Origin of the sequence: Epilithonimonas mollis (genome assembly GCF_900142325.1) — a bacterium.
GTDB classification, from domain to species: domain Bacteria; phylum Bacteroidota; class Bacteroidia; order Flavobacteriales; family Weeksellaceae; genus Epilithonimonas; species Epilithonimonas mollis.
Genome location: NZ_FRAM01000001.1, coordinates 519,044 through 749,729, shown reverse-complemented (window position 1 = coordinate 749,729; position 230,686 = coordinate 519,044). Strand labels below are relative to the sequence as shown.

The 230,686-nt window shown below is 37.8% G+C and carries 220 protein-coding genes, 2 tRNA genes and 1 riboswitch (2 of these 223 cut by a window edge); of the genes, 102 read left to right on the top strand and 120 right to left on the bottom strand.

Features of this window, described 5'->3' with window-relative positions; genetic code table 11:
- A protein-coding gene (locus BUA97_RS03365; protein WP_072996436.1) for a T9SS type B sorting domain-containing protein crosses the window boundary here: on the bottom strand, positions 1-960 show its 5' end (the start). Its footprint begins 3,237 nt before the window's first position; only the first 960 of its 4,197 coding nucleotides appear in the window; the start codon lies at positions 958-960; the stop codon falls past the left edge of the window.
- Positions 961-1,339: 379 nt separating this feature from the next.
- Here BUA97_RS03365 and BUA97_RS03360 point away from each other — a divergent pair, with 379 nt between their 5' ends.
- Positions 1,340-1,729, top strand: a complete 390-nt coding sequence (locus BUA97_RS03360; protein ID WP_072996435.1) for an acyl-CoA thioesterase — start codon at positions 1,340-1,342, stop codon at positions 1,727-1,729.
- Here BUA97_RS03360 and BUA97_RS03355 read toward each other — a convergent pair.
- The 9 genes from BUA97_RS03355 to BUA97_RS03315 all read right to left on the bottom strand — a co-directional run bounded on the left by BUA97_RS03355 (position 1,726) and on the right by BUA97_RS03315 (position 11,060).
- Entirely contained in the window at positions 1,726-2,637 is a 912-nt protein-coding gene (locus BUA97_RS03355; RefSeq protein WP_072996434.1) for a hypothetical protein, read from the bottom strand. The genes BUA97_RS03360 and BUA97_RS03355 overlap by 4 nt on opposite strands.
- A gap of 87 nt (positions 2,638-2,724) precedes the next feature.
- Positions 2,725-3,264, bottom strand: coding sequence for a helix-turn-helix domain-containing protein (locus BUA97_RS03350; RefSeq protein ID WP_072996433.1), 540 nt, complete (start codon positions 3,262-3,264; stop codon positions 2,725-2,727).
- A 14-nt stretch (positions 3,265-3,278) separates the two neighbouring features.
- Positions 3,279-3,878 (bottom strand): hypothetical protein, encoded by a 600-nt coding sequence (locus tag BUA97_RS03345; protein WP_072996432.1) that lies wholly within the window; start codon positions 3,876-3,878, stop codon positions 3,279-3,281.
- A gap of 19 nt (positions 3,879-3,897) precedes the next feature.
- Positions 3,898-4,458: a helix-turn-helix domain-containing protein gene (locus BUA97_RS03340; protein ID WP_072996431.1), complete on the bottom strand. Its 561-nt coding sequence runs from the start codon at positions 4,456-4,458 to the stop codon at positions 3,898-3,900.
- A 30-nt stretch (positions 4,459-4,488) separates the two neighbouring features.
- Positions 4,489-6,444 (bottom strand): tetratricopeptide repeat-containing sensor histidine kinase, encoded by a 1,956-nt coding sequence (locus BUA97_RS03335; RefSeq protein WP_072996430.1) that lies wholly within the window; start codon positions 6,442-6,444, stop codon positions 4,489-4,491.
- Positions 6,445-6,523: 79 nt separating this feature from the next.
- Positions 6,524-7,174 carry a response regulator transcription factor gene (locus tag BUA97_RS03330; protein WP_072996429.1) on the bottom strand — a complete coding sequence of 217 codons (651 nt, stop codon included), beginning with the start codon at positions 7,172-7,174 and terminating at the stop codon, positions 6,524-6,526.
- A gap of 82 nt (positions 7,175-7,256) precedes the next feature.
- Positions 7,257-7,532, bottom strand: a complete 276-nt coding sequence (locus BUA97_RS03325) for a hypothetical protein (protein ID WP_072996428.1) — start codon at positions 7,530-7,532, stop codon at positions 7,257-7,259.
- Positions 7,533-7,596: 64 nt separating this feature from the next.
- The gene (locus BUA97_RS03320) at positions 7,597-9,462 is read right to left on the bottom strand and encodes an outer membrane protein assembly factor BamB family protein (protein WP_072996427.1); all 1,866 of its coding nucleotides are present in this window, start codon (positions 9,460-9,462) and stop codon (positions 7,597-7,599) included.
- A gap of 137 nt (positions 9,463-9,599) precedes the next feature.
- Positions 9,600-11,060 (bottom strand): right-handed parallel beta-helix repeat-containing protein, encoded by a 1,461-nt coding sequence (locus BUA97_RS03315; protein WP_072996426.1) that lies wholly within the window; start codon positions 11,058-11,060, stop codon positions 9,600-9,602.
- A 79-nt stretch (positions 11,061-11,139) separates the two neighbouring features.
- On the opposite strand from BUA97_RS03315, the gene BUA97_RS03310 reads away from it, so the two are divergent.
- Together BUA97_RS03310 and BUA97_RS03305 are read left to right on the top strand one after the other, a co-directional pair.
- The gene (locus BUA97_RS03310; RefSeq protein ID WP_072996425.1) at positions 11,140-12,000 is read left to right on the top strand and encodes an aldo/keto reductase; all 861 of its coding nucleotides are present in this window, start codon (positions 11,140-11,142) and stop codon (positions 11,998-12,000) included.
- A 166-nt stretch (positions 12,001-12,166) separates the two neighbouring features.
- Positions 12,167-12,499: an RNA recognition motif domain-containing protein gene (locus BUA97_RS03305; protein ID WP_072996424.1), complete on the top strand. Its 333-nt coding sequence runs from the start codon at positions 12,167-12,169 to the stop codon at positions 12,497-12,499.
- A 44-nt stretch (positions 12,500-12,543) separates the two neighbouring features.
- Here BUA97_RS03305 and BUA97_RS03300 read toward each other — a convergent pair whose 3' ends face one another.
- The 19 genes from BUA97_RS03300 to BUA97_RS03210 form a co-directional block, all read right to left on the bottom strand.
- Positions 12,544-13,023: a BlaI/MecI/CopY family transcriptional regulator gene (locus BUA97_RS03300; protein ID WP_072996423.1), complete on the bottom strand. Its 480-nt coding sequence runs from the start codon at positions 13,021-13,023 to the stop codon at positions 12,544-12,546.
- Between the two features lie 149 nt (positions 13,024-13,172).
- The gene (locus BUA97_RS03295; RefSeq protein WP_072996422.1) at positions 13,173-14,555 is read right to left on the bottom strand and encodes an NADH-quinone oxidoreductase subunit N; all 1,383 of its coding nucleotides are present in this window, start codon (positions 14,553-14,555) and stop codon (positions 13,173-13,175) included.
- 83 nt (positions 14,556-14,638) lie between these two features.
- On the bottom strand, positions 14,639-16,132 hold the full coding sequence (locus BUA97_RS03290; protein WP_072996421.1) for a complex I subunit 4 family protein: 1,494 nt from the start codon (positions 16,130-16,132) through the stop codon (positions 14,639-14,641).
- 3 nt (positions 16,133-16,135) lie between these two features.
- Positions 16,136-18,049, bottom strand: coding sequence for an NADH-quinone oxidoreductase subunit L (gene nuoL, locus BUA97_RS03285; protein ID WP_072996420.1), 1,914 nt, complete (start codon positions 18,047-18,049; stop codon positions 16,136-16,138).
- A 6-nt stretch (positions 18,050-18,055) separates the two neighbouring features.
- On the bottom strand, positions 18,056-18,376 hold the full coding sequence (nuoK, locus tag BUA97_RS03280) for an NADH-quinone oxidoreductase subunit NuoK (RefSeq protein WP_072996419.1): 321 nt from the start codon (positions 18,374-18,376) through the stop codon (positions 18,056-18,058).
- Between the two features lie 2 nt (positions 18,377-18,378).
- Positions 18,379-18,876: an NADH-quinone oxidoreductase subunit J family protein gene (locus BUA97_RS03275; protein ID WP_072996418.1), complete on the bottom strand. Its 498-nt coding sequence runs from the start codon at positions 18,874-18,876 to the stop codon at positions 18,379-18,381.
- Positions 18,876-19,430 carry a NuoI/complex I 23 kDa subunit family protein gene (locus BUA97_RS03270; RefSeq protein WP_072996417.1) on the bottom strand — a complete coding sequence of 185 codons (555 nt, stop codon included), beginning with the start codon at positions 19,428-19,430 and terminating at the stop codon, positions 18,876-18,878. Before BUA97_RS03270 ends, BUA97_RS03275 begins: the two co-directional genes overlap by 1 nt.
- Positions 19,431-19,505: 75 nt before the next feature.
- Positions 19,506-20,567, bottom strand: a complete 1,062-nt coding sequence (gene nuoH / locus BUA97_RS03265; RefSeq protein WP_072996416.1) for an NADH-quinone oxidoreductase subunit NuoH — start codon at positions 20,565-20,567, stop codon at positions 19,506-19,508.
- A gap of 35 nt (positions 20,568-20,602) precedes the next feature.
- Positions 20,603-21,631 (bottom strand): 2Fe-2S iron-sulfur cluster-binding protein, encoded by a 1,029-nt coding sequence (locus BUA97_RS03260; protein WP_072996415.1) that lies wholly within the window; start codon positions 21,629-21,631, stop codon positions 20,603-20,605.
- A 44-nt stretch (positions 21,632-21,675) separates the two neighbouring features.
- A complete protein-coding gene (locus tag BUA97_RS03255) occupies positions 21,676-22,344 on the bottom strand; it encodes a hypothetical protein (RefSeq protein WP_072996414.1) in 669 nt (222 codons plus the stop codon).
- A 35-nt stretch (positions 22,345-22,379) separates the two neighbouring features.
- Positions 22,380-23,225, bottom strand: a complete 846-nt coding sequence (locus BUA97_RS03250; RefSeq protein ID WP_072996413.1) for a hypothetical protein — start codon at positions 23,223-23,225, stop codon at positions 22,380-22,382.
- A 34-nt stretch (positions 23,226-23,259) separates the two neighbouring features.
- A complete protein-coding gene (gene nuoF, locus BUA97_RS03245) occupies positions 23,260-24,615 on the bottom strand; it encodes an NADH-quinone oxidoreductase subunit NuoF (protein WP_072996412.1) in 1,356 nt (451 codons plus the stop codon).
- An 11-nt stretch (positions 24,616-24,626) separates the two neighbouring features.
- Positions 24,627-25,136, bottom strand: a complete 510-nt coding sequence (locus BUA97_RS03240) for an NADH-quinone oxidoreductase subunit NuoE family protein (RefSeq protein ID WP_072996411.1) — start codon at positions 25,134-25,136, stop codon at positions 24,627-24,629.
- 124 nt (positions 25,137-25,260) lie between these two features.
- Entirely contained in the window at positions 25,261-26,484 is a 1,224-nt protein-coding gene (locus BUA97_RS03235) for an NADH-quinone oxidoreductase subunit D (protein ID WP_072996410.1), read from the bottom strand.
- A gap of 59 nt (positions 26,485-26,543) precedes the next feature.
- The gene (locus tag BUA97_RS03230) at positions 26,544-27,038 is read right to left on the bottom strand and encodes an NADH-quinone oxidoreductase subunit C (RefSeq protein WP_072996409.1); all 495 of its coding nucleotides are present in this window, start codon (positions 27,036-27,038) and stop codon (positions 26,544-26,546) included.
- A gap of 36 nt (positions 27,039-27,074) precedes the next feature.
- Positions 27,075-27,635, bottom strand: a complete 561-nt coding sequence (locus BUA97_RS03225) for an NADH-quinone oxidoreductase subunit B (protein WP_072996408.1) — start codon at positions 27,633-27,635, stop codon at positions 27,075-27,077.
- Positions 27,636-27,733: 98 nt separating this feature from the next.
- A complete protein-coding gene (locus BUA97_RS03220; RefSeq protein WP_072996407.1) occupies positions 27,734-28,105 on the bottom strand; it encodes an NADH-quinone oxidoreductase subunit A in 372 nt (123 codons plus the stop codon).
- Positions 28,106-28,224: 119 nt separating this feature from the next.
- Entirely contained in the window at positions 28,225-28,410 is a 186-nt protein-coding gene (locus BUA97_RS03215) for a hypothetical protein (protein ID WP_072996406.1), read from the bottom strand.
- 69 nt (positions 28,411-28,479) lie between these two features.
- Complete coding sequence (locus BUA97_RS03210; protein ID WP_072996405.1) at positions 28,480-29,610, bottom strand: GNAT family N-acetyltransferase; 1,131 nt, start codon at positions 29,608-29,610, stop codon at positions 28,480-28,482.
- Positions 29,611-29,707: 97 nt separating this feature from the next.
- Here BUA97_RS03210 and BUA97_RS03205 point away from each other — a divergent pair, with 97 nt between their 5' ends.
- Entirely contained in the window at positions 29,708-30,394 is a 687-nt protein-coding gene (locus BUA97_RS03205; protein WP_072996404.1) for a zinc metallopeptidase, read from the top strand.
- A 39-nt stretch (positions 30,395-30,433) separates the two neighbouring features.
- Here BUA97_RS03205 and BUA97_RS03200 read toward each other — a convergent pair whose 3' ends face one another.
- Positions 30,434-31,030, bottom strand: a complete 597-nt coding sequence (locus BUA97_RS03200; RefSeq protein ID WP_072996403.1) for an IMPACT family protein — start codon at positions 31,028-31,030, stop codon at positions 30,434-30,436.
- A gap of 197 nt (positions 31,031-31,227) precedes the next feature.
- Here BUA97_RS03200 and BUA97_RS03195 point away from each other — a divergent pair, with 197 nt between their 5' ends.
- Positions 31,228-32,307: a 3-oxoacyl-ACP synthase III family protein gene (locus tag BUA97_RS03195; protein ID WP_072996402.1), complete on the top strand. Its 1,080-nt coding sequence runs from the start codon at positions 31,228-31,230 to the stop codon at positions 32,305-32,307.
- Positions 32,308-32,402: 95 nt separating this feature from the next.
- Positions 32,403-33,608 (top strand): metallophosphoesterase, encoded by a 1,206-nt coding sequence (locus tag BUA97_RS03190; protein WP_072996401.1) that lies wholly within the window; start codon positions 32,403-32,405, stop codon positions 33,606-33,608.
- Positions 33,609-33,802: 194 nt separating this feature from the next.
- Here the strand turns inward: BUA97_RS03190 and BUA97_RS03185 are convergent, their stop codons facing one another.
- Together BUA97_RS03185 and BUA97_RS03180 are read right to left on the bottom strand one after the other, a co-directional pair.
- Positions 33,803-34,555, bottom strand: coding sequence for a polysaccharide deacetylase family protein (locus tag BUA97_RS03185; protein ID WP_072996400.1), 753 nt, complete (start codon positions 34,553-34,555; stop codon positions 33,803-33,805).
- Between the two features lie 86 nt (positions 34,556-34,641).
- Entirely contained in the window at positions 34,642-35,595 is a 954-nt protein-coding gene (locus BUA97_RS03180) for an NAD-dependent epimerase/dehydratase family protein (protein ID WP_072996399.1), read from the bottom strand.
- 95 nt (positions 35,596-35,690) lie between these two features.
- Here BUA97_RS03180 and BUA97_RS03175 point away from each other — a divergent pair, with 95 nt between their 5' ends.
- Complete coding sequence (locus tag BUA97_RS03175; RefSeq protein ID WP_072996398.1) at positions 35,691-36,521, top strand: sulfurtransferase; 831 nt, start codon at positions 35,691-35,693, stop codon at positions 36,519-36,521.
- Between the two features lie 866 nt (positions 36,522-37,387).
- Here BUA97_RS03175 and BUA97_RS03170 read toward each other — a convergent pair.
- Entirely contained in the window at positions 37,388-39,019 is a 1,632-nt protein-coding gene (locus BUA97_RS03170; protein ID WP_072996397.1) for a BspA family leucine-rich repeat surface protein, read from the bottom strand.
- 545 nt (positions 39,020-39,564) lie between these two features.
- On the opposite strand from BUA97_RS03170, the gene BUA97_RS03165 reads away from it, so the two are divergent.
- Complete coding sequence (locus BUA97_RS03165; RefSeq protein WP_072996396.1) at positions 39,565-40,770, top strand: helix-turn-helix domain-containing protein; 1,206 nt, start codon at positions 39,565-39,567, stop codon at positions 40,768-40,770.
- Positions 40,771-40,780: 10 nt separating this feature from the next.
- On the opposite strand, the gene BUA97_RS03160 is transcribed toward BUA97_RS03165, so the two are convergent.
- Positions 40,781-44,023, bottom strand: coding sequence for a hypothetical protein (locus BUA97_RS03160; RefSeq protein WP_394332921.1), 3,243 nt, complete (start codon positions 44,021-44,023; stop codon positions 40,781-40,783).
- A gap of 150 nt (positions 44,024-44,173) precedes the next feature.
- On the opposite strand from BUA97_RS03160, the gene BUA97_RS03155 reads away from it, so the two are divergent.
- From BUA97_RS03155 to BUA97_RS03145, 3 genes are all read left to right on the top strand, one after another.
- Positions 44,174-45,082, top strand: a complete 909-nt coding sequence (locus tag BUA97_RS03155; RefSeq protein WP_072996395.1) for a T9SS type A sorting domain-containing protein — start codon at positions 44,174-44,176, stop codon at positions 45,080-45,082.
- Between the two features lie 199 nt (positions 45,083-45,281).
- On the top strand, positions 45,282-46,037 hold the full coding sequence (locus BUA97_RS03150; protein WP_072996394.1) for a T9SS type A sorting domain-containing protein: 756 nt from the start codon (positions 45,282-45,284) through the stop codon (positions 46,035-46,037).
- Between the two features lie 345 nt (positions 46,038-46,382).
- Entirely contained in the window at positions 46,383-47,150 is a 768-nt protein-coding gene (locus BUA97_RS03145; RefSeq protein WP_072996393.1) for a T9SS type A sorting domain-containing protein, read from the top strand.
- Positions 47,151-47,228: 78 nt separating this feature from the next.
- Here the strand turns inward: BUA97_RS03145 and BUA97_RS17095 are convergent, their stop codons facing one another.
- Complete coding sequence (locus BUA97_RS17095; RefSeq protein WP_175546168.1) at positions 47,229-47,372, bottom strand: hypothetical protein; 144 nt, start codon at positions 47,370-47,372, stop codon at positions 47,229-47,231.
- A 240-nt stretch (positions 47,373-47,612) separates the two neighbouring features.
- On the opposite strand from BUA97_RS17095, the gene BUA97_RS03135 reads away from it, so the two are divergent.
- The 3 genes from BUA97_RS03135 to BUA97_RS03125 all read left to right on the top strand — a co-directional run bounded on the left by BUA97_RS03135 (position 47,613) and on the right by BUA97_RS03125 (position 50,953).
- Positions 47,613-48,302: a hypothetical protein gene (locus tag BUA97_RS03135; protein WP_072996391.1), complete on the top strand. Its 690-nt coding sequence runs from the start codon at positions 47,613-47,615 to the stop codon at positions 48,300-48,302.
- A 259-nt stretch (positions 48,303-48,561) separates the two neighbouring features.
- Positions 48,562-49,299: a hypothetical protein gene (locus BUA97_RS03130; protein ID WP_072996390.1), complete on the top strand. Its 738-nt coding sequence runs from the start codon at positions 48,562-48,564 to the stop codon at positions 49,297-49,299.
- A gap of 4 nt (positions 49,300-49,303) precedes the next feature.
- Positions 49,304-50,953, top strand: a complete 1,650-nt coding sequence (locus BUA97_RS03125; protein WP_072996389.1) for a T9SS type A sorting domain-containing protein — start codon at positions 49,304-49,306, stop codon at positions 50,951-50,953.
- A 39-nt stretch (positions 50,954-50,992) separates the two neighbouring features.
- Here the strand turns inward: BUA97_RS03125 and BUA97_RS03120 are convergent, their stop codons facing one another.
- Positions 50,993-53,809, bottom strand: a complete 2,817-nt coding sequence (locus BUA97_RS03120; protein ID WP_072996388.1) for a TonB-dependent receptor — start codon at positions 53,807-53,809, stop codon at positions 50,993-50,995.
- A 220-nt stretch (positions 53,810-54,029) separates the two neighbouring features.
- Here BUA97_RS03120 and BUA97_RS03115 point away from each other — a divergent pair, with 220 nt between their 5' ends.
- Positions 54,030-55,388 carry a hemolysin family protein gene (locus BUA97_RS03115; protein ID WP_072996387.1) on the top strand — a complete coding sequence of 453 codons (1,359 nt, stop codon included), beginning with the start codon at positions 54,030-54,032 and terminating at the stop codon, positions 55,386-55,388.
- Between the two features lies 1 nt (position 55,389).
- Complete coding sequence (locus tag BUA97_RS03110) at positions 55,390-55,692, top strand: ATP-dependent Clp protease adaptor ClpS (RefSeq protein ID WP_072997193.1); 303 nt, start codon at positions 55,390-55,392, stop codon at positions 55,690-55,692.
- Between the two features lie 29 nt (positions 55,693-55,721).
- On the opposite strand, the gene BUA97_RS03105 is transcribed toward BUA97_RS03110, so the two are convergent.
- Positions 55,722-57,005, bottom strand: coding sequence for a Y-family DNA polymerase (locus tag BUA97_RS03105; protein WP_072996386.1), 1,284 nt, complete (start codon positions 57,003-57,005; stop codon positions 55,722-55,724).
- 219 nt (positions 57,006-57,224) lie between these two features.
- Between BUA97_RS03105 and BUA97_RS03100 the strand changes: the two genes are divergently transcribed.
- Complete coding sequence (locus BUA97_RS03100; RefSeq protein ID WP_072996385.1) at positions 57,225-59,066, top strand: T9SS type A sorting domain-containing protein; 1,842 nt, start codon at positions 57,225-57,227, stop codon at positions 59,064-59,066.
- Positions 59,067-59,380: 314 nt separating this feature from the next.
- Here BUA97_RS03100 and BUA97_RS03095 read toward each other — a convergent pair whose 3' ends face one another.
- The 4 genes from BUA97_RS03095 to rpmI form a co-directional block, all read right to left on the bottom strand.
- Positions 59,381-61,615: a M20/M25/M40 family metallo-hydrolase gene (locus tag BUA97_RS03095; protein WP_072996384.1), complete on the bottom strand. Its 2,235-nt coding sequence runs from the start codon at positions 61,613-61,615 to the stop codon at positions 59,381-59,383.
- Positions 61,616-61,737: 122 nt separating this feature from the next.
- Complete coding sequence (locus BUA97_RS03090; protein ID WP_072996383.1) at positions 61,738-62,919, bottom strand: M28 family peptidase; 1,182 nt, start codon at positions 62,917-62,919, stop codon at positions 61,738-61,740.
- Between the two features lie 76 nt (positions 62,920-62,995).
- Positions 62,996-63,340: a 50S ribosomal protein L20 gene (gene rplT / locus BUA97_RS03085; protein ID WP_027384638.1), complete on the bottom strand. Its 345-nt coding sequence runs from the start codon at positions 63,338-63,340 to the stop codon at positions 62,996-62,998.
- Between the two features lie 113 nt (positions 63,341-63,453).
- Positions 63,454-63,651 (bottom strand): 50S ribosomal protein L35, encoded by a 198-nt coding sequence (gene rpmI, locus BUA97_RS03080; RefSeq protein WP_072996382.1) that lies wholly within the window; start codon positions 63,649-63,651, stop codon positions 63,454-63,456.
- Between the two features lie 409 nt (positions 63,652-64,060).
- Here rpmI and rpoB point away from each other — a divergent pair, with 409 nt between their 5' ends.
- The 3 genes from rpoB (at position 64,061) to BUA97_RS03065 (ending at position 72,669) form a co-directional block, all read left to right on the top strand.
- Complete coding sequence (rpoB, locus tag BUA97_RS03075; protein WP_072996381.1) at positions 64,061-67,888, top strand: DNA-directed RNA polymerase subunit beta; 3,828 nt, start codon at positions 64,061-64,063, stop codon at positions 67,886-67,888.
- 98 nt (positions 67,889-67,986) lie between these two features.
- Positions 67,987-72,252 (top strand): DNA-directed RNA polymerase subunit beta', encoded by a 4,266-nt coding sequence (gene rpoC, locus BUA97_RS03070; RefSeq protein ID WP_072996380.1) that lies wholly within the window; start codon positions 67,987-67,989, stop codon positions 72,250-72,252.
- A gap of 111 nt (positions 72,253-72,363) precedes the next feature.
- Complete coding sequence (locus tag BUA97_RS03065; RefSeq protein ID WP_072996379.1) at positions 72,364-72,669, top strand: DUF3467 domain-containing protein; 306 nt, start codon at positions 72,364-72,366, stop codon at positions 72,667-72,669.
- 342 nt (positions 72,670-73,011) lie between these two features.
- Here BUA97_RS03065 and BUA97_RS03060 read toward each other — a convergent pair whose 3' ends face one another.
- Positions 73,012-74,076 carry an NAD(P)-dependent alcohol dehydrogenase gene (locus BUA97_RS03060; protein ID WP_072996378.1) on the bottom strand — a complete coding sequence of 355 codons (1,065 nt, stop codon included), beginning with the start codon at positions 74,074-74,076 and terminating at the stop codon, positions 73,012-73,014.
- 35 nt (positions 74,077-74,111) lie between these two features.
- Between BUA97_RS03060 and BUA97_RS03055 the strand changes: the two genes are divergently transcribed.
- A complete protein-coding gene (locus tag BUA97_RS03055; RefSeq protein WP_072996377.1) occupies positions 74,112-74,543 on the top strand; it encodes a VanZ family protein in 432 nt (143 codons plus the stop codon).
- Here the strand turns inward: BUA97_RS03055 and BUA97_RS03050 are convergent.
- On the bottom strand, positions 74,530-76,200 hold the full coding sequence (locus BUA97_RS03050) for an OmpA family protein (RefSeq protein ID WP_072996376.1): 1,671 nt from the start codon (positions 76,198-76,200) through the stop codon (positions 74,530-74,532). The genes BUA97_RS03055 and BUA97_RS03050 overlap by 14 nt on opposite strands.
- Before the next feature lie 85 nt (positions 76,201-76,285).
- Positions 76,286-76,633 carry a T9SS type A sorting domain-containing protein gene (locus tag BUA97_RS03045; RefSeq protein ID WP_072996375.1) on the bottom strand — a complete coding sequence of 116 codons (348 nt, stop codon included), beginning with the start codon at positions 76,631-76,633 and terminating at the stop codon, positions 76,286-76,288.
- 109 nt (positions 76,634-76,742) lie between these two features.
- Between BUA97_RS03045 and hemB the strand changes: the two genes are divergently transcribed.
- The 5 genes from hemB (at position 76,743) to BUA97_RS03020 (ending at position 84,986) form a co-directional block, all read left to right on the top strand.
- Positions 76,743-77,735 (top strand): porphobilinogen synthase, encoded by a 993-nt coding sequence (gene hemB / locus BUA97_RS03040; protein WP_084081240.1) that lies wholly within the window; start codon positions 76,743-76,745, stop codon positions 77,733-77,735.
- A 222-nt stretch (positions 77,736-77,957) separates the two neighbouring features.
- The gene (locus tag BUA97_RS03035) at positions 77,958-78,554 is read left to right on the top strand and encodes a TetR/AcrR family transcriptional regulator (protein WP_072996373.1); all 597 of its coding nucleotides are present in this window, start codon (positions 77,958-77,960) and stop codon (positions 78,552-78,554) included.
- A gap of 261 nt (positions 78,555-78,815) precedes the next feature.
- Positions 78,816-79,976: an efflux RND transporter periplasmic adaptor subunit gene (locus BUA97_RS03030; RefSeq protein ID WP_072996372.1), complete on the top strand. Its 1,161-nt coding sequence runs from the start codon at positions 78,816-78,818 to the stop codon at positions 79,974-79,976.
- Positions 79,977-80,074: 98 nt separating this feature from the next.
- Positions 80,075-83,245, top strand: a complete 3,171-nt coding sequence (locus BUA97_RS03025; RefSeq protein ID WP_072996371.1) for an efflux RND transporter permease subunit — start codon at positions 80,075-80,077, stop codon at positions 83,243-83,245.
- 319 nt (positions 83,246-83,564) lie between these two features.
- Entirely contained in the window at positions 83,565-84,986 is a 1,422-nt protein-coding gene (locus tag BUA97_RS03020) for an efflux transporter outer membrane subunit (RefSeq protein WP_139258211.1), read from the top strand.
- Positions 84,987-85,046: 60 nt separating this feature from the next.
- Here BUA97_RS03020 and BUA97_RS03015 read toward each other — a convergent pair whose 3' ends face one another.
- Positions 85,047-85,928 carry a polyphosphate kinase 2 family protein gene (locus tag BUA97_RS03015; protein ID WP_072996370.1) on the bottom strand — a complete coding sequence of 294 codons (882 nt, stop codon included), beginning with the start codon at positions 85,926-85,928 and terminating at the stop codon, positions 85,047-85,049.
- 78 nt (positions 85,929-86,006) lie between these two features.
- Entirely contained in the window at positions 86,007-86,501 is a 495-nt protein-coding gene (locus tag BUA97_RS03010) for a DUF1573 domain-containing protein (RefSeq protein WP_072996369.1), read from the bottom strand.
- A gap of 117 nt (positions 86,502-86,618) precedes the next feature.
- Between BUA97_RS03010 and BUA97_RS03005 the strand changes: the two genes are divergently transcribed.
- From BUA97_RS03005 to BUA97_RS02945, 13 genes are all read left to right on the top strand, one after another.
- Complete coding sequence (locus tag BUA97_RS03005) at positions 86,619-89,237, top strand: valine--tRNA ligase (RefSeq protein WP_072996368.1); 2,619 nt, start codon at positions 86,619-86,621, stop codon at positions 89,235-89,237.
- Positions 89,238-89,269: 32 nt separating this feature from the next.
- Positions 89,270-89,689, top strand: a complete 420-nt coding sequence (locus BUA97_RS03000; RefSeq protein WP_072996367.1) for a GNAT family N-acetyltransferase — start codon at positions 89,270-89,272, stop codon at positions 89,687-89,689.
- A gap of 13 nt (positions 89,690-89,702) precedes the next feature.
- A complete protein-coding gene (locus BUA97_RS02995) occupies positions 89,703-90,347 on the top strand; it encodes a DUF4241 domain-containing protein (RefSeq protein ID WP_072997191.1) in 645 nt (214 codons plus the stop codon).
- Between the two features lie 74 nt (positions 90,348-90,421).
- Positions 90,422-91,312, top strand: a complete 891-nt coding sequence (locus BUA97_RS02990) for a ribokinase (RefSeq protein WP_072996366.1) — start codon at positions 90,422-90,424, stop codon at positions 91,310-91,312.
- Between the two features lie 79 nt (positions 91,313-91,391).
- Positions 91,392-92,255: an alpha/beta hydrolase family protein gene (locus tag BUA97_RS02985; RefSeq protein WP_072996365.1), complete on the top strand. Its 864-nt coding sequence runs from the start codon at positions 91,392-91,394 to the stop codon at positions 92,253-92,255.
- A gap of 73 nt (positions 92,256-92,328) precedes the next feature.
- On the top strand, positions 92,329-92,973 hold the full coding sequence (locus BUA97_RS02980; RefSeq protein WP_072997190.1) for an HD domain-containing protein: 645 nt from the start codon (positions 92,329-92,331) through the stop codon (positions 92,971-92,973).
- A 28-nt stretch (positions 92,974-93,001) separates the two neighbouring features.
- On the top strand, positions 93,002-93,589 hold the full coding sequence (locus BUA97_RS02975) for a hypothetical protein (RefSeq protein ID WP_175546167.1): 588 nt from the start codon (positions 93,002-93,004) through the stop codon (positions 93,587-93,589).
- 83 nt (positions 93,590-93,672) lie between these two features.
- Positions 93,673-94,482, top strand: coding sequence for a 3-deoxy-8-phosphooctulonate synthase (gene kdsA / locus BUA97_RS02970; RefSeq protein WP_072996364.1), 810 nt, complete (start codon positions 93,673-93,675; stop codon positions 94,480-94,482).
- 376 nt (positions 94,483-94,858) lie between these two features.
- Positions 94,859-97,075, top strand: a complete 2,217-nt coding sequence (locus BUA97_RS02965) for a TonB-dependent receptor plug domain-containing protein (RefSeq protein WP_072997188.1) — start codon at positions 94,859-94,861, stop codon at positions 97,073-97,075.
- Between the two features lie 2 nt (positions 97,076-97,077).
- A complete protein-coding gene (locus BUA97_RS02960) occupies positions 97,078-97,329 on the top strand; it encodes a hypothetical protein (RefSeq protein ID WP_072996363.1) in 252 nt (83 codons plus the stop codon).
- 90 nt (positions 97,330-97,419) lie between these two features.
- Positions 97,420-98,118 carry an SAM-dependent methyltransferase gene (locus BUA97_RS02955; RefSeq protein ID WP_072996362.1) on the top strand — a complete coding sequence of 233 codons (699 nt, stop codon included), beginning with the start codon at positions 97,420-97,422 and terminating at the stop codon, positions 98,116-98,118.
- Between the two features lie 72 nt (positions 98,119-98,190).
- Positions 98,191-99,333, top strand: a complete 1,143-nt coding sequence (locus BUA97_RS02950) for an AI-2E family transporter (protein WP_072996361.1) — start codon at positions 98,191-98,193, stop codon at positions 99,331-99,333.
- A gap of 165 nt (positions 99,334-99,498) precedes the next feature.
- Entirely contained in the window at positions 99,499-100,113 is a 615-nt protein-coding gene (locus BUA97_RS02945; RefSeq protein ID WP_072996360.1) for a DUF1684 domain-containing protein, read from the top strand.
- Positions 100,114-100,196: 83 nt separating this feature from the next.
- Here the strand turns inward: BUA97_RS02945 and BUA97_RS02940 are convergent, their stop codons facing one another.
- Positions 100,197-100,433 carry a YtxH domain-containing protein gene (locus BUA97_RS02940; RefSeq protein ID WP_072996359.1) on the bottom strand — a complete coding sequence of 79 codons (237 nt, stop codon included), beginning with the start codon at positions 100,431-100,433 and terminating at the stop codon, positions 100,197-100,199.
- A gap of 225 nt (positions 100,434-100,658) precedes the next feature.
- The gene (locus tag BUA97_RS02935) at positions 100,659-101,960 is read right to left on the bottom strand and encodes a glycosyltransferase family protein (RefSeq protein WP_072997187.1); all 1,302 of its coding nucleotides are present in this window, start codon (positions 101,958-101,960) and stop codon (positions 100,659-100,661) included.
- Between the two features lie 174 nt (positions 101,961-102,134).
- Between BUA97_RS02935 and BUA97_RS02930 the strand changes: the two genes are divergently transcribed.
- From BUA97_RS02930 to ggt, 3 genes are all read left to right on the top strand, one after another.
- Positions 102,135-102,650 carry a hypothetical protein gene (locus BUA97_RS02930; protein ID WP_072996358.1) on the top strand — a complete coding sequence of 172 codons (516 nt, stop codon included), beginning with the start codon at positions 102,135-102,137 and terminating at the stop codon, positions 102,648-102,650.
- Positions 102,651-102,795: 145 nt separating this feature from the next.
- Positions 102,796-103,362, top strand: a complete 567-nt coding sequence (locus BUA97_RS02925; RefSeq protein WP_072996357.1) for a pentapeptide repeat-containing protein — start codon at positions 102,796-102,798, stop codon at positions 103,360-103,362.
- Positions 103,363-103,437: 75 nt separating this feature from the next.
- On the top strand, positions 103,438-105,126 hold the full coding sequence (ggt, locus tag BUA97_RS02920; RefSeq protein ID WP_072996356.1) for a gamma-glutamyltransferase: 1,689 nt from the start codon (positions 103,438-103,440) through the stop codon (positions 105,124-105,126).
- 1,194 nt (positions 105,127-106,320) lie between these two features.
- On the opposite strand, the gene BUA97_RS02915 is transcribed toward ggt, so the two are convergent.
- From BUA97_RS02915 to BUA97_RS02865, 11 genes are all read right to left on the bottom strand, one after another.
- The gene (locus BUA97_RS02915) at positions 106,321-106,626 is read right to left on the bottom strand and encodes a hypothetical protein (RefSeq protein ID WP_139258209.1); all 306 of its coding nucleotides are present in this window, start codon (positions 106,624-106,626) and stop codon (positions 106,321-106,323) included.
- 149 nt (positions 106,627-106,775) lie between these two features.
- On the bottom strand, positions 106,776-108,347 hold the full coding sequence (gene rny, locus BUA97_RS02910) for a ribonuclease Y (RefSeq protein WP_072996354.1): 1,572 nt from the start codon (positions 108,345-108,347) through the stop codon (positions 106,776-106,778).
- Between the two features lie 309 nt (positions 108,348-108,656).
- Positions 108,657-108,944 carry a cell division protein ZapA gene (locus BUA97_RS02905; RefSeq protein WP_072996353.1) on the bottom strand — a complete coding sequence of 96 codons (288 nt, stop codon included), beginning with the start codon at positions 108,942-108,944 and terminating at the stop codon, positions 108,657-108,659.
- Between the two features lies 1 nt (position 108,945).
- Entirely contained in the window at positions 108,946-109,248 is a 303-nt protein-coding gene (locus BUA97_RS02900; protein ID WP_072996352.1) for a hypothetical protein, read from the bottom strand.
- A 201-nt stretch (positions 109,249-109,449) separates the two neighbouring features.
- A complete protein-coding gene (gene porT, locus BUA97_RS02895; RefSeq protein WP_072996351.1) occupies positions 109,450-110,256 on the bottom strand; it encodes a type IX secretion/gliding motility protein PorT/SprT in 807 nt (268 codons plus the stop codon).
- 1 nt (position 110,257) lies between these two features.
- A complete protein-coding gene (ubiE, locus tag BUA97_RS02890; RefSeq protein ID WP_072996350.1) occupies positions 110,258-110,983 on the bottom strand; it encodes a bifunctional demethylmenaquinone methyltransferase/2-methoxy-6-polyprenyl-1,4-benzoquinol methylase UbiE in 726 nt (241 codons plus the stop codon).
- 42 nt (positions 110,984-111,025) lie between these two features.
- Positions 111,026-111,598: a hypothetical protein gene (locus BUA97_RS02885; RefSeq protein WP_072996349.1), complete on the bottom strand. Its 573-nt coding sequence runs from the start codon at positions 111,596-111,598 to the stop codon at positions 111,026-111,028.
- A gap of 61 nt (positions 111,599-111,659) precedes the next feature.
- Positions 111,660-112,700, bottom strand: coding sequence for a bifunctional diaminohydroxyphosphoribosylaminopyrimidine deaminase/5-amino-6-(5-phosphoribosylamino)uracil reductase RibD (gene ribD, locus BUA97_RS02880; protein ID WP_072996348.1), 1,041 nt, complete (start codon positions 112,698-112,700; stop codon positions 111,660-111,662).
- 41 nt (positions 112,701-112,741) lie between these two features.
- Positions 112,742-113,398, bottom strand: a complete 657-nt coding sequence (locus tag BUA97_RS02875) for a hypothetical protein (RefSeq protein ID WP_139258207.1) — start codon at positions 113,396-113,398, stop codon at positions 112,742-112,744.
- Between the two features lie 88 nt (positions 113,399-113,486).
- On the bottom strand, positions 113,487-114,278 hold the full coding sequence (gene nadE, locus BUA97_RS02870) for an NAD(+) synthase (RefSeq protein ID WP_072996346.1): 792 nt from the start codon (positions 114,276-114,278) through the stop codon (positions 113,487-113,489).
- 5 nt (positions 114,279-114,283) lie between these two features.
- Positions 114,284-114,814: a GNAT family N-acetyltransferase gene (locus BUA97_RS02865; protein WP_072996345.1), complete on the bottom strand. Its 531-nt coding sequence runs from the start codon at positions 114,812-114,814 to the stop codon at positions 114,284-114,286.
- Positions 114,815-114,860: 46 nt separating this feature from the next.
- On the opposite strand from BUA97_RS02865, the gene gldB reads away from it, so the two are divergent.
- The 8 genes from gldB (at position 114,861) to pheA (ending at position 121,762) form a co-directional block, all read left to right on the top strand.
- Positions 114,861-115,844: a gliding motility lipoprotein GldB gene (gldB, locus tag BUA97_RS02860; protein ID WP_072996344.1), complete on the top strand. Its 984-nt coding sequence runs from the start codon at positions 114,861-114,863 to the stop codon at positions 115,842-115,844.
- Positions 115,845-115,978: 134 nt separating this feature from the next.
- Positions 115,979-116,305, top strand: coding sequence for a gliding motility protein GldC (gene gldC / locus BUA97_RS02855; RefSeq protein ID WP_072996343.1), 327 nt, complete (start codon positions 115,979-115,981; stop codon positions 116,303-116,305).
- Positions 116,306-116,387: 82 nt separating this feature from the next.
- Entirely contained in the window at positions 116,388-117,539 is a 1,152-nt protein-coding gene (locus BUA97_RS02850; protein WP_072996342.1) for a cystathionine gamma-synthase, read from the top strand.
- 84 nt (positions 117,540-117,623) lie between these two features.
- The gene (locus tag BUA97_RS02845) at positions 117,624-118,121 is read left to right on the top strand and encodes a GNAT family N-acetyltransferase (protein WP_072996341.1); all 498 of its coding nucleotides are present in this window, start codon (positions 117,624-117,626) and stop codon (positions 118,119-118,121) included.
- A 6-nt stretch (positions 118,122-118,127) separates the two neighbouring features.
- Positions 118,128-119,198: an endonuclease/exonuclease/phosphatase family protein gene (locus BUA97_RS02840; protein ID WP_072996340.1), complete on the top strand. Its 1,071-nt coding sequence runs from the start codon at positions 118,128-118,130 to the stop codon at positions 119,196-119,198.
- Between the two features lie 130 nt (positions 119,199-119,328).
- A complete protein-coding gene (locus tag BUA97_RS02835; RefSeq protein ID WP_072996339.1) occupies positions 119,329-119,772 on the top strand; it encodes a SusC/RagA family TonB-linked outer membrane protein in 444 nt (147 codons plus the stop codon).
- A gap of 145 nt (positions 119,773-119,917) precedes the next feature.
- Positions 119,918-120,709 (top strand): DUF2490 domain-containing protein, encoded by a 792-nt coding sequence (locus tag BUA97_RS02830; protein WP_072996338.1) that lies wholly within the window; start codon positions 119,918-119,920, stop codon positions 120,707-120,709.
- Between the two features lie 204 nt (positions 120,710-120,913).
- Positions 120,914-121,762 carry a prephenate dehydratase gene (pheA, locus tag BUA97_RS02825; RefSeq protein WP_072996337.1) on the top strand — a complete coding sequence of 283 codons (849 nt, stop codon included), beginning with the start codon at positions 120,914-120,916 and terminating at the stop codon, positions 121,760-121,762.
- Here the strand turns inward: pheA and BUA97_RS02820 are convergent.
- The 6 genes from BUA97_RS02820 to BUA97_RS02800 all read right to left on the bottom strand — a co-directional run bounded on the left by BUA97_RS02820 (position 121,759) and on the right by BUA97_RS02800 (position 124,997).
- A complete protein-coding gene (locus BUA97_RS02820; protein WP_072996336.1) occupies positions 121,759-122,058 on the bottom strand; it encodes a type II toxin-antitoxin system RelE/ParE family toxin in 300 nt (99 codons plus the stop codon). The two genes, pheA and BUA97_RS02820, sit on opposite strands and share 4 nt — an antisense overlap.
- Positions 122,051-122,299, bottom strand: a complete 249-nt coding sequence (locus tag BUA97_RS02815; protein WP_072996335.1) for a type II toxin-antitoxin system ParD family antitoxin — start codon at positions 122,297-122,299, stop codon at positions 122,051-122,053. The genes BUA97_RS02820 and BUA97_RS02815 overlap by 8 nt, the downstream gene beginning before the upstream one ends.
- Positions 122,300-122,349: 50 nt before the next feature.
- The gene (locus BUA97_RS17385) at positions 122,350-122,484 is read right to left on the bottom strand and encodes a hypothetical protein (RefSeq protein ID WP_262494332.1); all 135 of its coding nucleotides are present in this window, start codon (positions 122,482-122,484) and stop codon (positions 122,350-122,352) included.
- Positions 122,485-122,647: 163 nt separating this feature from the next.
- Positions 122,648-122,827, bottom strand: a complete 180-nt coding sequence (locus BUA97_RS17280) for a hypothetical protein (protein WP_245795793.1) — start codon at positions 122,825-122,827, stop codon at positions 122,648-122,650.
- 165 nt (positions 122,828-122,992) lie between these two features.
- Positions 122,993-123,544, bottom strand: coding sequence for a hypothetical protein (locus BUA97_RS02805; RefSeq protein WP_072996334.1), 552 nt, complete (start codon positions 123,542-123,544; stop codon positions 122,993-122,995).
- A gap of 70 nt (positions 123,545-123,614) precedes the next feature.
- Entirely contained in the window at positions 123,615-124,997 is a 1,383-nt protein-coding gene (locus BUA97_RS02800) for an APC family permease (RefSeq protein WP_072996333.1), read from the bottom strand.
- 84 nt (positions 124,998-125,081) lie between these two features.
- On the opposite strand from BUA97_RS02800, the gene BUA97_RS02795 reads away from it, so the two are divergent.
- The 7 genes from BUA97_RS02795 to BUA97_RS02765 all read left to right on the top strand — a co-directional run bounded on the left by BUA97_RS02795 (position 125,082) and on the right by BUA97_RS02765 (position 131,342).
- On the top strand, positions 125,082-126,155 hold the full coding sequence (locus tag BUA97_RS02795) for a glycosyltransferase family 2 protein (RefSeq protein ID WP_072996332.1): 1,074 nt from the start codon (positions 125,082-125,084) through the stop codon (positions 126,153-126,155).
- Between the two features lie 121 nt (positions 126,156-126,276).
- A complete protein-coding gene (locus BUA97_RS02790) occupies positions 126,277-126,756 on the top strand; it encodes a T9SS type A sorting domain-containing protein (RefSeq protein ID WP_072996331.1) in 480 nt (159 codons plus the stop codon).
- A gap of 20 nt (positions 126,757-126,776) precedes the next feature.
- Positions 126,777-128,078 (top strand): collagen-like domain-containing protein, encoded by a 1,302-nt coding sequence (locus BUA97_RS17425; RefSeq protein ID WP_072996330.1) that lies wholly within the window; start codon positions 126,777-126,779, stop codon positions 128,076-128,078.
- Between the two features lie 252 nt (positions 128,079-128,330).
- Positions 128,331-128,732 (top strand): LNS2 domain-containing protein, encoded by a 402-nt coding sequence (locus tag BUA97_RS02780; RefSeq protein ID WP_072996329.1) that lies wholly within the window; start codon positions 128,331-128,333, stop codon positions 128,730-128,732.
- A gap of 275 nt (positions 128,733-129,007) precedes the next feature.
- On the top strand, positions 129,008-129,964 hold the full coding sequence (locus BUA97_RS02775) for a D-2-hydroxyacid dehydrogenase (protein ID WP_175546166.1): 957 nt from the start codon (positions 129,008-129,010) through the stop codon (positions 129,962-129,964).
- Positions 129,965-130,191: 227 nt separating this feature from the next.
- Positions 130,192-131,208, top strand: a complete 1,017-nt coding sequence (locus tag BUA97_RS02770) for an asparaginase (RefSeq protein WP_072996327.1) — start codon at positions 130,192-130,194, stop codon at positions 131,206-131,208.
- 47 nt (positions 131,209-131,255) lie between these two features.
- Positions 131,256-131,342: transfer RNA gene (locus BUA97_RS02765), tRNA-Ser, on the top strand.
- Positions 131,343-131,405: 63 nt separating this feature from the next.
- On the opposite strand, the gene BUA97_RS02760 is transcribed toward BUA97_RS02765, so the two are convergent.
- Complete coding sequence (locus BUA97_RS02760) at positions 131,406-132,473, bottom strand: S41 family peptidase (RefSeq protein WP_084081238.1); 1,068 nt, start codon at positions 132,471-132,473, stop codon at positions 131,406-131,408.
- Positions 132,474-132,551: 78 nt separating this feature from the next.
- Positions 132,552-133,097 (bottom strand): hypothetical protein, encoded by a 546-nt coding sequence (locus BUA97_RS02755; RefSeq protein ID WP_072996325.1) that lies wholly within the window; start codon positions 133,095-133,097, stop codon positions 132,552-132,554.
- A 356-nt stretch (positions 133,098-133,453) separates the two neighbouring features.
- Between BUA97_RS02755 and BUA97_RS02750 the strand changes: the two genes are divergently transcribed.
- The 4 genes from BUA97_RS02750 (at position 133,454) to BUA97_RS02735 (ending at position 135,354) form a co-directional block, all read left to right on the top strand.
- Entirely contained in the window at positions 133,454-133,648 is a 195-nt protein-coding gene (locus tag BUA97_RS02750; RefSeq protein WP_139258205.1) for a hypothetical protein, read from the top strand.
- A 105-nt stretch (positions 133,649-133,753) separates the two neighbouring features.
- A complete protein-coding gene (locus BUA97_RS02745) occupies positions 133,754-134,350 on the top strand; it encodes a Crp/Fnr family transcriptional regulator (RefSeq protein WP_084081237.1) in 597 nt (198 codons plus the stop codon).
- A gap of 120 nt (positions 134,351-134,470) precedes the next feature.
- A complete protein-coding gene (locus BUA97_RS02740) occupies positions 134,471-134,770 on the top strand; it encodes a hypothetical protein (RefSeq protein WP_072996323.1) in 300 nt (99 codons plus the stop codon).
- Positions 134,771-134,847: 77 nt separating this feature from the next.
- Positions 134,848-135,354, top strand: coding sequence for a CinA family protein (locus BUA97_RS02735; RefSeq protein WP_072996322.1), 507 nt, complete (start codon positions 134,848-134,850; stop codon positions 135,352-135,354).
- A gap of 56 nt (positions 135,355-135,410) precedes the next feature.
- Here the strand turns inward: BUA97_RS02735 and BUA97_RS02730 are convergent, their stop codons facing one another.
- The 4 genes from BUA97_RS02730 to BUA97_RS02715 form a co-directional block, all read right to left on the bottom strand.
- Entirely contained in the window at positions 135,411-136,862 is a 1,452-nt protein-coding gene (locus BUA97_RS02730; RefSeq protein ID WP_072996321.1) for an LptF/LptG family permease, read from the bottom strand.
- Between the two features lie 219 nt (positions 136,863-137,081).
- On the bottom strand, positions 137,082-138,707 hold the full coding sequence (locus tag BUA97_RS02725; protein ID WP_072996320.1) for an NADP-dependent glyceraldehyde-3-phosphate dehydrogenase: 1,626 nt from the start codon (positions 138,705-138,707) through the stop codon (positions 137,082-137,084).
- A gap of 66 nt (positions 138,708-138,773) precedes the next feature.
- Entirely contained in the window at positions 138,774-139,160 is a 387-nt protein-coding gene (locus BUA97_RS02720) for a hypothetical protein (protein ID WP_139258203.1), read from the bottom strand.
- 15 nt (positions 139,161-139,175) lie between these two features.
- Positions 139,176-140,378: a Pycsar system effector family protein gene (locus tag BUA97_RS02715; protein WP_072996318.1), complete on the bottom strand. Its 1,203-nt coding sequence runs from the start codon at positions 140,376-140,378 to the stop codon at positions 139,176-139,178.
- A 184-nt stretch (positions 140,379-140,562) separates the two neighbouring features.
- On the opposite strand from BUA97_RS02715, the gene BUA97_RS02710 reads away from it, so the two are divergent.
- Positions 140,563-144,240 (top strand): metallophosphoesterase, encoded by a 3,678-nt coding sequence (locus BUA97_RS02710; protein ID WP_072996317.1) that lies wholly within the window; start codon positions 140,563-140,565, stop codon positions 144,238-144,240.
- Positions 144,241-144,250: 10 nt separating this feature from the next.
- Here BUA97_RS02710 and BUA97_RS02705 read toward each other — a convergent pair whose 3' ends face one another.
- Positions 144,251-144,685, bottom strand: a complete 435-nt coding sequence (locus BUA97_RS02705) for a type I restriction enzyme HsdR N-terminal domain-containing protein (protein WP_072996316.1) — start codon at positions 144,683-144,685, stop codon at positions 144,251-144,253.
- Positions 144,686-144,693: 8 nt separating this feature from the next.
- Here BUA97_RS02705 and holA point away from each other — a divergent pair, with 8 nt between their 5' ends.
- Together holA and trxB are read left to right on the top strand one after the other, a co-directional pair.
- A complete protein-coding gene (gene holA / locus BUA97_RS02700; protein WP_072996315.1) occupies positions 144,694-145,731 on the top strand; it encodes a DNA polymerase III subunit delta in 1,038 nt (345 codons plus the stop codon).
- Between the two features lie 241 nt (positions 145,732-145,972).
- A complete protein-coding gene (trxB, locus tag BUA97_RS02695; protein ID WP_072996314.1) occupies positions 145,973-146,941 on the top strand; it encodes a thioredoxin-disulfide reductase in 969 nt (322 codons plus the stop codon).
- A gap of 107 nt (positions 146,942-147,048) precedes the next feature.
- On the opposite strand, the gene BUA97_RS02690 is transcribed toward trxB, so the two are convergent.
- The 7 genes from BUA97_RS02690 to BUA97_RS02660 form a co-directional block, all read right to left on the bottom strand.
- Positions 147,049-147,897: a YoaK family protein gene (locus BUA97_RS02690; RefSeq protein WP_072996313.1), complete on the bottom strand. Its 849-nt coding sequence runs from the start codon at positions 147,895-147,897 to the stop codon at positions 147,049-147,051.
- A 41-nt stretch (positions 147,898-147,938) separates the two neighbouring features.
- Entirely contained in the window at positions 147,939-148,430 is a 492-nt protein-coding gene (locus BUA97_RS02685; protein WP_072996312.1) for a hypothetical protein, read from the bottom strand.
- A 207-nt stretch (positions 148,431-148,637) separates the two neighbouring features.
- Positions 148,638-150,029, bottom strand: coding sequence for a sensor histidine kinase (locus BUA97_RS02680; protein WP_072996311.1), 1,392 nt, complete (start codon positions 150,027-150,029; stop codon positions 148,638-148,640).
- A 2-nt stretch (positions 150,030-150,031) separates the two neighbouring features.
- Positions 150,032-150,733, bottom strand: a complete 702-nt coding sequence (locus tag BUA97_RS02675; RefSeq protein ID WP_072996310.1) for a response regulator transcription factor — start codon at positions 150,731-150,733, stop codon at positions 150,032-150,034.
- 152 nt (positions 150,734-150,885) lie between these two features.
- Positions 150,886-151,575, bottom strand: a complete 690-nt coding sequence (locus BUA97_RS02670) for a porin family protein (protein WP_072996309.1) — start codon at positions 151,573-151,575, stop codon at positions 150,886-150,888.
- 159 nt (positions 151,576-151,734) lie between these two features.
- A complete protein-coding gene (aroB, locus tag BUA97_RS02665; RefSeq protein ID WP_072997185.1) occupies positions 151,735-152,781 on the bottom strand; it encodes a 3-dehydroquinate synthase in 1,047 nt (348 codons plus the stop codon).
- A gap of 101 nt (positions 152,782-152,882) precedes the next feature.
- Positions 152,883-155,024, bottom strand: coding sequence for an endonuclease MutS2 (locus BUA97_RS02660; RefSeq protein ID WP_072996308.1), 2,142 nt, complete (start codon positions 155,022-155,024; stop codon positions 152,883-152,885).
- 223 nt (positions 155,025-155,247) lie between these two features.
- Between BUA97_RS02660 and BUA97_RS02655 the strand changes: the two genes are divergently transcribed.
- From BUA97_RS02655 to BUA97_RS02635, 5 genes are all read left to right on the top strand, one after another.
- Complete coding sequence (locus BUA97_RS02655; RefSeq protein WP_072996307.1) at positions 155,248-155,751, top strand: helix-turn-helix transcriptional regulator; 504 nt, start codon at positions 155,248-155,250, stop codon at positions 155,749-155,751.
- 404 nt (positions 155,752-156,155) lie between these two features.
- The gene (locus tag BUA97_RS16975; RefSeq protein WP_139258201.1) at positions 156,156-156,719 is read left to right on the top strand and encodes a helix-turn-helix transcriptional regulator; all 564 of its coding nucleotides are present in this window, start codon (positions 156,156-156,158) and stop codon (positions 156,717-156,719) included.
- Between the two features lie 16 nt (positions 156,720-156,735).
- Positions 156,736-158,205, top strand: a complete 1,470-nt coding sequence (locus BUA97_RS02645) for a hypothetical protein (protein WP_139258199.1) — start codon at positions 156,736-156,738, stop codon at positions 158,203-158,205.
- A gap of 134 nt (positions 158,206-158,339) precedes the next feature.
- On the top strand, positions 158,340-158,951 hold the full coding sequence (locus BUA97_RS02640; RefSeq protein ID WP_072996304.1) for a hypothetical protein: 612 nt from the start codon (positions 158,340-158,342) through the stop codon (positions 158,949-158,951).
- 214 nt (positions 158,952-159,165) lie between these two features.
- A complete protein-coding gene (locus BUA97_RS02635) occupies positions 159,166-161,151 on the top strand; it encodes a tail fiber domain-containing protein (RefSeq protein ID WP_072996303.1) in 1,986 nt (661 codons plus the stop codon).
- A 183-nt stretch (positions 161,152-161,334) separates the two neighbouring features.
- Here the strand turns inward: BUA97_RS02635 and BUA97_RS02630 are convergent, their stop codons facing one another.
- The 3 genes from BUA97_RS02630 to BUA97_RS02620 form a co-directional block, all read right to left on the bottom strand.
- On the bottom strand, positions 161,335-161,835 hold the full coding sequence (locus BUA97_RS02630; RefSeq protein WP_072996302.1) for a YceI family protein: 501 nt from the start codon (positions 161,833-161,835) through the stop codon (positions 161,335-161,337).
- 62 nt (positions 161,836-161,897) lie between these two features.
- Positions 161,898-163,211 (bottom strand): hypothetical protein, encoded by a 1,314-nt coding sequence (locus BUA97_RS02625; RefSeq protein ID WP_072996301.1) that lies wholly within the window; start codon positions 163,209-163,211, stop codon positions 161,898-161,900.
- A 27-nt stretch (positions 163,212-163,238) separates the two neighbouring features.
- The gene (locus BUA97_RS02620) at positions 163,239-163,775 is read right to left on the bottom strand and encodes a YceI family protein (protein ID WP_175546165.1); all 537 of its coding nucleotides are present in this window, start codon (positions 163,773-163,775) and stop codon (positions 163,239-163,241) included.
- 437 nt (positions 163,776-164,212) lie between these two features.
- Here BUA97_RS02620 and BUA97_RS02615 point away from each other — a divergent pair, with 437 nt between their 5' ends.
- Both BUA97_RS02615 and BUA97_RS02610 read left to right on the top strand, forming a co-directional pair.
- The gene (locus BUA97_RS02615) at positions 164,213-164,728 is read left to right on the top strand and encodes a Crp/Fnr family transcriptional regulator (RefSeq protein ID WP_072996299.1); all 516 of its coding nucleotides are present in this window, start codon (positions 164,213-164,215) and stop codon (positions 164,726-164,728) included.
- A 55-nt stretch (positions 164,729-164,783) separates the two neighbouring features.
- The gene (locus BUA97_RS02610) at positions 164,784-165,347 is read left to right on the top strand and encodes a DinB family protein (RefSeq protein ID WP_072996298.1); all 564 of its coding nucleotides are present in this window, start codon (positions 164,784-164,786) and stop codon (positions 165,345-165,347) included.
- On the opposite strand, the gene BUA97_RS02605 is transcribed toward BUA97_RS02610, so the two are convergent.
- Positions 165,328-166,917: a class I SAM-dependent methyltransferase gene (locus tag BUA97_RS02605; protein ID WP_072996297.1), complete on the bottom strand. Its 1,590-nt coding sequence runs from the start codon at positions 166,915-166,917 to the stop codon at positions 165,328-165,330. The genes BUA97_RS02610 and BUA97_RS02605 overlap by 20 nt on opposite strands.
- 139 nt (positions 166,918-167,056) lie before the next feature.
- Here BUA97_RS02605 and BUA97_RS02600 point away from each other — a divergent pair, with 139 nt between their 5' ends.
- The 6 genes from BUA97_RS02600 to BUA97_RS02575 all read left to right on the top strand — a co-directional run bounded on the left by BUA97_RS02600 (position 167,057) and on the right by BUA97_RS02575 (position 172,720).
- Positions 167,057-168,208, top strand: coding sequence for an ABC transporter ATP-binding protein (locus BUA97_RS02600; RefSeq protein ID WP_072996296.1), 1,152 nt, complete (start codon positions 167,057-167,059; stop codon positions 168,206-168,208).
- A gap of 13 nt (positions 168,209-168,221) precedes the next feature.
- Positions 168,222-170,126 carry a hypothetical protein gene (locus tag BUA97_RS02595; protein ID WP_072996295.1) on the top strand — a complete coding sequence of 635 codons (1,905 nt, stop codon included), beginning with the start codon at positions 168,222-168,224 and terminating at the stop codon, positions 170,124-170,126.
- Between the two features lie 92 nt (positions 170,127-170,218).
- Positions 170,219-171,262 (top strand): bifunctional transcriptional activator/DNA repair enzyme AdaA, encoded by a 1,044-nt coding sequence (locus tag BUA97_RS17420; protein ID WP_072996294.1) that lies wholly within the window; start codon positions 170,219-170,221, stop codon positions 171,260-171,262.
- 161 nt (positions 171,263-171,423) lie between these two features.
- Entirely contained in the window at positions 171,424-171,786 is a 363-nt protein-coding gene (locus BUA97_RS02585; protein ID WP_072996293.1) for a nuclear transport factor 2 family protein, read from the top strand.
- 56 nt (positions 171,787-171,842) lie between these two features.
- On the top strand, positions 171,843-172,367 hold the full coding sequence (locus BUA97_RS02580; protein WP_072996292.1) for a GNAT family N-acetyltransferase: 525 nt from the start codon (positions 171,843-171,845) through the stop codon (positions 172,365-172,367).
- A complete protein-coding gene (locus tag BUA97_RS02575; RefSeq protein WP_072996291.1) occupies positions 172,364-172,720 on the top strand; it encodes a cupin domain-containing protein in 357 nt (118 codons plus the stop codon). Before BUA97_RS02580 ends, BUA97_RS02575 begins: the two co-directional genes overlap by 4 nt.
- Before the next feature lie 10 nt (positions 172,721-172,730).
- On the opposite strand, the gene BUA97_RS17090 is transcribed toward BUA97_RS02575, so the two are convergent.
- The 4 genes from BUA97_RS17090 to BUA97_RS02560 all read right to left on the bottom strand — a co-directional run bounded on the left by BUA97_RS17090 (position 172,731) and on the right by BUA97_RS02560 (position 175,976).
- Positions 172,731-172,892 (bottom strand): HU family DNA-binding protein, encoded by a 162-nt coding sequence (locus tag BUA97_RS17090; protein WP_175546164.1) that lies wholly within the window; start codon positions 172,890-172,892, stop codon positions 172,731-172,733.
- Between the two features lie 31 nt (positions 172,893-172,923).
- Positions 172,924-173,307 (bottom strand): DUF3037 domain-containing protein, encoded by a 384-nt coding sequence (locus tag BUA97_RS02570; RefSeq protein ID WP_072996290.1) that lies wholly within the window; start codon positions 173,305-173,307, stop codon positions 172,924-172,926.
- Positions 173,285-174,073, bottom strand: a complete 789-nt coding sequence (locus tag BUA97_RS02565; RefSeq protein ID WP_072996289.1) for a HipA family kinase — start codon at positions 174,071-174,073, stop codon at positions 173,285-173,287. The genes BUA97_RS02570 and BUA97_RS02565 overlap by 23 nt, the downstream gene beginning before the upstream one ends.
- A 127-nt stretch (positions 174,074-174,200) precedes the next feature.
- Positions 174,201-175,976, bottom strand: a complete 1,776-nt coding sequence (locus tag BUA97_RS02560) for a T9SS type A sorting domain-containing protein (protein ID WP_072996288.1) — start codon at positions 175,974-175,976, stop codon at positions 174,201-174,203.
- A 217-nt stretch (positions 175,977-176,193) separates the two neighbouring features.
- Between BUA97_RS02560 and BUA97_RS02555 the strand changes: the two genes are divergently transcribed.
- From BUA97_RS02555 to BUA97_RS02540, 4 genes are all read left to right on the top strand, one after another.
- Entirely contained in the window at positions 176,194-177,129 is a 936-nt protein-coding gene (locus tag BUA97_RS02555) for an NAD(P)H-dependent flavin oxidoreductase (protein ID WP_072997184.1), read from the top strand.
- Positions 177,130-177,258: 129 nt separating this feature from the next.
- Entirely contained in the window at positions 177,259-177,687 is a 429-nt protein-coding gene (locus BUA97_RS02550; RefSeq protein ID WP_072996287.1) for a DUF4268 domain-containing protein, read from the top strand.
- Positions 177,688-177,705: 18 nt separating this feature from the next.
- On the top strand, positions 177,706-178,026 hold the full coding sequence (locus tag BUA97_RS02545) for an Imm32 family immunity protein (RefSeq protein ID WP_072996286.1): 321 nt from the start codon (positions 177,706-177,708) through the stop codon (positions 178,024-178,026).
- A 5-nt stretch (positions 178,027-178,031) separates the two neighbouring features.
- Complete coding sequence (locus tag BUA97_RS02540; RefSeq protein ID WP_072996285.1) at positions 178,032-178,268, top strand: hypothetical protein; 237 nt, start codon at positions 178,032-178,034, stop codon at positions 178,266-178,268.
- A gap of 21 nt (positions 178,269-178,289) precedes the next feature.
- Here BUA97_RS02540 and pnuC read toward each other — a convergent pair whose 3' ends face one another.
- The 5 genes from pnuC to BUA97_RS02515 form a co-directional block, all read right to left on the bottom strand.
- Positions 178,290-178,952, bottom strand: coding sequence for a nicotinamide riboside transporter PnuC (gene pnuC / locus BUA97_RS02535; RefSeq protein WP_072996284.1), 663 nt, complete (start codon positions 178,950-178,952; stop codon positions 178,290-178,292).
- A gap of 91 nt (positions 178,953-179,043) precedes the next feature.
- Positions 179,044-179,910, bottom strand: coding sequence for a T9SS type A sorting domain-containing protein (locus tag BUA97_RS02530; RefSeq protein WP_072996283.1), 867 nt, complete (start codon positions 179,908-179,910; stop codon positions 179,044-179,046).
- Between the two features lie 238 nt (positions 179,911-180,148).
- Entirely contained in the window at positions 180,149-180,838 is a 690-nt protein-coding gene (locus BUA97_RS02525; protein ID WP_072996282.1) for a LytR/AlgR family response regulator transcription factor, read from the bottom strand.
- 6 nt (positions 180,839-180,844) lie between these two features.
- Entirely contained in the window at positions 180,845-182,140 is a 1,296-nt protein-coding gene (locus BUA97_RS02520) for a sensor histidine kinase (RefSeq protein ID WP_139258197.1), read from the bottom strand.
- Positions 182,141-182,172: 32 nt separating this feature from the next.
- Positions 182,173-182,550: a hypothetical protein gene (locus BUA97_RS02515; protein ID WP_072996280.1), complete on the bottom strand. Its 378-nt coding sequence runs from the start codon at positions 182,548-182,550 to the stop codon at positions 182,173-182,175.
- A 238-nt stretch (positions 182,551-182,788) separates the two neighbouring features.
- Between BUA97_RS02515 and BUA97_RS02510 the strand changes: the two genes are divergently transcribed.
- The 3 genes from BUA97_RS02510 (at position 182,789) to BUA97_RS02500 (ending at position 186,375) form a co-directional block, all read left to right on the top strand.
- Positions 182,789-184,432, top strand: coding sequence for an APC family permease (locus tag BUA97_RS02510; protein ID WP_072996279.1), 1,644 nt, complete (start codon positions 182,789-182,791; stop codon positions 184,430-184,432).
- Positions 184,433-184,613: 181 nt separating this feature from the next.
- Positions 184,614-185,645 carry a WD40/YVTN/BNR-like repeat-containing protein gene (locus tag BUA97_RS02505; protein ID WP_072996278.1) on the top strand — a complete coding sequence of 344 codons (1,032 nt, stop codon included), beginning with the start codon at positions 184,614-184,616 and terminating at the stop codon, positions 185,643-185,645.
- A gap of 76 nt (positions 185,646-185,721) precedes the next feature.
- The gene (locus BUA97_RS02500) at positions 185,722-186,375 is read left to right on the top strand and encodes an HAD family hydrolase (RefSeq protein WP_072996277.1); all 654 of its coding nucleotides are present in this window, start codon (positions 185,722-185,724) and stop codon (positions 186,373-186,375) included.
- A gap of 14 nt (positions 186,376-186,389) precedes the next feature.
- Here the strand turns inward: BUA97_RS02500 and BUA97_RS02495 are convergent, their stop codons facing one another.
- Together BUA97_RS02495 and BUA97_RS02490 are read right to left on the bottom strand one after the other, a co-directional pair.
- A complete protein-coding gene (locus BUA97_RS02495; protein ID WP_072996276.1) occupies positions 186,390-187,475 on the bottom strand; it encodes an MBL fold metallo-hydrolase in 1,086 nt (361 codons plus the stop codon).
- A 2-nt stretch (positions 187,476-187,477) separates the two neighbouring features.
- On the bottom strand, positions 187,478-187,831 hold the full coding sequence (locus BUA97_RS02490; protein ID WP_072997183.1) for a DUF2116 family Zn-ribbon domain-containing protein: 354 nt from the start codon (positions 187,829-187,831) through the stop codon (positions 187,478-187,480).
- A 366-nt stretch (positions 187,832-188,197) separates the two neighbouring features.
- Here BUA97_RS02490 and BUA97_RS02485 point away from each other — a divergent pair, with 366 nt between their 5' ends.
- The 4 genes from BUA97_RS02485 to BUA97_RS02470 all read left to right on the top strand — a co-directional run bounded on the left by BUA97_RS02485 (position 188,198) and on the right by BUA97_RS02470 (position 192,734).
- The gene (locus tag BUA97_RS02485) at positions 188,198-188,530 is read left to right on the top strand and encodes a single-stranded DNA-binding protein (RefSeq protein ID WP_072996275.1); all 333 of its coding nucleotides are present in this window, start codon (positions 188,198-188,200) and stop codon (positions 188,528-188,530) included.
- A gap of 60 nt (positions 188,531-188,590) precedes the next feature.
- Complete coding sequence (locus tag BUA97_RS02480) at positions 188,591-189,031, top strand: HRDC domain-containing protein (protein ID WP_072996274.1); 441 nt, start codon at positions 188,591-188,593, stop codon at positions 189,029-189,031.
- A 68-nt stretch (positions 189,032-189,099) separates the two neighbouring features.
- A complete protein-coding gene (locus BUA97_RS02475) occupies positions 189,100-191,646 on the top strand; it encodes a phosphoenolpyruvate carboxylase (protein WP_072996273.1) in 2,547 nt (848 codons plus the stop codon).
- A 491-nt stretch (positions 191,647-192,137) separates the two neighbouring features.
- The gene (locus BUA97_RS02470; protein WP_072996272.1) at positions 192,138-192,734 is read left to right on the top strand and encodes a Crp/Fnr family transcriptional regulator; all 597 of its coding nucleotides are present in this window, start codon (positions 192,138-192,140) and stop codon (positions 192,732-192,734) included.
- Positions 192,735-192,738: 4 nt separating this feature from the next.
- On the opposite strand, the gene BUA97_RS02465 is transcribed toward BUA97_RS02470, so the two are convergent.
- A complete protein-coding gene (locus tag BUA97_RS02465; RefSeq protein ID WP_072996271.1) occupies positions 192,739-193,335 on the bottom strand; it encodes a Crp/Fnr family transcriptional regulator in 597 nt (198 codons plus the stop codon).
- Positions 193,336-193,659: 324 nt separating this feature from the next.
- On the opposite strand from BUA97_RS02465, the gene BUA97_RS02460 reads away from it, so the two are divergent.
- The 9 genes from BUA97_RS02460 (at position 193,660) to BUA97_RS02420 (ending at position 201,212) form a co-directional block, all read left to right on the top strand.
- Positions 193,660-194,244: an SDR family NAD(P)-dependent oxidoreductase gene (locus BUA97_RS02460; RefSeq protein ID WP_245795791.1), complete on the top strand. Its 585-nt coding sequence runs from the start codon at positions 193,660-193,662 to the stop codon at positions 194,242-194,244.
- A 6-nt stretch (positions 194,245-194,250) separates the two neighbouring features.
- Positions 194,251-195,012: an SDR family oxidoreductase gene (locus BUA97_RS02455; protein ID WP_072996270.1), complete on the top strand. Its 762-nt coding sequence runs from the start codon at positions 194,251-194,253 to the stop codon at positions 195,010-195,012.
- A gap of 17 nt (positions 195,013-195,029) precedes the next feature.
- The gene (locus tag BUA97_RS02450; RefSeq protein ID WP_072996269.1) at positions 195,030-196,502 is read left to right on the top strand and encodes an alpha-amylase; all 1,473 of its coding nucleotides are present in this window, start codon (positions 195,030-195,032) and stop codon (positions 196,500-196,502) included.
- An 18-nt stretch (positions 196,503-196,520) separates the two neighbouring features.
- Positions 196,521-198,038: an FAD-dependent oxidoreductase gene (locus BUA97_RS02445; RefSeq protein WP_072996268.1), complete on the top strand. Its 1,518-nt coding sequence runs from the start codon at positions 196,521-196,523 to the stop codon at positions 198,036-198,038.
- A 13-nt stretch (positions 198,039-198,051) separates the two neighbouring features.
- Positions 198,052-198,711 carry a DUF6766 family protein gene (locus BUA97_RS02440; protein WP_072996267.1) on the top strand — a complete coding sequence of 220 codons (660 nt, stop codon included), beginning with the start codon at positions 198,052-198,054 and terminating at the stop codon, positions 198,709-198,711.
- A 194-nt stretch (positions 198,712-198,905) separates the two neighbouring features.
- The gene (locus BUA97_RS02435) at positions 198,906-199,490 is read left to right on the top strand and encodes a YciE/YciF ferroxidase family protein (protein WP_072996266.1); all 585 of its coding nucleotides are present in this window, start codon (positions 198,906-198,908) and stop codon (positions 199,488-199,490) included.
- A gap of 43 nt (positions 199,491-199,533) precedes the next feature.
- Positions 199,534-199,929 (top strand): hypothetical protein, encoded by a 396-nt coding sequence (locus BUA97_RS02430; protein WP_072996265.1) that lies wholly within the window; start codon positions 199,534-199,536, stop codon positions 199,927-199,929.
- 112 nt (positions 199,930-200,041) lie between these two features.
- Entirely contained in the window at positions 200,042-200,653 is a 612-nt protein-coding gene (locus BUA97_RS02425) for a hypothetical protein (protein ID WP_139258195.1), read from the top strand.
- Between the two features lie 28 nt (positions 200,654-200,681).
- A complete protein-coding gene (locus BUA97_RS02420; protein ID WP_139258194.1) occupies positions 200,682-201,212 on the top strand; it encodes a hypothetical protein in 531 nt (176 codons plus the stop codon).
- A 74-nt stretch (positions 201,213-201,286) separates the two neighbouring features.
- Here the strand turns inward: BUA97_RS02420 and BUA97_RS02415 are convergent, their stop codons facing one another.
- From BUA97_RS02415 to BUA97_RS02395, 5 genes are all read right to left on the bottom strand, one after another.
- Positions 201,287-201,748, bottom strand: a complete 462-nt coding sequence (locus tag BUA97_RS02415; RefSeq protein ID WP_072996262.1) for a PA2169 family four-helix-bundle protein — start codon at positions 201,746-201,748, stop codon at positions 201,287-201,289.
- 110 nt (positions 201,749-201,858) lie between these two features.
- A complete protein-coding gene (locus BUA97_RS02410) occupies positions 201,859-202,665 on the bottom strand; it encodes a DUF4197 domain-containing protein (RefSeq protein ID WP_072996261.1) in 807 nt (268 codons plus the stop codon).
- A gap of 59 nt (positions 202,666-202,724) precedes the next feature.
- On the bottom strand, positions 202,725-204,242 hold the full coding sequence (locus tag BUA97_RS02405) for a carbon-nitrogen hydrolase family protein (protein WP_072996260.1): 1,518 nt from the start codon (positions 204,240-204,242) through the stop codon (positions 202,725-202,727).
- A gap of 164 nt (positions 204,243-204,406) precedes the next feature.
- Positions 204,407-205,102, bottom strand: a complete 696-nt coding sequence (locus tag BUA97_RS02400) for an SIR2 family NAD-dependent protein deacylase (protein ID WP_072996259.1) — start codon at positions 205,100-205,102, stop codon at positions 204,407-204,409.
- 328 nt (positions 205,103-205,430) lie between these two features.
- Complete coding sequence (locus BUA97_RS02395; protein ID WP_072996258.1) at positions 205,431-206,162, bottom strand: DUF72 domain-containing protein; 732 nt, start codon at positions 206,160-206,162, stop codon at positions 205,431-205,433.
- A 161-nt stretch (positions 206,163-206,323) separates the two neighbouring features.
- Positions 206,324-206,425: riboswitch (SAM riboswitch) on the top strand.
- 101 nt (positions 206,426-206,526) lie between these two features.
- On the opposite strand from BUA97_RS02395, the gene BUA97_RS02390 reads away from it, so the two are divergent.
- On the top strand, positions 206,527-209,325 hold the full coding sequence (locus BUA97_RS02390; RefSeq protein ID WP_072997182.1) for a TonB-dependent receptor plug domain-containing protein: 2,799 nt from the start codon (positions 206,527-206,529) through the stop codon (positions 209,323-209,325).
- Between the two features lie 214 nt (positions 209,326-209,539).
- Here BUA97_RS02390 and BUA97_RS02385 read toward each other — a convergent pair whose 3' ends face one another.
- The 5 genes from BUA97_RS02385 to cdd all read right to left on the bottom strand — a co-directional run bounded on the left by BUA97_RS02385 (position 209,540) and on the right by cdd (position 214,678).
- A complete protein-coding gene (locus BUA97_RS02385) occupies positions 209,540-212,068 on the bottom strand; it encodes a copper-transporting P-type ATPase (protein ID WP_072996257.1) in 2,529 nt (842 codons plus the stop codon).
- A gap of 68 nt (positions 212,069-212,136) precedes the next feature.
- A complete protein-coding gene (locus BUA97_RS02380; RefSeq protein WP_072996256.1) occupies positions 212,137-213,102 on the bottom strand; it encodes a ketopantoate reductase family protein in 966 nt (321 codons plus the stop codon).
- 108 nt (positions 213,103-213,210) lie between these two features.
- Positions 213,211-213,693: a hypothetical protein gene (locus BUA97_RS02375; protein WP_072996255.1), complete on the bottom strand. Its 483-nt coding sequence runs from the start codon at positions 213,691-213,693 to the stop codon at positions 213,211-213,213.
- Positions 213,694-213,787: 94 nt separating this feature from the next.
- Positions 213,788-214,084: a hypothetical protein gene (locus BUA97_RS02370; RefSeq protein ID WP_072996254.1), complete on the bottom strand. Its 297-nt coding sequence runs from the start codon at positions 214,082-214,084 to the stop codon at positions 213,788-213,790.
- A 114-nt stretch (positions 214,085-214,198) separates the two neighbouring features.
- Positions 214,199-214,678, bottom strand: a complete 480-nt coding sequence (gene cdd / locus BUA97_RS02365) for a cytidine deaminase (protein ID WP_072996253.1) — start codon at positions 214,676-214,678, stop codon at positions 214,199-214,201.
- A 72-nt stretch (positions 214,679-214,750) separates the two neighbouring features.
- On the opposite strand from cdd, the gene BUA97_RS02360 reads away from it, so the two are divergent.
- Positions 214,751-215,284, top strand: a complete 534-nt coding sequence (locus BUA97_RS02360) for a DUF922 domain-containing protein (protein ID WP_072996252.1) — start codon at positions 214,751-214,753, stop codon at positions 215,282-215,284.
- Here BUA97_RS02360 and arfB read toward each other — a convergent pair.
- Positions 215,274-215,666: an alternative ribosome rescue aminoacyl-tRNA hydrolase ArfB gene (gene arfB, locus BUA97_RS02355; RefSeq protein ID WP_072996251.1), complete on the bottom strand. Its 393-nt coding sequence runs from the start codon at positions 215,664-215,666 to the stop codon at positions 215,274-215,276. The genes BUA97_RS02360 and arfB overlap by 11 nt on opposite strands.
- A 4-nt stretch (positions 215,667-215,670) precedes the next feature.
- Positions 215,671-216,699, bottom strand: a complete 1,029-nt coding sequence (locus tag BUA97_RS02350; RefSeq protein ID WP_072996250.1) for an AMP-binding protein — start codon at positions 216,697-216,699, stop codon at positions 215,671-215,673.
- Between the two features lie 100 nt (positions 216,700-216,799).
- Between BUA97_RS02350 and BUA97_RS02345 the strand changes: the two genes are divergently transcribed.
- Positions 216,800-216,870, top strand: a tRNA-Gln gene (locus tag BUA97_RS02345).
- A gap of 76 nt (positions 216,871-216,946) precedes the next feature.
- Here BUA97_RS02345 and BUA97_RS02340 read toward each other — a convergent pair.
- The 10 genes from BUA97_RS02340 to BUA97_RS17085 form a co-directional block, all read right to left on the bottom strand.
- Complete coding sequence (locus tag BUA97_RS02340; protein WP_072996249.1) at positions 216,947-217,834, bottom strand: hypothetical protein; 888 nt, start codon at positions 217,832-217,834, stop codon at positions 216,947-216,949.
- Between the two features lie 12 nt (positions 217,835-217,846).
- Entirely contained in the window at positions 217,847-219,184 is a 1,338-nt protein-coding gene (locus BUA97_RS02335; RefSeq protein WP_072996248.1) for a coiled-coil domain-containing protein, read from the bottom strand.
- A gap of 3 nt (positions 219,185-219,187) precedes the next feature.
- Entirely contained in the window at positions 219,188-219,598 is a 411-nt protein-coding gene (locus BUA97_RS02330; protein WP_072996247.1) for a hypothetical protein, read from the bottom strand.
- Positions 219,591-220,034, bottom strand: coding sequence for a DUF6804 family protein (locus tag BUA97_RS02325; RefSeq protein ID WP_072996246.1), 444 nt, complete (start codon positions 220,032-220,034; stop codon positions 219,591-219,593). Before BUA97_RS02325 ends, BUA97_RS02330 begins: the two co-directional genes overlap by 8 nt.
- 2 nt (positions 220,035-220,036) lie before the next feature.
- Positions 220,037-220,315: a hypothetical protein gene (locus BUA97_RS02320; RefSeq protein WP_139258192.1), complete on the bottom strand. Its 279-nt coding sequence runs from the start codon at positions 220,313-220,315 to the stop codon at positions 220,037-220,039.
- Between the two features lie 5 nt (positions 220,316-220,320).
- Positions 220,321-221,391, bottom strand: coding sequence for a type I restriction endonuclease (locus tag BUA97_RS02315; protein ID WP_072996244.1), 1,071 nt, complete (start codon positions 221,389-221,391; stop codon positions 220,321-220,323).
- A gap of 6 nt (positions 221,392-221,397) precedes the next feature.
- Positions 221,398-221,730 (bottom strand): YegP family protein, encoded by a 333-nt coding sequence (locus BUA97_RS02310; protein WP_072996243.1) that lies wholly within the window; start codon positions 221,728-221,730, stop codon positions 221,398-221,400.
- Positions 221,731-221,858: 128 nt separating this feature from the next.
- Positions 221,859-222,524: a response regulator gene (locus tag BUA97_RS02305; protein WP_072996242.1), complete on the bottom strand. Its 666-nt coding sequence runs from the start codon at positions 222,522-222,524 to the stop codon at positions 221,859-221,861.
- Positions 222,525-222,536: 12 nt separating this feature from the next.
- Positions 222,537-224,210: a tetratricopeptide repeat-containing sensor histidine kinase gene (locus tag BUA97_RS02300; protein ID WP_084081235.1), complete on the bottom strand. Its 1,674-nt coding sequence runs from the start codon at positions 224,208-224,210 to the stop codon at positions 222,537-222,539.
- A 70-nt stretch (positions 224,211-224,280) separates the two neighbouring features.
- Positions 224,281-224,448, bottom strand: coding sequence for a hypothetical protein (locus BUA97_RS17085; RefSeq protein ID WP_175546163.1), 168 nt, complete (start codon positions 224,446-224,448; stop codon positions 224,281-224,283).
- A 370-nt stretch (positions 224,449-224,818) separates the two neighbouring features.
- Here BUA97_RS17085 and BUA97_RS02295 point away from each other — a divergent pair, with 370 nt between their 5' ends.
- Positions 224,819-225,676, top strand: a complete 858-nt coding sequence (locus BUA97_RS02295; RefSeq protein ID WP_072996241.1) for a hypothetical protein — start codon at positions 224,819-224,821, stop codon at positions 225,674-225,676.
- A gap of 159 nt (positions 225,677-225,835) precedes the next feature.
- On the top strand, positions 225,836-226,426 hold the full coding sequence (locus BUA97_RS02290) for a porin family protein (protein ID WP_072996240.1): 591 nt from the start codon (positions 225,836-225,838) through the stop codon (positions 226,424-226,426).
- Positions 226,427-226,480: 54 nt separating this feature from the next.
- Here BUA97_RS02290 and BUA97_RS02285 read toward each other — a convergent pair whose 3' ends face one another.
- From BUA97_RS02285 to BUA97_RS02275, 3 genes are all read right to left on the bottom strand, one after another.
- Positions 226,481-228,703 carry a zinc-dependent metalloprotease gene (locus tag BUA97_RS02285; protein ID WP_072996239.1) on the bottom strand — a complete coding sequence of 741 codons (2,223 nt, stop codon included), beginning with the start codon at positions 228,701-228,703 and terminating at the stop codon, positions 226,481-226,483.
- An 11-nt stretch (positions 228,704-228,714) separates the two neighbouring features.
- The gene (locus BUA97_RS02280) at positions 228,715-229,167 is read right to left on the bottom strand and encodes a hypothetical protein (RefSeq protein ID WP_139258190.1); all 453 of its coding nucleotides are present in this window, start codon (positions 229,165-229,167) and stop codon (positions 228,715-228,717) included.
- Positions 229,168-229,254: 87 nt separating this feature from the next.
- On the bottom strand, positions 229,255-230,686 hold the end of the coding sequence (locus tag BUA97_RS02275; protein ID WP_072997180.1) for an alpha-2-macroglobulin family protein. The gene runs 4,559 nt beyond the window's last position; only the last 1,432 of its 5,991 coding nucleotides appear in the window; its start codon lies beyond the right edge, outside the window; its stop codon occupies positions 229,255-229,257.

Sequence of the window (230,686 nt, the reverse complement as noted above, 5' to 3'; positions counted from 1 at the left end):
ATCAAAGGTGATGGTAAAATCATCCTTCAAGGTTATAAAGTCACTGCCACAAATGTTGAATTTTACATTCGCAGTATAGGTTTCATTCTGTGTTGGACAAACTGTGGCTTGGATTCCGGAACCTACATTCTGTCCGGAAGAGTCCGTCCAAGTTACTTCTGGAACAATCGCATTACCTTGTGGGGTAAATCTCCATGCTTCCTGATAAGCTTGCCAGAGACCTGTATTTCTGTTTGATGGAGAAACCCCGATGGTTCCGTCACCATTCATAACGCCAATCATTGCATTTTCAAATTTTCTTGTGGGACACGGCATATCTTTTTTCTCAACAAAAACATCAATAATATTAGTTGTTTCATGCAAAACGATCTGAGACGATGACCTGTCTGTACAACCGGTAACCCGACCGTTGTAGAAACTGATAACAAATCTTCTGTTGGGAGCTGTTCCAATGACCGAATAATAGATCTCAGACGAGTCTCCGGAAGAAAAAACGATATCATGATAAACCCCGAATATAGAATTTTTTGGAAGGTTTGGATTTGGATTGGTCCAATCGACATTTGGGTAGTTGATCTTCCCAAGCTGACTAAGATCAAAAGTTACCATACCATTGGACCCTACGATAATAGATTCGAATGGCTGATTAAAAAAACAAAACTTGAAAGGAAGGTCCAACTTGGTTGCAAAAAGATCATCATAATCTGCATTAAGGGCTGTTCCTTGATTTATAGGGACAGGTAGAGTGTAGTTTTCTTGAGTAACATCATATCCTGTTGTCGCCTTGATTTCAGGATATTTTACATTGAGTAATAAACAGCCATTGGAATCAAGATCATGAGTACAACTCACATGAAAGTTCTCATTGCCTGAAGTATCAGTTACTACAACCTGTAAAGATGTCTGAGAAAATATTGCAATACTGAATAACCCGAATAATATTGATAAAACATTTCTCATATAAACATATTTTAGTAAATGTCTTCATCGAAATGTGTTATTGTTAAGGAATAATCAAAAACAATACCTTGAAATAAAAATGTAAATTATTTTTTTTATTGTTCTTTGTAGAAATAATAAATGTTACTCTTTCTTCTTTAAAAATCAGTCTTATAAATCGTTTATAAAAATTTGCGATTCTCGAAATTAAAGTGATGCCATTAATCCTATTGACAAACACTTTGAGGAGTTATCTGAAAATTGTTTTTTTTGCTGGATTGCTGTTTCGAGGAAAGTATTATCAATATTAAGGATTATCTTTGCAGAACAAAAAAATGAATAAGTTATTCCAAATTTCGATTCATTTCAAATGTCTAATTTTTTAATCTCTCAAAAATAAATGAATTACGAGGATAAAATTAAAAGCTCCGAAACAAGAGTTTTTAAAGTTGTTTTTCCCAATACTACCAATCACCATAATACAATGTTCGGTGGCAAAGTGATGGAAATGATGGATGAAGTGGCGTTTATGACCGCGACTCGTTTTGCCAGAAAATCCTTTGTGACTGTAAGCTGTGACAGGATAGATTTCAAGAAACCAATTCCTGCAGATACTTTGGTGGAGCTCATTGGTCGAGTTAAATATGTAGGAAATACCAGCGTAAAGGTTAATATCGAGATCTTCATAGAAGAGATGTATGCCGATACACGAGAAAAGGCAGTTTCAGGCGATTTTACACTGGTTGCTATCGATGAAGACAAGAAGCCGCTGAAGATATTTAAGGATTAATCTATCCCAATTTTACCATCCGCACAATCGATGTACATACGGTAATTCATAAAGATTTTGTTACCCAGCATTCCTGTCATTCCGGAGAACTTCATCATTGAGAATTGGGCATTGGAGAAACCTTCCACATAGGTAATTTGTTTTACAGGGATCATTTTGTTTTTGAACCGGATATTCTCTTTACAACCGACTGTATAAGTCGTTAAAACATCATTCCACGATTGTGATTTTTCAATTTTTATTTTTGAATTTACGGATTTCAGGCTTTCCCATTCTTCTTTGTAGGTCAACAATTCGTACGCGCTGGTTCCGGAATCGTAGAGGAATTTCCGTTCTTCACCTTTCAGAAATCCGGGAATAACGATTCTCCTTTTTTTGAATTTGAAGTCAAAAAGTTGATTTTTAAAGCCATGTGGAATCTGGCTCAAATTAAAAACCACTTGATTGTTTTTAAAATTAATAACAGTTTTTCGGCCTTCCAGAATATCTGCGCCAAGTGTTCCAATGATTTTGATACTGTCTTTTACATCATTTTTCTCAGTTTTAAATATTTTAAATTGATTCGACGAAATTTGAGTTTTGCCAATCAGGAAAGACATTTTTGCACGTTCTTTATCAATTGTAATTTCCTTAATGCGTTTAATTTGATAGGAATAAAATAACGTGTAGGGCGAACCCGTGTCAAACTGCAAATAATAAGTCTGCGGATTTCCGGAAAAATGAATTGGCAGAAGCAAAACATTTTTTTCATTTCCCAGCCAAGTGACAGGAATGTCTCCGCTTTCATTTTTTACAGTTAAATAATTGTTTTCCGGTGTGAATTTTCGGTCGAAATAAATGTAACCACCAATCAATATCAAAACCAAAACAGTTACAAATCCTAATGCTAATTTCTTAAAAAGTTTCATTGTCCAATTTTCTGCAAGATTCGGTTTTAGAAACTGAATTTGGATAAAATAGGATATGACAATTTTACGTCAGTTTTATGACTTGGTTTATAAGAAGTTGTTTTTCAGTTTAATAGAAAGCGTATTGGTTTGGTTCAGGCTGATTCCATTCCTGATGACAATCCAAAGTTTGAGGATGATAAATACAATCAATGGGACTAAAAATAATGGAAATCGAACAGAAAACCAGTTCTGAATAAACGGACTGAGAATCAATGAAACCGAAATGGTAAACGCCAAAACAATCTGAACACAAACCACACTTTTCCCCAATTCCCGGTTCACAGAATCCTGAGTTTTATAAGTCAGAACCGCCGGAAAAATGATCCCGCCAAACGGAATAATCAATCCTGCCAAAGCTGATAGATTGATGAGTTTTGCTCTGTCGATTTGGATGATTTCTTTCTCTGAAAATAAATTGCCTGGTTCAGTTTCCAAAGCTTGTGCAACAGCTTTTAAAGTGAAACCTTTGAGACTTTGCCCTGATTCAATTCTCTGGATTGTGCGCAAAGACAATCCGGATTTCTCAGCCAATTCTGTCTGGGTGAGGTTTTTGGCTTCGCGAAGAAGTTTGAGTTTGGTTGGCATGGATAATATTGAAATCAATAGTATGATTTCCCTGACAATAATTCCAGAACATCTATGAATGTTTTCAGAACAGGTTTATTGATGAGTTTGTTAGTGCATTTATCATAATGATATTGAGGAGCATAGTAAGAATATAAACTTTGTTTATTGTTTTGAATAAAAGTCAATTTATAACCACTGGCATCATGAATTATACAGGGTGGCGGAATTGTATTTGGATCCTGAGAAGTTTTTATTTTGAAATCCTCTTGCTTAAATTTTAAAAGTTCATTGAGCTGATTTGAATTAATCAGTTTGGATATTCTTTGTTTTAGTTCATCTTCTACAGCAATCTTTTCTGTGGCTTTATCAGAAACTTTATCCTTCAAATATGACTTTGCTTTTTCTTGTCTGTAAGCTGTTATTTTTCCGTCATTCTTTATAAAATAATAAGTAAAAAAATCATAAGCAGACCAACCACCATTTATCTCATAAATAATGCAAATTTCATTTTTATTTAAAGTATCAGGCCAATTTTGATTTTTGCCGACAGGACTTGATAACTTTAAAATTGGAACTTGTGCAGAACTCAGCAAACCAAATATAAGAAATATTAATGCAAATGTTTTTTTCATTAGAATCAAATCAATTATATCAAACCTTATCCAGCGCAATCCTCTTTTTATCCTTAGAATTCAGAAACTGAGTAGGGGACGATCCTGTGATTTTCCTGAACTGACTGGAAAGATGCTGAACACTTTTGTAACCCAATTTCTGTGAAATCTCGGTCAGGTTAAATTCCTTATATAGTAATAGTTCTTTGACTTTTTCAATCTTCTGAAGAATGAAATATTGTTCTAAGGTTAGATTTTCATTCTGAGAAAAAAGCTTGGAAACAGAGCTGTAATCTTTGTGTAATTCAGAGCTCAGGAATTCGGACAGAATAAAATCTTCACCGAGATCTTCCTCAGAAATTTTCTGAATAAGCAGGGTTTTTATTTTTTCAATCTGCTTTTTGGATGCGTCTTCCAGGATCTCAAATCCTGCTGATTTCAGTCTGGAACCGAGTGCTTCCAGATTTGTTTTAGAAATATCGTCTCGGGTTTCCACCTCGCCTAATGCAACTTGTGTGGTCCCAATTTTCAATTCGTCAAATATAGCTTCCACTGCAGCAATGCAACGGTTACAGACCATATTTTTGACAGAAACTTTCATAGCTTCAAAAATAATGAAATTCTGACGATTCTAAGCCTTTGGAATCGTTAAAGTAATAGAAGTTCCTTTTCCGTTGGCAGACATGATGCTGATTTGTGATTTCAGTTCGGAAGCCCTTTTCTGCATATTCCTGATACCGTTCCCGAATTCTGTATTATCCATATCAAAACCTTTTCCGTCATCTTTTATCATGATTTCGATTTGATTATCTGCTTTTTTAGCATCGAGTAAAATGTTTTTTGCTCCCGAATATTTCATGGCATTATTCACGGCTTCCTGCGTTATTCTGTAGATGTTCATCCCGTCTACTGAGGAAAAATGAAGCTCGTCCAAAGCTGCATCTCTTTCAAAAATAATGTTGATATGTTCGTTCGACTTTTGGGCTTTTTCCACAAAGTTCAGAATCCTGTTTCTGATCTCATTAAAATCAATCTCAGAATGGTTCATCGCCCAGATCGTATCACGCAGTTCCGTAATCGTATCTTTTGTAAAACCCGAAATAGAGGCCAGTTTATGATTGATTTTCTCATCAGTAATGTTGAAAGCCTGTTTCAGCGTTTCTATGGATGAAATAATGAAAGTCAGCTGCGCACCGATGTTATCATGCAGGTCCCGGGAAATTGATAATCTCTGTTCCTGCAATTTGTTTTGGGTTTCAATTTTTGATATGGCTGTAGTGAGTTCGTATTCTTGTTTTTGTTGCTTGTTACGGAGTTTGAGAGTTCGATAAATTAAAATGGAAATAATGATTCCGGATGAAATAATGATAAGAGAAATAATCAGCAGAATATTTTTTCTTTTTGTTTTGATTTCTTCTTTGAGTAGATTGTTTTTTGCAACAGCCAGGTCTTTTTCTTTTTTTTCTGTTTGATATTTGATCTCCGTTTCTGCAATAACTTTGGTCTTTTCCAAATCAAAAATTGAATCTTTTACCAGGATTTGTTTTTTTAAATATTCAGTTGATAATTCGAATTTTTTTTCTGAGGCATAAAGTTCTGCCATAGAACCAAAAATATTTTTTTGGATGTCTTTTAAATCATTCTTTTCAGCGATTTGTAATGCTGTTTTGTAATATTTTTCTGCTTCTCTGTTTTGTTTATTCTCTTTGAGAAGATCTCCATAATTAAGATATGCAATAGCCAGAGCATTATAATCCCCTAATTGTTTCCTAAGGTTTATGGACTGGTTGTAATATTTTTTAGATTCAGTATGATTTTTCAGCTTGTAGTAAGAAAGAGCAATATTCAAGAGATTCGTGGATATTTCTCTTTTGTTATTAGAATCTGTATTTATTTTTAGAGCTTTTTTATATTGACTGAGAGCTTTTTCATTTTCACCCATATAATCATAGATAGCTCCAAGATTATTGATAGCTTGAATTATTGCTTCTTTATCTCCGGTTTTTTCTTCCTGAGCCAGTGATTTTTCAAAATATTCGGTTGATTTTTTTAGATTCTGCTGATAATAATAGATCACACCAATATTATTATAGCTTTGAGCAATTCCTTTATAATTTTGAAGCTTTTCTTCAGCTTCTAAACCTTTTATCATCAGTTCAAGAGCAGTATCATACTTCCCTTGTTTGATGTAGATCATACCAATGTTATTGTATATGGTTGCAAAACCTTTATTGCTATTGTTTTTTTTTGCAATTACTAAAGCTTGATCGTATGTTTTTAGTGCTTTTGAAAATTCAGACTTATTTTCATAATAATTTCCCAATGCATTTAAACTCATCATTTCGCCTTCTCGGTACTTTAATTTTCTTGAAAGAAGAATTCCCTTATTTGCATAGTAATTAACAGAATCAATATTTGTTTTTAAATAAAACTTACAGATTTTGTTATAAAGATTTGCTCTGGCTGTATCTTCTTTTGAAGTTTTTAATTCTGATAAGATTAATTTAATGGTTTCAGTCTTTTTTTGTGCAAAAGATTGTATGAAAAGTGATAATAAAATTGTTGTGAAAAATCGATTCAGTTTCATAACAAGAAAATCATAAAAAAATACATAAGTGTTTCCATGGTGAAAATATTATTGTTTTTGTTAAAAATAGTAAAAATAATTATATAATTCTATTGATTTTAGCCTTTTCAATCGCTTCCAGCTTATTATGAACCTGAAGCTTGGTATAAATATTTTCAATATGCTTTCTGATAGTGCTGGGCGAAAGGAAGAGGTTCAGTGCAATGATATTATAGTTCAGACCGCGGCTGAGCTGTTCCAAAACTTCTATTTCCCGGGTCGAAAGTCTGATCTCTTCCTCACATTTTTGATTTTCAAAAGCTTGCGGATTCCGCAGTAATTTCAAGGTTTTGAATGCAATAGAAGGGCTCATTGCAGCGCCTCCTTCGAGAACTTCTATAATCGACTTCTGTAATTTCTGAGGTGATATCTCCTTGAGCAGATAACCATCTGCTCCGGCTTTGATAGCATTGAAGATATTTTCATCATTGTCAAAAACAGTCAGGATCAGGATTTTGATCTGCGGATACCGGTTTTTAACAAATTCTGTTGCCTGGATTCCGTTCATCAAAGGCATTTCGATATCCATCAGAATCAGATCAACATTAGAATCCTTTTCCAGTTTCTGAATGAGGTCTTTACCGTTTTCTGCAAAAAACTTGATTTTGAATTCGTCATAAAACGACAGTTTTTCCTGAACAGCTTTTGCAAGGAAAAAATTATCTTCGGTTATGGCAATCTTTGTAATCATAAGTTAAAGTCTACAAAGATTATGGATAGGTCTCATTTTCATAGATTTAGTTTTTACTAAATTAATATTAATTTATTAATTATCAATCCTGTTTTATATTCCTGAAAACTTCCATCTGCAAGTCAAAAATTTCTTCGTTCAGCCGTTTTCTGGCATGAGTCATTGCATCTTCCAACTCTGAGTTAAGCGATAATTTCTCGAAAAAACTTTCTTTCTGTTCAGCCAATTTTGACAGATCTTTATAGAGTTCTGCAAGCTTTTTCTGATGCCGGCTCTTGATTAGCTTTATTTTTCTCAGTAAGAAAAGAATAATAATAACCAGTATGGTGATCAGGATTATGTTTAGGATATCAGTCATATTTTTTTGGATTGAAAAAAAGACCCCTCTTTTTATTGACGGATAATGAGGGGTCACAATAAACCTACTTCATTAGATTATACTTGTAGATTGTATTATTGTTAGCCTGGTAATATAAAGTCCCGGAAAACTCATCCACTTCGTAAGTAGGTTTTTTATCTTTCAGAAGGATCTCTTCTTCTTTTTCACCTGTATTTTTATTAACTTTTGCCAGGCCTGCACCGTCTTCAAGCCTGGTTAGGATAAACTGATAATTCTCCGTAGCGGAAGTCGCTTTAAAACGTTTTGCCATTTCTGCGAATGAGGCAGATGCAATTCCGGCAAAAGCATCTCCCATAGCCTTATATCTTTCTCCTTCCGCTGTATATTGCCCGATAGAATTTCGGTTCATTCCTGCCTGATATGATGCGCCTGCAGATACTGCTGTCGATGCAACAGCCAAAACACCATGAAGAATTAGTCCGGCTGTGCTTTTCCCGGGTGAGCGGAAATATTGCTGGTATTTTGTAGAACCGTCCGGTGCAAAGTGCATCAAATTCTGGGAAGAACCAATGAAGATACCGTTGTCTTTTGCTCTGATAGTGGTCGGTGCTTCTTTCTCATCAAATTTATAACTGGCGAATGAAGTGATATCGCCTGAGTTTTCATCAATGGATTTGATTTCTTCTCCTGTGCTTATCAGATAACGCTTGCCGGCTTTATCATAAGTGCTGCAAACGGCTTTTGCTTTTTTGTAATTGATGGCTTTTCCGTAGATAGATTCACCGGTTTTGAGATCGATGATATTGGCGTCTTCATCAGTGATGTAAAGCATTCCTTTTGGAACCAAAGCCATTGTGTGAATATTTTCTCCTGTTTTGAGAGGTTTTTTGAAAAGTGTCTGCCCATCAAAAGAAATTTTATTAATGCCACCTTCCTGGATTCCAAAAAGAATCCCGTCTTCCATTACATAAAAATGCTGAACATAACCTTTGGTCTTGGGTGCTTTTTCCCAAAGGTCTTCACCTGTGTCTGCACTCAGAAAAGCAATTCTGGATTCGGATGCGGCGGAAGCCAGTTTCATTAAGCCGGATTTTCCGCTGTTATCAACATTGCTGACGATAGCTAACCCATTAGGAAGAATTTGAAAATTAGAAATTTTTCCTTTTACGGAATGTGGTTCCTTCCACATTACCTGTCCTGTATCACTCAGTTTGAATATGTTACAGTTTCCGTTGGGCTTTTGTTCAATTGCATAGATTTGTTTTCCTGTTTTGTCAGCAGTCAGCCAGCTGATATCATCCACCTTGGCTTCCCAGAGTTTATTACCTGTGTCCAGATCCAGGCATATCGTTGCTTTGCTGGTCGGGATGAGAACTTTGTTCCCTGCAATCAAAGGTTTCCCGGTAACCGTTGTGATGCTCATAGAAACTTTTCCAGGATCCTGAAGGTTGAAGATTTTTTCTTCTTTTCCGGTGGCCAGATCATAGATCCCGACCGCCTGTGCAAATTTTTCTTTGGAAGTTCTCTGCCCTGCTACGATTAATTTGTTTTGAGGAAGCATCAGATTAAACTGATTGATCATCTTCCAGTTGTTTTCTTCTGTTGCAAATAATTTTTTTCCGGACACGATATCGATTACGCTTTTCTTTGAGCCAAAAATCCCGCCCTGAGCTATTATCACATAAGGCGAATCCGGAACAAACTCCACTTCTTCCTGCTTCACTTTTCCATAGTCCTGGAAATTGAAATGAAGCTGGTGGCTGTCCGGCTTGATCCCGGCAAAACCGTCGCCGTTTGCAACGAGAAGAACACCCGCATCTGTCAGTTTCATAAACTGGATGCTGCCATCCATCTTGAATTCTGCATCAGGAGCCTTTTGTCCGAACATACAAATGCTGCCTGCCAATAATGCATATGCAGCAATATTTTTAAAAATCTGAGTTTTCATAACACTTGAAGTTTTAGGTTTTATTGTTTTTCAAAATTCAAATAATAATGATCATCAGACAATAAGGCATTTGACGTATTTTTATAAAAAAAGCATCACAATTATGTGATGCTGTATAAATTTTGTGACTTAATTATTTATTTGATAATCAGTTTTGTATTGGATTTTTTACCTTCCGATTGTTGTGTGATGATATAGACGCCCGGTTGTAAATTAGTATTGATTTCATTTTTTCCTTTATTAACTATTGATGAAAAAACAACTTTTCCACTGATGTCCTGGATCACAATATTTCCTCCATTTTCAGTTTCCAGATAGAAATGATTTTTGCTTGGATTCGGATAGATTTTCATTAATCCTTTTGTAACATCAGAAACAGCCATAGACTCAGCGCAATTATATGGCGTAAAATTAACCAGGCCTAATGTTGCAAGATCTGGCTTGTGACTTATAACCGCTTCGACCATAGCATCATTTGACAGCTCGTCTTCTCTCCAGCAATTTCCGATTGCGGTTACAGTATTTGGTGTGTTATTATAGAATGCAGTTATTGTTCCGGTATTTCCGTTATTTTTAAAAATGTTATTTCCATGGTCGTCTGCGGTTCCCAAATCAATTACTGCATTACTCAAAATTGTAACTCCCCAGAGATTGCCTCTAATCTGGTTGTTTCTTACAATCACTTTCTGAGTTCCTGTCAATGAAATTCCGCTTCCGCCCAGACTTGGATTGTTCTCGGTATTATTATTTGTGATAATGTTATTCCTGATTATTCCGGAACTTCCTGCACCTTGGTGGGTAATTCCGTAACGGTTATCTTGAACAGTATTTCCTTCAACACGGAATCTGTTTGTTCCACCCAGCAATCCGGAAACAGAGATTCCTCCGGATTTTGTAATAGTCCTGTTCCCGATAATTTCATTATTAATAACTCTTGTAGAATCTACACCCGAAGGTCCCATATTGATCTGTGGATAGTTGCCGTTATCTGTATTGTTTCCGTAAAAATAATTATTTATTATATCAATAGAAACCGCACCAGAAGCCCCTGAATTGATTCCTGCTCTGGAGTTTTCCAAAAACTGGGAGTTTTTCACAATGTGTCCGCTACCCTGAAATAATGCTAATGCAGCACTACTCGCAAGATTGGTACTACCTGAGTTGTTGTTTTTATAAAGGATACAATTGTCCATCAAAAAAGGATAGGCAGTCAGGACACGAACACCTCCGCCGTATTCGATTCTTGTATTTTTCATTTCTGCAACAGAGCCTTCTTCAAAACGGATTCCTCTGTATGGACTTCCGATTGTGCTTGCTGTTATTATAAAATTGCCTGCAGTGGTTTTATATTCACCAAATACAAAAATTGCTACACCGGAATTAACTTTCAGCGTTGCATCTTCATTAATCAATAATTTATCAGTTGCAGAGATTGTAAGATCTGCCGTCAAAGTATATTCTAACCCGTTTTTCACCAAAACTGTTGGTGCAGCTGCAGATAAACTGGATAATGTGTAGCTGGTTCCGTTATTTGGCGTTGTGAATTGTGCATTGATAAAAGCACAACACATCACAAATAATAATGTAAATTTCTTCATAAGACTTCAATTTTTTTAAAGAATCAAATTTATACAATGTATTTTATTTTTAACATAATATATTTGTGAAAATTTTAGTATGTTTTCAGAAATTATTGCCGGAACAATGCGTTGGGGCGTTTGGGGAGCTAATCATTCTCCGAAAAAAGTACAGGAACTGATAGAGGTTTGCCTTCAGGAAGATATTACAACATTCGATCATGCGGATATCTATGGTGGTCATACTACGGAAGAGCTTTTTGGGAAAGCATGGCAAGAGATGGGAATTGAAAGAGAAAAAGTTCAGTTCATTTCTAAATGCGGCATTGTTATGAATTCTGAAAAAAAACCTTCAGCAATAAAATATTATAATTATAGTTCTGATTATATTCTGAATGCTGTGGATGAAAGTCTCGACAACCTCTGTACGGATTATCTGGATGTACTGTTGCTGCATCGTCCTTCACCATTAATGAATCCTGAAGAAATTGCAGAAGTTTTTCATATTCTCAGAGATAAAGGTAAAGTGAAATATTTCGGAGTCAGTAATTTTTCAGTTTCTCAATTTGAATTGATAAACCAATATTTTCCTATGATTACTAATCAGATAGAAATTTCTGTGAATGAACTTTCAGCTTTCGAAAACGGAACTTTGGATCAATTGATGATGAAAGGAATGAGGCCAACGGCGTGGTCTGTTTTAGGTAATTATTTTTCTGAAATGTCTGAACAGAATGCCCGATTAAAAATCGTAATCAAAAATCTTTGTCTGAAATACAATGCGGAAGAGAATCAGATCTTACTCGCATTCATACTGAAACATCCTTCGAATATCATTCCTGTTATTGGCACATCCAAAACAGAAACAATAATAAAACTGAAAAAATCATTAAAAATAGATCTGGAACCTATAGATTGGTTCAATATATTGCAAGCAAGCCGTGGAGCAGCGGTTAAGTGAATACAATTGCATTAATTTCTAAAATTAGTAAATATATTATTGATTATTCAAAAATAATCGTACCTTGCACCAAATTATATTTGAAATCAATAATCTTCATTTTTGTTGTTTTTCCTTATCTATAATTTTAAAACAACATTTTTTTATAACTTAATTTTTTTTTAAAATGAACATTTTTGTTTCAAACATCAATTACGCAACAAAAGATCATCAGTTGCAAGAATTATTCGAAGGTTTTGGAGAAGTTTCTTCTGCAAAAATCATTACAGACAGAGATTCTGGAAGATCAAAAGGATTTGGATTCGTGGAAATGGGGGATGCTGAAGGTCAACAAGCTGTAGAAGCACTTAACCAAAAAGAATTCAACGGTAAGATTCTTAACGTTACGGAAGCTAGACCAAGAGAAGAAAAGCCAAGAAGATCTTTCGACAATAACCGTGGTGGCGGTTACGGAGGAGGTGACAGAGGCGGAAACCGTGGAGGTGGAAGCCGTTGGTAATCAACGATACGAGAAAAATAAAGCGATCATTTTTGATCGCTTTTTTATTTCTTCTTTTTCTTCTTTTTTTCCTTTTCTTTCTTTTTCGGCTTTTTCTGACTGGTCAGTTCCTTCACGAATTCTTTTATCGGATTTTCTTTTTCCGAATTATCCTGTAAGGGAATAACAGTCGTTTTAACTTCGAAGAAGTCATTGAGATCCTTAGCCTTAATAAAGTTTTCCTCCATAAGGAGTTTGAGGAGTTCACTTCCGGAATTGTCAAAATAATTTTCGATAATTTTTTTTGTTACAATTTTTTTATAGTCATCAAAACTGACAGCCGGTGAATAGAGGTAAATGCGTCCCTTTTTTTCGACACTCAGATAATTTTTCTCCACAAGTATTTTAAGAAATGTGGAAACTGTATTCTGATGAGGTTTTGGTTCCGGGTAAGCATTCATCAGATCGCGGAAGTATATTTTCCCTTCTTTCCAGATCACTCGCATCACATCCTCTTCCGATGCTGTTAAAGATTGTAATTTCATAGTTCTTTATAGTCGTTTCAAACCTGCTTATCGATTAATATAAATAATCAATTTTTAGGTTTTTGAATAAAATTAAGATTTTTGAACGAATTAGAAGTGATAAATTAAATAAAAAACCTGACTCTTCAGAATCAGGTTGATATGTTTTATTATAAACCAAGTATTTTCCCGAACAGATCCGGAACAATCCCCATAGAAATCAGTACTAAAATAATGACAATAGACACGATATTATAGGTGATACTTGCTTTTTCTGTATTATGAAAATTATCTTCTTTGTAAAAGAACATGGCAATAATCAGTCGTAAATAATAAGCAATGCTTAAAGCAGAACCAAGAACTGCGACCACGACCAGGAAGCTTGATCCGCCTGCAATAACCTGATTGAAGATTCCAAGCTTTCCGATGAAACCTGCAGTTAAAGGAATACCCGCCATTGACAGCATGGAAACTGTGGAAACAATAGCAAGCAAGGGTTCCTTTTTTCCTAATCCGTTGAACGCAGCAAATGATGTTTCCTTCTTGATTTTCTCTACCCAGATCAGACTGATGAAAACACCAACCGTTGCCAGTGAATAGGCGAATAAATAGAAACCTAAAATGGATGTGGAAAAGTTATTAAGACCAAAAAATATTAACGAAATATACCCGGCGTGTGATACAGAAGAGTAGGCCAACATCCTTTTTGCGTTGGTCTGCACCAGTCCCATCACGTTGGCAAGAAGCAAAGTAATGATGATGAATACGCCTAAAATATTGATCCAGTCTCCGGCAATTCCGCCAAATCCCAGAGTCATTAATTTGAATAATGCAAAAAAACCGGAAATCTTTACTACAGATGCCATGAAAGCTGTAATTAAAGAAGGAGAACCCTGATAAACGTCAGGACTCCACATGTGAAATGGTGCTAGTGATACTTTGAACGCCAATGCACAAAGCATCAGAATAGAACCCATTATCAGCATCAGGTTTTTTGGATTATTGATCGCAAAATCGTGAATGGCATACAGGTCAAAACTTCCGACGCTTCCGTAAACCAAAGCAACGCCAAACATCAGAAATCCTGTAGCGAAAGCACCCATAAGAAAATATTTCATAGAAGCTTCCGTAGAACGAAGGTCGGTTTTATTGGCGCCAGCCATTACATATAAAGGAATGGAAAGAATCTCAATCCCGATGAATAATGTTACCAGATTCTGAAATCCGAAAAGTACTAATCCACCGCTTAGTGCAAAGAGCATCAAAGCATATAATTCTGACTGATGACTTCTGTGATTGCTGAATGCAAATCCTCCTAAAAAGAAGAGTAATAAAGTGATAATGATGGAAATTTTCGTAAATAATGCTGCATTATCTCCGTATTCGTACATGGCTTTGTACTGGGCAAAGAACTCACATTCTGGAAAAAAGCTGAAATATAAACCAACAATTAATCCTAAAATCCCGATGTATCTTGCATATTTTCCTTTTTCCAATACACCGGAAAAAAGTACAAGCACTGCCGTAAGGAATAAAATTATAAAAACACTCATTTCTTTATTTGTTTCGTCGGAATCCGGAAGAACCGATGTCCGTTTTGAATTTTATTTAATTTCTCTTTTATCTTGTTTCAAGATTAATTTAACATCGCTGCATAGATGAACTGTACAGAACTTGTCACCATCTCTATAACCGGCTGAGGATAAACCCCAAGTGCGATAACAAAGACAGATAAACTCGCCAATACAGAAAACTCAACTGAGCTGATATCTTTTGTTGTAGCCAGAACGGTATCGTCACCTTTACCAAACATTGTTTTTCCGTAGAATCTCAGCATATAAGCCGCTGCCAGAATCAATGTGAGACCTGCCATAACTGTCATAATGAAGTTGTAGCTGTAAACAGATTTCAACAAGATAAATTCGCCAATGAATCCGTTGGTCAAAGGAACACCTGTTGCGCCCAAAAGGATAATCATAAAAAGTATAGCGAATTTAGGAGCAACTTTTGCAAGTCCGCCCATCTGACGAATATCTCTCGTTTTGAATCTCTTGTAAAGAATATCGGCACAATAGAAAAGACCAACTACATTAATACCGTGAGCAAAACTCTGTATCATTGCACCTTGTCCGCCTTCAAATGTCAGTCCTGTTCTCATCGTTACAACTGCTGAAGAGAAAATACCTGCTACAATCAGTCCGACGTGAGAAAGAGAAGAGTAAGCAATTAATCTTTTACTGTCTGTGGAAATCATTGCAATAAGAGCACCGTAAATAATCCCAATTACAGAAAGAATGATAACAATTTCTCCGGAAATTCCACCAATGGCTTGAGGGGTAATTGGCAATAGATAACGCATTACACCGTAAACTGCCATCTTCAGCATAATCCCTGAAAGCAACATCGACCCTTGTGTAGGCGAATATGTGTATGTGTCCGGCTGCCAGGTATGGAAAGGAAAAACCGGTAATTTCACTGCAAATGCAAAGAAGATAAACCAGAAAATCACATTTTGTTCATTAACACTTAACTGCGCATTGTAAAGATCTGTCAAAGCAAATGAAGCGGAATGGTTGTAAACATAAATTAAACCAATCAACATAAACAAAGACCCTACAAATGTGTAGACAAAGAACTTAGTAGTGAATTTGATTCTTTTGTCTTCTTGTCCCCATATTCCGGCGATGAACCAGATTGGAATCAAAGTGACTTCCCAGAAGATGTAGAACAACAGTCCGTCCAATGATGTGAAAACACCTAACAATCCGAATTGCATCATCAAAATCAAAGCATAGAAAGAATTCGGGAATCCTTTCTTATCATTGAATGATGATAAAATGATTAGCGGAACTAGAATGTTGGTCAATAAAACCATCAGCATACTCATCCCGTCAACGCCGAAATTAAGGCTGCTTTTGATATAATTGGACCAAGGATAAGTGATTTCGTATTGCAACGGCGCATCTACTGTCGGATGGAAATCGAAATTCCCTAACATATAAAATGCAATAAGCATCTGTGCGAGAGCAAAGACTAAAGCGATATATTTGCTGGAAGCATTTTTCCAGAAAAAAAGTAAAACCGAACCTGCGAGAGGTAATAGTAATAATGTTAATAGTAAATACGACATTATCTATTTCAATAAAAAGTTAACAATCAATACAATTCCTATCGCCAATGACATAATCAGCACATAGTTTTCTACATTTCCGTTTTGCAGACGCTTTGCGGCTCTTCCGGAATCCTGAGCACCCAATCCGATGAAATTCACAATCGGGTCGAGAACTGCTTTGTCAAACATAGCCGCCGCTTTCCCTGCTTCTTCAAATGGTCTTACAATACAGGCATTATAGATCTCATCCACAAATAGTTTTTTTGCGGATAGTTTTTCCCAACCTGAATATTCTTCTTCCGGAAGTGCTTTTTTCTGTTTCTTGACGTAGGTGTTTTTAACCAAATACCAAACGGCGAAGAACATTAATATTGTGGCAGCCAAAAGAATCATTTCTGTGTTGAAGTTAACGCCGGAAAGTGTTGCTTCCAATTCACTGAAACTTTGTTCTGTCAATACAGGTTTCAGCCATTCCATCAATTTTGCATAATGGCCGTGTCCGATAAAGTGAGGAAGATTGATAAAACCTCCGATCACGGAAAGAACAGCTAAAACAATTAACGGCAAAGTCATATTAACAGGACTTTCATGCAAATGGTGTTTTTGTTCTTCAGTTCCCCTGAACTGTCCGTGGAAAGTCAGATAATATAATCTGAACATATAAGTTGCGGTAACAGCTGCCAATATGAATAACATTACCCAATAGATTGGATTTTTAGCAAATGCAGCAACCAGAATTTCATCTTTGGAAATCATACCTGATAATAATGGAAATCCGGAGATTGCCAATGTTCCAATAAGGAATGTAGCGTGGGTAATCGGAATATATTTTTTCAATCCGCCCATAAAACGCATATCCTGCTCGCCGCTCACTGCATGGATCACAGAACCAGCTCCCAAGAATAACAAAGCTTTGAAGAAAGCGTGTGTCATTACGTGGAACATTGCCGTGGTGTAAGCACCCAATCCTAGTGCAATGAACATAAATCCGAGCTGAGAAACGGTAGAGTATGCCAAGACTTTTTTGATATCATTTTGACGAAGTGCATAGAAACCTGCCAATGCTGCAGTCAGGAATCCGATTAATAAAATTCCGTCCTGAACAGTTGGTGCTAAAGTGAATAGGAAATTAGATCTTACTACCAGATAAACCCCAGCGGTAACCATCGTAGCAGCGTGTATCAATGCAGAAACAGGCGTTGGCCCAGCCATCGCATCCGGTAACCATGTATATAATGGCACCTGAGCCGACTTACCAGTTGCCCCGATAAATAAACTTGCTGTGATGAATATAATGGTAGTTCCGTCCAGGTCGAAGATCGAAGCATTCTGGGCTACTGAAAGATAGTCAATAGCATTAACATTGGCAGCGATGGCAAAGATACCTATCAATAAGCCAAGGTCACCAATACGGTTCATGATGAAAGCCTTTCTCGCTGCTTTTCCATAATCTTCATTCTGGTACCAGAATCCTATCAACAGATAAGAACAAAGTCCTACACCTTCCCAACCGATGAATAGAATCAGATAATTGCTTCCTAAAACCAAAAGGAGCATAGAGAAGATAAAAAGATTCAGATAAGTAAAAAACTTGTAGAATCCTTTGTCATGGCTCATGTATCCGATAGAGTAGAGATGTATCAGTGACCCGATTCCTGTAATGATCATTACCATCATCAATGACAACTGATCAACCTGGAAACCAAAATTAACCTGAATCCCGGCAACTCTGAACCATTCAAATGCTTTTACGATAACAGGAGTGCTCTCGCTGTTGAATCCTAAAAATATACTTGTCGTGATAACAAAAGAAGCGAAAACCACCAGTGTCGCCAAACCGCCAACAAGCATTTTCGGAAGATGTTTTCCAAAAAGTCCGTTAATCAGAAACCCGACTAAAGGTAAAAGTACAATTGCGTAAACTAAATTCTCCATCCTTTACTATCCTCTTAATTTATTAAAAATACTAACGTCGACCGATTTGGTATTTCTGTACATCATTGCTATAATGGCCAGTCCTACTGCAACTTCTGCTGCTGCAACCACCATGATGAAAAATACCAAAAGCTGCCCGTGACCATCACCTTTGTATGCTGAAAAAGCAGCTAGTAAAAGATTTACGGAATTAAGCATCAATTCTACGCATCCCAAAATCACGATGGCATTTTTGCGGATCAAAACTCCTAATACACCGAGACAAAAAAGAATTGTACTCAGAATAATAAAGTATTCCAAAGGAACCTGTTGTATAAATGTATTCATCTCTATAAATCTTTTTTACCGATCAGAACAGCACCGACGATACCCGCAAGGATAAGGACAGACGCCAGCTCGAATGGCAATACATATTCGTTAAACAATAATCTTCCCAGATTTTTTGTGAGACCAATGGATTGGTCAGCATTATTCGCTACGGTTGTGTTTCCGTTAAGACCTTTATAGGCACCCAGCATCCCTATAAAAAGAATACTTGCAGAAAACACACCGATGAATTTCGGAAGGTTGGCTTTCTTGCTTTCATCTTCTTTATTAAGGTTAAGCATCATCAATATATAAAGAAAAAGAACCATGATTGCTCCGGCATAGACGATAATCTGGACAATTCCCAAAAACTGGGCATTCAGAAGAATATACATCCCTGCGATGGAAAACATCGTGACGATGAGCGAGAGGATAGCATACAGCGGGTTTTTTGCAAAAACAAAATAAACTGCGCTTGCAATAGCCAAAAATGCTACAAAGAAAAATAAAATCTGATCCATTATTTTACTGCATTTTTTTGTTTCTCGGACTGTCTTGTAGTAATATCAATCCTTTCATTTATCTTTTCTACCAGCTTATCTTTACCATAGATAAAAGAATTTCTGTTTTGTTCCACATCCACAAGTCTGTCGGTAAGATAGATTGCAGATTTAGGACATGCTTCTTCACACATTCCACAGAAAATACATCTCAGCATATTGATTTCGTAGATCTCGGCATATTTCTCTTCCCTGTAAAGATGTTTTTCCTCTTTGGTTCTTTCTGCTGCAGTCATCGTGATGGCTTCCGCAGGACATGCAACCGCACAAAGTCCGCAGGCAGTACATCTTTCCCTGCCTTCTTCATCTCTCTTCAGGACATGCTGTCCTCTCCAGATTTCCGCTCTAGGTTTGTCAACCTCAGGATATGGATAGATTGGTGGTCCTTTTACAATATTTCTCACAGCGTGCTTCAGGGTAATCCCCATTCCTTTGAATACCGCCGGAAGGTAGATTTTCTCTGCAAGCGTCATTTCTTTATTGGAAACAACTTTTGATCTGTTAGTAAGCTTCATTTAATTATAGATATTAGATGTTAGACATTAGATTTAGACTAATCTTGCCTGTATCTTAATTTTTAAATTCAATTTTTAATTTCCAAATGCTAAAATCAAAGCACCTGTTACCATAAGGTTTATCAATGCTAATGGAATCAAGGTTTTCCATCCCAAATGCATCAATTGATCGTACCTGAATCTTGGCAATGTCCATCTGATCCACATAAAAATCAGAATCCCGATTACGGTTTTTGTAAGGAATGCCACGATGCTCAGGATACCTGCTGCATTTTCTCCCCAGTTCTGAGTAACCCATTCAATTCCAGGGTAGTTGTAGCCTCCGAAGAATAATGCAACCATAAAAGCATTAGAAATGAACATGTTAACATATTCGCCAAACATGTATAAACCTAATTTCATTGATGAGTATTCTGTAGAATATCCTGTTACCAGTTCAGATTCGCATTCCGGTAAGTCAAAAGGATGTCTGTTTGTTTCTGCCAATGCCGCAATGATGAAAATCAAAAATGCCAACGGCTGATAGAAGATATTCCAGTTGAATCCGTCCAGTTCTATCAGTCCCCAGAGTTTTCCGGTAGCCTGAGTTTCTGTAATTACTTTCAGGTCAAGGCTTCCATTCATCATAATGATGGAAAGAAGTGCCAATCCCATTGCCAGCTCATAGGAGATCATCTGGGAAGAAGCACGGATCGCACCGATCAAAGAATACTTATTATTAGAAGCCCATCCTCCGATCATGATTCCGTACACGCCGATAGAAGCCATCCCGATGATGTAGAGGACACCAACATCGATGTTGGCAACCTGCAGGTCAAAAGAAGTTCCACCGATATTAAGTGTTTTTCCCCAAGGAATTACCGCTCCGGTAATCAGGGAAATAAACATGACTAAAGATGGTCCTAAAATGAAAAGAAACCTCTCTGCATTTGCGGGTGTAAAATCTTCCTTAAAGAAAAATTTTCCACCATCAGCAAGTGGCTGAAGCAATCCGAAAGGTCCAGCTTTGCTGGGGCCGATTCTGTCCTGCATTACAGCAGCGACTTTTCTTTCCGCCCAGGTAGAATATGCTGCAATCGTCAGTGCCAGCAAAAACAAGGCGAGTACCAATATGATTTTGAATGTAATTAATTCCATAATTTTTATTTGAATTTAATTAGATAATTAATGAATTAAATCGTTTCGTTATCTAATTTTTCAATTTCCTTTTCGTCTTTTAAGCCAATTTCTTTTGCTTCAGTATTTTCCAAAACGTTATAGCTGTCTGTTTTTTTCTCATAATGGTTAAGAGAGATTACAGAATGTCTGTCGATATGTCTCGGACCTTCGATGTTCCAATACTTAACATCTTTTCTTTCAAAACGGCACTCGTTGCAGATCCAGTCTTCAACTTCACCATATTGATCTTTTCTTGCAGTCACTCTTATTACTTCATCACCTTTCATCCAAAGTACGGCTTTTCCGGAACATTTGTCACATTTGCAAGTAGCGTTGTAAGGTTTTGTAAACCAGACTCTGCTTTCAAATCTCGCTGTTCTGTCAGTTAAAGCCCCAACAGGACAAACATCGATAACGTTTCCGATGAAATCATTATCCAAAGCTTTGTTCAACATTGTTGATATCTCAGCGTGATCACCTCGGTAAAGAATTCCGTGTTCTCTTTTTTCAGTCAGCTGATTGGCTGCCAATACACATCTTGCACAAAGGATGCAACGGTTCATATTCAGTTTGATATATGGACCTATGTCATCCGCATCATAAGTATTCCTTTCGAATTCCGTTCTTGTATTGGCTACACCATGTTCGTAACCAAGATCCTGAAGATGACATTCTCCGGCCTGATCACATATAGGACAATCCAAAGGGTGATTTACCAAAAGAAATTCCGTAACTGCTTTTCTGCCTTCCTGTGCTTTTTCGGATGTCAGGTTTTTCACTTCCATGCCGTCCATAACACCGGTTCTGCAGCTTGCCACCAATTTAGGCATTGGACGTGGATCTGCTTCAGAACCTTTGGAAACTTCTACAAGGCATGTTCTGCAACGGCCACCACTGGTTTCCAGCTTGCTGTAATAGCACATTGCAGGAGGAACAGATTTTCCACCGATTTGTCTTGCAGCTTCCAGAATAGAAGTGCCAGGTAAAACTTCGGTAGTTTGTCCATCTATGGTAATTTTAAATTTTTTGACTTCTTCGCTCATATCATTTAGCTTTAGGCAATTTGCTTTATGCTTCTTTTAATTATTTAAAATTGAATATATTCAGTTTCGGCTTCAATATTTTGAGATGCCATTTTTTTTAAATTTTCGAATCCTTCAATTATTTTTTTTCTTCTAATTAAATCATCAATTAAATTTGAAAGCTTATTCAAATCATTTTCACTTGATTTGGATTTTAAAGTAGAAAATTGTTTTTCAAAATCGTTTATTTTTTTACTAAAATTACTTTTTTCTGTTTCGTAAATTTTAGAAAAATCATCATTCAATTCTACTTTATATGTAATTTTTAGCTTATTTTTTTCAAAATTTCTACAAACTCTTTCTCCGCCCACAAACCAAACAGTAATATCTTGGCTAGTATTGGGAGCCAAGATGATTACTTTTTCATCAAATTCTCCAAAGTTATGTGGACGCTGTGCCATTTGAGTAGTTATTACCGTATTCTCTTCTTTACAATCTTTTATATAAGTATAATCTAATCCTGATTTTTTTAATCCTAAATAAACTCTAGAATCAAGATATAGATTTCCTAAAACTATTAATGTATCTTCAGATATATTTTTTAATTCAATTTTTAATTTATCATCTACTATTTTTCCTATAACTTTCATCTCAAGAGTTGATTTCTGAGAATAAACTGTTGCTGAAAATAATAAAAATAGGATTAAATTTAATTTTTTGAATTCTTGACTCATATCTGTTTAATATGCATTAGCAAATAGTCTTATTTTTAATTCTTTATTTTTCTATTAAATACGTATCCAACACCAAAATTAACCTGGTAGAATACAAAATCCTGACTGGCTTTATCAGGCTTATTATTAAGAGTGGTTTTGATATCCGGCATGTTGATATAACCAAATTTTCCTTCTACTCTCCCCATTATGTGATCCCAAAAAACAAAATTGATATTGGTTCTTACATCCAATCCAAATCCTGCCAAGTGGTATCTGTCACTTCTTTCATTTCCAAAAAGTTTTACGTTACTTTTAGGCATCAATATACCGGCACCTGCACCGTAAGCCCAAAAAATATCGAAATTCTTTTTGGATAATATGTTCTTGTATTTTTCAAGACCTGCATTGACATAATTCAGTCCATCAGTATGTTCGAATGTCAGAAACTGCTCATCTGATAAATTAACCTGACCATTCTGAACCATTCCTGCATAAGCCGGGTCAGAAATGTGTCCGCTGAAATCAGCAATTTGATTTTGGTCCATCACATATTTCATATGGTCTTGTGACACTACCAATGCCAAATTATCCTTTAAGAAATAAGCAAATCTGAAGTTGAACTGTGGTGCTGAGACTTCCGCCGGATTAATATAATCCAAATTTAATGGAGATGGTCTGTCATGCGCTACAACATTATTCAGCGTAAAATCATAACCATTTCCTTCGAAACGGATATCAGACTTACTGAATCCCGCTCTGTTCCAACCCCAAAAAACGAACATTGTTCCTTTTTTGAAAGTAGATGTGTTATTATTATCAATTTTAATTTCCTGATTTTGCCCGAATACAGTTGTTATTCCAACAAAAAATACAAAAACTAATTCAAAGAACTTCTTCATTATCTTGGTGAATTTGAAAACTCAAATTCTAGTCTTAATTGTTAGCCACTGCCGGTATTGGGTCAGCATAGTTGGCGATTCCGTAATTTTGTGTCAGGCATAGTTCAGGATTGTTGACGTGCCATTCAAACTCGTCTCTGAAGTGTCTGATAGCAGCAGCAACAGGCCAGGCAGCAGCATCTCCCAAAGGACAAATGGTATTACCTTCGATTTTTCTCTGTATGTCCCAAAGCAAATCGATATCTTCCATTTTACCTTCTCCTTTTTCTATTTTTTTTAGGATTTTGTACATCCAACCCGTTCCTTCACGGCAAGGTGTACATTGTCCGCAACTTTCGTGGTTGTAGAATCTGGCTAAAGTCATTGTATGATTCACCACACATTGGTCTTCATCCAAAACAATAAATCCACCTGAACCCATCATTGTTCCGGTAGCAAAACCACCATCAGCAAGGGATTCATAATTCATATATCTTGGTTCGCCATTGATGGTCTTCAATAATAAGTTTGCTGGCACAATCGGCACAGAACTTCCTCCAGGGATACAAGCTTTCAGCTTTTTACCATTCGGGATTCCGCCACAATATTCATCAGAATAAATAAATTCCTCAACCGTAATAGTCATATCGATTTCATAAACGCCTGGTTTATTGATATTTCCACAAGCTGAAATTAATTTGGTTCCGGTCGATCTGCCAACGCCAATTTTAGCATATTCAGCACCACCGATTTCGATGATTGGAACAACGGCTGCAATAGATTCAACATTGTTCACAACCGTTGGTCTTTCCCAAAGTCCTTTCACAGCTGGAAAAGGTGGTTTAAGTCTTGGGTTTCCTCTTCTTCCTTCAAGAGATTCCAGAAGAGCCGTTTCCTCACCACAAATGTAAGCACCAGCGCCTCTCTGAACATAAATCTCCAAATCATAGCCCGTTCCTAAGATATTTTTTCCAAGAAATCCTGCAGCTTTTGCTTCTTCGATTGCTTCTTCCAAAATATCCGGAATCCAGGAATATTCTCCACGGATGTAGATATAGGAAACATTGGAACCTAAACAGTAAGAAGAAATCAACATTCCTTCAATCAGAAGATGCGGAAGAAATTCCATGAGATATCTGTCCTTGAAAGTTCCTGGTTCAGATTCATCTGCATTCACAACCAGGTGTCTTGGAACACCTTCCGGTTTTGCCAAGAAACTCCACTTCATTCCTGTAGGGAAACCAGCGCCACCTCTTCCTCTTAGTCCGGAAACTTTAACTTCTTCCAGAACTTCATCGGTCGACATTTTAAGCGCTTTCTCCGCTGCTTCGTAACCGCCGTGTTTACGGTATGTCTCGAAGTAACGGATTCCCTCTATATGTGCATTTTTAAGTAAAAGTTTTTTACTCATTTTCTTTAATATTAATCTAAAGCGATTGCTCCTTGTCTGCAAAGATCAAGGATTTCGTCCACTTTTTCTATTGTTAAATTTTCGTGAAAGAATTTGCCCAACTGCATCATTGGTGCATATCCACAAGCGCCTAGACATTCAGCAGGCTTCAAAGTGAATAAGCCATCTTCAGAAGTTCCTCCGTCTTTGATATTCAGTTTTGTGCGGATGTGATCCAGAATTTTTTCACTTCCGTTCAGCATACAAGGCCCGGTTCTGCAAACTTCCAAAACATATTTTCCGACTGGCTTCATATTGAACATCGTATAGAAAGTGGCGACTTCATATACTTCAATTGGTGTTATGCTCAACAGTTCAGCCACGTAATCCATAACTGGAACTGCCAACCAACCATCGAATTCTTTCTGTGCTATATGCAAAACAGGAATAAGAGCAGACTTTTGTCTTCCTTCCGGATATCTTGCGATAATTTTATGAACCTGTGCTAAGCTTTCAGGTTTAAAAGCAATTGTTTCGCTCATTTTATTTAAGATTAAAGAATCAAGAACAAAGAGTCAAGACTCGCAGTTCTGTATTCTAAATTCAATTTTTATTTTTGAAATGAAAGTCTTTTATCTTTCATCTTTTTTCTTGTTGTCTTTGTTATTATGCGTCTAATTCTCCCGCAATAATATTCATACTGCACATTGTTACAATAGCGTCAGATATTACAGCGCCGGTAATCATCTCAGGGTAAGCCTGGTAATAGATAAAACAAGGTCTTCTGAAATGAAGTCTGTAAGGTGTTCTTCCGCCATCACTTACAAGATAGAAACCTAACTCTCCGTTTCCGCCTTCTACTGCATGGTAAACTTCACCTTTAGGAACATCCGTCTCTCCCATTACGATTTTGAAATGGTAAATCAAAGCTTCCATTTTTTGATAAACGTCCGCTTTTTCGGGAAGATAAAACTCAGGAACGTCTGCATGGAAAGGACCTCCCGGTAGATTTTCGTATGCTTGTTTTATGATCTTAACAGATTCCCAAATCTCCTGCTGACGAACCATAAAACGGTCGTAAGTATCTCCGGAAGTTCCGACAGGAATGATGAAATCAAAATCTTCATAAGAAGAATAAGGTTGTGCTACTCTCACATCATAGTCAACACCAGCTGCACGTAAGTTTGGACCTGTGAAACCATAGCTCAAAGCTCTTTCAGCTGAAATTGCGCCTGCGCCAATCGTTCTGTCCATAAATATTCTGTTTCTCTCCAACAATTGACCGAATTCTGCAAATCTCTCAGGGAAAGTTTTTAAGAAGTCTTTTAATAATTCGTGGAACTTCGGTGTGAAATCTCTTTCGAAACCGCCGATTCTTCCCATATTGGTTGTCATCCTTGCACCACAGATTTGCTCATACATGTCGTAGATACGCTCTCTTTCGATGAACATATAAGTCAATCCTGTAATGGCCCCGGCATCCATTCCGGTTACACCGTTACAAATCAAATGGTCTCCGATTCTCGCCAATTCCATCAGGATGACACGCATATAATCGACACGTTTTGGAACTTTGACACCAATCAGTTTTTCAACTGTCATATGCCAGCCGATGTTATTGATAGGTGCAGAACAGTAATTCATACGGTCGGTAAGTGTCGTAATCTGAGCGAAATTTCTTCTTTCAGAAATTTTCTCAAAAGCTCTGTGGATATAACCAACCGTTTGCTCTGCGTGAAGAATCCTTTCTCCGTCCATTGTAAGAACGTTCTGGAAAATCCCGTGCGTTGCAGGGTGCGTAGGTCCAAGATTCAACGTGTAGAGCTGTCCGTCGATCTGTTCCTTGCTGTCGTATTGGTTAAGTATATTGGATAATGAGTTGTCTTTCATAATATAATGATTGCAGATTTGAGATTTGAAGTTTGAGATTTCGCAATTTCAAATTTGTCCTATCTTCCGAACATTGCATCGTTCTTGTCAGTTCTTGTGCCGTCTTCCAATCGATACTCCTTGAGCATTGGATGGTATCCGAGATCTTCCATATTAAGGATTGGTCTCAGATCCGGATGACCTTTAAATTTTATACCATAAAAATCAAAAGTTTCTCTTTCCATCCAGTTAGCACCCGCATACAATTCTACCAGAGAATCGACCTCTATGTTTTCTCTTGACATAAAGATTTTCAGACGCAACCTGAAATTAGCCATCAGATTATGCAGGTGATACACTACACCGATTTCTTTTTCAGGTGTCTCAGGATAATGAATTCCGCAGATGTCTGTCAGAAAAATAAATTCCAAAGTGGAATCTTTCAGATAGTGAATTACTTTTTTGATATCATCTTTTTTGATTTCAATTGTCAGCATTCCGTAAGGTTCTGAACTGGAAATCACAGAATCCGGAAATTCTCTGGTTATAGCTTCTAATACAAATTCGTTCGTCATAATTAAATTAAAAATTAAAAATTCAATAATCGAATTTTAATTGCTAATGTTATAAGAATCCAAAAGTGCCTGATATTCCGGCGTGTCTCTTCTTCTGAGGCTTTCACTCTCACAAAGTGCCTGCACCTGCATTACCCCTTCGATAATCTGCTCTGGCCTTGGCGGACATCCCGGAACATAAACGTCAACAGGAATGATTTTGTCAATTCCCTGCAAAACTGAATAAGTATCGAAAATACCGCCGCTGGAAGCGCATGCTCCAACAGCAACAACCCACTTTGGCTCAGCCATCTGGGTGTAAACTTCTTTCAAAACAGGACCTAATTTCTTGGAAATAGTTCCACAAACCATCAGCATATCTGCCTGTCTGGGTGAGAAAGAGTTTCTTTCCATTCCAAATCTTGATGCATCGTATGTTGGGTTCAATGTAGCCATAAATTCAATACCACAACAAGATGTAGCGAATGGTAACGGCCAAAGCGAGAACTTTCTCGCCATTCCGATAACACTGCTAAGTTTCGTTGCGAAAAATCCTTCTCCTTCGAATCCTTCCGGAGCTGGCGCATCTGTTATTATTACTTGTTTTTTATCTGACATTTTTAGTGATTTTAAATTATAAATGCTTAGACTCTAAATTATTGTTAATGTTAACTTCAATTTAAAATTCTGCATTTAAAATTTCTAATGATTTTTATTTACTTATCCCAATCCAATGCGCCGCGTTTCCAAACATAGAAAAATGCCACAAAGAAAATAGCAACGAATGTCAGAACTGCTAAAAAGCCCTGCATACCGAATTCTCTAAAGTTGACAGCATAAGGATAGAAAAATACAATTTCGATATCGAACAACACGAACAATACCGCAGTCAAGAAATATTTGATTGAAAATGGTGTTCTGGCATTCCCTTCTACAGGTATACCGCATTCCCAGCTTGAGTTTTTTACAGAATTCCCTTTTTTCTGCTTTGGCCCCAGGAAATGAGCACCAAGCAAAGAGATGGCTACGAATCCAAGACCAACTGCAGCTTGAATCAGTATCGGGATATAATTTTCAGGTAAATTCATAAAGTCTAAATTTAACTATGCAAAAATACTAAATAAAGATTTAATATATTAAATTATCGGCCTTATGTAAAGCCGACAAAAGTCTGTTTTGTTAAATTTAGAATAATTATAAATAAGGTTTATTTTTGTTTCTTCCCGATTTTTTTCAGGACAAGATAAGCGATGTAAGCAATGTATAGAAATAAGGTGCTGGCAAACAAGATGTTGATCACAGCATCTGTTCTGTCATCTTTGACAGGCTTGTAAAAATTATAAGCGACGAACAAGATGATAAGGCCCGCGTAGATGTAAAGTTGCTTTTTCAATTATAGTTGATTTTAAAAGATAAATATAGAATGCAAATATAAATTTAGTTAAACAATTGTTTAGCTGAATTAATCAATAATATCTAAAGAATAAGTTCTTCTTCGCTTGTGATTGACCGGATTATAATCCTGCCAAAGAACCTGAACGTTTTTGTTTTCTTCCAGTTCCGGATTGGTTTCAAGAAACTTAATGCCTTTGTCTTTCAGATTCATCTGAATGGCTTTGAAAATCATTGATGTTACGCCTCGTCTTTGATATTCCGGATGTATTCCTATTAAATAAAAATTCGCTCTGTCGTTTTTCTTTCCGGCTTGTAAGAAATGCCACCAGGCAAAAGGAAAAAGTTTACCTTTGGCTTTCTGCAAAGCTTTGGAATATGAAGGCATTGTAATCGCAAAAGCCACTAATTGGTCTTTTTCATCCGCAATGCAAGTGATGTAGTCTTTATCGATGAAACTGAAATATTTTTCTTTATAAGATTTGATTTGCTCGTCGGAAATTGGAGTGTATGTCGAAAGCGATTTGTAAGTTTCGTCCAATAATTTGAACATCGGTTCAACATACGGAAGAACCTCTTTTTTGTTATTGAATTTCAATGTTCTCAGTTTGTATTTCTGAGCAATCAGAGAACTGAATTTCTCCACTTTTTCCGGCAAAACATCAGGAAACTGCAATTCGAATTCTACCCATTCTTTTTCTTTGACCAGACCTAATTTTTCAAGATGTTCCGGATAATAATCAAAATTATAAATACCAATCATTGTAGCCAGTTTATCAAACCCGAAAATCAGCATTCCGGCTTTGTCAAGATTTGTAAATCCCATCGGGCCCTCTATCTTTTCGATTTGATTGTCCTTTGCGAATTTGATAGCTTCATTAATCAAAGCTTTGGAAACTTCCTTGTCATCAATAAAATCAATCCACCCGAATCTTACTTTTCTGACACCCAATTCCGCGGCTTCTTTATTGTTGATCATCACAGCAATTCTACCGACGATCTTATCATTTTTATAAGCGAGAAATTGTTTAGCAACTGAATAGAGTAAAGCCGGATTCTCTTCTTTGTTCCAGATGTTTTTTTCATCACTGATCAGTGGCGGAACAAAATTCGGGTTGTTTTTGTACAATTCCATCGGGAATTTTATGAATTTTATCAGGTCATTCTGTGTTACCACTTGCTTTATAATGATGTTTTCCATATTCTTGCTAATCAATAAGACAAAGATAGTTTTTACGTTAAAAAAAGCAATGCTTTGGCATAGTTTTTCCTTAAAATCATAATAATATTTATAAAAAATGACAGGTTATTATTTAATTATTGGAATTTCGATGTTGATCAGCTGGATTGTTTCTTCCAGATTAAAATCAAAATTCGAATATTATTCCAAAGTCCATCTTAGAAACGGCCTTTCGGGAAAAGAAATTGCGGAAAAAATGTTGAGAGATAACGGAATTACCGATGTGCAAGTGGTTTCCGTTCCGGGACATTTATCCGACCATTATAACCCAGAGACAAAAACCGTTAATCTTTCAGAAGCTGTTTATATGCAAAGAAATGCTGCGGCTGCTGCAGTTGCGGCTCACGAATGTGGTCACGCAGTTCAGCACGCTGTTGGTTATTCCATGTTACAGCTGAGATCGAAGATGGTTCCGGTTGTCAGTATCAGCTCCAATCTTTTACAGTTTGTTTTGATGGGCGGTATTGTTGTGATGGCAATGAGTGGCAATAAAACGGTTTTAGCCATAGGTGTTGTACTATTCGCAATTACAACATTGTTTGCATTTGTAACATTGCCGGTAGAATATGATGCAAGTAACCGTGCATTGAAATGGCTAAAAACTACAGGAACAGTAACATCAGAAGAATATACAGGTGCAGAAGATTCCTTGAAATGGGCTGCCAGAACTTATGTTGTTGCAGCTTTGGGCTCATTAGCGCAACTGATGTATTTTGCGTCACTTTTAATGGGAAGAAGAGATTAACTTTACATTATACATGTAAATGTTGTAGAACTTTACAACTTATATAAAATTAAATTCAAGAAGCATTTCGGACAATTCGTCTGAGATGCTTTCTTTTTTAGATCTTTTGATATTGGCTTGGATAATACAGATTTCCTGGGCATCGAAGTCAAGTATTTTCGCATCATATTTATTAAGTAATGTGAAAATTTGATTTTGCTGAGAGAATTTGAATTTCAGCTCGATTTTAGATTCTAATTCTTTTGTGATGATTTCTGCCACTTCCAAAGTATATTTCGCCGATTCTTTATATGCTTTTACCAAACCGCCGACGCCTAATTTCGTTCCTCCATAATATCGTATGACAACCACTAAAACATTCGTAATCTGATGAGCGAGCAGTTGGTTGTAAATTGGTAAACCTGCGCTTCCGGAAGGTTCGCCGTCGTCATTAGCACGATGGTTTTCGCCATGGATTCCTAATCTGTAAGCATAACAATGATGCGTTGCTTTTGGATGAAGTGATTTTAATTGATTTAATGAATCTTTGATATCAGACTCAGAATCAACGGGATAAGCGAAACCAATGAACTTGCTTCCTTTTTCTTTAAGCAAAATATCTTCAACTGGTTTCTGTATGGTTTGGAATTCAAACATTTGTCAAAAATAGACATTCCATAAAGAATTTCAAATCGCAGTTAATTATTTTGTCAGGATATGTGAATCCATTAGTGTTTATTGGTTTTTTCTAACAATTGTCAGGTGAAGAATATAAATTTCTTAAAGAAATCTTAAAGAATAAAATTTGTCAATTAATTTTTACGTAATTTTGCAGTCAAATTTTTTTTAAATCAATGCCTAATACAATAATCATTGGCTCCGGTAGTTATATCCCGGAAAACGTAATAGAAGGTTCTCATTTCAAGGACTCGATTTTCTATGATGATAATAATCAATTGATTGAGAAGCCGACTGAAGAGATCATCGGGAAGTTTGTTGATATTACAGAAATCGAAAGAAGAAGATATATCAATCCGGAGGATTTTAATTCCGATATTGGTCACAGGGCTTCTTTGGCGGCTATTGCAGATGCCGGGATTGATAAAGAAGAGATTGACTACATCATCTATGCAACCAATTTTGGGGAGGTGGATACCGATGGTGTCCCAAATTTTATGCCGTCTCTTTCCGCAAGACTAAAAGGTAAATTAGGTATAAAAAGAAGAGATTGTGTCAATTATGATATGATTTTCGGATGCCCAGGTTGGGTAGAATCACTGATTCTTGCGGATACAATGATAAAAGCAGGGAAAGCAAAAACTGTTTTGGTTGTGGGTGGTGAGACGTTGAGTAGAGTTACCGACCCTTTCGACAGGAATAAAATGATTTTCGCAGATGGAGCCGGTGCGGTTGTTGTAACTGCCACAGATGATACAACAATTGGTGTGATAGCGGATAATACACTTTGTGATAATGGCGAAGAACTTTGTTACTTGGAAAATGCTCCTTCATTGAATCTGGAATCTGACCAAAGTAAGTTATACATCAGAATGAGAGGCCGTAAAATCTACGAATATGCTCTGAAAAATGTTCCTGATGCGATAAAAGCTACCATCGAAAAAGCAAATCTTGATATTTCTGACATTAGTAAAATTCTGATTCATCAGGCTAATGCAAAAATGGATTACGCCATGATTGGAAGGCTTTTCAAATTATATGGACAAAAAGAATACGATCACGCGATCTCTCCGATGACGATTCAGGAATTAGGAAACTCATCCGTAGCAACGGTTCCGACTTTATTTGACCTGATCAGAAAAGGGAAATTAGACGGTCAGCAGTTTACGCCGGGTTCTCACATTTTGTTTACATCAGTCGGCGCCGGGATGAATATCAATTGTGTTGTTTATAAGTTTCCGGAAGGGAAAATTTAATATATTTCCTGAATTAAAGTAAAGTTCAGTTTTACACGTCTATAATGCAAAAGGAATGAGTTTTTATTCCTTTTGTTGTTTTATATCATTAGTACATGCAAAAAAATATTTTATTCGTTCTGGGTGTTTTTCTATTGTTGGAAGCTTATGTTTATCAGGCTTTTAAAACCGTTTATACAAGTCAGAATGCAAGGCTGATATATTGGGTTCCAACGGTTCTGATTTATGCATTCCTGATCTATTCTGTAGTTACTTTCAACAGAGCTTCTCACAAATATCTGAATTTCCAGATCGTCTTTTCAGTCATTTTGATTTTTGTTTTGCCGAAGATTTTGGTCGCCGTTTTTCTTTTGATTGAAGATATTATCAGGTTTCTGAATTTCGGTTACAATTATGTGGCAACAGACACTCATATCTATCCTTCTAGAAGGAAGTTTATCAGTCTTGTAGGGTTGGGTTCGGCTGCTGTTTTGGCAGCAGTAGTTCTGGATGGGATCATATTTGGAAAGTACCGTCACAGGGCAAGAATTGTAAGATTAAAACTGAAAAACCTGCCCGAAAGTTTCAAAGGTTATAAAATTGTTCAGATTTCTGATGTTCACAGCGGAAGTTTTCAGAATCCGAAGCATCTCCAGCATGCTATTGATCTGATAAACCAGCAAAATGCAGATTTGATCCTTTTTACAGGTGATATGGTGAACAACTATGCGGATGAGTTTGTGCCTTTCATAGATTTGTTTTCACAGATAAAAAGCAGAGATGGAAAATTTGCCGTTCTGGGTAATCATGATTATGGCGAATATGGTGTCTGGAAATCGATTGATGACAGGAAAAATAATGTTCCCAAACTGATAGAAAACGAAAGAAAAGCAGGCTTTGAAATGCTGAGGAATGAACACAGGATTATTGAAAAAAACGGCGAAAAATTGTACATAATTGGTGTAGAAAACTGGGGGATCGCACCTTTTCCGCAATTCGGAGATCTGGATAAAGCAACTCATAACATACCCGTAGATGCCTGTAAAATACTGATGTCGCACGATCCGTCACATTTTGACGCCATCGTAAAAAATCATTCAAAAGATATTCAATTGACGCTTTCCGGACACACACACGGAATGCAGTTCGGAATCGATCTGAAGAACTTCAGATGGTCGCCTGTGAAGTATAAATATCCTAAGTGGGCAGACCTTTACCAAAGCGGAGATAAATATCTTTATGTTAACCGTGGTTTTGGTGTTATTGGATATCCTGGTAGGGTAGGGGTATTGCCGGAGATTACCGTTTTTGAGCTACGTTAGACCTCTTTTCCGTGTAGATAATAATAATTGCTTTTTGTTGACTTTTTAATAATGAGGGTAGTCATGTGGTTTCTATATGGTCGCTATATACTTCCTGTGTTCTGAGATTAATGAAAAGCTATTATCAATTATTCAAAAATAGATTTTGTTGTTTGCTGAATCTGAAAATTGAAATTGGGAGTTTATCAAAATTATTAGAATAAGTAATCCTTCATTCTTGATACAGCTATTTCATTCTCATCGATGAATTGAAATAGCTGTTCAAGACGGTCTTCAAATATCCGACCGGTATTTATCTTTTTGTAAAACGGCAAGTCAAATGGTGACTCTTTTCGGTTAAAAAATTGCCATGCATTGACGTAGATCATCACGTACTCATTATTCTTCAGACTCTCCAAAAGCATACTCTCATAATATTTCATTGGTGTGACCTGAAAGACATAATCATTGAACGGAAGTTGTGAGTAGGGCGACTGACTTTCCGGAACGATGGTTAGATTATTTTCGGTATGAATTTCAGTTTTTGAAGTCAGTTTTCGCCATAGAAAATTAAGCCGTGATTCCTCGATATTGGAGACGTAGGTAAAGTCGAGATTCTTGATTTCTGAGTAAGAAATCTGATGGTATTTCTGTCTAATTCCACGGATTGGTTTCTCCAAAAACTGCTCCAGATTTAGCTTCATTTTTTCTATATTTTCTGACGTAGAACTGACGTTGTAAAGTGCTATTTCGTGTCTTTCAAAAGCGATCTTTTTGATTATGTTTTGAAGCTTGTCAACTATAGAGATTTCAACAAAGAAAGTCGCTTTGAACTCATGGAGTTCCAGCAGGAGCAGAATTGTTTCGGCTTTTTCTTCGATAGATTTAATCAATTCCGTTTCTGATATATTTTTATTATTCAGTATTTTATATTCCGGAAATGCTATGTTGAAAGTTAATAAAACCACTTAAACTAAAATTTATATTTTATTTGTAATTAATTTATAATCAGATGTTAAAATATTATTTATTTAAATCAATAATTGAGATTTTGCTATTTGCCTAATTTCTTTCTTAAGTTATTTATCATATCTATCGACATGGAGGAAATGTCAAATTTATAATCTAGTCCCCAGTCCTGTTTTGCAGCAGAATCATCGATGCTTGCCGGCCAGGAGTCTGCAATTGCCTGACGAAAATCCGGCTCATATTTTATCTCAAAATCCGGTATGGTTTTTTGTATTTCGGCAGCCAGTTCTTTGGGTGTAAAACTCATTCCTCCCAGGTTATATGAGTAACGTATTTTTACCTGTTCTTTTGGTGCTGTCATCAGTTTGATAGTCGCGTCAATGGCATCATCCATATACAACATCGGCATAGCAGTATTTTCACTGATGAAGCTTGTGTATTTTCCCTTTTCTACAGCTTCATAAAATATCTCGACAGCATAATCCGTAGTCCCTCCACCGGCTGGTGCTTTCCAGGAAATGAGACCGGGATAACGGATGCTTCTAATATCAACACCGTATTTTTCAAAGTAATATTCGCACCATTTTTCGCCCGCCATTTTGGAAATTCCGTACACCGTTGTCGGATTCAAAACGACTTCTTGTCCCACATTTTCTTTCGGAATTCCTTTCCCAAAAACGGCGATAGAACTTGGCCAGAAAATCTTTTTCAGTGTGCCTTCTTTTGCCAGTTCACAAAGATGGATCAATGGATCTAGATTCAGTTTCCAGGCAAAAAGCGGTTGTTTTTCGGAAGTTCCTGATAACAGGGAAGCCAAATGGTAAACTGTGGTGATGTTGTGCTCTTTAATGATATCTGTAACGGCTTGAAAATTAGTAACATCCAGTCTTTCGTAATAACCGGCTTCAGTGATGCCTTCTTTCCACTTGTCCAGACCGGAGGCAATCACATTTTCTTTACCGTAGATTTCTGATAATCTAACGGTTAACTCCGTTCCGATTTGCCCTAATGCGCCTGTAATGAGAATTTTTTCTGTCATAGTTTCATTTTTACTTTTCTTGATTCGCAAATCTAATTAAATTTGGGATTGAGAATCAAAAAGAATTCCAATAAATTTTTTAAAAATATCATAATATGCAAAACCAGTCGCCAATCATCGAAGTCGATGAACTTCTTATCATAGCAGGAAATCCGAATCTCAGAATTTTTGATGTCAGAACCGGACCGGTTGCAAAGAGCGATTATCAGAAGAAGCACCTGGAAAATGCCGTTTTTGTTGATTTGAATTCTGACCTGGCAGCCATTGGTCATCCTAAAAATGGTGGAAGGCATCCGCTCCCGAAGTTTGAAAATTTCATAAAAACGTTAGGTCGGTTAGGAATTAATAAAGATTCTCGAGTTGTGATTTATGATGACAAAAACGGAGCCAATGCTGCTGCCAGATTCTGGTGGATGTTGAGAGCGGTTGGACATAATAATGTTCAGGTCCTGAATGGCGGTTTGCAATTTGCGGAAAATCAAAATTATCCATTAAGCTCTCTGGATGATTCTTATCCTGGAACTGAATATATTTCAGATTATGAGGATTGGCAATTACCACAAATCCGGATGGTTGATGTCAAGAAAGCGACTCAGGATTCGGACGCTGTGATTGTGGATGTTCGGGAAGCTCCGCGTTATCAGGGAATCACTGAACCGATTGATTTGGTTGCAGGACATATCCCGAATGCCAAAAATTTTCCCTTCATTGATAATCTGGACGAAAATGGATTGTTCAAATCGCGTGAAGCTCTTAGAAATCTTTACTCAGAATTATTTGAAGATTACGACAAAAATAAAATTACGTTCCATTGCGGAAGCGGCGTGACAGCGTGTCATTCCCTGTTAGCTTTGGATTATGCAGGCTTCGATATTCCTAATCTTTATGTTGGAAGCTGGAGCGAATGGAGTAGGAATGGATTGTAGGATTCTAGTTTTTTATAGGTTTATAAAGAACAAGAAAGAAAATGAATAAGCAATGCTTTTTGGCCATTGTATAGCTTCAATTTTCTATCACTTTGTTTGTTTTTTTTACTTTTCACACAGCAAACTACGCATAAAATAATTTTCAGAACGATATTGTATATATGTCAAATACCTGTTTAATGGTCTTGATTTTAAATCAACCTGTTATTTTTTTAGACAGTAAGTATTTAAGAGAATTCTGAATTATTTTAAGTTAGAAATTGATATATTAAGTCCGTATTAATCTGTTTAAGAATAACTTAACTTTTGATATTTTTAAAATTAGCCTCATAAATTTTTATTCGTTTGTCTTGTCCCTTGTAGTAATCAGGAAGGTTATATTAAATGTTCCTTTAGTTAATTTTATGGGGTTTATCTATTGTCAGAATTACTTTCCGAACTATTTTATCGGATAGTGTTGATGGATGAAAAACGATTATTAAACAATTATTAATCAAACAGTTATAAATAAAATTGGGTTTGAATAATAAACAATAGAATAGATAGCTTATAAGCAAAGACCTTTCATGTTTCTCTGAAAGGTCTTTAGATTAAAGAATAAAATATCTAAAAATTGTGTTTCTATATTCTTGATAATTTTTAGAACCTGTGATAAAAATTACTGATCCAAATTCCTCCCTTTACGGTTTGGGAAAAATAATTGGGATGATGCTTGTACTAGGCTCTTTGCAGTTTGAATTTTCTTTACGATAATGTTGGTTTTCAGCGTGATGTTGTTATTACAATTTAATTTGACTGACTTATACACGATAATTCTGGACATGTTTTTTTATCTAAAACCATTAGTTAAGTGAATAAAGCTTATCTTACTTAATCACTTTTTTATTTATTACTTCACTTTCTGTGTAGATTTTCATCAGATAGATGCTGCTTGCAAGATTCTTGTGGTTTATTTTGGTTTCTTTGGAATAGCCATTGACTTCCTGCAGCATACGTCCGGAGAGGTCAAAAATCTGAACCTTGTTTACCAATCGGTCACTTTTAATAACAAAATCCGAATCATTTTTATAAACTAATATCTGACTTTTATTGCTAGTATGCATGGATAAGGTTTGCATCTCGCATGCACTGCTTCCTGCGGAGTCTCCGCTGATAGTCCAGCCTTTTGTGCTAACAAGGGTATTCCTTGCTACTGCGGCATTGGTACCATAAGTTCTTCCCGATGCGCCCAATTTTCTGCCTGATGGTGTATTGGCATTTTCTGCCCAGCCAATTAGTGTTGCAGAGTAATATGTACAATCCATGCCGGAACCCAAAAGCATATTAGGAAATTCAACTGCATTATTTAGCTCCCAACTACCTAAATTTTGATTAAAAGCAGTTGCTCCTTGGAACATAGATGACATATTTGTTACCTTTCCAACATCCCAATTTCCTATATTCTGATTAAAAGCTGAAGCTCCTAAGAACATATTAGACATATTCTTAACATTCCCAACGTTCCAACTGCTTATGTTCCGATTAAAAGTAGTTGCCCCCTGGAACATAGATGACATACTTGTTACCTTTCCAACATCCCAATTCCCAATATTCTGATTAAAAGCTGAAGCTCCAGTGAACATACTAGACATATCTGTTACGTTCATTACATTCCAATTCCCTATATCCTGATTAAAACTTAAAGCTCCGAAAAACACCGTAGACATATTTGTAACGTTACCGACATTCCAACTACTGATGTCTTGATTAAAGATCTTAGCCGATTGGAACATACCTGACATATTAGTTACATTCCCAACGTTCCAATTATTAATATTCTGATTAAAAGCTGACGCTCCGGTGAACATATAAGACATATTTTTAACATTTCCTACATTCCAACTTCCAATATTCTGATTAAAAGATGAAGCGCCACTGAACATATAGGACATATCCGTCACGTTGGACATATCCCAGTTGTCAATATTGGAAGGGTTTTTCAGAGCACAGTATGAAAACATATAAGAGGTACTGAGTACATTAGTAAGATTGGGTAGGTCCTGAGCAGATATATTAAGATTACTACAGCCGCGAAAAGCATTTTCCATACTGCTCCAGGCTACTTTACCCCATTGGGTTATATCCGTTAGGCGTGCTTTTTCTGTCCCGCCATTGATATTAATTCTTCTGAAATTAGCAGGTTCTATAATTAGCTCGACGATTTTGTTTGCAGGCAAATTAGTGATGGTTACAGTCGTAGCAGCAGCGGGAATAGTTCCAGTTCCGCTTTTTGTGTTATCAGTCGTTTTCCAACTATAGTTAACTGCTCCGGCTACGGTTACACCAAAAGAAAGCGAGATAAGCCCTCCGGAAGCACTGCTTCCTCCTTTGCTCAGATCCCATTGCGTGATGAAATTATCTGTAGCAGCATAGGTTTTCGAAAAATGCAGATCCTGGGTTGCAAAACATATCTTGAAGCCAAGAAATAAAAAGATGAATAATAAGTTGCGTTTTTTCATTTTGAATTGATTAAAATTTAAATTATATAGTCGGAATTATTTTTATTATGATTTGATATTCAATATTTTAAATCAAGAGAAGTGTATTTAAAATTTGAATTAGTTTTAGCATGGCATTAGTTCTTGATAAATTTAGCTTTTTGAATTTTTTTCTTCTTTGTTTTTCTAGAATCACGATGTAACTGCCTTTGGACGGTTCTGAAAGGTTTAATGATGTTGTGTCAGGATTTCTTGCCCGGCTTACCAGACAAAGGCAAAGTAAAGGTGGGCAAAAGGAATAGTTTTGTTTTCATAGATTTAGACTTTTAAAATTCTGGGTACAAAATTAGGAAAGTCCTTTACAGAAGGTGTTTTGAGGATTGGGAACATTGTCCAAAAACGAAGATTTTGGTAAACAAAATCGGATTTTGAACTGTTTTGGGTTCATGAGTGCTTGCTTGTTTTATAAGAATCACATTTTCTTTCACCATAATTATTAATTTTGCCAAGCATAAAAATTTATAATTATTTATAATTTAGTTTTAGGTGTTTAAAAAAGAGATTAAATGCATCCTTACATTTCCATACTCACTATTTTTCTGGCAGTCTTGATGGCATATCGTAATTGGAATGTCAATAAGAATACTATTTTTCTATCCGGATTTATCTTTGTATTTGCACTTTATTCTCTGATTCATTACGTTCTGTTGATTAATAAAGATGTGTTCTTGTTAGCCGTTTTTTATAATAACAATGCACCAATTGGTTTTTTGGTTGGGCCACTGCTCTATTTCTACGTTAGAGGAACCTTGTTTGATAACGGGAAGCTAACCAAGAAAGATTTGCTTCATTTAATACCGGCATTGATTAATTCCATTAGCATCATACCTTATGTTCTCACCCCTTTTTCATACAAGCTAGCTCTTGCGGAGAGGCTTGTAAAGGATGCGATGGTTGCCCGAACATTTACAGTAGGGCTTTATCCTAATATTGTAAATATGATTGCAAGACCAACATTGCTTTGTATTTATACTGTTTCTTCACTGGCGATGTTGTATCATTTTTATCAAAAAGCAAAAAAAAATAATAGTATTTATGAAAAACAAACGCATAGAATGCTGGTATGGCTTTCCTGTTTTTTAGCAATAATACTTTTCGCAGTGGTTAGTTTTGCGGTAATTTCTTATTTGTTTTTAAGAGAACCTCATCCTGATTTACAGCTGTTGTTAAATAGTACACCTATGAATATCGTTGGGATTTGCTTATTAATGATACCTGCCAGCTTACTTGTTTTCCCTGAATTACTCTACGGAATCCCACAAATCAATGAAGATGAAAAAACATTCTTTCTACAACCCAACGACTTTACTACTGATAGAAAAAATACCAGCGAGAAAGAAACCTCAAACGAAGATGTAGATCCAAGATTTATAGAATTGTCAGAATCTATTTTGGTTTACATCAAAGAGAGTGAAATATTCCTGAATCCTGATTTTTCGATGGAAGAACTCTCGAGGTCAATGAATGTGCCCAAACATCATCTTTATTATTGTTTTAATAGCATATTGAAAATCAAACTCACAAAATTACGCTCAGAATTACGAGTTGAATATGCAAAAAAGCTAATCGAAGATGGACTTTTAGAATCATTAACATTAGATGCAATAGGTAACAAAGCTGGCTTTTCCTCGAGATCATCATTTCAAAGTACCTTCAAAGAAGAAGTAGGTTGTACCCCCGGAATGTATCTGAAATTAAAAACTGAAATATAATTTATCAAACTTAAAAGCTTGCTCGGATTTGCATACTTCCAATGTGAATGGTTCTGTCGCCGGAATTTCTACCTTCATAATTCACATTAAGCTGAATAAACGAGTTTATCGCTTGTTGAATGTATAAAGTCCAGACTTGGTTTTTCCCGGGTTTCAGGCCTTCCAGCATCTGGTTGCCAACAATGCTGTAATTGTTACCAGTGAAATCATTATTGATGAGAGAAAAATTGGCTCTTACGGATGTTTTTTGTCTTTCCCACTGGAGGGTTCCGGAGATTTCATAGGTTTTCAAAATTTCCTCGCCATCGGTTCTTTTTTTCTGACGAAGCGCCCCGAACAGTTCGGTTTGCAGCGTCTCGGTCAGTTTATAAGTCGCTTTCGGCTTGGTTTCCCAGTTTTGGAGAAGGTAGTTTCTGGAATTATAAACCTGCGAGCTGTTAGCAACATTCTGAAAAGTATTTTCCCAGTCTGTCCGAAACGTTTTTGTGAAAGAATAGCCGACGTTCATGAAGTGGGATTTCTGAGAATGCTGCTCATTACTGAAGTTGGCATTCACGAGATTATCATTGTCGGTATATCGGTAACTCCCGTTCCATCCGGATTTGTCATTGGAATTAAATAAAGCGGACGCCAGTATATTCTGTGTTCTCAACAGCTGATCGCTTTGTCGCTCAAAAGGATTCCACACGAGAACCTTATTACCTTTTAGATAGGAATTCTGTGAAAGAAGAGATAAGTTAAAATTCCATCGTTTCAGAAAAGCATTCTCAGAACTGATGATGACCGATGGATTGACAAATAAAGCGATCTGTGCTTTGTTTTTATTTGAAGCCAGGTAATTGACACTGTTGGTGTAAACTCTGATGTATTGCGCCAGATCTACATATTCTGCCACCTCGAATTCGTCTAATTGCTGTACGCCATCATTGTTATAATCCGTCCATTTGTAAACACCTTGTCCATCGGTCACTTTGATGTATTGAAATTCACGTTGCGCTTCCTGGCCATTCCCAAGCTCGTAGAAAAGCTGAAGCCGCATTCCGTTTCGGAACAGCTGCTGATTATAAAGAACATTGCCGACGACGAAATCCTGATTCTGATCAGTTGCAAAGGTTTGATTCTCGTAAAAGAATTTCCGGTAATGAGCCAGTGTTGACAACTGGGTCTTTTCGGTTTTGATAATCTGGCTTTCTGCCATGATCCCGAGAATGTTGTTCATTTTCTGGAGACGATTATCCTGCACCGAATCGTTACTTCGGAAATATACTTTTGCCAGTAACTTTGTTCTTGCGGAGTCTGCAATTTTTTTCTGAATGAAGAACTCTTTCCAGCTAAAACTCGTCATGTCCAGGATCTGGTTAATGTTGTATTTTTTCTCATTATGCTCCATGGAACCGCCGATCATCCAGCTTCCTTTTTTACCGGATAGTTCTGTGGAAACAGCCGCACGGATAAACGTTGTGTTCAGGTCTGTCGATTTGGTGTCCAGATAGGAAACTGCTGCAAGATTTTCGAATTTTCCGATTTTCCAGATGGCCTCGACATCATTTTTGATGCCTTTATAAGTGTCGGTTTCTTCGAGATAATTCAGCTTGTAATTGATTTTTGAAGTTTTGTTAAAATCATTCAGAAAAGAGAATATGAACCGGTTTTGCGTGATCTGGCTAAACTCATTACTCAGGTTGAAATCCCTCCAGAAGTCCACATTGTTAATTCTGTCCAGGATATGAAAATTCTTTTGAATGACCTGGTATTCCAGCATTGGTGTTCCGGTCCAGGTATTTTTTCTGAACGTCTTATTGGCATAGATTCTTGCAGCATAACCGATATTCTGCTTATTATCTTTTGAAGAAAATGTGTTGATGTCATAATTGCTCATTGAGACATCTGTTCCGACAATACCTTCATTCAAAGCGTATTCAACATTGGCTGAATAAACTTGTGATTTCTCTGGCGCCGGTAACTTGCGGACAGCCATATAATCGCCTGCTCCTGCACCGACATACTGGAAGACGCGCCCGTTATTGGTAGATTGCTGCAGTTGGTAATCGCCTTTTCCGCTCCCGAAATAAGTAAAGGCAACCTGATATAATTTTTGAGTCTGATCAGTGGAAAATTCATAATGAAAAGTCTCTCCTGTGAAGATTCTTTTGTACAGGATTTTATTGACATCATAATCTGTTTCCACGCCCGATGGGGCAAACATCGCATTCGGATTGTTTCCTGCCTGTACCAAAGTTTGCTGGTCTTCTTCACTAAGATTCAGGGAAAGTGGTGCGTTTTTGTTGTCATTTTCCATAAACCAGCCGAATCCTGCTTTCAGCCTTTCGCGCTGATGTTTTATGTTTCCTGTGATCAGAAATCTGGTGTAGTTTCGGTTGGTATAATTATAAGAAACATTGATGAAATTCTGTTTATAAATTGGTCGGAAACTGGTAAATGTGATTTCCCCGGTATTGTAATTAATGGTATAATCCTGATTTTCGCCCCGTTTCATCAGTATCCCGTCAATATAAACCTGTTCTGAACCGGAAATAATAGTGATGAACAATTCGCCGTTCTTTCCTGTCAGTCGGTATGGGCCTTGATTCCCTTCGATTCCCTGAAAACGCATGCGGAAAAACTCACTCCTCGCAACACCTCCGGAAACATCTACAGAAGTTTTGTTGCCGTTCTTTTCCCAGGTGGTGAGAAACTGCAAGCCCATGCTTCTTCTCTGGTAACGGCCAAAATAAGTGGTTTCATCATTCAGATCGAGATGTCCTGCCCGGATAATGCTGTGGTTTTTGATATTAAGCTGAAGATAAATTTTATCAAATTCCTGCAAAGTCTGCGTATAACCGTCTGCCTGAACCGGAAGATTATGATCCGAAATGGAAGCAAGAATAGAAACGTCAGGACTCAGCTTTCCGGAGATCTGCATGTCCATAGAGCTCTGCACTGATGATCCCTGATTGTTGCCAAAAGTGATTCCCCTGATGATGGAACCTTTGGAATTGAGTTCTCCAAGGATTCTTTTTTTGTCATTTTTTACCAAAACTTCCTCATCGTAGATTACCCGATTCTGCTTTTTGATAAAATCCAGTGTGTCTTTTGTGAAAAAATCCTGGTTGATCTTCGAAATAATGATGCTGTCCTTTTTAAGCGAATCCTGAGGAATATTAGGGTTTTTCCAACTAAAAATCTGTGCATTAATCTGGATTATTGCAAAAAAAATAGAGATTATCAGGAAAATTTTATTTAACTTAGACACCCTTTTCTTAATTAAGTGTAAATGTAGTAATAATCGGCATTATAGCGGGTTAACAATTAATTAAAACGGAAAAGAGGTTTATAAAATTATAGTTAACATTAAAATTTTATATTTGCCACTCAAAAAAAACAATTTTAAACTTTTTATATTATGAAAAATTTTTATTCATTGAAGTCATTGCTTTTAGGTGCAATGCTTACATTAGGTAGTACATTTGCTTTTGCACAGACTACGATTGCAGAATGGACGCCGGTAACAATGACTGGCGGAGCAGGTGATTTTGGACCCAGCCCTTTTGCTGCTGCAACAGCTGATACTAATTTAACGGTTGGTGGCTTGACAAGAGGTTCCGGCGTTTTGCAGACTGGTACTGGTGCAGCTAACGGCTGGGGAGGTACGGATTTTAACAGCGCATCTGCTGCTGCTGCGGTAACAGCTAACAAATTTGTTACTTTTACAATCACTGCAAAAACAGGTTATAAATTGTCTATTTCCGGAATTAATGCATACAACATCAGACGTTCTGCTTCAGGACCAACTACCGGGCAATGGCAATATCAGGTAGGATCAGGAGCTTTTACAAACATCGGATCTGCAATTACTTGGGGAGCAACAACAAGTAATGCCGGTAACGAACAGGCTGCAATTGACTTAAGCGCTATTACAGATCTGCAAAATTTAGCTGCAGGAACTACGGTTACTTTTAGAGTTGTTAATTATGGAGCATCCGGAACGGGAAGCTGGTATTTTAACGGCCATGCCAATGCTACAAGCAAAACTTTAACAGTAAAAGGAACTGTAGAGACAGATCCTACTATGGCTGTGAATGATGCTGCAAAAGGAAAAGCTAACCTGGTTAAAAATACCATCGTTTCTAACGAGCTGATCTTTGGTGCTGCTTCAAAAGTATCTGTTTACAATGCTGCAGGACAGGTTGTAAAAACAGCTGAGGTTGCAGAAAATGCAAGACTGGATGTTTCTGCTCTTCCAAAAGGAAACTATGTAGTAACAGGTCTTGTAAACGGACAGGCAGTTTCTCAGAAAATTATCAAGAAATAATTGTTTCAATCCATTTCAAAATTATAGCGCTGTCATTTTTGACAGCGTTTTTTTTTGTTAAATGAACATTACGAATGTTAAAATATTTTTAATGATATATTATTGATTTTTAATGTTTTATTAATTATCTGTCTATGTTGTTGTCGGGTTTTTGGAAATAAATTTGTCGCAACAAAAAACAATCTTTAATAAAATAATTATGAAAAAGATCTATTCTTTATTAGCAGCAGCTGTTGTAGCTGCAACAATGAATGCGCAGGTTACTGTGTTCAATGCAACCTTCGATGATGTTACCGGAACAGGTGGTAACACCGGCGGCTTCAACGGATCTGTTGCCAACACCGGCCTTACAGAATATACCACCGGCGGATCATGGACACTGGACAGAGCCTTCAAAGCAGACAAATGTCTGAAGATGGGCGCATCCAGTAACAAAGGCTCATTAACCACACCGGGTATCAGCCTTACAGGTTCCGGGACGTTGACTTTCCGCGCAGCAGCATGGGATGGAAATAACGAAAAACTAACACTTCTGGTTTCCGCCACAGGAGCAACGCTTGACAAATCCGAAGTTACCATTGCCAAAGGTGCTTTCAATACGTTTACGGTTGCTATAACCAATGTGACAGGAAGTGTAAAAATCAAATTTGAAAGCAAGGAAGCGTCTGCCAACAGGTTTTTCATAGATGATATAAAAGTAGTGCAGCCGACTATGGCTGTAGTGGATGCTGTGAAAGGAAGCGTTAATCTGGTGAAAAATACGGTCGTATCCAATGAACTGATTTTCGGGGCTGCTGCAAAAGTATCTGTTTACAATGCTGCAGGACAGGGTGTGAAAACAGCAGAGGTCGCAGAAAACACAAGACTGGATGTATCCGCTTTGCCAAAAGGAACCTATATAGTAACAGGTCTGGTTAACGGACAGGCGGTTTCTCAGAAAATCATCAAGAACTAATCATCCGGAGACTGATGATCAATAAGACGCTGCCATGATTGGTAGCGTTTTTGTATTTCGGTAAATGCGGGTGTGTTTTGAACTATAATTGTACATGATTTAAAACAGACTTAACATTTGGCTTCAGTAATATGTTTACCTTTGCCACAGAAAAAAGGAGGAGAAGGTTCAGGTTTATTAATGTTAATTTTTGATTATGAAAACTTACAAACCCGGATTAAACCAATACCTATCGATGCGAAAATGTTAAAAAATAAATAAAATTTTGCGGATTACATTTTTTTGTTAACTTAGCAACCCTTTACAATAACTAAAAAATTAAAACAATTTTTAAACTTTAATATTATGAAAAAATTCTTTACAATTTTAGCTGTTTCGGCTTTAGCTTTCACTGCACAAGCTCAAACTACTTTTACTTATGTTTGGAATAACCAAGGTTTTACGAACGCACAAGACATCACTACGGGTAATATCGTTGCGGGAAAATTGACTTATGATGTGCAGAAAAATGGAGCAAGCAATGGTCCTAAATTTTATACTGCAAATAATGGGACTTTGAGAATGTATTCTAGCAACGCTGACGGTAATGGTAATTCTATGGCTATAATTGCTGCTGGGACTACTAAAATCAATTCTGTGAAAATCAAAACTCCTGGAACTCTTGGTGCTGATAATTATGCTCCGGCAACAGCTATTGTAAAAGTAGATGGCATAGTGGTTCCAACTGTTTATGATCCAGCTGATGCTACTAATGCAACTTATTTAATTACTACTGCTATTCCTGCATCTAATATTACGATTCAAAATGGTCAGACTACTACATCTGCTCAAATTAGAGTTATAAGTATGGATGTAACTTATACAGAAGGTCTTGCAGTATCTGATGTTGTAAAAGCTAACTCTACTCTAGTTAAAAACACTGTAGTTGGTGAATCTATCGCTTTTGCTAAGACTGCTGATATCCAAATCGTAAACGCTGCTGGTCAGGTTGTAAAATCTGCTAAAGTAACAGAAGGTACTACACTTAACGTTTCTTCTCTTGCAAAAGGTGTTTACATCGTAACTGGTACAGTAAACGGTGAGAAAGTATCTCAAAAAGTAATCAAAAACTAATCATAGTTTTTAATAAAAACAGAAGGCTCCCTGATTCAGGGAGCTTTTTTTGTGTTCAGAGGTGAAGCATTACAGATTTTATGGCCAGAGATTAACGGTTTTTTCCGATGTTTTGCTCAGAAACGTATTTTCCCCATTCCATCGGCCCTGGGATGCCGTCACGGAGTCTTCCGTGGGCATCATGAAGTCTTCCGTCTCTGTCATCAGGTCTTGCGTCTTCATCATCAGATCTTCCGCCTCCGTCATGGCATCATCGGAAGGCATCAGGAACATTTCGTAGAGGCAATCAATGTCTTCAGACGATAACGCCTGCTTTGCCGGGGATGCTGCACCGCTTTGTGACAGGTAATTAACCTTAGTAGAAAATGAATCTGGGATATTTATTAAAAAAATACAGATATATCTTTAAAACAAAGAATTTATTTTTTATTTTTGAAATGAATAATTTTAAAAATACTTATTATGAAAAAACAAGAACCTGTAAGATTGTACAAGTTTTCGGACGCGCGTCTCAATACGCTGGGTAATGAAAAAATCGGCTATATGCGCAGAGATGCGGCGGCCTTTGCACCGTTCGGCATCGCCGCAGACCAGATGGATGCGCTGGAAGCGGCACTCAATGCCTTCGAGGCGACACTCACAGATACAGAAGCAGTGGCAGATCAGACCGGTGCCGCCGCTGAAAAGGATGCGAAAGCAGAAGAGCTGCGCGTCGCCATCAGGGGAGTGATGACCAGGGTGGCACTGAAGTTTGCGCCGGAGACTGCCCGGTACAGGAAGTACGGTACCGACGCACTGGCCAGACAGAACGATGCCGAGCTGCTGATCACCGGGCGGCGTGTCGTGCGCGTGGGCACACTGGATCTGGAAGATCTGGAGGTGCAGGGACTGGATGAAAAGATACTGAACGATATCACCATCCTGTCCGATGCCTTCGAGAGCCTGATCCTGGCGCACAAGCTGGAGATCTCTGACCGTGATATAGAGCAGGAAGACCGCGTGGAGGCGGGCAATGCCATCTACGAAGCATTGGTGCGCTATACCAACACAGGACAGGACATCTGGGAGACCAGCGATGTGGCAAAGTATAATGACTATGTCATCTATAATACGGAAAGCGGGGATGAACCTGCGGAGCCGCCAGTGGTATAAAAGTAGAAATACCTGCAGCATGTTGCAGGATGATTTTTTGAATATTTAAGACAGAGGCTTCCGGATGCGGGAGCCTTTTTATTTATTAAAAACAAAGAAATATTTTGACCTCTTATTCTATGGTTATCTGCCGGAAACATTCTGATAGTATGGAGTTTATAGTCGTTAATATGATTGGTATTTTGATTAATAATGTATTATGGAGCCTGTTGTTTTAATCGTACTTTAGAAGGAATAATAACAAATTAATTTTTTAACTATGAAAAAAACAATTATCCTAATGGGGATCCTATGCGGATTAACCATCAACGCACAAAGCTGGTCTTTGACAGGGAACACCGGGACAACAGCAGGCACTAATTTTATCGGGACGACTGATAATAAGGATTTAGTTTTTAAGACTAATGGGACTGAAAAAATGCAGATTTCGGTTAATGGGGATATAGATTTTACGGGCTCAGCCTCATCAAATTATCCATACTTGTTTCCTTATCCATCAAAATATAAATTTTATGGACCAACAACATTTAGTCTGTATGAAAATCAAAATGATTTTGTTATTTACAGTAATCCAGCAGATGCTACCATGTTTAGAGTTGATGGTGAAAATATGAATATTTATTTACAAGAAGATTATGGTAAAGTGATTATTGGTTCAAAAACTTTGGGAAACTGTACCTCTTGTACAGGATATAACTTACTGGTAAAAGGAGGTATCAAAACAGAGAAAATAAAAGTAGAGATAGCAGCTGAGAATGGCTGGGCAGATTATGTTTTCAATAAGGATTATAAGCTGATGTCTCTGAAAGATGTTGAAAGCTATATCAATACGAACGGGCATCTGCCGGAAGTGCCCTCTACCGAAGAGGCCATCAAAAACGGGATAGAGTTGAAAGCAATGAACATCCTTCTTCTGAAAAAAGTAGAGGAGCTGACATTGCATCTCATCGGGCAAAATAAGAGGATAGAAGAGCTGGAAGCGAAACAGAAAAAATAAAAGTATGAAAAAGCTATTGTATACTTTTACATTTTTTTGGGTTTTTGCTTTATGCAGTGCTCAAGATAATCCGTTATCTTTTATTTGTGCTAATCAGTTAATAGACAAACTGGACATTAAGTCGTCAAATATATTAGATCCGGAAAAATTGGAATTAAATACTACCACCTGTGGTAATACTTCTCAATATTATAGTAATAATGATTATACATACAATCATTACAATCTATATTTACCAAAATCATCCGACAATATAATTTATTTAAAACTCAATTTCATTTTTCTTACTAAGCCTGATGGTACGGGAAATTTTGAGGAAAATAATTCTGAACATGTTGGATTTATTGATGAGGTAATAGGTAGGGTTAATCAGACATTACTTAATCTGGATGGTTCGCCAACATCAGGTTGTGAAGGCTATGGACAGACCCATCTGACTAATACTAAAATTCAATTTGTCATCAATAAGATTTGGAAAGTTGATCCGGCTTGGGATTACCTGCAAACAGGTTACGAGCCGATTTGCCCGAAGCAGCCTTGTTACAATTTCAGTTCAACAATTAATCCTGGTTCATCCGTTTATTATTATTCATATTATGACAATGATCCAACTATTCCACAGGGTATTAATGTGATTTTTGCCAATAATGGAAATGTTTATAATGAAATGGTCAATAATCACAATTACAGTATGTCTGGAGTGCAAGGCTGGGCTGCCTCACAGAATGCGTCAAAGTCAGATTTTTCACAAAAACTTAGACAGATGTTTCCAGATGTCTATGTTACATATCTTTGGATGAAAAACGTTGTTGCAGATCCAAATATTCCTAATCCAACACCTTGGGAAACAGTTCGAGGCTGGCACGTTACAAATTTACGAAAAGGTATTTTGCATGAAGCTGGTCATAATTTCAATCTCGACCATGAGGAAGATTGTTTCACAAACATTATGAAATCAGAAGGAACAGCTCCAGGTAATTTTCTAAGTAATCTTCAAATTTCTAAACTTTATCTCGCTGCGTCCACTAAAAGTACGCGAGAATATTTTACAGAAGAATCTTTTAAGAATAGCAACATTGATGTCACCAATAATGAAACCTGGGATCTTAATTTCCGGTTATATTCTAATGTGAAGATTGATAATAACGCCAGCCTGAAGGCTACTTGTAAAATAATCATGGCACCGCAAAGCAGGTTTATTGTGAAAGATGGCAGTAATTTTGTCATTGAGGGCGCAGAGATCACTTCTGCAAATAATTCTACCTGGAACGGAATAAAAGTGGAGGGTAAGGGTTATCTTTTAATCAATCCTAATACGCTGATCGACACCAATCATTTCTATGCCTATGCGGATAATACGCCGCTAACGGGCGCAAGATCTGCAGATTCTGACGATAAAACCGCTAAAACCGCCACTGACAATGCTGTGGTGGAGAAAGATTACAGAATATATCCCAATCCGACGGGAGATTTTATCAATATTGAAACCACAGGTAAAATTTCTAAGGTCGAAATATATAATCTGCTGAACAAAGCCTTCTCTTCGAAGTATAAGGACAATCGGGTAGATGTCAGAAACCTGCCGCCGGGTAATTATATTCTCAAGATCTATGGCAGCTCGGGAGAAAGAACAATACATTTTATCAAAAAATAATTTTTATAAACCACCGAAACCCCGGTGGTTTTCTTTTTATCAGAATACACCTCTTCTCAGGTTATTAATCAGTGCACCAAGATTCAGGACCAGGGTATAGCGGATCCTGTAGCCATAGTTTTTGAACGACGGCTCGAATCCCAGTGTGGACGCTACCGGAAAGTAAACCTCCAGAAAGTCGGGAATAACTTTGACCTTGATGCCGGAATCCCAGATGAACTGTTCTGCCCTGTGTTTATTTTTATAAATACCTGCATCTGCATAGACGTTGAACCATTTCCAGACATGGGAATCTACATTCACGCTCGTGATGAACTGGTTGACCGATGTGTTGAAAAACGATTTGAAACCGCCTTCCGCCAATATAAACTGTTGCGACAGAATCCCTGAAGTTGCACTCTGACCCAGCAATCCATAAGAAAAAGAGTAGTTGGAAACCCGCGAGATCCCATAATTGAAAAGTGTGTTTTTAGTTTCATTCTTCACGAAATAACCGGCAAACCAGCGGAAGCTTATTTTTTTATCTTTTGCATATTCCCAACGGTAGAAGGCTTCTGCAGAAATTTTCTGGAAATCTTCCATCCACTGGAAATTGGTTCCGATGTATTTTTCATGAATCAGCTGATTATCTGAGTAGGAATAGCCTACATTCCAAAGGTTGTATTTGGAATATTGCTGGTTGAGAATCATCTGGGGCGTGAGGTCGCGTTCATAATAATTGTAGGAAAAATAAAGGCTTCTGCCAATGGCACTTCTAGGGTTTTTCTGGAAGTTGAAAGAGGTGGAGGCACCAAATCTCTTATAAGCAAGGTCATTGTCATAATGAAAATATGAGCCTGATACCCCGAAATTCCAGCTTCTGAAAAAGCTGTTCGGCGGCAGGATGGAATAGCCTAATGCACCGGAACCTGTCAGTTTGCCAGTCCCTGTACTGTAATAGGGTGTAAATGAGTAATCAAATTTCTGATCAAAAATCCCCTGGTTCTTAAAATTAAGCCCAAGCAGGATCTTGTCATAAGCATTGAAAGTAAGTCTCGGGGTCAGGAAAATCTCATTGTACTCAGGATTCTGGATATCCTTTATCAGCTTCAGGCGGATCTTTTTTGCATTGGAGAACAACCCTTTTGTATAGATATAATTGTCCCTGTAATTGGTTTCCGGGAAGATATAGTCGTCATTCAGGACGATTTTATCGGTGTTGTCATTTGGAACAGACAAAGAGTCTTTTGGTTTTTCGGTTCCGGCCTTCCAAAAGATTGCTCTATGGCCGTCTTTGGTTTCGGTTTCTATTTTCAGCGGTACATTTTCAGCATCTTTATTTCTGATATTGACAATATAATTCTCTTTGGCTTCATTGATATTTTTCAGATTGAAGTTGATCCGGTGCTTTTCATCTATCATTTTGGAGAAAAAAGCAGACCTGCCTGTTGTGAAGGTTTCCAGCTTTTTCAGGAAATCCCGGCCTGTCGTTTTGTTCTGATAATTGGAGGACAGATACTCTTTAATAAAATTATCAAAAGAACCCGATCCCTGATACTCCGAAATATAATTCAGCAAACTGCCGGTCTCAAACTGGCTGATAGCCGTCGTATTGAAGTTGCTCAGCTTATAAAAAGGCGTGTTGATTTTCTGATCCAGATTCTGTGTATAGATGTAGTGGTAGGCCAGACCATAGCGTTCTGCAAGCTTCAGTTTCGAGGCGTGAAAGACTTTCAGAGGTTTGATTCCCATGATGTTGACATTATCAGGAAGGTTGCCGATGAGCCTGTGATCCGGATAGAAATTTTTCAGATATTGAATCTCCAGATATGCTTTCAGCCCGTTTTTCAGCCAATGGTCTTTTGTCTTGTCAGAGACGAAACTTTCATCGATCACCTTTTTGGAAATCACGCTGATATAATCCAGATCCGTTTTTTCATAATCGGTGAACATCTGGTATTTGAATTTCCAGAACCTGATGTCATCAATGCCGATAAATTCTTCTTTGTTAAGGAATTTTTTGGTTATGAAAAGCTTTTCCGGCAGATTTCCTGTTTTCGCTTTGATGAATTTGAGATGATTTGTCATAACCGAGCCTAATATCTGGCGCTGATATTCCGTGACCTGATAGCCAAGCTGGATATTGATATTTTGCCCGTCAACAGGCATATTGAATTCCGGGTAGATTTCTCCCGATAACTGAAACTCCGGATCATTGATGGATATTCCTTCAAATTCTGTGTCTGATTTTTGGAACAAATTTGAATAAGCTTTCCAGTTTTCCGGTATCTGAAAATCCACTTTCCAAAAAGAGCCGGCGTTGGCAGTCTCTTCTGTATCACGATAAGAAACATTACTTTGGATTTCATCTTCATAAGTTTCCGGTACGAGGAAAAAATATTTCAGAAGAATGTGATTGGCATCAATACCATACCCTGTGAACCTCGCATCCGGCATCCGGATCTGATATTTCAGCTCAAGTGTGATGCTTTTTCCCGGCTCTAAAGGCTTTGATAACGGAATGAAAATGTTCTCCTGATTCTTATTCAGGATTTCGGAAAAGGTATTTCCGGAAGCATATTGAAGGCTTTCCAGTTTTCCAAGCTGATTTTCTGTGGCAAAGTAAAGGTCTTTCTTGCGGTCTTCAATTTTTCTTTTCAACAAAGGTGTCTTTCTTTTCTGATAAGCCGAAACCCAGTTCAGGAGTTTGATCTGATTAATTGATTTCTGATGCGGATTATGATAAATCAGAGTCTGTTCTACTGAGATGCTTTTCCTGTCATCATTCAGTTGTACTTTCAGTAAAATGCTGTCTTGCTGAGCCTTTGCGCAGAAAAAAAAAGAAAATAGGAACAGACCCAAAAAAAATCGCTTCATCAAAATTAATCAGTATCTAAAACTACTAATTTTTTCTGATGAATAATTAAATAGAGTTGTTAAAGTTGTCTATCATTTTTAGTTAATTATAATTATCAGCCTGAAAATGCTAAAATTCAATCAATCAGTAACTTGATTAGATACAATCCGGATGTGAATTCTATTGATGTAAAAAAAAATATATATCTTTGTGCGGATTGTACATATATAACAACATTAAATGGACCCCGATAGTTTAATCAAACTTCTCATTGCATTATTTTTAGTTCTTCTGAATGGCTTTTTTGTAGCCGCCGAATTCTCAATAGTTAAAGTACGTTATTCCCAGATCCAGCTGAAAGCGGCCGAAGGAAACACAATGGCCAAGCAGGCCGAAAACATCATCAAAAATCTGGATGCCTATCTCTCGGCTACACAGCTGGGGATTACACTCGCTTCGCTTGCCCTTGGTTGGGTAGGGGAAAGTGCGCTGCATCATATCATAGAATCACTTTTCAGCTCACTCAATATTCAACTGGCAGAAGCTACGGTTACTACTATTTCTGTAGTTTGTAGCTTTTTGCTGATCACGGTGATGCATATTGTATTCGGTGAATTGGTTCCAAAATCAATCGCCATCAGGAAATCCGAATCTACAACGCTTTTCATCGCTTATCCGTTGCATTTGTTTTATAATATATTCCGACCGTTTATCTGGCTGATGAATTCCTTGTCTAACGGATTTTTAAGAATCATCAAAATCCATCCGGCTTCGGAACATGATATCCACTCTACCGAGGAACTTCAGCTGTTGGTAAAACAATCCGCGGACAGTGGTGAGATTGAGGAAGAGAATTATGAGATCATCAAAAACGCATTTGATTTTACGGATCATAATGCCAAGCAAATTATGATCACAAGGCAGAATATCTCTTCTATCGACATCGAGGACGATAAGGAAGAGATCATTTCTCAGATCATGGACAGTGGTTATTCCCGCATTCCTGTTTATGAAGGTTCTATTGACAACATCATCGGGATTTTCTATACCAAGGAGATTATTAGAGAATATATCAGAAGCAAAGGAGAGCTGACTCACGAAGCGCTGAGAGGGCTGATGAGAGAAGCCTTTTTCGTTGTCGGAAGTAAAAAGATCTCCGATCTGCTGAAGGTTTTCCAATTCAAGAAGCAGCATATGGCCATTGTCATTGATGAATTTGGCGGGACAGAAGGAATTATCACGCTGGAAGATATTCTGGAAGAACTCGTGGGAGAGATCCAGGATGAGGAAGACGAGGAGGACAAAATCGTAGATAAGGTTGGGGAAAATACTTATTGGGTAAAAGCAACCCAGCCACTGGAAGAGATCAATGAAAGCCTTCCTAAAGAACTTCCGGTTTCTGAAGAAGGCGGATACAACACCCTTGCGGGTTTTATTCTGAATAAACTGCAGGATATCCCGGAAGAAAATCAGGAGTTCGAATGCGACGGTTATCATTTTAAGATTCTGAAAATGCAGAACAAGAGTGTGGAATTGGTCGAACTGATCTACGAAAAACCTTTGCTTGAAGATATCACGGATGAAATTACAGAAAGTTAAAATGAAAATTTTCAATCATAAATCTTATGACCAGCCAAAACGCCAGTATGATGAGGAAGTTTTGGTCATGGAACAGGAGGATGAAGTTTATAAGCTGGTTCTTCATAATGATGATGTCAACACGTTTGATTTTGTGATCATGTGTCTGATAGAGATATGCGGACATACTTTGGAACAAGCCGAACAATGTACCATTCTCGTTCATTATAAAGGAAAATGCACGGTCAAAACCGGTGCTTTGGAAAAGCTGAAACCAATGCACGAAGCATTGCTGGATAAAGGTTTGAGTTCCGAGATACAATAAAAACTATCAATCAAGATAGTTTTTTATTTTTAATGAAATCTGTAATTGGCTTCCGGCAGGATATTATTTTTCAGAAATTCTTCATATTCCGGTGAGAGTGCGGCACGTCCGTAAGTATTTTGCCCGGACATTCCGCCCAGACGGATCTTGTCTTTTCCGTATTTCGAATTGAGTTTGTCAATAGCCTTCATGATGGGAATATGCTTGGCGTCAACATCTTTTTCGAAAAGATTAATAAGCCTCTCGGTATCCGGTACAAAATCCGAAACCATCACGCCCGCTTTTTTATAATGGAATCCTTCCTTATATATTGCCTCAAAAATAGAGTGTGCATATTTTGCGAGAACTATTGATGAACTGCTAGGATTAGGAAGAATGATGGAAAATCCATCCTTGTATTCGCCGAGTTCCTTTCGGAAACGGTTGGTCTGGACAAAAACGCTGATGACTCTGCAGCAGGAGTTTTGCTTCCGCAGTTTTTCTGCGCAATAGATGGCAAAGGTCTCAACACGTTCCGCCAGTTCTTTTTTATCGGTGATCATTTTCATAAAGCTTCTGCTCACCATGATAGATTTTTTATCGGAAGGCAGACCTAGCTCCAGTTGCGGGATACCTTTCAGTTCATTAATCATCCTCACGCCATGGATGCCCATTACCTTTCTCACCCACATCTCCGGTTTTTGAAACAGATCCCAGGCTTTGAAAACACCGTTGTCTCTCATCTTTGCAGATAACTTTCTGCCGATTCCCCACACATCGCCGATATCAAGATTCCTGAGTGCTTCTTCAATCTTTTCCTTAGTATCCATGATGTAAACACCATCGGGATATTTTGCGGTTTCTTTTTTTACAATATGATTCGCAATTTTACAGAGTGTTTTTGTTGGTGCGACACCAATGCTTACCGGGAGCCCTTTCAGTTTATTTTTGATTTTATCTCTGATATTCCGGCAATATGTATTCAAATCAAAATACCTGAAGCCATGAAAATCAAGAAATAATTCATCAATGCTGTAAACCTCATAAGCATTATCCGGAACAAAGCTTTTTGCGATTTTCATCACTTTCTGGCTGTAAAAGTTATAAAGCTCAAACTTGGCAGAGAAAACTTTCACCCCGTGTTCGGCAAAAAGGTCTTTATATTTGAAAGCAGGTGCACCCATCGGGATTCCAAGTGCTTTGGCTTCATTACTTCTGGAAACTACACAGCCGTCATTGTTAGACAGTACAACCACAGGCTTGCTTTCCAGCGTAGAATCTAATGTTCTTTCGCAGGAAACGAAAAAGTTATTGCAGTCGAGTAAAGCGTACATGTTGTTTGTTTTAATAAAAAAGTGATGAAGAGCAGACACCAAAGTTAAAAAGAAATCATAAGCCGGATTCCTTTATTTTTCCACAATTTCGAAGTATTATCAATAAAAAATTGAAATGTTTATAATTTTGATTTTATTTTATATTATTTGTTTTGTTGTTTTTATGATTGTATTTCAAGCTAAAATCATTACTTTGCACAATAATTTTAATTAATAATTATGAATTTAAAAATCAACTTTTTAGTGGCAGGTTTTGCGCTTACCTTCTCTACGATGTACGCACAAACATCACTGGAATCCAAAGCAAGAAGCTGGATGGCCAGTAATTCAAATAAAATCGGTACCAATGTAAAAGATCATTTTGATCTGCGGTCTTCCAGACAGAGCCTTGCGGGAGAAACATTGAGATTTCAGCAGACTGTTAACGGTGTGCCGGTCTATGAAGGTGATATTGCGATCCATTTTAACAAAAAAGGCGAAATCACTTATGCGACAGAAATCCCTGTTTCCAAAAAGCTGAAATCTATAGATACGACCCCGTCTTATACCAAGGAAAACGCCTTTACGAAAGCGATGGCTGCAGCTGAGATCAAGGGAGAGATTACCCATCAGGAAAATGACTTATATGTTTTTGTGACAGATCAGGGAGAAACCAAATTGGTCCATAGGATTATCATCAACTCGTATGAAACGCCGGGAGACTGGGAAATTATGGTGGACGCACATTCAGGAGAAGTCATCAGGGTTCTGGATGTGGCCAACTATCATCACAAAGATAAGCCCAAGAAAAAGACAAAACAAAAGCCTGCCGAGATAAGAGCGACCGGAACGGCTTATATTTTTGATCCGGATCCGCTATCCAGAGCTCATGTCAGCTATGGCGGAAACTATGTGGACAACAATGATGCTACCAATGCCAGTCTGGATGCTGCAAGAAGCCTGGTGGCTCTGCCGGATATCACCTTTGCCAACGGATTATACAGCCTGAAAAGCAAATATGTGCAGGTAGCCGATTTCGAATCACCGTCCACGGGGCTCTTTACACAGGCATCGCCGGATTTTCTTTTTAACAGAAACGAGCAGGGTTTTGAGGCTGTCAATGCATTTTATCATCTGGACAGAAGCATGGCTTATATCAATGAAACATTGGGAATCAATTGTAAATCCACTCTGAATAACGGTATACTGCTCTTCGATCCGCATGGTCTGAGTGGCGATGATAATTCCCACTTCATCCCGAGCTCTCAGAGACTTGCTTTTGGAGAAGGCTGTGTGGATGATGCCGAAGATGCTGATGTGGTTTTACATGAGTTTGGCCATGCGATCCATTATTGGATCACGGGTCTCAAATCTTCTTCAGCACAGGGATTGGGCGAAGGATCGGGAGACTACTGGGCCATGTCATACAGCAGAAGCCTGAACCAATGGGCATCTAATGAGCCTCAATATAACTGGATGTTCAGCTGGGATGGTCATAATGCATGTTGGGACGGCCGTGTAACCAACTATGCACCGAAATATCCTACAAGTAACATCAACAGCTCTTCTGCCATACATGCCAACGGACAGATCTGGGCAACATCCCTGATGAGGATCTATAACAGAATAGGCAAAGAGAAAACTGACCGTATTTTTCTGGAAGGGCTTGCCATGACCAACTCCTCTGCAACACAGCAGACCGCTGCAGTGGCAGTGAGACAGGCGGCTATCGATATGCTGGGAACTTTCGGGTTTACTTGTGATGACGTCAACATCGTTACTGAAGAGCTGACAACCTCCGGCTACACACTCCCTTCTTATCAATGCGTTAACATGGCTGTGGCAGATATTTCCAACCCCCAAATGTCTATTTATCCAAATCCTGTGACAGAAAGCCTAACGGTATCCATGGATTTCAAGAAAACAGAAACGGTCGAGATCTATAGTCTGGAAGGGCGAAAGGTTTCCGAAACCAATATCGGTTCAAATAACAATGTTATTAATGTTTCCGGTTTGGCGAAAGGGGTTTATCTATTAAAGATAAAAGGAACTGAAACCGCTCAGAAATTCATCAAGAATTAACCGGTTATCATTTCCTAAAAGAGAAAGCAGCGGCAATAATGACCGCTGCTTTTATTTGTTGTCTGGATAAAAGTTTTTACCAGGCATTTTAAAAACCTCTGTATCTTTCGATTAAAACGTACGCACGTTTTGACCAAAAGATGCGGAGGTTTTGATCAAAAGATGCGTACGTTTTCAGGAACTCGCCGAGATGCCCTGTTCATCGGCCTTGCAGAGGTCTGTTTTTTTACTTCCGGGAACGGTAAAAATAGCCTTTTCTAGATGGGATTCATAAAAAAAACCGATTATAAATTACAATCGGTTTTTATTAATTTTTAGAACTTCACCAGGAAGATCTTTTCTTCGCCATGGCGTTTTACGGTTACAGGATGTTCTTCTCCGGAATTCACTTTGGAAAGACAGTCCATATAAGAATAGACTTCCTTCACTTCGCACTTTCCGATTTTTGTCAGCACATCCCCGGACTCTATGCCTGCATTGGCGGCAGGTCTGTTGTCCATCACACCATCGATCACCATGCCGTCTTTCGTGTCTGCATAGCTTGGCATGATGCCAAGTGTTACCTTGTACTTAGGAATTGCTTTCGCAGTGGTGGTCTTTGTCTTTGTAAAAGGAATTGCCTTTTCATTCCCTAAGGCATTCGACAGGTTGAAAACATAATTGGTAATGATTTTTTCGCCCGGATAATTGATCTTATCTGCATCATCACTCGGCTTATGGTAATCATTATGTGTCCCCGTGAAGAGGAACAGAACCGGGATATCCTTCAGGTAGAAAGACGTGTGATCACTTGGTCCAACACCAGATTCGTCCAGAGCCAGGTTGATACCTGCCGGTTTATATTTTTTTACCAGATCTGTTAAAATAGGAGAGGTGCCCACACCGCCTACTGTCAGGTCTTTGTCCTTGTTCAGTCTTCCCACCATGTCCATATTGATCATGAATACGGTATTCGGATATCTGGCTTTAATGGTTTCTGCTAATTTTTTGGATCCCATCAGTCCGTCCTCCTCTCCGGAGAATAATGCGAAAATATAGTTCACATTTTCCTTTGTCTTATTCTGAGAGAACATCCTTGCCAATTCCAACACGGCGGCTGTTCCGGATGCATTATCGTCGGCACCGTTATGGATTTGACCGTCGGAATTGGCGAGCGTGGAATTATGATGCTCATTAAGGCCGAGATGATCATAATGCGCACCGATGATGATGGTTTTTGCCGCTTTATTGTCAAGGACGGCAACAACGTTTTTGGCTTTGATCTTTACAGAGGACTTATCGTCATGCGGATTCATTTTAACATCATATTCAAAATTCTGAATGAAATCTTTCCCTTCATAAGGCTTCAATCCCAGTTTTTTGAATTCGGCCGAAAGATAATTCGCTGCTTTCGTCTCCCCTTCAGAACCGGACAATCTTCCCTGCAAGTCATCAGAAGCTAAATAATAGATATGCTTTTTAATATGATCCTCATTCACCAATTCGGTAGGATCGCTGTCCACCCAATCTGCTATGAAGACGTTGGTTTCGTGCTGTTTTTCACCTTGCCTGTTGCTTGCGAAAACCAGTTTTTTCCCGTCAGGAGAAAACATGGCAAACGCATTGAACTCACTTTCATAAGTAATCTGCTGTAGGTTTTTCCCATCCAGATCGATCATATACAGCTGGAAGTCATAACCTCTGGTAGAATGGTGATTGGATGAAAAAATAATTTTCTTGTCTGATGGATGGAAATAGGGTGCCCAATTGGCTTTCCCTAGCTTAGTGATCTGCCTGAGATCTGTTCCGTCGATATTGATTGTGTAGATCTCCATATTAGTAGGAGCAACAAGATCCTGTGCAAGCAATTCCTTATACTCCCTGATCTCCTCGTCGGTTTTCGGACGGGAAGAGCGGAAGACCAGTTTTTTGCTGTCATGGGAAAAGAATGCGCCACCATCATAGCCTAAGCCGTGGGTTAACTGCTTAAGGTTTTTTCCATCAATATCCATGATCCAGATCTCCAGATCCCCGCTTCTTGTGGAGGTGAAGGCAATCTTTTTTCCGTCCGGAGACACGACGGCTTCTGCATCATAACCTTTGGAATCGGTCAGCTGCTTTGTGATATTTCCGTTGAGATCAGCTTCATAGATCTCAAAATCAGAATATATCGGCCAGAGGTATTTTCCGTCTTTCCTTGGTGCAGGTTTTGGCGGGCAGTCCGGATTGGCTTTATGAGTAGATGCGTAGATGATATGCTTTCCGTCCGGCATGAAGAAAGAACAGGTTGTTCTTCCTTTGCCTGTGGAGACTAGCTTTAGATTGGATTCTGCAGGTTTCTGGGTGAGGTCATACAGGTAGATCTGGTCACACTGCACTCCCATAGCCGGATTGGTTACCTGCATCGTGAGCATTTTGCTGTTTGGGGAGAAATAAGCTTCCGCGTTATCGCCGCCAAACGTCAGTTTGGTAATATTCTTCAGGTTTTTTTCCTGAGAAAAGTATAATGCGGAAACGGCAAGTAAAGAGAGTACGAATAGTTTTTTGAAATGGTTTTTTGATAAAAACATGTGTCTAATTTTTATTGAGAACAAATCTAATGTTTTTTGGTCTATTGTGTATTCCAATATTTATCATATAAAAAATCCCGAGTAATTATCTCAGGATTAATATTTAGAATGCGGTATTAAGCTTATTCTATGATGATTTTTCTGGTAATTCGTTTATCATCAATTAAAATTGTTCCAAGATAAACACCAGGCTTCAAATTGGAAATATCAATTTGATTATTGTTCTCCTTGCTGACTAGAATCTGGTTTCCGGGCATATCTGTTATTTCAAAAGTAAAATCTCTTATCTCATCGGGGATTTTCAAATTCAAAATGTTTTTAACAGGATTGGGGTAAAATTGCACAGATTCCAGAGTTTTTGAGACAAGATCTTCAGCAGACAGCAGCGTTTTGGATGCAGCAGAAAAATGCTGGATGGATCCGACAGCGGCTTTTGCGATGTTATACACATACACAGGATCCATGTTCACTAGAAGATCGTTTGCCGTATGAACATACGGGTTATTATAACCACCTTCGTACTCCCAATATCCGGTAATGATCTCGCCATTTTGCTGAAAAGGAACATAATCTGTACTTTCTGCAGGATCAAAATCCACATTAAGTGGTGAGTACAGCAATGTGCAGTTTGCCAATTCCTGAACGGCAATTGCTGCTGCTGCATTATTACTGGTTGGAGAGGCCTGATCTCTATCGTGATAAAGTTTGGTATTTGCTTTTGTTGCCAATCCTCCAACCTGATCGAGGTTCACTACAATTTTAATATCCATTTTTGGTGTAGTTCCGTTTACGATTTGCGAAACATATCGGGAACTTCCCAAAAGTCCCTGCTCTTCGCCGGAAAAATGAATGAACCTTATGGAATATTCCGTCGGAACATTTTTCAGGATTCTTGCGATTTCCAGTATAACCGAAGTTCCGCTTCCGTTGTCATTGGTTCCCGGACCATTGATAGAATCAAAATGCCCGCAAACTATCACGTATTTGTTAGGGTAAAGTGTTCCAGTTTTTGTAACGATTAGGTTTTTGGAAGAATAACCATTTGCAGTCCAAGAGTGTTCAAAAAAGTCTGCCGTGGTGTAACCAAAAGATGCATATTTGTTTTTAATCCAGTTAAGTGTATTGGTGTTTTGTACTGTTCCTGTTTTCTTTACCCCAAGATTCTCAAACTGCTGCAGATAGGTGTTGATGTTGGTTTGAGAAACTAGATTTGCCCTGTCCTGGTAAGCCTGAATGAAAGTTTGAGCTTTTATAAGTCCTGCAACTGCGAAAAGCATAAAAGAAAGTAGGATTCTTTTGGTCATTGTTAAATTAATTTGGCCAAAAATAAAAAAATCCTGAGAATTCTCAGGATTTTATATTGATAACAAAGATTTATAATTATTTTACTTGATCTACAACAGCTTTGAAAGCTTCCGGATGATTCATTGCAAGGTCTGCAAGAACTTTTCTGTTCAGCTCGATGTTGTTTTTCTTAAGAGCTCCCATAAACTGAGAGTAGGATAATCCATGTTCTCTGGCACCCGCATTGATACGAGTTACCCAAAGGCTTCTGAAGTTTCTTTTCTTCTCTTTTCTACCGCGGTAAGCATATTGCATTGCTTTTTCAACGGCATTTTTAGCTACAGTCCAAACATTTTTTCTTCTACCGAAAAAACCTTTAGCTTGCTTAAGTACTTTTTTTCTACGCGCTCTGGACGCTACAGAATTTACTGATCTTGGCATAATTTAGATTGTTTTTTTTGAAAAGGGCGGCAATGTTATTGCTCTTAGTTGCACCGTTTCAGGGTTAATTTTTGAATTTTTTGAATTCTTATAAACCGGATGATTTATAAAAACTACTTAATTGCTAATTGACGTAGAACACTTTTCTTGTCCACTTCTGCAACATAAGAAGTTTGCGTAAGATTTCTCTTTTGCTTAGTTTCTTTTTTAGTCAAGATGTGGCTTTTGAAAGCACCCTTTCTTTTGATCTTTCCGGTTCCGGTAAGAGCAAAACGCTTTTTAGCACCTGATTTCGTTTTTAATTTTGGCATTGTTCTGCTTTTTATAATTTGTTATCAATAATCTTATTTAATTACTTCTGAAATTTTAGAAATAATAGTTTGCAAATTTATAAAATAATTCATAATTTTGCAACTCTTTTGGCGCTAATAATTTATATACACTAAAAACAATCAAGACTCTTTCATTATATAATGGAAGGGGATTTCTGTTTGTATATGGCTTATTAGCGCCAGATGAATGTAAAAATATTTTGCACTACGTCGTGAAAAGATATACCGGCGTTGCAGTTAGATACTGAAAGAGAAAAGAAACAAGGCAAAAGAAACATACATAACGGCGCCAAAGTTATATATTCCTTAATCTTTTTACTTTTCCTGACTCTTATTTATCTGATATTTTTTAATCAAAATATTTTTTAACCCTTTTTCTTATAATTTTATGAGTAAAACACAGGCCGCTCCTAAGGTTCAAGGTAATGAAAGAATCAACTTTTCTTCTGCGAAAGGTAGAATCGAAACACCTGACTTTTTGGACATCCAAATCCAGTCTTTCAAGGAATTTTTCCAGCTGGACACACTTCCTGAACAACGATTGAATGAGTCACTTTACAAGACTTTTCAGGAAAATTTCCCAATTACAGATTCCAGAAACCAATTCGTATTGGAGTTTTTGGATTATCTTGTAGATTCTCCGCGTTACTCTATAGATGAGTGTGTGGAAAGAGGATTGACTTATTCAGTTCCTCTGAAAGCCAGATTGAAACTGTATTGTACAGATCCGGAACATGAAGATTTCCAGACTGTTGTACAGGATGTATATCTGGGTCCGGTTCCTTACATGACGCCAAGCGGATCTTTCATCATCAATGGTGCTGAAAGGGTAATCGTAACGCAGCTTCACCGTTCACCTGGTGTATTCTTCGGGCAGACATATCATGCTAACGGAACCAAACTTTACTATTCAAGAATTATTCCTTTCAAAGGGTCTTGGATGGAATTTACAACTGATATCAACAGCGTAATGTACGCGTATATCGACCGTAAGAAAAAATTACCTTTAACTACATTATTAAGAGCAATCGGTTACGAATCTGATAAAGAGATACTTCAGATTTTTGACTTGGCAGAAGAAGTGAAAGTTTCTAAAGCAGCACTTAAAAAAGTAGAAGGAAGAACGCTTGCTGCGAGAGTTTTGAACACATGGTTCGAGGATTTCGTAGACGAGGATACTGGTGAGGTTGTTTCTATCGAAAGAAATGAGATCATACTGGACAGAGAAACCGTTCTTGAAAAAGAACATCTTGATATTATTCTGGATTCCGGCGTGAAGTCTATCCTGATTCATAAAGAAAATTCCAACGAATTCTCTATCATCCAGAATACATTACAAAAAGACCCTACCAACTCCGAGAAAGAAGCGGTAGAATATATCTATCGTCAGCTCAGAAATGCTGATGCGCCGGATGAGGAAACCGCAAGAGGAATTATTGAAAAATTATTCTTCTCCGAGCAGAGATATTCACTTGGTGAAGTAGGTCGTTACAGACTAAACAAAAAATTAGGTCTTAATATTTCTGAAGATACTCAGGTTCTGACAAAAGAAGATATCATCTCTATCGTAAAACACTTGATCGAACTGGTGAATTCTAAGGCTGAGGTTGATGATATCGACCACCTTTCCAACAGACGTATCAAAACTGTAGGTGAGCAGTTGTCAGGACAGTTTGGTGTAGGTCTTTCCAGAATTGCAAGAACAATCAAGGAAAGAATGAACGTTAGAGATAACGAAATCTTTACGCCGGTTGATTTAGTTAATGCTAAGACTTTGACATCTGTTATCAATTCATTCTTTGGTACCAACCAGCTTTCTCAGTTCATGGATCAGACCAACCCATTGTCAGAGATCACTCACAAGAGAAGATTATCTGCACTGGGACCTGGTGGTTTATCAAGAGAAAGAGCTGGTTTCGAGGTTCGTGACGTTCACCATACACACTACGGAAGAATTTGTCCGATTGAAACTCCGGAAGGACCGAATATCGGTTTGATATCTTCTTTGGGAATGTATGCGAAAATCAATACGCTTGGTTTCATAGAAACACCTTATAGAAAAGTTGAGAACGGGAAAGTTGATCTTAACGCAAAACCAATCTACCTGAATGCTGAAGATGAAGAATATAAAGTAATTGCTCAGGCAAACGTTGCGTTGAGTGATGACGGTAACTTCGAAACAGACAGGATTATTGCCCGTCTTGATGGAGATTACCCGGTAGTAGAGCCTCAGCAAGTAGATTTGATTGATGTTGCACCAAACCAGATTTCCGGTATTTCTGCATCTTTGATTCCATTCCTGGAGCATGATGATGCGAACCGTGCATTGATGGGGTCGAATATGATGCGTCAGGCAGTTCCATTATTGAAACCTCAGGCACCAATCGTTGGTACAGGTTTGGAAAAACAAGTAGCAAAAGATTCCAGAATCCTGATCAATGCAGAAGGAAGTGGTGTTGTAGAATATGTAGATGCTGAGAGAATCGTAATCAAATACGAAAGAACCGAAGAAGACGATCTTGTCAACTTTGATCCGGCAACGAAAACTTATAAACTTACTAAGTTCAGAAAAACCAACCAGAGCACAACAATTACTCTCAGACCAAACGTAAGAGTAGGTGATAAGGTAGAAAAAGGACAGGTGCTTTGTGACGGTTATGCAACTGAGAACGGAGAATTGGCTCTTGGTAGAAACCTGGTAGTTGCGTTCATGCCTTGGAAAGGATATAACTTCGAGGATGCAATCGTGATTAATGAAAAAGTAGTTCGTGAAGACTGGTTTACTTCGATTCATGTTGACGAATATTCTCTAGAGGTTCGTGATACCAAATTGGGTATGGAAGAACTGACAGCGGATATTCCTAACGTTTCTGAAGAAGCAACCAAAGATCTCGATGAGAACGGTATGATCCGTATCGGTGCAGAAGTGAAGCCTGGTGATATCCTTATCGGAAAAATCACGCCAAAAGGTGAATCTGACCCGACTCCGGAAGAAAAACTTCTTAGAGCAATCTTCGGAGACAAAGCTGGTGACGTGAAAGATGCTTCATTGAAAGCGGATTCTTCTCTCAGAGGAGTTGTTATCAACAAAAAATTGTTCTCCAGAAATATCAAAGACAAAAAGAAAAGAAGCGAAGAGAAAATAAAGTTGGAAGAAATCGAAAATACTTACAAAAATAAGTTCGACGATTTAAGAAATACTTTGATAGACAAACTGAATACTCTGGTTTCCGGTAAAACATCTCAAGGAGTTAAAAATGACCTGGATGAGGAAATGATCGGAAAAGGAACCAAGTTCACTTTGAAATTGCTTCAGTCTGTTGAGGATTATGTAAACATCAGCGGCGCAGACTGGACTGTTGATGCAGACAAAAATGAATTGATCAAGCAATTGATCCACAATTATAAGATTAAATACAACGATCTTTCGGGTGTTAAAAACCGTGAAAAATTTGCATTGTCAATCGGAGATGAGCTACCTGCAGGTATTATCAAATTAGCAAAAGTTTACATCGCTAAGAAGCGTAAACTGAATGTTGGAGATAAGATGGCTGGTCGTCACGGTAACAAAGGTATCGTTTCAAGAATCGTTCGTGAAGAAGATATGCCGTTCCTGGAAGACGGAACACCGGTTGATATCGTATTGAATCCACTTGGGGTACCTTCTCGTATGAACATCGGTCAGATCTATGAAACTGTTCTTGGATGGGCTGGTAAACAGCTTGGATTGAAATTCGCAACGCCGATCTTCGACGGAGCTAGTTTAGATCAAATTACCGAGTACACCGAGCAGGCAGCACTTCCTAAATTCGGAAACACGCACCTTTACGACGGTGGAACAGGTGAGAGATTTACGCAGCCGGCAACCGTTGGTGTGATCTATATGTTGAAGCTGGGACACATGGTAGATGATAAGATGCACGCGCGTTCTATCGGACCTTACTCATTGATTACGCAGCAGCCGTTAGGAGGTAAAGCGCAATTCGGAGGTCAGAGATTCGGAGAGATGGAGGTTTGGGCTCTTGAAGCATTCGGAGCATCGAATATTCTTAGAGAGATCCTGACTGTGAAGTCGGATGACGTGATTGGTAGAGCAAAAACTTATGAAGCGATTGCAAAAGGAGAAGCAATGCCAGAACCTGGTATTCCGGAATCTTTCAACGTATTACTTCACGAGTTACAAGGTCTTGGACTTGATGTAAGACTTGAAGAATAATTTTAAATTTTAAATGATGAATTTTAGATGGTCTTAGTTTCTGTGCATTAGCATTTAATCTAAAATCTAAAATCTAAAATCTAAAATCTGATCAAAAAATGTCAAATAAAAATAAAACAAGTCGATTTAATAAAATCACTATTGGTTTAGCTTCACCGGAATCTATTCTTCAGGAATCGAGAGGCGAAGTTCTAAAACCAGAAACGATCAACTATCGTACGCACAAACCGGAAAGAGATGGTTTGTTCTGCGAGAAGATCTTTGGTCCTGTAAAAGACTACGAATGTGCTTGTGGAAAATACAAAAGAATCCGTTACAAGGGGATTGTTTGTGATAGATGTGGAGTAGAAGTTACAGAGAAAAAAGTACGTAGAGAGAGAATCGGACACATCAACCTTGTTGTGCCTGTAGCTCACATCTGGTATTTCCGTTCTTTACCAAACAAAATTGGTTATCTGTTAGGTATTCCTTCCAAGAAATTGGATATGATTATCTATTACGAAAGATATGTTGTGATCCAGCAAGGTATTGCTAAGAAAGCTGACGGTTCAGATTTCGATGATAAGGAATTTCTTACTGAAGAAGAATATCTGGATGTTCTGGAAACACTTCCTGTAGAAAATCAATATCTTGATGATTCTGACCCAAATAAATTCGTTGCCAAAATGGGAGCGGAAGCGGTTGAAGAATTGTTGAGAAGAATCGATCTTGATTCATTATCTTTCGATCTGAGACACAAAGCGCATAATGAATCTTCTAAACAAAGAAGAACTGAAGCTCTGAAAAGATTAAATGTTGTAGAAGCACTTAGAGCTGCTAATACAAGAATGATCAATAAGCCGGAGTGGATGATCATGCGTGTTCTTCCTATCATACCACCGGAACTAAGACCATTGGTTCCATTGGATGGAGGACGTTTTGCAACTTCCGATCTTAATGACCTTTACAGAAGAGTTATTATCAGAAACAACCGTCTGAAGAGACTTTTGGAAATCAAAGCGCCGGAAGTAATCTTGAGAAACGAGAAGCGTATGCTTCAGGAGTCTGTAGATTCATTGTTTGATAATACAAGAAAATCTTCTGCTGTAAAATCTGAATCCAACAGACCATTGAAATCCCTTTCAGATTCATTGAAAGGTAAGCAAGGTCGTTTCCGTCAGAACTTATTAGGAAAAAGGGTAGATTACTCTGCGCGTTCGGTTATCGTCGTTGGACCTAGCTTGCAATTGCACGAGTGTGGTCTTCCAAAAGATATGGCTGCAGAGCTTTACAAACCGTTCATCATCAGAAAACTAATTGAGAGAGGAATTGTAAAAACTGTAAAATCAGCTAAGAGAATCATCGACAGAAAAGAGCCTGTAGTTTATGATATCCTTGAAAATGTGATGAAAGGTCACCCGGTTCTTTTGAACAGAGCACCTACGCTTCACAGATTGGGTATCCAGGCATTCCAGCCGAAGATGATCGAAGGTAAAGCGATCCAGCTTCACCCGTTGGTAACAACGGCTTTCAACGCCGACTTTGATGGTGACCAGATGGCGGTTCACTTGCCGTTAGGCCCGGAAGCTATCTTGGAAGCTCAGTTATTAATGTTAGGTTCTCAGAACATCCTTAACCCTGCGAATGGTTCACCAATTACGGTACCTTCTCAGGACATGGTTTTGGGTCTGTATTTCATGACCAAAGAAGCTCATTCTACTGATGATTATAAAGTAAAAGGTGAAGGTCTTGCTTTCTATTCTCCTGAAGAAGTGGAAATTGCTTATGCAGAAGGACAAGTGTCTCTTAATGCAAAAGTAAGATGCCGTCTTCCTATCAAAGAAAATGGAGAGATCGTTACTAAATTAACAAATACAACTGTTGGTAGAATTTTGTTTAATCAAATTGTACCGGTACAAGTTGGATATGTAGACGAGTTATTGACTAAGAAATCTCTTAGAAATGTAATCGGTCAGATCCTTGCGGATACAGATTTTCCAACCACAGTGAAGTTCCTGGATGACATGAAGAACCTTGGGTATGCCAACGCATTCAAAGGAGGTCTTTCATTCAGTCTTGGAGATATTGTGATCCCTGCGGAAAAGAAAACCATGATTGCTACAGCTGTAGAATCTGTAGACGAGATCAAGGCTAACTATAACATGGGTCTTATCACTGATACAGAACGTTATAACCAGGTCATCGACGTTTGGACTAATACCAATGCCGGTCTTACTGAAATGATCATGAGCAGAATGAAATCTGACCAGGGTGGATTCAACTCTGTATTTATGATGCTTGATTCCGGGGCGAGGGGTTCTAAAGAGCAGATTCGTCAGTTGTCTGGGATGAGAGGTTTGATGGCAAAACCACAAAAAGCTGGTTCTGTCGGAGCAGAGATCATCGAAAACCCGATCGTTGCGAACTTTAAAGAAGGTTTGTCGATCCTGGAATACTTTATCTCTACCCACGGTGCCCGTAAAGGTCTTGCAGATACCGCTCTTAAAACTGCCGATGCCGGTTACCTGACCAGAAGATTGGTAGACGTTGCACAGGATGTTATCATTACAGAAGATGACTGTGGAACATTGAGAGGGACGGAAGTAACTGCACTTAAGAAAAATGATGATATCGTAGAAAAGATCTCTGACCGAATTCTTGGTAGAGTGTCTCTACATAATATTTACCACCCGGAAACAGATGAATTGTTGGCTAATGCCGATGAGATGATCGTAGAAGCAGTGGCTAAGCAAATCGAGGAAGCTGGGATCGAGGCTGTAGAAGTTCGTTCTCCTTTGACTTGTGAAGCTAAGAAAGGTATCTGTGCAAAATGTTACGGACGTAACCTTGCAACAGGTAAAGGCATTCATATGGGAGAAGCTGTTGGTGTAATCGCTGCACAGTCTATCGGTGAGCCGGGAACTCAGTTAACACTGAGAACTTTCCACCAAGGGGGTACTGCTGGTAACATCTCTGAAAATCCAAGTATTGTTGCAAAACGTGACGGTATCGTGGAGATGGATGAAGTCAGAACTATTAAGTCTGAAGGAGAAGAAGGGCAATCTGCGGATATCGTGGTTTCCCGTTCTACCGAATTCAGATTGGTTGCAGATAACGAAGCGAGAACACCAATCATGATAGCTAACGTTCCTTATGGATCCGAATTATCTGTAAAACCAGGTGATAAAGTGAAAAAAGGTGATCTTATTGCAAAATGGGATCCGTATAACGCAGTTATTATTGCAGAAACATCCGGTAAAGTAGAGTACGAGGATATCATCCAGGGTATCTCTTTCCAACTGGAGATTGACGAACAGACAGGTTTCGAAGAGAAAGTAATCTCCGAATCAAGAAATAAGAAAGCCGTACCAACATTGAAGGTGGTGGATTCCAAGGGGGTTGAGCAGAAAGCTTACAACTTACCGGTAGGAGCCCACTTGATGGTAAACGACGGTGAAAAGATCAAGGCTGGTAAAGTCCTTATCAAGATCCCGAGAAAATCTGCAAAAGCAGGGGATATCACCGGAGGTCTTCCGAGAGTTACAGAATTGTTCGAAGCGAGAAATCCTTCAAACCCTGCTGTAGTAACGGAAATCGATGGTGTTGTTTCTTACGGTAAAATCAAAAGAGGTAACCGTGAATTGATCGTGGAAGCTAAGACTGGTGAAATCAAGAAATATTTGGTTAAATTATCCAACCAGATTCTGGTACAGGAAAATGACTTCGTTTATGCTGGTGACCCGCTTTCTGACGGTTCCATCACACCGGATGATATCCTGAGAATCAAAGGTCCAACTGCGGTTCAGGAATATCTGGTGAACGAGATCCAGGAGGTTTACCGTTTACAAGGGGTAAAGATTGATGATAAGCATTTCGAGATCATTGTTCGTCAGATGATGACAAAAGTGGAGATCGTGGATGGAGGAGATACACAGTTCCTTGAAAATGCTTTGGAGCACAAATATGACTTTCTGGAAGAGAACAACAGAGTTTTCGGACTGAAGGTTGTTGTAGAGCCGGGAGATTCTAAGGAATTCAAAGCGGGACAGATGATCACTGCAAGAGAACTCAGAGATGAGAACTCCAAGCTGAAGAGAGAAGATCAGGCTCTTGTTGAGGTAAGAGAAGCGCTTCCTGCAACGGCGACTCCTGTACTACAGGGTATCACCAGAGCAGCACTACAGACTAAGTCATTCATGTCTGCTGCGTCCTTCCAGGAAACGACTAAGGTTCTTAACGAAGCGGCAGTTTCCGGGAAAATCGACTTCCTGAACGGTCTTAAAGAAAATGTAATCGTAGGGCACAGAATCCCTGCAGGTACAGGTCTGAAAGACTATCAGAGTGTGATCGTCGGATCCAGAAAAGAATTCGAAGATATTAACTAAAAGACTTTAGAAAATAGACCGATAGATAATAGATTTTTATAATAATTTCTGTTGTCTATTAGTCTATTATCTATTATCTTGCAATCTATAATTTAAAAATTAAAAAGAACAATGGACAACAATCAAAATCAAGATCCAAACAACATCAATATCGAACTTAATGAAATGGTAGCTGCTGGTGTTTATGCTAATTTAGCTTTAGTAAACCACTCTCCATCAGAATTCGTAGTAGATTTCATCCAGTTGATGCCGGGTGTACAGCAGGCTAAAGTGAGATCAAGAGTAATCTTGGCTCCGCTTCATGCGAAGAGAGTTTTGGCTGCATTGCAACAAAACATCACGAACTACGAGCAGCAGTTCGGTGAGATCAAAGAAGTTGAACCTTTCGTATTGGGAGGAAACAACGTTCAGGCTTAATTCCTGATTCAAAAAGATAAAGCAAGGCTTCCGATTTATTCGGAAGCTTTTTTGTTTTTTAAATCTTGTTTTTTTTAAAAATTGAATGTAAAACAAGAGTATTTCAACCTATAAATGCAGGCTTCTGCATAGCCGATGAACAGGGCAACTGCAGGGATGGTTCAAAAGGTCTTGATGTTTTATCAAAAACGTCCTGATGTTTTGAGTAAAAGGTCTTGATCTTTTTATAAGAACATTAAGAGGTTTTTTTGAAAAGGCATAAGTATTATCTTAATTTTCGCTTTATAAAATGTCTAAAACAAAAAAGAGATTCTCTCTTTGTATGATCGAATTGAATCGAATTTAGTTCTTCAGACTCTTCATATCGATGACGAACCTGTATTTTACATCGCTTTTCAGCATTCTTTCATAAGCCTCGTTGATATCCTGGATATTGATGATCTCGATGTCCGAAACAATGTTCTTTTCTCCGCAGAAGTCCAGCATCTCCTGAGTTTCTTTGATGCCACCAATCAGCGAACCGGCCACCGAACGTCTCTTGTAGATCATCGGCCTTGTGCTCACGGCATTATTTTCAAATTCTCCGATGAATCCTACCAGAACCAGGGTTCCGTTCACAGTCAGCGTATTCATATAAGGATTGATGTCGTGTTCATAAGGAACGGTATCGATAATCAAATCAAACTTGTTGAAGGCGGATTTCATCTGCTCTTCATCAGTCGATATAACGATATGATCGGTCCCGAGTGCTTTTGCATCTTCAGTTTTCCCCGGTGTTCTGGAGAATAAGGTCACTTCTGCACCCAGGCCTTTTGCTAATTTAATCGCCATGTGACCCAATCCCCCCAAACCGACAACTGCCACTTTAGAATTTTCATTAACATTCCAATGCTTCAGAGGCGACCAGGTGGTGATCCCTGCGCAAAGAAGCGGCGCTGCTGCAGCCATGTCCAGGTTTTCCGGAAGTCTCAGCACAAAATGCTCATCGACTACTACCGATTCTGCGTAGCCGCCAAAGGTTCTGGTGTCTTCCAAGTATTTGTCTTTTCCATTGTAAGTTCCCGTGAAACCTTTTTCACAGAACTGTTCCAGATCCTGTTCGCAGCTATGGCAAGTTCTGCAGGAGTCTACCATACAACCGACTGCAACCAGGTCTCCAACTTTAAACTTTGTAACATCAGACCCGACATTAAGAACTTTTCCTACAATTTCGTGGCCTGGGACTACAGGATAAACAGACCCACCCCAATCGTTTCTGGCTGTATGAAGGTCGGAGTGGCAGACCCCACAATAATAGATGTCGATTTCGATGTCTTTGGGCTGGACTTCTCTTCTTTCGATGGTCAGTAATTCCAGGTCATTTTCGGCAGCTTGTGTACCAAAGGCTTTTATTTTCGTTGTTTCCATTTATTTTAAATATTTTTACGTTATAATTTTAATTAATGAGGTTGTTTGTTAATAGGTATTATCCTGTTTTTATCAATATTTATACGGCCGGTGTCTTGTATCTATTATATTTTGGTGTAGCTCGTGATTTTCCGGATAGTCCGTTTAAAATTAATTACAGACCGTTTGAAACAATCATTGAGTATGTCACTTTGGTTCTGCCATACCGTCCTTTTGAATTTTCTCAAAATATACTTGGCAATATCATTCTCTTCATTCCTTATGGTTTTCTAGGGATTCTTTACCCGATGCTGAATCGATTCAGATGGTTGCTGATCATTTTTTTCATCATAATTAATATTACAGAGTTTTCTCAATACTATTTCAATAGAGGCTTTGCAGACATCGATGATGTTATACTCAATACTTTGGGTGCCGTTATCGGTTTTGTGATCTACAAAAAATGGTTTTTCATCAAGGGCAGATAACCTTCATCTCTGTTCTTCTGTTCAGTTGATGTTGCGACTCTGCACAATCTATACCATTACCGCATTGGTTTAAAAGTTTTGTTTCGCCGTATCCAATTGGTTTTAGCCTTGTTTTATCGATGCCTTTGGAAACCAGATAATCTACAGCAGCATTGGCCCTGTTTTGGGATAGCGTTTTGTTGTAGTCATCAGATGCGCGGGAATCTGTATGGGAAGCCAGTTCTACTTTTATGACAGGATTGTCTTTCATAAACTGAGCCAGCTTGTTAAGCTCAGCTTTAGCATCTTCGCGGATCAAGTATTTGTCCAGATCATAATGGATATTCTTCAGATTGATTGGTTTTCCGCAGGTTGTTTCTTCCATGCATACCTGTAGATTCAGGAAAAGTGTATTGGTTCTGTCCACTTTTTTGGATGTCACCATTTCTGTCTGGGAAAAGTAATTTCCCTTTTTGCCATAGATGCTATAAGCAGTGTTCTTATCTGCTTTGAAATAAAACTTCCCACTGATATCCGTCTTGATCTCCCGGAAAACTTCAGTATCATTGTTTTTGATGACAATAGTGACGTCTCTTAACGGGTTTTTTGAGTCGCAGATATTGACTTGCCCTTTTACAAAGAAAGTATCGGCATCAGTCGAGATTTCTTTTTTTACAGTCGAATTTTTTATGAATTCATTTTTATCGGCTTTGTTGGAAACAAGATCAATATTGTACAGGCTTCCTTTGATCTCGTAGTTGTCAGGTTTTATGTTCTTAAAGAAGGCAACACCCTGCGAGTTGGTTCTGGCAAAGTAAGCACGTTTTCCGTGTTTGTAAAGCTCAACAAATGTGTCCGGGAGGATAACTCCGGTTTCCTTGTCTCTTGCAACCACAGATAAGGTGTAGTCCGGACTGGATTTTTCGGTTGGGACCCGGAAAGTCAGGCCCGCAAAAACACCTGCCGAATGGATTTCATGCACAAGACTATTGCTTCTGATATCTGCAGCCGGTGGATCGATATGATATTGATTGTCGTTTTCTGAATAAGGTATATATCCCGCCACAGCATTGTTTTTTAACTGGTCTTTAGCTTTGAAATGCTGGATATAATAGGCACCGATATTCAGTCCTGCATATTCGGAGAAAAACCAGGTCAGTTCAATCTGTCCTTTTCCTGACAATATATTTTTTTCATTATAACCATTATGATAATTTAGATTATAACCGTTTGTAGTCAAAGATGTTTCACCTCCTTTGATATTGGAAATACCGCCTTTTAATTTAAAAGCTATGCCAAGATTATCATTAATTATATAACGGAAGTTTGGACCAATTCCTAAGAATAATCTCTCTGTTTTATTTTCAGTTAAGCTGGTATTGAAAAGTGAAGTACTTCCATTGAAGAGATGCTCTGTCGGGTAAGTGTTTTTTGAAGTGTTTTTCAGATAATCAAAATCAATTCCCAACCCTATCCAATTAAAATAAAAATCAACAGTTGTTCCAAGATTTAAATTGTATTTGTAATCGATGTATTTAGTTTGATTATCATAAGAAGGAAAGTCCAGGCCGCCTCTTACTGAAATGTTCAGCTGATTGTCGTCGGATAGAGATTTTCTGAACTGGCAGTTGATAAGCTGGGAGAAAATGAAAAAAAATAATATTATTAATTTTCTCATAATTAATTTTCTTGGTAGGGCAAATTTACAGAATTAATCCAATAAAAAATGCCGGATAAACCGGCATTTATATTTTCAAAAAAAATTACTGTTTGATAATCTGAGTAATCTTCTGCGTATTATCCTCCAGCGTGTATCTCATAAGATACTTTCCAGGACGAAGTTTATCCAATCTCAGTTCAGCATTATTGCTGTTGATGACATATTCTGCAACTTGAACTCCCAATATTGAGAAAAAGGTAACAGATTTTATTTTTGTTGAATTATCTTTTGATTTTAAGATCAAGAAATCTTTAGCAGGATTTGGAGATGCAACAACAATACCGTCATCAGTTTTTTGGCCTGCTACCATACGGGTAGACTGTGCTTTCATCTCTCCCGAGAATCCTGCTGAAATTACCGTAAATATTATAAAGAATAAAAATTTTTTCATTCGCTTTAGTCTGTATTTAAACAATTACTTACAAATATATTTTAAATAAATTTAATACACAATACTCTATCCGTAAAAGTATAATTAAATTTGCATAAATATTTTATTAATAAAGATGATTTCAAGAAACAGAAGACTAAGAACCAATGATTCCATTAGAAGTCTGGTGCGTGAAACAATCCTTACTACAAACGATCTGGTGCTACCTATGTTTGTTATGGAAGGTAATAACAAAAAGGAAGCCATTTCTTCAATGCCTGGCGTTTTCAGACAAAGTCTTGACTTGACTGTACAGACTGTCAAAGAAAACTATAAACTGGGAATCAGGGCGGTCAATCTCTATATGAAGGTTTCCGATAACCTGAAAGACAACACAGGAAAGGAAGCCTGGAATGCCAACGGATTGATGCAGAATACTATAAGAGCTATCAAAGACGCAGTTCCGGAAGTTATCGTTATGCCGGATGTGGCATTGGATCCATACTCCGTTTACGGTCACGATGGCATTATTAAAAACGGAAAAATCGACAACGATTCTACAGTAGATGCACTTGTAAGAATGGGAATTTCCCACGCAGAAGCAGGCGCAGACATTCTGGCACCAAGCGATATGATGGACGGCCGGGTCATTGCCATGAGAAAAGGTCTTGAGGAAAACGGATTCTCAGATGTGGGCATTCTTTCGTATGCTGCAAAATATGCAAGTGCTTTTTATGGTCCGTTCCGAAGTGCCCTGGACAGTGCGCCTGTTGATGATCAGGAAATTCCTGCGGATAAGAAAACATATCAGATGGATTTTCATAATTCCCGTGAAGCCGTTGACGAAGTGCTGAAAGATGTGGAAGAAGGTGCTGACATTATCATGATAAAACCGGGAATGCCATATCTGGACATCGTTTCCAAAATCCGCAAGCTCATTACTCAACCGATTGCTGTGTACCAGGTCAGTGGCGAATACGCCATGCTGAAAGCTGCAGTGCAGAACGGCTGGCTTGATAATGATAAAGTTTTGATAGAAAGTTTAACCAGTATCAAACGCGCCGGTGCTGACATGATTTTCACTTATGCAGCACCGGAGGCTGCAAAACTTCTTAACAAATAAATCAGAAGCTATTTCCCGCTGTCCGCTGTATCTTTTTTCATTGCGAAGTTAGTTTAGTATTAAACGTAGGCTATGGCAATGAAAAAGGATGCCGCTTCCATCGGGGCTAGGTACTTATGGATAATATATAATATAATACCTTAGTCATTTATAAAATCGATTAGTTTTTTTGTCCATTAAAATTAAATGTTATATTTTTGCTAACACTGTTAGGAATTAATAATGGGAGTACACGAACGTAGACAACGCGAAAAAGAATCTATACGCGCCAATATTTTGGAGGCGGCCTTCTCTTTGGCAAAAACGGAAGGATGGGCTTCACTTTCTATCAGGAAGATCGCAGATGCAATCGAATACAGTGCACCGGTAGTTTATGATTATTTCGAAAACAAAGAGGCAATCCTATTCGAGATTTCTTTGAATGGCTTTCACCAGCTTCACATTGAATTATTGAAAGCCCAGAAAAAAAATGACAGTCCGGAAGAGCAGCTTGTTGCGATTTTAGATGCTTACTGGAACTTTGCGTTTAAGAATAAGGAGTATTATCAGCTGATGTTCGGATTGGGAATGCAATGCAGTGGAAAGGGTTTAATGAAGGAAGAATTTTCCTCTTTTCAGGATTTACTCTATGACTGCACTTATGATATCATTGTTAAAAAAGGGTCAAATCCGGATAATGCCTGTCACTCTTCACACGCCTTATTTTCTGCGGTTCATGGTTTGATTTCAATTATGATGATGCGAAATGATGATATCCCTACTACAATGAACAAGACAACGCTTGATGAAACTGTTGCAGCTTATATTAAATCGCTGTAAATTTTTTTTGAATTTATAATTAACACTGTTAGAAATATTAACACAGTATTAATTATTTATTTTCATTATAACAACTAATATTTGGATAAGTAGTTCTTTTTAATTAACACTGTTAGAATAAAGAACGACGGTCGGATTAATTATAAAATAACTTATAAATATGGAAACAATGTAAACTCTAATCTAACATCGTTAGATAAATTAACAACATTAAAAATTAGTCAGATTATTACAAAAAATTAACACACTTAAAAACTTGAAATGAAAATAACTAACAATTCAAAACTTATTGTACTGGTATCAGGTATCATATTTTTACAAAGTTGTACAAAAGCAGCAGACAATTCGGCAATGGCTTTCCCAACGCCTGAACTTCCTGTTTATACTGTTATCACTTCTCCTGCAACCACTTATCAGGAATTTCCAACTTCTTTGGAAGGTAAAAATAATGTGGAAATCCGTTCACAGGTGGACGGTTATCTGGACAGGATCTATGTGGAAGAAGGTTCTTTTGTAAGAGCCGGTCAGCCATTATTCAAAATTGACCCGAGGGTTTATGGTGAACAGATGAATATGGCTTCTGCCAATCTTCAGGCTGCCAACGCAAACATTCAAAAAGCAAAAGTGGAAGTCGACAGACTTCAGCCTTTGGTAGCTGACAAAGTGGTTTCCGATGTTCAACTGAAAACGGCAAAAGCCAATTATGCAGCAGCTGTTGCAGCAGCTGCTCAGGCAAAAGCTTCATTGGGTGGAAGTAAAATCAATGTCGGGTTTACAACCATTACAGCTCCCGTGAGCGGTTATATCGGAAGAATCCCTTATAAGAAAGGAAGCCTCATCTCCAGAACCGACCCTACGCCTTTGACTTTGTTGTCAGACATCAGTCAAATCTATGCTTACTTTTCTTTGAGCGAATTGGATTTCATTGCTTTTCAAAAGAAATATGCAGGCGCAACCCTTGAAGAAAAACTTAGGAATATGCCTGCAGTCGATTTGGTCATTGCAGACGGTAGCAATTATTCTGAAAAAGGAAAAATGAGTATCATCGACGGACAATTCGATAAAACAACTGGCGCAATCAGCGTTCGTGCAGTATTCCCAAATCCAAACGGAACTTTGAGAACAGGAAATACTGGCCGTGTCCGTATGCCGCAATTATTATCAGATGTAGTGGTAATTCCACAGGAATCGACTTTCGAAATTCAGGATAAAACCTATGTCTATGTTCTTGGAAAAGATAATAAAGTAACCGGAAAACCTGTGAAAATCTCAGGTAAGACCGAACATTATTACTTTATTTCCGAGGGATTGAATAAAAATGACAAAATCGTATTCACCGGAATCGGAAACTTGAAAGATGGTGTTCTTATCAAACCAAAACCGATTTCTTCTGACAGCTTGTTAAAAGCAAATCCTTTGTAATTTGTTAATCGTCGATTTGTAAATGCCGTTAAACTGCCGAATCGAATAACGATTTAACAAATTGACAGTTTAACGGTTCAACAAAAAATTAAACTAATATGTTAAAACAATTTATAGAAAGACCGGTCCTTTCAACGGTCATCTCCATTATATTATTGCTGTTGGGAGCATTGTCGGTGTTCAACCTGCCGATCACATTGTTTCCTGATATTGCGCCTCCAAGTGTTCAGGTAACGGCATTTTATCCAGGTGCGAATGCAGAAGTTGTTGCCCGTTCAGTTGCCGTTCCTATTGAGGAAGCCGTGAACGGTGTTGAGAATATGACTTATATGACATCTAACTCCAGTAACGACGGAACGATGACCTTGAGCGTATTCTTTAAACAAGGTTCCGATGCGGACAACGCTGCGGTAAATGTTCAGAACCGTGTGTCCAAAGCGATGAGTCAGCTTCCTCAGGAAGTTGTCCAGGCGGGGATTTCAACTCAGAAAGTTCAGAATAGTTTCATTATGTTTATGGGATTGTATAGTGAAGACCCAAAAGAATATGATGAACTATTCCTGCAGAACTATATGAAAATCAATATCATTCCACAGTTGCAGCGTATTCCGGGTGTAGCGCAGGCGCAGGTTTTCGGAACAAGAGATTATTCGATGAGACTGTGGCTGAAACCAGACCGTTTGGCGGCGAACAATCTTTCGCCTCAGGAAGTCCTGAATGCTGTAAAAGACCACAATCTTGAAGCTGCTCCGGGCCGTCTGGGGCAAGGAAGCAAGGAAACTTACGAGTACATTCTAAAATATAAAGGTAAACTGAGTAAAAATGAAGACTACGAAAACATTGCCATTAAAGCTAATAACGACGGCTCTTTCCTTAGACTTAAAGATGTAGCAAGAGTAGAATTTGGTTCTTATACTTACACTGCTGCGAACAGAGTTGATGGGAAACCGGTTTCAGGTTTTGCGATTCTTCAAACTGCAGGTTCTAACGCCAATGAAATCCTAACAGAAATTGAAAAGCAGGTTGAGGAATTCAAAACAACTTTGCCGAAAGGTGTGAAACCGATTATTATGTACAATTCCAAAGACTTTTTGGATGCGTCCATTCATCAGGTGGTTGAGACTTTGGTAATTGCATTTATCCTCGTTTTCATTGTTGTGTTTATTTTCCTTCAGGATTTCCGCTCGACATTGATTCCTGCAATTGCGGTTCCTGTTGCGATTATCGGAACATTCTTCTTCCTGCAGCTGTTTGGATTCAGTATCAATATGTTGACACTATTCGCACTGGTTCTGGCTATTGGTATTGTTGTCGATGATGCAATCGTCGTTGTGGAAGCAGTTCATTCTAAAATGGAACATACAGGAATGCCTGTGGAACATGCTACAGTGAGTTCTATGTCAGAGATTTCAGGCGCTATTATTTCGATTACTTTGGTAATGTGTGCCGTATTTATTCCGGTGGGTTTTATGCAAGGTCCGGCCGGCGTTTTCTACAGACAGTTTGCGTTCACGTTGGCGATTGCCATTATGATTTCTGCAGTTAATGCATTGACATTAAGTCCAGCTTTATGTGCTTTGTTCCTCAATGACCCGCAAGGCAAAAACGGCGAACATGATCATAAGAAAGGTTTTGGAGCGAGATTTTTCAACGCTTTTAATGTGGCGTTCAACAATATGACCAGAAAATATATTTATAGTCTTAAGTTTTTGATTAAGAATAAATGGGTTGCAATTGGTGGTTTGGGAATCATCATCGCTGCGAGTATTTTCCTGATTCAAAAAGCACCGACCGGATTTATCCCGACGGAAGACCAAGGTTTCGTGTTGTATGCGGTGAATACGCCTCCGGGAAGTTCATTGGAAAGAACACATAAGGCAACGGAACAAATCGATAAAATCGTGAAAGGTGAAAATGCGACCAATCACCTTTGGGTAGCAGACGGACTGAATTTCATCAGTAATGCCAATGCTTCGCCCTATTCCGCAGGTTTTATCAAGTTAAAAGATTACGAAGACCGCGGCGATATGAAAGACCCGGACCAGATTGCAGCAGCTTTGACAGGAAAAGTATCCCAGGTAAAAGATGCGAATGCGTTCTTTTTCAACTTCCCGACGGTTCAGGGATTTGGTAACGTTTCCGGTTTTGAGTTTATGCTTCAGGATAAAACCAACGGTTCCTTTGAACAATTGGGAACAACAACTCAGGCTTTCATCGGAGAACTGATGAAACGTCCCGAGATTGCTTTTGCTTTCACGACTTATGCGGCTGGAAATCCTCAATATACGATTGATGTTGATACCGATAAAGCCAACCAGTTAGGTGTTTCAATTACCGAACTGATGCAGACGATGCAAATCTATTACGGAAGTAGTTTCGTTTCGGATTTCAACAGATTTGGAAAATACTACAGGGTAATGGCGCAGGCGGATATTCCATATCGTACCGATACGAATTCTTTGGATGGTATCTATGTCAAAAATAACCAGAACGAAATGGTACCAGTCAAAACATTGGTGACTTTGAAAAGAACTTTCGGACCAGAAACTGTTACAAGAAACAACCTGTTCAACGCAGTTACCATTAACGGAACACCAAAACCGGGTTACAGTACAGGTGATGCGATTAAAGCAGTGGAAGAAACGGCGAAACAATCATTACCGAGAGGTTACGGCTACGAATGGACAGGAATCACGCGTGAAGAAATCAAAACAGGCGGACAAACGGCTTTCGTTTTTCTTTTGAGTATTTTGTTTGTTTACTTTTTGTTAGCAGCCCAATACGAAAGTTACATTCTTCCTTTTGCCGTTATTTTAACGGTTCCTACAGGGATTTTCGGAGTGTTTGCTTTTACAGGACTGGCAGGGATTGATAATAATATTTATGTTCAGGTTGGATTGATAATGCTCGTTGGATTGCTTGCGAAGAATGCCATTTTGATTGTAGAATTCGCAGTTCAGCGAAGAAAAGCAGGGAAAACTTTGATTGAATCAGCTTTACAAGCTTCGAGATTGAGATTAAGACCAATTCTGATGACATCATTCGCTTTCATTATCGGGATGTTGCCGTTGGTTTGGACGCAAGGTGCTGCTGCTAAAGGAAATCATTCTATCGGCATCAGTACGGTTGGCGGAATGTTTACGGGTGTTGTGTTTGGGATTTTCATCATTCCGGTGATGTACGTGATTTTCCAATATCTGCACGAGCAAATGCCAAGCAAAAAGAAACGCAAGCTGAAAAAAGAAAAAGCAGCTTTGAATTTAATTTAAGTTTAAACGCAAAGGCACAAAGATTTTTTCAATTACCTCTGTTTTTAAGACACAAAGATTTAAAATCTTCGATTTTTATTTTGCGACTTGAAGAAGCTTTATGAGGATAATTTTTTTGCGCCTTTGCGCTAAAAAACCATATCAAAATATGAATTAATAACATTGTTTTGGAACAGCGAATCACACGCAGCCCGACTTGAGTGGAAATCCTTTTTTGCTTGTACTTCAAGTTCTATTTAAACTGAAATCATCTGCAAAAAAGATTGGGAACGGAAGGCGGATTAAGCTGCCCAAATTAATAAATACAAAAGGAAAATAAATGAATATAATAACTAAGATAAAAGAGATTCTGGTCTCGACAGTAGTCGTAGCAAGCGCAGTTTCCTGTATGCCCAAATTAGCTTTGGACAAAGTGAGCCCGGAACTGCCGGAAACATTCCAATATACGGCAACAGCTGACACAGCGAGCGTCGCTAATCTGCAATGGAGACAGTTTTTCAACGACCCGATCTTGCAAGATCTGATCGAAAAGGGCATCAAAAATAATTATGATTTGCAAATTGCCTTGAAGCAGGTCGCCTCTTCCCAGGAACGACTGAAACAGGCCAAATATATGCAATATCCGGAAGTTGGATTTGGCGTAACAGGCCAAATAACAAGACCTTCCGATAACAGTCTGAACGGCCAAAGCATCAATTTGTTCCTTGGAAAAAGTTACGTTGAAGATTACAATGCAGCGTTCAATCTGTCCTGGGAAGCTGACATATGGGGAAAAATAAAGAACCAGCAGGAAGTTTCGAAAATGCAGTATCTGCAGACTTATGAAGCAACAAAAGCGATTCAAACCCAAGTTGTTGCAGCGATTGCACAAGGCTACTATAACCTTTTGATGCTGGATAAACAATTGGAAATTGCAAAATCTAATTTAGAATTAAGTAAAAACACATTTCATATCACAGAAAAAATCTGGCAAAGTGGCGATGCAACGTCTTTAGGCGTTCAGCAATCCAAAGCGCAAAAGGAATATACAGAACTTCTGATTACGCAACTGGAACAGAATATTAAAATTCAGGAAAATGCTTTGAGCATTTTGGTAGGGGAGAATCCTACTAAAATCAGCAGAACGCTAGAGATGTCTGACACGTCTCTTCCTCAAAATTTCTCAGCAGGATTGCCTGCAGCAATGGTGAGCCGCCGTCCGGATGTTCGTCAGCAGGAATTGGTTTTGCTCGAATCTAATGCTTTGATTGGAATTGCCCAGGCGAATATGTATCCTTCATTGAAAATCACAGCCAATGGTGGTGTGAATTCTTTCAAAATTGACAACTGGTTTCAGATTCCCGCTTCGTTGTTTGGTTCTGCTTTAGGCGGCGTTACGCAACCAGTTTTTCAGAAAAGACAATTGAAAACCAATCTTAATGTAGCGAAAATACAAAGAGAAAAAAACGTTCTGGCTTTTCGTCAATCTGTTCTGAATGCCGTTGGAGAAGTGACTGATGCCTTGGTGTCCAACGAAAGCCTGAAAGTTCAGGAAGAAAAAGCAAGTGAACAAGTAAATACTTTAAAATCAGGAATCCAGAGTGCTGAAAAACTCTATAAAAGCGGATTGGTCAATTATCTGGAAGTGATTACTGCACAAGGAAATTCTCTCCAGGCCGAACTGAATCTTGCATCGATAAAAAGACAGCGACTCAGCAGTATTGTTGATCTTTATCGTGCACTAGGCGGAGGCTGGAAGTAATTGTTATTAAGTTAAATTGTTAAAGACTTCTTCAGGTTAATTCTGAAGAAGTTTTTTATTTTACTGTTTTTCACTTTCCAGTCTCAGTTTAGATTCATGCAAAGCAATCTTTTCGTTACCGGAAAGTTCCGGGAATTTAAGATTCATTTCTTCCAGTTTGTCAATAATAATCTGGATGGCAGCAACTCTGGAAAACCATTTCTGATCAGCCGGGATCACAAACCAAGGCGCAGAATCAGTAGAGGTTTCATTGATTGCCTCTTCATAAGCCTTCATATACTCATCCCAGAATCCGCGTTCTGTGATATCTGCCGATGAAAATTTCCAGTTTTTATCCTCTTCATTGATTCTGTCCAGAAAACGTTGCTTCTGTTCATCTTTAGAGACATTAAGGAAGATTTTTATGATTTTTGTTCCGTTATTTGCCAGGTGCTTTTCGAAGTTTCTGATGCTTTCATAGCGGTTTTCCCAGAATTTTTTGTCAAACTGTTTTACATCAGACCAGACCTTTTCGCTGAGATTATATTCCGGATGAACTTTGCATACCAAAACACTCTCGTAATGCGAACGGTTGAAAATTCCGATTTTTCCTTTTTCGGGAAGTGCATTGTATTGTCTCCAGAGAAAATCATGTTGATATTCTTTTGAACTGGGTGTTTTGAAGCTTGTAACTGCACAACCTTGCGGATTCACACCACCAAAAACATGTTCTATCAGACTGTCTTTTCCGGCCGCATCCATAGCCTGAAGGATGATCAGCAAGGATTGGCTGCCGTCTGCATATAACTTTTCCTGCAACAGGCGTAGCTTTTCCTTTTCCTGTTCCAGAAGCTGTTTTGCTTCATCTTTATCGATTTTTCCTTTGTAGCCGGAACTTTGTTTTTTTATCTCCAATTTTGAATTTTCTTTTATTAAGAAATCGTCAGAAAAATTGTAATTCATGAATAAGGATTTGTTGTAAAGATAAAAAAAACCGTCTCGTTTTGAACGGGACGGTTTATAAATTTGTTTAGCGCTTTGCTATTTTGCAGCTTCAAGTTTTTCTGCCTGAACTGCTTTTTTTACTGCCTTTTTTGCAGGCATTGCCTTAGCAACTGCCGCAGGACTTGCTGCTTTCACCTCCTGAACAGCTGTATTTGCAGCTCCGGCAACATCTTCTACATTACCTTTGATGTAAATAACGGATCTGTTATTTTGAGGGTCATTAGAATAAACTTCGATCAGTTTATTGAATGCGCCCTTGATGCCTGTATTATAACCAACTTTGATCTGAGCAGATTTTCCAGGTAAGATCGGATCTTTGCTCCATTCTGGTGTTGTACATCCACAAGAAGGTTTTACTTCGCTGATAATTAATGGTTTATCGCCGGTGTTTTTCACAGTGAAAAATCTATGACCATCAGAACCTGCTTTTACGTTTCCGTAGTCAAAAGTAGTTTTGTCGAATGAAATTGTTTGAGCAGATGCAAAAGCGATAGCTCCTGTCATAAATAATCCTGCAAGAATCTTTTTCATATTTTTTTGTTTTAATTAAATTTTTAAAGTTCAAAGTTATAAATAATTTAAATATATGCTTAAATTTTTTTCACATTATCTTATTTTTGCAAATCATTAAGCCAAAAAAAAATTAAAATGCAGATTGCAGACAAATACAATCCACAGGAAACTGAACAAAAATGGTACGACTTCTGGTTGGAAAACAGATTTTTTCATTCAGCGCCGGATAACAGACCGCCTTACACTATTGTAATTCCGCCGCCGAATGTGACGGGGATTCTTCATATGGGGCATATGCTGAACAATACGATTCAGGATGTACTGGTCAGAAGAGCAAGAATGCAGGGCTTCAATGCTTGCTGGGTTCCAGGCACAGATCATGCATCTATTGCAACAGAAGCTAAAGTTGTGGCGAAACTGAAGGCTGAAGGCATCAATAAAAAAGATATCACCAGAGAAGAGTTCCTGAAGCACGCCTGGGAATGGAAAGAGAAATATGGTGGAACCATTCTTGAACAGTTAAAAAAATTGGGTTGTTCCTGCGACTGGGACAGAACAAGATTCACGATGGAGGAGAATCTTTCCAAATCTGTGATCAAGGTTTTTGTTGATCTTTATAATAAAGGATTGATTTATCGTGGTTACAAAGTTGTGAACTGGGATCCTGAAGCTCAGACGAATATCTCCGATGAAGAAGTGATCTTCAAGGAACAGAACGGAAAATTATTTTACCTTAAATATAAAATCGAAGGAACAGAGGAATTCCTTACTGTTGCTACAACACGTCCTGAAACCATTTTCGGTGATGTTGCAGTTTGTGTGAATCCAAATGACGAAAGGTATCAACATCTGAAAGGAAAAAACGTCATTGTTCCTATCGTAAATCGTGTAGTTCCAATTATTGAGGACGATTATGTTGACATTGAATTCGGAACCGGAGCGTTAAAAATCACGCCGGCTCACGATATCAATGATTACGAAATAGGACAAAGGCATAATTTGCCAATCATCGATTCTATGGATAATGATGCGGTTCTGAACGAACACGGAATGCATTATCAGGGAATGGGAAGATTCACGGTGAGAAAAGAAATTGCCAAAGAATTAGAAAAAAATGATCTTCTTCTAAAAGCAGAAGATTATGTTAATAAAGTTGGAACTTCTGAAAGAACTGGAGCCGTTATTGAACCAAAAATATCTGTTCAGTGGTTTTTGAAAATGTCAGAAATGGCAAAACCAGCTTTGGATGTTGTGATGGATGATACAATCAAATTTCATCCTGAAAAATTCAAAAACACCTATCGCCACTGGATGGAGAATGTCCACGACTGGAACATCTCGCGTCAACTTTGGTGGGGACAGCAGATTCCGGCTTTCTATTACGGAACGGGCGAAAATGATTTCGTAGTTGCTGAAAATATTGAAGAGGCTTTGGTTTTAGCAAAAGAAAAAACCAACGACCAACAACTGACAACCGACAATTTAAAACAGGACGAAGATGCTTTGGACACTTGGTTCTCATCATGGTTGTGGCCAATGTCGGTCTTTGAAGGAATTCTCGATCCTGATAATGAGGAAATCAATTATTATTATCCGACATCAGATCTGGTAACTGGTCCGGATATTATCTTCTTCTGGGTGGCCAGAATGATTATGGCCGGATTGGAATACAGAAAAGATGTTCCGTTCAAGAATGTTTATTTTACGGGAATTGTGAGAGATAAACAAAGACGGAAAATGTCCAAGCAATTAGGAAACTCGCCGGATCCGATTGATCTGATTGAAAAATATGGCGCGGATGGTGTAAGAGTTGGAAGTTTGCTGAGTTCTGCCGCAGGAAACGATCTTTTGTTTGATGAAGATCTGATGCTGCAGGGAAGAAATTTTGCGACTAAAATCTGGAATGCCTATAAATTGATACAAGGCTGGAAACGAGACGAATCTATCAAAGCTCAAAATCACGATTTCCAAACCATCGAATGGTTCGGTGAACAATTGAATAAAACAATCGGCGAAATCGAAGATCAATTCTCAAAATTCAGGATTTCTGATGGATTACACTTGGTTTATAAACTGATTTGGGACGATTTCTGTGCATGGTATTTGGAAGCGATTAAACCTAATTTTGGAGAAGCGATCAGTGAAGAAGTTTATCAAAAAACGATTGCTTATTTTGAAGAATTGATGAAATTGTTGCATCCATTTATGCCTTTCTTGTCAGAAGAACTTTGGCAGAACATTTCCGAAAGGAGTGTTTCCGAAGCTTTGGTGATTGCTCAACAGAAAAAATCTGAACCGTTCAATGAAGATAAAATCAAAGAATTTGATTTTGCCAAAGAAGTGATTTCCGGCGTTAGAAATTACCGTCAGTCCAAAGGAATTTCGCCAAGAGAAACCGTTGAGCTCTTCACCAATGTTTCCGAATTGGCAAATGCTGAAGTAATTCAGAAATTGGGTAATATTTCAGAAATCAATTTCAATCAGAAAACAGATAAACCGAGTTTCACATTTTTAGTTGGAGCGAATGAATTCTCCATTCCATTGAGTGAAAATCTTGACCTTGGCGAAGAAAAAGAAAAAACTGAAGAGGAAATAAAATATCTGAAAGGTTTCTTAATCTCTGTTGATAAAAAATTATCGAATGAAAAATTTGTAGCCAACGCAAAACCGGAAGTAGTGGAAACCGAGCGCAAAAAACAAAAAGATGCGCAGGATAAAATTGCTTTGTTAGAAGAAAAGTTGAAATCACTTTAAAACTCTGTTATAACAAATTAATCAGGATAACAATGAGCATTACTTTTTCAAAAAGTAGAGAAGAAATGAATGTCGGGTACATCCATGCTTATCTCACGAAGAGTTATTGGAATGAAGGAATTTCTTTGGAAAAAGTTAAAAAGTGTATTGATAATAGTTTGAATTTTGGGATGTTTCAGGATGGTAAGCAGATAGGATATGCCAGAGTTCTGACAGATTTTGTGCAATTTTCTTATTTGATGGATGTTTTCATAGAACCCAAATTACAAGGAAGAGGTTATGGTAAAATGTTAATGGAACACATATTTGAAGATGAAGACATCAGTCAACTTCCTGGAATGCTTTTGGCAACAAAAGACGCACACTCTTTGTATGAAAAGTTTGGTTTCAAAAGGTTTTCCGAAGAAAATAAAAATCGATTTATGATTTTTAAAAGAAATGAAACAAAATAATTCGACTAAAGAAATGACTCATATAGAAAACATACAAAAATTATTCTCAAAAGACTTCGTGGAAAATCCTTTGCTGGAAACCTATGAAGTTGGTAAAATTCATATCTCATCAGGAAAAATCGTAGTGAGCGATTCTTTGATTTCTCCGGATCATTCGGCCTTCTCTCAGGAGTTTCCGAAAGGTGATTTCCCTGTTTTTGTTCACAAGGAGCGGGAGTCTAACTGCATAGCTTATGCAGAAATTGTATTTGACAAAAATATAATGGCACACCACTGGGTCTTAGCTTTATGCGAAGATCAGAATGTAAAAGATCTGAAAGATGGTGAGATTTTCGGATTTCCTGTAGAATCCGGGATGGGAACATTCATGGATAAAGATGCTCAGATCGCCCTGAATAAACTGGAACAGGAGCTTTTTCATAAAAAGGGAGTTGACTTTATGGGTATCTATGAAGAGTTTTTCCATTCTTATTTCTTCGATGAGAAAGGAGCGATTGATCAGTTTGCCGTACTCAAATCTTATGATCATAAAAAGGAAAACATCATCGCTTTTGAAACTGGCTATGGTGAAGGTTTCTATGCCAGTTATATAGGCTATTCCAAAGATAATCAGCCTGTTAAATTAATTTCTGAGTTTATAGAAATCGAAATGGATTAAATTGTTACATTAGCACAGATTAAATTGCCAATGCAATTCTATTTTTGGCTATTGAAAGCAATGATTGTTAGCAGATGAAACTAAGTAATACAAAACCTCACATAGTAATTGTAGGAAGTTCCTCCATAGATCTGGTGCTGAAAACTTCCAAAATCCCTACAGCGAATGATACTGTACTCGCACACAGCCTGAAAAGTTTTTTGGGTGGAAAAGGTGCCAATCAGGCGATTGCAACATCGCGTCTCGGCGCACAGGCTTATCTGATAAGCCGGGTCGGGATGGATCCCTTTGGACAACAGGTTCTAAGAAATCTTAAGGATGAGGATGTGAATGTTGCTTATGTCGTGGAAGATGAGGACGAAGACACTGGAACGGCGTACGTCACTGCATCAGATGAAGGGAACGCCATTACTGTTGTCCCCGCTGCAAATTATAATGTTTCACCAAAAGATATTGACGCTGCAGAAAAATACTTTCTGACTGCAGATCTGATACTGACACAGCTGGAAATTCCTATGAAAACTGTGGAATATCTATTCAGAAAGGCAAAAAAACTGGGTAAGAAAATCGGAATTTATGCTGCTCCTGCAAGCCGATTGTCAGATGATATTGTTGATTACGCATCTTTTATCGTCGCAAAAAGTACCGATCTGGAAATCATTTTTGGGAAAGGCAGTCACGATGATATTATCAAGCATCTTCCCAACAAATTATTCGTAAGAGACGGTGCAAACAGCACCAGCTATTTTGATGGCTCGGAAATGAAATACTTCCGGAATAACCCGCAGACAGAGGCGCACAGTATGGGATTGGGAGACGCTTTTACATCTGGTTTTTCCATTGCTTTACTTCATAAGAATCCGATAGAAGATTGTGTGAAATTCGGGAATGAAGTGGCGCTGAAAGCTGCTGATTACCGTGGTTCCCAAAAAGGTTTGCCTTACATTGAAGATTTTCAGAAGTAATATTGTCAGCATATCGAATTATAGCTTCCCATCGATTGAATTCTTTATTTTTATAAAATGATTATCTTAAATCATTTTTATGCAAAATCTCGATATACTAACCGAAGATCATTATGTATTATCAGCTCATATTTTTGAGCCTCGACAGAATAACAGGAGAATTTTACTGATTAATTCCGCAACTGGTGTCAAGCAACAGATTTATTTTTCGTTTGCCCAATTTTTTGCAGAAAAAGGATTCACGGTCATCACGTATGATTACAGAGGAATAGGACTTTCCAAACCCAATAAAATGAGAGGCTTCCCGGCGTCCATGAGAATCTGGGGAACAAAGGATTACAAAGCGCTCACAAGTTATATCAAAACTAATTTTCCCGGTTATCATAAGTTTTGTCTTGGACATTCGGTTGGAGCACTGATTCTGGGCATGAATAAAGATTCGGAAATGTTTGATGAATTTATTTTTGTAGGTACACAAAATGCTTTTGTAGGAAACCTGAAACTGAGAACAAAAATTGAAGCTTATCTCGGTTTTGGAATCGTACAGCCATTATCAACAAAGTTATTGGGCTATTTTCCCGCAAGCTGGTTTGGTCTGGGAGAAAGTTTGCCTTCAGGAAGTGCCTTTGACTGGCGAACTTTAATACTGAATAAAAAATCGACCAATAAATTATTAGAAAAATCAGATGATTTTTCCCGAAATTTGACCCAGAAAGTTTTTGTAATAAGAGCAGAAGATGATCTCTGGCTAACGGAAAAAGGAGTACTGTCTCTATTGCATAATACTTATCCCGATCTGAAACCAACTTACAGATTAATCAAAACTTCTGAGTCAGAAAAGAACGAAATAGGGCATATCAATTTTTTCAGAAGTTATAATAAAAAGCTGTGGAAAATAATTTTTACAAGACTGGAAGAAGGATCTCACAATGTGGAAGATTAAAAAAGAATATTTCTTTAATGAACGTAAGTCCTACTACCAAAAAAAAAATTTGAATAATTATAGCAAAAATAATATGCAATTGATTGACAGAACAATAGAATTTGTTAAAGAAAAATTAGAAGGGACAGAATCCGGACATGACTGGTTTCATATAGAGCGTGTCTGGAAACTGAGTTTAAAAATTCAGGAAAAAGAAGGCGGTGACCGGCTAATTATTGAATTGGCTGCTCTGTTGCACGACATTGCTGATCCCAAATTCCACAACGGTAATGAAACTTTGGCCTCAGAAATTGTGAATGAATTTTTAACTAAAGAAAATGTTGATACGGAAACTATAAAGAAAATTATTTTCATTATAGAAAATATGTCATTCAAAAACCGGAATGACGCACCGGAAAACCTTCCTCTGGAACTGAAAATCGTTCAGGATGCTGACAGACTGGATGCTATCGGAGCTATCGGGATCGCCAGAACCTTCAACTTCGGAGGCTATAAAAATAATCTGATGTATCACCCGGACATCGAGCCAAAAATCAGCCAAACCAAAGAAGAATACAAAAAATCCAACGGAACGACCATCAATCATTTTTATGAAAAACTTCTGCTATTGAAGGATCTGCTTAACACAAAAACAGCCAAACAAATTGCTCAACACAGGCATCAGTTCATGCTGCAGTTCCTGGACCAGTTCTACAAAGAATGGAATGTCGATCTGTAATTGGAGATAAACCATTATCTTTGCTTTGATGATCATCATTCTAATCCTTATTTTTTTGATTGTTGCACTTTTTCTGTCCGGTATCCGGTCGGGAAAATGGAATCTGTGGAGCAAAATCGCCAGAATAGTCATTACCATTTCCGCTGCAGCTTATTTCACTTTTTGGTTTGTGGAACGGAGCCTTTCCCAGTTTCTGGAAAACTCGCTTGCGGTTCAGGTTATTAATTACCTGCCACAGCCTGTAGATTTTTATATCATCAGGATTCAGGACGAAAACGGAACTCAGAAGTATAATTCCAAACATGTCGGCCAGATCCGCCCCGAGTATTTCCGGATCGAGTATCTTAATATGCAGAAGTCAGACGAGTTCTGGGTTGTTGGTTATATCGGAAAGGATAAACTGGTTTATTTTTCTCAGGTTGCGGTCCTTAACAAAAATGAGGACAAAATCGTGGAGGTCAGAAATTACATCAATCACAGCCTGAAGTTATCCGCAGTTGCTACAGAAAAGATTGCCGATCTGAAGTATGACAATATCAAGCTCAGTATCTGGGTGACATTGGATCTGCTTCTTATTTTCCTTAATTCGGTATTGCTTTTCCGAAACAGAAAGTAGGATTTTTCCTGCTTTAATTCCGTATCTTTGTATCTGAATTTTAGATACAGTTTAATCTGAAATTTATAATTAAAATTAAAAAAATGATACAATATCTTGATAATATCCATCACAGAGATTCCAGTAATTTTTTCCTTATTGCAGGACCTTGCGCAATCGAGGATGAAACAATGGCTCTGCAGATCGCAGAACATATCATGAAACTTTCTTATAAGTATAATATTCCTTATATATTTAAAGGAAGTTTCCGGAAGGCCAACCGAAGCCGGGTTGATTCTTTCACAGGTATCGGCGATGAGAAGGCACTGAAGATCCTTAAAAAAGTTGGAGAAACATTCCATATTCCGACAACAACGGATATCCATGAAAATGAGCACGCTGCTTTAGCGGCAGAATATGTAGATGTTTTGCAGATCCCCGCATTTTTAGTGAGACAGACTGATCTCTTGATTGCAGCCGCCGAGACCGGAAAAGCCGTGACACTTAAAAAAGGACAATTCCTGTCACCGGAATCGATGAAGTTTGCGGTTCAGAAAGTGAAAGATTCCGGGAATGACAAAACGGCAATTATTGAACGGGGAAATTCCTTCGGCTATACAGATTTGGTAGTAGATTTCCGTGGTATCCCGACGATGAGAACATATTCTCCGGTGATTCTGGATGTTACACATTCTCTGCAGCAACCGAATCAGAATTCCGGCGTTACAGGCGGTCGTCCGGAATTGATAGAAACTATTGCAAAAGCGGGAATTGCTGTCGGTGCAGACGGACTGTTCATAGAAACACATCCGGATCCTTCGATTGCAAAATCCGACGGTGCCAACATGCTCAAACTCGATCTTTTGGATGATCTTTTAGGAAAACTAACCAGAGTAAGAGAAGCGATCTTATAGAAAAATGAAAGTCCGGTTTGCCGGGCTTTTTTATTAAATTCGGTTTTTCGTATAAGATTTACAAATATTCTTTCGTTCTTTGTATTAATTGCTATTTTTGTTAATTCAAGTATACAATAAAATTAAACTTTGATAAAAAACTACAGCTTTGAAAAATTATATCCTTTTATTTCTTTTCCTTTTACCATTATCGGCTTTTTCTCAAATCAATCTGAAAGTCCTGGACGAAGACGGAAAGTCGGTTTCCGAAGCAGAAGTAAGTTATAATAACCAGATTTACCGGACCGATAATAACGGATTTGTAAAAATCCCGATTGCTGCTTCTGAACAGGAACTGAAGGTGCAGAAAGACAACTTCAAAGGTTTTTCCAAAGTCATCAAAACATCGCCAAGATCACAATCGATCAATGTGCTTTTCCTGCCGGCGGTTAAGGAGAATGAAATTCAGGAAGTGGTTTTCCAGAAAAAAGCAAAACGTACAACCAATGACTTGACTTCTGTGGAGATTTCCGCAAAAGAAGCCCAAACTGTCATCTCTCTTGGCGGAGGTGTGGAAAGTCTGATCAAAAGTTTACCCTCTGTCAACTCTAATGCAGAGTTGAGTTCACAATATATGGTGAGAGGCGGTAATTATGATGAGAATTTAATTTATATCAATGATATTGAGCTTTACAGACCTTTTTTGGTTCGTAACTCTTTGCAGGAAGGAATGAGTATCATCAATCCTGATATGGTTTCCACGATTAATTTTTCTGCCGGAGGATTCGAGCCAAGATATGGCGATAAAATGTCATCCGCACTTAATATCTATTACAGACAGCCGGAAAAATTGGAGGTTTCCGGTGAAGCGAGTTTAATCGGCGGAAGACTGACAACGGGTTTTGCTTCAAAAGATAAAAAATTTACAGGGCTTATTTCCGGTCGTTACAGAAATACAAATCTGGTTCTCAATACTTTGAATGAGGATACCGACTTTAATCCGAGATATTTTGATCTTCAGTCTTATCTTAATTATCAGTTCAATGACAAGTGGTCTTTATCATTTTTAGGTTATTTTGCAAAGAACGACTATGAGATGATCCCGAAGCAGAAAGAAGTGGATTTTGGAAGCTTGTTGAGACCTCTGAAACTGACGGTTTTCTATAACGGGCAAGAAGATGACCAGTACAAAAATATGATGGGAACGGTAAGCGTAAACTTCAAGCCTGGTAAAAAATGGCAGTTTACATTGGATAATTTTGCTTACCAGAACAGAGAAAGAGAATATTATTCCCTGGCTTCAGGTTATATTCTGGAAGCTTTTGATGAGGAAGGAAATCCGGTTGCCGGTTATGACGCTGGCGGACAGATCGATCATGCTAGGAATGATTTGTTAGTGAGGGTTGTCGGATCTCAGTTCAGAACCAAGTTTTCTCCCGATGTGAACACAGACTTCGAAGTCGGTGCGAAATTCGAAAGAGAAACAATTAAAGACTTCACCAATGAATGGCAGTTTGTAGATTCCATCGGTTACAGCAATCCCAGGGATTTTGTTCTTCCGGGACAGTTGGATATTTCTGATCTTAACCTTAATTTTCATATCGCCGGACAGAATAATATCACACCGACAAGAATCTCTGCCTATGCCCAGTTTTCCAAAAAATTCTATTGGGGAAGCAACAGGATTTTTGTGAATGGTGGTGCGAGAGTACAGAACTGGAGTTTCAATAAAGAAACATTGTTCAGTCCTAGAGCGCAGATTGCCATCAAGCCAAACTGGGATATGGACATGCTATTCAGAGTGTCTGGAGGTGTATATTACCAGGCTCCATTCTATAAAGAAATCAAAGATCTGACTGGTGCTTTTAACTCAGATATTACAGCCCAGAAATCCTACCAGATCATTATTGCAAACGATTATGAATTCCAGATTGGCAGCAAAGACAGAAAACCTTTTAAACTCACAACGGAAGCTTATTACAAGAAAATGGAAAATCTGATTCCTTATTATCTTGACAATGTAAGAATACGGTATGCTGGAAAAAATAATTCTGAAGGTTATGCTTATGGTTTAGATGCCAGATTGTTCGGGCAGTTCGTTCCGGGTGTAGATTCTTGGGTATCTGCAAGCTATGCAAGGGTTTATGAAAGTATAGATGGAAAAGGTTATATCCCGAGACCAACAGATCAGCGTTTCAGATTTTCAATGTTCTATCAGGATTATATGCCGAAGTTTCCAAGTATGAGAGTGAACCTGACATTGACTTATGCCAGCGGAATACAATCCGGAACACCGGTATTGTTCGATGCGAACGGACTTCCGGATTATCTGGCGGCTTATCGTTATCAGAAAACACTGCCAGCTTACAAAAGGGTTGATATAGGGCTTACAAAAGTTTTCATTGATCAAAAAGATAACAAGGCAAGCGGAACATTCTGGAAGAACTTCAAGGAGCTGACGCTGGGTGTCCAGATTTTCAATGCATTCAATATCAATAATACGATTGCGAACCAATGGATCAGTGATGTGAATTCTTCTCCACATATCTATTATCCGGTTCCGGTGCGACTGACAGGAAGATTCTTCAATGTGACTTTAAATTTTAAACTATAAAAATGAAAAAAACAGACAATCTTTCAGAACTTACAAATGATGAATTGCTGAAAAAACTGAAAACGGCAAAAACCGTTTATATATTGTTTTTCATCATATTTGTTCTTTTGCTTATTGCCTGTTTGTATCTTACGGCTATCAAAGGTTTCAGTGTTTTTACTATTTTGCCTTTAAGTTTCATTCCGCTCCTCATTGCCAATATTATGAGCTACGGAAAAGTTAAAGAAGAAGCCAGATCAAGAAATCTGTTTTAAAGAATAAAAGCTTCCATTTTGGAAGCTTTGTTATTTATATTTTTCCCGGAATAATTAATTTTGTGCTGATTAAACATTTACATAACCAAGATGCTTTACCTTTTACCAGCTTACCTTTCAGAGCACTCTCCATCGGATTATTTTGCGCCCGCAATCTGCGATATCATTATGAATGTCGACCATTATTTTGTGGAGAATGAAAAAACAGGCAGAAAAGTCATCAAATTTTTTGCGCCTGAAAAGAAACAGTCTGATCTGAAATTATTTCTTCTGGACAAATATTCCGTAACAGCAGATTTGAAAGATGCACAAAACATGATGAAAGAAGGTGTTGATTTCGGAATCTTGTCAGAGGCAGGTTTGCCCTGTATCGGTGATCCCGGCAACATCATGGTAGGCTGGGCTCATAAAAATAATATCAGAGTCATTCCCATCAATGGTCCGAGTTCTTTTGTCCTGGCTTTGATTGCAAGTGGTTTCAACGGACAGCAGTTTTCCTTCCACGGTTACCTCCCAATTGATAAGGAGCAGAAAAAAAAAGAAATTCAGAATCTGGAGAATCTGGTTGGGAAAACCGGATTTACACAGATTTTTATGGAAACACCTTACCGCAATAATCAGCTTTTTGACGATCTGATCAAATTTCTGAATCCAAACACTAAACTGTGCATCGCAGCCAACATCAATGATCCCGAAACCGAATTTATCCGGACAAAAACTAGTGCCGACTGGAAAAAAAGTAAACCGGAACTGCATAAGATTCCGGCAGTTTTTCTTATTGGAAAATAAAATGTAAAAAGTGATAGTTAGATTTAGAAATTAGTCTAACTTCCAAAGCACAATTTCTAATCATCTAATAATATGAATCAGACTTATCCTTTTTATTTCAAGCTATCCTGCATTCTGATCAGTGTTGTTATTTTAGGTTTTCTTGCTATTGTCGGTCAACAGATTATTGTTCCGATGATTCTTGGATTACTAATTTCTATTTTACTGATGCCGCTTTGTCGTTTTATGGAAAAAAGGATGAAATTTCCGAGAGGATTGTCATCCGTTTTAGCCAGTGTGCTGGCGCTGGCGATTATTGGCGGCATCATCTATCTGATGTCGATAGAAGTAGCTAAGCTGGCAAACGACTGGCCGCAGTTTCAGAAACAGTTTATCGATCTGATAGACAATCTGCAAAGCTGGATTTCCAAAACATTTGGTGTGAGAAGACACGACCAGCTGGAATATCTGAATGACACTTTGAAAAAATCCATCAGCACAGGAACTGTAATTATAGAAAAAACGCTGACATCCGTTGGTTATGTATTGATGCTGACAGGTTTCACATTTTTGTTTACCTTGTTTTTCCTGCTATATAGAACACATCTTCTGAAATTCCTGGTAGCAAGCTTCACGGAAGCACATCATAAAACCGTATTTGAAATTGTTGAGAATATCCAGTTTATGGTAAAAAAATATCTGGTTGGATTGTTTTTGCAGATGATTATTGTGACGATTTTGTCTTTCATTGCTTATACGATTATTGGTGTGAAGTATAACTTTATGCTCGCCATTCTGACAGGAATTCTGAATATCCTGCCTTATATCGGGATTTTCACGGCATTGCTGATTGGCGCACTGATTACTTTTGCTACTTCGGGGATCAGCCATGTTCTTTTCATAGTGATTGCCATTGTTGTTATCCACGCTATTGATGGAAACATCATCATGCCAAGGGTTGTCGGCTCAAAAGTAAAAATCAATTCTTTGATCGTGATTATAGGATTGGTTGTAGGAGAGATGCTTTGGGGAATTGCCGGGATGCTGCTGACGATTCCTGTTCTGGCAATTGTTAAAATTATTTTTGACAGAGTAGAGGGACTCCAGTCCTGGGGTTTTCTTATGGGGGAAGATGATGAGGTGCGGATTTTTAAGTCCACTTTTGATAAATATTTTCTGGCTAAAAAAAATAAAACCGAAAAAATTACCGATCCAGGAAATGACTCCGATGTCTGAACTGTTTCCGAATCACTCCACCGAATTACAGCAGCCCGGCTTGAACGGAGCTCTTTTGCTGTTATTGCGATTCTTGAAACGGCATAATAACGGTTTCGGTTCGTTTGCAATGACAGAAAAAAGCGGGAGTGGAAGACGGAAATAGCTGCCCAAAAAAATTAAACTATGAAAAAACTAACATTACTATTTTTGTTGCTGTCTTTGTCTATGACGGCTCAGACTGAAAATGAAGCTGTTGCAGCCATCAAAAACTTCCAGAAAGAACTGAATGATGAATATCTTAATCCGAAAGAATCACCCTTGCGAGGCAATAACCTGAAGGATTTTAAAAAGCATCCTTTCTTTCCGGTCAATCTGAAATACAGACTGATAGCTGATTTTATAAAAACTACAGACGCAAAACCAATCGATTTCCCGACATCCTCAGGACAGTTTCAGAAATACCTGGAATTTGGAAGGGCAACTTTTGTGTTGGATGGAAAAAGCTATACACTGACGATTTATCAGAATGTGAGACTTTCCGGAAAATCAGGTTATGAAGATTATCTTTTTCTTCCCTTCAGAGATGAGACGAACGGAAAGGAAACTTATGGCGGTGGAAAGTATATCGATCTCAGAATTCCGCAGGATGATAAGATCACGATAGATTTTAATCAGTCATATCAGCCATTCTGCGCCTATAATGCTTACGATTACAGCTGCCCGATTGTCCCGGAAGAAAATACGCTGCCGGTAAAAATAGAAGCCGGCGTGATGTATGATGATGTTTACCATCATTAATATTGATCATACCTTATTAATTCTCCTAAATAAAAAAGTTGAGCACTTGCCCAACCTTTCATTTTTCAAACAACAGCTGCAAATTATTCTGCAGACTGCTGCGCTTCAGTCTTTAATTCGTCAGCTTTGTTTTTCAGCTGATCCACCGTTTGGTTTGCTTTGTCCTTAAGATCGTTCCCGAATTTTGTCAGGTTATCTTTTGCATTGTTGATGGTGTCTTTCACTTTTTGCTGATCTTCAGGAGAAGACTTTTTATATTTCCACCACGCAAGTGCTCCTAGTCCTAACAATGCCAACAGGCCATTTGTTTTGTTTCCCATGATATAATTTTTTAATTAATATTGATTTCTAAGTTAGTAGAAAAATTTATGCCATAGGTGATTAAAAAAGAAATTATTTTCAGGGCGTGACCCTTCCCGGGCTAAGTCCATTTCCAGGGTCGCGCTGTCCACTATTATCTTTTGTTGCCGGCATCTTCCCAAAGCCAAACAAAAGGATAGCCGTTACCATCGCTCACGCGCTTCGCAGATCAGAAGTTTCCACGGTTAAGGAAGTTTTGTCAACAGTCCGGCAAGTTGTCTTGTCAGTTCCTTTCTGCTAAACTCGTTGATGTTGGCAGAATTTTCTATAGATTTTCCACTTTTCCAATCCTTATAAAGCAAAAAAATAAAATCCGAAATGGGTGCAATCTCCGTATAATCAAAATGTTTTCCGGATTTGGTTTTATTCAGAATGGTTTCCACATCCGCATCTGTTGGTCCGAATGAAATAATTTGTTTTCCTGTCGCCAGGTATTCAAACAATTTTCCGGGAATAATTCCTTTAGAACTTTCATTAGGGAAATTTGTAATCAGTAACAAATCAGAATTCGCCATCTCCTTCACAGATTGTTCATGAGCCAGATAACCTCGATTCAGGATATTGTTTTTCAAAACAGAATTTTCGATTCCATTCAGGATTTTATCATCCACTCTTCCCACAAATTTCAATTGAAAATCCTCAGCAAAATCCGGATATTTTTTACATAATTCAATCAATGCTTTCCATAGATTCTCAGGGTTTCTGAGTTGTTCCAGAACGCCGACATAACTCAACGTAAATTTAGATTTTGGAGTCTCATCATTTTCTCCCAAACTTTCTGACTTGTCAAATCCATTCGTCACACAGAAAGCATCCGCTCCTTTTTTTCGAAAATTCTCAGCATCAGTATAACTTGTAGCCAGCGTCAGATCAGCATTTTCAAAAACGGATTTTTCAAGCTGCCTGTGTTTTTTGTCAGAAGCTGTCGTTAATTTCAAATGTTCATAATAGGAAATTTCAGTCCAGGGATCACGGAAATCTGCAATCCATTTTAAGTCGGGTAATTGTTTTTTTAATCCAAGTCCGATCAGATGCAGACTATGTGGCGGACCGGTTGTAACAATCGTATCAATATGATGTTCCGTCAAATAGTGTTTTAAAAATTGAATCGACGGTTTTACCCAAAATTTCCTTGCATCCGGAATGAAAAAATTACCTCGTATGAAAATAGAAAGCTTTGAAACAAAGGACTGGTTTTTCCCAACATCAAACTGTCCGCCTTTGAATTTCTTGTTACTCTTACTGAATTTTTCTGCAATCTGATATGGTTCCCAGATCTTGGTTTTCAAGATCGTTAGATTCTCAGGCACTTCTTTCGTCAAAGTCTCATCAATCAGGGGATAACTCGGATTTTCCGGGGTGTAAATGACTGGCGCAAAACCAAAGTCTGGAAGATATTTGGCAAACTTCAGCCAACGCTGAACACCTGGTCCACCAGCAGGCGGCCAATAATAAGTAACAATTAAAACCTTTTTCAATTTTTCCATTTTCAACTTGCTGATTGCTAAAAACTGTTCTGTAAATTTATCTGTTTTGAAGTCCATTTCAAAATGATTTATAATAATATATCTTCTTATAAAATGGTTGATTAATTGATTTATAACCAATTAATAGCTATGGTATTATGTTTGTTGGGAATCGTATTTTGAAAAATATTGGATATGAAAAGACTAATTCTAATCCTGATGTTAGTAGCAACTGGCTTTGCATCAGGTCTTGTTATGGCTCAGATTAATGTCAATATCAATCTGGACAGTCAGCCGAAATGGGGTCCTCGCGGCCATAATTATGTTGAATCTTACTATTTGCCAGAATATGATCTGTATTATAACGTTCCGAAGCGTGGATACTATTATGCTGCAGGAAAGAGATGGCTTTTTTCACCGGCTTTACCTGCTAGATATCGTCAAATCAACTTGTATCAAACACCAAAAATTGTTTTAACCGAACGTTATCCTTACAAAAAGCACAAAATTCACTATAAACAATATGCAGGGTACAGAGTAGATCACGACCCTAAATTAATTACAAGAAATCACAAACCGGGACATTCTGTTCATCCTCCAAAATATAAATTTGCAAAAGCCGGTTATTCGCCGAAGAAACGTTTTCATAAAGAACATTTTAAACACTCGAAACACAAGCATCACAAAGGTGGTTCAAAAAAACACAGATAGTTTTTAGAAAGAAATAAAGCCTCGATTTCAAATTGAGGTTTTATTTATTTTCCATATTAATAGAAGTTTTTTTAAAAAATCCGTGTAGGAATTTCTGCTTCATCGGGAACATTCTGTACATTTATCTTTTTTAAAAGAGTTAAAAATGATTTTTGAAGTTGGGAAGATTTTTTCGTCAAGACAATACAAGACCGGACAAATTAAGCAGGGCGATTATGAAGAATGCACTTTTACCGGGATCGATTTTTCCAGCCGCGATTTATCATATTTTAAATTCTCCAACTGTGATTTTGAAGATTGTGATTTAAGCAATGCAAAGATTCACAGAACTGCTTTCCGAGAAATCGTTTTCAGGAATTGTAAAATGATGGGGCTTAATTTCGAAGATGCACATTCCTTCAACATCGCTTTTAAATTTGATGGTTGCAATCTGGATCTTTGCTCATTTTATCAGTTGGATATCCGGAAAACGATTTTCAGGAACTGCAGTCTGAAAGAAGTTGATTTTACAGAAGCGAATCTTTCCAGCGCGTTGTTTGATCATTCTGATTTGACAAGTGCGGTATTTGACCGGACGGTTTTAGATCATGCCGATCTGCAGAATGCAATCGGTTTTTCCATCGATCCCAACAAAAATCAACTTAAAAAAACCAAATTTGCTAAAGATAATCTCGCAGGATTATTACAACAGTTTCAAATAATTATCGAATAGCCCACTTTTAAATTCCACTAATTTGTGGATTCCAAAAGGATTTGAAATTTGGAGTGCTTAATAATAAATTAAAAAATGAAAAAAATCCTATATGCAAGTCTACTGTTGTCTATCACAGTTTCTGCACAGTACACAGACATCAACATCATCAAAGAAGTTAAGGTTAAAAACAAAGGCGTTGTAGTTTCTGCGCACCCACTCGCCAGTGAAGCGGGTGCCAAAATGCTGAAACAAGGCGGAAATGCCTTCGATGCTGTCATTGCAACGCAGCTGGCATTGGCGGTTGTTTATCCTCAGGCTGGTAATATTGGTGGTGGCGGTTTCATGGTTGCGACGACAGCTGACGGGAAAAAAATAGCATTGGATTATCGTGAGACTGCACCTTCCAAAGCATCCTTCGATATGTATTGGGATAAGCAGGGTAATGCCAGCACAGATCTGTCGCAGAACGGCAGGCTGGCTGTCGGCGTTCCGGGAAGTATTTCAGGAATGTTTGAAACTTTGAAATATGCTAGGTTGCCTTTCTCAATATTGATAGAACCCGCCATAGATCTGGCGTCAAAAGGCTTTGCAATTACAGAGCAGGAAGCCAATTTGTTGAATGACCATAGAGAAAAATTTCTGAAACATAACAAAAATAAAACAGCGTTTGTCAAAGACCGGAATTGGAAAATAGGGGATTTATTGATTCAGCCGGAATTGGCAGAGACTTTAAAACGAATTCAAAAAGGTGGTGAAAAAGAATTTTATCATGGCAAAACGGCACAATTGATTTTAACTGAGATGAAACTCGGAAACGGAATCATCCAGGCGCAAGACCTCAAAAATTATAAAACAAAAGAAAGAAAACCTTTGACATTCTATTACAAAGGTCATCAGATTGTTTCAATGCCATTACCTTCAAGCGGCGGAACTTTGCTGGCTCAGATGCTGAAAATGGCGTCTTATGAAGACTTGTCAAAATATCAGTTAAACTCTGCAGAAGCCGTTCAGATCATGGTAGAAGCGGAGCGAAGAGCCTATGCAGACCGGGCAGAGTATATGGGCGATCCTGATTTTATTCAGGACAAAACCGAAATGCTGATTTCCGATGATTACCTCAGAAGCCGTTGGAAATCTTTTAATTCAGAACGGGCGACACCAAGTAAAGATGTCGGCAATATCATCAGTCAGGATAAAAAAGAAAGCACAGAAACCACGCAGGTATCTGTACTGGACAAGGCCGGAAATGCGGTTTCCGTTACCACGACATTGAATGGACTCTATGGCAGTACTACGGTAGTTTCAGGCGCAGGATTTTTCCTTAATAATGAAATGGACGATTTCTCCATAAAGCCAGGTTTTCCCAATATGTTCGGAGCAGTAGGCGGAGCAGCCAACAAAATAGAACCCGGGAAAAGAATGCTCTCTTCTATGACGCCGACGCTGGTCCTGAAAGATGACAAAGTGAAAATTGTTGTCGGGACACCAGGCGGAACTACGATTCCTACGTCGGTTTTCCAGGCCATTGTAGATGTAATTGATTTTAAGCAAAACACCAACTTTGCTGTCAACACTCCGAAATTCCATCACCAATGGCTGCCCGAAGTGATCAAAGTGGAGAACAGTTTCCCTGAAGCAACCATCAGAGCTTTGGAACAGAAAAATTATAAATTCGAAAAAATCAAACAGATCGGAAGAACAGAAATGATTCTGGTGGATGACAACAAAACTATTCACGCTGTGGCAGATGGGCGAGGCGATGATTCGGTGGGAGTAGAGTAACTCCTTCGGTATGTCTTTCTTTAGAATTTTCGGATTATTTCATTAAATGGCGGATTTAATGTCCCCTTTCTCCTAAAAGTCAACAACCGTAAAGTATTACATTTCACAAAGCAAAAGATTAATTCCTATCCATTCTCGAAACAAATTCAGGTATGTACAAAGCCATTTAAAAATACCTTCACGAAAATATAAACCTCCTTTTACAGTGATTTTTATAGCTATTTAATCAGCACAATATTTTTTACTAAAAAGCAAAGCCACAGAGTGGGAAACTGTTAAGAGAAAAAAACCTTTAATAACAACAAAGCTCCGTAGGAGCGACCTATATAAAAAATAACTTCATGTTTCTTAAAAAGAAATAAGACATTTCAAATCAAATAGCCCAGTAGTTTTTTACTAAAAAGCAAAGCCACAGAGTGGGAAACTGTTAATAGAAAAAAACTTTAATAACAACAAAGCTCCGTAGGAGCGACCTATATAAAAAATAACTTCATGTTTCTTAAAAAGAAATAAGACATTTCAAATCAAATAGCCCAGTAGTTTTTTACTAAAAAGCAAAGCCACAGAGCGGGAAACTGTTAAGAGAAGAAAAGCTTTAATAACAACAAAGCTCCGTAGGAGCGACCTATATAAAAACGACTTAATATTTCTTAAAAAGAAATATAACATTCAAAATCAATTAACCTTATTTTAAAATTAATAATGCTTATATAAAAAGTAACAAGGCTTATGTGAAAATGAATAAAACAACTTTCAAAATAATGACCAATTATTTTGAAATAAAAAAAGAAACTACTCTTTTTGTATAACGTAATAGAAGAGTAAAACGGAAAAAGTATTGGCGAAGTGCGGGCTTAATTTGGACGAAAGTTCAAGTTCAGTCTAACCGTAGCCAATATTTTTTCAATGGAACTCAGTTAAACAAAAATGTGGAATTGGAAAATATTTGTGGATAAAAAAGTAGAGTAGTTCAACTTAGATTTTAATCCCGCATTTTGCCAATACTATGCTAGCAGAAGTGTTACTAAAATATTATCTCGTTAATAGTATTTAAGTAATTTTCTTTTATCATTTTCTTTTCATTGTAATAATGAGTTAATTCTTTAATTATTTTCCTCATTTCAGATTGATAATTTCTTTGAAAATAAGTTGTTTTAACTTTTCCGGAATTAAAAATGATTGTTACTCGATTATTTACACCATTTGAAAATAATCCGTCGGAAAATTGTGAGTAATGAGCATATCAACATAATCAACTCCAGTAAATTTTATTAGTCTTTTTTCGTCCAAATAAATTGTTTCTTGATCTATTTTAATATTATCATTTTCAAATATTATCAATCCTTCTAATTTTCCTTTAAGTTGTTCTTTAAATAAATTATTGATTAGACCTGCAAACATAGCAAGACACATTAAGTATCCAATTATTTTATTAAGTAAAGTGTCTCCAAGCTCTCCTACAATTAAATATTCAATTACGTAAATTAATAACGTTGACAAAATAATTGACAAAATTATTCGGCTTCTTGTCCAAACAAATTTTTCTGATTTTCTATAAATCCGATATTTACCCACGATTGTTATAACATTTCTGCTAACAAAAGGCTTCCAGATCTGGAAGCCTTTAATATTTATTTTTATAATCTGGATTATCTTGCGATATTCACAGCTCTCGTTTCCCGAATCACAGTAACTCTTACTTGCCCCGGATAAGTCAATTCATTCTGGATCTTTTCAGAAATGTCATAAGACAATTGGTAGGCATTCTCGTCATTCACTTTTCCGCTTTCTACCATCACTCTCAGTTCTCTTCCCGCCTGGATGGCATAAGCACTGGAAACACCTTCGAAACTCAAAGCAGCCGCTTCCAGGTCTTTCAGTCTTTGGATGTAAGATTCCAGAACTTGTCTTCTTGCACCTGGTCTCGCTCCAGATATTGCATCCGCAACCTGGATGATCGGAGACAGGAGAGAAGTCATTTCTATCTCATCGTGGTGAGCACCGATAGCGTTGATAACTTCGGCATTTTCACCATATTTTTCAGCCCATTGCATACCAAGAAGTGCGTGTGGCAATTCAGATTCCTGCTCAGGGACTTTCCCGATATCGTGCAATAGCCCGGCTCTTTTAGCCAGTTTTACATTTAACCCTAATTCCGCCGCCATTGTAGCAGCAATATTCGCTACCTCCCTTGAGTGTTGTAATAGGTTTTGCCCATAAGAAGAACGGAATTTCATTCTACCCACAACCTTCACCAATTCCGGATGTAAACCATGGATTCCAAGATCAATAATGGTTCTTTTACCCACTTCTATAATCTCTTCTTCGATCTGTTTTCTTGTTTTCTCTACAACTTCTTCGATTCTCGCCGGGTGGATTCTGCCGTCTGTCACCAATCTGTGCAGCGATAATCTTGCGATCTCTCTTCTCACAGGATCAAAACAGGAAAGAAGAATCGCTTCCGGTGTATCATCTACAATAATCTCTACACCAGTGGCAGCTTCCAGCGCACGGATGTTTCTACCTTCACGCCCGATGATTCTACCTTTGATCTCATCAGATTCAATATTAAAAACAGAAACCGAATTCTCTACAGCCTGCTCTGTCCCAATTCTCTGGATAGTCTGGATGATGATTTTTCTAGCCTCATTCTTAGCATTCAGCTGTGCTTCTTCCATGATGCTCTGGACATGAGCGGACGCTTTGGTCTTAGCTTCCGCTTTCAACGATTCTACAAGTTCATTTTTCGCCTCTTCTGCAGAATAGTTGGAGATCTTCTCTAGCATTTCTACTTTCTGAGCTGTTGCAACATCCAGATCATGCTGTTTTTTCTGAAGAATCTCGAGCTTTTTGTTATAGTCCGCGACTTGTTTTTCAAGGTCTTTTTCTAATTTTCCTGCTTTGGAAAGCTCGTCATTCAGCTTGTTTTCTTTATCTTTTGTCCGTTTTTCGGCTTCCTGCATTTTTCGTTCTCTCGACTGGATATCTGCATCATGCTGGGATTTCAGTTCCAGAAATTTTTCTTTAGCCTGCAGATGCTTTTCTTTTTTCACAGCCTCGGCTTGTACATTGGCTTTTTCTATAATGTTTTCAGCGCTTTTCTTCGCATCTTCTATCATGTATTTTGACTTGGAATTGATAGCACTTTTCCCGAAGAAAAGACCGGCTAAAGCTCCGATTAGAAGTGCTACAACACCGATAATAATGGTAATTGTGTCCATAATTTTTATATATATTGAGTTTAATTGTCTCTCTTTATTTTGTGAAAAAGTACAGTGTTATAGGTACAATGACTTTTCAATTTTAACCTTAATACATTATACATTTTACTTTTAGAAAAAATGCATAAAAAAACCTACAACAGTTCAGTTATAGAGTAAACTCCATAAAAACACGATTTGAACTTATTTTCATTTTCTGTAATCTGCGCAAGGCAGCACGCCATCAAATGAACTTTCGTCCGGTAATTTTTAATTGTTGAGTTTACTTCTTTGTGTTAGAACTATTGTAGGCAACTTGTAACCGGGAAACTACTTTTCCAGCTGTTCCAGGAGCGTATTGATCTTATGGATACGCTCGTTTGTATTTTTAATATTTTTCTCGTTGTTTAAAGAATATACTTCTGCATTAGTCCCTAATTTCAAAGCACACATCGCAAGAGCATCCTGTTTGTCTCTTACATCGAAGCTGGCTTCAAAGTCCTTGATCATGCTTTCTATCTGTTTTCCCACCTTTCGAAGGGTTTCTTCTTCAGCAGCAGGCACATTCAGCGGATAGTTTCTCCCGGCAATATTGATTGTTATTCTTCTGAAATCCATCTTATAAACCGGTGTTTTGTAGTTCGGAAACACACATGTCAATTTCTTTTACCAGTCTGTTGATATGATTCTTCATCAGACGGTTGTGTTCTGCATTTCCCGATATTGCTGAATAGAGCTTTAATTCTTTATTTTCTTCTACTAAAATCTGGTTTCTGCGTTTTTCTTCTGCATATTCTTCCTTCAGCTGTTGTAGCTCATCAGATAATTCTGCATGTTTTTCCGAAAGGTTCCTGTACTTTTTGTAAAGACTGAGAATCTTTTTTTCCAAAACAGAAAAATTATTTTCTAATTCACTTAGCATAACCAGAGTTAAATTCTAACTTTTACAAAAATAAGAAAAATTAATGATGAATTAACAGGTTATCATTCTTTTCTGGAAATGATTTGGTTTTTGTTTGATTTATAAGGATTTAAAGTTATGAACTATTTTAAATAAATAATAGTATTATTCATTAAATTAAAATTTAGAAAAAAAAAGAGCTTCGGAAAGCTCTGTTGTTTTTTATTCGAATTTCAGAACGAACATGAATGCTCTGGTCTGCATTACGGAGATCGCCGGTGTCCAGTAAGGCGGTGTGGTTGCTTTGTCCTGAACCAGTTCGTTATTCGTAAAGAATGTTCCGCGAAGTGCCGGTGTCAGCTTAAACTTGCTGAAATAAAACTGAATGCCAATCTCTGCAGACCATCCAAAATTGTGGGTTGTTGTACGGAAAGTGTTCACGCTGTTGTCAGCTTCAGAGGTTTCATTAGACTGGAGGTTCATCAGATAATTGACCCCTGCAGCTGCGTAAGGACGTGAGTTGTACCAACGGTCGCCGTGGATCTCAAGCAAGATCGGGATATCTACATAAGTCGATTTTACAATCTTTTTGGAATCGGTTTCCGTAAATTCTCCCAGCGGAGTGAAAGGTGGATTGTATGTCGAGCCGTTGTTGGTGATATCGTTTATATGATCGTATGTGTTGAAGGTCAGGTCTCTTTGTACGAAATGCAAACCCGGTTCAATTCTGAGATCAAGAAATTCATTCAGTCTCATTTTTCCAATCAGACCAGCTCCGAAACTATATGTGGATTTGGATTCTACAAGATTTTTGTTGCCATCCATTCCGTAAGTGGGATTCAGAACCATTTTGTAGTCAAAATTGTTGCCTGCGAGATAAAAACCCCAGCTGAACTTCTGCAGATCAAAATCTTCAAGATTATCCTGTCTGTCCCGGGTTCTGAAAAGATTATTAAAGGTCTGCGACTGAAGGTTGCTCCCCAGAAGTATTACGTATAATGATAAAATCTTGATAAATCGATGCTTCATTCTATTTTGTAGCTTTATAAATAGTGGCTATTCCTAAACTCAGTTTTTTGTATTCTACCTTTTTGAAACCTGTTTTCAGAAGAATTGATTTCATCTTTTCTCCGAACGGAAAAGCATTTACAGAATCAGGGAGATATGTATATGCTCTGTTGTCTTTAGATACCAAACGTCCGATAGCCGGAAGAATGTTCTTGAAATAAAACATATAAAAAGGTCCTAAAAATCCTTCAACTTTAGAAAACTCTAATATATAAATACTTTTGTCTTCTTTCACAACTCTCCGAAGTTCTGAAAGTCCTTTTTCCAGATTTTCAAAATTCCTTACTCCAAATGCAACGGTAACGCCATCAAATTTATTGTCTTCGAAAGGAAGTTGTTCGGCATCACCTTTCTGCATTATGATTTTCGAGTCTAGGTTTTGTTTCCTTATTTTTTCGATTCCGACATTCAGCATTTGCTGGGAAAGGTCAAGACCAATCACGCTTGCATTGGTTCCTTTCTGCACTGTTATTGCCAGATCTCCTGTTCCTGTAGCTACATCCAAAACCAATCCCGGTTTGTCCTGCTTCAGCATATTTACCAGTTTGTTTCTCCAGAGCACATCGATCTTCATGGATAAGACGTGATTCAGAAGATCATATTTCGGAGCAATATTATCGAACATATCTTCGACCTGGCTCTTTTTGCTGTATTCGGAATTATATGGTGTTACTTTGTTGTGTTCCAATGTTTTATTTTTGGTGAGTTAATATAATAATATAAATCAGGATTAGAATTTATAATAATTTTTGTAATAATTAATGAAATCCTGTTTTCTGAAAATCTTGGATCTGCTTTCCACTTTTGCTACATTTTTAATGACACGGTCATACTCTTCATCCAGGTTATAATAAAAATCCTCAGAATATAGCTTGTTCATTTTTTTTACGTCGCCCAGATAAAGTTTTTTATCAATCTCGAGACCTGTTTTTGTCGCCATCAACGAATCTTTGTTCAGTCCGTAGCCGTAATACTGATTGTTGATATAATAATCATCATGTGTAATGTTTAATAGACCGCGTACCTTATCTACTGTAAAAGCAGAATCGTAAAGCATTTGCTTATTCTGATCAAAAACTTTGATATTGTTTTTTCCTTTGTTAAGATCAACCTTCAGATATTGCCCTGCAGACAATATCTTTTCTTCGCCATTATTAATTTTGAAATAATAAGTCTCTGGTGTAGGATTGTCCACCAAATAATAATTCGGTTTTGCTAAAAACAAAAAGTAAACAGCAAAAGCAAATCCCATTGCCAGCAAAGAAAAAATCAAACCTTTTACAGGTGCGTTCAGATTTTTCATAGAATGAAAATCAATTTAAAGATGCGAATTTACGGATTTTTTCTGAGCTGTAATTCTGATATTAGTCAAGACTTTCGTTACGGTAAAATGAAACTTCAGTATCTCTCAGATATCCTGTTTTCTGATAATTGAAATTGAATTCCGGAGCTTTGGTTCCGTTTTCCAGAATGAGGGATGGATTTTTGAAAATGATAGCTTCATCCCAAAGATTTTGATCGATGAATTGCTGCAATGTAAATCTTCCGCCTTCGATGATCACAGACTGAATCTGCAGTTCGTATAATCTTCCAAGAAGATGATTTATAGAATTTTCCCGGTCTGTTTTAATGAATTTCAGATTTCTATTTTCCGAAGTTTTGATTGAATTTAAAATAATCGTTTCTGCGTCATTATTATAAATATGAGCATCATCAGGAACTTCCAGATTGAAGTCAATTAGAATCCTGATCGGATTCCGTCCCTCTATTTCTCTTACCGTCAAATTTGGATTGTCATGAAGTGCTGTATTTTTTCCAACCAAAATAGCATGTTCCTCGCTTCTCAGCTGATGGACAAATTGCTTGGATAAGGCATTGCTGATCTGATAAGGTTTGAAATCTTTATCCATAAAAGCATCTGAAGATTGTGCCCATTTCAGAATAATGAAAGGCCTCTTTTTTTCGTGATAGGTAAAAAACCGCTTGTTAAGCTGTCTGCATTGATCTTCCAGAATTCCGGAAACGGCTTCAATTCCTGCATCGGTAATTATTTTCTTGCCCTTTCCATTGACTTTATCGTGACTATCCATCGCTCCGATTACGACTTTTTTAAAGCCAAGTTCTTTTATTTTGAGCGCACAGGGCGGTGTCTTCCCAAAATGGGAACAAGGTTCTAATGAAACATAAATTGTAGATTCCGGAATCAGATCTTGATCTTCTTTTTTTATGGAATTGATAGCATTGATTTCGGCATGTGGTTCGCCGGATTTTTTGTGAAAACCTTCGCCGATGATTCTTTCATTGTGAACAATCACTGATCCGACCAGAGGATTGGGATAAGTTTTTCCCAAAGCTTTTTCGGCAAGCTCTATGCAGCGTTTGATATAAAATTCGTCGTTGGTCATTATGTAATTTCTGGCATCAGAAAATCGGGGTTCTGATAAGGTTATTTCTTCTTTTTGTCAACCTCGGTAGGTTTGTAGGTGACAGGTGGAATCGCTGTTTTGATAGTAGCTTCCATCAGCCTGTTTCTCTCTTTTGATAAGGCTTTTGCTGCGTATTTCAAATCGCCGGCAATCCGTTTCGAATAAGAAAATATTAAAAATGATTTTTTACCATTAAGATCAAAACTTTTGAACCTGTCAATGTTGTATTCGGCAAAGGATTCGCCTTCCTTAGGAGTCACGGTAATCAGATAATCCACAATCATTTCTTTTCCGTCAGGACTTTCGGTCACGCCAACAAAAGAATACTTATCCTGAGCTTTTTCCTTCAGCTTTTCCGCATAATCGGCTTTTTGCTGTACGGCTGTTTCCATGTCAATTTCTTTATCAAAGTAAGAGATATTGATCAGCTCTTTGTAATTGCTGAAGTCATCATCTTTCATGATGTATTGTTGCTGCGCCCAGGTAACAGAATTTTGTTTGCTCCATACAAGAAAATATTCATTATCATTGAAGTTTACAGGTCCTGGTATGTTTAGTCTGTCAACAACTTCCGCAGGTGCGGAAACCGATATTTCTTCAGTTTTAGTTTCCTGAGAATGAAAAGAAGATATTAGGGCAAAAAGGCAAAAAGCAGAAAGTAGAATTTTGTTTTTCATATAATTTTGATTGATGTGATTTGGAATTTCTCGCTGATTTGACAAATCGGCTTGATCTGCGTAAAGAAACTGTTTGTTATTTTAAAAATTATTTCAATTCTTGCGGAATCTCACAAACTGGAATCGGATTCATCTTATGCTGAGTTGCTCGGTTAAATCTCAAGTAGATAGTCATCACTTCTTTTTGCCTGCCTTCGAAATCAGCTTCGGTTCTTCCGGCTGCCTGCTGTTCCATTGCCCATTCCAATTCCGGATATGTTGCGCCGATTTGGTCTTCATCCGTTCTTTCCACTTCCCAAAGTCCGTCCGTTGGTTTTGCGATCTGGATGCTTTCCAGAATTCCTAATTCCTTAGCAATTTCATACACCTGCGTTTTATAAAGGTCAGCAATCGGGGAGATATCAACACCGCCGTCACCATATTTTGTGAAAAATCCGACGCCAAAATCTTCAACTTTATTTCCGGTTCCGGTGACTAAAAGTCCATTGATCTGTCCATAATAGTAAAGCGTTACCATTCTCAGTCTTGATCTTGTATTGGCTTCAGCCAGATTTTTATTAAGTGAATTATCTTGATAACCTTCCGTTGTTTTTTCGAAACTTTCAAAAGTCGGCGTCAGATCAACACGGAAACCCTCTACATTCGGAAAGTTGGTTTTCAAAAAATCAATGTGATCCTGCGCTCTGTCTACCTGATCGGCTTTTTGACGAATCGGCATCTCTAAAACCAATGTTTTCAAACCTGTTTTTGCTGCTAAGGTAGAAACCACAGCAGAATCAATTCCTCCGGAAACGCCTACTACAAAACCTTTTGAGTTGGCTTTTATTGCATAATTCTTTAACCAGTTGACAATATGATCGATTACTTTTTGTGTCTGCATTATTCTTATTTTCTATTATTTTTTTCTAATTCGTACCAATAACAATTGTCGCCTTCGTCAATAAAAGTTCCTTTGTTTTCAAAACCTAATTTTGTAAGAATATGATTAGAAGATTGATTATTAATATCGGCATAAGCATAGATTTTTTCAGCATTCAATTGATTAAATCCTAAATCTAAAGATGCCAAGGCAGCTTCTGTAGCATAACCTTTTCCCCAGAATTCGGGAAGAAACCTGTAGCCTAATTCATAAATATTTTTGAAGCCGTTGACTTCATCCGTTAATAGTTTGATTCCGCTCCAGCCGATAAATCGATTGCTTTCTTTTTCTATGACAGCCAGTCTAGCTGTTCCGTTTTTTTCGTATTGATTGATGATGTTCTCAAGCATTTTTGCGGATTCTTCTTTGTGAGTTAAAGGTGGGACTCCAACATATTTCATCACCTCAGGATTGCTGTCCAATAGGAAAATGTTATCAACATCATCTTCTTTCAGTTTTCTTAAAATTAATCTTTCTGTAAATATTGGTAGCTTCATCTATTAAGTTGTATTTTTGCTTTTCGAGAATCTTAATGTAAAAATAATGAAGTTTTTCCGATATATCTCTTTTTCTGCCATAATTGTTTCCAGTTTATCAGCTTGCAAAAAGGAAAATACAAACCAATGGAACGTCGAAATTAAAAATCCTTTTAAGAATGTAAACGTCACAGATTTGTCAGGCGAATTCTATAATCCTTCAGTAAGTTTGGACGATTTCAAAGGAAAATATCCTTGGTTTCAGGGTTCAGTTCCCGATTCTGAGTATGGTGAAAGAAGGAAAGATACGATGGAAGTCCGTGTTTATAAAGAAGCGATTTCCGGGATTGATAAAATAAAACTGAACAAGGATTTAGTCGATCTTTTTTCACACATCAAAAATTATTTTCCAAAGTTCGTTCCGCCTCATATTTATTTGTATTCATCCGTTGTCGATCCGCAGAGTATTACCGATCCGATATTTCTGAGAGAAGATGAAAATATGCTTTTCGTGGATGTTACAGGTTTTATGGGAGATGGCAATAAGAATTATAAAGGGCTTGACTTTTATGTTCAGAAATCAATGAATCCCGATAATCTGGTTCCGAAGATTTCTGCTTTTTTTGCAGCCATACTCGTTCCTGCGCAGATGGATCAGCAAAAATTCCTGGATCAAATGATCTATCAGGGTAAAATTCAGATTCTTCAGGATGCTTTTTTACCAAAAGTTTCCGATTATCTGAAAATAAATTATACCAAAGAGCAATACCAATGGGCTGTTGCCAACGAAGCGAATATCTGGAATTATTTTGTGGAAAACGATTTGTTGTTCAGCCCAGATCCAAATCTGGCAGAACGTTTCATCACGCCTGGCCCATTTTCAAAGTTCTATACAGAAGTAGATCGTGAAAGTTCGCCGCAGATTGCCATATGGACAGGTTGGCAAATCTGTAAACATTATTTGAAAGCTCATCCGGAAGAAAAACTTCAGGTCTTTTTGAAAAAAAATGCCACAGAAATTTTCAACAGCTCAGAATATAGACCGAAATAGGGTTGGTCAGTAAAAGCGTTTTGAGTTTAAGAATTAAAAATCTTAATTAAACTTTGACGCATTTGTGAAACTTATCAATAAAATCTTAACGGACTTTGTGTTCAATAAAGAATATAATATTAAGAATAACATCAATGAAAAAATCAAAAATAGTTATAGACGTAGAACTGGACGATAATCACGTTCCGGAGAAAATGTTTTGGAAAGCCGAAGATGGTGGTATCAAGAGACAGGAAACTAAAGCAGCAATGATCTCCGTTTGGGACAGCAAAGCTATGGAAGCGCTTAGAATCGACCTGTGGACAAAGGATATGCCTGTGGACGAAATGAAGAGATTTTTCCACCAGATTTTTGTTTCTTTAGGACATACTTACCAAAGAGCTACAAGTGAGGACGATGTGGCAGATTGGATCGGTGAAATTGCAGAAGAATTTGCTGTGAAGTCGGCTATTAAAATGTGATAACGGTAATATGTAAAAAGTGAGAAGTCAGAAGCTTTTCCATCTGACGTCTTACTTTTAACTTTTAACAAAATTAAAAAATATGAAATTCAATACAAAAGTGATACATGGTGGGCAACACCACGAACCAGCAACCGGAGCGGTAAATGTTCCTGTATTTTTAACATCAACATTTGCACAAAAAAGCCCGGGACAATTGCTTTCCGGCTACGAATATTCAAGAGGCGCAAATCCTACAAGACAGGCGTTGGAAGATTCTTTGGCAAGCATCGAAAACGGAGCGAGAGGTTTAGCTTTCGGTTCTGGTTTGGCTGCGATTGATTGTGTTTTGAAATTGCTTAGTCCTGGCGATGAAGTAATAGCTGTGGACGATCTTTATGGCGGTTCTTACAGAATGTTCACCAGATTATTCGAAAAATATCAGTTGAAATTTACATTCATTGGTTTTGATAATGTTGAAGAGTTGGAGAATGTTATTACCAATAAAACCAAACTTATATGGCTTGAAACACCAACTAATCCATTGATGAAACTGGTGGACATCAAAATGGTTGCTGATGCTGTGAAAGACAGAGGTATTTTGGTAGCGGTTGATAACACATTTGCAACTCCTTATATTCAGAAACCTTTGGATTTGGGAGCTGATATTGTGATGCATTCTGCAACTAAATATTTAGGCGGACATTCTGATGTGATTGCCGGCGCTTTGATTGCAAAAGATGCGGAATTAGGCGAAAAATTACATTTCATCCAGTTTGCGAGTGGCGGGATTTTGGGTCCTCACGATTCTTATCTGGTGTTGAGAGGTATCAAAACTTTGGCATTGAGGATGCAAAGACATTCGGACAACGGTTTCGAGATTGCTAAATATCTTGAGAATCACACTTTAGTTGATAAGATTTTCTATCCGGGATTATCATCTCATCCGCAATACGATTTAGCAACAAGACAAATGACGGAATTTGGCGGAATGGTTTCTTTCACTTTCAAATCCGGAAAAAAAGAAGATGCAGTCAGATTCCTGGAAAATGTAAAAGTTTTCACTTTGGCAGAATCTTTGGGCGGCGTAGAATCGTTGGCAAATCTTCCTGCAATGATGACACACGCTTCAATCCCTGAGGATAAAAGAGCGGTTCTCGGAATTACGGATGATTTGGTAAGACTTAGCGTAGGAATCGAAGATGCAGAAGATTTGATTGCTGATCTGGAACAAGCATTCAACTCAATTAGTTAAATCCTAGAGTTGTTGATTTGTAGAATCGTTTTTTATCTTTACGATTTAGCAAATCAACAAATTAACAAATCAACACATAAAAAAATGACTTTTCGTGATGCGACTTTAGTTGACCTTCCGAAGATTGTGGAAATTTACAATTCTACGGTCGCATCACGCTTGGTTACGGCTGATCTGGAACCTGTTTCTGTAGAGAGCAAACTCAACTGGTTTCATCAGCATAATTCAAGATTTCGTCCGCTTTGGGTAGTAGAAGATTATCAAAAAAACACGATTGGCTGGGTCAGTTTCCAGGATTTCTACGGAAGACCGGCTTATCAGAAAACCGCTGAAATCAGTATTTATATCGATGAAAAATTCCGTGACAAAGGTTTTGGTAAACAGATTCTGGAATTATCCATAGAAAAATGTCCGGGTTTGGGGATCGAAAATCTTCTGGCTTTCATCTTTTCTCATAACCTTCCAAGTTTGACATTATTCGAGAAATTTGGTTTTGAATTGTGGGGAAATCTCAAAAATATCGCTGAACTTGATGCCGAAAAAAGAAGCCTTATTATCCTTGGAAAAACCATAAAAGATTAGCGGGAAATGGAAAGTGTAACCCATTGCTTATATTGGTTTTTTTCCGTTTTATCGATTTTATCGATACTGATTCCGGCCATCAGGAATTCTTACTGGACTTTCAGGGTTTTCGATTATCCCAGATTTCAGAAGTTTATTATCCTTTTGATTCTGATTTTCGCTTGGTTTTTCATTTTCGAAAATCCTAATGTTTATGAATATATAATTCTTTCTGTTGAAGCTGTCTGTGCGGCATATTTGTTTTACATCATTATTCCGTACACTGATTTTGGAAAGACAATGATTGATAAAGCAGCGCCAGATCCCGAGGAAAAAGTTCTGGATATTCTCGTTTGTAATGTTTACCAGCACAACCGGAATTATTATAAATTGATTGATCTGGTAAAAAAAGAAAATCCTTCTGTTTTGTTCTTTTTGGAAACCGATGAAGAATGGAAAAAATCACTCGAAGCTGTTACCAAAGATTACGAATACAGAATCGAAGTACCTTTGGACAACACGTATGGACTTTTGTTTTACAGCCATTTTCCTGTTAAAAATTATGAGATCAATTATCTGATTGATGATGATATTCCGTCTATTGTTGCTGATTTGGAATATAATGATCAGATTGTAAGATTGTTCGGAATTCATCCAACTCCGCCGGTTCCGCAGGAAAATCCTGAAAGTACAGAACGCGATGCGGAGATTTTATTAGTTGGAGAAAAAGCAGAAGAATTTGGAAAACCTGCCATTGTTTTTGGAGATCTGAATGACGTCGCCTGGTCCAGAACGACCAAATTATTTCTAAAATCCAGCGGAATGCTTGACCCGCGACGTGGACGTGGAATGTTCAATACTTTCCATGCCAAATATTGGTTTCTGCGTTGGCCGCTTGACCACTTTTTCGTAAGCCCGCATTTCCGGTTGGTCGATATGAAGGTGATGGACTCTGTTGACTCTGATCATTTTCCGATCTGGATTTCCCTTGTTATCAGAAATGAGGACAAGGAAGACCAATTCGATATTTCTGAGGAAGAAGAAGCTGAGGTGGAGGAAAAAATCGAAAAAGGCATGGAAAAAGGTGACGCCAATTAGAATTTGAAAAAGAAAATTTCACGCAGATTTCGCAAATTGGGCAGATTTTTGATGATTTGCTAAATCTAGAAATCAACGATAAATAATTTATTTTTGCTGATTATTTAATTTTAAATTAAATCTAAATTTTATGAAAAAGCTGATTCTTGTTTTCTCAGTTCTGTTTTGCGTCCAATTTTCCTTCGCTCAGAAATCTGAGACTAATCCCATATATATTGTTGATAACGTGATTGTTTCAAATGTTTTACTTCACAGTTTCAATCCGGAAGATATTGAAAGTATTCAGGTTTACAAATCGCCGTCTTCACAAATCGAACAATATGACGACCTTGTGAAAAACGGTTTGATTAATATTAATATGAAAAAACCTCTGAACCTAGAAAAAGTCACGGTTTCCGAAGCTAAGAAAAAATTAAATCTCACCTTAGAATCCAGATTTTTTCTGAATGATATCGAAGTTCACAACGAATCGATTCTGATTGCAGAAGAATTATTAAAAAGAGCCAGAATTCTGCAGCCTGATAAGAAATTCAATAATTATAAAGTTCCAGCCATCAGCATAGAAACTAATTAAATTTTAACGAAGTTAAAATCTTGTGTGTTAAAATATAAGTTTCACTTTAAATTTTTGTCCTTTTCGTTAAAACTAATTGTAGCTTAACCAATTTGCTTTTCCCTTTCTGAATCGTTAGTTTTGTAGAAATCGATAACATTTCAATATGGTTTTTACCAAGACAAAATTATTCTTCAGTGCATTATTCTTTGGTTTAATTTCAAATTCTTTTTCCGCACAAAACCGAATCAGCAATCATAATAACATCGGATGGTATGCTTACAACGGCACTTTCAAGTTGGATTCAAAATTTTCCATTCATACCGAATATCAGTGGCGAAGAAATGATTATATCACAACTTGGCAACAAAGTCTTTTGCGTTTGGGAATCAATTATCAGGCAAATCCAAACCTGCAATTACGTGTAGGTTACGCTTGGGCAGAGACTTTTCCATACGGCGAAATCCCATTGAACGGAATGGGAAAAGATTTTACAGAACACAGGATTTATGAAATGGCGACAGTGACCGACAAGATTGGAAAAATCGATTTGTCGCATCGTTTTATGTTGGAACAACGTTGGGTTGGAAGATATTCTGATGCCAATCTCACTTCCGAAGACCAGTATCCGTTTATGAACCGGGCGCGTTATATGATTCGCCTGCATATGCCTTTGAAAGGAACTTCGATTGCTGACAAAACACCTTATGTTGCGGTTTATGATGAGATGATGATTGGCTTTGGGAAAAATGTTGGCGAAAATATCTTTGACCAAAACCGAATCGGCGTTTTGTTGGGATATAAATTCAATGATTTAATTAGAGTGGAAGGTGGTTATCTGAATCAAATCGTGCAGTTGGGAAGGGAAGTGGAAGGTAAAAATGTGTTTCAATACAACAATGGTTTTATCGTGAGTGCCAATTTTAACTTTGATTTTTCTAAGAAAACGGTTGATTAGGTTAAACCCACAAAGTCACAAAAGTTTAAGTGAGAAATTGGGCTTCGACTCCGCTCAGCCTGACACTTTTGAGAATTAACTTTAGTTTTTCAATTGTCATCCTGAGCGGAGTCGAAGGATTTAATTTGTTGTTCATTTATATTTTGTGTATTTTGACTTCGTCAAATCTGCGATTTGTAGTTCAAAATTCTTTAATTTCGCAACATGAAAATAGCATTCCTGGGACCCGAAGCTTCTTTTACGCAATTGACCGCAACTCAATTATTCCCTAAAGATGAACTAATTCCAAAGGCTAATATCCTGGATTGTTTTTTGGCGGTTCAAAACAATGAAGTGGACAAAGCAGTTGTTCCTCTTGAAAACTCGATAGAGGGGACGGTTTCTATGACTTTGGATTATCTTTATCAAACATCTGAAATCAAGATTGAAGCAGAAGCTGTAATGCCAATTGCACATCATCTGATGATACATCCGGATCAGGAAAATAATTTGGCTATTGAGAAAATCTATTCTCATCCGCAGGCGCTTGCGCAAAGTTTTCATTTCCTGAATCAAAAATATCCAGATGTGCCAAAGCAAGATTTTGCTTCTACAGCAGCGGCTGCAAAGCGGGTTTCTGAAAATCCTGACAGAAAAATAGCCGCAGTCGCCAACAAATTTGCAATGAATCTTTACGGCTTGAAAGTCATCGATGAAAATATCCACGATGTGGAGGAAAATCACACCCGCTTTATTGTCATTTCCAAGACCGAGAATTCTTATCAAAATGAGATGGAAAGTTTCGGAAAAAAAACAGCGCTTCTGATTACTTTGCCAGAAGATCACGCCGGAGGTTTGCATCAGGTTTTATCGGTTTTTGCGTGGCGAAATATGAATCTTAGCAAAATAGAATCTCGAACTTTGAAAACGAAATTGGGTAATTATTTTTTCTTTGTAACTGTTGTCGGCGATTGGGATAATGTTCTTTATATCAATTCGATTGATGAGCTGAGAGCGATTGGTGCAGATGTTAAGTTTTTGGGGAATTATAAGGAGTTTTTGTTGGAGGGCTAATCTTTTAGTCTTGATTTCAAATCCATATCAGAACCAATGATTCTCGTAATTTCAATTTCATTGATGCCTGGAATTCTGTAAAAGATAATATGTCGATTCGCTAAAAATCCAAAAATGTCAGAATCAATTTCGCTATATTTTTTTCCAATATTTGGATTCTCAGAAAGCATTTGACAAAAGCTGATTAGTTCTTCATAATACTTATCAGCTTGTTTTTCTGACCAAAAGTAATAAGTATATTCATAAATATTGGAAAGGTCTTCTACAGCTTTGTTCGTAAAGAAATATTTAGCCATTTTTAATTTTGGCTTTTAATGAGGCAAGATGGCTTTCTGGTACAAAATCTTTTGCAATTCCACTTTTGATTCCTTCCTGAACAGCATTTTTGAGAAACTGTAGTTTATTTTCTTCCTCTTCCAAAAGTCTCAATCCGGCGCGGATAACTTCACTGGCATTCTTGAATCTTCCTTGCGAAATTTTATCGTCTACAAAGTCTTCAAAATGATCTCCTAAAGAAACAGATGTATTTCGTCCCATTTTATTATTAATTAAATCAAAGTTACCAAATTTTGGTAACAATAAAAAAATTAATTTTCGCCTAATTCTCTTTGAATATTTTCCCTCGCTTTGTCTTCGTATTTTCCTTTGAAGTAATCTGTTTTGAAAATTTCCTCAAATCCTAAAAAATGAGTCAATACTTTTTTACGTCCAGGTTTATACATAAAGTCCGGATAAATTGAATATTCTTTTCTGATTTGTTGAGTGTAATTTTCATAGATTTTCCAATCCTGACCGAGAATTGCTAAATCTGCATCAAGAAGAAAATTAGTGTCAGAATCTTCACTTCTTTTGTGAGATTTTGTTGCGAGAATCTGATTGTAAATTCTAAATTATTTTTTCATTCGGAATATTCAGTTTTTCAAGTCTGATTTTTGTTAATTCTGCACTTTTCTCTTCGTTGTCTTTGGATGTGGCTTTATAAATAATATCGTGATAGAAAATGGAAAAAAGTATTGAATCATAGTCTGAAATTTTATCTTTTACTTCTCCCAATTCAAGAATCATATTTTCCAGATGAGTGAGATTATGATATTTTCTACTTTTCTGAGAATAATATTTTTCTATTTCTTTCCAATAATCAGTTTTTAATATTTCATTATTAGAATATTTTAGGAATAAATTAACAAAACCTCTTTTAAAACCATTAACATTTTTACTAATTATAAATTTCTATTTATTAAATTTTTCCGTTCCATTCTGCAAATTATCTGGAACATCAGAATTGATAATAATCCCGTAGTCTTTGTCTTTTAAATTAAATTTTTTCTGTAATTCTTTTCTGTCAATGACTTTTAGTGATTTGAAAAAATTATCATTTATAGAAGCTAAATCTCCTTCAAAATCTGTAGTTAGCACTTTGTTATTTAATATATATTGGATTTTTGTGTCATCAATTCCTCTCGAAAGTAAATTTCGGTATTCTTTAGATTTTGTTTTAAAATAATTTTCAAATCTTTTTTTGCTAAACTTTTTTGTCTCAATGTAGATAACACCATCATTTCCTCCCTCAGGGAATAGTTCTAGAGCTTGATTACCGGTGTATTGACTAAATATTGCAATCTCTTTTGGGTCATAATTTTGAATTTCATCATTATTAATCCTAACACTATCAATTAAAATTATTGGATTTCTTCCAATTTTATTTAACTCCTCCGTGGAATTTTGTGCAAAATTTAAACTTAAAATAAATAGAAAAAATAAGGTTACTACAGATTTCATCATTGTAATTTATTATATAATTATGTAATATTTGTAAGTGATTTAAAGATAAAATATTTTTTTTAATACTTCTTCAGTCTTTCATTTTATCAATAAAAAAATAAACCGGCAACCCAAGCAAAATCAATCCTAATCCAAGCAAAGTATAATCTGGTTTATAAATCAACAATAAAATACAGAAAGCGGTTCCAATCGTGAGGTAAAGAATCGGTGTGAACGGATAAAGAAATGTTTTGTAACCTCTTTCCAATTCAGGTTTTTTGATTCTGAGGTAGATGACACCAAAAACCGTAAGCATATAAAACAAAACAATCACGAAGGAAACCATATCCAAAAGATTTCCGTATTGTCCGCTCAGACAAAGCAAACTAGCCCAGATTCCTTGCATCCAAAGCGATTTTTCGGGAACGCCGTTTTGGTTATTTTCTACAGCAGATTTTAGGAACAATCCGTCTTTTGCCATCGTCTGAAAAACTCTTGCGCCGGCTAAGACAATTCCATTCACACAGCCAAAAGTCGAAATCATCACAAGAACAGCAATGATAATTGTTCCGGCATTTCCGAACATTTTTTCTGCAGCAGAAACTGCAACCCTATCATTCGCAGCGAATGCAATAGAATCTCTGTCGAGTGCGTTGAGGTAAACAAAATTAACGAGAAGATAAAGAATCATCACAGCAGAAGTTCCAAGAATCATTGCTTTTACAACATTCTTTTTCGGATTCTCGATTTCGCCGGAAATGAAAGTTACATTTTCCCAAGCTACAGAACTGAAAACAGCGCCTACCATAGCAGCAGCAATTCCGCCCAAAACAGTCGCTCCGGAAATACTTTTCCATTCAGTTTGTTTCAGGTTTTGGAATGCGTCCCAACCAAAACTCATATTAGAACTCCAGTTGGATTGAGAAATCAAAACAAATCCTAAGATAATCAAACCCAAAAGTGCAATGATTTTGGAAGAAGTAAAAACATTCTGTAAAATCTTACCAAACTGAACGCCTTTCGTATTAACAAAAGTCAGAAACAGAATAACAACAATCGCCAGAATCTGAATCCAGGTAATCTTAAACTCACCACTCTGGAAAATAGGAGCCGCATCATTAAGTGCCGGAACCAGATAAGCCGTAAATTTCCCAAATGCCACTGCAACCGCAGCGATTGTCCCGGTCTGTATCACCGTAAACATACCCCAGCCGTAGAGAAATCCCATTTTCTTTCCAAAAATTTCCGTGATATAAGTGTATTGTCCGCCGGCCTTCGGGAACATGGCAGATAATTCTCCGTAGCTCAGTGCGCCGGCTACAGTCAGAACTGCAGTAATCAGCCAGACGACGATCATCCAGTAGCCGGAACCGAGATTCCGCATCATATCAGAACTCACGATAAAAATTCCGCTTCCTATCATTGAACCCATTACGATCATCACGGCGTCCCAGAGTTTGAGTTTTTTCTCCATAGTTTTTATTTAAAATCAAATATAATAATATTCGGGACAAGAAAACTTCTATATTTATGCTAAGAATTTAATAGTTGTGGATTTATGAAAATCAGTTTGTGCCTCATTGTCAAAAATGAAGAAGAAGTTTTGGGAAGATGTTTGGAAAGCGCCAGAGATTTTGCTGACGAAATCATCATCGTTGATACAGGTTCTACGGATAAAACCAAAGAGATTGCGAAACTATTCACGGATAATGTTTACGATTTTGAATGGATTAATGACTTCTCTGCTGCTCGTAATTTTGCATTTTCCAAAGCAACGATGGATTATCAGATGTGGCTGGATGCTGATGATGTAGTTCCTGAAAAATCGGTTAGGGAAATCAATGAACTGAAAAAAGCTTTAAATGATGATGTTGAGATTGTCACGATGAAATATGTTTTGTCATTTGATAAATCCGGGAATCCTTCATACTATTCTACTCGGGAGAGATTATTTAAAAAAAGTAAGAACTATCAATGGATAGATCCGGTTCACGAGTGTATTCCTTTGATTGGAAATCTGCTCCACACAGAAATTGAAATTTGGCACAGAAAGCAAGAGGGGGAAAAGTTGTCGTCAAGAAATATTGATATTTACAAAGCTCTGGAAAAAACAGGAAAAGACTTCTCGCCACGTCAATTGTATTATTTTGCCAGAGAGCTGAGAGATCATAATGAAAACGAAAAAGCTATTTTGTATTACGAGCGATTTTTGGAGTCCAATCTTGGTTGGATAGAAGATATCATTGCCAGCTGCCAACAATTGTCTATAGAATATAAAAAGATAGGCGCAGACGACAAGATTCTGCCTGTCCTTCTGAAAACATTTGAATATGACATCCCAAGACCGGAAATCTGTTGCCAGCTGGGATATTATTATAAAGATACACGGGATTATTCCAAGGCTTTCAGATGGTTTGATCTGGCAACCAGGTTGCCACAAACGGATTCCATAGGTTTTGTATTTTCGGATTATTCGACCTATATCCCAAATATCGAGGCATGTGTTTGCCTTTCATTTTTAGGCGATTATAAAAAAGCCAATATATACAATGAAAAAGCGGCATTGTCAAGACCAGACTGTGCCGCTGTTAATCAGAATAGAGTCTATCTAAAATCGATGTCTGAGAAATAGACTGATAAGGTTGTTGTATAATTTTTTAATTAAATTTTCATAATAAAAAATTTATTTTATTAATTATTGATATATATTTGTATATCATTGAAAACTAATAATTAAATATGATAAATATGTTATGAAAGCTACAATTTTTACATTTTCTTTATTGGCATTTGGATGTTCTCTTGGTGCACAGACTTCTCTCAATACATCAGGTGGCGTAGCACTCTCATCATCCGGCACAGTTGCTTATTCACTTGGTCAGGCATTTCAGGATACACCCTCCAATGGGATGGTCAGCGTGTCACAAGGGGTACAACAGCCTTACGAAATCACACAGACTCTTGGTATTGATATTTCTGAGATCAGCCTAAATGTTAAGGTGTTTCCAAATCCCACTCAGGATTTTCTGAACCTGAGGGTTGATTTTAGTGATTATTCCAAATACACTTACTCTATTTATGATTCGTCCGATAAATTGATATTGGCGGGTAAAGTGAGTTCCCGTGATACCGTTTTAAGAGTTTCCTCCTATCCTGCAGGATTGTATTATGTGAAGGTTATCAGAAGCGGAAAGCCTTTGAAAGTTTTCAAAGTTATAAAAACAGACAAATAATCTAAAACCATATTATAATTATGAGAAAAAGCATTACTCTTTTGGGGACATTGGCCTCTGCCATTGTGATGGCTCAGACTTCTGACCTGATAAGCTATCAGGCGGTCATCAGAAATCAAAGCAATGATTTGGTGAAAAATCAAAATGTGGGACTTCGGTTCTCTATTCTGAAGGGCTCTGCTACAGGAACTGTTGTTTATGCTGAGACTCAGACATCCCAGACCAATGCCAACGGGTTGGTCTCGGTCAAAATTGGTGGTGGAACACCACAGAGCGGTACATTCGCCACAATTGATTGGAGTTCTGATATTTATTTTTTCAAAACGGAGACGGATCCTAGTGGCGGGAATAACTACGTAATCTCGGGAACGTCTCAAATGCTAAGTGTACCTTATGCCTTATATGCCAAGAATTCTGGTAGCTCAACACCCGGACCAGCTGGTGCAACGGGTGCAACAGGACCTCAGGGTATTCAAGGTGTGACGGGTGCAACAGGCCCTACAGGTGCACAAGGTGTAACTGGAGCGGTTGGCGCGACTGGTGTTCAAGGACCTCAGGGTATTCAAGGTGTGACGGGTGCAACAGGCCCTACAGGTTCACAAGGTGTAACTGGAGCGGTTGGCGTGACTGGTGTTCAAGGTCCTCAGGGTATTCAAGGTGTGACGGGTGCAACAGGTCCTACAGGTGCACAAGGTGTAATTGGAGCGGTTGGCGCGACTGGTGTTCAAGGTCCTCAGGGTATTCAAGGTGTGACGGGTCCTACAGGTCCTACAGGTGCACAGGGTGTAACTGGAGCAATTGGCGCAACTGGTGTTCAAGGCCCTCAGGGTATTGGAGTTACTGGCGCAACAGGTCCTACCGGATTTGGTGTCCCTATTGGTGGCAGTGCAGGACAGGTTTTGCAAAAAGTCGATTCCAGCAATTATAATACTGCTTGGGTTACGCCAAGTAGTGGAGGAGGCGGCGCTACAATTGTTTCTACGCAATCCATAACTTCTTCAGTTACAATTACTAATACACCATCAAGCGTATTTACCTATATTTTACCGTCGGCAGGTGTGTTTTTAATTAATGTTAGTATGGCTGGAGTTGTTAACACCGCAGTTTTATTTGGTGCAATCAAACAAAATGGAGTTGCTGTTGCATATGGAAGTGGACCGTTAAATAGCCTTGTTCCATCGCCAACCACAAGATGTTCCATTTCTATGGTAGTACAAGGTGCTGCGGGAGATGTCATAACTGCTGAGGGAGTAAGTAATAATTCTAATAATACGCTTACAACAGATGGTTCTTCAAGAATGGTTGTTACAAAACTGAACTAGTTGAATAAAAAACTCAGAGAAAACAGGTTTTTTTGTTTTCTGCAATAATTAATACTAACAGAGACTTTTGCAAAGAAGTCTCTGTTTTTTTTGATCAGGATTAAAAATATCAATTTGAAAGATTATTTAGATAAATCTAAAAGAATAAAATTCTGAAAAATATTCTTTAAAATTAAGATTTTATTAAGCTCTTAATAATGATTTGCTACGGTCAGGATAAAAGTGTAATTTTGCCAACTTAAATTTAACCTGATGGAATTAGAATATATAGAACATCTGAGCCCAATGCTGAAAGGTGATATCAAGAATTATCTGATCGATATCGATGGAACGATTACAGAAGATGTTCCTAATGAAGAACCGGAAAGAATGGTAACTTGTGAGCCATTTCCGGACGCTTTGGCGACAATCAATAAATGGTATGATGAAGGTCACCAGATTTGTTTCTTCACTTCCAGAACAGAAGATTTACGAGAAATCACAGAAACCTGGCTGAACAAACACGGTTTCAAGTATCACAGCGTTTTGCTTGGTAAACCGAGGGGCGGAAACTACCACTGGATAGACAACCATCTTGTAAAAGCAACAAGATACAAAGGTAAATTCACGGATATGGTTGAAAAACAAGTAACCATAGAGGTTTTCCGTGATTGAAATATTTTAAAAATTCAATTCCCGAAGTTTCTATTTTCGGGAATTTTTGATTGGATGATAAAACCTATAGCCCCGATAGAAGCGGCTTCTTTTTTTGTTTTTTATGCCTCACTTTCTTTGAGAAATACAAATATTCTAAAAACAAAAAAGATATAGCGGATAGCGGGAAACAGCTCCAGACTAATAATAAAAAAGACTGTTCCACGATAGTCAAACAGCTCTTAAACCAATTAATTAATGAACAGATTCTGTTCTTCAAAAAAATATAATATATAATGAAAGTACTTGCAAATGACGGCCTGACAAAGTCCGGAATTAATGCTCTATTACAAAACGGATTTGAGGTGATTACGGATAAAGTGCCTCAGGAAAATCTGATCACTTATATCAACGAAAATCAGGTGACGGTATTGCTGGTGAGAAGCGCAACGAAAGTGACCAGGGAAATGATTGACCAATGCCCGAGTATGGAAATCATAGGACGCGGCGGCGTTGGGATGGATAATATTGAGGTAGCGTATGCAAGAGAAAAAGGCAAACATGTTATCAATACGCCTGCAGCATCTTCGGAATCAGTGGCGGAACTGGTTTTTGCGCACCTTTTCTCCGGCTGTAGATTCCTTCAGGATTCTAACCGGGAAATGCCTGTTAAAGGCAACACCGAGTTTGCAAAACTGAAAAAAAGATACGAAGCCGGAATAGAACTTAGAGGGAAAACCATCGGTATCGTGGGCATCGGAAGAATCGGGCAGGAGGTTGCAAGAATTGCACTTGGACTTGGGATGAAAGTGATTGCTTCTGACACGAGAATCGGAAAGGCTAGTGTGCGGGTTGATTTTTATAACAGTCAGTATATCAATGTAGAAATCGAAACGGAACCGCTTGAACAGCTGATTCAGCATGCTGATTTTATCACGCTTCACGTTCCGGCTCAGGATGGACCGATCATTGGGAAAGCGGAGTTGGAAAACATGAAAACCGGAGCAGCGATCGTCAATTGTGCCAGAGGAGGCGTGATTGATGAGAATGCATTGATAGAAGCGCTTGACAGCGGAAAATTGGCTTTTGCCGGTCTTGATGTTTTTGACAATGAACCGACACCTTCTGAAAGAATACTGAACCATCCAAAAATATCTTTGACGCCGCATACTGGTGCAGCAACCGAAGAAGCTCAGGACAGAATCGGCACAGAATTGGCAAATCAGATCGCCAGTATTCTTTTGGTTAAATAATTTAACTTAAATATATGATTAATACCCGTTTTTCAACGGGTGTTTTTTATTTTCCTGATTCAGATTAAAATTTTACTTTTGCTGAGAATTTTTATGGCAGCTTAATCCGCCTTCCACTCCCGATTTTTTTCTTTTTTAGCAAAAAGAAAAAGAGCTACATTCAAAATGTTTACGCTGAGCGAAGTCGAAGTTGGCTGCAGTTTACACCTTCGAATCAATATCAGTCTATGAAAAGAAAAGTCCTGCTTATCTACACCGGCGGAACCATAGGGATGGAAAAAGATTATGCAACGGGAAGTCTTGTCCCGTTTGATTTCTCCACGATTTTCAAAAGAATCCCGGAAATGAATCTACTGGAATGTGAAGTTTCGGTTCATCCGTTTGAAAATCCTGTAGATTCTTCCGACATGGGCCCGAAAGAATGGCGGCTGATCGCAGAATGGATTCATAAAAATTACCATGCTTTTGATGGTTTTCTGATTCTTCATGGCACAGATACCATGTCTTACACAGCTTCTGCGCTTAGTTTTATGTTGAAAAACCTAGGAAAACCAGTGATACTGACAGGTTCTCAGTTACCAATTGGAGATTTGCGAACTGATGCGAAAGAAAATCTTTTAACAAGTCTTTATTACGCCAGTCTTTATGAAAATGATGAAACGGTCATAAAAGAAGTTGCGGTTTATTTTGAATATAAACTGTTGCGTGGAAACCGAAGTTTGAAATATTCCGCTGAGTTTTTTGATGCTTATCAAAGTCCGAATTATCCTATTCTTGGGCAATCAGGTGTTCATCTTAACATCGAAAAAGATTTACTTCATAAACCAAATGGCGAATTTGAATTGGATACTTATCTCAATGAAAATGTTTTGTTTTACAGAATCTTCCCGGGAATGAAATTTGAATCCTTATTGGAACTCAAAACGCCGGAAGCTATTGTTTTGCAGGTTTTCGGCTCAGGAACCATCTTTAACAGTGATAAAACCAAGTCTGTCCTCCAGCAACTTAGGGAACGCAGGATCGAAATTGTGGTAATCAGCCAGTGTATATCTGGTGGAATCAATTTCGGAAAATATAGCAACAGTAATGTTTTTACTCAGATCGGTGCTATCAGCGGGAAAGACATGACAGCGGAAGCGGCCATCACAAAAGTGATGCATATTCTTGGTAACCCGGCGTATGATAAAAATTTTTCAGAGATTTTTGGGGAAAATATTTGTGGAGAAATCACAGAAGACTTTTAATATTCTTTTGAGATTTCAGATATTTCATTATATTTGCAACCTCAATTAGAGAGGTGTCCGAGTGGTTGAAGGAGCTACCCTGGAAAGGTAGTATACGGGTAACTGTATCGAGGGTTCGAATCCCTTCCTCTCTGCAAATCAAAACGTTCAGAATATTCTGAACGTTTTTTTATTTATAGATAGAAATGAATTTTTATTTAGGGTAATTTATTCATGCTGTTTTTCTGTTTCAGATAGTCAATTGCTTTTTGAACAGCAGGATCATTGCTGATATTGTTAAAGCTTTCCTGATCCTTGACATAGATATCTGGTTTTATAATTTCCGGAAATTTTTTCTTATTAGAATCTGCGATATAAGCGTTAGACATACGGAAATAGGTTTTATTGTCATTGAAAACAAAACCGTTTGTAGCGTTCGCAAGACCGGCCGTGTCATCTCCTAAAAGGACAGTATTGCTTCTTTTACTGAAAACCGCTGCAGTAATCTCTCCTGAACTGCCTGTGCCGGGACCAACAAGTACTGCTACTTTCGCATCAGGAAAGCTGGTAATTTTATTCTTGATATGAGCCTGTATCTCTCCGTCCATAAGAAAATCGCCTCCTTTGAAAGAAGATTTATCTTCAGATTTTCCTTTATTATTGATGTAATAGCTTATAATTCCGTCTTTGAAAAATGGTGCCAATCCTGCAAGCATCGGACGTATGTTCCCGCCGCCGTTTAATCGGAGGTCAATGATCCATGCTTTTGGATTCTGACTCTTCAGCTGACTCACTTCCTTATAAATCCAATTTCCATAACTTTCTATTTGTTCCTGCTTAGTAACGCCAATATAGGGAACACGGAGGTAAGCTGTGGTTCCAATCATTTTACCTTCAATGCGTGGTCCGCTTTTCCATCCGGCTTTGATGGAATCAGAATATCTGCTGATAAGTTTTTTATTCTCCAAAATGTAGGACTTATCAAGATGATAATATGCGGCGTGCATATCTCCTAAAGCATCAAAGGCAATTTTCATAGCTTCAAATGCGTCCGATTTATTTTTTGCTGTTTTTGCTTTTTCAAATACTTTCTTGCGTGTAGTGTTCCAGTCCACACGATTGGTGTAGAGGGAGTTTTCTTTCAGAATGGAAAAACATGAATCAAGATGCACACGGACAGAATCCGGCATCTGTGCATGAACCGGAGAACAGAAGATACTCAGGGTTATTAGCAAGAAAGAAGAAATAAAACATAATTTTTGGCTGATTATTTTTATATGTTGCATAGTTATTTTGGTTTTTACTCGGTTTATTTGAATTTATTACTCAAAATTCTAAATTTAAATTTTACATATGCTAAGTTTTTAATTTACTTTTTCCAATAAGTATAGTTTTCCGCCGGAAAATGCCAGTTTGGGCATCAGATTGCCTTCCAGAATCATAGTTTTACTATTGATGTCAATGATAGAGATGTAATTATTAGAATTATATTCGATGTAGTTTTCCTTTTCTTTGGTTAAAGGATTTTTCCCGAATTCAAAGTCATATTTTTGCCAGTCTTCTTTCTCTGTGCCGCAATGCACCTGCCGGAATTTTGACTTCCTGGCATTGAATATAATCTGATCAAAACCATCAGTGCATTCACTTTCAAAAGAAGTGTCGGGGTTTTGATCGTTGGTAAAAGTCTCAAATGAACCTTTATAGACACCAACGACTTTCCAGGTTCCGTCGATGCGGTCTTCATCTATTTTCCCATTGGTTTTGCTTACTGCCCAGCTGACGCCTTTTACGGTTCCTTTTACGGCTTTATAGCTAACTTTTGCAACACCTTTAACTGCTTTTGCAGCTGTAGAAACAATGCAGGATTGTAAAACAGCAATGGCGCAAAAAGACAAAATTATTTTTTTCATACGCTAGGTTTTGTTATTTGTCATTTTCTTTTTGTGTTTTTATTATTTAAATATCAGTTAATTAAAATATAAAAAAAAATTAAAAATAAATATAATATTAAATTTATAATGCTTACAATTAATTGAATTGAATACAATTCATTTAATTGTAAGTTCCCCCTTTTTACAGACTTATCTAAACTGTTTTTTTAATTTTATTATTGTTAATTTATTGATGTTAAAATTAATTTTTATTTATTTAATATTCAATAAATATGATTTATTGTAACTATTTAACAAATATGATTATGTTTTATGGAATGATTATTGGTGGTTCATATTAAAATCTAAAAAAAATAATTGTTATGAAAAATTTTATGTTTACCCTTCTCGGAATTGCATTTCTGGGATTAAGTTGTTCGAAAAAAGACACAAGTTATCAGAATAGTGGTATTGATTCCAGCACAATGAATCAGGATAGCACCACAACAAATGGTTTGGCCACTCCAGATACAAGCGCTATGAGAAACGATACTGCAACAACACGTATCGACTCTGTCCAGAGACGTTAATATGCTGGAGTTACATCAGACCTAGACGTTAAATTACATATTTTCTCCTGGTTTCACAATTTGTGGAAGAATTCTAAAATCATAAGAAAATTTAGACACTTTATTATGATTATAAAAGAAAGCATTTTACGGGCAATGGGAGCGGAAGTTGATACTTACAATGTTTCCGAAATTATCTTTTCAGAAGGTGATGTCCCAGGTTACTATTACCAGATTATCGATGGCGAGGTAAAGCTTAATAATTACAGCGAGGAAGGAAAAGAGATTCTCCAGAATATTCTTGAAAAGGGACAAAGTATTGGAGAATCTCTTCTTTTTATGGATAAAAAATATCCTGTTAATGCTATCGCAACAAGATTGTGTAGTATTATAAAGTTGTCGAAGCCAAAATTCTTCCGGCTGCTGGAAAAATATCCGGATGTCTGGATAGATATCAACAAATTTATCTCCGAAAGTCTGTATTTCAAACAGGTAATGACAATGAATCTTTGTTCTAAGAGCCCGGCTTCAAAACTGAAAATCCTGATGGATTACCTCAAAAATTCCCATGAGGTAGAGGAGAAGTTTTGCTATCAAATTCCTTTAACCAGACAGCAGATGGCAAATTTGACAGGACTTTGCGTGGAAACAACTATCAGAACACTTAAAACAATGGAAAAGAAAAAAATTCTTAGGATCAAAAACCGAAAAATATTGTATTGATGGTATATGATTCCAGTCATAAAATTTTAAAAGCCATACGATGTAGATTTGGTTAAATTTTAAACCCATATCTTGATCAGAACATAATTTCTGAGCATCGTCCAACTCTAAAATTATACTATGAACTGTGAAAAACTACAGAATTCTCTCAGGTACGAACGTTTTGTAAAAATTGTAAACACCGGAAAAAAATTTGAAAAAGGAGCCTGTGTTTACGCTAAAGAAATCAGCCATAACATATTTCTGTTGTTTGTGATACTGGATAATCTGAAAATCACTAAAATCTATGCTTCTATAGCAAGTTTTGATGCTCTGGAAAGTATTGGAGTCAAAGATCCTTTGCAGGTGATGTTTCATCTTGATATTAAAAAGAAAGAAGATTTTCAATATCTCGAAAAATATGTTAATGTTTTGATTTAGCATAATACTGGCAGAACTTTTGTTAGGGTCAGATTACTGGACTGAAATAGAAAATTAAAATACCTAAACAAAATCTTATGCAATTCCCAAAAATATTATTAGAAAAAATCAGTTACTATCTGCTGGACAGGAATGAAACCATTTCTATAGCAGAAAGTGTCACATCGGGGTTTGTGCAGCTGGCTTTCTCGCAGATGCCGGAAGCATCTCAGTTTTTCTTTAGAGGATTGACCGCTTATACCTTGGAAGAAAAAGTAAAGCTTCTTGACATCGATGCAGAGGAAGCAAAAGCAGTAAACTGCGTTTCGCAGACTGTTACGGAAATCATGGCTCTGAATGTGGCTGAAAAATTTGGATCAGACTGGTCTATTGCCACCACTGGTTACGCAACACCTGTTCCGGAATCAGGACACGAGATTTTTGCCTATTACAGTATTTCCTATCGTGGGGAGGTTGTCCTTTCTGATAAGATAGAGCTGCATCCTCTCACAAAAGCTTTGGATGCACAGAATTACTTTACAGAATGTATCTTAAGCAATCTGCGTTGTGAGGTCAAAAAACACCCTTTGCCGATAAGCGTCTGATATTTTTCTGAATAAAGATAAAAAACCTCTGAAAAGTCATTCTCAGAGGTTTTATTTTACTGATAACGCTGATGTTCTTTTGGTTTGGAAAATCTTTCAATAAAAGGTTTGAAAAGCGCTTTGTATTTTTCGATATCGAATAATTGTGAGTCTGTCAGTGCCTTGTAAGTCAACCAGACGCTGAACGGAAACAGAACAATATTCGGAATCCAGGTGGCAAGATAAGGATTGAGAGCTCCTTTCCAGGACAGGTTTTCTACAGAGAGATTCAGGACGTAGAAAATGATGAAAATGATAATGGCGATCACCACAGGCAATCCCATTCCGCCTTTACGGATAATAGATCCGAGGCTGGCTCCGATCAGAAAGAAAATGATGCAGGTGAAGGAATATGAAATGATTCTCTGCTGGTAGATCACGATTTTGTTATATTGTTTTATAGTATCTCTTATTCCTGTTTCATTAGAATCTATGCCTGTTTTCAGAGATTCGATTTTGTTATAGGCATTCCAGAGGACATCCAGTTTTTTTTCATTTTTTAAAGTGTCGATTTTGTAAGGCTGGGTGATTTTATCCTTAGTCTTGATCTTGTCAATATATTCCACATAGCTGTTGGTCTGAGAGATGATTGGTGAAGCGATGGAGTTGAGTGTGACCACGTTCGCTTTTCTGTTTTTTTCCAAAGTTTGCTGAACTTCTCCATAATTCTGAAAACGGTAATCATCCGTGATCTTTTCTTTTTCGATGGCATTATTAATCAGTTCGCTGATGTCAAAATGGTTTACTAGGCTGTCAAATCTCACAGACTGATTGGGTTGCTTCAGGCGTTCGTTGTAATTTTTATTGGAGATATCATCGGTAAAAACATAACCATCATAAAGAATCAGCTTGAGATAATTCCGGTCTACAGCCGGTGCGAACTTTCCGCTTTTAGCGATTATGGTTTGCTGATCGTCATAGGAACTTGCATTTTTATGAAGAAAAACACCTTCCAGTTTTTCCCCTTTTTCCCCATATATTTTATCAAATTTGACAGAGTAACCCGAAATCTGATCGATGAAAACCCCCGGCGTAAAGTTGATCGCAGGTTTGGATGAGATGATGTTAAACATCATATTCTTTGCCTTCCGCTGAAAGTCGGGAATAATATTGTTCGAAAAAAAGAAAAGCGCTACGGAAAGAAGGCTGACCGTGACAAAAAGTGGCATCATGACACGGACAAGAGAGATACCTGCAGCCTTCATCGCTGCAAGCTCATAACGCTCACCGAAATCTCCGAACGTCATAATCGAAGACAACAGGATCGTAAGCGGTAAAACCATGCTTATAACGCTGATCCCCAGGTAGAAAAGGAATTTCGTGATTTCCCAGTAACTCAGACCTTTTCCCGTCAGCTGTGACATCTGTGTCCAGATTATATTCACAATGAAAATGAAGAATAATACACTGAAAATGAAGAGAAACGGCCCGAAAAAAGTCTTGATGATATATTTATCTAATTTTTTCAATTCAGAAATTTAGACTTCAAAAATACTGCAAAAAAAGCAATACTGAAATCCGATTCAGGAATTTTGGGAATATTTTAGAATTTAATCTTTTAGTTTTTATTTGGATAGCTAAAACTTTGTCCGAAAAACAGGTTGATTTTTATTAATGAAAAAATCCGCAATAATGAATTGCGGACTTTATTTACAGACTGGAAAGTCTCTTTTCGTATATTTATGTTACTAAAAAATATAATCCGTACTGAGGAAATTAGAATCGTGATCTCTTACAATCGTATTCAGCAATTCTTTGTTGGAATCGGTGATTTTCGCCGCTACAAGAGAGCGGATTGAGAACGATCTCAATGCGTCAAAAACAGATAAAGTTCCTTCTGCACTGTCTTTTCTTCCTGTGAAAGGAAACACATCAGGACCTCTCTGTGCCTGGCAATTGATATTCACCCGGCTGACAAGATTTACGAAAGGATCAATGAGCTTAGAAACTTCCAAAGCATCCTCACTGAAAATGCTAACCTGCATACCGTGATCGGCATTTACTTGATAATCAATAGGTTCTTCTATGGTTTCAAAAGGGACAACTGGAATTACTGGTCCGAACTGCTCTTCATGATATAGCTTCATATCGCTGTTTACAGGATACACAACTGCAGGGAAAAAGAAAGATTCTTCATTATAGCCCCCATTTTCGTTCAGGATTTTTGCACCTTTTGATAATGCATCATCGAGACATTCTTTCAGATAATTTGGTTTATTTAATTCAGGAAGTGGTGTGATCTTCACATCTTTTTCCCAAGGCAGGCCGCCTTTCATAGCAGAAACAGCAGCAGTCAGTTTTTTTGTAAATTCCTCTGCAACATCTTGTTGTACGAATATCAGTTTCAGAGCGGTGCATCTCTGTCCGTTGAATGAAAGCGACCCCAGAATACATTCGCTGACAGCAACATCCAGATTGGCATTTTTGGTGACGATGGCCGCATTCTTTGCATCAAGACTGAGAATCGCTCTCAGACGGTTAACTTTCGGATGTAGCTTCTTCAGTCCATTCGCCACTTTGCTGGATCCGATGAAAGCCAAGACGTTGACTTTTCCGCTTTCCATAATTGGTGTAATGATTTCTGATCCTTTTCCATAAAGTGTATTTACAGTTCCTTTCGGAAAGGCTTGCTGGAATGCTTTCAATAAAGGATAATGCGCAAGAACACCATGTTTTGGTAACTTGAACAAAATTGTATTCCCCATTATCAATGCCGGAATCAAAGTGGTAAAAATCTCATTCAGAGGATAGTTGAAAGGACCCATACTCAATACCACACCCAGCGGTGCTCTTCTAACTTGGGCAATAGTTCCTTCAGCCTGCTGGAATCGGGAAGATTCTCTGTCCAGATCTTTAAGTGCATCGATTGTCTGGTTGATATAATCTACCGTTCTGTCAAATTCTTTTGTAGAATCCGGCAACGTTTTCCCGATTTCCCACATCAAAAGTCTGATGATGAGGTCACGCTCTTTGATCATCAGGTAAACAAACTTCTGCATACATTTGATACGGTTTTCAACAGACATCGTGGGCCATTCTCCAAGTCCGTTGTCATAAGCTTTTACGCATGCATCCAGAACATCCATAGCTTCTTTCGGGCCGATACTTGGAACGCTGCCGAGCAGTTTTCTTTCCAACCCGTTTTCTGTAGGAATACAGACCGGCGAATAAATTTCCTGAACATCACCATTCCATGGAACTAATTCGCCATTCAGAAGATATTCCCGCTGATGTATGACCGGAACTTTGTATTCTTCGGGGATGTTATTTTCTTTTTTGAATATATCATTAAATGTTTGTTGTAGTGAACTCATAGTTTTATGTATTAATTGAATTTAGTATTTTAGATTATTGATTTTTTTATAAGATCTATTTGAGTTTCAGATCTGTTTTTGATAATTGCTGAAAGCTTGAAATTTTTTTGAAAAAGCAAAGTGATAAATAGCTAAGGAATAAATAATCAACATAGCAAAAATAGGTGTCTTTATTATAAGATCCTTGTTTATAAATAAAATTCCCCCAATGGAAATTATTGTCGAAAAACCAAGTAAAATTAACATTAAAATGCGAGCCCAGTTTTTTCCGATATAAACACAATAAAGCAATCCAATTGTAAGAAAGAATCGAATTACCTGACGAATCAGTTTTTTGATATCCAAATCCATTTTTCCAGATTGTTCAAAATATATTGAAAAGATTGAGAGTATTAAAATGCTGATTGATAATAAAATCGTTCTATTCATTCCTGTTTTAATTGTTTTATTCATTTAAATGGGACATTTTTATGTTGTTACACTCCTGAAAGCTAGGACAAATGCTACTACAGAAACAATAATCCCGACAGTGAAAACCGTGTAAGTCAGCCTCAGAAGTTTATATTTTCTGTTCAGAACTACACCGAGATAATAAAGATCTTTGATCATTGTATCGTAAAGATATTGCCTGTCCGTCATCATTTCCTTCATGGCCCAAAGATATTCTTCCAGAGGCATTTTATAGAAGTTCCCAAAGAATAACAGGTTCACTTTTTTTTCCTCTATTTCCTTTCTGGTAAACGTTCCGCTGGAAACCTTTGGCCTTGTCGACATTATCGCCAGAATAATACAAATCACGCTGAACATGACCATTACAAAAGTCGGTATGATCAGGTGTGAGTTGCTGGGAGCATCAAGCTTCGGAATCAGTGAAGATAGCGCAATCGAGATAATGATTGCATTTACAGAAAGAAGGATATTCGCTTTGCTGTCAGCGATTTGGCTCAGTTTTGTGTGATTGTTCAGCGTCACACGGAACATCGTTTCAATGCCTCTTTCCGGGGATTCCAGCTTTTCCAGTTTTTTCTTGTTGAGAAGGACTTTGTCTTTATTCTGCGCATTTTTTTCAGATTTTTCCTGTTTTAATTCTTTGATGGATTTCAGGATTCTTTCAAGGTTTTTTTCTTTTTCGGGCTGCCAGTGCTTTTTAGCATACTGAGTATAGAACTGGTGCTTTGAAAAAAAACTCACATTCAGTTCTGCCCATTTGAGCTTGCTGAATTTCTGATGATGAACTTCCTTGATTTCCTGTCTCAGATTCTCGCAAATCCGGAAATAATCTTCGGAAGCCAGATGATACAGATCGGCATCTTTAATAATTTCTTCCAGATGGTTTTGGGGCTTATAAAACTTATCCGTTGCCAATATCAGGTCTCCGATTTTCCTGATCCTTTCCTCACTGAAGTGGTTCTGTCTAAGGAAATCCTGAATTTCTTTTTTACTTTCTTCTTCATGATTTTGGCAGTCACTGATGTAACCCAAATCGTGAAACCAGCCAGCCAGAATCAGGTTTTCCGTGTCTTCCGGAGCAATGTTTTCTTCTTTTACAAGGATTTTTATTCTGTCAACAACCTGAATTGTATGATCAAGATTGTGATAAGTATAATCAGAAGATAATCTATCTTTGAACAAATTTTTGACATAATCTTCTGAGATTTTTAAAATATCCATAAAAGCAATTTGAAACAAATTTAAGAAAGTATTTATAGCTTATAAATTTTAATTTTGTTAAATATTGTTAGAGTTTCAGTATTTTTAAATTTTTAATAAATAATCATTGACTTTCTAGGTAATTTCAAAATTGATATTAAATTAGAAAATTTAAGAAACGAAACGGCTTTAATCAAAAACCAGTATGAAATCATTATATTCTATTTATCTTCTAATTATAATGTCGCTTACGGCTGTTTCCTGTGCAGTTCAGAATGCTGATTACGGAAAAAGTGTCAGGCATTTTGATAAGAATTCAATCATGAAAGATAGTATTATCCATACATTCTACCTGGTCGGCGATGCCGGCAACCTGGATCATGAAGTTGCTTTTCAAAATATGAACATCCTGAAAGATTCCCTTTCAAAAGCTTCTCAAAACAGCACGCTTTTGTTTCTTGGTGATAACATCTATCCTGTCGGGATGCCGGAAAAAGAAAACAAAAACAGAGGTTTGGCAGAAAAAAAGATGGATAACCAATTCTCATTATTCGGCCAGTTCCGCGGAAAAACTATTTTCATCCCGGGCAATCACGATTGGTACAGCAACGGAATCAAAGGACTGAAACGTGAGGAAGATTACGTCACTGAAAAGCTTGGTGATAATGCAGCATTCGCTCCGAAAAATGGCTGTGCCATTGAAACGAGAAAAGTCAATAAAAGGCTGACGCTGATAATGGTTGATACCGAATGGGTTTTAGCTGACTGGAACAAAAATCCCGCAATCAATGAGAAATGTGATATCAAAACCAGAGAGGACTTTTATACAGAATTCGAAGATCAACTGAATAAAAATCAGAATAGAACAATTGTTGTAGCCACACATCATCCGCTCATCACGCATGGTTCACACGGCGGATATTATTCTTTGGAAAAGCAGATTTTTCCTCTGGAACGGAAGATTCCTTTGCCGGTCATCGGAACCGGAATCAATCTTATGAGAGCAACCGGCGGAATCACACATCAGGACATTAGCAATCAGAATTACAAAACCATGGCTGACAGGATCAAAACGCTGATTGGCGGCAGGAAAAATGTGGTTGTCGTTTCTGGTCATGATCATAATCTGCAATACATACAACAGTCAGACATCAGACAGATCATCAGCGGCGCCGGTTCAAAAACCGAATCTGCCAAGGCTGTTGGACCTGATGATTTTTCTTTCGGGAAAAATGGTTATGCAGAACTTAGAATTTCAAAATCGGGAAATGCAGAAGTAAGTTTTTATAATCTTGATCCCAAAAAACCGGAGTTGTTATTCAGAAAAACAGTTCTGAAAAATGAACAGAAAACTTCAGGAGAATATCCAAACAAATTCCCGGACTATTCAGAAGCTTCAGTTTACGATGCTGCAATGACGAAAAAAAGCAAATTGTATGAATTTCTTTGGGGAAAACATTACCGCGACTATTATTCCAGAAAAATCAAAGTTAAAAATCTGGAGCTCGATACGCTTTTCGGAGGCGTGAAAACCGATAGAGCAGGAGGCGGGCATCAAACCAAATCGCTTCGTCTGGAAACCAAATCCGGAAACGAATATGTGATCCGTGCTTTGAAAAAAAGCGGCGTTCGTTTTTTGCAATCTGTTGCGTTCAAAAATCAATATGTTATTGATGATTTTTCAGGAAGTTATGCGGATAAATTTTTGCTCGATTTCTATACGACTTCGCATCCGTACATGCCTTTGGCAGTAGGCGGAATGGCTGATAAACTGGGAATTCGTCACACAACACCCCAACTTTTTTATATTCCGAAACAAAAAACGCTGAAAAACTTTAATGAAAATTTTGGTGACGAAATGTATTATCTCGAAGACCGGCCAATGGAAACCGAGGAAAATCCAAATAAGGTTATCGGAACAGATGAAGTAATCCTAAATCTTGCCAAAGACGAAAAATACAAAGTGGATGAAAAAGCCTGGATAAAGGCAAGGTTATTTGATATGCTGATTGGCGACTGGGACAGGCATCATGACCAATGGAAATTCGAATCCAAGAAGCAAAACGGGAATGTAATCTACAGCCCGATTCCAAAAGACAGAGATCAGGCTTTTGCAAAATATGACGGTTTCATCACCGGGATTCTGATGGAGTTTCCGGAGCTGAAACATATGCAGACTTTTGATAATCAGATAGAAAGTGTCAAATGGTTCAACCGAGAACCTTATCCGCTGGACTTGGTTTTTGCCAAGAATTCTGTTCAGAAAGACTGGCTGGATGTTGCGGCGTTTATTCAGAACCAGTTGACAGAAAATGATATTCGAGAAGCATTCAGAAATCTTCCAAAAGAAGTCCAGGACAAAGTTTCCGAAGATCTAATTCAGAAATTGCTGACCAGAAAAAGTGATCTTCAAATGTATGCATCTGTATATTTCAAATTCCTTCAGGAGAAAGTGATGCTCACGGGAACTGATAAAAAAGACAAATTTGTCGTCACCAGATTACCCAATAATGAAACCGAAATCAAGGTTATCAGATTAAAAAAATCGGGTGAAGAATTACAGTCTTCCAAATTATATACGGGATTGATTACAAAAGAAATTCTTCTTTACGGCTTGGCTGATGAGGATGAATTTGTAGTGGAAGGAAATGAGAGATCAACAATCAGTGTTAAGCTTTTAGGTGGTCTTGATAATGATAAATATACAATTTCAGATTCCAGAAAAATAACTGTTTATGATTATAAAAGCAAAAAAAATAATTTTGAAAATTCAGGGAATGCAACCTTAAAACTGACGGACGATTATGATGTTAATCAATACAATTACAGGAATGCAAAATATAATGTATTTACCACTTTTATGAATTTCGGTTTCAATCCTGATGACGATATTGCAATCGGCGGCAATGCCGTTTATACGGTTAATGATTTTATCAAAAATCCATTTTTGCAGAGACATCACTTCACTGCCAATTATTTTACAGGAACCAAAGGATATGAACTGGCTTACAAGGCTGAATTTCCGTTGCTCAGCAGAGGCTGGTTTTATGGTTTGGACACCAGAATCACAAGTTCACATTACATCCGGAATTTCTTCGGAGTCGGGAATGAAACCATTAATACGAAAGAGGAAATTGGTGATAATTTTAACAACGTCAGAGCCAGGGAATTTGCTTTTTCTCCGTCTATCAACTGGAATAAAAATGCGTCAACATTTTCGGCAAAACTGAATTATGAAATTCTCAAAATTGACAGGACTGCCAACCGTTATGTGTCCATACCAGGTGTTGTCAATGATGATGTGTTCAGTTCAAAGCAATTTGGAAGTGCAGATGTATCTTTCAGTTATGAAAATTATGACAACAAAGCGAACCCGGGGATAGGCATGAAATTCGATATCAGAACAGTTTATAATATGAATCTTCAAAATACGGATAGGAACTATGCTTCTATAGAAACAGGACTTGGTTTTTTACATTATCTGACTCATAATCAGAAACTTGTATGGTCTTCTTATGTCAAGGCAAAATGGTTGCTGGGAGATGGCTATGAGTTTTACCAGATGGCAACTTTGGGAGGAAATAAAGACCTGAGAGGTTTCCGGTTTAACCGTTTTTATGGCAAGAATTCTTTTTATCAGTCATCAGATCTGCGTTATGAGGTAGGCAAAATCAAAAACTCAGTTTTGCCACTGAGTTACGGTTTTTTTGGAGGTTTTGATTTGGGCAGGGTTTGGAATCCGGGTGAAGCATCGAATAAATGGCACAATTCCTATGGCGGTGGATTCTGGGTGAATGCCGTTGATGCTGTATCTGCAAATCTGTCTTATTTTCGATCTTCTGATGGTGGCAGATTGGTAATAGGAATTGGCGGAACTTTTTAGAAAATTAATTTTAAACTTTCATATTTAAAAACTGATAGCTCCCATCTTTATAATCTGCAAAAATATGATGCAAACCATTACTGATGATGATTTGTTCTGCGCCAATTAAACTATTGTAACGTGCAATTTGTTCAAAATGTATTTCTTTTAAAGCAATATTCGGAGCTTTACATTCAACCAGTATTTTTGGTTTTGTTTTTTCTGTAATGAGGAGGTCGATGCGCTTTGTTGTTCCGTTCAGTTCCAATTTTTTTTCAATAATTAATGAAGACAGGTTTTTCTTCTTAACGAACCTGTAATAATGCAGCCAATGCTGTCTTACCCATTCTTCCGGTGTGAGTACGAGCCAGATTTTCCGTACCAGATCATAGATAAAAAATGTATCTTTGTCTTGTTTGATCTGAAAATTGAACACGCTATCAAAATTGAGCTTCGGAACCTGCATATTTTAAAATGAAAGAAATAGATATTATCCTCAAAAATATTAAAAATAAAGAACTCTTACCGGTTTATTTTTTTCAGGGCGATGAAGCTTTCTATATTGATTTGGCTGTCAAACACTTCGAGCAGGACGTTTTGGAAGAGGATGAAAAAGCTTTCAACCAAACCATTGCTTATGGTCGCGATACAGGTTATCTCGAGGTTCTTTCCTTAGCCAGACAATATCCGATGATGGGAGACAGGCAGCTCATTATCGTGAAAGAAGCACAGGATATGAAACTGAATGATGAGGAATCTAAAGCTTTGGAAACTTATCTGGAAAACCCTGTTCCGTCTACCATTTTAGTGATTGCACATAAGCACAAGAAACTGGATGCCAGAAAAAAAATAGCCAAAACTCTGGCAAAATCCGGAATGCTTTTCACAAGCGAGAAGATGAAAGATTATCAGCTTCCAACTTGGATTCAGGGAGAAATGTCTGTCATGGGAATCAAATCCGCACCCAATATCAGTCATCTTTTAGCAGAATATTTGGGAAATGATCTTTCCCGGATCGCCAATGAACTGAGTAAACTGAAAATCGTTCTTAAAGATGATGCAGTACTGGACGGCAAAATCATAGAGGAGCATGTGGGAATCAGCAAAGATTTCAATATTTTTGAACTTCAGAAAGCCCTGGCCACAAAAGATCAGGCGAAAGCTTTTAGCATTGCTTATTATATGGGAAAGAACAAGAAGTCAAATCCCGTACAAATGGCTTTTGGCGCACTTTATAATTTCTTTTCAAATATCATTATTTATCATACTTTATCAGGTCAATCTCCCCAGACGATTGCCTCGACAATGGGCGTTAATCCTTATGCTATCAAAGATTATTCGGAAGCGGCCAGATTTTATCCTTTAAAGCACGCTACCAGGGTGATTTCCATTCTTCGTGAAATGGATTTGAAATCTAAAGGACTGGGTGTGAGACAGATGGAAGATGAAGAAATCTATAAAGAAATGGTTTATAAAATCATAAAAGTGGATGAACTAAAAGTGACAGTTTAAATATTCCCCTCAGTGGAGGGGTGTCGAAAATTTCAAAGAAATTTTTGATGGGTGGTTTTCAAAAAGATTAATTATTTATCATCCATATAAGTCACATCGACAGTTTAGATAGGTTCTGAATAATTAATTTCCGAAATTTGTAATCGCTTTTTGGTACAAAGAATTATATTTGAAAATGCCAATTTTTTGAAAAATCAAAAACGAAATAATATCTCAAGAGTAAAATAATTCAATCATAAAAATGGAAAATAATATCTTAGACTGTGTTATTGTAGGATCTGGACCAGCCGGTTTTACAGCCGCAATATACGCAGCAAGAGCAAATCTGAAACCCGAACTTTTTACCGGGCTGGAACCTGGCGGACAATTAACCACTACAACGGAAGTAGAGAATTTCCCGGGTTATCCTGACGGCATTACAGGACCGGAAATGATGCTTCAGCTTCAAAAACAGGCAGAGCGATTCGAAACCAAGGTTCATTATGAAATGATTTCAAAAGTAGAATTGGCCAAGGAAAGAGGAGGGATTCATAAACTTAGCACGGGTTCCCGGGAGATTCTTGCAAAAAGTGTGATTATCTCTACAGGTGCTGCTGCAAAGTATCTGGGTCTGGCTGATGAGAAAAAATATGCGGGTGGCGGTGTTTCCGCATGTGCGACTTGTGATGGATTTTTCTACAGAGGAAAGGACGTGATTGTGGTAGGAGCAGGAGATACAGCTGCGGAAGAGGCAACTTACCTTTCTAAGATATGTAATAAAGTAACTTTACTGGTAAGAAAGGATCACTTCCGTGCATCAAAAGTGATGGTGGACAGGGTATTGACCACATCAAATATCGAGGTTAAATACAACCATGAGTTAATCGGGATCGAAGGCGAAAACTTTTTGGTGGAAAGAGCAAAAGTTGTCAATAACCTGACAGATGAGATTTCCACAATTGATGTTCACGGGATTTTTATTGCGATTGGACACAAACCCAACACAGATCTTTTCAAAGGACAAGTAGATTTGGATGAAAATGGTTACATCATCACAGAAGGGAAATCTGCAAGGACTAATCTTCCAGGCGTTTTCGCAGCTGGCGATGTTCAGGATCATCATTACAGACAAGCGATTACTGCAGCAGGAAGCGGTTGTATGGCAGCTATGGATGCGGAAAAATACCTTGGTGAGTTAGCCGGGGAAAACCACACTTGGGTAGAACAATAAAGAAATGACTATATCATAGCAAACCGTCCCTGAATTTTTCAGGGACGGTTTTTTTAATAAAGAACTATTACAAAATTTGATTTGTATGGAGGTTTTTGGAAAATGAATTATTTTTCGCTAAAGACCAATTTTGCATTTGTATTAGGTCTACTTACAGTTCTTTTTTCGTCTTTGCTGTGGATTCTGTAATATAAAAATGCCAACAGGGTAGGCTTGTGATAGATCTTGTAATATCTGTATTCTGTTTGGAAATGTCTGAGGTTGATTTTATAAAAATCATATCCGATTACTACCAGAAGACAGACACTTATTACATAAAATACCCGGAATTCCAGATGATAGTATGTGAGTCCTGAAAACACAGCACCTAAAAGATAAGCCGTCATAATGCTCATCAATAGCTTGGCTCTTCCTATAAGTTCGGGGTTTTTCCTGAATTTTTTCTGCGTAAACATGGAGAACAGGATTCCAAGATCGGTGGTTGTTCCTGTCAGATGTGTCGTTTTTACAGAGAAGTTTGATATGCTCGCCGTCAGACCGTTTTGTAAACCTGTTGCGAATAGCATTAGTGCTACAAGCATTTCTGTCTCTTCCAGGGTCTTTTTATAGTAAAACTGTCCGTAGATTCCTACTGCCAAAAGACAAAGGATTTCTAATATAATCGGGAGCGCATGCGCAAAATATTTGCTTTTCTTATTGAAGTTGATAACGCTTAGATTTGCGATAAATCCACCGAAAAAGAACAGGAAAATCCATCCCGCAACCACCAAAACCTGAGTCCAGTTTCCCTGGCTGATTTCGGCTGCCAGAATCGCATAATGTCCGGTTACATTGGATGTGAAAGATAGAAATATCAACAGGGATGCTATGTTTATAGTACCTGCCGTGAAGGCAGTCAGCGTTCCCAGTCTGATGTTGTCTCCCAACGTTCTGCTGTTACTATAATTTCTTAACATTTTTATTTTAATTTAGTGATTGATGATAATTTGTGCAAATCTTACATGAAAACCTCTGCCAGTCTTCCTTTTTCAGGAAAAAATTCCGGAACTTGAGTTACGACTTCTACAGCATTGATATGTCTGCACTTTTTCAGATAAGGTATAATGTCGAATTGACATTTCTTAAGACCGATGCTTTTTCGGGAAGAGAAATAAGCTTCATCCACAGCCATTGTTTCTATATAACTGTCGAATGTTCTCTGAAAGCTTCCCGTGAAAATATCGCAGGAGATCTTGTTGATCAGGTTCGGATATTTGTTGTTGATAATGCTGTAGGCATCACAAAACTCCTGAGATCTTATTTTTCCAAAAACAGAACTCTTGGTAGTAAACAAAAGTTCTCTGATAGAGTCACCCATGTCATATCCGGCAACAAAGAGAATGTTGTAACGGCTCTGATCATTCTGTTCCGTTTTGCTCTTCAGAACTTTTTTTAATATATCCAGAGACTCAAGAGAAAAATCGGTAGCAATTAAAATGGTTTTGGTCATAATATTTTGTTTTATAGGTTTTGTTATTTTTATGATACAAAACTATATTGACCAAATTAGAATGCTTTTGGAATGAAATTAAAATGTAATTAAAGAGATTAAAATGAGATTAGAATTTCAATTAAAAAATTAATTTTAATAAAAAAACCAGTTTCAGACATGCAAAAATGGATTTCGATCTACGTCGCCTTCGAGAAAATCTGCGTTTTATTCTGACGGAACATAAATAGGAAAACGAATCTGAACCGTAGTTCCGACATTTTCTTTGGAATTTACAATCAACTCACCATTGTGGATTCTGATGATGTTTCGTGCGAGAGGCAAGCCAATTCCGTAACCTTCATAATTTTTTGTGTTGGAAGCCCGGAAAAACGGATCATAGATCTTATCCATTTCAGAATCAGGAATCCCGATTCCGCTGTCTTTGATGATGATGTAAACGTGATTGTCTGTGGCGCCAAGAGACACTTTGACCTGCTGAAAATTGGAATATTTGCAACCGTTGTTAATGATATTTGCCATTGCAAGATGCAGGAGCTGTTCATTGCCCTGGACTTTCAGTTTCTTCGGATTCTCCGGAAGCATGCTGATGTCCATAAAAACATTATTTTTGGAATTGATTCTTGTGGCTGTTTCTATAACATCCCAAAGCAGCTGATCCATTCTGACCTTATCCATTTTCTGGATTTTGCCGTCAAATCCGGTTTGGGCAATCATTAATAATGCCTTGATTTTTTTGTCCAGTTTTTCGGCTTCGTTCAGGATGATCTGTAATGTTTCCTGATAATGTTCTTCAGATCTCCGGATTGATAATGCCACATCCGCTTCGCCCATGATAGATGTCAAAGGAGTTCTCAGCTCATGAGAGACATTTCCGATCAGGTGATTCTGAGTTTCAAAGGACGTTTCGATTCGGTTCAGCATATCGTTGAAAGTTTCCACCAGCTCATTCAGTTCCTTATTTCCCGGCTGAGGTTCTAATCTGAGATGCAGGTTTTCTGAACTGATTTCTTTTACTTTTCCTGTTATTTTCAACAATGGTTTAAAGAGTGTTTTCGAAAGGTAAAAAGAGAAAATCATCGAAAAGAATAAAGCAAGGATCATGCAGGTGATCAGCGTTCTTTTCAGATAACCAAGGTAATAGACAACATAATGGTTCTGGGCAGAAGCAATCGCAATATAGGTTTTGTTGTTGGCTCTGAAAGACTGCCCGATATAATAAAACTCTTTGTCATTATAATTGTCTTCGCCTTTTTTAACGATATTCTTAAAAAATGTATCGGGAATATGGATCTGATGAGAGATTTTACTGTAATTGGAATCCTTCGGCACTTCAAAAACATAATCTTTTTCCATTGGCAGCTCTTCATCATTCAGGCTATTAAGGATATGATTTTCCGGGATGTCAAGATGTTCTTTGCTTTTTTCGATCTGGACAATGGTTGTTGCCCGGATTTTTAATAGCTCATAGAATCGCTGGTGAGAAAAATTGACGATGGAAAAATACACCAATCCGCTGAACAGAAGAATAACAACTGTAAAGACGAGCATCAGCAGAAGCATGGTTTTAGTTTGATTGGTAGGATTTCCTTTCAGCATTGTTAAGATTTTTTCAGAACATAACCCATTCCGATAACAGTATGGATCAATTTGTCATCTTCCTGATAGTCGAGTTTTTTTCTTAAATAATTGACATATACATCCACAACATTGGTTCCCAGTTCATAATTCACACCCCAGACGGCTTCCAGGATTTCTGCTCTTGAAATAACCTTTTCAGGGTTATTCAGAAAATAGAGCAGGAGCTTATATTCTGTTGACGTCAGGGAAACTTCTGTTCCTGCACGGGTTACTTTTTTGGTGTAATCATTTACAGTGAGATCAGAAAAATGATAGATATTTTCATTGTCAGCTTCACTGGAATCGGTTCCGTTATTGTGACTGCTCCTTCTTAATAAAGATTTAATTCTGGCAACCAGTTCGATAAACTTGAATGGTTTTACAAGGTAATCATCGCCGCCGCTTTCCAGTCCCAATACAATATTCTCAGAAGAATCCAAAGCTGTCAGAAAAAGAATGGGTACGGTTTTATTTTTTTTCCGGATTTCTTTGCAGACTTCCAGACCGTTGATATCGGGCAGCATAATGTCGAGAATGATCAGATCAAAATCATTATCACCAACTAACTTGATACCTGTATTACCATCAAAAGCTACGGAAATCTCATAACCCAATTCCTGTAACCCTTTCTTGATAAAGGAAACCACGCTGGACTCGTCTTCTATAAGAATAATTTTTTTCATAACTAACTCCACAAAAATATAAAATTAGAATGAGCTGAAAAACTTATGGAATTACATAATTCGGATCATAAAAGCATTTATATAATTAAATTGATAATAAAAAAGACTGCCCCTGAAGACAGTCTTTCATTAATATTTTGTGATTTCGGTGATTAGAATTTATATGATAGACCAACCTGAAACGTATTGTTTCTGTTCTTGTTGTTATCATTATTTGTAGATGTTGTTCCGTCGGAACCGTCATTTTTCTTATTGATGTCGGTAAAACCTGCAACATATCTCGCATTAACGCCAAAGTTTTCTGTGAAGTTAAAACCTAGACCAAGACCTGCTCCCATGTTGAAGCTGCTGAAGTTATCCTTCATATCTCTTGAAGAGTATGATTCTGTGCTTGTGCTGGAGGAACCTCCAATAGTCGTAGTGGTAGTAGTATCACCTTTTGCTTTTGCCCCTATTAGAAATCCGAATTCAGGACCTGCCTCGAGATAAAAGTTTGGCGTCGCATGGAATTGAAACATTACCGGTACTGCAATGTAATCCAGATTTAGACTGGCAGAATTTTTTGTTGTAGATGTGTTTCCCCCGATGCTAGAAGTGTACGTCCCAACAGTTTTTGCGCCCATCTGGCTGTATAATACCTCCGGCTGGATGCTGAACTGTTCAGACAATGGCGCATTCATGAAAACACCACCATAGAAACCTGCTTTGGATTTTGCATCTTCATAACCGTCATCAGAAATAGATGAAATGTTAACACCTGCCTTCAACCCGAATTTTGGACTAGTCTGTGCAAATGCAAATGTTCCTGCTACTAAACCTAATCCTAAAAATAACTTTTTCATAATTTCAAATTTTAAATTTTGTTTTTACGGTTTGGATAGTTTCAAATTCTTTGCCAAAAAATAAAATTTCGATAATGATAAACTGTTATTCTGTCGTGATTTTTAAAATAAAGCGTTTATTTTCAATTGTTTAAAAATATTGTTTAATGCATAATAAGATTATATTTTCCCCATATTTTTATAGAAATCCAAGGTCAGAATAATATGTTCTGCATTCACTTTTTGGTCAAAAAGACAAGATCCGATGCTGTTGATCAAAGAAAAATTGATATTTCCGTCTTCATTTTTTTTATCATTGAACATCAGATCCATGATTGCTGCATTTTTAAATTCCGAAATGTCAATGTAAGGAAACAGTCTTTTGATTTTGCTGATAATAACGGAAGAAACATCCACTTCTATCAGTCCGCAAAGAAGTGCAAGGTGCGTTTCACAGATCATTCCCATGGCAACGGCCTCGCCATGAGGAATCAGATTTCCATTCTTTAGAAAGAGACTTTCCACAGCATGACCGATTGTATGGCCGAAGTTGAGCGTCTTTCTTACATTTTGTTCTTTGAAATCTTTGGAAACAACCTCATTTTTGATTTCCATACTTCTTTGTATATATGGTTCAATGAATTCCGGAGTAATCTTTTCAATACTGATTAAATCGTTCCAGTGTTTTTCATCTGCTATCAAACCATGCTTCAGCATCTCGGCAAAGCCGCTTCGCAGCTCTTCAAACTTTAGTGTCTCCAGGAATTTAGGATAAAAAAAGATCGCTTCCGGCAAAGCAAATGTTCCTATGATATTTTTAAGATACTGATGGTCAATTCCTGTTTTTCCGCCAATAGACGCATCACACATAGACAAAAGCGTGGTTGGAACGTTCACGAACCGGAATCCTCTTTTGTAAGTGGAAGCTACAAAACCGCCAAGATCCGTGATAACGCCACCGCCAAGATTGATCAGCAGGGATTTTCGGTCGGCTTCCATTTCGGAAAAGATTTCCCACAGCTGGGTGGCTGTTTCAATGGTTTTATTTTCTTCGCCGGCTTCTATTTCGATCACTTCAAATGGTACTTCTATTTCCAGATTAGGGAGCATGATTGGCAGGCAGTAATTGTGACTGTTTTCGTCTACAAGAATGAAGATTTTGCTAGGGTCGAGTTGGCGGATATATTCATTAAGACTGCTGAAATCTTTGTCAAGTTCTTTTATCATAGCTAACATTTTAACAAAGTTAAGAAACAAAAAAGGAATAAAGCTTTTATTAGTATCGATTGTATAAAGAAAAGCACCCATCAGAAATGGGTGCTTTTTATTTAGATTCTCTCCAGTTCATCAGAATCAATTGTGGTTTTGAAAGTTCCGTAATTCACAATGACTTTATTCTTAGAAATTTTTTCAATGGTTCCAACGCTGGTACTTCCTGCGATTCGGACACGTTGCCCGATTTTCATCCAGACAGCGCGCTCTGCTTTGCGCTTTTCTTCAATTTTTTCGTTGGTTTCAGCAATTTTTTCTATGACTTCTTCCTTTTTCAATTGCTGAGTAATTTTTCGTTTTACGACTTGCAGACGTTTGCTTTCATCTTTGTCGGCTCCCAGTTTCCGGAATTTTTCCTGCTCAAGAATTTTTACAAAATCTTTTACAACATCTTTTCTGGACTTACCTTTTACGTAGCTGTCGATAAAGGTTTCTATCTTGTTCCCGAATTGCAGCTTTCTGTGTTCTTCTTCATATAATTTCTGAAAATTAAACAGTTTTTGCTGAAGCTGTTCGTTCAGTTTCTGAAGATTGTCTCGCTTGTCTTCTACAGATTCTTTGGTTTCTGCCAGATTGGATTTAAGCTTTTCGACCTCGAATTTTTCCTGCTGAAGTTTCACAATCGTTTTATCAAGATTCACGATGTCATGTTCTACTTTCTTTCTCGCATTTTTAATGATAAATCTCGGAATCTTATTTTTCTCTGCCACTTCAAAAGTAAAAGAGCTTCCGGCTTGCCCGATTTCCAATTTATAAAGCGGTTCGAGGGAATGTTCATCAAAAAGCATTGCCGCATTAGTTGCTGCAGGGAGTTGTTCCACCACCAGTTTGATATTGGTATAATGGGTCGTGATGATTCCAAAGCTTTTTTTGTCATAGAAATATTCCATAAAACTTTCTGCGAGTGCACCACCCAGTTCAGGATCGGAACCGGTTCCGAATTCGTCAATCAGAAGCAAAGTCTTGTTGTCGGCTTCACGGATCATTCCGGACATTTTCTTCAGTCGGGAAGAATAAGTAGAAAGATGATTTTCTATCGACTGATTATCGCCGATATCGGTCATGATAGTTTCGAAGAAAAACATCTCTGATTTTTGATGACAAGGAACAAGAATCCCGCTCTGGATCATCAGTTGCAGTAAACCTACAGTTTTCAAAGTAATGGATTTTCCTCCCGCATTTGGGCCGGATATACAGATGATTCGATTATGTTCTGTTAAGGTTAAAGTCTGAGGGAAAATTTCTTTGTTTTCATTTTTATTCCGAATCCAGAGAAGAGGATGGTATGCATCTTTCAAACGCAAGGTCTGATGCCTGTTGATTTTTGGTAAAATCCCATTGACTTTTTCAGCGAATTTTGCTTTGGCCCTTACTAAGTCCAGATCAAAGATGTAAGTCTGATAATCCGAAAGCTGGGGTTGGAATTCTGATAATTCTGCAGTAAGCTGACGAAGAATTTTGTCAATTTCTTTTTTCTCTTCTTCCTGATTTTCTCTAAGTTTAAAATAATGCTTTACTACACTTTCCGGCTGAATGAAAGTAATGGAACCTGTTTTTGAGATTCCCAGAACTCTTCCGTTGACTCTTTTTTTGAAGCCCGACTTCACCGCCAGAACTCTCTGATCTTCTACAATGCTTTCTCTGATATCTTCCAGAAAATCGGAATAAGTGGAAAGCGCCCGGTTGAAATTTTCATCAATAGCTTTTCTGGCATTTTGGATTTCTGTTCTTAATATTTTCAGAACTGCTGAGGCCTCACTCTTGATTTCTCCGAATCGGTTAAAGACTTTGTCAATCTTATCAATAATCTCTTTCCGGAATTCCAGGTCTTTGATTTCTTCCAACAGTGTAGGAAATGCTTCTGAAAGCTGAGGAAAAAACTTCTGTAATTTTCCAATCTGTTCCGTTACAGTCTTTATTTTGATAAACGATTTGTTTTCTAACCGATAATTCTCGATTAGCATTAGTTTCAACTCTTCTTCGATATCCTCATATTCATCAAAAGGTATAGCATTGGAACTTTCAAAACTGGTCAGGAATTCGGAGGTTTTCTTCAAAGATATTTCAGCCTCGTCAATTTCCATTGGACGAAGTGCCATTATTTTATCTGCCGTTTTTGGCGAGTAAGCAAAAGGTGCAATTTCCGAAAGAAGTTCAGGAAATTCTAATTCGTTAAGGTCGGTTTGATTAATATTCACAATGCAAATTTACGAATTTGAAAGGTAAAAACTTTCAAGCAACTGATTTTATGATTTACGTTTACTATAATTAGAAAAATAATTGAATAAATCTGACAAACAGCTTACTGGATGTTTTTCGAGGGGTAATGTTTGTGTTTCGAGTGGGATTATTGCATGTCTGTAAAACGAGTGTTTCTCACTTGATTTATTTTTGTTCCCTAAAAAACACAATAGAAAAACCATGCTTATTCTACTCACTTTTACTTACCGGATGTTACTTATTGATTCTGAAGATAATTCTCATGTTCTTGTTGTTATGTCATCAATCATCATGTTATTATTGATAATATTTCTTTTTTTAGTCATAAAAAACAAATCAGGATTTTTAAACAATAGCGCTTCTGAAACGGCTTCTGATCTTTTATCTAAGGGCAGTCATGAAGAGAATGACATTGTTTCGGTTTCTGAACTGATAAAAATGGCATTGGAAAATAACCAGCTATTTTATTTTGAATTTATTAAAGTATTTCCCGCTTTTAGTAGTAAGCTCCTGAGTATAAACGCCGCAGTTAAATCTTCTGACCTTGAACTGTGTGCTATGATAAAGCTAAACCTTGATACCAAACAGATAGCTCAGGCTAAACAGGTCTCTGTGAAATCAATAGAGAGCAAAAAATACCGCATACGCAAAAAACTTCTTATTCCCTCTGATATTGATATGTATATCTGGATGTCAAAATTTTAATTTTAAATTATTGATAATATTATATCAAAATTGAGAGTTTTGTGTTATTTTTAAGGATATTAACTGAAAAAATAATTAATTTGATGAGAAGATCTGTTTTTATTTTTATTTTCTTTATATTATATCAGATTGGTTATGGTCAGGTTAGATTTTCTAGAGAACAAATAAATATTGCTTATAACATCCTGATAAGCAATGACTATTATAATACTGAAGGAATCAAAAAATACTCAGAAATTTATTACAAATCCACAGATATTAACTGTAAGAAAAAACAAATAAATGTGTTTGAAAACTTTGCAACCCGCTCAATCCGCTATTCTAAAACATATGACCGGGTTAATAGTTTGCTGGAAAGTTTAGATTTTCGGGCAAAAAAAATATTATTTCCTACAATACATATAATGCATTGGTTATTAATGAAAGGAGAGTTTATTGGAGGGAATATAATTCCTGCATCTGATTATAATACAATAACAGGAGATTCTGAACATTATAATAAAGCAAAAATTAAAGAAGCGATTACTGACAGATTTAATATTTCAGAAACAATTATCATTGGGCTGATTATCGTCTTATCCTTAGTTTCTGTTATACATCTGTTTAAGAAAAGCTTTTTTTCTAAGAAAACTGTTTATCAAACCATTCAAGATAAAAACAGGTCTCTGTCAGAAAATATTTCTGTTACAGATCTTCTGGAACTATTGAAAAGAAATGATGACTCTTTTTATAGAGCTTTTTTGCAGGCTAATCCGGAGTTTTCTGAAAAGCTCATGAAGATTAATCCTTCTATGAAGGCCTCTGATATAGAACTATGTGCCATGATAAAAATGAATCTGGATACCAAGCAGATTGCTCAGGTAAAAGAAACTTCTGTAAAATCTGTAGAATGTAAAAAATACAGAACAAGGAAAAAACTATATATCCCTACAGATACGGATATGTATATCTGGATGTTCAGATTATAATTGTAGTTAAAAGTTAATGAAAAGATACTTATTGCTCATATTAATGCTCTCGCATTTCTGTCTGTTTTCTCAAAATCAGGTCAATGAAAAGCAGATAGACAGTATGCTGAACATTCATTATACCTCCAAGATACACGATATTAATTATCTGGAGCCACTATTGACAGAAGTTTACTATAAATCCAGAGAAATAGATTATCCTAAAGGAAAACTGGAATCTTTATTGAGGCTGTCAGCATTCTATCTGAACGCAGATAAGAATCCTGAAAGGGTAAAATCCAATCTGGACGAAGCGGAAAAGATTGCGTTAGAAAAGAACGATTACTTTTATTATTGTAAAGCTAAAGCATTGAGAGCAGGTATACTAGCTAATCAGTCATCATATCATGAATCCGCCGAAATGCTGGAAAAAAGTTCTGCTTTTTTTAATAGGATACGGCAAAAGGATAGAAAAATTGCTATTAAAGCATATTATTATGCCAGATATATCAATCTTTATGCTTTGCAAAACAAGAAAGATTCTACGCTTTTTTATGCCAGAGCAATGTATGACACTGCATTGCAACTGCCTGATAACAGTCCCCAAAAAGTTGATCTCGTGGCTGTTGCTGCTAGAGTTCTAACGGGTATTTATACTGAGAATAAACAGTTTTCAAAAGCAGTATATTATTTGAAGGTACAGGAGAAATACCTCAAAATAATTAGTAATTCATTTGATATAGGAATGTATCATAAGACCTACGCAAAATTGATCCTTGATAGTAAGTTCAGGAATGAAAGTAATCTGGATACTGCACTTTACCATCTCACACTTGCGGAAAAACATATTCATATAGAGAAGAGTTCCTTAGTTCTAGCTGACCTATATTCTGATATTGCTGAAGTGTATCAGGCGAAGAAAGACAAAGACAATAGCCTTTTGTACATGACATACTCAGAAAAAATAAACCAAGGTTCAAAGTATGTACGAAAAACAAACGTAAACCATATCATCAATGCGGATTTGCTAATTCCGGAGTTCGATCAGGAAATGATAGATTCTTATAAAATGAAATCTTATACCTTTCGAACTATTTATCTGTTTATTGTTGCTCTGGTTGCATCGTTGCTTGCCCTTTGTTTTTTATTAAGACGATCGGCTAGCAGAAAAGCTAAAAGACAACAAAGTCGGAACGTTATTCAGGACGACAATAATTATAGAATAGCAGAGCTCACCCATCAGGCTTTGAATGGTGATAAAGCATTCTTCATTCATTTTTTGGATGAGTTTCCGGATTTTGGGGATAAGCTGATAAAGATCAATTCTAATATCAAAGTGTCTGATATCGAATTTTGTGCCTTACTGAAGCTGAATCTGCAGGCCAAACAGATAGCAGAAGCAAAAAAAATGTCCGTAGCAGCCGTAACTGCTAAAAAAGGAAGAATCAGAAAAAAACTAAATATCAATGCAGATGAGAATATTTATCAGTGGTTTTTAAATGTCTGATACTGATCTGGTTAAAGAAAATCGAGGGTTATTGTTAGCTTGATGAGGGTTATCATTGTGTTTATAATTGTTTTAGAGACACACATCGATGATACATTTGTTTCCGTCTTTTCAGAGAAGGGCAACACGCACAAATGTCAATTGATAAAAACACAATGATCCCGCCGTCAAGTAGAGGTGCTGCAAATAATTTTGTAGTGTCTCTTCTTTTTGTGTTGTCAGTTCTCTTCTCTAATCCATTATTGGCTAATAACTTCAATACGACAGAGACGTCTATTAAAAAGGATTCCGCTGATATCCCGAAGCAGGAGCCGGGGATCATGTATATCTCATCCGGTGCTACACTTGTTGGCGGAGACAAACTTTACAATGCAAGAATAATTAATGCTGATTCCCAGCAGGTCTCTTTTGCAAGCCGGCACAAAAAAATAAAGCCAAAACTCAAACCGAAAGATGATAAGCCTATCACCAAACGGTATTCTTCAACACCTCCCGTCGATAACTTGCCCAAATATCTCCCCAGCCATACGCTGGAGAAATCATCGTTCCGGTCTGCGTTTTCAATTATTCTGATACAGAATCAGAATCCTGCGAAAAAATACTTTCTTTCCAAACCTGTTTTCTCATGCCCCTATAATATATCTGGTATATGCACTTCCGGAGTCGGCCGCTTCTTTTACGAGATGAAGGGTGCGCAGGCCTCTCCGGTTCTATGCACTGACAGAGGCCCTCCGGGCCGGGCCTGATATATGATACCTGCACTGGCAAAGGGTGGAGGTTGTAACTCAATATGCAAGCAGCGGAACTCTGCTGAAAGAGCCCGCACCGCTTTGTCGGATAAGCCACTCACAGTAGCATAGCGGCTGCGGGCGGTGCAGATGCCAGGGAAGGAGCACTGCAGACGCCCGTGAGGAGCACCTCCTCATTAACAAGAATTTTTATAAACATTTGAAGATTAACATGAAAAAAAATATTATTATCATAGCAGCAATTGGCGTTATGCTTTCTGCTACAACCATCGTCCGCGCACAGACCGGGCGTGTGGGAATCAATACGGATATCCCCAATGCCACTCTTGATGTTGCAGGGGTACCAGCAGACATTACCAAGACAGACGGTCTCATAGCGCCGAGACTAAAGGGGTCTGAGCTGAAGGCGAAGGATGCACTCTATACAGCTCCCCAGACCGGGGCGATCGTGTATGTTAACGAAGCTCTTTTACCGGCAGCCACCACTGCTAAAACAGTGAATGTGACGGCTGTCGGCTATTTCTATTTTGACGGCGTGCAGTGGGTAGCTCTCAAATCCGGTGGTGCAGGCGGAGCAGAACCATGGAGGGTGCAGAATACAGCTACGGAAGCTACTGCAAACACCCAGAATATCTACCAGGCAGGGAAAGTAGCCGTCGGAACCGGCTTTGATGCTGCAGTTTCCGGTTACCAGTTCGAGGTAGCAGGAGGTTACAGGATGCAGACATCGGACGGTACTTCTACATTTGGTACCATGTCTACAGATGCCTCCAAGGCTATTTCCACATACAGTGGGAATGCCACTAACACAGCGTTGACAAGCCTGGCTCCTGCTACTATTCTTAACTCTATTGTCAAGACAGGCCAGTCCAATATCTTTCATCAGATGTATGATGACGGGCATTTCGACTTCTACGGTACCAACTCGACGACCGATTCCAACTGGGAGATGTACGGAAAAATAGGGGCAGATGGAGAAGACCATTTGAGATTTAAACACAGGCAGGCTTCAGGTTCCGGTGATAACAGATGGTCTTCGGAAATCTTTCTGAACAAAACTTTAGGTAATAGTTTTAAATTTTACACCAACACCGGGATCCAGGGTAACTACATCTTCCCGCGTACCAACGGTACCGCAGGACAGGTGCTGATGACAGACGGAGCAGTAGCGGCTACAGGTGCTCAGCTTTATTGGGGGACTCCTGCCGGAGAAACCAATGACTGGCATATCACAGGAAATGCAGGAACCACAGCGGGAACTAATTTTCTGGGCACTACTGATGACGTAGATTTGGTGTTTAAAAGAAATAACGTAGTGTCTGGAGTATTAAAATCTACATCAACTAGTTATGGTGTGGGATCTCTTCCTCTTACCTCTACGGGTGACCGAAATTCAGCTTTTGGTTTAAATGCTTTGAGCACAAACACTACTGGTTCTGCCAATACAGCATTTGGTATAAGAGCGCTTATGGATAATACTACTGGAGGTGGAAACACAGCTTTTGGTGTAGATGCTTTAGCAAATAATCAAACCGGATTAGCAAATGTTGCAATTGGCAGCGTTGCTGGAAATGGTATTGTTTCAGGTAGTAGAAATATTAGTATTGGAAATAGAACTATGTCCGTTGCAAACGGTGTAAATGATAACACAGCTATTGGACACGATTCTTTGCTTGGATTAACAACAGGTAATTCAAATACTGCAGTAGGAAACACTAGTGGAGCAAACATTACCACGGGTAGCAATAATACTACTATAGGAAGTAATGCTGGTGTTCCATCTGCTACAGGTAGCAACCAGGTAAGGATAGGCAATACTGCGGTTACCTATGCGGGCGTTCAAGTAGCTTGGACGGTAACTTCTGACAGAAGACTGAAAGATAATATTAAGGATTCTAATTTGGGATTGAACTTTATCAATCAACTAAGGCCGGTTTCCTATGTCCGTAAAAATGATGAAAGCAAAAAGCCAGAGTACGGCTTCATCGCACAGGAGTTACAGGAAACACTTAAAAATAATGGCGTTACCAGCAGTGGTATCGTTAGCGAAGCAGATGATTCTACACTTAGTGTACGTTACAATGATCTCTTTGCACCTCTTGTAAAAGCGGTACAGGAACAACAAAAGCTGATCGAAGACCAGCAGGCAATGATCCTGAAGCTTCAGCAGAAGGTCGATGAGCTTGCGAAGAAATAAGCAGGTGTTTTCTAAATATACAATTGCAGCATGCGGGATAGAGATATCCCGCATCTGTGTTTTATGGAGCACTATAAAAAAAGGAACCCGCAGCTGAGTCTGCAAGTTCCCCGATTCACAATATCCTTCTAGCGCGATATTGCTACATTGAAAAATCTAATTATATGAAAAAAGTTATTGGTTCTAAATCTTTGTGGCTAAGCTGAAGATGAGGTTCAGATCGTCTTTCACAACGATCATTCCGCCCATTTTCTTCGGTGGTGTGATATTGAAATCACTGAATTTTACATTCTTCCTGCCGACCAGCCGGTTATTCTCTACATCAAACTCTATATTGTATCTTTTGCTTTGGTTCATCATCCTGACTTCTACAACAGCAACAATGCTTTTTTGTGTTTTGATGAAGTTGATGAATCTGATTATCATATCGGGATATTTATCAGCATTCAGTATTTTTTGAAAATCTTTCGTCATCATTCTGTTTCCGCAGTCGAAGTCGGTTACCTTTAAAATGATGTTGGGAAGGTTTTTGTCAGAGAATGTGTATGCACCGGCTTCCGGTTTGAACTTGTTATTGATGCACTGAAACTTGTTGACATTGGTGCTGCCGTTGATCTGAACAAAGTTTTCCTGAGCTTTTGCGAAAAAAGTAATGAATCCGAAAAGCAAATAAAGAAGTTTCATAATCTTGTTTTTAAAAAAACAGAGAAAACCCGAGAGCTTCCTCTGCTCCTGTTAACTGAATATTAGAAAGAAATCACTGCTTCTATCACATATCCTTTGAATTCTCCGCCGTTAAAAATACTTTTGGCAGGGTATCCGTCATGTTTCTGGTTGACATATTCTGCTTTTGCAAGGATGTTTTTAGTCATGAACCAACCACCTCCGATGTTGTATCTTTTGACAGTAATGTCCTCTCCTGTAATTAGCTTACCATCTGCTTGGTTATAACGTCCTCCAAAATAGAAGCTGTCTTCTGTTCCGAAACGGTATAGTAATTCTGCTGAATATTGATTGTATGTTCTTCGGTCTTGTTCAGTCAGGTTTCTTCCTGATACTGTTTCATAAGTTCCGAAGAATTCTAATCCTTTATAGCGTACGAACGGGTTGATCATGATCGCTGTCATTTTGTTGACAAAATCCGGAACCACTTTGGCTGAGTTCAAAGTTGCTGCACCTGTGTTAGCTGCACCTGTAGAAGCCACTTTTTCACTTTCCAGTACGAAATAATATCTAGAACCTGCTCTATCTCCGTTGTAGAAATCCAATCTTGAACTATTAGCGTTGTTGTAGATAGATCCTGTTAGTCTGACTCTCAGATCAGGATTGATCTGTTTGTCATAGCCTAGTTTTGCATATAATGATGGAGCTGTTCCGCTAGTCGCTGTCTGATTAAGTCTTCCATTGGAAGCACCCACCATTCCTATGAAACCATCTCTTCTATAATATACTTCCATGAAAGGGAAAGTAGCATATGCGTCCATCAGAATGTTACCTGCTATAAATGGATTGGTTATGGAATAAGCATTGTCTGTTCTTCTGAAGTGGGCATCACCATAATTCATTTCGTCTTGCCCTATTTTGATTGTTGCATACTTCATGACGTCCTTCAAGAAGTCTTTTTTGATAAAGTCTAACTTGTCGATCTGCAAATATCCTCCTTTTACATAAGTTTCATTATGGTGTCTGGAAGAAAGAAAAGTACGCAGGTGCAAGTTAACACCGTCATATAATGCGACATCGATATCCAAATTGGCTGTTGGTAAATTGAAGTTATTGCTGATTTTGAACAATTCATTCGCATTCACACCTGTAGAAGGGGTAATTACAGGAACAGCAGTGTTTTTATGGCTAAGTCCTTGAAACTGTAATGCAAATGCCCCGCCTATTTTTACTCTTAAATGGTCAAAATTGGTTACTGAATCTTTTTTAGGTTCAAAGGCATTGATGGATCTTTTATCACTAGGATTGAAATTGTCCAGTTGATACTCTTGTGCAAAGCCAAGATTTGTGATTGCTAAAGCTGCGATGAAGCCGGCTTTTAAAAGATTTCTTTTCATGATAACAGAATTTTAATATTTGTATAATTAATTTGTTGCACTGATATTAATATTAATGGTAATTTCGTCCCCTGTTTTGATGGTTCCCATCATGAAACTTGGTGGTTTGATCCCGAAAGCAGACATTTTTAATTTTGTGCTTCCTTTGATGATATAAGAATTACCGTTTTTGGTCACTGTCACAGGAAACTTGATGTTTTTAGTTGCGTCTGTGATGGTAAGGTTTCCACTGATCGTTGCAGTTCCGCTTGTTGGCAAAGACGCTGTGGTGAAAGTAATGTCAGGATATTTTGAAGCTTCAAGCGATTTGTAAGCGTTTTTATCCATTGCGGTTTCTTTACTTTTCAGGGATGTTGTCTTCAATACGAACTTTACATCGTTGATCGTGGTTCCGCTTGCATTGCCGGAGAATGTTGCCTGCGTAGAGGTCATATTCCAGTCGTGAAGTGTAGAAGTTCCGTCGATTTTTATATTAGAACTTTGGATGGATAATTTTTGAGCATTTGATAATTGTGCAAAACCTAAAGTTCCTATTGCTAAAGTCAACTTGATTAGATTTTTCATTGTTTTCATTTTCGTAAATTTTAATTGTTATAATTGTGTATCTTTCATTATTGATAGGACAAAGGTAGAAGGATAATAATTATATAACAATTTTATTTGGATGACAAAAATCTTATCATTATCTTTCATTATGATATTGATAAGTTTTTTAAATAATACTTATTGATTTTATCTTATTTCAAATTATTTATTTGATAACAGAATATTGTTTATAAGTAAAGAATGATTAAAAAACATACATGACATTTGTTAGGTTATTAATTAATGATGAAAATCAGTATCAATATTTTTGAATATTTATAAAATTTGTTAATTTGTTGAGGATTTGCTAATTTTGTATGACGGATATCATGTTATTAAGACGGTTAGGCTCAGCTTCAGTGTGTATTGGCTGATAATGATAAATAGCTTTACTTTGAATACTATAATTTTTACTGATGCTGGAGTTTTTACAAACTGAACTTTTCTGGGAGACCAAAATACTGAAACGCAATGCATTCCTGAAAATTTCTGGAACTATTGATACCAATGTTTATTTCGTAAAAGAAGGAAGTATAAGGATTTTCATTGAAGATGAAAACGAAGAACGGATTATCCGTTTTGGATATAAAGGGAATATTATCGTTTCACTGGATTCTTTTTTGTCCGGGAAACCTTCGGAATTTTATATTCAGGCTATTAAAACTACAACGGTTAAGGTGACCTCTAAAAGAGATCTGTATGAGTTTATCCAATCAAATAACGAGAACTTAAAACTCTGGAATTCGGTTCTTGAAGATTTGGTTCTGCAGCAGATCGAGCGTGAAAAAGATCTTTTGTATGCTTCTCCGAAGATCCGCTACGAAAGAGTGCTGAAACGAAGTCCAAAGCTGTTTCAGGAAATCCCGAACAAATATATCGCAAACTATCTCAGAATGTCACCGGAAACATTATCGAGACTGAAAAAATCTTGACTTCAGTCAATCTTTTTACTCATGAGTTTTTAGACTTTTGTAAAAATTACTGATAATGAAAATCAAGGTTAATCAATTACTTAGCGAGCTGAAAACAATGACAGAAAATAATATTAAAGCTGCCGAAACATTGCTCAGTCAGAGTAATGAAAATCTGAATACCAGAAAATCCGAAAATAGCTGGACTGTTTTGGAATGCCTGGAACACCTCAATTTTTACGGAAAATTCTATCTCCCGGAAATCGAAAACAGAATCAGGAAAAGCCAGTTTCCATCAAAGAGTCCTGACTTTAAAGCAGGAATTGTTGGTAACTATTTTACTGATATGATGCGCCCTAAAGAGAAACTAAAAAAAATGAAAACATTGAAAACTGCCAATCCGATTCATAAACTGTTGGACAAATCGGTAATCGCTGAGTTCATTGGTCAACAACATACAATGCTGCAACTATTAGAAAAAGCAAAAACAATCGATCTGGAAAAAACAAAAACATCTATCAGCATTTCAAAGCTGATTAAACTAAAATTAGGCGATACTTTCCGCTTTGTGATTTATCACAATTGGAGACATGTCAGACAGGCTGAAAATATTTTAAGTATTATTTCTTTAAAAGATTGATGCTCACGGTTGCCAGTTCAGACTCCGGAAATTTCTTGAAAAGATTTGTGTCAGGTTCCAGTCCGGATTCTTTGCATATCCTGTGAAAAACATCCACTTCCACAATGTATTGATCAGAAAATCCGTGCGTTGCATCATAAGCTGTTGCTGCGGTTAACCCTATGTTTTTGGAAGTGATTTCCGGCGACAGCGTATGCAATTCAATCAATAACAACCCGAATTTTTCTACATAAGGTGTCCATTTTTTGAGATGATTCATAAGGTTTTCTTCAACATCTTGATTAGATAATCGTTTTCCCCGGAAAGCAAAAGCACCGGTTGATGTGCTGACTCTATCAGTTCTGATTTCCAATACTTCTTCCCAAATCCGGTTGTGATCCAGGAAAGTCCTGATATTCAGCAAATCGCCCAGTTCAATATTATAATCTGACTGAAGATCTTCCGCCAATTGTTTCGGATTTCCGATATCGCCCCAGATCACTTTTGCCCAGATGTCATTTTTGATAAGATTGGCTCTGGTGACTTTCAGTGCTGCCTGGTTATAATCTGCACCAACCAGAAACAACGGATTTTCTTCAAGATGTTTGCCTCGCAAGGTCTGTCTTTCTATTACTTCATACAGATGCTGCAAAAGTGCGCCATTTCCGCATCCCATATCCAGGATTCCTTTTGGCTGAACATTCAGTGGACGGTTAAAAATCTCGATGATAAATTCATCGATTACTTTGAAATAAGTCAAATGTGCACCGCCGCTTCCCCAAACGTTCATCTCTCGGTTGACGTGGATTTCGTCTTCGCCATCTTCAATTTCCCGGATTTCTGATGCTTTTCCGAAGATCAGGTTATTCAGCTTTGAAAACATCGGCAGATAAGAAACCGTCACGCCATAAGCAGTTGCACGCCTTGCAAAAAACAATCCTGTTTCTGTGAACTGGAAATTATTTCCTTTTTTAGAAAACCAGCCGAGCTTTGCAAGATAGTCAAGGATTTTCCCAAAATAGTCCGGGTTTTTATGAAATTCTTCGGCGCTGAAACTCGCTTCCATGAAGTATTTATGAAACATGCCGCTCATTCCCAGCTTGATGATGATGGGACCTACCAAAGCACCTTCGATATGTTTTTGAATTTGATAATTCAGAGAGGTCTCTTCTGTATTTTCATTCAGAAAAGAATTATATTTTTCAAACAGCTTAATCCATTTTTTACATAGATTTTCTGTCAGTTCTTTTGAGTTGATAACGTCATCGTCGGCCAGAAAATCAGCTAAGTCACAATAGATGTTCTGATAAGAAAATGCTTCTTTTGTTTTGGAGTTTGTTTTAATTTTAACAAGGTCAGCACTATTAACAAGGTTATAATCCAGAAAACCCTGAGATGCCAAAACCCGTAACGCAACATTCAGATAACCTTCGTTAGCATCAGATTTTTCATTGATTTCAGAAAGTTCGTGATGGTCTTTTGTAAGTATGAAATCCAAAACTTTTTTCTTTGATAATGCCGAGATTACAGGGGCAGTAACGATGCCGTCCAAATGTCTGAAAATAGATTCACGTAGTTTTCTCTTATCCATATAGCAGTTGATTTTCTGTTTTTGAAGATAAATATTTTTTCAAATTAATAGGCATTTAATTTTTATACATCTTTATTTGGTTTAAATAATAAAGACATTCAGAATTTAGTTATCTTTAAAAAGTTCAAAACGAATAACTATGACGAAACATCAGCAACGGGTGAGAGATGTTTTTCACTTTTTTGATAATAATGATACGGTTTTGGGATTCCGGAAGTTACTGGATTGTGCGATGGATACTCAGGATATGGGTATTTATAAAACGGCAGTCGAACTTACGGACTGGAAAGAGAAGAATCCTGACAATACTTATGATTTAACAGAAAAAAGCAGACGTTTTCTTGCGGAGATCGAAATGGTAGAGGTAAAAGAATATCCGACTGAAATTGCCGTTTTGAAAGCGAACGATATTCAGAAGTCTTACGGAAGCAACCGTTTTTCGCTTGGTCCTGTTTCTCTGGAAATCAAAAAAGGCCAAGTCTATGGACTGGTTGGCGAAAACGGAAACGGTAAAACAACCCTACTCAGGATTCTTGCTAAGGAAATTTCTTATAACAAAGGAAATCTCAAATATCAATTCGATTCCGTTCCGAAGGATGAATTCGATCTGAGAACAAAACTGATTTACATCCCGCAAAGGACGGAAAAATGGTATGGAAGCCTGAAGGATAATCTGAAATTTGTGCTTTCAAATTATGGCGTCAGTCCTGAAGAAAATGAAATCAGAACCTTGATGATGATTGCACGTCTCGGACTTTGGAATTATAAACATTTGAAATGGAGTGAGTTGTCTTCTGGTTACAAAATGCGATTTGAACTTGCCAGAACTTTGCTGAGACAGCCGGAAATCCTTTTGCTGGATGAACCTCTGGCGAATCTCGATGTTCTTGCTCAGCAAGTAATCCTGGAAGATCTGAAAGCAATTTCGAATTCAGTCAATAATCCAATTGCTTTGATCCTCAGTTCCCAGCAACTGTATGAGGTGGAAAAGATTTCGGATAAAGTCATCTTTCTAAAGAACGGAAAATATCAGGACAATGAAAGAAAATCAACCAATGAAAATCTGAATCTCATTGTAGAGATAGACACGGACAGCTCCAGGGAAGAATTGCTACAGGCATTGCAGAACGAAAACCTGGAAAAAATGAATTTTAATGGTGGGATTTTCGTAGCTTATTTCCGTCCGGATACCGAATTTTCCAATGTTCTGTCTGCGCTTGGAAATTCAAAAATCAAGGTAACTTACATCCGTAATATTTCAACTTCCACACGTCGCTTCTTTGTGGAATAAAAACTTCTGATCCATGCAAAAAATTAATAAAATCAATCAATACCTACTGGAAAACTATCCCAGCATCTGGAATACAAGACTTGTCTGGATGCTGCTGTTGGGAATCGCCATTCATATTATTTTCTTTTTCATAGGCTTCGTGTCTCATGGCAGTCCATCCACATTGCAGCATACAAGAGCTATTGACGATTATTTCTCTACAGGACTAGTTTTTGTGCATATCATCATTTCTGTCCTGCTGATTGTCGGCTGGCTAATTTTTATGTTCAAGAACAATGCTTTTAAGAATTTTTATCCAGGTTCCCGGAATAAGCTTTTCTTAGAATTTTTACAGTATTTTATCATTGTTTTTGTTTCTACAACATTCTATTTCTCGTACATGACAGGGTTTCGTTTGTTTATCAATTATAAATACGATGACGAGACAATGGCGAAAAATGTGGACATTATCAATCGTTCGGTCCCGTTTCTTTCGCAGAATATAGAAGATTATACTTTGGAAAACCGACTGTCTCCAAAACCTTTTGTCGATTTTTACTGCGAGACAGACATTAACAAAATTGACAAAACCAAGAAATATTTTGTTTATCACGACAGGGTTTATCAGTATTTCAGGCTGTATCCGAAAACGGTAAAACAGACTGATGAGCGTGGTCAGTTTATCTATCCGGAAGAGGAAAAGAAGAACAAAACTGCATTGGCTTATTTCGAAAACAATAATGATGATAAATCCAGAACCTATTATTTTAAGCAGCAAGTCGAGGATTTGTCACAATATATCAAAACTGCGGCTCCGAGTTATTATAATTATTCTGCCGTTTTTTATGACAATGCAAATAACCCGTCAACCGATATCAGAAAGTATCGGTATGAGAATGATATTAACAATCTTAACAACAAGGAGATCTATAAGCAAAAGCAGATTGTAATCAACAGGGAAACCATTCGGATTCTTGAGAAAAAAAGCTCAAAGGAACTTGAAAAGCTCATGGAAGATTTTCTTGCTGTTTCCAGGGATTTTGATATAGCTAATAATCTGAATGCAAGAGATTGGTCTGCCATGGTTTATCATCCGGATACATTCGAGGTCAGGAGTTTTATTAAGTTGTACCAAACCAAACCGAATGAAATTTATGACCCGAATAAAGCGCCGGAAGGCAGATATGGTGATTATACAAAAACCGTTGTCGTGGATTCGGCGGCGGTCTCTTCGGATAATTACCTGAACGAGAATGGCGAAATAATGCAAGATACCATCAGTGCCAGAGATTTTAATCCGAATCTGGACAGGGAAGTATCTCCAAAAGATTATTTCAAAAATAATATATCAGGCTTCTATTATTACACTTCGGATCTCGAAACCTTTCTTGGGAATGTGGATACGATAAAGACGGATGATTTTTTCTGGGATGCTGTTCATCTTTACATCTGGATTGCATTTGCTTTGTCTGTTTTTATATTCAGTTTCAGGGTGACGGATCTGCGTTCGCTTTTGTTCAGTGTGATTTCTGCGGGCGTTATTATTCTGGCAGTTACTCTATTCTGTGTTGCCGTTGCTTTTACGTTTGGTTTCAAAGGTACTTTCTTCATTCTTTATACCATTCTTGTGGTGGGTCTTTTGATTTTGCTGATGCCTTTTATTACTGCCGGAAGGTTTCCGAAGGTTGTTTCATCAGTTTTTATGATCATCTCGATGATGGCTTTCCCGTTATTCATCTGGCTGATTTTCGGGATTGTGAATGAGCATCAGGTTGCCGGTTGCAGGAGTCAGGTTTATGTGTCTGATACTTATTTGAACTGCCGTGGAGTTCTGGATGATTTCGGGTTGAAAATCAGCTATGCAATGATCATGTTTACTTTTGTGTTTTTATATCTTTATACAGGTTTCATCAGAAAATGGAAAGCACTTCCGGAGTAAAAATACATGTTCATTTTTCGGTTGTTTTTAATAAGGAATACATTTTACATTTGTAGAGATAGTTTATCATTCATCAATTATCCTATGCGACTATGAATTTAAGTTTCGAACAGATGTATCAGGCATCATTTGAAAAGAGTCCCGATTTTGAAGGCGTTTTCTGGATGGGCGTGAAAACAACAGGTATCTTTTGCCGTCCAACCTGTACGGCCAGAAAACCAAAGCCGGAGAATGTAGAGTTCTTTGACAGCACAAAAGAGGCGATCCTGAAAGGCTACAGGCCTTGCAAAGTCTGCAAGCCGTTAGAAAATCCTGACGAAACCCCGTCCGGAATTCAGAAAGTCATGGATGAACTGGCCGGAGATCCCGGACTCAAATTCAGGGATTATGATCTGGTGCAGAGAGGTCTGGAGCCGGCATCTGTTAGACGCTGGTTTCTCAAACATCACGGGATGACTTTCCATGCGTTCCAGAGGATGTTCAAGATCAATTCTGCTTTCAAGAAGCTCCGGCAGGGTGAGCCTGTGCTGGATGTTGCTATGGATAACGGTTATGAAAGCCTTAGTGGCTTCAGCGACAGCTTCAGAAATGTGTTCGGAGTGTCCCCTAAAAATTCAAAGTTGGAAAAGATCGTTGATCTGAAAAGAATCGAAACGCCACTGGGAACAATGATTGCCTGTGCCAATGAAAACGGAATATGCATGCTTGAGTTCTCTGACAGAAAAGCTTTGCCCACGGAACTGAAAGAGATTTCAAAATACTTCAATGCCAATATAATCCAGGGCGAGAACCCCCACTTCAAAACATTACAGAAGGAACTGGCTGAGTATTTTGATGGAAAAAGGCTGCATTTCAGCGTTCCGCTTGCACCTGTGGGAACTGAATTTCAGAAAAAGGTCTGGGAGATATTGAGAACAATCCCTTATGGCACCACAAGAAGCTATCAGCAGCAGGCTGACATCCTTGGCAATCCTAAGGCTGTGCGGGCTGTGGCCAACGCTAATGGCCTTAATAAAATATCCATTATCATCCCTTGCCACAGAGTCATCGGAACCAACGGAACACTGACCGGTTATGGCGGCGGTATATGGCGGAAACAGAAACTCCTGGAACTGGAAAAAGCCATCTTGTTTTAAACCTAAGTTAATCATAAAAGCACAAGAAAATATTTATTGAAAACAACTTTAAGATTTTTATGCATTGACGAAGTCAAACCTTGTGCTCTAAAGAATTTAATATTTTTAATAATACTTTGTGCATTCGTGTTGAACAAACAAAAATTAGTATTAAACAAACTATGACACCGCAAGATTTAAAAGATATAGCAATACTTTGGTTCAAGGCTTTCAATGAGCAGAATTTGGAAGATTTATTGGCATTGTATCATCATTCTGCTCAGCATTACAGCCCCAAGCTCAAAGTCAGGGAACCGCAAACCGACGGCTTGATAGAAGGAAAGGAAGCATTGAGAGCCTGGTGGCAGGATTGCTTCGAAAGACTGCCGACGCTACGCTATCAGGTCGATAAGCTGACGGCCGATTCTGAACAGGTCTTTATGGAATATACAAGAAAAGCCGATGGTGAGGCCGATCTGAAGGTAGGAGAGGTGCTGGAAATCAAAGACGGGAAGATTGTCTTTTCCAGAGTCTATCATGGCTAAAGAGAATCAAGAATAACCAATTAAACCCTATGACAATCATCTAATTCTTACAACCAATGAACCTCCAGCCCACTTTAGAGAACGATTCTGTAATGCTTGTTCCGCTGCAGCATAACGATTTTGAGCAACTGTTTGCTGTGGCTTCCGACCCGCTGGTCTGGGAACAGCATCCGAACAAAGACCGCTACAAAAGAGGGGTTTTTCAAACCTTCTTCCAGGGTGCCATGGAAAGCAAAGGGGCATTCAGGATCATAGAAAAAAAAACAGGCGAAACCGCCGGGAGCACAAGATTCTATGATTATAATTCCGGGACAGGATCTGTTTTCATTGGCTATACCTTCTACGCGAGGAAGTTCTGGGGATCTAAACTGAATCCGCAGGTCAAAAAGCTGATGCTAGATTATATCTTCCTGTTTGTGGACACGGTCTATTTCCATGTAGGGAAAAATAATATCCGGTCCCAAAGGGCTATGGAAAAGCTTGGTGCCAAGAGGGTAAATGAGCTGAATGTCGCCTACTTCGGCGAACCGCAAAAGCTGAACGTGGTCTTCGAAATCACTAAACAAAATTATCAATTATGAAGAAATACAGAATCCAGACCAGCCCTTTCGTTGTTCCAACAGCAGATGGAAAGTTGATTCAGGAACATTGGGGACAATCAACAGGAAATTCAGCAATATCCATTGCGCATATGGTCGCACCGCCCAACTGGAGTGAGCCACACCAGACGCCGGAGTTCGATGAGTTCACCTTGGTCATATCCGGCAAAAAGCACTTCGAGATAGACGGGGATTCTGTCATTCTCGAGAAAGGCCAAAGCATCCTTATCGAAAAAGGCGCGCGCATCCGCTATTCCAACCCATTTGCTGAACCTTGCGAATATATTGCCATCTGCCTGCCTGCATTCTCTATGGAATTGGTAAACCGAGAGTAGCTTTCGTTGATCAATCCTGCACAACGACTGGGTAACGGCTGGCTGCCATTTCGCAGATTTGTTTCACATTCAGAGACTGCTCGCTCACGGTGCGGGCGATGCAGTCATTCGGGTTGTCCTTGGCGAAAACGTTATTGTAGAGATACGCTTTGATTTTGTGTAATGTCGTCATTTGTGTTTTTATTTTTATAATTAGTGACAGGCTAGAGTACCAACTCCTCAAACAGCCTTTCGAAGGTCTTGTCCAGATCCGGACTGGCACCCGGATGAGGTCTTGAGGTCTGAATGATGGAGCTCTTCACCGCCGTCAGCCATCGGAAACGCTCCGGAATATCAAGTTGCGCAATAGAACCTGCCGACTTCTCGCCCTTGGCAATACTGACGAAGGATTCCAGATGACGTTTTACATCATCATAATCCAGTTGGGAGTGGATGGCGCGGAACTTATCCTCACAAAGATGGATGCGCACGGCGATATATTTCGCTCTTTTGGAGAACAGGATTAATCCGACATTGAAGAACTCCTCGCGCTCCGGCTTCGGTACCAGGCGGATTACCGCATACTCATATAACTTTTGCTCTTGCATTTTTGGCTTCATTTAAAAAGTTATCAGAATGGTCTCGTCTCAGGATCAGGAATTGGTAATACACTGCCTTTATTTCGGTTGGGGTAAGGTCTGTATCGTTCCAATGCAACCAATCAATAGGTATCAGTTCTACAATATCTCTCAAAATCTCGTCCGACAATAACGCTTTGAATCGAGTATTCACCTCATCCAGTTCAGAAGCCTGGGGCAACAGCACGTGATCCTTGATCATCACAAACGGACTCACGGCATTCTTCTCCCAGTTGTCCCAGTTATGATGGAAGTAGAGGGAAGCGCCATTGTCTATCAGCCACAGTTCCTGATGCCACATCAGCATATTGGTATTGCGGAAGGTACGGTCTATATTGGTAAGAAAAGCATCCAGCCAGACGATCTCAGACGACAGTTTTGGGTCGGTTTTCACTGCGCCGGGGTCATAAGTAATGGCGCCCGAGAGGTAATGCAAAGCGAGATTCAGTCCGCAACTGTTCTTCAGTAAGTCCTGGATTTCCTCATCAGCCTCGCTTCTCCCGAAGTCCTCAGAGAGATTGGCAAATACCAACTCAGGGATTCGAAATCCCAATATCTGAGCTATTTTGCCGCCGATTAGTTCTGATATCAAAGCTTTGACACCATGCCCTGCGCCACGGAATTTCAGTACATATTTGAAGTTGTCATCTGCCTCTGCCAAAGCCGGCAAAGAGCCACCTTCCCGCAATGGCAGGATGTAGCGTGTGACGGTAACTGTTCTTAAAGATAAGTCCAATGTGTAATTTTCAGTAAAAATAAGGGATTTGTTTGAGATTTGCTCGCGCTTACCCGTATTGTGTGCTTCTATAACAAAAAAGGCTGTCAGAGACAGCCTTTCGGATTAACGTTTAATTGCTTTATGATTATTTTTTGATAACTTTTATAGTTTCTGATTGTTTTTCAGAATTTACTTTCAGCATATAAACACCAGCAGGTAATTGCTTCATGTCAACAGAACCTTTTTCAGAATTGATGCTAACATTGCTCAGTGCCTGTCCGGATGCGTTGTAAACTTCTACATTCTTGATCTTATTGTCATTGCTGATCTGCAGATAGTCTATAACTGGGTTAGGGTGATAAGAGATCTTAGTGCCTCTGATATCCTGAACTGCTAAAGTGATGTCTGTAAATTCATAACCACCAAGATCCGGTGTTGTAGAACTTCTTGTATTACCATTGATATCTACAGTAACTTCGGCTACAGGTGTTCCTTTGTTGTCAAGTGCCGCATTGCCTGTGGTTGCGATATCCAGAGTAGTTGCAGACGCAAACACTGGAAGAACGTTGATCGAATTAGCATTGCCCCCGAATCCAGTCTGCAGGTTTGCTAAGGTAGCTCTTGCAGATCCGATGTATGCCAGGTTGGCACCTGTGCTATAGTAATCGTTGTAATTAATATTAGAGAAAACAGTGTTTGTACCGCCGGAATAGATCGTATATCTGTCTCCTGCCTGTGTTTGTTTGTTGACAAAGATATTGTTTCTGACGTCGATTGACGCAGCTGCAGTAACTGTGCTAAGAATATTTAAAGCAGAAGGTCGCCCGGCATTGGTCTGGTTGGTATCCATAACTACTGTGTTGTAATATAATTTAAAACCACCACCATTGGCAAGGACAATACCATTACCATTATCAGCTAATCCTCCACTTAGAGAGTATCCTGTACCAGCAACGTCATTGATTACGTTGTTGTAAATTAATAAGTTAGATGCGGCAACACTAGAGTTGACATAGAGCCCTACGGCTCCGTAGCCGGAAGTGTTTGGTTGCTTGATGTCGGAGATTCTGTTGTTAAAGATGTTTCCATTGGTCACTGCTGCGCCTAGTAATATACCTTGTGTTGTATTAGTGGAAGTTGCAGGCAAAGCTACACCTTTGATAACGTTACCACTTACCTCGAAGTTTTTGGCATTTTGTACGGCAATTCCTCTGTACAGCATCTTATTTGCTGCTACTGTAGAGCCGATTTCATTATTCCTGATGATCCATCCTGTATCAGTATTTGCAGCATTTCCTATAGCAAAAATACCGTTCTGAGCTCTTACAAATGTATTGTTGATGGCGGAAAAATTATTGTTAGGAAATTCAGCTGCTGCTAAAGTTGTTCCAGAAACTATTACGCCTCCGATTGTTCCTGTTCCTGAAGATCCTGCAACATTGGTGTTTTTGATGGTGATATTTTCTGCTCCATCTGTTAACGTACTTGATACCCAAAGAACAACGGGTGTAGTGCCTGCTGTCGCAACAAAAGTATTGTTGATCGTTAAGTTTCTTGAAGAAGAGCCGTTGTTGCTTCCGTCGATAGTTACATTGTCGGCTCCGTTAAATTTGATAGTGGCCACGGTGTCTGCACTTGTAATAGAGGCAGTAACTCCTGTTGCAGGCTTTATCAATACAGAAGTATAGCTTGCTGTGCCTGTGCTTGCGTTCAGTATAGCACTTGAGGTTTCTGTTGTGTTTGCGGTTAGGCTAATCGTAATCGCTCCTTGATGGGTTCCTGCATTGATGGCATCAAATGCACCTTTTAACGTAGTGTAAGTTGCAGTAGTGGTTCCTGCTGTGGCATCCACACTTACCTGAGCTTGAAGGTTAATAGCAAGAAAACTAGTTATTGCTAAAGACAGTAGAGGTTTTTTCATAATTGATATTAATTTTTATTTATTGATGTAAACTTATGAATAAATATTTAATATTACTATTGTTGTAGTGTTAATTTTTTTTAAATATATAAATTTATTGTTTTATGTTTTAATTAGGTTTAAAATAAACTGTCAAAGAAAAAATGTTTCATATTTTTGAAAAAAATAATTGATGTCAAGCTTTATAGACTTTGGAATTGCCCAGAAACAATATAAGATGAATAGAATTACACAGCTTTTCAGTACAAAATATCCTATTGTCCAGGGTGGGATGATCTGGCATTCCGGATGGCGATTGGCTTCCGCAGTTTCCAACAATGGCGGATTGGGCCTGATTGGTTCTGCAAGCATGTATCCAGATATTTTGAGAGAGAATATCAGAAAATGTAAAGCAGCAACAGATAAACCATTTGGTGTAAACGTTGCTTTGCTTTACCCGAATCTTGAAGAAATTATCAATATCATTATAGAGGAGGGTGTGAAAATCGTTTTTACATCGGCTGGCAATCCAAAAACTTATACAGAAACGCTTAAAAAAGAAGGCGTCAAAGTTGCTCACGTTGTTTCGAGTGTGAAATTTGCGGTAAAATGTCAGGAAGCAGGTGTAGATGCTGTTGTAGCCGAAGGTTTCGAAGCGGGAGGACACAACGGACGAGATGAAACAACAACCATGTGTTTGATTCCGAATGTAAGAAAGCACATTGATATACCGTTGATTGCGGCAGGCGGAATTGGACTTGGTAGCCAGATGAAAGCAGCAATGATCCTTGGCGCAGACGGCGTACAGATCGGTTCCCGTTTTGCAGCAACGGTTGAAGCGAGTTCCCACGATAATTTCAAAAATAAAATCGTTGAACTGAAAGAAGGTGATACACAATTGACTTTGAAAGAATTGGCACCGGTTCGTCTTGTTAAGAATAAATTTTTCCACGATCTGGAGAGTCTTTACGAATCTGGCAGAAATGTCGAAGCGTTAAAGGAAACTTTAGGCAGAGCTCGCGCTAAGCGAGGAATGTTCGAAGGTGATTTGGAAGAAGGCGAACTCGAAATTGGGCAGGTTTCTGCTTTGATCGATAAAATCCTGCCGGTTGAAAAAGTTTTTGAAAATTTAATCCGGGAATTCAATGAAGCTAAAGTTGATTTGACCTTATAAAATTAAGGAAATAAGTATTTGAATAACTTCGAGAGCCTCAGCCTGACAAATGTTAACATTAGACCAAAAAGAATAGAGGCGAATTGCTCATCATTTATAATTCATCATTAATCATTTATAATTAACAACGTGTTCTCAAAACAGGAAGCTCAAAAATTGAAAACAGAATTCTGGACGGCTTTTGGTAAAGCCTTTCCGAGAAAATGGTTGTTGTATGATACAAAAATCAAAGATTTTTCTTTCAAGTTTTATGCAGACAATAAAAAAGCCGAGGTTTCTCTGGACATCGAAATGAAAGATGAATTGTTTAGGAATGCTTACTATGAAAAGATTTGGTCTTTGGAATCGATACTTGAAGATTTTGTTGGTGATTTTACAAAGGAAGAATTTTATCCTTTGGACAACGGAAAAGTCATTAGCAGAATTTGGGTGGAAAAAACAGATGTGAGTATTTTCAATAAAAAAACCTGGCCGGATATTTTTGAATTTTTTGTCGGGAAAATGGATGGTTTTGAGCGATTTTTCTACGAGTACGAAGATTTTATCAAGAATATCTGATTATTAAGAATTGAAAAAATGGAATATAAACCGAAGACAGGAAATGAGATTGATGGTCATTTAGATATTTTCAGTTATCAAAATGATGATGAAAGTAAAATAATGATTCACGGTAATCCGGAGGGTTTAAGATCATTGGCTATATTGCTTTTACAAATTGCAGATTTAAACCAAGATGATGTTGATGAGAAATATTTGCCTATTGGCGCTCGAGAACATTATCATCTGAGACCCAATATAGAATTGGCAAAAAGTTCAGATGAGGTGATAGTCGGAAGATTGGATGCAAAAGGAAAGGGCGATTTTTACGATAGGTATGAACCGAAAAATAGAGATTAATTACAATGAAAAACATTACAATAAAAGCGGCGGATTTTTTTGAGTTACTAAAGTTAAAAGACCAGTCGATGTGGGATATTTTTGCACAGATGATCGATGGTGAAGAGAGAGAGATTGTTTTTCTGAATGATGATAATCAATATCTTTTCCATTATGTTTTGCCGGCAACTCTTGAGAAATTGAATGAAGATAAAGTCCTTTTTGCTAAAGAATATGCAGAAAAAATTTCAGGACTAAATTGAATAACTCCTTAAACGAGGAATTTAATCCATAGCCAAGCTTTTCTTCCACGCAATGTAGCCGATGATCGCCATTGCTGTGAATACTAAATATTGTAAGCCTGTCAATGCCAATCCTTTTTCGAACATCATCGGAATGCAAATGAAGTCGGCAACAATCCAGAATATCCAATTCTCAATATTTCGTTTTGCCATAAAATACATCCCGACAAGAAATAAGGAAGTGGTAACAATGTCCGTATAGTTCGCCCAATCGAGATGATAAAGTCCAAGTTTGACATTCTCCATAGAAAACTGGTTGTCAATGAATGGTTTATAATAATAAACAGTTCCCACGAAAAATAAACTGGCCACAAACAAAATGCTTCCAATTTTCCAATCTCTTGCACTTGCCTTTTTGACGTCGACGTGGATGTTGTCATCGGAGCTTTTTGACCAGAGAATCCAGCCATAGATACTCATCACGGTGTAATAAACATTGATGAGCATATCTCCCAAAAGTCCGAAAACAAACATAATGTAGATGAAAAGTATTGTGGAGATAATTCCTGTTGGATAGACCCAAATATTTTTTTTGATTGAAAAGAAAACGCTCAATAATCCAAATAAAACTGCAAAAACTTCTAGATAAATCAGGTAAGTTTCGTAAGAACTGTATTGTGCGGTGAGGGTTTCGAGGAAATTCATAGTCTCAAAGGTAGTGATGTTTCCAAAATAAAACCCTGTCAAAGTCCGAAACTCTAACAGGGTTGATGGATGAATGTTTTTTTAACTAAAATTATTCTTTTACTAATTTTTTAGTTACCATATTACCAGCTTTTGTGGTTGCTGTGATGACGTAAGTTCCGTTTTCCAAAGTTGCCACATCAACAGATTTTGCAGAAGTTGAGATTTGTTTTATTGTTCTTCCTGATAAGTCAGTGATTTTGATATTGGAAACTTCTTCGGAGAAATTAGCAATAGATTTTACAGGATTTGGATAAAGTGAAATATTTTTATTAGAAGAATCCAAATTTTCTACACCTAATGTTGCATTTCCTGTAGGGAATAGCACGATATGAGCATTTGCATTTCCTATAGCCGCAAAAGTCATATAATCGTTTGCTCCGCAAGCACTTGCTTTTATGTAGCCCGTTGCTGTTTGACCATTCGAGTTACCGCCAAGGTAAAAGCCTGTTGAAGTCGGTCCACCATTTGGTGCAGAAACTACAATCAACATCTCTGGTGATGAAACAGATACTGGGGCAGCCAGAGGAACCTCAACAACTGTACCTACCATAGAAGCTGTTATATTAACTGTAGCTGTAGCTCTTAAAGTAAGATTATTGGTAACAGCTCCTCCTGTGCTAGAGTAAACCTCTACATTAACAGGGAAAGTAGTTGCTGTTCCCAGTTGAAAACCTTGAACCGCAAAACTTACCTTAGTAACTGCAAAACTGCTGTAACCCAAAGAAGTAAGATTGTACAAGCGCGCAAAGGAAGTTGCATTGGTAGCATTACCTCCTGCACCACAAGATTGAACACCATTTGCTGCAACAACATTGTTGGTAGTTTGTAGCAGATTGATCTGAGCAAATGAGAAAAATGGTAGAAGCATTAAAGTTGCTAATGCAGTTTTTGTTTTTCTGAAATAGATTTTTTTCATAGTGATTAATTTTTTTTTGCCTACTCTAGGGTCGCATTTTCGGCTACCTGCGTTATTGTATCACAAATATGGAAACCTGCCTTTGCATTTTGAAATTTCTGGGATAGAATGGCGATTTTTGGGATAGAAAATGAATTGTATTGATTTATTGATGAATTTTGTCAAAAAATAAAGCGTTCTAATATTAATATCAAAACGCTTTACTCTTTATAATTAAAAAAAAATAATCCTGAAATTATCAAAGAAATTGCTTTAGTATTTCTAAATAATTTTCTGAAACCGGAATCAAGTTATTCTTGATCATAACATTTTTATTGCTGAATTTTTTTATCTTATTCTTATTTACAATATAAGCTCTGTGTGTCTGCACAAAATTCGAATTAGAAAGTTCATTTAAAATGTTTTTTATACTTGATCTGCATTTGTAAATTTTCTCATCGGTATAAAACAAAAGATAATTGCCATCAGATTCAATATAATTGATGTTTTCTGTCGCTAATTCTACATTGTAATCCCCATCTTTTACATAGATAAAAGGTTTATGTTTCGGAATATCCGAAGATTGGCGAATTGCAATTTCTGCAGAGGCAATCAAGTCACTGCTTTTGAATGGCTTTGTGAGGTAAGAATACGGCGAGGTGGAAACTGCCTTTTCTATGATCTCCGGATTTTCATAAGCCGTGAGATAGATAAACGGAACAGAATATTTGTCTTTAATATGTTGTCCCAGAGAAATTCCGTCTTGCTCATTTTCCCCAAGATTAATATCTAAAACAATAAGTGCCAATGATTCTTTTTGCAATATTTCCAAAGCTTCCTTGGCATTTTTGGCTTCGAAAACCTCATATCCGTTTTCTGCTAATACTTTTTTGGAAATCCGCCGATTGAGAAAGTCATCTTCTACTATTAAAATTGATTTGTTGGTCATAGTTTTTTATTTGAAATATATTATTAATTCGAATCCATTGTCTGTTTTTGTTTCTACAATTCCGTCAATTTGGTCTATCAAACCTTTCGTGATCTCAAGGCCTAATCCTTTTTCATTCTTTTGATTAAAATCAAATCCATTACCATTGTCGGAATAATAAAACTTATTTTTTTGTCCATTTTTTCCTTCAGTAATCTCGATGTTGATGATGCCAATATTTCGGTTCTTGAAAGCGTGTTTCATACTATTGCTTATAAGTTCCACTAGAATGAATCCAATTGGCAATGCTTTCTCGATGGTTATGGTTTCTATATCACAATTGATATTGAGATTGATTTTTTTCTGATGATTATCGTAAGATTCTTTCACGATTTCAGAAAGCTCGGTGATGTATCTTGTAAAATCTACATCATTTACATTATCAGAGACATTCAGTTTTTTGTGGAGCAATGCCATAGAGTGGATGCGGTTCTGATTGCCTCTTATCAATTCCTCAATATTATTGAAATCCGCCGACTCTTTTTGGATTTCCAGAATGCTAATGACATGTTGTAGATTATTTTTAACTCTGTGTTGAAGTTCGGATAATAGAAATTGTTTTTGTTTCAGAAGTTGGGTCAATTCACCTAATTGCTGATTAATGATTTTATTCCGATGGTTGATTTGTCTGTTTTTCCCAAATAAAAGGATTGTGGCAATTGCTATAACTGCTAACAAACTGCCAATCAGAATCATTTGGTTGTCCTTATCTTTTATAGTGTCTTCTCTTTTATCACTTTGATATTGATTTTCTAATTTTTTAATCTTCAGTTTTTCTTCTTTTGCAGTCAGAGCCTGAACATTATCGTGGTATTGTTTGAAATAATGATATGCAGAATCCGTATTTCCCAAGCCTTCAAATGCTTTATATCTGGACTCCGATAGATAATCTTTATACATTAAATCTGCATCATTATAAAAAACATACGCAGAGTCACTGTATAACAATGCTTTTGGATAATCTTTCATTATGACATAGACATAAGATATGTTATTATAGTCAAGTGCTATTTTACTGCGCTGATAATTTTTATTGTTAAGTTTTAAAATTTTGAAATTATACTCTAAGGTTTTTGCATAATTTTTATTTTTGGACATATAAACACCCATTAACAGATAAGAATCTTCCAGATCCTTTTTGTTCTGATACTTTTCCGCATACTTTTCTGCCAGCCTTGCATAAGAATACATTAAATCATACTTGCCTACAAATCGATAAAGTGAGCTTCTTCTGATACAATAAGTACTATACAATTCTTCCAAATGATAAGCTTTATATGTTTTATAAGCTTTGTTTAGAGGTTTGTCAATTCAAAATTCTGCGACTTTTCATAAGCTAAAGCAGTTAATAAATATATTCTGCAGGAGAGCGAATGTAAACCTGCATTTTCAGAATCATCTATTATGCTTAATAAAACCTTTAGAGATTCTACGGAAGATTCTTCTTGTTTGTCAAGTAACAAGGCTTGTCGGAAACGGACTTCTAAAAATTGACTTTTACCTGTTTTTGTCTTGTAAAGGCTGTCTGTTTTTTTCTGAGCAAGTTCAAATTGATAATTTTCAATAAGACTATCGATTTTCTTAATTTCTTCTGCTACAGAAATATCTTGAGCCACAACAATATATCCACTTAACAAAAGACAGAAAACCAATAATCTATACAATAATTTCATGAAAATATTATCAACACGCCAAATTTAAAAAATCTCTTCACTAATCAATATTCTTTGGGACAGAAAAGTCTTTTCTGGGATAGAAAACATCCTGCTAATAATAATTACTGGTAACGAAAATCAAAATAAATTAGTTAAAAAATGTTAAGGATGATATTTTTTTAATATTTTCGTAATTCAAAAATAAATAAACGAAGAAAGGGCCCTTTCTATTAAAAGGGTAAAAAATTTACAAACTATGTCAAATATTTGGATTAAAAAGCCAATGGAAGCGTACGAAGCGGACATCAAGAAAAGTCAGCTGAAACGCGTATTGGGAAAATGGAGTTTAACAGCTATCGGGATTGGTGCCATCATTGGAGGTGGTATTTTTGTTTTAACGGGTACAGGTGCTTATTACAACGCTGGTCCTGCTTTAGCACTTTCTTTTGTGGTTGCTGGCATTGCCTGTGTTTTCGCGGCACTTTGCTATGCCGAATTTGCATCCATACTTCCGGTGGAAGGTTCGGCTTACGCTTATGCCTACGGAACTGTAGGAGAGATTTTTGCATGGATAATCGGTTGGGGATTGATTCTGGAATATGCAATGGGTTCCATGACAGTTGCAGTTTCCTGGTCCGGATATTTTGGGAAATTACTCAAGATGTTTGGTCTGCATTTGCCATATTGGATGACTACAGACCCGGGAACGGCTAAGAAAGCTTTTGGAGAAGCGACTTCTCAAATTGCGAAAGGCGGTTTGCCATTAGAAAAATTACAGGCTTTTCAGGAAACAATCAATAACTTCAATGCTGCACCGGAACTTTTAAACATGAAATTGTTCCTGAATCTTCCTGCATTGGTTATCGTTTTATTGGTAATTTCGATTTTAGTTAGAGGAACAAAAGGTGCAGCAAAAGCTAACAATGCGATTGTAATTCTGAAAGTTTCAGCCATTATTTTTGTGATTATTGCAGGTGTATTTTTCATCAATGTTGATAACTGGACACCATTTATTCCGGAAGCTACAACAATCATCGAAAACGGAAAAGCTGAACCAGCCTACGGTTATGGAGGGATTATTGCAGGAGCCGCCGCTATTTTCTTTGCTTATGTTGGTTTCGATGCCGTTTCTACTCAGGCTGGTGAAGCAATTAACCCTAAGAAAGATGTTCCTTTCGCTATCATCACATCGTTGGTGGTTTGTACCGTTTTATACATTTTGGTTTCTTTGGTTCTGACAGGAATGATGCATTATACAGACTTCAATCCATTGGGTAAATATCCTGACGCCATCAAAGCGCCTGTAGCTTACGCTTTCGATATTGCCGGACAGGCTTGGGCTGGTTATATTATTACGATTGCGGCGACAGTTGGTTTAATTTCTGTACTAATGGTAATGATTATGGGACAATCCAGAATTTTTCTGGGAATGTCAAAAGATGGTTTGATTCCCTCCACTTTCTCAAAAGTAGATGCCAAAGCTGGAGTTCCTAAAAAGAATTTATACATTTTAGGAGCGGTGATTGCAGTTGTTGCGGCATTTACCCCGATTAACGATTTGGCACATATGACCAGTTTCGGAACTTTGTTTGCCTTTACAATGGTATGTGTAGCGGTTTGGATTCTAAGAAAAAAAGAACCGAATCTTCAGAGAAACTTCAGAGTTCCGGCTTTACCCGTTATTGCAACATTGGGGATTCTAATCAACGTTTATTTGATAATTAACTTAAGCCCTGAAGCTCAGAAATATTCAATCGCTTGGTTAGTTCTAGGATTTATAATCTATTTCTTGTACAGTAAGAGAAATTCAAAACTTCAGAACGGAGGATTTGGAGAAACTTTCAAAGCAGAACAGGAGCCCTTGCAAGATGTGGATATCGACATAGACAACAAACATTAATCATACAATTCCGCTTTCAACAGCGGAATTTTTTTTGGAGCCTAATCCCGCTATCCGCTATATCTTTTTCTTTTTTTGGGAAAAAAGAAAAAGGATGCCGCTACTATCGGGGCTATAGATTTTGCCTGCAAAATCAAACTTTGTCAAATCAAAATTCCCAAACTTTCATTAATTTTATAAAATGAAAAAACTAATCACTTTTACTTTCGTAATTATCTCTACATTTTTACTGTCTCAAAAAATCAAAATTGATACCTTATTGACCGACAAAATCAGTATCCGGGCTATTCAAATCTGGGATGGGAAAGTCTGGTATGCAGGAACTGATTCTAAGTTTGGTTATGTCAATCTTGAAGATAAATCTGATAAAAAACAAATATTCTTATTGAAAGAAAAAAAACTGCAGTTTCGAACCTTAGCTCAGAATAATGAATATTTTTATGCAATCAATATCGAAAGTCCGGCTTATTTTTTTCAAATAGACAAAAACACTCTGAGAGATGAACTGGTATTTTACGATAATACAAAAACTGCTTTCTACGATGCATTGAAATTCGTTGATGATTCTTTTGCAATTGCATTTAGCGACCCTTCAGAAAATCAGAAGCTCAATATATCGCAGACTAGAAATGGAGGAGAAGGTTGGGAACATTGTAGTAATTGTAAAAATTTTCCATTACTGGAAAAAGGAGAAGCCGCTTTTGCAGCGAGTAATACTAATATTGCAAGTGCGGGAAATTTCATTTGGATCGCAACTGGCGGTTCCAAATCCAGAATTTACAGGATGAAAAACAAAAAATGTGATTGGAAATGGCAAGTTTTTGAAACTCCTTTCGTTCAGGGAACATCTTCTCAAGGAATTTACTCAATAGATTTTTACGACAAAAAGTTTGGCATTGCAGTCGGTGGAGATTACACTATGCAATCTGATAATAGCAATAACATTGCGACAACCAAAGACAGTGGAAAAACGTGGCAAATCCAGGCCAGCGGACAGAATGCAGGCTATATGACCTGTGTGAAATTTCGTCCAAAAACCAAAGGGAAAGAGATTGTTTCGGTTGGAGATCAGCACATCAGTTTCTCCTCAGATTACGGAAAAACGTGGACGAAAATCTCCGGCGAAAAGAATCTCTACGCCTGCGAATGGCTGAATCACGATACTTTGATTCTGGCAGGAAAGGATAAAATTATCAAATTAACATTTCAATAATTTTTAAATCGTCCTGATTTAATTATCAATCCCTATTTTTGCACCGAATTAATGAAACTGGCAGAACAATTTGCAGATGAAAAATACGGTTATTTTTGATATGGACGGCGTGATAGTGGATACAGAACCGCTTCATAAAACAGCTTACTATCAGCATTTCGCAGAACTGAATATTGATGTAGACTCAGAATTATTCTCAAAATTTACAGGAAAATCTACCAAAAATGTCTATCAAATGATCAAAGATATTTTCGGAATCCAAACCAATGTTGAGGAATTAACGGAAAGAAAAAGAACCATTTTCTACGGTTTATTTGATTCCGATCCGGCTTTGAAATTATTAGATGGTGTCGAGGTTTTGATTAAGAATCTGCATTCCGCCAATTTTCAATTAATATTGGCATCTTCTGCTGCCAAATCTACAATTGACCGCGTTTTCAAAAGATTCAATTTATTTCCTTTTTTCTCACATCTCGTAAGTGGCGAAGATTTCCCGGAATCTAAACCGAATCCAGCAATTTTCATAGAGGCACAAAGACTTTCTGGAAATGACAAATCCGATTGCATCGTGATAGAGGACAGCACAAACGGAATCCTGGCAGCAAACGGAGCCGGGATTTTCTGCATTGGCTACAAAAGCGAAAACAGTAAAAATCAGAATTATGAATCCGCAGATTTGGTCATCAACCATTTTGATGAGTTGAAAGTAGAATCATTGGCATTGATCTAAAAAAATCAGTTCAATTAAGCATTCCACCATTCAGAAAAATTTTGAGAATCATCATTCAGATTTACTTTTTCACCAATCATCGGTGTTGCGATCCTGAAATTTTTACCTCTGCTGTTTTCAGTAACTTTTTGTAAAGGCTCATTCCATGCATGCTGAGCAAGAGAAAATTTCCCGGAGTGTACAGGCAATACGTTTCTGACGTTAAGATCTTCTGCAGCTTTTACAAATTCTTCCGGCAGAGTATGGATGTACCGCCATTTTTCATTGTACTGTCCGTTTTCCAGGATTGCCCAGTCAAAAGGACCGAACTTTTTACCAATTTCTTTGAAATGATAATCATAACCGCTGTCACCACCCAGAAAGATCTTTTGCTCCTGTGTTTCCAACACGTAAGATGACCATAGTGTATTGTTTCTCCTGAATCTTCTACCGGAAAAATGTCTTGCAGGTGTAGATGTTATTTTAAATTCCTTAGCGATTTCCGATTCATCGTACCAGTCCAGTTCTGTAATCTGATCTTCATCAAAGCCCCATTTTTCAAAATGAGAACCAACACCGAGACCACAGATGATGTGATCAATTTTTGGTTTAAGTAGCATTATTGTTTTATAATCCAAATGGTCATAATGGTCGTGGGAAATAATAAGGAAATCAATTTCCGGAAAATCACCGGCAGAGTAAATATCACTTCCGGCAAAAGCCTTCGTAGTTCCCGGAATAGGAGAGGCATTGCCGCTGAAAACAGGATCCACCAAAAATCTTTTCCCACCAAGCTGAAAATAATAAGAAGAATGTCCCATCCAAACCAGAAAATTTTCTGTCTCGGGTCGGTCTTTTAAATCAGTTTTCTGAGAGGACAACGGATGCTTGGGTTTTTTATTTTCGGTTTTGTCCGTCAGAAATTCCCAAAGAACCTTTCTCATCGTGAATCCCTCAGCCAGTGATGGTGTATCACTGAGATTCTGAAAAACACCGTCCATGTAATTGGGAGAGAGTTTCATCCGGACCAGCCGTTTGCCGGAAAAATGCCCGCCAAAAACCGGTAGATTATAAAGATAAATGGACACTGCGAGTAATAAAACCAGAAAAATAAAAATCATAATCAGTCGTTCTTTTTTACAATTAAAATCCAGTCGTGGTCCAGGACTTTATAACCCTGGTCGTACACGAAAAGATATTGCGAACCGTTTTTGTAAGTCACGATCTGTGTCACGTAATCAAAATCAAAACCGGCATTCTGCAATTTAAGACGATTGACTTTTGTTTTTCCTTCAAAATTATATTCCGAAAGTATACGGTAGTTTTTGCGGAGCTTATTGTTCACATTCCGCATATAGTTGGTCTTGGTTTTATTTTGCTTGTTGTTGAAGGCATTTCGGCAGGCATCAGAGCAAAACTTCTTGTCGGATCTTCCGATGATTTTGTCGCCACATTCCGGGCAGGTCAGGTGTTCCATTTGTGTTTTTTTTCTATTTAATTTTTTGGGCAGCTTTTTCCGCCCTCCGTTCCCGCTTTTTTGTTCCGCTCCGCTCCGCAAAAAGAGCTCCACTCAGGTCGGGCTGCGAACAATCAGTGAACAAGAACCGTCAATTCCGAATTGATAATTATAACACGGAAGATGTTTTTCAATGTTTCTAAATTATAAATTTTTCCATAACCATTCAAATAAAATTTCTTATCCAATTACAAACGATTACAAACGGATATAAATACTTTTTAACCGAATCAGATTACGGGTTTGATGAAAATTTGTAACAGTAAAATCAGGAAACAGGCATGGACGTCCTGGCTTTAGAAGTTTAATTATAAAAATATTACTATTATGTCATTAAGAAACAAAGTGTCATTAATCGGACACACAGGAAAGGAGGTAGAAATTTATACTTTCGAAAACGGAAATAGAAAAGCAACTGTTACCCTGGCTACCAATGATTTTTATATCAATGCTGCCGGTGAAAAGGTGGAGGAAACGCAGTGGCACAATCTTGTTGCCTTTGGAAAAACCGTTGATATTATGGAGAAATATATTACAAAGGGTAAAGAGATCGCTGTAGAAGGGAAGCTGACTTACCGGTCTTACGATGATAAAGAAGGGGTAAAGCGTATGCTGACTGAGATCAGAATTGAAGAGTTGATTTTGCTGGGATCCAAATAATTTAATTTTAATGTATTGTGGATACGCTTCAGGCTTATCCATTTTTATTTAATTATTGTCATGAAAATTAAAGTATTGAAAATCAGGATTTCTGATCAATATCAGAATATGGACGAAGCGGTGGTGAATGACTATTTTGACAGGTACGACATTATTAATGTAAGTACAAACCTGATCAACGACGACATTAATTTCTGGTCAGTTCTGCTTCATTATCAGGAAAAAGCAGGCAATTCCAAGCCCGCTAAAATAAAAATAAAATCAGAAAGCGAACTTTCGGAGGAGGAAATGGTGATCTACAATAAATTAAAAAAGTGGCGATCAGAAAAATCCGATGCACTCAAAATACCATCCTATATTATTTTTCATAATACCCATCTTATGTCCATCGCAAGATATAAGCCTTCCAATATTGAGGACATGGAATATATCAGCGGGTTGGGAAAATTAAAAATAGAAAAATTCGGAAGTGACATCATTGAAATTTTGGGAGATGCTTAATAATAAATTTACTATAAAAAAAAGCATCTCATAGGATTGAAATGTGAGTTTGTACGTATATTTGTTATATGCTAAACGATCAGAAAATTGAAAAATTCCGGCAGATTGTAGAAAATAAATTCCAGATCTACAATTCTCTTTTTATGAGTTTGCCGTATGATAAAATGACAAATATCGGGATGTTGCTACCTTTTCTTTATGAGGAAAGCAAGGACGGCTATCAGCTGGGTAAGTCGCCAGAGGAAATTGTAGAAGAGTTTTTTCAGAAACATACTGAGCTGGAAACCGAGGATCAAAAGTTGGAATTGCTGTTCAAGATCATCCAGTACATAGAACGTCAGGTTGTATTATTTGACAGTATAGAAGACGCAGCCTTTCAGCAGCTGCATAAGGAAAGTGACTCCGGAACGGTGATGAATCTCTATGAGAGGGCAACACAGGAGCATCATCTCAATGCGATCCGCAAAAAGATGGATGATTTTGCGATTAAAATAGTATTCACGGCGCACCCTACACAATTCTATCCTAATGCTGTTCAGAGAATTATCCATGACCTTAGAGATGCAATTATCCATGATTCTGTTACTCAGATTGATACATTACTACAACAGTTAGGAAAAACACCCTTTGTCAATAAAGAAAGACCGACACCTCTGGATGAGGCCATGAGCATAATTTATTATCTCAGATATGTTTACTATCAAAGTATTGGCGAGTTATACAGGAAGATTAAGCAAGTTTACGGAACTTCCAATTTTACACCAAGTACAGATATTGTTCAGCTAGGTTTCTGGCCAGGAGGTGACCGGGACGGCAATCCTTTTGTAACCGCAGACATAACACTGAAAGTAGCAGAGGAACTTAGGATTTCTATTCTGAAGGATTATTATGGACATCTGAAAAATGTAAGGAGAAGACTTAGTTTTCGGGGAGTGTCTGATATTTTGGAAAAACTGAGTAAAAAACTGTATGCATCTATTTTTCAGAAAGATATTACAATTTCTTCTGAAGAGATTATTTCGCAGCTGGATGAAGCTGAGAATATTCTTGTGGAGCAGCATAACGGTTTATTCAGAGATGTATTGGATGATTACAGGGACAGGGTGAAGATCTTCGGGACACATTTTGCAACTCTGGACATTCGTCAGGACAGCAGAATTCATCAGAAAGTTATTGATGATATTTTTGTTAAAGTATCCGGAATGACAGCAGATTCAAAATCCAACGAGGAGAAAATCATATATCTTTTGGAGTCTGGTAGAGTTCTCAATCCTGATGACTTTGAAGATGAAATGACTTGCGAAACTCTGAAGAGTATCTATAATATAAAAATGATTCAGGAAAGAAACGGAGAAAGAGGTATGCACCGTTACATCATCTCCAATTCCGATGAAGTGAAGGATGTCATGAATGTGTATGCCATGATGAAACTTTGTGGTTACTCTGATGACGAAGTGAATATAGACATTGTTCCGTTGTTCGAAACCATGGAAGGCCTGGACAAATCAGAAGAAGTGATGAAAACCCTTTATAGTAATGCGGTTTATAAAAAACATCTGCAAAGACGTAATCGCAGGCAGTTTATCATGCTTGGCTTTTCGGACGGAACCAAAGATGGCGGCTATCTGAAAGCAAACTGGCAAATCTATACTTCCAAAGAAAAACTAACGAAGGTTTCCGAGGATAATGAAATAAAGGTAATTTTCTTCGATGGCAGAGGCGGGCCACCGGCCAGAGGCGGCGGAAAAACACATGATTTTTATGCTTCCCAAGGCAATACGATCGCTAATAATCAAATCGAACTGACGATACAAGGACAAACCATTACAAGCGTTTTTGGAAATAAGGATCAGGCAAAGTTCAATTTTGAGCAGTTATTGACAGCCGGAATTGAAAATGATGTTTTTAAAAGCATCAAAAAAGATCTCAATGATCATGAAAGAGGACTGATTTCTGAGCTAGCAGAAAAAAGCTATCAAACTTATTCTGATCTGAAAGCACATCCAATGTTTGTCCCTTATCTGCAGGAAATGAGTACTTTAGAATATTATGGACGGACGAATATAGGAAGCCGCCCCAGCAAAAGAGGTGCAGGTTCTGAACTGAAGTTTGAAGACCTGAGAGCTATTCCTTTTGTAGGATCCTGGGCACAACTGAAACAAAACGTTCCCGGATTTTTTGGATTTGGGTCTGCCTTAAAAGCCTTGAAAGATGAAGGCAGATTTGAAGAGGTGAAAGAACTTTACAAAGGATCAGATTTCTTTAAAACCCTCGTTCTTAACTCTATGATGAGTATGAATAAAACCTATTTTCCATTGACTTATTACATGAGGAATCATGAAAAGTTTGGCGAATTCTGGAATATTCTTTTTTCAGAGTTCTCATTGTCAAAAGAAATGATGCTGGAGCTGACAGGATACAAAATCCTAATGCAGGAAGAGCCTATTAACAGAAAATCCATCAAGATCCGTGAAAGGATTGTGCTTCCGTTGCTAAGCATTCAGCAATATGCATTGATGAAGATCCAAAAGAATGAAGGCAATCGCGAAGCTTATGAAAAACTGGTCATGCGATCTCTGTTCGGAAATATCAATGCCAGCAGGAACTCTGCATAAAATTCTATCATTTACAAATTCTAAAATGGTGAAAAAAGCTAAAACAATTGTTTTAGCTTTTTTTATGTGTTTGTCCGAATCAATTTGTTATTCATTTTACCGATCTGAAGTAAGGATTTAAAGTTTTTTCATGAATTGTTGTTATTATTTCAATATGACTCAGGTCATAAATTGTTATGGAAGTTCTGTATAATTTTGAGATATTAAAAAATAAACTATGAAATTATTATTCTCAACTTTAGTCTGGCGTTATTCCAAACAGGAATAGAAGTCCCATTACTTCAAGTAATGTCTCCTGTCAGGGACATTAGCTGTATTAATTTTTCACATTAATTTTTGACTTGATTTTTTCATTTAAGTCATTATGATGGTTTAGGATTATTCAGAATCAACAATTAATTAAATCATCGTTAGGATTCTTGAGATCGCAGGATTTCAGAATTTTTTTAAAGAGTCAAAGGCTTTTGATAGCATAAGCCTGTAAGTGAAATATGGTTATAGAAGAAACTATTATAAAATTATCCGGAGCAAAAGTCAAAGAATACAGTGTTGGCGATATTATTTTCTCAGAAGGCAGTTCGCCACTTTACTACTACCAGATTGTGGAAGGTGAGGTGAAGCTTAATAATTACAACGAAGACGGACGGGAAATGATCCAGAGTATTCTCACAAACGGACATAGCATTGGCGAGTTTTTGCTTTTCATGAATAAGCTTTACCCGATGAATGCCGTTGCAATAACACCCTGTACAATTCTGAGACTTTCAAAAAATAAATTTTTCTCTTTGCTGGAAAACTATCCTGAAACCAGGATTAATATTATTCAGAGCTTTTCTGATTCGATGTATTTTAAATTTGTCATGGGTCAGATTTTTTCTACCAAAAATCCTGCAACCAAGCTTAGGGCACTGATGGATTACCTGAAAAGCCTGCAGGCAGATCAGGAACCTTTCTCCTTTCAGATTCCGCTCACCAGGCAGCAAATGGCAAGTATCACAGGTCTTAGGGTAGAAACTACGATTCGGACGCTCAAAAACCTGGAGCGGGAAAATATTGTAAAAATCCATAACAGAAAGATTCTATATTGATCTTCTAATAAAGAATTTTTCCGTTTCTGATTTTTACTACGTTGTGTTTTTCGAGATTCTTTATAGTTCTGATCACCGTCTCCACGCGTAACCCAGTGATAGAGGCAAGCTGTTGTCTTGTGAGCGGGATTTCAAAAGAAAACGCACTCTGGTCTGTATAGAAACTTTTATGATAATCCATTACGCCTTTTATTCTTACCTCCGCATTCAGTGATGAATTATTTTCCAGCATTATGAATTTATAATAAAGTCTTTCGGATAAAAACTTATTGACATCTCGGGAGATCTCCTGATTTTCATCCATCATTTGGAAGAAGTTCTTTTTAGGAAGTTTAATAACCCTTGATGGTTCCAGAACTATTGCATTCACTGGATAGCTTTTGTCTATAAACAGGAGTAACTCGCATACACTCAATCCTTTGTGTAATATTGCCAATATCAGTTCTTTCCCTGCTTCATTATAGTGATTCAGTTTTATACGTCCGGAAATTATCTGGTAATAATATCTGGGCTTATCAGCCTCGTTGAATATAATATCATTCGGGTCAAACGAATCAATCTCTGCTCCATAAGCCAGCAAAAGTTCTTCTTTAATTAACATAATATTATTTTAATAAAGTTATGATTTTTTTATTTTGAATGGTTTCTTTATTCAAAAATAACTCCAAATATTTTCTGAACGACTGCTTAAATGAAATAATTACAAGATATTTTTGTTAAAGAAAATTACTTTACTGCTATAGTTATGATTTGAATCATAAGATGATAAATGTCATTCGATGTAGCTTTGGATTATCACTTCACTACAGATTATTTTTTCAATACTGGTAACGAAAAAATAATCTATCACCAAAATATTAATATAAAAAATTTAAAGTTATGAACACTAAAAATTAAGGCAGTCGTTCGGGGGGATGTTTACTCTTTGTTTGCGGAACTCAATCTTAACGGAATCAGCCCGGAAATTCTAGTCAATGATGCCGGACAGTGCGTCCACGGAAAGTTTGAAGAGACAGATATCCACAGGGAAATTGATATTATAAATCTTAACATTGTTTCGGTTATTATTTTAACGAAATTATTTGTAAAAGACCGGCTGATCAAAGCTGGCGGAAAAATTCTTAACCTTTCTTCCATCGCCAGCAAGTCACCCGGACCATGGCATTCCGTCTATCACGGCACAAAAGCTTTTGTCCAGTCCTGGTCAGAAGCGATCCGTGAAGAGTTAAAGGATTCCGGAATTTCTGTTATGGCACTTTTGCCGGGTCCTACAGATACAGATTTTTTCAACAAGGCCAATATGAACAGAAGCAAGATAATGGAAGATCCAGAGAATCTGGCAAATCCTGCTGATGTGGCAAAGGATGGCTATCATGCCATGATGAATGGCGAAGATAAAGTAGTATCGGGACTTAACAATAAGTTTACAGTTGCAATGGCTAACATGACAACGGATAGTATGGTAGTCTACAGAATGTCAGAAATGCAGAAACCCGTTAACGAAAAATAATAAAGTATGACGAAGGAAAATTTTTTACAATTAAAGGACAAATCGGTGCTGATCTCTGGTGCAGATAGCGGCATCGGAAAAGCAGTAGCCCTACTTTTTGCAAAAGAGGGTGCTAATATTGCGATTATCTACCACAGTGATGACAACGAAGCAGAAAAAACCAAATCGCAAATCGAAGAATTAGGAAGAAAAGTGCTCTTGTTTTCCGGAGATGTTAATGATTCTCAATTTTGTAAAGAATCCGTAGATAAAACCATATCCAAATTTGGAAAACTGGATATTCTGATTAATAATGCGGGGATACAGTTTCCGGCAGACGATATTATGGAACTGAAAGAAGAAAATATCAGGACCACTTTCAATGCCAATATTATCGGGATGATTCTACTTACGCAGGCTGCATTCCCAAATCTTAAAAAAGGGGACTGTATTATCAATACAACTTCTGCAACTGCATATCAGGGTCATGAGCAGCTTCTGGATTATTCAGCAACGAAAGGTGCTATCGTGACGTTTACCAGGTCATTGGCTTTACAGTCAAAGCCGAAAGGGATTCGGGTGAATGCAGTCGCGCCCGGTCCGGTTGCCACACCTCTCACCAAGGAAACCTTTGGCGAAGAAGAGGAAGATCCAAACAAGCCACCGCTGGAAAGAAATGCAACACCTGAAGAAGTTGCTGCAAGCTTCCTGTTTCTGGCAACCAAAGCTTCTTCGCAGATCACAGGACAGGTGCTTCATCCGAATGGTGGCTTGATCGTGAATGGTTAATTAAATGATTTTAAAATATGAATGGGGTTATTTTGCAGTTTTTTCATTGGTATCATCCGGGAAAACTATGGAATGAGTTTATTGATAAAGCAGACTATTTAAAAAGCTTGGGCTTCACTTCGATCTGGTTTCCGCCGGCTGTAAAATGTGCATCGGGATATGATGGTCGTGGCTATGATGTGTACGATCTTTATGATCTGGGAGAATTTAATCAGAAAGGCGGAATCCCAACCCGTTACGGCACAAAGCAAGACTATCTCAAAGCAATAGAAAAAGCCCATGAACTGGGAATGGAAGTCTACGCAGATGTGGTGTTGAATCATCGCATGGGCGCGGATGAACAGGAAACAGTTACTGTTCATAAAGTCAATGAATATAACAGAAACCAAGTGATCAGTGATCAGTTTCAGGCAGATGCCATGACCCGATTCACATTTCCAGGCAGAGATGGGAAATATTCTCAGTTTATATGGGATCATCAATGTTTCAGCGGGATTGATAAAATACAAACAGGTGATGGCGAGCAGAACGGCATATTCAAAATTCATAATGAATATGGAACCGAATGGAATCAGCATGTCAGTCACCAGTTCGGCAACTACGACTATCTGATGGGCGCTGATGTAGAGTTCAGGAATCCTTTTGTGGTAGACGAGCTCAAAAGGTGGATCAGATGGTACATTGATACCACAAACGTAGACGGGCTCAGACTGGACGCACTCAAACATATCTCAACTGATTTTCTGAAAGAATGGATCGATTATATCAAACAAGAAATTGATAGTGGTTTTTTTCTGGTTGGCGAGTTTTGGAAAGATAATGTGGATAAGATCTCAGGATTTTCCGAGAAAATGGATCACAGGATTTGCTCTTTTGATGTGCCGCTGCATTTTAATTTTTTCAGGGCATCACAGGAAAAGGAGCATTATAATCTTAGCGAAATCCTGAACGGAACTTTCCTGAACTGCAATCCGGAATGTTCGGTTTCATTTGTCGGGAATCACGACACCCAAAAGCTCCAGGCTTTGGAGTCAACCGTGGAAGATTGGTTCAGACCGATTGCCTATGCCATTATTTTATTATCAGAAAATGCCTATCCGTGCGTGTTCTATCCAGACCTTTTCGGGGTGGAATATGTCGATAAAAATATTGATGGTGAAGATCAGAAGATCATAATGCCTAAAGTAGAAATTCTGCCTGATCTCATGAAAGCCCGTCAGGAGTTTGCCTATGGTGAGCAGATCAATTATTTCGATCATCCCAATTGTATCGCCTGGATCAGAAAAGGCGACGAGACCCATAGAGGTTGCGTAGTCTTGATCTCTAACAGCGAAGAAGGATACAAAGACATGCATCTTGGAAAAGAGAATGCTTTCGCAACATTTATTGATTTGCTGGGCTTTCGCAAAGAAACGATCAGGTTAGATGAAAGCGGTAAAGGAACTTTTTGGGTAAACCCCGCTTCAGTAAGTGTATGGATTAAAAATTAATGATTAAAATAATAAGCTATGAACAGAGACGGTATAAGAAAAAGTATCTGGCAGGAGGAGATTAGATCTTTTCCCGATGCCTTCAGGTTTGAAACTGAATATGATGTTGCTGTTGTTGGCGGCGGTATCACGGGAGTATCGACCGCTTATGAACTTCAAAAATCCGGAAAAAAATGCATTCTCATAGAAGCTGCAAACGTCGGATTCGGAACCACAGGCGGAACCACGGCACATATCAATAATTTTCTGGACACAACTTATTCCGAGGCCATCAGTAAGTTTGGGCTGGATGATGCTAAGCTTCTTTTTGAATCTGCAGAGGATGCCATCGGAATTATCGAAAAAAATATCAGTGAGAACCATATCAGCTGTGATTTTGAGAAGAGGACGGGGCAATTGTTTGCTCTGGATGAAAAGGAGGCAAAAGAGCTGGATGACATACTGGAAGCTGCCGGCAAGGTCGGTTGTGAAATGAATCTGATCCACCAGATTTCGTTTCCGATTCCATTTATAAAGGCTGTTGAGATACCTGGCCAGGCACAGTTTCATCCCATAAAATATATCGATGCATTGTGCCGCAGCTTTCTTAGTTTGGGCGGGACGGTGGTGGAGAATTGTTTCTGTGAAAGCCATTCTGAAAAGGATGGAGATATAACAATTACCACTTCAAAAGGCATTATCAAAGCAAAAAACCTGGTGTATGCGACGCATATTCCACCCGGGATCAGTATGCTTCATTTTACCAATGCGCCTTACAGAAGTTATGCGATGGCCTTCACCCTGAAGGATGGAAACTACCCGGAAGTGTTGGGCTATGACCTCATGGATCCTTACCATTATTACCGGGTACAGGAGATGAATGGCGAAAAACTGTTGATTGCCGGAGGCGAAGATCATAAAACCGGACATTCCGAAGATACAGGAGCCTGCTTTTCAAATCTCGAGAACTATATCCGCCGGTATTTCGATGTGGATGTCGTGAGATACAGCTGGTCCAGCCAGTATTATGAACCTGTGGACAGTCTGCCTTACATCGGCAAATTGCCGGGAACATTCCGCGTTTTCACAGCCACAGGTTTCAGGGGAAACGGGATGATTTTCGGAACCTTGTCTTCCAGGATTATTTCCGAGCTGATTCTTACGGGCAACAGTAAATACTTCAGGCTTTTCAGTCCGTCAAGAATAACGCCGATTGCAGGCTTCACAGAATTTGTAAAAGAAAATATCACTGTTGCAACCGATTTCATTAAAGATAAATTATTTGTGGAAAGAATTTCCTCTTTAGCAGAGATCAGTGAGGGCGAAGGAAAAGTTGTAAAGTACGAAGGCGAATCCTATGCCGTCTATAAAGAAAAAGGTGGTGGCATGCACTTGCTGAAAAGCGCCTGTCCGCATGCTAAATGCGATGTGCGCTGGAACAGTGCAGAGATCTCCTGGGATTGCCCTTGCCATGGCTCTCGTTTCAGCGTCAACGGTAAAGTTCTGACTGCCCCTTCGGTCACTAATCTGACAAAAATAAGAGAAAAGGATATTTGATTTTAATACAGTTATGAGATCTAAGCATAATTTCTTTTACAGGAACAGCCTGAGTATAGTTTTGATTTTGCTGATGTTTATTTTTTGGGCCGGCCAGTTCTTAACAGGCTGGAGTACCGAGAATAAAGAGCTTGATGAAGAGGGGCATGCGGCAATGAGCTTTTGGCAATACGCTCAGAGCGGGCATTTCATACAGGCAACTTTTGAAAACTGGGAAAGTGAGTTCCTCCAAATGATGCTGTATATCCTGCTGACGGTCTCACTGAGGCAAAAAGGTTCCAGCGAATCCAAATCCCTGGAAGGCAAAGAAGAGGTGGACAAAGAGCCGGAATCACACACCCGCGCGCCATGGCCTGTGAAAAAAGGAGGGATTTGGCTGCGCATCTACAAACATTCTCTTTCGCTTGCTTTTGGGATCTTGTTTTTAATCAGCTTTTTACTGCATTTTTATGGTAGCTATAAAGAATATAATACGCAACAGATTGTAAAACATAAATCAACTATCAGTGCATCGGATTATCTTTTGGAGTCCAGATTCTGGTTCGAATCCTTTCAGAACTGGCAAAGCGAATTTTTGGCTGTAGCATCCATTGTTCTCCTGTCGGTATGGCTGAGAGAAAAAGGCTCACCCGAATCCAAGCCTGTGGATATGCCCCACGACGAAACGCCGTAATGGCCTAGTCGGACCTTAATTTTTCGTTTATTTTCAGAAGTTGTTTTAAAATGATTTCAAGTGCGTTATGTTTAAAAATAAAGTAATTTAATTGCGAATAAAATCAATTTAAATAATTTTAATTGATTTATTTTGGCTTGATACTTGTAATAATTATTGTATTCGTATTAATTAACATTAAATCATAAAAAATTATGGCAACTACAAAATCATCTACGGCTGCAAAACCAAAGACAGCAGCTAAAAGCACAACTGCAACCAAGAAAACACCGGCAAAAAAAGATGCTGCCAAGGATCTTAATGATCTGTTCGAAGATAGCCTGAAGGACATCTACTGGGCAGAAAAAGCATTGGTGAAAGCCCTGCCGAAAATGATGAAGAACGCAACCAACGAAAAGCTGAAAACAGCTATTGATAAACACCTTGCTGAAACAGAAAACCATGTTACACGCCTGGAAGAATGCTTCAAAGCATTAGGCAAAAAAGCACAGGCTAAAAAATGCGATGCCATGCAGGGCCTGCTGGATGAAGGTAATAGCATCATCGAAGAGACAGAACCTGGAACTGTGAGGGATGCAGGAATTATTGCAGCGGCACAGAAAGTAGAGCATTATGAGATCGCAACCTACGGAACGCTTGCGGCATATGCCAAGATCCTGCAGGAATCTGATGTTCTGAAAATTCTTCTTAAAACGCTTGAGGAAGAAAAAAAATGCGACGAGCTGCTGAGCAGTCTTGCCGACATCAACCTTAACTCAAAAGCAGTGAAGGCAAAATAAATATAACATCTGTAATTTATCCTAATCATTAATTTTATCATTTATGGAAGTTCAGGAACTCAGACTTTATAATCTTCTTCAATATGAAAATGATATTGTTCCCGTAGTAGGGCTCAATCTGGAAAAGGATGCAAATCTTTCGCTGGTTCAGATTCAGAAGGGAACAAATAAAATCCCGATTGATTCCCAGCAGTTGAAGCCTGTCAGACTAACCAGCGAATGGCTGTCAAAATTCGGATTCAAGGAAAGTTACCGTTCAGATTCCAGGATCCGGTACGACATGCCGGAGTTTGGTAAATACGATTTTGATCTTTCCAAGGATAAGATTCTTGAGGGTTTTTTATACTTCGGAAACTATATCAGATGTCATTATATCCACCAGCTTCAGAATCTTCATTTTGTGCTGACGGGAAAAGAACTGAAAATAAAGAGCAATTAATTGCTCTTTTTTCGTGATTATGACTCAGGTCATAATTCTTTGGTCTGTGTTATTATAAATTTGAAAAAGCCTGTAAAAAGGATATTTAAGAATTATAAAGATAATAATGAATATGAAAGCGAAACCGATTCCGGGAATTCCTTATCAGGTGAAAGGTGCATACCACGATACGGAAAGCAGGAAATATTTTTCCTCTTCGGAAGTGGCTGCGCAGAATTTTGAGATACTGAAAGAACGTTTCTTCTCCATCAACCGCTGGAAGGATTATTGTGGAGGATGGTCGGCAGATTTCAAACTCTTCGACAGTACCGGCTCTTTTGTGGACAGAATGCCGAAAGTTGGTGATTTCGTCCGGATCGATATTCCCGGGCCGGGTGATCTACAGGCCAAAGGGTTTGACTGGGTAGAGATTGTGAAAATAGATCATCAGACTTATGAAAACGGACTAGAAAGATACCTGATAATGTGCAGGCCGTCAAAGATCCCTGATAGTAAAAGCAATCACATTGCCCATTTTTTTTCACGGAAATCTTCGTCTTCCTTTGTAATATGCAAAGGCGCTGACTGGATCAAAGCCGGCGTCTATGGACGAAATGAGATCCCTAATTTTTCCAAAACGGACTTCTTTGGTAAGATCAGGAATTTTATAGTTTTTATCGGCGGCTCATTGAGGTTGACTAAGATACAGTGGAAAAGCATGACGGACGGACTGATAGATTACTGAAAGTTGTGCTGTTAAAAGTAATAATGTTATGACAAGATTTTTCTTTCCCTTTATACTTTTCTGCAGTTTTTGCTTTGGTCAGGATCATGGGCATCTGCTGCGCTATTCTGATTTTTATAAGCAGGATATTGAGACTTTCAGGAAGTTCATGTCTGTAGAGCCTGCTGTGAGCCGGTCACCTTTAGGGATTCAGCAGATGGTGTATGAGCTGGAGGATCATAATGTGGGAATAGAAGAGCACCACACCAATGATGGAAGGATAGGAGAAATCTATGTTTTTCAGACTACAGAAAACCCGCAACATGCATTTTCCAGATGGAAAAAACACATTGATCTGATGGAAAAGGATAATTCTTTAACTTTTGTAAAGGGGATTTTTGAGGACAGCTCCAGGAAGATCGATAATCTGGGATCACAGGAACTCATGTCCCTGCTGGGATCAGGCCATTCGGATGGACATGTCAGTTATGGCATGAGATTCCGGAAAGACGATGTTTTTCATTCGCTGTTTGTTATAAAGGGTAACCTGGTTTTTACAGTGGATGAAAAAAACTACTGACCTGTTATATTGAATTTAGAGTAATTTTAAATATTTGATTTTTGCAGGAACAGGAGAATTTTCTCCTGTTTTTTTTAATTTTCTTTTATATTGTCAAGGATGCCCTTGAACTCGTGGCTGGCATCTTTTATTTTTTTCAGCTGTTCCGTTACGATTTCCTTGCTGTCTTTGTCCAGATCTCCGGTGTCGAGAGCTTCCTGATAGGTCTGAATAGCAGCATTTTCCCCGAAGAGTACATTCTCCAGCGTATAGGTTTCCATGCCGTCCACCAGGAAAGAATTTTTGATGTCGATCCATGCCCTGTGCAGCGTTCCGGACAGGGATGTGGAATCATCCGGCGTTCCGCCGCGTTCCGTTATCAGGTTGATAAGTTCATTTTTCATCACCTTGGTCTGGGAAGTCATGTGTTCATAATTATCCTGCAGGTCATGGTTCTTTTCCCAGATCTTTCCTTCGACTTTTTCAAATCCTTCCATTCTGTCGTTTACAATGTTCAGCAGATCATTCAGCACTGCGATTGTTTTTTTATTTTCCATTTTTATATCTATTATTTAGAGGAAAACTTGCAATAATAGTGCCTCTCCGGAGAATTGTATAGTTGTGAGCAAAATATAACTGATGAATGGGCGGTAGTATCCCGACCAGCTTATTTCTTAACCGCGCCAAAAACTTTTTCAAGAACCGAAGTTGTTCTTAGTGCGGGGTTATTCCGGATCCCTGTTTCTTTTTCAGCTACCATTTTGAAAACACCATTAATGGTTTCTGTAGTCACATATTCATTCAGGTCGGTGGTTACGGCTTGTCCTGTCAAAGAGTTGTATCTGGAAATGATATTCTTCCAGACTGTATCTGCGCCCACTTTCCCGAGAGACGCCTGCACCTTCGGCTGGAAGGCCGTGAAAAGCTGCGTCTGGGTCTTGCTCTGCAGATAGTTTGTTGCAGCCGTATTGTTTCCTAAAAGAATGTTTTTTGCATCCGTTATCGTCATAGATGTTATGGCGTTGGCAAAGATCGGCGCAGCTTCCGTTACGGCATCTTCTGCTGCTCTGTTCAGCAATTTTACACCCTGGTCTGCCAGGCTGCCCATTCCCAGGCTTCTGAGTGTAGCGTCGATTTTTCTTAATTTTTCCGGCATCAGGATCTTTACCAGGTCATTTTTATAAAATCCGTCGGTTACGCCCAGTTTTTGAACCCCTTCTTTTACACCAAGATTCAGGGCTTCTTTTAAACCTGATGAGATCTGGGTAGAGGTCAGGTTGCCAAGGTTGATGCCGGAGCTGGCTGCTGTGTTTGGGCTTGTATCCGTATTGTTGGAAGCCTTTGTATAGGTTTTTTCTTTGCTGAGGTCAACGCCTGTTTTATCTTTTACGGCATTTTTCAGGGCATCAAAAATCTGTGCCTGTGCAGAGATTGACATCAGCAATCCGGCAGCAATTAAATAATTTTTTCTCATTAGATATTTTTATAAAACTTAGATGATAAGATCATACGGATGTTAAAAATGGCGTGATATTAACTCTGCTCCTGATTTCTCAGGATCACATCATACAGATCCTGCCTTCTGTCGGTCATTGTTTTCACAGCACCGTTGTAATGAAGTTCTTTCAGCAGGTTCAGATCCACATCCACAATAATCGTCATTTCCGTGTTTGGTGTGGCTTCACCCTTTATGGCATTGGAAGGAAAAGCAAAATCAGAGGGCGTGAAAACCGTGGCCTGCCCGTACTGGATGTCCATATTATTAACACCCGGAAGATTCCCCACACAGCCTGCGATGGCGACATAACATTCATTCTCAATCGCTCTTGCTGCGGCGCAATGGCGCACCCTGGTGTAGGCATTTTGGGTATCGGTGAGATAAGGGACGAAGAGAATCTTCATTCCCTGGTCTGCCAGCAATCTCGGTAATTCCGGAAACTCGACATCATAACAGATAATCACCCCGATTTTTCCACAATCTGTATCAAAGACCTTGATCTCATCGCCACCCGTCATTCCGTAATATTTCTTCTCGTTGGGTGTGATGTGTACTTTTCTGTATTCATCGATTTTCCCGTCTCTGTGGAGCAGATAGCTGACATTGTAGAGCTTTCCTTCTTCCAGGATCGGCATGCTTCCGGAGATGATATTGACATTATAACTGACAGCAAATTCAGAGATTTTTTCTTTGATTTCTTCCGTCAGTTCAGAGAGCTTTTCCATAGATTCCCGTTCGTTCAGATGGTTGAAAGGGGCCAGCAGAGGCGTGTTGAACAGCTCAGGAAATAAGCAGAAGTCTGACTGGTAACCAGCTACCGCATCTACGAAAAACTCCACCTGCTTGTAGAAGTCCTCAATGTCTTTCAAAGGCCGCATCTGCCATTGCACCAGACCAAGACGAATCACACTGTCCTGCATGGTGTTTTTCTTGGCGGTGTAGTAGATATTGTTCCACTGCAGGAGAACCGCGTATTCTTTGGACTCAGAGTCGCCTTTCAGATAGCCTTTCAGGATTTTGACCGGCGAAAAATTATTTCCGATCTGGAAACTCAGTACAGGGTCATAGATTTCCTTATTCCTCACTTTGGTGATATACTCCCGGGGTGTCAGTTCCTTACTGTAAAGATGGTAATTCGGGATCCTGCCGCCAATGATGATGGATTTCAGATTCAGTATTTCACACAGTTCTTTCCTCGCATCATACAATCTTCTTCCCAGTCTCAGTGCCCTGAATTCCGGATCCACGAAGACCTCGATGCCATACAGCACATTCCCGACGTTGCTGTGCGTATTGAAAGACTCGTTTCCGGTAATTTCCTGATAGGTATGCTGGTCGCCGTACAACTCGTACTGGACAATGATCGATAATGCAGCGGCAGCCAGTTTTCCGTCGACCAGAATGCAGATCTGACCTTCTGAAAAGATGGACGTCAGCTTCTGGATATTCCGCTTGCTCCAGACATTATCGTCGATATCGGGATAGGCTTTCTGCATCGCTTCTGCCAGTTCGTCATAATCATCAATGTTCAGTTTTCTGATTTCTACCTGCATAGTTTATATTTTTTAATTGTTAACCACAAATCAAAGATTCGACATAGTCAAAAGTCACAAAAGAAGGGCTTTGAATTTTTTGAATTTCTCATATTAAAGCCAATATAAGCTTTGTTACTTTTATAATATTGATTCAGTCCAAAGCTTTTGTGACTTTTGTGGTTTCATTGATATTTTTTAATTAATAAATCCTTCAGCAGCTTCATTCCTTCTGTTGCCGAAGTTTTGAAATGGTTTTCATTGTTCGTGAAAGCATTTGGATTTTCCATATCCGGATCGATGACAAATATCTCACAATGCATAGGGACGTACCGGATGACCGACGCTGCAGGATAGACCTGCATGGATGTGCCGATAACCAGAAACAAATCTGCCTGCGAAGCCATATCAATCGCTTTATCCATCTCGGGAACCATCTCGCCAAACCAGACGATGTGCGGGCGGAGTTGTGAACCGTCCGGGTGCAAATCTCCAACTTTGATATCGTCAATATAATCAACGATCTCGCTGTTTTCTCTGATTGATTTTGCCTTGGTAAGCTCCCCATGAAGATGAGTGATTTTGGCAGAGCCGCCACGTTCGTGGAGGTCGTCCACGTTCTGTGTGATGATATGGACATCGAAAAAATCCTCCAATTCTGCAAGCAATTTGTGCGCCGTATTGGGTTCTACCTCTTTCAGCTGCCGTCTTCTCGCATTATAAAAATCCAGAACCAACTGTGGATTTCTGGCAAAACCCTCGGGCGAAGCCACATCTTCGATCCGGTGATTTTCCCAGAGTCCATTGTAATCCCGGAATGTTTTGATGCCGCTTTCTGCAGAGATGCCTGCCCCGGAGAGTACGACGAGTTTCTTTTTCATAGTGCTGTTGTTTTCTCAAAGTTAAATATTTTGCGCGGATGACTTGTTTCCCCGATATTGATTTTTGATCAAAACATTTATAAATTTCAAAAATTGATATCAGATTGAAATCAGAAAATGAAGGGATTTTGTTAGGGTTTCTTCGGGTCTCATTCGGCAATCCTTCGGATCCTCTTCGGAAAAAGAATGTTTTTTCCGAACAAGACCCGAAGGAGACCCGAAGCTGATCCGAAGGATTGTATAAAAACTGGATCAGCACCGACCACTTTTGATCATCAATGACCACCAGTTCTTAGTTTGAAAAATTGATAACGTATCTTAATTATGATTAGAGAATCTGTTTCAGGTATAATGAATTTTCTATAGCAGAAGTTCCCCAGGTATTGTTGAACAAAATATAGAAGTCTTTGTCCGTTTCTTTAATCTTATGGGCAAGATCGTCCAGGAATTCCTCAGAATAGGACGATTTATACAGTACAGGTTTCCCATGCAAACGGTAATACCCGATTTTGGAATTGGTAACCATGACATCTTCTGAAAGTTTGCCGGGAAAACTCACACCACAAAAAATCCACTGGTGTTTTCTGAATAGCTTATAGATCTCATCATTCCACCAGGAAGCATGGCGGAATTCCACGGCTAAAAGATAGTGGTCAGATAAAGTATCTGTCAGCCATTGGATGTTATCTTCCGTACAATGAAAAGATGCAGGAAACTGAATGAGAAATCCTGCCAGCTTCATCTCGATATTTTCATTTATATCATTGCAAAAATTTTCAAATTCCTCTTTTTTACTTTCCGAATAACCGGAATGGGAAATGATTTTCGGGATTTTGATGATGAATCTGAAATCATCCGGTGTTTCATCCTTCCATTTCTGGAGGGTTTTTGCAGTAGGCTTGCGGTAAAAAGTACTGTTGATCTCTACAGTGTTATAAGCCTTCGAGTATAAATTCAAAAAATCCTTATTCTGAGCATCGGCCGGATATAGTGAACCCTTCCAGTCGGTATTATAAAAACCGGAACAGCCGATATGATAATCTTTTTTAGTCGTCTTCATTTGATTTATTCATTAATTTCTATGCCAGTCTTCATCATATCAGCAGGTTGAAGTTATTATAAAACGGATATGATATTTATCATACCAAATTAGTATGAAATTAATTTGGATAGATCATTCTTTTCAAATTACTTTTGCACTGTGAACATCAATTGCTGTCATACTTATTAAGAAAGACCGAGGGAACTGACCCAGTGAAGTCTTGACAACCTGCCGCTTGGTAAGGTGTCACATTCAGCCTTTGAAGAAAGGAAAGATAAGTGGAAAAAGTTTTTATTAGTTGGACTAGATCGTTCCTTATATGGCTTCTTTCAGATTTATCTGGAAGAAGTTTTTTTTTGTTATAAACGTAAAATTTAAAAATATGGATTCTAAAATTATTATCAAACCGGGAAAAGTGCTGGTGCTTTCGGCAGCTGTCATTTTCTTTTCGGGTATTTCCCAGGCTCAGGCTCAGGAGACCAGACCTGTACGGGACACCGTTTCGAACAAAGAAATCGAAGAGGTGGTGCTGGTTGGTTCCAGAAGTGGCGGACGTTCCAGAGCAGACAGTCCGGTTCCTGTGGATGTTTTCAACCTGAAAGATATCCAGCAAAGTCTGCCACAGACGAATATCAATCAAATCCTTAATACGATTGCGCCTTCCTTCACATCCACGATTCAGACGAACGCTGATGGGTCGGATCACTCAGATCCTGCACAGTTGAGAGGCCTGGGACCAGATCAGACTTTGGTTCTGGTTAATGGAAAAAGGCGGCATAACTCGGCACTGGTGAATGTCAACGGTGCGCCGGGAAGAGGAACAGTCGGTACAGACCTGAACGCCATTCCGGCTTTTGCTCTTAGCAGAATCGAGGTTTTGAGAGACGGTGCTTCTGCGCAATATGGTTCTGATGCCATTGCCGGTGTGATGAATCTACAACTGAAGAGAGACACAGGAAAACTGACAGGACAGCTGAATTACGGAGGTTACCTCACGCCTGCGGCCAATGACCATAATGGGAATTACGACGGACAGCAGTATCAGTTGGACTTAAACTATGGCAATAAAATCGGGACAAAAGGAGGGTTCTATAATTTAACCTGGTCTTCGCAATTCCGTGATCCAACGAGAAGAGCAGGAACAGAAAGCGGAAATATCTACAATGCCTATAATGCCATTGAAAAAAGAGCGGCGGAAAACGGGGTTAATTTGTCTTCTTATTTTAATAACATCAATCAACTGAAAGGCACGGCCGGTGAGCAGGACTTTGTAAATCTGATCCATCAGTATGCACAAGGCGTGAATTACTTTGATTCCGCTTTTCAGTCAAGTATCCAAAATGCGTCAACCATTACGGCTTTGCAAAGTTTATTGGGGGCAAATGTCAGTGATGACGAACTGGCGTACAGAGGCCAGACCAGAAAAGATTTCAATATGCAGGTGGGCCAGTCCAAACTCAGTAACCATCAGTTATTCCTGAATGCAGAAGTGCCTTTGAATGACGACTGGAAAGTTTACACATTCGGAGGTTATTCGGTCAGAGACGGGCAGTCCGGCGGATTCTACAGGAGACCCAGAGAAGCCAGAACCTTCACAGGACTCCATATTGACGGTTATCTGCCGGAGATCCACACATTGATACAGGATGTGTCTTTAGCAGCCGGTGTGAAAGGCCAATGGGAGGGGTGGAATGTAGACTTCAGCAACACGTTCGGGCAAAACAGTTTTGATTATACGATTGAGAATACGGGAAATACCAGTTTGAGATTCAACTCTCCTAATTCTTTCAAAGCCGGAGGATTGCAGTTTTTGCAGAATACTGTCAACCTGGATTTCAGTAAAAAATTTGATTTATTACAAGGTGTGAATTTCGCTTTCGGGGCAGAGCAGCGTTACGAGAACTTTAAAGAAAATCCGGGCGAAGAAGCTTCTTACACCGCTTATGATGTAAACGGCAATATACGGACAGGGACTTCTGTTAACCCAACGGACTTTTTTGGGGCAACATTGCCGGGAGGTTCACAGGTTTTTTCAGGTTTCAGAGCTGAGAACCAAGTTAATAAAAGTAGAAACGCTTATGCGGTTTATGGTGATGTAGAGTTCAATTTTACCAATTGGTTTTTGGTAGATGCGGCGATCAGATATGAGAATTATTCGGATTTTGGTTCGACCTTCAATTATAAACTGGCATCAAGAATCAAATTGTCAGATGATCTTAATTTCAGATTTGCAGGTTCCACAGGTTTCCGCGCGCCGTCTATTCACCAGATTTATTATAACACAACATCTACATTGTTTACTACACTTCCGCCAACGCCAGAGAATCCAAACCCTCAGCCATCACTGGTAGAAGTTGGAACTTTCAGTAATGATTCTCCAATTGCAAAAGGTTTGGGAATTAATAAACTCAAGCAGGAGACCTCCAAATCCGTGAGTGCAGGATTCACTTATAAGATTCCATCGCTTAATCTGAATATTACGGCTGATGCTTATTTCATCAGAATCGATGACAGGATTGTTTTGACCGACCAATTTACAAAGTTTACTAATCCAGCGTCAGGTTCACCTCAAAGTTTGGTCAATGAAGAGTTTATCAAAGCAGATGTGAACGCAGCTCAGTTCTTTGCCAATTCCATCGATACGGAAACCAAAGGTCTGGATGTGGTCATCAGTCACAGTTACAGAACAGGTGCAATCAAATTAAACAATGACTTTGCCATTAATTTTAACAAGACCAGGAAAGTAGGCGACATTCACGCTTCTGATTTGTTGAAAAATGCAGGATTAGAGAATACATATTTTGGAGAAAGGTCACGAGTGTATCTGGAAGATGCTGTTCCAAAAGTGAAAGCGAGTTTGTCAAATAATGTTAATTGGAATAATTTCAATTTCTATTTGAGAAATACTTATTTCGGCAAAGTTTATGGTGCGGATAGTATCAACGGAAATCCGTTTGAGCATCAATTGATAACGGATAAAATCATCACAGATCTATCGATTGGTTATGACATCAGCAAAAATTTCAATCTGACAATTGGCGCCAATAATTTATTTGATATTTATCCAACCAAAAACGTGACAGCATCCACGAATAATGACCAGTTCATCTATTCCCGTTCAACATCCCAGTTCGGACAAAACGGACGGTATGTGTTCAGCAGGCTGACGGTTTCTTTTTAATCAGACGATTTTAAGGTTTTTATATTTGTTTTGAGACGGCATCAGGAGTTTTCCTCGGTGCCGTTTTTGTTTAACATAAAGGCACAAAGGGTAATTATAAAAGCAATAATTTAAGCACAAAGCATTCATTTATTAAAACAAAAAAACATTCCTGTTTTCCTTGTGCCTTAAAGCATAATCTAAAACGAATATATCTTCGTGCGTTTGTGTTAAACTAAACATCTAATTTAGCATTATTCAATCTCAAAGAATTCAGGATCACGGAAACAGAACTGAAACTCATCGCCGCGGCTGCAATCATCGGACTCAGCAGAATCCCGAAGAAAGGGTAGAGCAATCCTGCAGCTAACGGAATTCCCAAGACGTTATAAATAAATGCAAAGAATAAGTTCTCCTTGATATTCTTCAGAAGTTTCTCGCTCAGTATTTTAGCTTTTGCAACACCAAGGATGTCGCCTCTCAGTAAGGTAATTTCAGCACTTTCTATGGCAACGTCTGTTCCTGTCCCCATTGCGATGCCGATGTTGGCTTGTGCTAACGCAGGCGCATCATTGATGCCGTCGCCGGTCATTGCTACAATTTTTCCTTCAGACTGAAGTTTTTTGATTTCGTTCATCTTGTCCTCGGGAAGGCAACTGGCTTTGAAGTTTTTGATTCCGAGTTCTGTGGCGACTGCTTTTGCCGTATGTTCGTTGTCGCCGGTCATCATGATCACTTCGATGTTTCGGGAATGGAGATAATCGATGGCTTGTTTGGATGTCGATTTGATCTGATCTGAAAAACTGAGGAATCCAATCACTTTACCAGCTTTTGCGAGGTAAGAAATGGTCTTCGCCATCGCTTGACTTTGAATAACTTTTTGTTTTAATGAATCAGGAATGCTGATGTTGAAATGTTTCAGTAAAGTTTCGTTCCCCAGTTCTATTTCTTCCTGATTAATAATTCCTCTCACACCTTTTCCTGAAATATTCTCAAAGCTTTTGACATTCTCAAACTGTAGGCTTTCAATTCTGAACTGATTCAAAACGGCATTGGATAAAGGATGTTCAGAATTTTGGTTTAATGAACCGGCGAGTTTTAAGATTTCATTTCTATCAATGTTTTCTAATGATTCAATATGGTCAAGACTTGGTTTTCCTTGGGTCAACGTTCCTGTTTTATCGGTTATCAGCACATTGATTTTGTGCATTTCTTCCAGCGCTTCTGCGTTCTTGATTAATATTCCGTTCTGCGCACCTTTCCCGATTCCGACCATCAGACTCATTGGAGTTGCTAAGCCGAGTGCGCACGGACAAGCGACAATTAAAACGGCCACAGCATTCACAAAAGCATAGATCAACTTATTCTCACCTCCGAAAATAAACCACAAAATAAATGTCAGCACCGAAATCGCAATGACCGCCGGAACAAAAATCTTTGCCATTTTATCTGCTAATTTCTGAATTGGTGCTTTGCTTCGGCTGGCTTCGTTGACCAGTTTGATAATTTGAGAAAGCAGAGTTTCATCGCCGACCTTTTCAGTTGCCATCAGGAAACTTCCATTGCCGTTGATTGTTCCGGAACTAACTCTGTCACCGGATTTTTTCTCTACAGGAATTGGTTCTCCTGTAATCATCGATTCATCGATATTAGAGTTTCCTTCGATGATTCTACCGTCAACCGGGATTTTTTCTCCGGGTTTTACTCTTAAGATATCATTGATTTTTACTTCTGCAAGTGATACTTTTTTCTCATTGCCTTCAACGATCAAATTTGCTGTATCAGGCGATAGATTCATCAACGCTTCAATGGCTTTTCCGGTTTTCTGATGCGCTCTGGCTTCCATCATTTGTCCCATTATCACCAGGGTCAGAATCACACAAACGGATTCGTAGTAGAGTGGAGTCTTTCCGCCGTGAGACAACTCGTGGGGTAAAATATCAGAAACAAATAAGGCTGTTAAGCTAAAAATCATTGCTGAAGCAACGCCCAAAGCAATCAACGAAAACATATTGAGATTCCACGTTTTGAAGGAAATCCAGCCACGTTTCATCACAAACCAACCGGCATAAAACAGAACGGGCAAGGTGAGAATCAATTCCAAAATCCCCTGGATTTGAAGGGAAAAAGGCCAATGGATGAACATCCCGCCCATTGATAAAATGAAAACAGGAACTGTAAATCCTAAGGCTGTCCAGAACTTTCTCTGTAAAGTTTGGTAGGTTTTGTCTTCGTGCTTTTCGCCTTTTATGGGAATCATCACCAGATCCATTCCGCAGACGGGACAACCGACATTGGAATCATAAACCTTGTCGCCTTCGCAGAACATCGGACAATAATATTTTCCCTGGTTGTCGGTTGATAGTTGATGGCTGATGGTTTTATGATTTCCTTGATGGCTATCAATTGTCAACTGTGAACGATCAACCAACTCCTGTGTGATCTCTTCCAGGTGCATATGACAAACCGGACAACCGGAATCTGATGCATAAGTTTTATCGCCTTCACAAAACATCGGACAAAAATAATCTCCGATTTTGTCTTTGAAACCACCGGGAAGATTGGTTTTTGAGTAGGTTTGTGGCTTGTTTCTGTGGTCTTCACGTTCTTCTATCGGCACAAGGAACATATTACAAACCGGACATCTGCCTTGCTGGAAATAGAGTTTTTCGCCTTCGCATTCCATCGGACAATAATAGACTGAGCTTGGAGAAGTACGTTGGTTTGGATGAAGTTTGTCGGGATTATGATGATGTTTTTCCATTTTTGTAGAATTGATTTACAAATTTCTGAAAAATAGATACCAATCCGTTATAAATAAATGGAAAGATGTTATAGACTGATTTGAGTGGATAATTCCTGAATCTTCTGTTTTAATTCTTGATAGATTTTTTCTGTAAAAGGTGTTGCTATCCCGAGTTCATTGGCATACTGAATAATTGAACCTGCGAATAATGTGAGTTCGCTATTTTGCTTTTTTAGGTTAATATCGAGCTGCAGAGAAGTCGGAGTTTCTGGTGGAAAAGTAGATGCTTTTTCGAATGTCTTTCCAATGATATTATAGGGCAAATCGATTTGTTTTTTGTCAGCGATCATTTTTAATTCCAGCATTATCTGAGTTGCTTCCTGTTTCTGAATGGTATCGTTGCAGACTGTTCCGATGGATGAGTTGTATTTTGCCGTTACCAATCCGAAACTGGCTACAAAAAAGAACTTGGTCCAGATATCTGCAAAAGAATTCTCTTTAAAGTCAGAATCAATTCCGCTGTCTTTTATCAATTGAACAATCCAATCTATATCTTCAGTAAGATTAGCAGGATCTTTACCGAATATCAGCTTGCCGGCTTTGCCTTTGTGTTCCACGACTCCTTTTTGCTTGATATGAGAGGCAACATAAACACAGGCTGGCAAAATTGTATTTTCCCGAATGATCTTTCTGATCCTGTCATAGATGTCTACACCATTCATTAACGGAAGAAGGATTGTTTTTGGGGAAATCGTCTTTTTCAGGTTTAGGCAAACATGTTCCAGATCATATTCTTTTACGCAGATCAAAATCAGATCAGGAGTACTGATTTCTGAGATAGTCTGAACAATCTGACCAGGTTTTGTAATACTGTCCTGGTGTTCCGGAGAAAGTAAAGTTAAGCCGTTTTCTCTGACAACATCATAGGTCTGACCTCTGGCAACAAAGGTAATATCAAACTGATTTTGTTTGTCATTAAACTGATTGATTTTAAAACCGAAATAACCGCCAACACCTCCCAATCCAATGATTGCTATATTTTTCTTTTCCATTAATTAGTATTGTAATTTCAGGCAAATTTGGGGAAAATAGAGTATAGTTGGATATAAAATCATTTTTAAATAAAAAGAAAACCTCCAGACTGTCTGAAGGTTCATATTTTACTTTCTTGGTTTCAAAGATAAATTGTCTAAGTACACTGCCTGATGCACACCATTCAGCATTACTTTCAGGCCTATATTGCTATCTTTTTTCAAAGAAATATTGAAGACTTTTTTGTCTTTCCCTATTTTTTCAGGTTTTGCGATTGTTAGGAAAGTTTTAGGATTTGAATTTTGAACAGACAGGATTTCCAGTGTTGTTTCACCACCATTATCCGTCACATCTACACTTAAAATATAATTTCCGGCCTTGATTTTTGGTGTCACAAGATACATATTTTCTTTAGGATTGGTCATCGAATAGAATATGATCTTGTTGTCACTTGCATAAAGCATAGCTTCACCTTTCCGGATCGACCAGCATTTATCAACCTCTTTCCATGAGTCAAAATTTTCTGTGATTGCAGAAACTGTTTTGCATTGCGCACTAACAGTAAGAAAACCTCCAAAAGACAAGATTCCTCCGAGTATTATTTTTTTCATTATTAATTAAATAGTATCGTGCAAAACTATTTAAAAAATGAGATTAAAACAAAGTTATTTATATTAAATCTAAATAATAGTCTGAAATAAATAATCAGCCCAGCACATCATCATTTTGTTCTTCGTGATCATCATCATTGTCGCTGGTGCTCCAGTAATTATTTTCTTCGTCTTCGGAACCTATTTCTTCCATATCATCGTCATCTTCAACACCCGGAATGTCCAGCCCTTTGTCAATTTTATCATCATCATCCGGAGTTTCTGTCAGTATTGGATTTCCGTTACCGTCCAGCGGAACCATATCTTCCTGATTAAAAATATCTTCACTAGAGTCATAATCCATTTCTCTCAGTTTTCTGTTTTGTTCGTCGATGTTGTCTTCTGGTGTCATAATATTATTTTTAGTTTGATGATGAACACAAATATAATTCCAATATGACTATTTGACTCTATAAATTAACTCAGCTTATATAAAAAACCATTCATGACTGAATGGTTTGCTTTATTATAAAAAACTGGAATCAAACGAGAACGGTAAAAGATCTCTGATTGATTTTGTTTTATAGATTTCGCCGTTCAACGATGCAAAATAAATTTCGATACCTTCTTTTTGCTTGGCCTCATATTCGAGAATCGATTGTCTGCAGGCACCACATGGCGGAATTGGGGTTGAGGTGAGTGCTTCTTTTGGTGCGCCGATCACAAAAAGTTTTTTGATTTTTACATCCGGATAATTTGCAGAAGTCCAGAAAATCGTAGTTCTTTCTGCACAAAGTCCGGACGGATACGCAGCATTTTCCTGATTACTCCCGGTAATTATTTCGCCATTTTCCAGAAGAACGGCACAGCCAACAAGGAAGTTGGAATAGGGCGCATATGCCTGTTGCCGGATTGCCTGGGCTTTGTCGAAAAGTGTTTTTTCTATATCGGTAAGATGATCGTAACTCTCGATTACTTCAAAATTGATTTTTATCTCTTTTTCCATTTTAAAAATGCAGGGCGGTAAAAATACAAGTTTTACAGTTATAAATTAACATTTATTGAAAAAAATCATCTAATGGATATGTTACGATCGTTTTTAGCACTTACTTTTTTCTTTATTATCGGATCAGCGAAGGCTCAGGATAAAATTTTCTGGAATGAAAACCGGAAACTGACGTGGGAAGATTTCCAGTCCAAGACACAGCCGAATATTTCCAAAGCTGCTGCAACAACCTTCTGCGGAATTTCATATTTACTAAACAGTCCTACCAGAAAATTTACATCAGGCGAAGTTAAGATCGAATCTTTCTTTATCCCGTCCAAATCCTGGGTTCACAGTGATCATAAGACGGATATGGTCCTTATGCATGAGCAAAGCCATTTTGATATTGCGGAATTATTTGCAAGGAGATTCAGGAAGCAGATCCGCAATAAAACGATGGATGCAAAAACGCTTCAGACATATTATGCAGAGATCTATGATGCTTATAAAGTCTATCAGCAGGATTATGAAACGGTGACCAACCATGGAAGGATCCGTGACAAACAATTAGAATATTCTCAAAAAATAGATTTGGAAATAGAACTGCTTTCAGATTTCAGAACCTGAATTTCCTGTTTTCTTTTTTCTCGGACAATTTCTTTTTGTTGTCGATACGTTTCTGGATCTGACCTTTTGAAGGTTTTGTGGCGATGCGTTTTTTCTGAATAAACAGTGACTTTTCAACCATTTCCAGCATCTTTTCTGTTACGGTTTTCTTATTTTTAAGCTGGGTCCTGCTTTCAGATGAAGTCATCTGGAGCAAACCTTCGGAATTGATTCTGTTTTTAAGTTTTTCTGAGATTCTGAGTTTTTCGTCAAAAGTAAACGACTGGCTTTCCATCACGTTCCAGATCCCTGTTACAGCGGTTTCCACCTTGTTTACGTTTTGTCCGCCCGCTCCGGATGAGCGCGAAGTCTTGTAGCTGATCTCGGCAGAAAAATCTTTCATTTTTTTAATTTATAATCCGTTTTTTCAGTTCCTGACGGTTTACTTTTCCGTTTGGCGTTCTGGGGATCTGTTCCACAAAAATAATTCCTTTCGGCTTATGAAAGCTGAATTTATAGTTTACGGATGATAGTTTTTGATACAGCGATTCTGATTCCTCACCTTCAATAATTAGAAGCAGTTTCTGTCCCAGCTTTTCGTCATCGATTCCGAGAAAAACACTTTCGTTCGTAATTTTTTGTTTCACCAGTCTTTCCAATTCTTCAGGAAAAATTTTTGCACCTCCGGAATTGATTACATTGTCAACTCTTCCAAGAAATCGGAATTGCTTATTACCATTGATCTCAACCAGATCGTTGGTCTGCAAAAGCTCCGGATTCAGCTTTGGTGCAAAAATTTTGAGACATCCTCTTTCGTCCGCAGAAATATCAATCCCTTCAAAAACATTAAACCATTCCTGCTGCTTCGGATAGATTTCCTTTAAAGCAATATGAGAAAGAGTTTCGCTCATGCCGTAAGTTTCAAAGATTCGAATCCGATAATCTGAGGATTTTAGCGTTTGAGAAATTTTACTTTTTAAAGTTTCTGAAACTGTTGCGCCACCGATAATCAAATTTTTTAATAAATGTAGTTGCTCCAGAGAGTTTTCGACCTGCAGAGGTGTCATCGCACAAAAATCTACTTCTTCTTCAAGGTTTTCCAAAGGATTGGTTGACGGTTCAACAATTTTCAGTTTTAATTGCCTTGAAATACTTCTCACAACCATCATTTTTCCGGAGATATATTCAACGGGAAGACAGAGCAGAGCCTGGTCGCCTTTTTTCAAGCCAAGAAAATCACATGTCATGTCAGCGGAATTCATCATTTTTGACTTTTCAATATTAAAAATTTTAGGTATTCCTGTCGATCCTGAAGTTTGTACCTTTACAGTTTTTGTGTCAGAATTCCATTCTTTTATAAAGTCTAAAACTTTGGTTTCAAATTCATTAGATGGGATTCGGTTGGTGTCGGATTCTTTGGAAAGGTCGATTAACATTAGCTTGAGCGAAAAATTATTTTTTAAAATTATTAATTTTTTTTCAGAAATAGTTTGGAAGTTTAAAAAAAAGCTATAAATTTGCACCACAATAAACGACAGACCCATGGTGTAACGGTAGCACTTCGGTTTTTGGTACCGCCTGTCGGGGTTCGAATCCCTGTGGGTCTACATTGTAAAATTACAACCAGTTGAAATTCAGCTGGTTGTTTTTTTGTAAAAAAGCCCGGACTTGAATCTTTTTTAATTATTTATTCAGAATTATATTTTTAATGATCGGTTCCAGATTTGTTGGCAGATCAGCATCTTTAACCTGGTAATTCCTGATGTTCATTTGATTTAGCCAATTTTCCCAATAGGTTTTGATAACATCGTCTTCAAAAGGATTTCCTTTTTCTGGATTGATTCCGATGACGATGACTTCCAGATTCTTCAGATTGTCATTGGCTTTAATGAAACCTAACCCTTTATCATCAATTTTGGTCCTGAAGTCTGGTGTGTTGAGTTTTAGTGATCTTACGAGTTCCGGCGTCAGATAAGAAGTTTTGGTTCCTTCTGTAAATTTCGAATCCTTGTGAAACATATAGCCATCTGTCAAAATAAAAAGTACATTTCTGTGTTTGTCTTTTATACAATAATCTTTGACTTTGTTTTTAAAAAATCCCCAGATATCTGAACCAACATATTTTTTATCCTCAATAGCGGATTGGTAGATTTTTCCCGGGAGGATAGTGTACTTTTCGTCCACAAGTTTAATATTTTCTTTTGAAGTGTTTTTGTCAAATGAAACTTTCAATTGTTTTGCAAACTCGTTAATTGCAGGATCAGAAGGTTCCGGATTAAAAAAAATCTGCATCTGATCATCCAGCTGAATGACCTTTTTGCTTTTTAAATGATCTGTAAAACCAGTTTTTATAGCTTTGATATATTCCAGGTCTCGCTGATAATATTCCATGGATGGATTCGGATATTTTACCGGATCGATTCTATCAGAAAGATCTATCAGAATGCTGACATTAATGTTTTTGTTGTTCACTATCGAATCGGTGTTTTGGGTTGCCCCAGCCTTCGGTTCGCTTTTTTTGCATTGAATTAAAAATAATGACAAAGTCATTAGATAATATATATATTTCATAAGTATTAGTTTTTACAGGACAGAAACGTAAACTGAATTTTGGGTGTCAGAATTGGCGCCTACTTTGTTGAGGTTATAATTGTATTGATTTTTGCATTCTTCAATTATTTCCTGTTTTACAGGATGAGAAATGGCTAATTTTTCATTGATAAAAGTGATCCAGCCCTGAACATATTCAGATGCATAAGATTTATATTCTTTTGTCGGAATGATAACCCCATCAATAATATTCTGAAGCTCTTCTATTCTGCCTTTAGCTTTGATAATCAATTCTTTGATGCTGGTGATGTTGTTTTTGATTTCTTCCAACTGTTTTTCAAAACCAGAGATTCTGTCCTGATGAATGAGAATGTCTTTCTGTTTTTTAATCTGCTCGTTCTTGATTTTATCCTTTTCTTTATGTTCTTTCATAATGAAATCGAAAACCAGTCCCCAAATAATATACACTACAAATCCCGCAAAAATGATTCCCCAAAACTGATTCTTTGTAAAAGCAATTGACAGGTCAAAAGGCGGAGAATCAAAAGTTTTATTAAGTTCATAAAGTTTGGATTCGATCTCATAGGCAAGAATGGCATCAAAAGCAAAAGTCACTACAAAAAGAAGGAGCATTTTTACATAATTCAGCCAGCTTTTAGTTTCTCCGAACATATGAATCAAATAACCCAATCCCAGGAATACAAAAGGAATCAATGTTACAAAAGCGCCTTCCAAAGGACCTTCGTCCCAAGCTTTGTTAAAAGCCTGCGCATCCAGTACACTTTGCATAATACTGACGTTCGGGTCAAAAGTCTTGAAAAAAGCTGAAAAAGAGGTAGAAATGTAAAATGTAAACAGATATAAGCTTATTGGAATCAAAAGCAACAGTCCGATCCAGAACTTAGTAGAAGCACCTTTGCTGGCATTGATGTGATAGATTTCCGGATTTCTGGGAATATCATTGATCTCAAATTTCAAAGTCTCAATTTTATTCTGAACAGCATCGATATTTTGCTGAACTTCTTTGATCTGTTCTTCCTTATTATCCAGAGAAACGGTGAGGCCTTTGATTTCGGTTTCTTTATTTTTCTGTTCGTTGATATAAGGTTCTTTCAACTTGTTTTGTTTGTCGGCCAATTCTTTTTCCTCATTCTGGAATTTGGAATAGATCGCATCCAGGCAGATTGACAGCGCTGTATGATTCCCATTGTTGAGAGAACTGTCTCTATAGCCAGATTCGTGATAAGTTCTTTTTCTGCTTTCTTCAGTAGATTCTCCATTATTAACGGTTTCAACAATTTTAAGTGGAGATTCTTCCTTTTCAGCAGGTACGGGTTTTAATCTGAAGATATTTTTGATATTACTGGTCATGATCTAGTTTTTTAAATCGTTAAAAATGTCAGTTTTGCTTTTCCCTTCTTTTACAGAATCGATAAGATAATCCACGATTTGTAATGCATTTTCTTCCATAAATCCGAACATCAAAACATACTTTTCCAAAGAAGTTCTTTCATTGGGAGAAACTTCTCCATCTGCCCATATCATGACGGTTAAATCATAGAGATAATCGATTTTTTCTTCAATGCTTTCCGGAATTGTAATTTTGGAATTCACAGGATTTAAAAGAATCTCGTCCAGCTTTTTCTGAGAAATGCCTCTGTCTTCTGCAGATTTGTAGAGCGCTTTCAGTTCGAGAGAACTAAAATTGTCATCACAGATCGCCATTTGATAAAGTCTTAGAAAATGTGCTTTCAGACTTTCGGTTGTTTCTATAGTTTCATTCATTGTTATGATTGTTTTTTGATGAAGTTTTGATAATTCTGTCTCTGCTGTATGTTTTTGGTTGCGATATAGTCTCCTGAGCAATTTCTTCGGGTTGTCTCTTCTTTTTTCTTCTGATGACAACAAGCAGCAGGAACAAAATACCGGTAACAATATCAATCGGAATCCAGATACTCTTTAAATAAAAATGAACCGGAAGGATCGGATTGAATAAAATCTGAATGGTCCCGAATACCAGAATCCAATGAAAGTCTCTCTGCCTTCCGAAATAGTACACTATAATCCCTGCAGCTATAAAAACGATGATCCTGAGAAAGGTATAATAGGGTAGCGGAAGCGGAAGAACGGCGATGAAACAGCACAAGGCACAAAATGAAAAAAAAGTCTTGTAAATGATTTCCAGATGTTTGAAACCATTTGTAGTATTGGTTGTTTCCATAATTAATTACATCCGGAACAATAACTTCTGTCTACATATTCCTTAGTGTTTCCCGACCAATAGTAACAACCGCCTCTCGGTCCAACTTCTAAAGGATAACCGTTGTAAGTACAGCCTTTTTTCTTTGAACTCGATTTTGATGATTTCTTACTTTTAGAAGAATTTTTCTTCTTCTGTTTCTTGACAAAATGTTCGGTGATTGAAGTATTACTGGTCGATGATTTGTAAATTGCCGGGATTAATATTCCTAAGGTCAATAGCATAAAAAGTAGTTTTTTCATAATGATTAGCTATAATTTTCGATGGTTTGATGAAGTTCAGATCTGTGATTATAAATCTCGTCAAGCGAATTAAGATTTATTTTCTCTCCGGAATCTTTTCCATTATGGAAAATTTCCATCAGCTTTCTATTGGTTCCGAAATGAAATCTGCAAATTGGTTTTCTGTTATTGTCATCCAATAAAATCCCAAAATAAGATTGCGTGTCTCTGTAAGCAATTCTTTCTGCCGATATTTTTTCTCTCAAAATGGCTTTTACAATTTGAAAAGCTTCCAATTCTTCATCCGTTGTTATGACTTTGGGAGTGTCGGTATTCTGGTCAATATTAGGTGTAGGAATAGTTGTTTTTTCGGTTTCAATACTGTCATTTATGACTAAAGCAGACTTCAGTCTTGAGCTGATTGATTCTGAAATTGAGATGCTCAGAGCCTTCTTCGTATATTCCTTAAAAGTGATCATTCTGCTTGCTGTAAGAGGTCTGTCAAAGAATCGGTTGACCAGTAATTTTACGATTTCATCAGAAGGATTTTCGATTTCTTTTTCAAATTCTTTTCTGATGGCTTTGATGTATTTCAAAGCTTCCGCAGAATCCAAAATCGATTCCAGATTGTAGCCGGATTTTGTAAAATTCTCAAGAACCTTGATAGAACTATCCTTCAGATCATCCAGATTGATGGTGAAAAACGGCTTCTCATCCATGATGTTCGGTTTTTCCAGATCAGTGTAGAAATTATAAATGATTCCATTGGTCAAAATACCAAATCTTGCTTTGGAAACGTGATAATAACGATGAAGTTGAGAATTATGCGCATCTGCATTTTCTTTCCAGTTTTTGCATTCTATAATAAGAATATGTTCATCATCTTTCTTGATGACAAAATCGACTTTCTCTCCTTTCTTAGTTCCTATATCAGCAATGAATTCCGGAACCACTTCCGTCGGATTAAAAATATCATATCCAAGAATCTGAATGAATGGCATTACAAATGCAGTCTTTGTGGCTTCTTCCGTTTGTATCTGATCTTTAAGACCTTTCACACGCTGATGAAGCTGTTCCAGTTTTAATTTGAGTTCCATAGTCAATTAGTTTGTTTCGTCGGTCGTTTCAGCATTTGGTGCATTTTTTTTTACAGAATCGATTCCGTCTTCCATTCCTTGTTTTGTAGAATATAACTGGCTTTTTCCAATGATTTCACCATTTCCAGCTTTCAAAACGAAATAATCTTTATTGTTTACAGCCATTCGTCTTTCAAATCTCGAATCAATTTGTGAATTGGTTTTCACTGATTCTATTCCGTTTGTACACCCGGATTTTGAAACGTAACCTTCGCTTGTTAAGATGATTTCTCCGTTGCCGGTCTTGAGGTTGAATTGATATTCCCCATCTTTTCTTTTTGTAATAATGAATTTTCCCATTGTTATTTTATTTATTTAACTATCCAAAAGTACCTCGGCTATCTATTTTTTATTTACGGAAATCCGTAAAAGCAAAAAAACTTTCAAAATCTTGAAAGTTTTTAATAAAAAGTGTTTATTTTAATCAATTAGATAATTCCGAAATCTTTGCAAAAAGCAATCAGCTGTTCATTACTTTTGATATCCAAAGATTCTTTGATGTCTTTTAATCTTTTTTCTACAGCACTCATACTGGAACGTTTGAAGTTATTCTCTTTCAAATACGCCGGGATGTTTTTGAGAAGCATTCCCGTGGCTAATAAAGAGACAATTAGTGTATCATATTCAGAAAATTCAAAAGAGTTTCTTTCCGGACTATTGGTTTTTAGATCATAAGTGATATGTTTTTCATTATTAAAGACCGCCTTTATTGCTTTTTTTAAATCCTTTACATCATCCCGTCCTTTTTTTACATATCCGTTCACATGTTGATCTGTAAAAAGTTTTTCAATAATAACTTCTTTTTTTTCGGAAGAAAAAACAATGATTTTTATATTGGGCTGGATTGCTCTGATCGCTGAGATTAATTCCTGTCCCGTATTAATATTTTGTTTTCTATAATCCTCATCAAAAGAAAGATCTGTAATTAACAACTCAAAGGTATTATTTTCATGAAGTCCGATTTTCACTCTTGCAAGCGCATCATCACAGTAACTAACATATTTTGGGTCTGATATTTTCAGGTCTTGTACAGCTTTTTGAACAGAGATGTTAGAACTTTCGTGATCTTCGGCGATAAGAATTTTTTTAAACATATGTATTTATTTTTAAACAGGAAATGAAATGTTGATTTTCAATAGATTATTTGTTTCTGTGTCAAAAATAATTGTTCCTTTTATAGCATTCATACGGTTTTCCATATTTTGCAAACCATTTTTCGGAGAATGTTTCTTTATTCCTGTTCCGTTATCTGTATATGAGATATTTATTACCGAATTTTCTTTAGAGAATTTGAGGGAAACAATGCTTGCCCGGCTGTGTTTTTTCATATTGGTCATCAATTCCTGTAGAACCAGATAGATTTCCATTTTGCTCTGAAAATTGACATCCTGCCATAGATTTTCATTATTTCCATTAAAAATTATTTTCACAGCGTTTGACGAATAAGAATTCAGCATATGATGAAGCTGTTCAGAAAAAGCCTGGTTTTCACTGATGTCTTTATTGTCGTAAGAAATATCTCTGGAAATTTCGTACACATTTTCTAAACCGAATAAAAGTGATTCTTTGTCAATTTTATCCGTGTTTTCTACTTGCGACAGGAGTTGGTAAATTCTATTAGCAACGCGGTCATGCACTTTTTTGGAATATTTGAGTTCTGTATTTTTTACTTCCAAAAGTTTTTCCTGCTGAAGTCTTTTTTGCCTTCTTTGATAATAAAAATATACAAAAATGATGAAAATAATTAATGCTGTAAGAATGATATTTCTAACAAAGATTTTAGTTTGCTTTTGCGTACTTTCTGCCTTCGCTTTCAGAAAATCGGCTTTGTTTTTCTCTGTCTCATAGCGGATTAATGCGAACTGATTCTTTGCCTTATTTCGTGATGTCTGGAGGCTGTCATTAAGCTTTTGATAAATATTGAAGTATTGTTTGGAATTTTTTGGAGTTTCCAGAGAAATTAATTTCTGCAGCGCTTCAGCCTTATCGTCAGGACTTTTTAATTTTTTAGAAATGTCGTACATCTTTCTGGCATAAGTCAGTGCAGAATCTGGCTGTTTATTGGTATAATAATCAGCAAAGTGTGCATAACTGGAGTTCAGACCCCAGTTGTCATGTTCTTTTGATCTTATTTTTAAGGCATGCTGAAATTCCGGGATTGGATTATAATTCTGGTTTTGAAGCCATTTGGTAAGGGCAAGATTCGTGAGCGTTCTTGCATAACCGATTTTGTTTTTTTTGCTTTCATTTATAATGGATTTATAAATTTCTAAAGCTTCCGGATAGTCATTATCTCTCCTGTAGTTGTTGGCGAGATTATTTTGGTAGATGATCTTATCATCGGGATTATCAGTGAAAAGCAGAGCCTGTTTATAAAATTCTATAGCCTTTTTGTAATTTTCCAGCTTGCTGGATATAATTCCTAATGTGTTATAATTAATGGATAAATATATTCTGTTTGTACTGTCTTTTTTATTCAGATAATGAATTGCAGAAATGCCTGTTTCCTGACTGCCGAAATAATCACCGTATTTTTCCTGTATAATGGCCATGTTCACCATGCATTTGGCAGCACCCAAGCTGTCCTTCTGCTGAAGGAAAAAATCTTTGGCTTTATAAAAATATGAGAACGAACTGTCTACATTGCCCTTTTCTCTGTATTCAAATGCTTTTTCATAAAAAGGATTAATAATTTCTTTATCCTGCGGTATTTTATTTTCACAAGAATAAATGAATATGAGTAGTAAAAATGTAAAAATTTTCAAGTTTTTAGTTTTCATCGAATTTAAAAAAAATTAGCGAAAGAATATTCCTTCGCTAATTATTTTCATCAGTTAATGATGGAATCGATTATCCGCCGATAATTTTTGGAGGGACTGGATGTCCGTCGTCTCCACCGGTACCACCCGGATTCGGGTTTACAATTCCGGGCGTATTCCCGTCATTTCCACAGTTTGAAGTCGTCGTGCCGGAAGGATTTGAAATTAATCCCAAAAATATTAAAAGTAAGTTTAACATGATTTTAAAATTTAAAAATTGACATTCGTGTTCTTCCTCGCGAAACAGATCACGAGCAGGTTTCCACAGTTTGAAAAAGAAGCGCTTCTTAAATTTTTGGGAAGAGACCTTCAAAAACGGAAGAGAAATAACTGCTTCCCAAATCAGAGATTTTCCTCCGCTTTATCAGGTTGTTTTTTGAGATCAGTTTTGTAACTTTGTTTTGTAATGTTTTGTTTATCACTGATTTCTGAAGCAAAGATGCGGACGAATTGAAAGCGAGGGTGAGAAAGTTTTTAGAAATTTTCTGGAAACTTTTTTAATTGAAATACGGAAATCCGTAAAGAGGATTTTTAGAAAAATTATAATTTTCCAACTAATAATCATTTATATGTCAAAATTTTTACCTGAGAAAAGAAAGTTAATCGAGGATGTTTTTGAAAAGGCTTCTGCCGAAACCACGGAAAAATCTTTTAGCGGAATTCTCAAATTTTTAGAAAGGACTTTACTGGATGATTTTAAGATAATTTTGAGCTATAGAACATTTGAAACATATTATAATCATTTGGTTAAAAATGATGAAGATTACAATATAAAACCTTTGATACTTGACGACCTGAGCGTCTATTTGGGCTATAATAATTTTAAAGAATACTGTGCAGAATGGAAAACTGTGGAGTATTCCGTAAAAGAGTCGATCTCAAAAGTGGTTATAAATGTCATCAATAAACCACTGCTGAAGATTCCGGAATTTTTGACAAAACACAGTAATTTCGGGATCATAGGGGTTTTAATATTGGGAAGTTTTTTTATAAGAAATAAGTTTTATAAAGCTGAAGCTGAACCTCAAAAAATATCAGAAACAGATACCATGATTTTGAAACAAAAGCCTTTTGAGCAGGTTTCTGCTAGTCAGTCTGTCATTTATGTGCCTCAGAAATTAATAAATATTCCAAAGGAAAAACCGGAAATATTGGACTTGAAACAATGTATGTATTGGAATGGAAATGAATACATCCCTGAAGATTGTAATGATACAAGAGACGGACTGGTAGCAATTGATATGAAAAAGGTGGATCATTTTAAGAAAATTATGAGACCGGATACAATTACTTCGATAAAAAATATCTGGTACTCCAAACATAAGAATGTTGTGGAATTTTTCACAGCGGATGGAATCAACCCCGAAAATCATAAGTCACTCAATCCGCTTACTGAGTATATGCTGGAAAACTATATTACCAAATAAAACCCAAATACAATTTTTTTTTTTCAGTCATAGTTCTTTTAAATTTCATAAAAAATTACCGGGAAAATTAATATTAATATAATAGTATTAAATTATTGACTTTTATTTTATCTTTTTTTATTTCATAATTTATACTTTTGCCAAAACAAAAGGAAGTATATGAAGAGATTTTTTGGAATTTTAGGGTTAGTTACCGTGTCAATGGTTTATTCTCAGTCTTTCGGAGTCAAGGGCGGTGTTAATATCTCTACAGTAAGCAAGGAGAACGGTTGGAGTGATACGAATTCTAAAATTGGCTATTATGCAGGTGCTTATATGCATGCGCAGGTCAATTCTGTTTTCAGTATTCAGCCGGAATTGATTTACAACAACATGGGCGTGAAGTACGAAAACGGGAAAACATCGCATACTCTCAATCTGGATTATATTGCGATGCCGATTATGTTTCAGTTTGAACCTATTCCTAAATTCTATCTGGAAGCAGGTCCTCAACTGGGTTTTTTGGTTAGCAATAAAAACAAATATGAAACTGACAACAAAACGATCATAGAGAAAGATAAGGACGCCTATAATCAATTTGACCTGAGTGTCGGTCTGGGACTGGGTTACAAATTTAACAATATGGCCATTGGTGTAAGATATCTTGCAGGCTTTACCGATATCAAGAAAAACGGTTCCACAAGCTGGAATAACAGTGATAAGCAATTGCGCAATAACGGATTGCAGATTGGATTGCAATTTGGCTTATAAATTAAAAAACCAACTTCAATAGAAGTTGGTTTTTTGTTATCAGTGATCTGGTGCTTATTTTACAATAAGATTTTTACTCGTTGTTTCTCCGTTGCTGGAAACAACCATTCTGTAGGTTCCTGTTTTAAGACGGGAGATATTGATTTGTGTTTTTTCATTTTCAAGATTTCCGCCGGAGATTAGTTTCCCCGAAAGGTCAATTATCTGATAAGTTGCACCTTTGTAAACTTTCGTTAATGAGATGTTCACTTCACCTTTAGCAGGATTAGGATAGATTGCAAAGCTTTTGCTAAGTGCAGATTCATTCACTGCCATGTTTTTACTGATGTTAAATCTTGCTGAATTAACTGCAAAATAAATATTTCCAACCGCTTTGACCATTATTCTTGCGTTGCTGTTATCTTCATTTGGTAAAGTGATAACTGCACTTCCGTTATTAGGAACACTTTCTGCCAGAACAACCGGGAATGTTAATCCATTATCAGAAGATATAAGGATCTTAACGTTCTGAGTGCTGATTGGTGCTTCTGTTGTTCCCGCAACGTCCCAGGTCACATTCAGCTGAGATCCACCAACATAGTTTGCTGCAGCGGTCTGTGATGTAACTTTAAAAGGTCCTGAACTGGTTGTATTTACTGACATATTGGCTCTCGCCGCCTGATTTCCTGTAGCTTTATTATCATTTACGAAAACTGAGAAGTTAAGCGTTCTGGCCACAGTCGGGATTACCTCCCACGTTGGTGCAAGATTTCCTGCGGAAACAGCAGTCATTACAGGAAAATAACGTTCATTGGTAGTTTTAGGAAAATACGATCTGAAGACAGCGCCAGTAGTTTGTGTAGAACTCGGAGCGGTGGAAGTGGTTGAGTTTTTTGTGTTGGTCTGCTCCCAAAGGTAAGTTAAAGCATCGCCATCCGGGTCTGTTGCATTTGCAGAAAGTACGAATGCAGTTCCGTTTGGAATACTATAACTAGTTAATGGCTCAATAACCGGAACACGATTATTGTTTGGTGTTTTAACGGCACAGCCAGCTCCAGTTCCAGTCGTGATATTGCTGTACATTTGGTTCACACTTACAACATGGAAATAAGCATCACTACGGGATTGAATATTCGGAGCACAGATTCCTGCATAAGCCATAATCGTGCTTCCGCTGCCTGGTTCTACAGAAGTTGCTGCAGTTCTGTTATTTCCACATGAGTTATCAAACGTATGTTGTGCGCCCCACTGATGTCCCATCTCGTGCGCTACATAATCAATATCAAAAGCATCATTGATAGGTGCGCCTCTGCCTGTAACACCTCTTGCTTTACTGCCTGTACAAGGCGATCTAAGCTGTGCAATACCGCCGCCGCCTGTACTGAAAATGTGTCCTATGTCATAAGCTGAGCTACCTATAGTCTGATCAATAAATGCCTGATTTTCATCAAGAAGAATTTCTCCGTCATTATTTGTAAACCCTGGTCCATAAGCATCCACATCAACAGAAATCAAAAGATCATTGTTAGCGATCATAGTCATTGTAAGAGAGATTGTTTTCTCATAGATTCCGTTGACTCTGGTCATGGATGTGTTCATAGCTGCAAGAACAGCCGCTTTTTTCTGTTCTGTAGTTCCACCGCTTAAACCGGCTCTGTTGATATGATAGTTAGAATATTCAACAGTGGAAGATAACGCTAACCTGTAGTTTCTCCACTGCCCGTCCTGTACAAGAGAAGCTTCATTGGGCGCAAGAGATGGTTCAGCACCGGAATCCTTGTATCCGCAAACAAATTTTTCATTGTCAGATAACAGATCCTCACGGTTATAAATAATATAAGTTGATTTATCTTTGGTGTATGTATCAAGATATGCCGTTTTTCCAGCATTGAAATACATTACATTAATACCGTCATAAGGCGATATACTGAAACGGATTGAGTTCCCTGTATTTCCTTTTTCATAGCCGACATACGATCTGATATCAGAATATTTTGCCTGTAAAACAGGATCCATGACAGACGCTTCCTGAATCACATAATCCACTAATTTCCCTTCTGTGGTTGGGAATTTTAATATCAAAGATTCATCGTTGGAAAAACGTTCAGGTGCTTTTGAAAGATCAGCCTTGATTTCATCAACATTCACCTGGTATAAATGGTATTTTACAGGAGCAGCCGTTTTATCATAAACAGCAGTCCTGCTGCTGATACCTGATACCTGCTTCCAGTAATTTTTCTGCGAGAATAGCATTCCTGAGAAAACTACTGCTGCGGAAATAAGTAATTTTTTATTCATTGTTAAAATATTTAAGTTGTTTTAATTTCTAATTGTTCAAAGCTGTTGCTTTTATTTATTTTGATTATACTTGCCGGATTGTTTTTTTTCTTGAATTCAGGGTTGTCAAAGGTTTCAATGTCAATATTAAGTTTTTGTCCCGTCTGTAAGATTCTGGATACAGAAAAATCCGATTTCTCAATTTTTGGCTGAATTACGATATAGGATTCATTCTCATCATAAGACGGAATAGGATTCTTTCTGGGCAAAGGATTATTCTGATTGATTACTTTATAAATACTGTTGATCTCTGCCTGCGATTTCAGAATCCGGTATTCAGAATCAATCAGTTTTACATTCACATGGTTTACCTCTTCGAATTCAACAGTAGACGCCTGGCTCATCGGTGTTGTTTCAGTTTTATTTAAAGAACAGGAAATCATACCGATAAATATTATTGATAATATAATATTAGGTACTTTCATATTGTTTGCATTCATCAGCTGATAAAAATAAAAAAAAACAACCAAATGACCTCATTTGATTGTTTTTTTAACATTTTAAAGTTTAAATTATTCTGTAATGTTCAGCTTTGTTCCCTGCGTATGTGCATTCATCTGCGGTGCATAATAGTTTTCAAGCGTGGTGATTCCGTTTGAGAATGTTCCGCTGGCATTCGCTACATAATCATATTCAAAAACATATTTCCCTTTCGGCATATATTCGATATAGAAATTGGTAGATGCATCTTTTGTAGATTGATAATAACCCAGATTATTTTTCCACTCATAACCGGAAATCACATTCAATGGTTCGAAACCTGCAGCACGCATATCTTTCAAATGGATAAATTCCATATTTCTGTCGGTGTTTAGAATCATTCTTACAGTCACTTTATCTCCAACTTTGATAGGCGAATTTTCATTGATTTTGATCAATTGTTCACCATTCTCGGTCTTTACTTTTTTGTATAATTCCTTAGAAATCGAAATATAATTTTCCGAAGATTTGATTTTGTCAAGGTCTTCATAATATTGCCAGAATAATCCACCCTGAACAATTCCTGCGCTTTCTTTTTTGATGACAACTGTTCCTAAATCTTTGTTGATTTTATCAGAATTAATCGATTGTTTAACATAACCGGTTGCTTGCGTTTGTGGATTCAGTTGTTTTCCGCCCCAAGTAATTTCTGCTTTGTCCGATTCTGCATTTGTCCAGGATTTTCCGGAATTCAGAATGGTAAAAATTACTTCTGCCGTTCCACGAGAACTTCCCCACGAATTCACTTCTTTCTGAGTAATCAGCCAGATTTTCATCTCTTCGATGAAATTTTCATCTTGTGGCGTCAGTTTCTGGAACGCTTCCAAAGCACCTGCGTGATTGACCGTTTTGGAAGAATACCAGCCCCAGTCATTCAGATTTTGTTTCCAGTAAACACCTTGAGTTTCTGTTTCTGTTGACGTTTCTTTAAGATAAGTCAGGAATTTTTTGGACACATCTTTTAATCCATAATTATTAAACAAAATTGCCAAACGATGCAACCCGAAAAATGTAAAGTCAGTGATTTTTTCGGTTTTAGCTTTTGAGATGACAGCTGACTTTAATTTAGCACCTTCATTTTTCAAAACATATTCCTTTTCCCAGTAATTTCTTGTGTCCAGATAATCCAATACAAAATTATTGACCACATTATCTTTGGTTTTATTTATGGAGGAAGACCAATATTTATTGACTTCATTATCCACATACGAAACCAGTTTTTTGACCATTTCTTTTTGCTCAGAACTTTGATAATCTGCCACATTTCCTTTCAGCCACTCATTGATTCTGCCCAGATTTTTCAATATGTAAAGCGAAGTGTAATAAGAGCTCGGATAACCTTGATACCAGCTGAATCCACCGTCAGGATTTTGAAGTTTTGCCAGTTCTGACCAATCATCATTGATGGAATTTCGCATCGTATTCGCATCGAATAATCTGGCGAGTTTCTGCATTTGTTCTGTT

Bases quoted from the DNA above. Each gene is read 5' to 3' on its own strand.
- BUA97_RS02330 (WP_072996247.1), bottom strand. From the start codon at position 219,598: ATGAATGAAACTATAGAAACAACCGAAAGTCTGAAAGCACATTTTCTA.
- BUA97_RS03060 (WP_072996378.1), bottom strand. From the start codon at position 74,076: ATGGAAACAACGAAAATAAAAGCCTTTGGTACACAAGCTGCCGAAAAT.
- BUA97_RS02380 (WP_072996256.1), bottom strand. From the start codon at position 213,102: ATGGAAAAGAAAAATATAGCAATCATTGGATTGGGAGGTGTTGGCGGT.
- BUA97_RS02490 (WP_072997183.1), bottom strand. From the start codon at position 187,831: ATGGAACACCTGACCTGCCCGGAATGTGGCGACAAAATCATCGGAAGA.
- BUA97_RS03305 (WP_072996424.1), top strand. From the start codon at position 12,167: ATGAACATTTTTGTTTCAAACATCAATTACGCAACAAAAGATCATCAG.
- BUA97_RS03095 (WP_072996384.1), bottom strand. From the start codon at position 61,615: ATGTTTTTATCAAAAAACCATTTCAAAAAACTATTCGTACTCTCTTTA.
- BUA97_RS03145 (WP_072996393.1), top strand. From the start codon at position 46,383: ATGAAAAAATTCTTTACAATTTTAGCTGTTTCGGCTTTAGCTTTCACT.
- BUA97_RS02605 (WP_072996297.1), bottom strand. From the start codon at position 166,917: ATGGATAAGAGAAAACTACGTGAATCTATTTTCAGACATTTGGACGGC.
- rpoC (WP_072996380.1), top strand. From the start codon at position 67,987: ATGTCAAATAAAAATAAAACAAGTCGATTTAATAAAATCACTATTGGT.
- BUA97_RS03235 (WP_072996410.1), bottom strand. From the start codon at position 26,484: ATGAAAGACAACTCATTATCCAATATACTTAACCAATACGACAGCAAG.
- BUA97_RS03100 (WP_072996385.1), top strand. From the start codon at position 57,225: ATGAATTTAAAAATCAACTTTTTAGTGGCAGGTTTTGCGCTTACCTTC.
- BUA97_RS02450 (WP_072996269.1), top strand. From the start codon at position 195,030: ATGAATGGGGTTATTTTGCAGTTTTTTCATTGGTATCATCCGGGAAAA.
- BUA97_RS02595 (WP_072996295.1), top strand. From the start codon at position 168,222: ATGCAAAAAATTAATAAAATCAATCAATACCTACTGGAAAACTATCCC.
- BUA97_RS03005 (WP_072996368.1), top strand. From the start codon at position 86,619: ATGCAGATTGCAGACAAATACAATCCACAGGAAACTGAACAAAAATGG.
- BUA97_RS02510 (WP_072996279.1), top strand. From the start codon at position 182,789: ATGTCAAATATTTGGATTAAAAAGCCAATGGAAGCGTACGAAGCGGAC.
- BUA97_RS02990 (WP_072996366.1), top strand. From the start codon at position 90,422: ATGAAACTAAGTAATACAAAACCTCACATAGTAATTGTAGGAAGTTCC.
- BUA97_RS02985 (WP_072996365.1), top strand. From the start codon at position 91,392: ATGCAAAATCTCGATATACTAACCGAAGATCATTATGTATTATCAGCT.
- porT (WP_072996351.1), bottom strand. From the start codon at position 110,256: ATGAAGCATCGATTTATCAAGATTTTATCATTATACGTAATACTTCTG.
- BUA97_RS03345 (WP_072996432.1), bottom strand. From the start codon at position 3,878: ATGAAAAAAACATTTGCATTAATATTTCTTATATTTGGTTTGCTGAGT.
- BUA97_RS03340 (WP_072996431.1), bottom strand. From the start codon at position 4,458: ATGAAAGTTTCTGTCAAAAATATGGTCTGTAACCGTTGCATTGCTGCA.
- BUA97_RS02310 (WP_072996243.1), bottom strand. From the start codon at position 221,730: ATGGGAAAATTCATTATTACAAAAAGAAAAGATGGGGAATATCAATTC.
- BUA97_RS02850 (WP_072996342.1), top strand. From the start codon at position 116,388: ATGAAATTCAATACAAAAGTGATACATGGTGGGCAACACCACGAACCA.
- BUA97_RS03015 (WP_072996370.1), bottom strand. From the start codon at position 85,928: ATGAATTACAATTTTTCTGACGATTTCTTAATAAAAGAAAATTCAAAA.
- BUA97_RS16975 (WP_139258201.1), top strand. From the start codon at position 156,156: ATGCATTGGTTATTAATGAAAGGAGAGTTTATTGGAGGGAATATAATT.
- BUA97_RS02625 (WP_072996301.1), bottom strand. From the start codon at position 163,211: ATGAAAAGAAATCTTTTAAAAGCCGGCTTCATCGCAGCTTTAGCAATC.
- BUA97_RS02740 (WP_072996323.1), top strand. From the start codon at position 134,471: ATGAACTGTGAAAAACTACAGAATTCTCTCAGGTACGAACGTTTTGTA.
- BUA97_RS02455 (WP_072996270.1), top strand. From the start codon at position 194,251: ATGACGAAGGAAAATTTTTTACAATTAAAGGACAAATCGGTGCTGATC.
- BUA97_RS02790 (WP_072996331.1), top strand. From the start codon at position 126,277: ATGAAAGCTACAATTTTTACATTTTCTTTATTGGCATTTGGATGTTCT.
- BUA97_RS02935 (WP_072997187.1), bottom strand. From the start codon at position 101,960: ATGGAAAAATTGAAAAAGGTTTTAATTGTTACTTATTATTGGCCGCCT.
- rpmI (WP_072996382.1), bottom strand. From the start codon at position 63,651: ATGCCAAAATTAAAAACGAAATCAGGTGCTAAAAAGCGTTTTGCTCTT.
- BUA97_RS17425 (WP_072996330.1), top strand. From the start codon at position 126,777: ATGAGAAAAAGCATTACTCTTTTGGGGACATTGGCCTCTGCCATTGTG.
- BUA97_RS02415 (WP_072996262.1), bottom strand. From the start codon at position 201,748: ATGGAAAATAAAAAAACAATCGCAGTGCTGAATGATCTGCTGAACATT.
- BUA97_RS03315 (WP_072996426.1), bottom strand. From the start codon at position 11,060: ATGAAGAAATTTACATTATTATTTGTGATGTGTTGTGCTTTTATCAAT.
- BUA97_RS02500 (WP_072996277.1), top strand. From the start codon at position 185,722: ATGAAAAATACGGTTATTTTTGATATGGACGGCGTGATAGTGGATACA.
- BUA97_RS02385 (WP_072996257.1), bottom strand. From the start codon at position 212,068: ATGGAAAAACATCATCATAATCCCGACAAACTTCATCCAAACCAACGT.
- BUA97_RS02555 (WP_072997184.1), top strand. From the start codon at position 176,194: ATGAATAGAATTACACAGCTTTTCAGTACAAAATATCCTATTGTCCAG.
- nuoF (WP_072996412.1), bottom strand. From the start codon at position 24,615: ATGAGTAAAAAACTTTTACTTAAAAATGCACATATAGAGGGAATCCGT.
- BUA97_RS02300 (WP_084081235.1), bottom strand. From the start codon at position 224,210: ATGAAAACTAAAAACTTGAAAATTTTTACATTTTTACTACTCATATTC.
- nadE (WP_072996346.1), bottom strand. From the start codon at position 114,278: ATGCAGACACAAAAAGTAATCGATCATATTGTCAACTGGTTAAAGAAT.
- BUA97_RS03115 (WP_072996387.1), top strand. From the start codon at position 54,030: ATGGACCCCGATAGTTTAATCAAACTTCTCATTGCATTATTTTTAGTT.
- BUA97_RS03190 (WP_072996401.1), top strand. From the start codon at position 32,403: ATGCAAAAAAATATTTTATTCGTTCTGGGTGTTTTTCTATTGTTGGAA.
- BUA97_RS02930 (WP_072996358.1), top strand. From the start codon at position 102,135: ATGAAAAGACTAATTCTAATCCTGATGTTAGTAGCAACTGGCTTTGCA.
- BUA97_RS02280 (WP_139258190.1), bottom strand. From the start codon at position 229,167: ATGAAAGTACCTAATATTATATTATCAATAATATTTATCGGTATGATT.
- BUA97_RS02820 (WP_072996336.1), bottom strand. From the start codon at position 122,058: ATGGCTAAATATTTCTTTACGAACAAAGCTGTAGAAGACCTTTCCAAT.
- BUA97_RS02470 (WP_072996272.1), top strand. From the start codon at position 192,138: ATGGTTATAGAAGAAACTATTATAAAATTATCCGGAGCAAAAGTCAAA.
- BUA97_RS02680 (WP_072996311.1), bottom strand. From the start codon at position 150,029: ATGCTGAAAGGAAATCCTACCAATCAAACTAAAACCATGCTTCTGCTG.
- pheA (WP_072996337.1), top strand. From the start codon at position 120,914: ATGAAAATAGCATTCCTGGGACCCGAAGCTTCTTTTACGCAATTGACC.
- BUA97_RS02900 (WP_072996352.1), bottom strand. From the start codon at position 109,248: ATGCTAAGTGAATTAGAAAATAATTTTTCTGTTTTGGAAAAAAAGATT.
- BUA97_RS03090 (WP_072996383.1), bottom strand. From the start codon at position 62,919: ATGACCAAAAGAATCCTACTTTCTTTTATGCTTTTCGCAGTTGCAGGA.
- BUA97_RS02425 (WP_139258195.1), top strand. From the start codon at position 200,042: ATGAAAGCGAAACCGATTCCGGGAATTCCTTATCAGGTGAAAGGTGCA.
- BUA97_RS02505 (WP_072996278.1), top strand. From the start codon at position 184,614: ATGAAAAAACTAATCACTTTTACTTTCGTAATTATCTCTACATTTTTA.
- BUA97_RS03065 (WP_072996379.1), top strand. From the start codon at position 72,364: ATGGACAACAATCAAAATCAAGATCCAAACAACATCAATATCGAACTT.
- BUA97_RS02420 (WP_139258194.1), top strand. From the start codon at position 200,682: ATGACAAGATTTTTCTTTCCCTTTATACTTTTCTGCAGTTTTTGCTTT.
- BUA97_RS03250 (WP_072996413.1), bottom strand. From the start codon at position 23,225: ATGAAGAAGTTCTTTGAATTAGTTTTTGTATTTTTTGTTGGAATAACA.
- BUA97_RS02480 (WP_072996274.1), top strand. From the start codon at position 188,591: ATGAAAATTAAAGTATTGAAAATCAGGATTTCTGATCAATATCAGAAT.
- BUA97_RS02435 (WP_072996266.1), top strand. From the start codon at position 198,906: ATGGCAACTACAAAATCATCTACGGCTGCAAAACCAAAGACAGCAGCT.
- BUA97_RS03130 (WP_072996390.1), top strand. From the start codon at position 48,562: ATGAAAAAAACAATTATCCTAATGGGGATCCTATGCGGATTAACCATC.
- BUA97_RS03275 (WP_072996418.1), bottom strand. From the start codon at position 18,876: ATGGATCAGATTTTATTTTTCTTTGTAGCATTTTTGGCTATTGCAAGC.
- kdsA (WP_072996364.1), top strand. From the start codon at position 93,673: ATGATACAATATCTTGATAATATCCATCACAGAGATTCCAGTAATTTT.
- BUA97_RS03355 (WP_072996434.1), bottom strand. From the start codon at position 2,637: ATGAAACTTTTTAAGAAATTAGCATTAGGATTTGTAACTGTTTTGGTT.
- BUA97_RS02290 (WP_072996240.1), top strand. From the start codon at position 225,836: ATGAAGAGATTTTTTGGAATTTTAGGGTTAGTTACCGTGTCAATGGTT.
- BUA97_RS02515 (WP_072996280.1), bottom strand. From the start codon at position 182,550: ATGAAATTATTGTATAGATTATTGGTTTTCTGTCTTTTGTTAAGTGGA.
- BUA97_RS02600 (WP_072996296.1), top strand. From the start codon at position 167,057: ATGACGAAACATCAGCAACGGGTGAGAGATGTTTTTCACTTTTTTGAT.
- BUA97_RS02715 (WP_072996318.1), bottom strand. From the start codon at position 140,378: ATGGATATTTTAAAAATCTCAGAAGATTATGTCAAAAATTTGTTCAAA.
- BUA97_RS02615 (WP_072996299.1), top strand. From the start codon at position 164,213: ATGCTGGAGTTTTTACAAACTGAACTTTTCTGGGAGACCAAAATACTG.
- BUA97_RS03220 (WP_072996407.1), bottom strand. From the start codon at position 28,105: ATGAATTTACCTGAAAATTATATCCCGATACTGATTCAAGCTGCAGTT.
- BUA97_RS02430 (WP_072996265.1), top strand. From the start codon at position 199,534: ATGGAAGTTCAGGAACTCAGACTTTATAATCTTCTTCAATATGAAAAT.
- BUA97_RS02760 (WP_084081238.1), bottom strand. From the start codon at position 132,473: ATGCAACATATAAAAATAATCAGCCAAAAATTATGTTTTATTTCTTCT.
- BUA97_RS02710 (WP_072996317.1), top strand. From the start codon at position 140,563: ATGAAATCATTATATTCTATTTATCTTCTAATTATAATGTCGCTTACG.
- BUA97_RS02410 (WP_072996261.1), bottom strand. From the start codon at position 202,665: ATGAGAAAAAATTATTTAATTGCTGCCGGATTGCTGATGTCAATCTCT.
- BUA97_RS03030 (WP_072996372.1), top strand. From the start codon at position 78,816: ATGAAAATAACTAACAATTCAAAACTTATTGTACTGGTATCAGGTATC.
- BUA97_RS03230 (WP_072996409.1), bottom strand. From the start codon at position 27,038: ATGACGAACGAATTTGTATTAGAAGCTATAACCAGAGAATTTCCGGAT.
- BUA97_RS02755 (WP_072996325.1), bottom strand. From the start codon at position 133,097: ATGAAAAAAATAATTTTGTCTTTTTGCGCCATTGCTGTTTTACAATCC.
- holA (WP_072996315.1), top strand. From the start codon at position 144,694: ATGAAAGAAATAGATATTATCCTCAAAAATATTAAAAATAAAGAACTC.
- BUA97_RS03350 (WP_072996433.1), bottom strand. From the start codon at position 3,264: ATGCCAACCAAACTCAAACTTCTTCGCGAAGCCAAAAACCTCACCCAG.
- BUA97_RS03170 (WP_072996397.1), bottom strand. From the start codon at position 39,019: ATGAAAAAACGCAACTTATTATTCATCTTTTTATTTCTTGGCTTCAAG.
- BUA97_RS02905 (WP_072996353.1), bottom strand. From the start codon at position 108,944: ATGGATTTCAGAAGAATAACAATCAATATTGCCGGGAGAAACTATCCG.
- BUA97_RS02405 (WP_072996260.1), bottom strand. From the start codon at position 204,242: ATGCAGGTAGAAATCAGAAAACTGAACATTGATGATTATGACGAACTG.
- BUA97_RS03270 (WP_072996417.1), bottom strand. From the start codon at position 19,430: ATGAAGCTTACTAACAGATCAAAAGTTGTTTCCAATAAAGAAATGACG.
- rplT (WP_027384638.1), bottom strand. From the start codon at position 63,340: ATGCCAAGATCAGTAAATTCTGTAGCGTCCAGAGCGCGTAGAAAAAAA.
- BUA97_RS02530 (WP_072996283.1), bottom strand. From the start codon at position 179,910: ATGAAAAAAATCTATTTCAGAAAAACAAAAACTGCATTAGCAACTTTA.
- BUA97_RS03255 (WP_072996414.1), bottom strand. From the start codon at position 22,344: ATGAGTCAAGAATTCAAAAAATTAAATTTAATCCTATTTTTATTATTT.
- BUA97_RS02400 (WP_072996259.1), bottom strand. From the start codon at position 205,102: ATGAAAAAGAAACTCGTCGTACTCTCCGGGGCAGGCATCTCTGCAGAA.
- BUA97_RS02320 (WP_139258192.1), bottom strand. From the start codon at position 220,315: ATGAAAAAACTACTTTTTATGCTATTGACCTTAGGAATATTAATCCCG.
- BUA97_RS02560 (WP_072996288.1), bottom strand. From the start codon at position 175,976: ATGAAAAAACCTCTACTGTCTTTAGCAATAACTAGTTTTCTTGCTATT.
- BUA97_RS02540 (WP_072996285.1), top strand. From the start codon at position 178,032: ATGAAAAACATTACAATAAAAGCGGCGGATTTTTTTGAGTTACTAAAG.
- BUA97_RS03260 (WP_072996415.1), bottom strand. From the start codon at position 21,631: ATGAGCGAAGAAGTCAAAAAATTTAAAATTACCATAGATGGACAAACT.
- BUA97_RS02745 (WP_084081237.1), top strand. From the start codon at position 133,754: ATGATTATAAAAGAAAGCATTTTACGGGCAATGGGAGCGGAAGTTGAT.
- BUA97_RS03050 (WP_072996376.1), bottom strand. From the start codon at position 76,200: ATGAGAAAATTAATAATATTATTTTTTTTCATTTTCTCCCAGCTTATC.
- BUA97_RS03105 (WP_072996386.1), bottom strand. From the start codon at position 57,005: ATGTACGCTTTACTCGACTGCAATAACTTTTTCGTTTCCTGCGAAAGA.
- BUA97_RS02610 (WP_072996298.1), top strand. From the start codon at position 164,784: ATGAAAATCAAGGTTAATCAATTACTTAGCGAGCTGAAAACAATGACA.
- BUA97_RS02750 (WP_139258205.1), top strand. From the start codon at position 133,454: ATGTTTACCCTTCTCGGAATTGCATTTCTGGGATTAAGTTGTTCGAAA.
- BUA97_RS02795 (WP_072996332.1), top strand. From the start codon at position 125,082: ATGAAAATCAGTTTGTGCCTCATTGTCAAAAATGAAGAAGAAGTTTTG.
- BUA97_RS02575 (WP_072996291.1), top strand. From the start codon at position 172,364: ATGAAGAAATACAGAATCCAGACCAGCCCTTTCGTTGTTCCAACAGCA.
- BUA97_RS03210 (WP_072996405.1), bottom strand. From the start codon at position 29,610: ATGGAAAACATCATTATAAAGCAAGTGGTAACACAGAATGACCTGATA.
- trxB (WP_072996314.1), top strand. From the start codon at position 145,973: ATGGAAAATAATATCTTAGACTGTGTTATTGTAGGATCTGGACCAGCC.
- BUA97_RS03290 (WP_072996421.1), bottom strand. From the start codon at position 16,132: ATGTCGTATTTACTATTAACATTATTACTATTACCTCTCGCAGGTTCG.
- gldC (WP_072996343.1), top strand. From the start codon at position 115,979: ATGAAAAAATCAAAAATAGTTATAGACGTAGAACTGGACGATAATCAC.
- arfB (WP_072996251.1), bottom strand. From the start codon at position 215,666: ATGAAAGATTTTTCTGCCGAGATCAGCTACAAGACTTCGCGCTCATCC.
- BUA97_RS02875 (WP_139258207.1), bottom strand. From the start codon at position 113,398: ATGAAAAACAAAATTCTACTTTCTGCTTTTTGCCTTTTTGCCCTAATA.
- BUA97_RS02335 (WP_072996248.1), bottom strand. From the start codon at position 219,184: ATGACCAGTAATATCAAAAATATCTTCAGATTAAAACCCGTACCTGCT.
- BUA97_RS03320 (WP_072996427.1), bottom strand. From the start codon at position 9,462: ATGAAAACTCAGATTTTTAAAAATATTGCTGCATATGCATTATTGGCA.
- BUA97_RS02675 (WP_072996310.1), bottom strand. From the start codon at position 150,733: ATGAAAAAAATTATTCTTATAGAAGACGAGTCCAGCGTGGTTTCCTTT.
- BUA97_RS02885 (WP_072996349.1), bottom strand. From the start codon at position 111,598: ATGAAAAATCTGAACGCACCTGTAAAAGGTTTGATTTTTTCTTTGCTG.
- BUA97_RS02950 (WP_072996361.1), top strand. From the start codon at position 98,191: ATGAATCAGACTTATCCTTTTTATTTCAAGCTATCCTGCATTCTGATC.
- BUA97_RS02395 (WP_072996258.1), bottom strand. From the start codon at position 206,162: ATGAAGACGACTAAAAAAGATTATCATATCGGCTGTTCCGGTTTTTAT.
- BUA97_RS03335 (WP_072996430.1), bottom strand. From the start codon at position 6,444: ATGAAACTGAATCGATTTTTCACAACAATTTTATTATCACTTTTCATA.
- BUA97_RS03110 (WP_072997193.1), top strand. From the start codon at position 55,390: ATGAAAATTTTCAATCATAAATCTTATGACCAGCCAAAACGCCAGTAT.
- BUA97_RS02780 (WP_072996329.1), top strand. From the start codon at position 128,331: ATGGAATTAGAATATATAGAACATCTGAGCCCAATGCTGAAAGGTGAT.
- BUA97_RS02800 (WP_072996333.1), bottom strand. From the start codon at position 124,997: ATGGAGAAAAAACTCAAACTCTGGGACGCCGTGATGATCGTAATGGGT.
- BUA97_RS02690 (WP_072996313.1), bottom strand. From the start codon at position 147,897: ATGTTAAGAAATTATAGTAACAGCAGAACGTTGGGAGACAACATCAGA.
- BUA97_RS02545 (WP_072996286.1), top strand. From the start codon at position 177,706: ATGGAATATAAACCGAAGACAGGAAATGAGATTGATGGTCATTTAGAT.
- BUA97_RS03360 (WP_072996435.1), top strand. From the start codon at position 1,340: ATGAATTACGAGGATAAAATTAAAAGCTCCGAAACAAGAGTTTTTAAA.
- BUA97_RS02995 (WP_072997191.1), top strand. From the start codon at position 89,703: ATGACTCATATAGAAAACATACAAAAATTATTCTCAAAAGACTTCGTG.
- BUA97_RS17280 (WP_245795793.1), bottom strand. From the start codon at position 122,827: ATGATTCTTGAATTGGGAGAAGTAAAAGATAAAATTTCAGACTATGAT.
- pnuC (WP_072996284.1), bottom strand. From the start codon at position 178,952: ATGAATTTCCTCGAAACCCTCACCGCACAATACAGTTCTTACGAAACT.
- BUA97_RS02735 (WP_072996322.1), top strand. From the start codon at position 134,848: ATGCAATTCCCAAAAATATTATTAGAAAAAATCAGTTACTATCTGCTG.
- BUA97_RS02770 (WP_072996327.1), top strand. From the start codon at position 130,192: ATGAAAAGAAAAGTCCTGCTTATCTACACCGGCGGAACCATAGGGATG.
- BUA97_RS03150 (WP_072996394.1), top strand. From the start codon at position 45,282: ATGAAAAAGATCTATTCTTTATTAGCAGCAGCTGTTGTAGCTGCAACA.
- BUA97_RS02390 (WP_072997182.1), top strand. From the start codon at position 206,527: ATGGATTCTAAAATTATTATCAAACCGGGAAAAGTGCTGGTGCTTTCG.
- BUA97_RS02340 (WP_072996249.1), bottom strand. From the start codon at position 217,834: ATGAAATATATATATTATCTAATGACTTTGTCATTATTTTTAATTCAA.
- BUA97_RS02635 (WP_072996303.1), top strand. From the start codon at position 159,166: ATGAAAAAAAATATTATTATCATAGCAGCAATTGGCGTTATGCTTTCT.
- BUA97_RS02925 (WP_072996357.1), top strand. From the start codon at position 102,796: ATGATTTTTGAAGTTGGGAAGATTTTTTCGTCAAGACAATACAAGACC.
- BUA97_RS17095 (WP_175546168.1), bottom strand. From the start codon at position 47,372: ATGAAGACGCAAGACCTGATGACAGAGACGGAAGACTTCATGATGCCC.
- BUA97_RS17085 (WP_175546163.1), bottom strand. From the start codon at position 224,448: ATGTTAAACTTACTTTTAATATTTTTGGGATTAATTTCAAATCCTTCC.
- BUA97_RS03165 (WP_072996396.1), top strand. From the start codon at position 39,565: ATGCATCCTTACATTTCCATACTCACTATTTTTCTGGCAGTCTTGATG.
- BUA97_RS02295 (WP_072996241.1), top strand. From the start codon at position 224,819: ATGTCAAAATTTTTACCTGAGAAAAGAAAGTTAATCGAGGATGTTTTT.
- BUA97_RS02325 (WP_072996246.1), bottom strand. From the start codon at position 220,034: ATGGAAACAACCAATACTACAAATGGTTTCAAACATCTGGAAATCATT.
- nuoL (WP_072996420.1), bottom strand. From the start codon at position 18,049: ATGGAGAATTTAGTTTACGCAATTGTACTTTTACCTTTAGTCGGGTTT.
- BUA97_RS03205 (WP_072996404.1), top strand. From the start codon at position 29,708: ATGACAGGTTATTATTTAATTATTGGAATTTCGATGTTGATCAGCTGG.
- BUA97_RS02845 (WP_072996341.1), top strand. From the start codon at position 117,624: ATGACTTTTCGTGATGCGACTTTAGTTGACCTTCCGAAGATTGTGGAA.
- BUA97_RS02285 (WP_072996239.1), bottom strand. From the start codon at position 228,703: ATGAATAAAAAATTACTTATTTCCGCAGCAGTAGTTTTCTCAGGAATG.
- BUA97_RS03055 (WP_072996377.1), top strand. From the start codon at position 74,112: ATGAGGTTGTTTGTTAATAGGTATTATCCTGTTTTTATCAATATTTAT.
- BUA97_RS02645 (WP_139258199.1), top strand. From the start codon at position 156,736: ATGAAAAGATACTTATTGCTCATATTAATGCTCTCGCATTTCTGTCTG.
- BUA97_RS02305 (WP_072996242.1), bottom strand. From the start codon at position 222,524: ATGTTTAAAAAAATTCTTATCGCCGAAGATCACGAAAGTTCTAACATC.
- aroB (WP_072997185.1), bottom strand. From the start codon at position 152,781: ATGATAAAAGAACTTGACAAAGATTTCAGCAGTCTTAATGAATATATC.
- BUA97_RS02865 (WP_072996345.1), bottom strand. From the start codon at position 114,814: ATGAAGCTACCAATATTTACAGAAAGATTAATTTTAAGAAAACTGAAA.
- BUA97_RS02375 (WP_072996255.1), bottom strand. From the start codon at position 213,693: ATGAAAAAAATAATACTCGGAGGAATCTTGTCTTTTGGAGGTTTTCTT.
- BUA97_RS03330 (WP_072996429.1), bottom strand. From the start codon at position 7,174: ATGATTACAAAGATTGCCATAACCGAAGATAATTTTTTCCTTGCAAAA.
- ggt (WP_072996356.1), top strand. From the start codon at position 103,438: ATGAAAAAAATCCTATATGCAAGTCTACTGTTGTCTATCACAGTTTCT.
- BUA97_RS03020 (WP_139258211.1), top strand. From the start codon at position 83,565: ATGAATATAATAACTAAGATAAAAGAGATTCTGGTCTCGACAGTAGTC.
- BUA97_RS02580 (WP_072996292.1), top strand. From the start codon at position 171,843: ATGAACCTCCAGCCCACTTTAGAGAACGATTCTGTAATGCTTGTTCCG.
- BUA97_RS02705 (WP_072996316.1), bottom strand. From the start codon at position 144,685: ATGCAGGTTCCGAAGCTCAATTTTGATAGCGTGTTCAATTTTCAGATC.
- BUA97_RS03120 (WP_072996388.1), bottom strand. From the start codon at position 53,809: ATGAAGCGATTTTTTTTGGGTCTGTTCCTATTTTCTTTTTTTTTCTGC.
- BUA97_RS02440 (WP_072996267.1), top strand. From the start codon at position 198,052: ATGAGATCTAAGCATAATTTCTTTTACAGGAACAGCCTGAGTATAGTT.
- BUA97_RS02585 (WP_072996293.1), top strand. From the start codon at position 171,424: ATGACACCGCAAGATTTAAAAGATATAGCAATACTTTGGTTCAAGGCT.
- BUA97_RS03325 (WP_072996428.1), bottom strand. From the start codon at position 7,532: ATGACTGATATCCTAAACATAATCCTGATCACCATACTGGTTATTATT.
- cdd (WP_072996253.1), bottom strand. From the start codon at position 214,678: ATGGAAAAAGAGATAAAAATCAATTTTGAAGTAATCGAGAGTTACGAT.
- gldB (WP_072996344.1), top strand. From the start codon at position 114,861: ATGAAGTTTTTCCGATATATCTCTTTTTCTGCCATAATTGTTTCCAGT.
- BUA97_RS02485 (WP_072996275.1), top strand. From the start codon at position 188,198: ATGTCATTAAGAAACAAAGTGTCATTAATCGGACACACAGGAAAGGAG.
- BUA97_RS02445 (WP_072996268.1), top strand. From the start codon at position 196,521: ATGAACAGAGACGGTATAAGAAAAAGTATCTGGCAGGAGGAGATTAGA.
- BUA97_RS02685 (WP_072996312.1), bottom strand. From the start codon at position 148,430: ATGACCAAAACCATTTTAATTGCTACCGATTTTTCTCTTGAGTCTCTG.
- BUA97_RS02370 (WP_072996254.1), bottom strand. From the start codon at position 214,084: ATGACACCAGAAGACAACATCGACGAACAAAACAGAAAACTGAGAGAA.
- BUA97_RS02945 (WP_072996360.1), top strand. From the start codon at position 99,499: ATGAAAAAACTAACATTACTATTTTTGTTGCTGTCTTTGTCTATGACG.
- BUA97_RS03240 (WP_072996411.1), bottom strand. From the start codon at position 25,136: ATGAGCGAAACAATTGCTTTTAAACCTGAAAGCTTAGCACAGGTTCAT.
- BUA97_RS17090 (WP_175546164.1), bottom strand. From the start codon at position 172,892: ATGACGACATTACACAAAATCAAAGCGTATCTCTACAATAACGTTTTC.
- BUA97_RS17420 (WP_072996294.1), top strand. From the start codon at position 170,219: ATGAATTTAAGTTTCGAACAGATGTATCAGGCATCATTTGAAAAGAGT.
- BUA97_RS03135 (WP_072996391.1), top strand. From the start codon at position 47,613: ATGAAAAAACAAGAACCTGTAAGATTGTACAAGTTTTCGGACGCGCGT.
- BUA97_RS03180 (WP_072996399.1), bottom strand. From the start codon at position 35,595: ATGACAGAAAAAATTCTCATTACAGGCGCATTAGGGCAAATCGGAACG.
- BUA97_RS02315 (WP_072996244.1), bottom strand. From the start codon at position 221,391: ATGGAACTCAAATTAAAACTGGAACAGCTTCATCAGCGTGTGAAAGGT.
- rny (WP_072996354.1), bottom strand. From the start codon at position 108,347: ATGGACACAATTACCATTATTATCGGTGTTGTAGCACTTCTAATCGGA.
- BUA97_RS03035 (WP_072996373.1), top strand. From the start codon at position 77,958: ATGGGAGTACACGAACGTAGACAACGCGAAAAAGAATCTATACGCGCC.
- BUA97_RS02495 (WP_072996276.1), bottom strand. From the start codon at position 187,475: ATGATTTTTATTTTTCTGGTTTTATTACTCGCAGTGTCCATTTATCTT.
- BUA97_RS03155 (WP_072996395.1), top strand. From the start codon at position 44,174: ATGAAAAATTTTTATTCATTGAAGTCATTGCTTTTAGGTGCAATGCTT.
- BUA97_RS03295 (WP_072996422.1), bottom strand. From the start codon at position 14,555: ATGAGTGTTTTTATAATTTTATTCCTTACGGCAGTGCTTGTACTTTTT.
- BUA97_RS02620 (WP_175546165.1), bottom strand. From the start codon at position 163,775: ATGAAAAATCTAATCAAGTTGACTTTAGCAATAGGAACTTTAGGTTTT.
- BUA97_RS02830 (WP_072996338.1), top strand. From the start codon at position 119,918: ATGGTTTTTACCAAGACAAAATTATTCTTCAGTGCATTATTCTTTGGT.
- BUA97_RS03025 (WP_072996371.1), top strand. From the start codon at position 80,075: ATGTTAAAACAATTTATAGAAAGACCGGTCCTTTCAACGGTCATCTCC.
- BUA97_RS02960 (WP_072996363.1), top strand. From the start codon at position 97,078: ATGAAAAAAACAGACAATCTTTCAGAACTTACAAATGATGAATTGCTG.
- BUA97_RS02465 (WP_072996271.1), bottom strand. From the start codon at position 193,335: ATGTTAATTAAAGAAGAACTTTTGCTGGCTTATGGAGCAGAGATTGAT.
- BUA97_RS02835 (WP_072996339.1), top strand. From the start codon at position 119,329: ATGAAAAAGCTGATTCTTGTTTTCTCAGTTCTGTTTTGCGTCCAATTT.
- BUA97_RS03200 (WP_072996403.1), bottom strand. From the start codon at position 31,030: ATGTTTGAATTCCAAACCATACAGAAACCAGTTGAAGATATTTTGCTT.
- BUA97_RS02630 (WP_072996302.1), bottom strand. From the start codon at position 161,835: ATGAAACTTCTTTATTTGCTTTTCGGATTCATTACTTTTTTCGCAAAA.
- BUA97_RS03225 (WP_072996408.1), bottom strand. From the start codon at position 27,635: ATGTCAGATAAAAAACAAGTAATAATAACAGATGCGCCAGCTCCGGAA.
- BUA97_RS02815 (WP_072996335.1), bottom strand. From the start codon at position 122,299: ATGGGACGAAATACATCTGTTTCTTTAGGAGATCATTTTGAAGACTTT.
- BUA97_RS02840 (WP_072996340.1), top strand. From the start codon at position 118,128: ATGGAAAGTGTAACCCATTGCTTATATTGGTTTTTTTCCGTTTTATCG.
- BUA97_RS02725 (WP_072996320.1), bottom strand. From the start codon at position 138,707: ATGAGTTCACTACAACAAACATTTAATGATATATTCAAAAAAGAAAAT.
- BUA97_RS02655 (WP_072996307.1), top strand. From the start codon at position 155,248: ATGCTTATTCTACTCACTTTTACTTACCGGATGTTACTTATTGATTCT.
- BUA97_RS02805 (WP_072996334.1), bottom strand. From the start codon at position 123,544: ATGATGAAATCTGTAGTAACCTTATTTTTTCTATTTATTTTAAGTTTA.
- BUA97_RS03000 (WP_072996367.1), top strand. From the start codon at position 89,270: ATGAGCATTACTTTTTCAAAAAGTAGAGAAGAAATGAATGTCGGGTAC.
- nuoK (WP_072996419.1), bottom strand. From the start codon at position 18,376: ATGAATACATTTATACAACAGGTTCCTTTGGAATACTTTATTATTCTG.
- BUA97_RS02955 (WP_072996362.1), top strand. From the start codon at position 97,420: ATGCTTTACCTTTTACCAGCTTACCTTTCAGAGCACTCTCCATCGGAT.
- BUA97_RS02525 (WP_072996282.1), bottom strand. From the start codon at position 180,838: ATGACCAACAAATCAATTTTAATAGTAGAAGATGACTTTCTCAATCGG.
- BUA97_RS02475 (WP_072996273.1), top strand. From the start codon at position 189,100: ATGCTAAACGATCAGAAAATTGAAAAATTCCGGCAGATTGTAGAAAAT.
- BUA97_RS02640 (WP_072996304.1), top strand. From the start codon at position 158,340: ATGTCAATTGATAAAAACACAATGATCCCGCCGTCAAGTAGAGGTGCT.
- BUA97_RS02350 (WP_072996250.1), bottom strand. From the start codon at position 216,699: ATGTTAATCGACCTTTCCAAAGAATCCGACACCAACCGAATCCCATCT.
- BUA97_RS03010 (WP_072996369.1), bottom strand. From the start codon at position 86,501: ATGAAAAAGATTCTTGCAGGATTATTTATGACAGGAGCTATCGCTTTT.
- BUA97_RS02775 (WP_175546166.1), top strand. From the start codon at position 129,008: ATGAAAGTACTTGCAAATGACGGCCTGACAAAGTCCGGAATTAATGCT.
- BUA97_RS02720 (WP_139258203.1), bottom strand. From the start codon at position 139,160: ATGAATAAAACAATTAAAACAGGAATGAATAGAACGATTTTATTATCA.
- BUA97_RS03175 (WP_072996398.1), top strand. From the start codon at position 35,691: ATGCAAAACCAGTCGCCAATCATCGAAGTCGATGAACTTCTTATCATA.
- BUA97_RS02940 (WP_072996359.1), bottom strand. From the start codon at position 100,433: ATGGGAAACAAAACAAATGGCCTGTTGGCATTGTTAGGACTAGGAGCA.
- BUA97_RS03300 (WP_072996423.1), bottom strand. From the start codon at position 13,023: ATGAAATTACAATCTTTAACAGCATCGGAAGAGGATGTGATGCGAGTG.
- BUA97_RS02570 (WP_072996290.1), bottom strand. From the start codon at position 173,307: ATGCAAGAGCAAAAGTTATATGAGTATGCGGTAATCCGCCTGGTACCG.
- BUA97_RS03195 (WP_072996402.1), top strand. From the start codon at position 31,228: ATGCCTAATACAATAATCATTGGCTCCGGTAGTTATATCCCGGAAAAC.
- BUA97_RS03045 (WP_072996375.1), bottom strand. From the start codon at position 76,633: ATGAAAAAATTTTTATTCTTTATAATATTTACGGTAATTTCAGCAGGA.
- BUA97_RS02980 (WP_072997190.1), top strand. From the start codon at position 92,329: ATGCAATTGATTGACAGAACAATAGAATTTGTTAAAGAAAAATTAGAA.
- BUA97_RS02670 (WP_072996309.1), bottom strand. From the start codon at position 151,575: ATGAAAAAGTTATTTTTAGGATTAGGTTTAGTAGCAGGAACATTTGCA.
- BUA97_RS02360 (WP_072996252.1), top strand. From the start codon at position 214,751: ATGGATATGTTACGATCGTTTTTAGCACTTACTTTTTTCTTTATTATC.
- BUA97_RS17385 (WP_262494332.1), bottom strand. From the start codon at position 122,484: ATGTATAAACCTGGACGTAAAAAAGTATTGACTCATTTTTTAGGATTT.
- rpoB (WP_072996381.1), top strand. From the start codon at position 64,061: ATGAGTAAAACACAGGCCGCTCCTAAGGTTCAAGGTAATGAAAGAATC.
- nuoH (WP_072996416.1), bottom strand. From the start codon at position 20,567: ATGGAATTAATTACATTCAAAATCATATTGGTACTCGCCTTGTTTTTG.
- BUA97_RS03310 (WP_072996425.1), top strand. From the start codon at position 11,140: ATGTTTTCAGAAATTATTGCCGGAACAATGCGTTGGGGCGTTTGGGGA.
- ribD (WP_072996348.1), bottom strand. From the start codon at position 112,700: ATGACCAACGACGAATTTTATATCAAACGCTGCATAGAGCTTGCCGAA.
- BUA97_RS03125 (WP_072996389.1), top strand. From the start codon at position 49,304: ATGAAAAAGCTATTGTATACTTTTACATTTTTTTGGGTTTTTGCTTTA.
- BUA97_RS02975 (WP_175546167.1), top strand. From the start codon at position 93,002: ATGATCATCATTCTAATCCTTATTTTTTTGATTGTTGCACTTTTTCTG.